The organism is Sphingopyxis sp. (assembly GCF_965279725.1).
GTDB lineage: Bacteria > Pseudomonadota > Alphaproteobacteria > Sphingomonadales > Sphingomonadaceae > Sphingopyxis.
The window spans coordinates 342,230-564,286 of the sequence record NZ_CBDIIL010000002.1 but is presented as its reverse complement, the minus strand read 5'-3'; the positions used below and the strand labels follow the sequence as shown (position 1 = coordinate 564,286).

The window sequence follows — 222,057 nt, the reverse complement described above, 5'->3', positions numbered from 1 at the left end:
GCCGGCGAACCCAGTATCGAAGACCTGCTCCAGCGCGCCGACAAGGCGCTGTACGCCGCCAAGCGTGAGGGGCGGAACCGGTTGCGGATGGCGGCTTAACTGGGACCCGGCGTCAGGCTGACCCCCTTGGTCGCCGCAGCGTGCCGCGCCGCGATCGTCGAGCTGCTCGCAATCGTCAACGCCAGCATGCCGACGACGAGGGCGTCGATCACCAGCAGCGGCCAGTCGAGCAGCGCCGGCGCGAAGATGGCGCCAAAGCTGAGCGCATAATGCGCCATCATCAGCGGCAGGACCCCGGCGATCATCAGCGTAATCGTACGCCAGAAATGGCCCCTCATGATGCCGATCGAGCGGATCGGTCCGATGCGGGTGTTGCCGGCGGACCACGCGACATTCCAGGCGGTGAAATATACGCCGATGACGACACCGAGCAGGATCAGTGTGTAGCCGGTCCACTGCGCGGCGGTGCCGGCCAATCCCATCAAACCGGTCAGTGCCGGGCCGAACAGCGTCCACCATTGCTCCAGCCCGTGCAGCGCAAACAGGGTCAGCCACAGGCCGATCGCCGGCCATTCGATGCGGCTTGCCCGGGCGGCATCGCGGCCGAACAGGATATAGCGGGAGAACCAATAGCTCGGGAGGAGTAGCGCCAGAGTCTTGGCAAAGCCGAACTGCAGCCGCAGCGGGTCGGCTTCCGCTGCCTTGGCCCCCGCGATGCCGTCGTACATGCCGCCTTGCCATTCGACGACATGCTGGGCGAATTCGACCAGTGCCGGAATGAGGAACAAGATCGGGCAGGCGAGGGCGAAGGCCCAGGCGCTGCGATAGATATCGGCAATATCAGTCTTCATGGTCGGGGTCTTTCGGTTCGGAGTTTTCGGTGTCATGGTCAAAGACGATCAAGTCGCCGGGCTGGCACTCAAGCGCGCGGCAAATTGCCTCTAGCGTCGAAAAGCGGATCGCCCGCGCCTTGCCCGTTTTCAGGATCGACAGATTGGCCAGCGTGATATCGATGCTTTCACTGAGCTCGGTCAGCGTCATGCGTCGCTGCCAGAGCAGCTCGTCGAGATTGATACGGACCGGCATCAGATCGTCCGCTCAAGTTCATCGCGCATCGCCGCACCCTCATCGAAAATGCGCGCGAGGATGAACAGCAACAGGACCGCAAGCCATCCGGTCAAACCGAAACTCCAGCCGAAATAGTCGCCGGTTTCCGAGGAGAGTTTCGCACCCATCACCCCAAAGACGAGATCGCAGATTTGCGTGACCAGCAAAGCCCACGCGATCTGGCGCAGGCGCGACGCATTGGCGGCGACAAAGGCGTTATGCGCCGCGACGCTGTCGATCATAGCGATCAGCCGGGTAAAAATGGCATGGGCCGCGAGCGTGACCGGCGCGACGAGCGCCAGTGCGATCTGCATCCGCGCGATCACAACACCGATGTCTGCATCCGGGTAACGGTGCGACAGGCCGAGGCTAAGTCGCGCGTTGATGACGGGCAGGAAAGTGGCCGCGAGCATCGCGAGCAGCAGCAGTCCGATCGCCCAATTGAGAATATTCATCCCGGCAAGCAGGCGCCGACTCCACAGCAGCATCGTGATTCTCCCTGAAAATCGATAACAGCCATATTGATAATCAATAATATCGACATTGCAAAGCAATATGTGATGCTGGCTCATCGCGGATCGGTGCATGCGACTATCGCGGGCTGGGTCGTAAAGATGACGCGTCCCGCCAACGCTTGGGTGAGAAGGGCTTTGCTGCTAGGTTTGGTGGCCTATCGCAGCGAAGCCAAGGAGAGTGTCATGGAACGGGATGAGACCGAAATGCAGCGCCGGATGCTCTTGGCGGGGGCCGCAGGGTTGCTGGCGTTTGCGATGGCGCCCTTTGCGATCGCTAAAATGGCGAAGGCAGGCGGCGGCATCAAGTCTTTGATCGGTAACGCCTCCGACGGCGCGCTGGATAAATTATCGCAGCCGGGCGCTTTCTATCGCGATACTGCGGTACGGATCTTGTTGCCGGGCGCGGGTGGCAAGTTGGCGTCGAAGCTGTTCGGCGTGGGCGACAAATTGGGGCTGACCACCAGTTTGACCAAGAGCCTGAACGACGCCGGCGGCAAGGCGGCGGGCGAGGCGAAACCGATTTTTCGTGATGCGATCGGCAATCTGCGCTGGACCGACGCACCTTCGCTGGTGAGCAAGAATGACGGGGCGACGCGCTATTTGGAGACCAGCGCGAGCGATACGCTGTTCGGCAAGGTGTCGCCGTTGATCGGATCGGCGCTGGAGAATGTCGGCGCCTATCGCCAGCTCGATCAGTTGTCGAAGGGCAATCCGTTGATGGCGTCGGCGGGGCTGACGCGCGACGGGCTGACCAAATCGGTGACCGAACAGGCGTTGAAAGGCATTTTTCATTATATGGCGGGCGAAGAGGCGGCCCTGCGCAAAAACCCGGCGGGGCTCTTGAAGGGGATCTTTTAACACCAGTCGGTTTCGGGGCACGTCGAGGGGCATCTCGATTTCGCGCGGCCCGGACGGCAAATGGAGGGCGTCCGTTCTCGACCAGTTGCGGACCTCTGGACTGCCGGGTAGATTCATCCGATGAAACTACCTTGGCGAAAAGCGAAACCTATGCCTGAAGCGCAAATTGTGCTCGCAGCCGAGGTCATCGCTAAGGCGTGGGATGCCGGTGAAGACGCACAGGTAGCTGCCTTGAGGCGGAGCGGATTTGATGAGGGGCAAGCACGAAGATTGCTGGCGTTTCTACCGATAGCTTTCAGCCGACCGATCTTGGAAGAATTGGGGGTAGTCGATTTCGATCCGAACGTAAGCGTGAGCGGGCCGGATGGAACATTTTTGAAAGCGAAACTGATGCGGCAACCCGAATATGTTCAAGGTCTGAAAGTCGCTCGTGATCACCGAAACAAAGGCGTGATGGATCACGAGGTTTACAAACTGATTGCCTCTAGCAGCGCCGATCTCAATGCGGTGGATAACGCGCTAAACGAGGTGGCAGACGTTACAGGCGCAACAATCGCAACTTCGCTTTTGGACGCCAAAATCGCATTTCACCTCATTCGGTAGGCGAGTCCGTTTTCCACCCCAAAGCCACCGCTATTGCTCGCCCAACCGCACAAACCGCATTTCGCCCTCGGCGCGATGCAGGGTGAGGCCGCGTTGGGTCCTTTCGGCGCAGGCGCCTTCGAAATTTACCACGCCGATGTCGTTCGGCACGATGATGACGCGCAGCTTGCCGCCGTTGGCTTCGGTCAATTCGAAGCGCGGCGCGGTGATGTCGTAGATGGACTCGCGCACCTCGATCCAGCGCGGGGTGCGTTTGTCCTCCTCGGGCATCGTCCAGCCATAGACCTGGGTGTAACCCTCCAACCGATCGCCGCCGTCGAAGCCAATCGTGAAATCGACCCCGGGGATGCCTCTGCCGTTGGGCCAGGTGACGAGCAGGGTGGGGACGCGGCCTTCGACCTCGATCAGCGGACCCTTTTCCATCGCGGGCGGCACCGGTTTGGGATCGGTGGTCAGGCAGACCATATCACCGCGCGCTTTCCAAAGCCCCTCGGCGCGTTCGTCGAGCGCGCCCGCGGCGAGCATATATTGGAAGCGGCCGTCATTGCGGATGAGCAGCCCGCCGCCGACGTCGGGACCTTCGGCCAGACTATATTCGCCGACAAAGGACGAATCTTGCGCATGGGCAGGGCAGACGACGAGCGCCGCGGCGAGCAGGATGGTACGCATCGGCCAATAGTGCGCCGATCCACGCCGCAGCGCCAGCCCCTTCCCACGCCGCCGCGCCGCTGCTAGGCGCGCGCCATGTCCCAGAAGCATCCCGAACGCCGCACCTTTGCCATCATCTCGCATCCCGACGCGGGTAAAACGACGCTGACCGAGAAATTGCTCGTCGCGGGCGGCGCGATCCATATCGCGGGCGAGGTCAAGGCGCGCGGGCAAGCGCGGCGCGCCCGGTCCGACTGGATGAAGATCGAGCAGCAGCGTGGGATTTCGGTGACGTCGTCGGTGATGACCTTTGAACATGCCGGGCTGATCTTCAACCTGCTCGACACCCCGGGTCACGAGGATTTCAGCGAGGATACCTATCGCACCCTGACCGCGGTCGACAGCGCGGTGATGGTGATCGACGCGGCGAAGGGCATCGAGCCGCAGACGCTGAAGCTGTTCGAGGTGTGCCGGTTGCGGTCAGTGCCGATTATTGCCTTTATCAACAAGGTCGATCGCGAAGGATTGCCGCCTTTCGAACTGCTCGACGAGATTGCCGAGCGGCTCGCGCTCGACGTGTGCCCGATGAACTGGCCCGCCGGGATGGGCGGGCAGTTTGAGGGGATTTACGACCTGGTCGATCCGGCAATCATGAAGCCGGGCGGCGAGGCGTCGCGCATGTACGAAGGCCACCGCGCCAAGGTGGCGGGGCTCGACGATCCGGCGCTTGGCACCGAGTTGTCGGATCGCGCGCTGGCGCTGCTCAAGGAAGAGACCGAGCTGGCATCGGCCTGTTACGCGCCGTTCGACGTGGCGGCGTACCGCAATGGCGACCTGGCTCCGGTCTATTTCGGATCGGCGCTCAAGGAATTCGGGATCGTCGATTTGCTCACCGCGCTGGCCAACCACGCACCGGGGCCGCAGCCGCAGCCCGCCGAACCCGCGCCCGTCGATCCGACCGACGACGCTGTCACCGGTTTTGTGTTCAAGGTGCAGGCTAATATGAACCCCGCGCACCGCGACCGCATCGCGTTCATGCGGCTGTGTTCGGGAAAATTCGAGCGCGGCATGCGATTGATTCAGGGCGGTACGGGCAAGGCGATCGCGATCAGCCGCCCGATGCTGTTCCTGGCGCAGGACCGCGAAATGGCCGAGGAAGCGTTCCCGGGCGACATCATCGGCATTCCGAACCATGGCACGCTGCGCGTTGGCGACACGCTGTCCGAACGCACCGACATCACGATCACCGGGCTGCCGAATTTCGCCCCCGAACTGCTGCGCCGCGTCGCGCTGGTCGATCCGACCCAGACCAAGAAATTGCGCAAGGCGCTAGATGACATGGCGGAGGAGGGGATCATCCAGGTCTTCTATCCCGAAATCGGCGCGAACATGATCGTCGGCGTCGTCGGCCAGCTGCAGTTGGAAGTGTTGATCAGCCGGCTCGACGCCGAATATAAGGTTGAGGCGAAGCTGGAGCAGTCGCCGTGGGAAACCGCGCGCTGGATCGCATCGGACGATCCCGCAAAGCTGAAAGCGTTCCAGTCCGAACACCGCGGCGCCAGCGCCACCGACCGCGACGGCGCGCCGGTTTTCATGGCGAAAGACGCGTGGGAAGTGGGCTACATCACCCAGCGCAACCCGGATATTCGCTTTACCGCGACCAAAGAGCGGCGTTTGAGCGCGTTGGCGGACTGACAATACAGGGGTTGATTGCGCCGCCGAACAGGATCACCTTCAAGCCGGGTCGGACAGAAGTGGGGGTATCGATGCGCGGATTGAAATGGTCCTTGGCTGCGGCGCTGTTGCTGAACGCGTCGCCGTCGCTGGCGCAGAAGCCAATCAGCCTGCCGATCGCGCAGGGGCTATGGATCAACGCCACCAGCAAATGCACGACCGTCACCAATGGCTATGTTTTTGACGGTGCGCGGTGGGGTGCGGTCTATTATTATGGACCGAACGGCAGCATGGGACCGGTCGCCGAGCTGGAGAAGATCGGCCGCACCACGCTGCGAAAGGATGGCTTCACCAACATGCAGCTCCGCGAAACCGAGGGTGTCGGATATTTCCATGTGAAGTCGCTGGCCCCCGGCCGAATGATTTTGCGCACCGGCGCGCCCAGTCCCGAAGGTATCCAGGTGATGGACGATACGCTGATGCGATGCACGTTCGCTTCGCTGTCGCCGAAGATGAAAGCGGCGATCAAGCGCTTGGCGCCGGCGCTGGCGACCGCTGCTAAATAAGGCTCAGCAGGTCGGCCGGCGCTGCGACGTCGTCCTCGTCATCCTCTTCGCCCTCGAACTTGCTCAACGTCAGTCCGAGCAGCCGGATGCCCTGTTCGGTGGGGAGCAGCGGGCGAAGGATCGCTTCGCCCGCGGCGAGCAGCGAGGTTCCGTCGAGAATGGGTGAGGAAACCGACTTCGCACGGGTAATCGTCCGGAAATCGGCGTAGCGCAGCTTCAGCGTCACCGTCCGCCCGCGCGCGCCCTTCTTGGCGGCGCGGTCCCACACCACGGTGCAGACATGAGCGAGCGCTTCACGGATTTCGGTGTCTGTGATCAGGTCGTTGAAGAAGGTGCGCTCGCCGCCCAGCGATTTGAGCGGACGGTGCGACTTGACGCGGCGATGGTCGATCCCGCGCGCAAGGTTGAACAGCCATTCGGCGCTGTTGCCGAAATTCTCCGCCAGCCACAGCGGGTCCTTGCCCGCGAGGTCGGCGCCCGAAAATACGCCCAGCCCCTCCATCTTCGCCGACGTCACCGGGCCGATGCCATGAAAGCGGCGGATCGACAGTGTCTGGACAAAATCGGCGCCCTTGCCGGGCGGGATGACGGTGATGCCATCGGGTTTGTTCTGATCGGACGCCAACTTGGCGATGAACTTGTTATACGAAACCCCGGCCGAGGCGGTCAGGCCGGTTTCTTCGCGGATGCGGCGACGGATCAGCTTCGCGGTCGCGGTCGCGCTGCCCAGCCCCGCCTTGTCGGCGCTGACGTCCAGATAGGCTTCGTCGAGCGACAGAGGCTCGACCTCGTCGGCATAGTCGTGGAAAATCGCGCGGATCTGGTGCGACACTTCGCGATAGGCGTCGAAGCGCGGGGGGACGAAGATGAGGTCGGGGCATTGGCGCTTGGCGGTGATGCTGGGCATCGCCGATCGCACCCCGAACTTGCGCGCTTCGTAACTGGCGGCAGCAACCACGCCGCGCCGCGATGACCCGCCAACTGCGACGGGTTTGCCGCGCAGCGCCGGATCGTCGCGCTGTTCGACCGACGCGTAGAAAGCGTCCATGTCGACATGGATGATTTTGCGGACGGGGGCGTCCGCAGGGTCGTCTGGAGCGGGGTCTGCGACGTTCTGCACCGGTGCAGCCTAGCATGTTGCCACGATGTTCTCAATGACGCGCGTGACGCGACGCTTGACGAAGGTTGGGCAAAATGGCAATCGCCGCCGACCTTGGGGATGCGGGTATAGCATAGTGGTAATGCACTAGCCTTCCAAGCTAGCTAGGCGGGTTCGATTCCCGCTACCCGCTCCAATTTCTTGTTCAGCATTGACCGTATCTGTCTGGACAAACCCCAGAAAAGCCCGGTATTGTCGCATTATCAGGTCGCCAGCGGCCGGTAGTGTTCACCTATAGTCGCCAAGTTTCGGGGGCCATGGAGGGGGCCACGCGCGGCGACCGATGGGAATGGCCCCCAGCGTGGGGGCCACTTTGGACCTAGGTGGCGTGACACATGGCACTGACCGACATTGCGATCCGGACCGCGAAGGCCCGCGCAAAGCCTTACAAACTGGCCGATGCGCTTGGCCTGTTCCTGTTGGTCCAGCCGTCCGGCGGCAAACTGTGGCGGCTGAAATACCGTATCGACGGACGCGAAAAGAAACTGGGCTTTGGCACCTATCCGGACGTGACCCTGAGCGATGCCCGCAAGCGCCGCGACGATGCGCGGGCGATGATTGCCAAGGGCATCGACCCGTCGCGCGAAAAGCAGCGCGATAAGGTGCGGTCGCGCATTGAGGCAGCGGACACGTTCATGGCGATTGCCGACGAATATTGCGCGAAGCGCAAGCGTGACGGGGAAAAGGGCTGGTCCCCCGCAACGGCGACGCGCAGCGAATATTTGTTGTCACTTTTACGTGGCAGCATCGGTCGGCTGGCCATATCCGAAATCGAGCCTGCCGACGTGCTCGCGGCGGTTCGCAAAATTGAGGCCAAGGGCAATCTGGAGAGCGCGCGGCGCACATTGCAGTTGGCCAGCATGGTATTCCGCTATGCCGTGGCAACGGCGCGGCTACGGTCAGACCCGACGCGCGACCTGCGCGGGGCGCTGACCGCTCCCACGGTCACGCATTACGGTGCAATCACCGACGCCAAGCGCGTAGGCGAATTGTTGCGCGCAATAGACGGCTATGAGGGTCAGGGGCTGACCAAACAAGCGATGCAACTCGCCCCCCATGTGTTTGTGCGACCGGGCGAACTGCGCCATGCCGAATGGAGCGAGATTGATCTGGACGGCGCGCTATGGGCGATTCCGGCGGGCAAGATGAAAATGGGCAAGCCACATCGTGTACCGCTTTCGCAGCAATCGGTAGCAATCCTGCGCGATCTGCATTCGGTAACAGGGCCAAGCGGCTATGTGTTCCCGTCCATCCGCACCCGCGTCCGGCCTATGAGCGAAAACACCATCAACGCGGGGTTGCGGCGGCTGGGCTATGCCAGCGACGAAATGACCGCGCACGGCTTTCGCGCGATGGCGTCCACATTGCTGAACGAAAGCGGCAAGTGGCATCCTGACGCTATCGAACGGGCGCTGGCGCACGGTGATACGGACAAGGTGCGCGCCGCCTATCATCGTGGAGCGCATTGGCAGGAACGGGTCGAAATGGCGCAATGGTGGAGCGACTATCTGGATACTTTGCGCAAGGGCGCGGCCATTGTGCCCTTTCCCGACCGCGCAACGGGATGAAATCTTGCGGCTTGGCGGATTGACCGGACGGCGATAGACCCCTGCGAACAAAGGGGGACAAATGCGCTTAGGCTGGGACGAAATCAAACGGCGGGCCAAGGCATTCAGCGACGAATGGAAAGACGCGCATTATGAGCGCGGCCAGACGCAGACCTTTTACAATGAATTTTTCGAGATATTCGGCATCAAGCGCAAGCAGGTGGCGATTTATGAGCAGCGGGTAAAGCTGCTGAACAGCCGCCACGGCTTTATCGACCTGTTTTGGCCGGGCACATTGCTGGTCGAACAGAAAAGCAGCAATCTGGACCTTGGCCGCGCGCAGGGGCAGGCGCTCGATTATGTGGAGGGTTTGCACCCGACGCAGCAACCGCGCTGGGTGCTGACCTGCGATTTTCAATCCTGGGTCTTGCTTGACCTTGAAACCCGAGCCGAACTGAAATTCCGGCTGGGCGACCTGCACAAGCATATTACTGCTTTCGATTTCATGCTTGGCCGAAAGGTCAGTTTTGAGACGCAGGCGGGCGTCACCATCAAGGCGGCGGAATTGATGGGCAAGCTGCACGATGCGCTGGAGGTGTCGGGATATACCGGGCACGATCTGGAGCAACTGCTGGTTCGGCTGCTTTTTTGCCTGTTCGCCGACGACACGGGCATATTCCAGCCAAAGGATATTTTTCTCCAGCTCGTCGAAAATGACACCAAGCCCGATGGCAGCGATACCGGCCGGGTGCTCAATGACCTGTTCGACGTACTCGATACCTCCGACGATGCCCGCCAGACGACGCTACAGGCCGAATTAAATGCTTTCCCCTATGTCAATGGCCGGTTGTTTGCTGGTCGGCTTAGGACGCCGCATTTCACGCAATCCATGCGCGAGCATCTGCTGGACGCGGCGCAGCATGACTGGTCCGGCGTGTCGCCCGCCATATTTGGTTCGCTTTTCCAATCCGTGATGGATGCCAAAGAGCGGCGAGCGAAGGGCGCACACTATACCACTGAGGCGAATATACTGAAGGTCATCGGACCGCTCTTTCTGGACGATTTGAAGGCCGAACTTGCAACTATCAGGTCGCGCAGGACCGGCCGGGACAAGGCGCTGATCGAGTTTCAGCACAAGTTGAGCCGACTGACCTTTTTCGACCCGGCCTGCGGATGCGGCAATTTTCTGGTCATCGCTTATCGCGAAATCCGGCGGTTGGAGCTTGAGGCGCTGAAGGCGCAATATGGCGACCAGCAAATCGACGCCGCGCTGTTGTCGCGCGTCACGGTCGATTAATTTTACGGCATCGAATTTGAGGAGTTTCCGGCGCGAATTGCCGAAGTGGCCATGTGGATGATGGACCATATCGCCAATAACGCGATCAATGAGGCGTTCCGACTGAACTATGCACGCATACCGCTGAAGGACAGCGCGCATATCCTGCACGGCGACGCGCTGGAGGCCGACTGGTCAGCGCTGTTGCCGCCGGAAAAATGCAGCTACATCATGGGCAACCCGCCGTTTGTGGGGTTCGTCTGGCGCACTGAAACACAACAGGAGCAGTTTACTCGCCTTGTTTCTGCATACGGCGCAAACAGTAGCAGATTGGACTATGTGGCTGCGTGGTTCATCAAGGCGGGGCAATATCTGCAAGGCAACCGTTGTATCCGCATTGCCTTCGTTGCCACCAATTCCATCTGCCAAGGGGAACAGGTGGCGCAGCTATGGCCGATCCTGTTCGACCGGCACGGGCTGGAAATCGCCTTCGCCCATCGCACCTTCAGTTGGGGCAGTGAAGCGCGGGGCAAGGCCCAAGTGCATGTGGTGATTGTGGGGCTGGCGCACCGTGACCACGAACCAACGGAAAAACATCTATACAGCTATCCCGACATCAAAGGCGACCCGGTGGAAAGCCGCCACGGGGCGCTAACCGCCTATTTGTTCGATGCGAAGGGTGTAGCAAATCGCCATTTGGTGGTGAACCGTGCTAGCCAATCGTTGCAAGGCGCGCCCCGTATTTGCGTAGGCACCAAGCCTGTAGATGGGGGCAAATACATATTTGATGCGAGCGAGCGCGTCGAATTTCTAGCTTTGGAGCCAAGCGCTGCAAAGGCAATGCGGCCTTTTCTCGGTGGTTATGAGTTCATCAACGGTGAAGGCCGATGGATTCTGCATACCGCCGATTTGACACCAGCCGAAATTCGGGAAATGCCCCATGTCAAAGCTCGAATTGCTGCCGTGCGTCACCTCCGATCCACGGGAACGGGGAAGCTGGCAAATCAACTGGCCGACAACCCCACCGCCTATCATGTGACCGTCGTGCCAGATGCCCCCTTTTTGGTAATGCCTGAGGTTAGTTCCGAACGGCGCGAATATGTGCCAATCGGCTGGGTTACGCCGCCTGCGATCCCCAGCAACAAGCTGCTGGTTATGGAAGGTGCCGGATTGTGGCATTTCGGAATTTTGACCAGCCGCGCACATATGTCATGGCTTGCTCATGTTGGGGGACGCCTGAAAAGCGACTTCAGCTATTCTCCGGGCCTAGTTTACAACACCTTTCCGTGGCCTGACACCACGCCAGCACAGCGCTCCAAGGTGGAGGCGCTGGCGCAGGCGGTGCTCGATGCCCGCGCCGCGCATCCGACGTCCAGCCTTGCCGACCTATATGATCCCGACACCATGCCTGCCGATCTGCGCAGCGCCCATACCGCGCTGGATCGCGCCGTGGACCGCCTCTACCGCCCCGCGCCCTTCGCCACCGACCGCGACCGGGTTGAGCATCTGTTTGGGCGCTATGAAGCGCTTGTGAACCCGCTGGAACGACTGGGCGCGGCAAAGAACAAGCGCGTGGCGCGCAAAGCTGAAGGCGGGGCATAGGCGTTCATGGATACCCCCGATTCGAGAGCAGATGCTGCGCTGAAACTAATCCGGCAGTGGCAATGGGAGTTTTACGATCCCGATGGAAATTTATCTCTCTGTAGCATGGGCCTCGATGACGCGGTGAATCGATTGGGGATGGAAGGAGTACCGCGCCCCCAAATGGCGGTGCTCAGCCTATTATGTCGCGGCGAGTTGGTTTCGCGCGGCTATTTTCGATGGCAAAAATATCAGTGGGGCGAGCACTACCAGCTCGAAGGGTCTAATGAGATTTTGAAACCCAACCGTTGGCAAGTCCTTGCGGATCTGATTGCCGATGAACGCCAGCAACTCGACAACCATGAATGGCCAAACCCGCACGTCAATTTGGAAAAGCTCGAAATGACCGATTGCCTCGTTTATGAATGGGCTTTTGCTAACAATCGTTTCTGCACGGCAGTTTGTCCGCCCGAAACGCCCACTAATGCGAGCAATTATTTAGAAGAATGGTTTTCTGCGTGGGAAATTGATTTCCAACCAAGGTTGCTTGCGAACCATGTCGAAGATGACGCGGCGCTGCCGACACCATCTTATCCCGCGACCAGTCAAGGCGGGCGACCGCCAATAGCTGATTGGGAGGCTGCAGCGCTTGAAATAGCAGGCCGCTATTATCGGGGCGACTTCAAACCCAATACCATTGCAGACGTAAGCCGGGCGTTAGGTTCATGGCTAGGCGACCAAGACATCCATCCATCGGAATCTGTCTTGCGCACTCATGGAAAAGCTATCTTTGCGGCGCTTCAGTCATGGGAACACGAGTAATGGAAACCCCGGTTTTTGTTATTAATAGAGGATATTCGGCGGATTAGGCGCGTTCAACCGCCTTAGAACGACACCGTTCACAATCGGACGGAGGCAATCCCATGAATACCCTACATGACGCTCTTGAACCGCTCGCCTATTCGATAAACGAGGCTAGCCGCGTTTCGTCGCTTGGCCGCACTCGCCTATATCAGCTGATTGGCGAGGGACGGCTGGAAGTGCGCAAGATTGGCAAGCGCACGCTCATTCCCGCTGCGTCGCTGCGCGCACTGATTGCTGGTTAGGCCTGCGCCCATGACACGCAAGGGCAAGGCCAGACGGCCGGATGCGACCGGACGAAGCCTGACCAGCCGTTTTGTGCGACTGGACCATCGCCTGTTGCGCAGCAACTCCTATCGTGGCCTCTATCCCAACGCGCGGGCGCTGCTGGTCGAACTGGCGATGCTGGACAATGGTAGCAATAATGGCAGCCTGTATTTGAGCGTGCGCGACGCTGCGCACCGGATGGGCGTCGCCGATCTGACGGCTGCCAGTCGCGCATTCGATGAATTGGCCGAAACGGGCTTTATCGAAATGACGCAGGAAGGCCATTTCAACATCAAGGCGTCCGAGAAGTCACGCGCACGGTGCTGGCGACTGACGTGGCTGGCCGGTCCGGGTCGAAAACAATCAACGTGGGATATGCTGGAGCGCGAACCGGCACCACAGACTAAGGCCCGCAAACGCATGGAGCGCGGGCTGCGCGCTTTGAAAGCCTATCGCAAAGACCGCGATCTTGGCCGATTGCCGGTATTGGATTGCGATACGGTCGACGTTTTACCGCCTATTTTGGCACCGGCGCCGGTATTGGAATCCGACACGGCAAACAGCGGGAATGGCAGTTTTCTGCCAAAGTGGCTTGTTCGGGATTCCGCCACACACTTAGCTATACCATGGGGTAGGGGGACAGACAGCCTGATTGGGTGGTGGCAACCTGACTGCGCCCCGCAAATAGCGGCGCTGGCCTACGCATCGGCGCTGACCCGTTTTCAATGGAGCGAAGCAGCATGACCGCGAAGGGAAAGCCAGCCCATGCGACGAACGTGATGACCGTGGAGGCGAACAAAGGCGAAAGCGAAGCGGAAACCATGGCACGGGTCATGGTCGCTCCGTTCATGCGCCACGGGATCGTCGCCAAAGGGCTGACTGACAAAATGACGGGTAAGCTGCCCGGCGACCCGCAATTCGACCATTTCGCCAATGTCATCAAAAAGAAGGCCGAAATAGCGAGCAAGGGCGAAACGACGCTGGCAAGCCAGCTGCTAACGGCACAGGCTTTGTCGCTAGATGCCATGTTCACCGAATTGGCGCGGCGAGCCACCGTGAATTTCGGCGACTATCCTCTGGCCGCCGAACGCTACGCGCGTCTGGCGTTCAAGGCGCAGGCGAATTGTCGCGCCAGTCTGGAGGCGCTGACCAAGCTCCACCAGCCCCGCGAACAGACCGTGCGGCACGTCCATGTGAATGAAGGGGGGCAGGCGGTCATCGCCGATCAATTCCACCATCATGGGGGGAAGGAAGAAAATGAAAAAATCGGCAATCAATCCCATGCAACCGAAGCAACTGGCAAATGCGCCGCGCTGCCATGCACGGACGCGAGCGGGAACGGCGTGCCAATCGCCAGCGGTTCACGGCAAGCGGCGATGCCGGATGCACGGGGGGACTAACCCCGGCGCGCCAACGGGCAACAGTCATGCGCGCAAGCATGGGGGCTATTCGGGTAGGACGAAGGCGGCTGCGCGGTATTTGCGGGAGCTTGCTAAGGCGATCCGATGAAAATGCTCGATGTCCGAAATGGGGTGGAAAGCGGAAGTAGCGGCGACTACATCGATATGATGACTAATCGCCGCAGAGAATTGCTGAGCACCGCCTTTGAGGACTCATCGGGCCGATGGGTTTGGTATGCGAACGCTTGGTCGCATGGAATTGTCGTTAGTGCGGAAGAGCGCGAAATTTACCTTGCTTTCAACCCCATCGGTTTCCGGCGGGCGATAAAGGGACGCCAAGCTACTGAACCCACGCGCCCCTACTGGCAAACGCTCCAACGCTTGTTGAGCGCGACATTTCTCGGGCGTGACCCTGCCTCGCGGCAAGGATAGCTAAACTTCCGCAATTGGTCGTTTCCGGTCATTCCATTCAAATCTGCGCCGAACGTCTAGAATGGGGTGGAAATCGGACACGGAAACTTCATCCTATCTCTGGCGCGCCGTCCCGATGCTAAACTGGCGTGCATTTAAAAGGGTGAGGTTTAAGATCATCGCTTGATCCGGTAGCGAGCAACGATTGCACCGGCAATGATGCCGACGAGTGGCAACCAAGGCCTCTCGCTACCGGTGAAGATATCGAGAGCCAAGAAGCCAACTCCACTGACCAATATGATGATCAGTGAATCTTTGTGTTTGGCAAAGGTTTCAAGCATCATTTCTCCTTGGGGACGGCGCCCGCAACGATAAGCGAATCCACGTAAGCGATATTCGGCGAAGTCATCATTATGCTACGATAATCGCGATGAACAACGTCCGCGAATGGTCGTTTCCAGCCATTGCAGCCAGATCCGCGCCGAATGACCGATATGGGGTGGAAAGCCGACGTAACACTCAGGAAGTCATCGCGCCTTCGTCCGGAAGATCAAGACTTGCCCGAAATGCCTCATTTTCCTCAGGTTCCCTGTTGAGCGCTCGCTGGTAAAGTGACGCTAATTGTGCGCGATAATTGGGACGAGCGGCCCAGACCTGCGGCTCGCATCGAATGAGACTGGAGAGGATGTCGCCCGGGTAATAACCTCCGTCGAACAACGGATCATTTTCAAGTTTCGGCCAAACGAGATCTAAGATGTAAGGAAATCCGTCGCGCTGAACCACCAGCCGGCCAATCTCATCGTCCGACAACTCCCGCAAGGGTTTTTTCCAAGATCTATTGATCCGCACAGTCAGCGGCGTTCCGGCGACATCACGACCGTCGACACAGAAGCCGGTAAGGTCTTCCAGCGTTTTGGATGCATCGAAGGGTTTCATAGCACCATTGAGCGGATTTTCTGGACGTCGGCAATTGGGCGTTAGCTGCAATTCCAGAAAGATTGGCGGTGAACGGCGGATATGGGGTGGAAAGCGGATCGGCAACTTTCAATCCGCAAGCTCACTAATATTTGTGCTCGAACGAGAACGTAAGACCGTGGCTGGAAATGGCCGGATAACTTAGCATGTAAGCGCCGATGACCGCGTGTGGAGAGAACTTCACAATGAAGCCAAGTCCCGTCTCCGAGGGTTCACTCGACTTACCGAGGCAAGCGGCGATCCGGTCTGCCAGTTTTTTTTCTAGTGTGCGATCGAGTCCCTTCCCGGTCCGATCGCATGTGTAGGCCTCGCCGGCCTCTTCAGGCTCGCAACTGAAACCGTCTGGTCCGTTAAGTGAGGGTTCGATAACTTCCCCCGCTTCGACCTTGGCTACTGTCTCACGCACAAACTGGCAAAACTCAGCGGCTTGTGCTGCTGGGGAGATTAAAAGCATTCCTGCCGCAGCTGCGAAGGTCTTCAAAATCCTGTCTCCATCTTGTCTCTCGCAAATCATCACACCAGCGCCGAAATGGCAACAATGCCTTTATTAGAACTGCCTGCAACGTCGGCAATCGGTCGTTTTCGGACGTAGGGCTGAGTGTAGCTGGAGACCGTCTGCGAGGGGCCACCAATTGACTTTGGGGGCCATATTGGGGGCCAGACGGCTGATGGAATGCAGAAAGCAGCGAATTTGAGCCGTTTATGGACACTTTTCGGTTCCCGCTACCGCTCCAGGTCCTTCCGATCGCCCAGAGCCTATCCGGCGGGCTCGACGCGCAGCAGATCGACGGTGAACAGCAATGTTGCCGCGCCCGGGATCGGGCCTTTGCCGTCGGCGCCATAGGCTAGCTGGTAGGGGATGGCGAGTTCGACCTTGTCGCCGACGCCCATCAGCGCGACGCCTTCCTGCCACCCCTTGATGACGCGATTGAGCGGGAAACTGGTCGGTTCGCCGCGCTTGATCGAGCTGTCGAATTCGGTGCCGTCGGCGAGGGTGCCAACATAATGCACGGTGACGATATCGGTCGGGCCAGGCCGCGCACCACTGCCGTCGCCTGCGATGCGGCGCCAGCGCAGCCCGCTGGGCGTGACGTGCCAGCCATCAGCGCCATTGCGTTCGGCAAGCGCCGCCATCTGCCGGTTCAGCCAGGCGGTTCCCTGCGTCGTTTGGGCGCCGCCTGTGGCGGGCAGGAAAAGACCGATACTGGCAGCCGCCAGCAGCAGTCGGTGGGGTAGGGATGCGGGCATGGTCACTCCTGTTGTGGGCGCGTTGCATAGACGCATGCGCGCGCGATTGCGCAATCCCCAATTTATGTGTTCGAAGTCCGACGGATCTGCCGTTGGCGTCCCGTCGTCGATCGCTGCGCCTCCGCCGACCCGTCCGATTAACGCGACGAACGCCGCCGCCGCGCGGGATCAATTCGCCATGCGCGCTCGTTGATCGGGTTCGGATAGTCTGTTCGATAGATGGAGAATGATATGCGCATGGTCACAAAGCTTGCGATCGTGCTGGCTGCGTCATCCGCGGTGATAGCACCAGTGGCGGCATCGGCTGCTGGTAGCGCCCGCGCAGGATCGGCAATGGCAGGTCAGAGCGAGCTCGAAGGGAATTCGAGCTGGATTATCGGGCTGGTCGGCCTGTTGGCCGGGATCGCCGCGATCGTCGTCATCGCCGATGGCGACGATGACGCGCCCGTCAGTCCTTAGTCCAATACGTCCGTGAATATTCCGGCGCGCGCATCATCGCCTGCGCGCGCCGGCAATTCCCAAGCGGGCTGTGCATCAGATTGTGTTTGCGCCGAGATTAACAGCGCCCCGCATCCGCGACACTTTGCGACAATTTTGCGTCGTTCCGGCAATTGGCTGGGACAATTGGCGCCTAGAACGGCTTCATCGGGATCCGGGCTTCTCCCCGGGCGACCCCATGAAGGAGTTCGTACCATGAACAAGAAATTCTCTCTTTTGACGCTGGGCGCGGCGCTGATCGCCGTCCCCGTGATTGCGGCCCCTGGTGCCATGGGCGCGAAGGGCGACGCCGACGGCAACGGCATGGTGACCCGCGCCGAGGCGCAGGCGCAGGCGACGCAGATGTTCGCCAAGCTGGATGCGAACAAGGATGGCAAGATCGATCCGGCTGACCGCGCCGCGCAGCAAGCCGAACGTCAGGCCAAGATGTTCGCCGCGATCGACGCGGACGGCAATGGCAGCATCACCAAGGCCGAATGGGACAAGCATGGCGCCGACCGCGCCGCGAAACGCGCCGAACGCGGTGACAAGCGCGCTGACGCCGGTGCCCTCGGCGAGGGCAAGCGCCACGGCATGCGCGGTCCCGGCAAGCGCGGCGGCCATCACGGCATGCGCGGCGGCATGATGGCCAAGGCCGACACCAACGGCGACAAGGCGATCAGCCAGGCCGAGTTCCAGACTGCTGCATTGGCACGTTTCGATGCATCTGACGCCAACAAGGACGGTCAGGTCACCGCCGAGGAGCGCAAGGCGCAGCGCGGCGAGTGGCGCGCGAAGCGTGCGGCTACGGCTGCTCCGGCTGGCGAATAAGTCATTTGGCAGGGATCGGCTTGCAAACGGCAGGCTATCCTCCCCTCCCGGCATTGCCTTTGCGGCCGGTCCCTGTCAGCTATCGCCCATCGGTCATCGCGACCGGTGGGCGAACTAGTGTTTTCAATGGATCGACGATGACCGATAGCGACTCTCCGCGCATCCTGCTGATCGACGACGAACCGTCGATCCGTGAACCGCTGACCGAATATCTGGCCGCGCAGGGCTTTGTCGTGACCGCCGCTGCGAGCGCCTCCGAAGCGCGATCGGTCCTGCGCGCGCAGTCGATCGATCTGGTCGTCAGCGACATCATGATGCCCGGCGAGGACGGGCTGTCGCTGACCCGTCACTTGCGCGAAACGAGCCATATTCCGGTCATCCTGCTGACCGCGCGGGCGGAGGATACCGAACGGATCATCGGGCTGGAGATTGGCGCCGACGATTATGTCGTCAAACCTTTCAACCCGCGCGAGCTGGTGGCGCGCATCCGCACTGTGCTGCGCCGGACGCAGCAGGGCGGCCGCACCCTCGATCCCGGCGGGACGAGTTACGCCTTTGCCGACTGGGTCCTGCGCGAGGTTGAGCGGGTGCTGGTCGATAGCGAAGGCAACGAGGTTGCGCTGTCGTCGGGCGAGTATCATTTGCTCCATGCGCTGGTGCGTCATCCGCGGCAGGTGATGAGCCGCGACCGGCTGCTCGACCTGGTGCGCGGGCGCGAGGCGGAAATTTTCGACCGCGCGATCGACAATCTGGTCAGCCGTCTGCGCAAAAAGATCGAGGTCGATGCGGCCCATCCGCAGATCGTCAAGACAGTGTGGGGCGGAGGATATACGCTGGCCTGCGAAGTGAAACGCATGGGGCCGGCGGCGTGAAACGGGGCCTATGGCCCCGCAGCCTGATCGGCCAGCTTGTCTTCGCCGTAGCGGCGATGCTGTTCGTCGCGCAGGCGATCAACTTTGTGCTGCTCGCGCGCGGCCAGAAACAACAGACGCTGGCGCATGGCGGCGGCATGGCGGTGGCGCGGATCATCGACGCCGTCGATCGAGACCGTCGCGGCGATTTTCGGCTGCGGCCCGGGGAGCGGCGCGAAGACCCGCGCGAGCGGGAGCGTGCGCAAAAGCTGGCGATTTCGGACCAGCCGATACCAGTGCCGACCGGCGCGGTGCGCATGCCCGATCTTGCCGATTATGTCGCCGATCTGCTGAACGAGGCCGACGTCCATGCTGAGGCGGTCAATGCTTGGGCATTGCCGCCGCGGCCGCGTGCGCAGCGGCCTGCTTTTCCGGGTCGGACGGTGATCGTGTCGGCAAAGGTCGACGGGCGATATTTCGCGGTTCGCAGCCGGATTCAGGTGGGCGGCAGCCGCCTGCAGGGCTTTCTGGTGTGGCAGACGCTATCGCTTTATCTGCTGCTGCTGATTCCCATCATGTTCATCGCCTGGCGCGCTGCGGCGCCGCTGCGCGATCTGACGCGCGCGGCGCGCGCCAGCCCGGCGCTGCGCGATGCCGTGCCGATCGAGGAAGAGGGGCCTTCGGACGTTCGCGACCTGATCCGCGCCTTCAACACGTACCGCAGCCGCATCGCGACAATGCTGTCGGACAAGGACCGGATGCTGGGGGCGGTTGGCCACGACTTGCGCACGCCGCTCGCCAGCCTGCGGGTGCGGGTCGAGCAGGTCGATGACGACGCGCTGCGCGACAAGATGATCGCGTCAATCGAAGAAATGGCGGCGATGCTGACCGATATCCTGGCGCTGGCGCGCTCAGGCGCCGGCACCGAAACCCGCGAGCCCGTGCCGTTGCGCGGGCTGGTCGAGGAACTCACCGCCGATTATCGCGAGCGCGGCCAGGATGTGTCGGTGGCGGGCGCCATCGATGCCGCAGTGATGGCACGCCCGCTGTTGCTGCGCCGCGCGCTGCGCAACCTGATCGACAACGCCGCCGCTTATGGTCTGCGCGCCCGCCTTTCGGTCGAGCGGGGCCAAGGCGAGGTGCGGATTACGGTGTCGGACGACGGTCCCGGCCTGACCGACGAGCAGATCAAAACGCTGATCGAACCCTTTGCGCGCGGCGAACAATCGCGCAACCGCGCGACAGGTGGGTCAGGGCTGGGCCTGTCGATCGCGCGCGACATAGCCGAGGGCGAAGGCGGCACGCTGACGCTGACCAACCGCGCGGGCGGCGGGCTCGATGCGGTGATTGCTTTACCGACCGCGACCTAAGCGTAGATCGCGATCGCCTGACTGCCGCTCAGCACCGGCTCGCCGGCGCGGTTCCACAGCATCATGTCCTGCACTGACAGGCCGTGGCGGGCATAGCCGGTCTTCGCCGACAAGAGCCACCAGCCATCGTCGGTCTTCGGATCGCCGGTCAGCATATTAACGGTCCAGTTCATCGAGCTGATCGGCCCGAACTCGCTGAATAGCGCCATCGCTGCGGGGGGCAGGGCGTCGCCCATTGCGAGCAGCGCGACCGCGGGATGACAGGCCGGCTCCTCGACGAAGCGGACCCAGGTCAGATATTCACCCACCTCGCTTTTCCAAGCGAAGCGCGGGCCGGTGGTGGGGCGCATGTCGAAATGGCGGACGAAGGAAGGGCGCGCATGATGGTCGGGCACCGGTTCCAGCGTCTCGGGCGCCGGGCAGTCGGGCATCGTCAGCCGGTTATGGTCGAGGTGACTTTTGCGGTCGGGTGAAAAGGCGAACACCGCCGCGGTGCCGAAACCCGCGTCGCTCGACACCCCGGCATCGACGAACAGCGACGATTTCGACTGGCGCAGCACCCGCGTGTTCACGGTGCAATCACCGCCGACCGGGCCGACAAAGCTGATCTGCGCATAACGCAATGGGGCGTCGGTCGGGTGGAGCATCATCGTTCCCGCCAGCGCGACCGCCGAGCTGATCCCGCCATAGGCGGTGCGGCCCTGCATCCAGCCGTCGTCGATATGGGCCTTGGCCACGCCGTCTTCGGTACGCAGCGTCGAAAGCAGCGCGTCGAGCGCGCCGGGAGAGGTGGTCATCTTGTCGTCAATCCTCGATCTGGAAAGTCAGTCCGGCATGCTCGGTCAGCCGCGCGATCAGCGCGTCGCCGAGCAGCGCGCCGGGCGTCCAGACGCCGCCGTCGCCCTTGTTCGCGAGCAAGGCGATGCCGGTTTCAGCAAGCATCTTTGACGTCGAGCCATAGCCCGGGTCGCGGTCGCCCTTCACCGAAGCGCGAACGGTGGTGCCATCGGGATATTCGCCGATGAACAAGATATCATAAAAGCCGTTTTCGCGCTCTTCCTGGCTCGGCCCCTCGCCGGGTTTGAGCTTAGATTCGCCGAACGGGTTCGCTTTCGCCATCGCTTCGGCCATGGCCTTGCCCGCGTCGCCGATCGTCGTCATCACCATCTCGTCATAGACCAGATCGGCGCCCCAGGCGTGGCCAAGCAGGAAGTTGGTGCGGTGGACATTTTTGGTGTTGATCGGCGCCATGACGAAGGGCGCGGTCCAGGTGCCGGTGGCGCTGTCATATTCGGGGATCAGCCCGGTGGGCTGCGACGGCCCATCGAAACCGGGGGTCAGCGCGAAGCTGGATTTCAGGAGCAGCGCGAGCGACGGCTTTTTGGCGATGGCTTTCAAGGTTTCGGTCAGGCTGGCGATCGTGCCGCCCGATGCGCCGCCCGCCATCTTGCGGACGCGGCCTTTCACCCGCGGCGCCGGCTTGCCGTAGCGCTTCACCGCTTCGGCTTGCAGGAAATGGACGCCGAGGTCGAAGGGGATACTGTCGAAGCCGCAGCTGAATGTGATCCGCGCGCCCGATGCCTTGGCGGCGACGTGATGCGCGTCGATCATCTCGCGCATCCAGCCGGGTTCGCCGCACAAATCGGCATAGGCGGTACCCGCCTTGACGCAGGCGGCGACCAGCTCATTGCCGTAAAGCTGATAGGGTCCGACGGTGGTCAGAATGACCGTCGCGCGCGCCGCCATGGCGTCGAGGGTCGCGGGATCGCTGGCGTCGGCGACGATCAGCGGGGTATTTTTGGGCGCACCGATCAGATTGCGCACTTCGGCCAGCTTGGCGGCGCTGCGTCCCGCCATCGCCCAATTCGGCGCGTCCTTGCGGGCCGCATAATGCTGCGTCAGATATTCGGCGACGAGCCGACCGGTGAATCCGGTCGCGCCATAGACGATGATGTCAAATTCGCGGCTGGCCATGAAAGCCTCCCCTTACGTAAACGTAAAGTGAGGCTAGCGCAGCGCAGCGCCGATGCCAAGTCCGAAGCGTCAGCGGCGCCAGAATGGCCGTTTTTCCACGACAACCGTCTCGCCTACCGCCGCTTCTGCGCGACCCTCAGCGCGGGCGGTGCGGACTTCGGCTTCGGCGGCGCGGAGCTGTGCGTCACGGGTGGCGATTTCATCGCGGCGACGCTGGCGCAGCGCGTCATAGCTCCAGCGCGTATGGCCATAGCCGAACAGGCTGAGCAGCCCGCCCGCAATCGCGAGGTTTTTCATCGCCGCCATCGCCTGTACCGGGTCGGTGAATTCGCGGTGGAAGAACAGGATCGTCGCGAGGACAAAGCCCGCGAGCAGGACCGACCACAGCCGCACCGCGATACCAAGCGCGATGCAAACTCCCGCGATCAGTTCGAACAATCCGGTTGGGATGGCGAGGGCGCCGGGCAGGCCGGCGGCCGAAATCGCCGCGGTGGTGTCGTTGACGTGGATCAGCTTGTTGATCCCCGACACGATGAAAATAACGGCGATGAACAGGCGCCCGATAAAAACGGCAATCATGGACATGCGTCTATCCTCCAAACGATGCCCCCGCGCCGATGTTTTCAGGACGCGCGGGGCGGATGGAGGTTCCGCGTTACAGCTTGGGCAGCGTGACGCCCTTTTGCCCCATATATTTGCCCGCACGGTCGGCGTAGCTGATCTCGCACGGCTCGTTGCCCTGCAAAAACAGGAACTGACACGCGCCCTCATTGGCGTAGATCTTGGCGGGCAGGGGGGTCGTGTTGGAAAACTCCAGCGTCACATGGCCTTCCCAGCCGGGTTCGAGCGGGGTGACATTCACGATGATGCCGCACCGCGCATAGGTCGATTTGCCCAGACAGATGACCAGCACGTCGCGCGGGATGCGGAAATATTCGACGGTACGCGCGAGCGCAAAGCTGTTCGGCGGGATGATGCAGACATCGGTTTCGCGGTCGACGAAATTCTTCGGATTGAAATCCTTGGGATCGACGATCGTCGAATCGACATTGGTGAAAATCTTGAATTCGGGCGCGACGCGCGCGTCATAGCCATAGGACGAGAGGCCATAGCTGATGCACCCGTCGCGGCGCTGTGCCTCGACAAACGGTTCGATCATGCCCTGCGTCTGGGCGGCTTCGCGAATCCAGCGATCGGAAAGAATGGCCATGCCGCTGTTTGTCGAGCGCGGCACGATTGCGCAAGCGATCAGTCGGGGATCAGGCCCAGATCCTTTGGACCGAAGGCGGCAGGGAGCAGCTCGCTGAGCTTATAGGTCTTAACCATCGTCCCGTCGCCCGATGCGCAATGGACGAGAATATCGGTTTTCGATCGCTCGGCGGCTTCGTTCAATATCTGGCGGCACCGGCCGCAGGGGTTGACCGGATCGCTCCCGAGCAACGCATCGCCATCGGGGCGCCCGCCGACGATCGCGACTTCGGCGAGTTCGCCGATCCAGCCCTCGTTGGCGATCTTGGCCACTGCGGCGGTTTCGGCGCATAAGGTCAGGCCATAGCTGGCGTTCTCGACATTCGCCCCGGTGACGACGTCGCCGTTCTTGAGCAGCAGCGCGGCGCCGACGTGAAAGCCCGAATAGGGCGCATAGGCGCGGCCAGCGGCATCGCGGGCGGCGGCGATCAGCTCGTCGCGAGCGTTCGGGAGGGTTTCGGTCATCTTATGTCTCCTTGCGGGCGCAGCACGTTCCAGCCGACGGTGCCATCGGCGCCCGACAGCCGCACATAATCGTTCGCCTGCCACATCGCCCACGGATGCGCGCCATAATCGGGTTCAAAGAAATCGCGGCGCAGCCAGGTGGTGCGCGCGATGCCCTGCGTCACCTTATACTGGCTCTCGAACGCCGGACCCGGCGCGATCAGGCTGCGTTTGCCCATATGCGCCTCGATCTGTGCGAGGAACGTCGCGAGTTCGGACAGCAGCAGCGCGCGGGTCGGTCGGTCGGGGCAGCGATCGTCATAATCGAGCCAAACGACCGCGGGCAGGGCGTCGGCGCGGCGGGGGACGTGGCGGATGAAGTTCGCGGCCTGATCGGTCGCCAGCTGGCACAGGCTATAACGGTGGATCGCGCCGGTCTGCACCCCCGCTTCGCGCGCCGCGGTCATGTTGCGGGCAAATTCCGGATCGACATCGTCATTGCCGTCGGTCGCCATGACATAGGCAAAGTCGGCGCCTGCGGCCTTGATCGATCCCCATTGGACATCGCCGTTGCCGGCGTCGATCGTCACCCCCTGCGTCGGATATTGGTCGCGATCGGGGATCCAGCGCGCCGCCCACCACAGCGCCAAGCCCGCTGCGAGCAGCAAGAGCACCGCGATGCCGCCGATCCGCCGCAGCGTGCGCGCGATGGCGCTGCGCCAATCGCTACCGGGCTTTACCGGCCTTCTGCCCCTGATCGCCCCCGACGCCATGCCTAACCTTTGATGTGCAGCACGCAGATCAGCGTGAACAACCGCCGCGCGGTGTCGAAATCGACCGCGATCTTGCCGTCGAGCCGGTCCATCAGCATCTCCGCTGCCTCATTGTGCAACCCGCGCCGCGCCATGTCGACGGTTTCGATCTGCTGCGCGGTCGACGTCTTGATCGCCTGATAATAGCTGTCGCAGATTGCAAAATAGTCGCGGATCGGGCGGCGGAACCGACCGAGCCCCAGGATGATCGCCTCGAGCGGCGAGCCGTCCTCGCGGCTGATTTCAAAGATCAGCCGACCCTCCTCGACGCGCAGCATCAACCGGTAAGGTCCGGCATAGCCGTCGGCATGGCCGCGCTGCGGCACGAACTTGTTATCCTCGATCAGGTCGAAGATCGCGACGCGGCGTTCCTGTTCGACATCGGGATTGCGCCACACGATCGAACCCTCGTCGAGCTCGACCGAAATGATGCGTTGTTGGGAAGGGTCTGCGTCGGCCATATTGCCTGTGCTTCTACTTGGCGCGGGGCGAAGGGCAAGGGACGACTTATCCCGAAAGTGTCCACAGGCACGTCATGGCTGCCGTGATGGCGGTTGCGCCATTTGCGCCATCGTCGCATGGTGCCGCCCATGCTTGACGTAGCCCGCCTACCGATCGCGGCATCCCCCGGGGATGACCGCCAATTGCCGCGTAATATCGAGGCCGAGGCCGCGTTCCTGGGCGCGATCCTGATCGACAATCGAGTCGTCGAGGATCTGCCCGTCGCGCTGACCCCCGATCATTTTTTCGAGCCGCTGCATGGCCGGATCTTTCAGCAGGCGATGGCGCTGATCGAGCGGAACAGCATCGCGACCCCGGTCACGCTGAAACCCTTTTTCGACGGCGACGAAGCGATGAAGGCGGTCGGCGGCGTCGGTTATCTGGCGCAGCTGACCGGCAGCGGCGCCGGGCTGATCGGCGCGCGTGATTTCGCGCGGCAGATTTACGATCTTGCGCTGCTGCGCGAACTGGTCGGCGTCGGCCGGGTGCTCGTCGACAACGCGCTCGACACCAGCGAGCGGGTCGATCCGCAATCGCAGATCGAAGAGGCCGAAACCGCGCTCTACCGCGTGGCGGGCGGCGAGGCCGAGATGGGGACGGTCAAAAGCTTCAGCCAGGCCAGCCTGACCGCGCTGCAAGCCGCCGAGCGCGCGCTCAATTCGGGCGGCCACCTTTCGGGGATCACGACTGGGATTTCGAGCATGAATGCCAAGATCGGCGGCATGCACAACAGCGACCTCATGATCCTCGCCGGACGTCCGGGCATGGGTAAGACCTCGCTCGCCACCAACATTGCCTATAACGCAGCTGAACGCTTCCGCCGCGACGAGGGCGACGGGATCCCGCCCGAAAAGAATATGGGCGCGAAGGTCGCCTTTTTCAGCCTCGAAATGTCCGCCGACCAGCTCGCGACGCGCGTCCTGGCCGAACAATCGGGGGTGTCGGGCGAAGCGCTGCGCATGGGCAAGATCAGCAAGGAGCAGTTCCAGCAACTGTCGCGTGCGGCGCAGACGCTCCAGACATTGCCGCTGTTCATCGACGACACGCCAGCGCTGACGATCGCGGGGCTGAGGACGCGGGCGCGGCGCTTGCAGCGGCGGCACGGCATCGGCCTGATCATCGTCGATTATCTCCAGTTGCTGGCGGGCAGTTCGAAGAGCGGCGACAATCGCGTGCAGGAAATTTCCGAAATTTCGCGGGGTTTGAAGACGCTGGCGAAGGAACTTCATGTGCCGGTGATGGCGCTGTCGCAGCTGAGCCGCGCGGTTGAACAGCGCGAAGACAAAAGGCCGATGCTGTCGGATCTGCGCGAATCGGGCTCGATCGAGCAGGACGCGGACATGGTGCTGTTCGTGTTTCGCGAGGATTATTATGTCGCCTCGCGTGAGCCCAAACGCCCTATGGAGGGTGACGATGTAAAGATTCATGCGGCGCACGAGGAATGGGCGGCCGAGATGGAGCGCGTCTTTGGTCTCGCCGAAGTGATCGTCGCGAAATCGCGCCACGGTTCGACGGGCAAGATCCGCATGCACTTCGAGGCGAAGACGACGAAGTTCAGCGATCTGGCCGACGAGAGCCAGGCATTTGCGGATTATGAGTAATAGCCTAGGAAGAGGGGGCATATGGCTGAATCTGATGCGCGATTAAAAGCGGTTAAGACGCTGCTGAGCGATGGAGAGACAATTGAACCGACAACCATCCGTGAGTTTTTGTGGTGGTTCGAGATGCAGCGCCGCACGCGCCAGAATGTTGCAGCGATCGACGCGAGTTTAAAGAAATACGGAATTCGAACTGTTCCAAACTATTTAAATAGGTGGGTAGATACGCCCATGACGTTTGCATTGGCGACTGAGGAAGAGGCTGAGGGGCTTGAAGTCAGCGCTGACGGGGCGGTAATTGGAGACCAAAGCGTTTTCTCTATTGAAAACGATCCGTCATTCCGTGTGGGAAATATACATTCTGCGACACTGAAACCTCTTTGTGTTAAACCAAATGAGAAAATTACAGTCGCTTACACGGAAATGTTGGTTAGAAACTATAGTCAGCTTCCTGTTATGACAAATGATCGAGAACTAAAGGGTATGATCAGCTGGAAATCAGTTGGCGCCCGTCTTGCAACCGGTGTAACAGGGCATGAGGTGAAAGACTTTATGGATGTACCAGTTGAAATTGGTATAGCCAGCTCTCTGTTCGATGCCATTAAGATTATTGTCGAGCATGACTATGTTTTAGTAAGAAGCGAAGATAAGACGATATCCGGAATAGTTACCGCCAGCGACATAGCTGTACAATTTTCAGACATAAGTGCTCCATTCCTTTTGATTAGTGAAATAGAGAATAACTTAAGATCTCTTATATCTGCGAAAATATCTGTTCAACAAATTAAGAAGACTTGTGAAGAGCAGTATCTTCCAAAAAACTTTAAGAACATTCATGATCTCACTTTTGGGAATTGCGTGAAAATCTTAGATGTTCCAGAGAACTGGGAATTGCTTGGTCTCCTGATGGACAGGGCGACCTTTTCAGGCATTCTCACCGAGGTTAATAAAATCCGAAACGATGTGATGCATTTTAATCCTGACCCACCTGACCATAAAGCACGGCGAACCTTGGAAGAAATTGGGCAGACATTGAAGGTGATGCGGCAGGTAGGTGCATTTAAGGCCTAGAACGCCGGATCGTTCGCCGGGTCGTCACCGATCGGCGACACCGCCTCGTGGATGCCGCATTCGGTCTTGTCCCAGCCGCGCCAGCGGCCCGAGCGCGGGTCTTCGCCGGCCTGCACCTTTGACGTGCAGGGCGAGCAACCGATCGACGGATAGCCTTGCGATTCCAGCGGGTGACGCGGCAGGTCGTGGGCTTCGAAATAGGCGTCGAGGTCGGCGCGCGTCCAGTTGGCGAGCGGGTTGAATTTCAGGCGCCCGGTGGCGCCGTCGAGTTCGAAGCGCGGCAAACCCTGACGGGTCGACGATTGAAAGCCTTTGCGGCCGGTGATCGAGGCGTCGAAACCGGCCATTGCCTTTTCCAGCGGCTTCACCTTGCGGATTTCGCAGCAGCCGTCGGGATCGTATGACCAGCGCAGTTCTGTGGCGTCCTTGGCGGCCAGATCGTCGGGGTCGGGGGGCAGGTTGACGATGTTAAGCCCGAGCCGCGCCGCCAGCGTGTCGCGATACGCCAGCGTTTCGGGGAAATGTTTGCCGGTGTCGAGGAACAGCACCGGCATGTCGGGCGCGACCTGCGCCACCAGGTGCAGCAGCACCGCGCTTTCGGTGCCAAAGCTCGATACGATCGCGGTGTCGCCGAGCAGCCCCGCGCCGATGACGCTGGCGACCACTTCGGCGGCGTCCTGACCGCGGAACAGATTGTTCAGGCGGATGACGTCGGCGTCGGTAAAGCGCGGCGCCACGTCGATCCGGTCGCGGGCGCGATCAGCCATCCCGTTTCCGTTCGTGTCGAGCGAGGTCGAGACACCATGAAGGCGCGGGTCGCCGATGGGCATCTCGACTTCGCTCGATGCGAACGGGAATTTGGGGTCGGGTCTAGCCATGCCGCAGCTTCCAGATCGGCACCGCGCCGTCGGCGGCACCCTGATAATGGTCGGGCCAGCGCGACAGTGCGGCCTCGACATCGGCGGGGTTCAGATCCTTTTCGGGGGCGAATGTGTCAAAGCCGCAGCGCTTCAGATAGCCGATCTGATCGACCAGAACGTCGCCCTGCGCGCGCAGTTCGCCGGTGTAGCCCGCTTCGCGCAGGATACGCGCCGAAGAATAGCCGCGGCCGTCGCGGAATTTGGGGAAGGCGACCTCGATCAGCGCCAGACGACCCAGATGCGGGATCAGCGCGCGCGCGTCCTCATCCGATTCGAGCCGGACCGCGGTCGCGTTCGATTGCGACAGAAAGGCGTCGAGGGTAACCGCGGGCTCTTCGCCATCGGCATGCAGATGCTCAACCATAGATCGCCTCCTTGAAGGGGGCCATGCCGATACGGCGATAGGTGTCGACGAAGCGCTCGCCCTCGGTGCGTTCGGCGAGATATTTGTCGGTGACGCGCTCGATTGCGTCGACGACGCCATCCTCATCGAAACCGGGGCCGGTGATCGTTCCGAGGCTGACGTCCTCCGCGCCCGATCCGCCGAGCGAAAGCTGGTAGTTCTCGGTGCCTTTGCGGTCGACGCCCAGGATGCCGATGTGGCCGGCATGATGATGCCCGCAGGCGTTGATGCAGCCCGAAATCTTGAGCTTGAGTTCGCCCAGATCTCGCTGCCGCGCCGGATCGGCGAACCGCCGCGCGATCTTCTGCGCCACCGGGATCGAACGCGCATTGGCGAGGCTGCAATAATCCAGACCGGGGCAGGCGATGATGTCGCTGATCAGGTCGAGGTTCGGCGTCGCCAGCCCGGCGGCGTCGAGCGCCTGCCAGATTGCATGAAGGTCGGCCTTGCGGACGTGCGGCAGAACGATGTTCTGCGCATGGGTGACGCGCAGCTCGTCATGGCTGTATTTTTCGGCGAGGTCGGCCATCAGGTCGATCTGCGCCGACGATGCGTCGCCCGGGATGCCGCCCAGCGGCTTCAGGCTGATGTTGACGATCGCATGGCCGGAAACCTTGTGCTTCGCGACATTCTGATCGACCCAGACCGCGAAGTCGGGGTCACTGCGGTCGATGGCGTCGGGGGCGCTGGCGTCGAGCGGCGGCATGGCGAATTGCGCCGCGATACGGTCGAATTCGGCCTTGGGCGGGTCGATGCCCAGCGATTTCACATGCGCAAATTCTTCCTCGACCTGGCGGCGATATTCGTCGGCGCCCAGCTCGTGGATCAGGATCTTGATCCGCGCCTTGTAGATATTGTCGCGGCGGCCGTAGCGATTGTACACGCGCAGGCACGCCTCGGCGTAGCTCAGCAGATCGTTCAGCGGTACGAAATCCTTGATCAGCGGCGCGATCATCGGGGTGCGGCCCATGCCGCCGCCGACGTAGAAGGCGGCGCCGTGAACGCCGTCGCGCTCAACGATCTGGATGCCGATGTCGTGCAGCCGCATCGCGGCGCGATCTTCCTCGGCGGCGATGACCGCGATCTTGAACTTGCGCGGCAAGTAACTGAATTCCGGGTGGAAGCTCGACCATTGGCGGAGCAGCTCGGCCCACGGGCGCGGATCGGTCAGCTCGTCGGCGGCGGCCCCGGCCCATTGGTCCGAACTGATGTTGCGAATACAATTGCCGCTGGTCTGGATCGCGTGCATTTCGACCGACGCCAGATCGGCGAGGATTGCGGGCGCATCCTCCAGCTTGATCCAGTTATACTGAATATTCTGGCGGGTGGTGAAATGGCCGTAATCGCGGTCATATTTGCGCGCGATATGCGCCAGCATCCGCATCTGCCGCCCGTCGAGCGTGCCATAGGGCACCGCGACGCGCAGCATATAGGCGTGGAGCTGGAGATAGAGACCGTTCATCAGCCGCAGCGGCTTGAACTGATCCTCGGTGATTTCACCCGCGAGACGGCGGCGCACCTGGTCGCTGAACTCGGCGACACGGGCATCGACCATCGCATGATCATATTCGTCATATTTATACATATCAGATCACCCATTCGCCGGCCGTGGGGTCGGCGGGTTTCAATGTCAGGTCGGGGCGCACGGTCGGGCCAAGCGCGCGGATGCGGTCCTTGATATGCGCCGGACGCGGACCGTCGGCGGTTACTTCGCCATTGATGATGTAGGGCGCATTGACGCGGCGGGCGCCTTCCTCGGCGGCGAGGATCGCCTCGCCCTGTTCGCCGACATCGACCGCATCCTCGATATGCAGCGACCAGTCGGCGCCGGTCCACCAGGTGACAAATCCTGTCTTCAGGTCGTTGCCGGTCAGCAGTTTCATGTGAAATCCCTTATCTTTGCGGCAACCCCGGGGGCGCCGAGGCAGTCGAGCGCATCAGCCCGCGCCGCAACCTTGCCAACGATGATCAGCGCCGGGCTCTTCACCGCTTCGCGCACCACCAAGTCGCCAAGATCGGTGAGCAGGGTACGAAGGACGCGCGCATCGGCGGTCGTGCCCCGCTCGATCACCGCGACGGGCAGGTCGGGCGAAACGCCGTCGGCGATCAGCTTGTCGGCGATCGCGGTTGCGGTGGCGATGCCCATGTAAATGACAAGGGTGCGGCCATGGCCCGCGAGGCCAGACCAATCTTGATCGGACAGATCCTTGCACTGACCAGCGACAAAGCTGACTGCGCTGGCATCCTCGCGGTGGGTGAGGGGCAGGCCGGCCTGCGCGGCGCAGCCCATCGCGGCGGTGATGCCGGGAACAATTTCGCAAGCCACACCGGCTTCACGTGCTGCGTCGAGCTCCTCGCCGCCGCGACCGAAGATGAAGGGATCGCCGCCCTTCAGGCGCACGACCTGCTTGCCCGCAAGCGTTTCGCGAACGAGCAGTTCGTTGATCAGCTCCTGTTTCATCGTGTGGCGGCTGCGCTGCTTGGCCACGCTGATACGTTCTACATGCGGCGGGATCAACGCGAGCACACCGTCGCCGACCAGCCCGTCATGAACGACAAGGTCGGCGCTGGCCAGCAGCCGCGCGGCGCGCAGCGTCAGCAGGTCAGGGTCGCCGGGACCGGCACCGACGAGCCAGAGCCTGCCCGAAACAGAAGGGGTCTTTTCCATGCACGGTAGATGGTCTCGCGCCGTCCACATGGCAAAGCAGGCTTTTTTGACACCGGTGAAGGTAAAATTGAGTGCGCTTTCCGGCGCCGGGTCAAAGGTAGTTCTTGGTCACCAGCTGCGATCCTTCGGGATCGCGCAGACCGACGCCGATCGACGCGCGCATCGCGTCGCTTTCGGCCGACGCCACCGGGTAGGCGCAATAGTCGGCGGCGTAGAACGCGCTGGGGCGATGATTGCCCGACAGGCCGACGCCGCCGAACGGCGCAGCGGAAGATGCGCCGTTGGTCGGGCGGTTCCAGTTGATTACCCCGGCGCGGGCGTTCGCCCAGAACTGGTCGTAAAGCTGCGGCGTGCCGCCGACCAGCGCCGCCGAAAGCCCGAACGCGGTGTTGTTGGCCTCGGCAATCGCTGCCTCGAAACTGTCGACGCGGATGACTTGCAGCAACGGGCCGAACAGCTCGATATCGGGTCGCTCGGGCATCGATGTCACATCGATGATCCCGGGGGTCAGGAACGGGCGACCCGCGACCGGGCGCGTCATGTGGCGGATCACTTGACCGCCGTTCGACATCAAAATCAGAAAGCTTTCGGTCAGCCCGTCGGCCGCTTCATTGTCTATGACCGGCCCCATATATGGGGCGGGTTCGGCGTGCGGATGATCGACGATCAGACGGTTTGTGAGCGCCTTTACCTGTTCGATCAACGCGTCGGCCAGACTGTCGCGAACGATCAGGCGCCGCGCATTGCTGCACCGCTGTCCGGCGCTGAGGAACGCCGACTGTACGACAATGATCGCCGCCGTGCGGATATCGGCGGTATCCCAGACGACGATCGGATTGTTGCCGCCCATTTCGAGCGCCAGCATCTTGCCCGGCTGGCCCGCAAACTGGCGGTTGAGCGCGAGGCCGGTGCGCGCCGATCCGGTGAACAGCAGCCCATCGATGCCCTCGTGCCCCGCCAGCGCCTTGCCGGTATCGGGGCCGCCGACGATCAGGCGCAGCACCTCTTGCGGCACCCCGGCGCTATGGAACAGGTCGACCAGCTTGGCACCGACCGCGGGGGTTTTTTCCGATGGTTTGAACAGCACCGCATTGCCCGCGATCAGCGCCGGGACGATATGACCGTTCGGCAAATGCGCGGGGAAATTATAGGGACCGAGAACGGCGAGCGCGCCGTGCGGTTTGTGGCGCACCGCATTACGCAGCCCCATCGCGCCTTCGATCCGCCGGTTGGGGGTGCGTTCGGCATAGGCCGACACGGAAATATTGACCTTGTTACAAACCGACTCGACCTCGGTCCGCGCCTCCCACAACGGCTTTCCGGTCTCGCGCGCGATCAGGTCGGCGAGCACTTCGCCCTCTGCTTTAACCCGATCGACAAAGCGGCGCAGCGTTTCGGTGCGGAAGGTGACGGGTTTGGCCGCCCATTCGGGCCAGGCGCCCCGCGCGATCGCAACCTCGTCATCAACATTGCTGACCGCGCCGCGCCACAGCTCTTCACCGGTTGCGGGTTCGAAGGAAAGCAGGGTGTCGCTCATGGTCGTCTGGGTCTTATCGGTGAAAGCGGACGGCGGCAACCTGCGCTGCGGCATGGTGCGACGGATTGCTTGCACCGTGTGGCGTGGTGGCGATAGACAGGTCCGCACATCGATAAGGGGAACGCGCCATTTTAGCGAAACAGGACAGCCGTCGCGACTGGTCGGACCAATATTGGTGGTCGGGCGACGGCGTGCGGCTGCATGCGCGGGTATATGACGGGCCGAACGACATGGCAGGCGCACCGCCGGTGCTGTGCATGCCGGGGCTGGCGCGCAACGCGCGCGATTTCGAACTGCTGGCGCCGCATGTCGCACAGCAACGGACAGTGATCGTCATCGAATTTCGCGGCCGCGGCGAGAGCGCCTTTGCCAAGGATCCGATGACCTATGTCCCGCTGACCTATGTGCAGGATGTCGTCGCGCTGCTCGACGAACTGGGCATCGATCGGTTCGCGACGATCGGCACCTCGCTTGGCGGACTGGTATCGATGTTGATGGCGGCGACGCTGCCTGGGCGGTTGGTCGGCGCGGTGCTCAATGACGTCGGCCCCGAACTGCAGGCCAGCGGACTCGACCGGATCCGCGAGTATATCGGGGCAGGCGGCAGCCAGCCGACATGGATGCACGCCGCACGCGCCCATTCTGAACTTAACGGCGCGATCTACCCCAATTATGAAATCCACGACTGGCTGCGTTTGACCAAGCGCACCCACCGGTTGACCGCCGAAGGCCGGATCGTCACCGATTATGACAAGCAGATCGCGGCGCCGCTGCGCGCGCCTGGCGGCGAAGCTGCTGTGGACCTGTGGCCGGTGTACCGCGCGCTGGGCGACGTTCCGTTGCTGATCCTGCGCGGCGAACTTTCGGACATCCTCGCGCGGTCGGCGGGCGAGAAGATGGTGGCCGAACTACCCCGCGCCCGACTGGTCGAGGTGCCGGGGGTCGGCCACGCGCCGACGATGGACGAAGCCGAAGCGCGCGCCGCGATCGACGCGTGGATCGCGGAGCTTCCTAAAGCGTGAGCGCGAACGAGCCCGAGACGCCCTGGCCGATCAACATCCTGCACCTCCATTCGAGCTTCTCGCTCGGAGGCAAAGAAGCGCGCGCCGTCCGGTTGATGAATTTGATGGGCGATCGGGCGCGTCACACGATCCTGTCGGCGATGCCCGACGCGCTCGGTGCGCGCGATTCAATCGATCCCGGGATCGCCGTTGATTTTCCAAGCGATGCGCCGCCACTGCACGGCAAGCCGTCGCTGCCGCGTTATCGCGAGCTTGCGAATTATATGACCCGATTCGAACTGGTGCTCAGCTATAATTGGGGCGCAATGGACGGGGTAATGGCACGCCGGGTCCATGTGGCGCGCCAGTGGCACAGCATGCCCGCGTTGATCCACCATGAGGACGGGTTCAACGAGGACGAGAGCGTCCGGCGCAACTGGAAACGCAATCTCTTCCGCCGCTTGGCGCTGGGCACGGCGCAGTCGGTCGTGGTTCCGTCGACTTTGCTTCAACGGATCGCAGCCGAGGAATGGGGCGCGCACGATCGCGTCGAATTGATTCGCAACGGGATAGATACGGCGCGCTATTCTGGCGGCCCGCGCGTTCCGATCCCTGGTTTCAGCCGCCGAAAAGGCGATGTGGTGATCGGCACCGTCGCCGGACTTCGCAAGGTCAAGGATTTGCCGCGGCTCGTTCGTGCGGTTGCAACACTGCCAAAAAACGTCCGCCTCGTGATCGTGGGCGAGGGTTCCGAGCGCGAAGCGATCGGCGCAGAAGCTGCGGCGCTCGGCCTCGCCGATCGTCTCGTAATGCCCGGCTTTATGGCTGATCCGGCGCGCTGGATCGGGCATTTCGACCTGCTCGCGCTGTCTTCGAGCAGCGAACAGATGCCGATCGCGGTGGTCGAGGCGATGGCGGCGGGACTGCCCGTCGTCAGCCCCGCAGTGGGCGATGTCGCGGCGATGGTGTCGGCAGCGAACCGACCCTATATCGCCGCTGACGAAACGAATTTTCGCATGGCACTGTTGAAATTAGTGGAAAATGCGACGCTACGGACCGACGTCGGCGCTGACAATCGGATCGTCGCCCGAAAACGCTTCGACGAAACACATATGGTCGCAGCCTATGAAAAACTCTATGCTCGGGCGCTTGATGGATATGGCCCGTTCAGCGGACGCTGGATCGGGGTCGATTGACAAAGACGCCGCTCTTCCGCTTACGAAATTCAGCAGACGGGGGCTGGGACGCACGTGCGACCGGTGGAGAGAGAGAGATTTAGGATGTTCAAAGGTTTGAAGCCCATTCTTTACGGCGGACGCGAAGTCTGGCCGTTGGTCGAGGGCGGCAAAGGCGTGTCGGCGACGAACCATATGTCGAGCGGCGCCTGGGCTGCCGCAGGCGGCATCGGTACCGTATCGGCGGTCAACGCCGACAGCTATGACGCCGAGGGCAAGATCGTCCCGCAGGTCTATAAATCACTGACCCGCAAGGAACGTCACGAGGAACTGATCCACTACGGCATCGAAGGCGCAGTCGCGCAGGTCGAACGCGCCTATGAAGTGTCGGGCGGCAAGGGCGCGATCAACATCAACGTCCTGTGGGAAATGGGCGGCGCACAGCAAATTCTCGAAGGCGTGCTGGCGCGGACAAAGGGCATGGTCGCGGGGGTCACCTGCGGCGCGGGTATGCCCTACAAGCTTAGCGAAATCGCCGAACGCCACAATGTCATGTACCTGCCGATCATCAGCTCGGCGCGTGCCTTTCGCGCGCTGTGGAAGCGCGCCTATCACAAGGTGCCGCATTTGCTGGGCGCGGTGGTGTACGAAGATCCCTGGCTTGCCGGCGGCCACAATGGCCTGTCGAACGCCGAAGATCCGCTGGTGCCGCAGGATCCGTTCCCACGCGTCGCTGCGGTGCGCGAGACAATGCGCGCCGAGGGGATCGCCGATTCAGTGCCGATCGTGATGGCCGGCGGCGTATGGTATCTGCGCGACTGGGAAAACTGGATCGACAACCCCGAGTTGGGCCAGATCGTTTTCCAATATGGCACCCGCCCGCTGCTGACCGAGGAAAGCCCGATCCCGCAGGCGTGGAAGGATCGCCTCCGCACCCTCGACGATGGCGATGTGCTGCTCCACCGTTTCTCGCCGACCGGCTTTTATTCGAGCGCGGTGCGCACCCCGTTCCTGCGCGATCTCGAAGCACGCTCGGAACGCCAGATTCCCTATTCGAAGCAGGAAGCGGGCGACCATATCGTCCAGCTCGACGTCGGGGTGAAGGGCAAGAATTTCTGGGTCACCCCCCACGACCGCGCCCGCGCGCGCGACTGGGCGGCCGAAGGCTATACCGAGGCGCTGAAGACCCCTGACAACACGGTGGTGTTTGTCACCGATGCTGACAAGGCGGTGATCCGCAAGGACCAGACCGATTGCATGGGCTGCCTGTCACACTGCGGTTTTTCCTCGTGGAAGGACCATGACGACTACACCACCGGCTACCTTGCCGACCCGCGCAGCTTCTGTATCCAGAAGACGCTGCAGGACATCGCGCACGGCGGCGATCCCGAGCAGAATCTGATGTTTGCGGGTCATGCCGCGTTCAATTTCAAGACCGATCCCTTCTATTCGAACAACTTCACCCCGACGGTGAAGCAGCTGGTCGATCGGATTTTGACGGGGGATTAACAACCCTCGTCACTGTGCGCGAAGCAATCCAGAGCGGTGGCAAACTGACGCTAGCGGCGATGCGCTAAGCCCACCCCTCCAGCACCTGATCAGCGGGCCGATGCCCATCGCACCAGGCGCGGATGTTGGCGATGACCTTTTCGCCCGAGGCCTCGCGGCCCTCGATCGTCGCCGAGCCGAGGTGCGGGAGCAGGACGACATTGTCGAGCGCGAGCAGCGCCGGGTCGACCGCTGGCTCGTGGGTGTAAACATCGAGCCCGGCGCCCGCGATGCGGCCGGTCTGGAGCGCCGCAATCAGCGCCTTCTCGTCGACAATCTCGCCGCGCGCGGTGTTGATGAGGTACGCGGTCGGCTTCATCGATCCGATGCGCGCCGCGCTCACCATCTCATGCGTCTCGGCGGTGTGCGGACAGTGCAGCGTCACGATGTCGCTGATCCGCAGCAACGTATCGACGCTGGCGTGATAGCTCGCGCCCAATTCCTCCTCGATCGCTTCGGGGAGCCGCCGACGGTTGTGGTAATGGATCGACAGACCGAACGCGCGGGCGCGGCGCGCCACCGCTAGCCCGATGCGCCCCATGCCGATGATGCCGAGCAATTTGCCGCCGACGCGGTGGCCGAGCATCGCGCTCGGCGCCCAGCCAGCCCATTGGCCCGACCGCATCAGCTTCTCGCCCTCGGCGAGCCGGCGGGGAACCGACAGGATCAGCGCCATCGTCATGTCGGCGGTGTCTTCGGTGAACACGCCGGGGGTGTTCGACACCATGATCCCCTTGGCGCGCGCCGCCGCCAGGTCGATATGATCGACCCCGGCACCAAAGTTGGCGATGAGCTTGAGCCGGTTGCCCGCCGCCGCCAGCACGCCGGCATCGATGCGGTCGGTCACCGTCGGCACCAGCACGTCGCAATCGGCGACCGCGGCTTTCAGCTCAGCCTCGGTATAGGCTTGGTCGTTCGCCGACAGCGCGACATCGAACAATTCGGCCATGCGCGCTTCGACATGCGGCATCAGCTGGCGGGTGACGATGACGCGCGGGCGTTTCGGACGGGTGGAATCGGGCATGGCCGCCGATAGAGCGCGGCGACGGGCAGCGGTCAAGAGCATGCTCCCGAAAGACGCGCGAAAAGACTGGGGGCGAACGCAGTCTTTTGCGCGGTGAGCGGTTGAATATCGGACCCGAGTTTGACAAGGCAGAACGATGACCAGCCGCCTTATAATTGGAGCCGCCGCGCTGATGGCCGTCGTGGGACCGGCCTTCGCCCAATCGGACCCCGTCAAATTGCCCTATTGGGCATCAATCAGTGTCGATGAGGCGCGGATGCGCAAGGGGCCGTCGCCTGACGTTCCGGTCATCTGGGAATATCGGCGCAAGGATTTGCCGGTCAAGGTTGTCGCGCGGTTCGAGACGTGGCGCAAGATCGAGGATCCTGACGGGACGCAGGGCTGGATGGCGGCGCGGCTGCTCAGCCGGACGCGCACCGCGATCGTCACCGACGACATTCGCCCGCTGCGCGAAGACGCCAGCGTATCAGCGGCGGTCGCTTATCGCGCCGAACCCGGCGTCGTGGGACGGATCACCGACTGCAAGGACGGCTGGTGCCTGTTCGAGGTCAAGGGCCGGAAAGGCTGGATCCAGACCGACCATATCTGGGGCGATTGAATTCGCCCCAGTTATCGACCGGTCCCGGATCCTGCCGTTACGTCAGCTCTTCTTGGGCGTGACGGTCACCGCCGTCCCTTCGGGGTTCGTTGCAGTGAAGCTGCCATCTGCGGCAACGGGCGACAGGCTCCAGCATTCTTCGGCTTCGTCGCCGTCGGGATCGAAGCAATCCTTGCCGTCCTTGTGCGCGAACTTGCCCTTTTTGACGGTCTTTCCGGTCGGATCGACGTCGACATAGGTTCCGTCGGCGTTAATGACCGACGAAGCCACCGTGCCATCGGCCATTTTGACCTCATAGGTTCCCGGCGGGGTTCCCGAGTCGGAAGTCGGCGCGGGCGCTGCCGCCTCGGCCGGTGCGGCGACGGTTTCTTTCGATTCTTCAGCCTTTTGCGAGCAGGCCGACAGCGCTGCGAGCGCGGTCAGTAACAGCAGATTTTTCATGACAATCTCTCCCCACCAGAACGTGCGGAGGCTATGCCTTTGGCGAGGGGACGGCAACGACAATCGCCATGCGACGAGGCGAGGTTGATACAGAAAAAAGGGCCGATGGTTGCCCATCGACCCTCTTCCGTTGTCCAAATAATATCTAACGCTTAGCGGCGCCAGTTGAAGTGGTTGCGATACACCTTCACCACCCGGCCGTTGCGCTCGTTGACGAGCAACAGATCGTTGTAGTGACGCACGTAGGTCAGGTTGCGACCGGCGCGCGGTACGCCCCAGCGGCTGTCGTATGCGGGGCGATAGGCCGCGCCATAATAGTTCGAACGCAGGGTCGAACCGACGCGGAACTGCTGATATTTGAACGGCGCGCGATAGTTCTGATAACGGCTTTCCTGGCGCCAATCGCGCTTGTCTTCACGCAATTCCTGGCGCGCGTCGCGTACGTCGCGGCGTTCCTCGCGCACGTCGCTGCGATCGCCATAGCGTTTCGCGTCGCGCAAATCGCGCTGCTGTTCACGAACTTCCTGGCGGCTGTCGCGAACTTCGCCGCGGGTCTGGGCCATCGCAACGCCGGGAACCATCAGAGCAGCGATCAGCCCAACAGTCAAAAATTTGGTCTTCATTGGTCTATCCTTTCAATCCGTCAGGGGGAGGGGACTGCCCGATGACAAGGATAGATTTACGCGAGTCGATTTGAATTGTTCCGGAACGGCTCGTTTATTTTCAGGACATTAATGTCGCAAAGTGTCGCGCCACCACGACGAAACGGCGCCGTCTTGCGACGACGCCGTGCAACATCTCAGAAATAGCGTCAGACCAGCTCGATCGCCACCGCGGTGGCTTCGCCGCCGCCGATGCAGAGGCTGGCGATGCCGCGCGTCTTGCCATGGCGTTGCAGCGCGGCGATCAGCGTTGTGATGATGCGGGTGCCGCTGGCGCCGATCGGATGGCCCAACGCGGTCGCGCCGCCGTGGACATTGATCTTTTCATGCGGAATGCCGAGGTCGTGCATCGCGAACATCGCGACGCAGGCAAAGGCTTCGTTGACTTCGAAGAGATCGACGTCGCCGATGCTCCAGCCGGTTTTGGCGAGCAATTTGTTGATCGCGCCGACGGGAGCGACGGTAAAATCCTTGGGTTCCTGCGCGTGCGCGGCGTGGGCGACGAGGCGGGCGACGGCTTTCGCGCCCTTCGCATCTGCAACCGACTGACGCGTCAGCACGACTGCGGCGGCACCGTCCGAAATCGACGAACTTGTCGCCGCGGTAATCGTTCCGTCCTTGGCAAAGGCGGGCTTCAGCGTCGGGATCTTGTCGGGCATGCCCTTGCCCGGGGCTTCGTCGGTGTCGATAATGACATCGCCCTTGCGGCCCGAGATGGTGACCGGCGCAATTTCATTGGCGAAGGCGCCGTCCGCGATCGCGGCCTTGGCGCGGCTCAGCGATGCGAGCGAATAATTGTCCTGCGCCTCGCGCGTCAGTTGATAGGCGTCGGCGGTGTCCTGCGCGAACGTCCCCATCGCGCGGCCCGCTTCATAGGCATCTTCCAGCCCGTCGAGGAACATATGGTCATAGGCGGTGTCATGGCCGATGCGCGCGCCGCCGCGATGCTTCTTGAGCAGATAGGGCGCGTTGGTCATCGATTCCATGCCGCCCGCGACGACCATATCGATGCTGCCGGCAGCAAGTGCTTCGGCGCCCATGATCACGGTCTGCATGCCCGAGCCGCAAACTTTGTTGACGGTGGTCGCCTGCACCGATTTGGGCAGGCCCGCCTTGATCGCGGCCTGCCGCGCCGGCGCCTGACCGAGCCCGGCGGGGAGCACGCAGCCCATATAGATACGCTCGATATCATCGCCCGAAACGCCCGCGCGTTCCACGGCCGCCTTCACCGCCGTGGCGCCAAGATCGGTCGCGCTCGCGTCGGACAGGCTGCCCTGCATGCTCCCCATCGGGGTGCGCGCATAGGACAGAAAGACGACGGGATCGGTGGCGGTCATGGGACAAGACTCCGTAAGGGAAAACTGGATTGGCGGCCCGATTAGCGGAATTGCTGCAACTGCGAAAGGGGCTGGCCAAGACATAAGGGGCCGGTTTCATCTTGCAACCCGCCTTGGCGCATGGTCAAACACGCGCCACCAACCGAGGGAGATGGGCAATGGCAACGGTCGCAACCGATATGACTGGCGAAACGCAGCGCATGAGGCAGGTGCTCGCGGCGCAAAAAGCGAGTTTTACCGCGGCGATGCCCGAAAGTCTGGCGGTGCGCACCGACCGCATCGACCGCGCGATCGCGCTGCTCGTCGACAATGCCGAGGATTTCGCGAAAGCGGTAAGCGAAGATTTCGGCCATCGCAGCCGCGAACAGACGCTGATGACCGACATCATGCCATCGGTCAGCGCACTCAAGCATGCGAAGAAACATATGGCGAGCTGGTCGAAAGGCGAGAAACGCAAGCCCACCTTTCCGCTCGGGCTGCTCGGCGCGAAGGCCGAGGTGCAGTTTCAGCCCAAGGGCGTCGTCGGTATCGTCGCACCGTGGAATTTCCCCGTCGGCATGGTGTTTGTGCCGATGGCGGGCGTACTTGCCGCAGGCAACCGGGCGATGATCAAACCATCCGAGTTCACCGAACATGTGTCGGCGTTAATGGCGCGTTTGGTTCCCGAATATTTCGACGAGAGCGAGATGGCGGTGTTCACCGGCGATGCCGATGTCGGGGTCGCCTTCTCGAAACTGGCGTTTGACCATATGATTTTCACCGGGGCCACCAGCGTCGGGCGCCACATCATGCGCGCCGCGGCGGATAATCTGGTCCCGGTGACGCTCGAACTAGGCGGCAAGTCGCCGACCTTCATCGGGCGCAGCGCGAACAAGGATCTGGTCGGCCAGCGCGTCGCGCTCGGCAAGATGATGAATGCGGGGCAGATCTGCCTTGCCCCCGATTACCTGCTCGTCGCCGAGGACCAAGAAGGCGATGTGATCGACAGCGTCACCAAGGGCGCGGCGGCCCTCTATCCGACGTTGCTTGCCAATGACGACTACACCTCGGTCGTCAATGTGCGCAATTATGACCGACTGCAAAGCTACCTTGCCGACGCGCGCGAAAAGGGCGCCGAGGTGATCGAGATTAATCCCGGCGGCGAAGATTTCGCGAGCGCCAACGGCCACAAGATGCCGCTGCACATCATCCGCAATCCGACCGACGACATGAAGGTGATGCAGGAAGAAATCTTTGGCCCGATTCTGCCGGTCAAGACCTATAAAACGATCGATGACGCGATCGACTATGTGAACGCGAACGACCGTCCGCTCGGTCTCTATTACTTCGGCCAGGACAAGAGCGAGGAGGACCGCGTGTTGACGCGGACGATCTCGGGCGGGGTGACGGTCAACGACGTCTTGTTCCATAATGCGATGGAGGATCTGCCCTTTGGCGGCGTCGGGCCGTCGGGGATGGGCAATTACCACGGCGTCGACGGGTTCAAGACCTTCAGCCACGCGCGCGCGGTGTACCGCCAGCCGAAGCTGGATGTCGCCGGGCTGGCGGGGTTCAAGCCGCCCTATGGCAAGGCGACGGCAAAGACGCTGGCGAAGGAATTGAAGAAGTAGGGCTCAGAGTTCCGTTCGTGTCTAGCGAAGTCGAGACACCCACCGTCGGCGCGCGCCATCGGGGCATCTCGACTTCGCTCGATGCGAACGGAATGAGAGTTAGTCCTCCCCGGCGATCTTTATGTCCTTGCCCAGCAACGTCTTCACATACACGCGCTGCACCAGCACATAGACCACCACGGTCAGCGGCGCCGCGAGCAACACGCCGAGGAAGCCGAACAGCACCCCGGCGGCGACCACCGCAAACAGCAGCACCGCAGGCGGCACGTCGACCGCCTGTTTCTGGATCATCGGTTGCAGGAAATTGCCCTGCAACTGCTGAATGACCAGGAACAGCACCAGCGTCCATAGCGCGGTGGCGGGCGATACGGTGAAGGCAAGCAGCACCGCGGGGATGCCCGCGATGATCGGGCCGATCATCGGGATGACATCGAGCAGCCCGGCGATCAAGCCCAGCCCGCCCGCCGCGGGTACCCCCAGCAGCGCCAGGCCCAACCCGGTCAGCGCCGCGACGACCAGCGACGACACGGCTTGTCCGATCATCCAGCCTTTCAGCCCGCGCGAGGCGTCGCCCAGCGCCAGTGCCGCCGTTTCCTCGGCATTCGCGGGCATCAGCAATAAAAGCCCGCGGCGATAGGTCGCGGGATCGCTGGCCAGAAAAATCGCGGCGACCAACACCAGCACAAAATCGGCAATGCCGCTGCCCGCCGCCAAGGCATAGCCGCCCGCTTGCGAGACAATCTGCGAGATGTCGTTGCCGCCAACCTCGGCCAGTTCGCGCACCCGCGCACCGAGGCCGTACCGGTCGAGAAAGGCTTCGACCCCGCGCAGCGCCTGCGGCACCTGTTCGCGGATCGTATCGATTTCGCGCGCGAGCTGCGAGCCGAACAGGATAAAAGCGCCGGCAAAGATTGCGATGATCCCCACCACGGACAGCGCCAGCGCAATGCCGCGCCGCATCGCCGTGCGGCGGACGAGCCAGCTGGCGATCGCATCGAAGATCGCGCCCAGCACGATCGCGGCGAACACCAGCATGAAAAACCGCGTCAGGGTGACCGCAAGCCATGCGACGCCAACGATCGTAATGACGGTCACCGCCGCCATCGCGATTCGTCCTGGGCCAAACGCCGGGACGGGGGCGGTCTTGGCGCGCGGCGAGGCGGAGAGGCGCTTGGATGGGGCAGCGGTTGCCTTGGTCTTGTCGGTCATGCCATCGTCTTATGCACGATGCCGCTTATCCACTAGACTAAAAGCACCTTTCTGTGGCAACGGCTCCTGCGCAGCGGTCGCTCGGCGGGAATCAGTTCCAGCTTGGCCGCCGTCCACGGGCCCCTGTGGTGAAATTGGTAGACGCGCCGCACTCAAAATGCGGTTCCGCAAGGAGTGCTGGTTCGAGTCCGGCCAGGGGCACCATCCGTTTTTTCACAATATGCGCCGGGCCAACCGGCGGTGTCTGCCGCGTTTGCGCGGTTCGCGGGCGCGAGCGACGCCGACGTGCGCGGCGACGCTGCATTTTGGCGCTTAAAGTCGCCGCGGCGGCGCCGTTAAAATATGCAAATTACGAAATTTGTTCGTGGATGACGATCAAGCTTTCCTGCCGGCTTTGTTGCCTAGACTGAACTCCCGTTAACCACGATCTGCATTGGCTTTGAATAATAATGAAAATTTTGCTATTGGAACAAAGCTTGTTTTGCGTGTTTTGCAGTATTTCTAGCGACTTGCCGGTTCTTTATGACGCGGCTCGGACAAGGTGGGCGACATGAACCAACATCGTATCTCCGACCCGAACGACGAGCAGGAAATCGCTGCCACCGATGCCGATCGTCGTGGTGCCGACCGGTATCGCACCGTGTGGCGTATCGCGAAGGTCATCCGCAATGGCGACGCGGGGCTGTGGCGCGTCCGCAACATTTCCGACAACGGCATGATGCTGGCGGCCGACGTTCCGATTGCCGTCGGCGAACGGTTAGAGATCGCGCTGTCCGACACGGTAACGTTGCGCGGCGAGGTCGTCTGGTCGAATGACGGGCGCTGCGGCGTGGCATTCGACAAAGAAGTCGACGTCGCCGATGTGCTCAAGCAACTCGCGGCGGAACAGCGCGCCACGGGATATCGTCAGCCGCGCCTGCCAGTGCATAGCCAGGCGCAGGCGGTGACCGACGAGGGGATGGGCCGCATTGAACTCGTCGATTTGTCGCAGCATGGTGCGGGGTTTCTCCACGACGGCCATTTCGAGGTCGGCAAGGAGCTCGACCTGATTCTGGCGGGCGGGGTCAAACGCCGAGCCATTGTACGCTGGTCGCGCGAAGGCCGTGGCGGGCTGTGGCTGACCCAGCCGCTTGATCGCGCCGACTTGGAAAGCATTCGCCGCTTCGAAAATTGAGCCTGCTTTTCCGGCTCAAATGTCTTCTATGAGCCGCCCGTAAAGCTGCGGCCGCCGGTCGCGGAAAAATCCCATGCCGGCGCGATGCTTCGCTGCGCGGTCGAGGTCGATCGTTGCGATCAGCGCGCCGGTTTCGCTGGCGCCAAACTCCTGGGTCAAATCGCCCCATTCGTCGCTGATGAAGCTGTGGCCATAGAAATTCGCGTCGCCCTCGCTCCCGATGCGGTTGGCCGCGATCGCCGGCATGCAGTTCGACACCGCATGCCCCTGCATCGCGCGGCGCCACATGCGGCTGGTGTCGAGGTTGGCGTCATAGGGTTCGCTGCCGATCGCGGTCGGATAGAACAGCAGCTCGGCGCCCATCAGTGCCATCGCGCGCGCGCATTCGGGATACCATTGGTCCCAGCATACCCCGACGCCGATCCGCGCGCCGAACACATCCCACACCTTGAAGCCGCTATTTCCGGGGCGGAAATAATATTTCTCTTCATAGCCCGGGCCGTCGGGAATGTGGCTTTTGCGATACGTCCCCATGACCCTGCCATCGGGGCCGATCATCGCCAGCGTGTTGTAATAATGCGGGCCGTCGCGTTCGAAGAAGCTGGTCGGGATTGCGACATTCAGCTTGGCCGCGAGCGCCTGCATCGCGATGACGCTGGGATGCTCGGCGGTCGGGCGGGCCGATGCAAACAATGCCTCGTCCTCGACCTGGCAGAAATAGGGACCTTCGAACAGTTCGGGGGGCAGGATGACCTGCGCGCCCTGCGCGGCGGCCTGCTCGACGAGCGCGGTCACCGCGTCGATATTCGGCTGGACGGGGCCGGGCAGGGGAAGCTGCAATGCAGCGACGGTGATCGTGCGGGTCATGGATGCGCTATGCCGGAAGCTGCTGGCTCGAGCAATGGAAGCTGCCGCCGCCGGCGATGATGCCGCGCGTGGGGACGCCGACGGCGCGGCGGTCGGGGAACAGCGCAGCGAGCGCATCGACCGCGGCCTGATCGTTCGCGACGCCATAGGTCGGCACGACGACCACGCTGTTGCCGATATAGAAGTTCATATAGCTCGCCGCTGCGATTTCGCCGTCGATCTCGATGCGGCCCGGCGAGGGGAGGTCAACGATCTCGACGCCGCCAAACGCCGCGGCGCGCGCGCGCGCGTCGGCATAGATATGCGCGTTGGGGTCGTCATGGCCGGCCGCGACGGGCAGCGCCAGCTGCCCCTCGCCGACGAAGCGCGCCAGATTGTCGACATGGCCGTCGGTATGATCGCCAACCAGCCCGTTACCGAGCCACAACAGGCGGTCGATGCCGAGCGACTGATGGAGGCGAACCGATATGTCCTCACGCGTCAGCGTCGGGTTACGGTTCGGGTTGAGCAGGCACTCTTCGGTGGTGACGCACAGCCCGGTGCCGTCGACATCGATCCCGCCGCCTTCCAGCACCCAGTCCAGGTGCTGTGTCGGCAGGTCCGCGTGTGCGGCCAGGATCGCCCCGATCTCACGGTCGCCGGGCATCACGAACTTGTTGCCCCACCAGTTGAAGTCGAAATTGCGCGCCTCGCGCTTAGTGCCGGTGCCGACGATGATCGGCCCCGTGTCGCGCAGCCATATATCGCCGAAGGGAGCGACGAACAGCTGCACGCCCTCATCGATGAGCGTCTCGGCAACGTCGGCGTTGGCATGATCACGCACGAGCAGATGCACCGTCTCGCCGCGACCGCCGTCATGCACGGCGTTGGCAAAGGCCGCGACGTCGCGCCGCGCGGCGTCGATCTGTCCCGACCATTCGTCGGCAAGGTGCGGAAAGCCGATCCACACCGCTTCGTGCGGCGCCCATTCGGCGGGCATTTTTAGGGTCATGCGGTCGAAGTCCTCAATTTCTCTGTACCGTCATTGCGAGCGAAGCGGGCCGAAGGCGGCCGTGGGCCAACTAATCCAGGGCGGTTTACGCCACCTCTGGATTGCCGCGTCCCCCGGATCAAGTCCGGGGTTCTCGCAATGACGAGCGCAGGACCTATTTCGCCGCGCTGCGCGACTTGTCGCGGGCGGCGCGGAATTCGTCGCCCTCGACCCAGTTCGGCCACGCGTTGGTCATCGCCAGCATCCGACCTGCGGCGTAATAGAGACGCAGGTCGGCGAGCATGCCGTCCCAGTTGGTGATCGCCTCATATTCGTCGCCCGGCGCGTGGTAGCGGTTGATTTCATAATCTTCCGATGCCTTTTTGCCGGCCTCGACCCCGCCTTCGATCAGGTCGTCGCCGCTGCCGAAGTTGAACATCGGCACACCCAGCTTGGCAAAGCTGAAATGGTCGGAGCGGTAATAGAAGCCCTTTTCGGGGGTCGGTTCATCTTTGATCACGCGCTTGCTCATTTCGGCGAGCTTGGCGACATAGGTGTCGAGTTCGGATTTACCGACGCCGACGACGACGATGTCCTTTGTCGGGCCGACCGCGTTGAGCGCGTCCATATTGACGCCGCCGACCGTCTGGCCGAGCGGGAAGATCGGGTTTTCGGCATAATATTTGGACCCGAGCAAGCCCGATTCCTCGGCGGTCACGGCCAGGAAAACGATGCTGCGATCCGGCGCGCCTGCCTGTTTATAAGCCTGCGCCAGCGTGACGAGACCGGCAACACCCGTGGCGTTATCGACGGCGCCGTTGCAGATGTCGTCGCCCGCAACCGGGGTGCAGCGGCCGAGGTGATCCCAATGGCCGGTGTAGAGCACATATTCGTCGGGACGCTTGGCGCCCGGCAACACGCCGATCACGTTGCGTGACATCTTTTTGGCAATGTCATTGTCGAAGCCGAAGTTCGCCTTCACGCCGGTCAGCGCGACAGGCTTAAAGCCCTTCTTGCCGGCGGCGGTGCGCAGGGCGTCGAAATCCTGACCCGCGCTTGCAAACAATGCCTTGGCTTTGGGAAGCTGGATCCAGCCGTTGGCGGCGGTCTGGTCGGCGCCGCCATCCTTGCTCTCGGCCAGATAGTTGGTGCCGGTGTTGCTGCTTTCCACGACATTCCAGCCATAGGCGGCGGGTTCGGTGTCGTGGACGATCAGTACCGCCGCGGCGCCCTGCCGCGCGGCTTCCTCATATTTGTACGACCAGCGGCCATAATAGGTCATCGCACGGCCGTTGAATTCGCCCTTGGCTTCCTTCGTCTGCCAGTCGGGATCGTTGACCAGGACGACGACGGTCTTCCCCTTCACATCAAGGCCGGCATAGTCGTTCCAGCCCTTTTCGGGGGCGACAATGCCATAGCCGACGAACACGACGTCGCTGTCCTTGATTTCAGTCTTGGGCTGCACGCGATAGCTGAACGCGACATAGTCCTTGGCATATTGCGCCGTGACCGGCGTCTTGCCGCCGGTGAAGGTCAGCGGGGTGGCGTTCTTCGCGGTGATTTCGACCAGCGGCACGTCCTGTGTCCAGCTGCCATTGTTGCCGGGCTTCAGTCCCGCTTCCTGATATTTCTTGATCAGATAGGCGACGGTTTTTTCTTCGCCAGCGGTGCCGGGCGCGCGGCCTTCATAGGAATCGAGCGAAAGCTCCTTGGTCACTTCCTGCAAGGTCGCGAGCGACAATTCGGGAACCTCGACGTCCGGGATCGCGGTGGCTGAGGTCGCAGCCTTGTCGGATGTGTTGCAGGCGGCAACGGTCAGGAGCGCCGCAAAGGCTGCGGCTGTTCGGGGGAAGCGAAGCATGGGAATGTCCTCGGAAAGTTTTTCGGCGACCGCACTTGTGCCAGCCCGGCGCCGGACGTGCAAGCATGGCCAAACTCCCGCGACGATTGCTTCTTGGAAATCATAGGGCGGGGCTCTACCGAAGCAAAACTATAACGGATAACAGGGAGATATTGGATGCGGGGTCGCTTGCTATTGTTACTGGGCGTCGGCGCCGTCGCAATGGTTTCGGCGCCAGCGCATGCGCAGGAGGATAATCTTGCGCATCGGTTTGGGACGTTGCCCGGCGTCACCGACGTCAGCCTTTCGCCCGATGGTGCCAAACTTGCTTTCGTGGCACCCAACAAGGGACACGCGAACGATCTTTATGTCGTCGATATCGGCGATGATGCAACGCCGCGCCGCATCTTGCGGGCCAGCGGCGATCCCGAAACCTTGTTAGGGTGCCGATGGGCGACCGACGCGCGGATCATTTGCCAGGTCGGCGGTCGCCAGGAATATGGCGGCACGATCTATGGCTTTACATCTTTGGTCGGGGTCGATGCCGCCGGCGGTAATGTGAAAGCGCTCAGCGCACGACGCGGGTCGAATGCGCTCGGGGCCGATTTTCGTGGCGGCGAAGTGATCGACTGGTCGCCCGGACAGCCGGGCAGTGTGCTTGTGATGCGAAGCCATGTCCCCGAGGTAAACCGCGCGTCAGGGTCGCTGATTACCAAAGATGAGGAGGGCATGGGTGTCGATCTGATGGATGCGACTAGCGGTGCGGTCAAAATCGTCGAAAAGCCGCGCCCCGATGCTATCGAATATATCACTGACGGCAAAGGCAAGGTCCGGGTGATGGGGACGCAGGGCGTGAAAGGGCAAACCGGCTATCTCAGTGGGCAGGTGCGTTACTTCTTCAAACCGCGTGATGGTGGCCAGTGGCAGCCGCTGTCCGCCGTCGATATCCTCAACGAGGAAGGGTTCAACCCGGTGACGGTCGATGCGGTCACCGACCGCGCGATTGGCTTCGTCAAGATCGATGGGCGCAAGGCGGTCAGTTCGGTACGACTGGACGGGACGGGCCGGGGCGACATCCTGTTCAAGCATCCCGAGGTTGATGTCGACGGGCTGGTCCGCGTCGGCCGCGATCGCCGCGTCGTTGGCGCAACTTATGCTACCGATCGCCGTATGATGGAGGCTACCGATCCCAAGGTTGCGGCGATGGCCGCGTCGCTGTCGAAGGCGCTTGGCGGACGTGACGTTTATTTCGTGGACGCTTCAGCGGACGAATCGCAGTGGCTGGTTTGGGCCGGTTCAGATATCGATCCCGGTCGCTATTATCGGTACACGCCCGCCGCGAAACAGCTCCGTCCGCTGCTCGAGGAGCGGCCCTTGCTAGCAGAGCAGACGCTTTCGCCGGTCAAGTCGATCCAATATCCCGCTGCCGACGGGACGATCGTGCCAGGATATTTGACGCTGCCACCCGGGCGAACCGATGCCAAAGGCTTGCCCGCGATCGTAATGCCGCACGGCGGACCATCGTCACGCGACGAATGGGGATTCGACTGGCTGTCGCAATATTTCGCCCAGCGTGGCTTTGCCGTGATCCAGCCCAATTTTCGTGGTTCGTCCGGTTACGGCGACCAATGGTATCAGAATAATGGCTTTCAATCGTGGCGGACCGCAATCGGCGACGTGACCGATGCAGGGCGCTGGATGATCGCCGAAGGAGCCGATCCTGCCAAGCTGTCGATCGTCGGCTGGTCCTATGGCGGCTACGCGGCGCTCCAATCGGGTGTATTGGCCCCAGATCTGTTCCGCGCGATCGTCGCGATTGCCCCGGTTACTGATCTGGGCGAACTGAAAGCCAAGAGTCAGCGTTACACGTCAGGTCTGATCACGCGCGACTTCATCGGGTCTGGCCCGCATGTCCGCGACGGGTCGCCGGCCCAAAATGCCGGAAAAATCGAGGTGCCCGTGCTGATGTTCCATGGCACGCTCGATCAGAATGTCGATATCGAGCAATCGCGAATAATGAAGCGGGCGTTAGCTTCCGCGGGCAAATCGGTCGAAATGGTCGAATATCCAGGGCTGGCGCACAGTCTGACCGATGGCGAGACGCGCAGTGCGATGTTGAAACGCATTGCGGACTTCCTGCCGCACTGAAACGAAAAGAGGCGGCCCGTCGCCGGGCCGCCTCCATGTTTCGTGCGATGAACCGCTTGATTAGCGCGAATAGAATTCGACGACCAGGTTCGGTTCCATCTTCACCGGATAGGGGACTTCGTCGAGCGTCGGGACGCGAACGTAAGTCGCCTTGGTGCCGTCGATCGCCAGATATTCCGGCAGGTCGCGTTCGGGCAGGCTCTGCGCTTCGGCGACCAGCGCCATTTCCTGCGCCTTTTTGCCCAAGGTCACTTCGTCACCCGGCTTCACCAAGCGGCTGGCGATGTTGCACTTCACGCCGTTTACATAGACGTGGCCATGGCTGACCAGCTGGCGCGCCGAGAAGATCGTCGGGGTGAATTTCGAGCGATAGACAACCGCGTCGAGGCGGCGTTCGAGCAGACCGATCAGATTCTGGCCGGTATCGCCCTTCATGCGCGACGCTTCGAAATAGTTCTTCTTGAACTGCTTTTCGGTGATGTCGCCGTAATAGCCCTTCAGCTTCTGCTTCGCGCGCAGCTGAATGCCGAAATCGGACACCTTGCCCTTGCGGCGCTGACCATGCTGACCGGGGCCATATTCGCGGCGGTTGACCGGGCTCTTCGGGCGACCCCAGATGTTTTCACCCATCCGGCGGTCGAGTTTATACTTGGCGCTATGGCGCTTCGACATATGTCGTCTCCAACTTGCTGTGTGCCGAAGAATTTCGGCGTGTCCCGGGTCGCACCATATGGGCAAGAGCCATATGCGACCGCCGCTTCACCGGGGTGCGGGGTCCATTGCGAAGGCGCGCGGTTAGACGGGGAGGGGGGCAAAGTCAAGCGTTGCGGCCCCGCGTGGACGCGTCGCTCGACAGCATCGCAAAAACCGCTAAAGGCAGCGCGCATGACCGCTGCCAAATCTCCCGAACGCTGTGAAACGATGACTGACGTGCGCGCCGGTGTCGATCAGGTCGACCGCGAACTGGTCGCGCTGTTGGTCCGCCGTTTCGGCTATATGGACGCCGCCGCGCGTATCAAGACCGACCGCGCCAAAGTGCGCGATGAAGCACGCAAGGCCGAAGTGCTCGACAATGTCGCGCGCGAAGCCGCCGCCGCCGGGCTGGCTCCCGAACGACTGCGCGCGGTCTGGAACGAACTGGTCGAACAATCGATCGCGCATGAGGCGATCGAATGGGATCGCGTCCGCACCGGCCGCTGAACCGGTTGGGGCCGCCGTCGCCGCACAGGGCCGCGACGGCGCGCGTCGGATTTACTTGTCGTTATTCAGCCGTTTGTTGATCGAGTCCGCCTGACGGTCCCAATCTTCCTGCGTGCGGCATTCGCGCTCGGGCAGGCGGCTGCCGGTGTCGGCGATCCGGCGACATACCAGCTTCGGTTTGGTCTTTTCGGGCTTGGCAGCGGTTTCGGTGGCCGGCGGGTTGGTTGGCGCTTCGGCCGTCGCTGTAGAAAGAGCTAGCGAAATCATCAGGGTCAGCATGGATTATTCGACTCCAGGGAGGGATGGCCCCCGTTATCGCGGTCGAGCCGTTCTGCCAAGACTGGTTACGATCCCGTGCATCATCCTGATATCATTGTGCGACCAACCGGTTTTGGTGAGCGCGGTGCGGAGCGTTCGCAACGTCGCTTCGGTCCGTTCGGGCGGTACAAAATAGCCACTGGCATCGAGGTCGCGCACCAGATGCTGGATAAACTCCTCGAGTTCGGCGTGGGGCGCGACGGGATCAAGCGGCACTTCGGGTGGGCTCGCCAGCGCCTGTCCCTTCGACCATTCATAGGCCAGCAGGATCACCGCCTGCGCCAGATTGAGCGATGCGAATTCGGGGTTGATCGGTACCGTGACGATAGCATGCGCCAGCGCGACATCGTCGGTGTCGAGGCCTGATCGTTCGGCGCCGAAGACATAGGCCGAACGGGCGGTACTGGCATGCACCGCGCGCGCTGCCGCTTCGGGGGTCAGGACCGGTTTGGCCACGCCGCGTTTCCGCACGGTGGTGGCATAGATGGTGGTGCAATCCGCGACCGCTTCGGCCAGGCTGCCAAACACTTGCGCTTTCGCCAGCACAATATCGGCACCTGCCGCCGCCGGACCGGCATCGGGATTGGGCCAGCCATCGCGCGGGGTAACGAGGCGCAATTCGGTCAGACCGAAATTGAGCATCGCTCGCGCCGCCTTGCCGATATTTTCGCCAAGCTGCGGACGGACCAGAACGATGACCGGGGGCGGGGCCGCGTCGGTCAACTCTTGTGCGCCGCCTCGGTGACCGAGGACGCGAATTCCTCGAAATCCTTGGCTTCGGTAAATTCGCGATACACGCTGGCAAAACGGATGTAGGCGACGCTGTCGAAACCCTTCAGCGCCTCCATCACCATCGCGCCGATCTGCGCCGCCTGCACCTCGCTGTCGCCCGAGGTTTCCAGCTGGCGCTGGATGCCCGACACCAGCCGCTCGATCCGTGCGCTGTCGATCGGGCGTTTGCGGCAGGCGATCTGAATGCTGCGCATCAGCTTTTCACGGTCGAAGGGCTCGCGGCGGCCATCGGCCTTAAGCACGCCGACTTCGCGCAACTGGATCCGCTCAAAGGTGGTGAAGCGCGCGCCGCAATCCTCGCACTGCCGCCGCCGCCGGATGGCTGCGTTGTCTTCGGTCGGACGGCTGTCCTTCACCTGACTGTCTTCATGGCCGCAATAGGGGCAACGCATGGGTCAGCGACGGACCCGCATCAGCAGCGCGATGGCTGCACCCGCGAACAGCCCAACGGGCCAGGTGATGGCGTCCAGCAACAGCCCGACGAACGCGCCGATCGCGCCGCCGATCAGTACCGGGCGGGTGGAGGGATGGGCGATGCCTTGCCGACTCATCGCCTTGATCTCTTCGATAGTCACTTCGACCAGCGTCGGTTCTTCGGGATGCTGCCGTGCCATATTCTCAACCCTGATAAATGGGGAAACGTTCGCACAGTGCGCGGACGCGGCCACGCACATTCGCTTCGACGTCGGCATCGCCGTGCTCGCCCTTGTCGCGCAGCGCTTCGAGCACGTCGGCGACCATGTCGCCAATTTCCTCGAACTCGGCGATGCCGAAGCCGCGCGTGGTGCCGGCGGGCGAGCCGACGCGGATGCCGCTGGTCTTGACCGGCGGCAGCGGATCGAACGGCACGCCATTCTTGTTGCAGGTGATTGCGCTGCGTTCCAGCGCCTCGTCGGCATCGCGGCCGGTGATGCCTAGCGGGCGCAGGTCGACGAGCGCCAGATGGGTGTCGGTGCCACCCGCGACGATGTCGGCGCCGCGCGCCTTCAACCGCGCGGCCAGCGCCTGCGCATTGGCGACCGTGGCCTTGGCATAGTCCTTGAAATCGGGACGCAGTGCTTCGCCGAACGCGACGGCTTTGGCGGCGATGACGTGCATCAGCGGGCCGCCCTGAAGCCCCGGGAAAACCGCCGAATTGATGCGCTTGGCGATCGCTTCGTCGTTGGTCAGGATCATGCCGCCGCGCGGGCCGCGCAGGGTTTTGTGCGTCGTCGTGGTGACGACATGCGCGTGCTGCAACGGCGAGGCGTGGACGCCGCCAGCAACGAGCCCCGCGAAATGCGCCATGTCGACCATCAGCAGCGCACCGACATCGTCGGCAATCTGCCGGAAGCGAGCGAAATCGAGGGTGCGCGGATAGGCCGAGCCGCCCGCGATGATCAGCGAGGGGCGATGTTCCTTGGCCAGTGCTTCGACCTGATCGAAATCGACGAGATGATCGTCGGCGCGGACGCCATATTGGATCGCGTTAAACCATTTGCCCGACATTGCGGGCGGCGCGCCGTGGGTCAGGTGGCCGCCAGCGTCGAGGCTCATGCCCAGGATCGTCGCGCCGGGCTTGCTCAGCGCCAGCATCACAGCGCCGTTCGCCTGCGCGCCCGAATGTGGCTGGACATTGGCATAGCCGCAATCGAACAGCTGCTTCGCGCGGTCGATCGCGAGGGTTTCGACCTCGTCCGACGGCGCACAACCCTGATAATAACGGCGGCCGGGATAACCCTCGGCATATTTGTTGGTGAAGACGCTGCCCTGCGCTTCGAGCACCGCTTTCGAGACGATATTCTCGCTAGCTATCAGTTCGATCTGATAGCGCTCGCGTTCGAGTTCGTGCTTCATCGCCGCCGCCACCGCGGGATCGACGGTGCCGACGCCATCGGTGAAATAGCCAGCCGATTTGATAGGCTTGTCGAGCGTGTTTGTGGTCATCGGCTGGTCTCCAGTTGGGGCGGATTGGACAGTTTGTCGACGCGGCGCGCATGGCGATCGCCGGCGAATTCGGTGGCCAGGAAGGCGTTGAGGCAGGCCTTGGCCATATCGATGCCGGTCAGCCGCGCACCCATTGCGATGACGTTGGCGTCATTATGCTCGCGCGCGAGTTTGGCCGACAGCGGTTCGGACACGAGCGCGCAGCGCGCGGCAGGGTTGCGGTTGACCGAGATTGAAATACCGATGCCCGATCCACACAGCGCCACGCCGCGGTCCGCGCGTCCGTCGGCAATCGCTGCGGCAAGGGCGTAGCCAAAATCGGGATAATCGACGCTGTCGGGGCCGTTGGTGCCCAGATCCTCGACCGCATGTCCGGCGTCGCGCAGCCAGTCGGCAAGCGCGGCCTTGAACTCGAAGGCGGCGTGGTCAGAGGCAATGGCGATGCGCATCGGCGCGCTCCCGCTTGAGGAAGGGAATCGATGAGCGCGCTTTAGGCGAAGCGGTGCGGCTTGGCCATAAGCGAGGTGGCAAATTTGTGACGCGGCCGATAAAGCGCCTCCATGTCCGACACGATCATCTCTATCCTGATGCTGACAGGCGTCCTTCTGACCGGCGCCGCCGTCTATGTCTTTCGCAGGGGCGACCGCCACCGCGCGCTGTTAATGCTCGTCGCGGCGCTGGTGATGTTCGCCAATGTGGCGATCTGGCTGGTGCCGGTTACATAATCCTCCCCATCGCGCTGCGAAAGGGAGGACCCGTTTGTCAGCGGATCGGCGAATCCGGCGCGAGCCGCATATCCAGATAGTTATCGAGCGACTTCATCAGCTGGTCGAGCTCATGCTCGAAGAAGTGGTTGGCGCGCGGGATCTCGTCATGATGGATCGTGATGCCCTTTTGCGTGCGCAATTTGTCGACCAGTTTCTGCACCGCGCTCGGCGGCACGATTTCGTCCTGGCCGCCAGCGACGATGATGCCCGACGAGGGGCAGGGCGCGAGAAAGCTGAAATCATACATGTTCGCGGGCGGCGCGACCGAAAGGAAGCCGCGGATTTCAGGACGACGCATCAAAAGCTGCATGCCGATCCACGCGCCAAAGCTGAAGCCCGCGATCCAAGTCGTCTGCGCTTCGGGATGGATCGACTGCACCCAGTCGAGCGCCGAAGCAGCATCGCTGAGTTCGCCGATGCCGTTATCGAACGTCCCCTGGCTGCGGCCAACGCCGCGGAAGTTGAAGCGGAGCACGGCAAAGCCGCGCGCGACGAAGCTCTTGTACATCGCCTGCGTGATGCGGTCGTTCATCGTGCCGCCGCCCTGCGGATGCGGGTGGAGGATCAGCGCGACCGGCGCACGCGGGCGCGGCGGGGGCGAAAAACGGCCTTCGATGCGGCCCTCGGGGCCGGTAAAAATCACGTCGGGCATGGGAGCACCTCTTATCTTTTTGAGCTCACGGCCGAATCGCCGGACGGCGGGGTGGCGGAGCGAAGATGGCGCCTATATAGAAATTGGGTAGCAAGTTGCAACTTTTGCGAATCGCTCGCAATAAGGATCGTTTCACGCGATGATTTACCTCGATTACCAAGCCACGACGCCGCTCGCCCCCGAGGCGCGTGCGGCGATGTTGCGTTGGCTTGAGGGGCCGGGTGAGGGTGACAGCTTTGCCAACCCGTCGAGTAGTCATAAGAGCGGGCGCGCAGCGGCGGCGGCGGTTGAGGTGGCGCGCGATCAGGTCGCGGCGCTGTTGCCGAAGGGTGGCCGGGTGTTCTTCACCTCGGGGGCAACCGAGGCGCTCAACTGGGCGCTGTTGCGTGGTGCCGAGGTAATGCCCGGTGGCGTCGCGGGCCTGAGCATCGAACATGCGGCGTCGCTGCAATGCCTCGAACGGCTGAATGCGACGGTCTTGCCGGTTGATGGCGCGGGGCTGGCGTTGCCGCCGGACGCCGACCTGGTCCCCGAACACGGCATCGTCGCGACGATGCTGGTGAACAACGAGGTGGGAACGGTCCAGCCAGTCGCCGATTATGCCGCCGCGGCGCATGCGAAAAACAGCCTGCTGCTCTGCGATGCTGTGCAGGGATATGGCCGCGTCGCGATCCCTGAAGGCGCGGACCTGATCGCGCTGTCGGCGCACAAGATTCACGGGCCAAAGGGCATCGGCGCGCTATGGATCAGGGACGGGGTCGATCTGCCGCCCCTGATGTTCGGCGGCGCGCAGGAACAGGGTATGCGATCGGGCACCGTCTCGCCGGCCCTGTGCGCCGGGTTCGGCGCCGCCGCGGCGCTGGCAGGCGAGCGGTTCGATGCCGATGCCGCGCATGTTGAGCAATTGTGGGGCATCGCGCTGGATATGCTGTCCGAATGGACGATCAACGGGGACACCGAGCGGCGCTACCGCGGCAATTTGAACGTCCAACGTGAAGGGGTGAACGGCCTGCGCCTGATGTCCGACGCGCGCGACGTCGCCTTTTCACTGGGCAGCGCATGCGGTAGCGGGTCGGGCAAGGTCAGCCACGTGCTGCGCGCGATGGGGGTCAGCGAAGCCGACGCTCGGGCTTCGATCCGTCTCGGCTGGGGGCGCTACACCAGCGAACAGGATCTTCGCGCGGGACTGGACGCCATCACGGCCGCCGCCCGATTACAGGGGGTCAACTGATGCGGATCACTTTTATCCATGCCGATGGCAAGGGCCGCACCGATGCTGATGCTGAACCCGGCGCGATCCTGCTTGATGTCGCGCAGGCGCATCTCATGCCGCTGGAAGGGACGTGCGAGGGGCAGATGGCGTGTTCGACCTGCCATGTCATCGTCGCCAAGGAAGACTTTGACCGCCTGCCGCCCGCCACTGAGATGGAAGAGGATATGCTGGACCTGGCCGCCGGGGTACGCCGGACGAGCCGGCTGGCTTGCCAGATATTGCTGACCGAGGCGATGGACGGCCTGACCGTCCACCTCCCCGGCGAAAGCCGGAACATGCAGGGGCCGCGGTGACCTGATCGACGAAGGGGAAGAGCGAGCATGAGGCAGTTGTGGGCATTCCTGATCGTAACGCTTAGCCTGACCGGGTGTGACAAGGTCGCCACCGCGCCCGATTCCGAACCGCCGGCCGCCTTCGCTCGCTTGTCCGCCGATCCGGTCGATCATGGCGCCCGGGTGGCCAGCGTCCTTGGCTGTACGGGCTGCCACGGCGATAATCTTGCCGGACAAGATTGGAGCGATCCCGAGTTTGCAGCGATGTGGACGTCAAACCTCAGCCGCCTCGTGCCGGCAATGACCGACGCGCAGCTGACGGCAGTCATCACCGGCGGGAAGCGGCCCGACGGGTCGGTTCTGTGGGGCATGCCCTCGCACTTGTTCACTCAATTGGCGGCAGAGGACATGGCGAGCCTGCTGTCCTTTCTGCGCAGCAAGCCGCCAGTGGGCGAAATGCATCCCCGGCCGGTGTTCAAGGCGCTGGGACAAAAGGAAATAGCCGAGGGGCTGTTCAAATCATCCCCGGTCGACGTCGCCGAACAGGGCGGACTCTGGCCCCCCGACGTGGGTGCCAATCATGCGCTGGGCCGCTATATCGCCCGCGCGACGTGCGCGGAATGTCACACGATGAGCCTGCGCGGGGGCACACCTTATCCGGGCGCCGAACGGCGCCCGGACCTGCGGATCGCGGCGGCCTATGACGGAGCGGCGTTCAATCGCATGCTGCACACCGGCATTGCGCCCGGCGAGCGCAAACTGAAACTGATGGGCGAAGTCGCGCGCGGCCGGTTCAAGCATTTTAGCGATACAGAAATCGCGGCGTTGTTCGGCTATTTGCGCGCGGTGGCCGCGAAAGACCCCTGACGCTGCACCGGCTTGCATTTCGGCACAGTCGCCGCCATATGCGCCGCGGGAGTCGGGCGGACGTGGTCTTCGCCAACCCGGTCAGGTCCGGAAGGAAGCAGCCGCAACGAATTCGCCGCGGGTCGTTCCGGCTCCCACCCATTTCCCCCTTCGACAATGTTGCAGCACCTGCCTAAGACAGGGCCATGAGCGATTCCGCCGACGACGAACCCCCGATGCTGGGAATGGACCTGCCCGAGGTGACGCCGCAGGCTTCATCCGGCCCGTACCGCGTTCTGGCGCGCAAATATCGCCCGCAAACCTTTGCCGAACTGATCGGACAGGACGCGATGGTCCGTACCCTGGGCAATGCGATCGCGCGCGACCGGCTGGCGCATGCGTTTCTGATGACCGGGGTGCGCGGGGTCGGCAAGACATCGACCGCGCGGCTGATCGCCAAGGCGCTGAACTGCATCGGTCCTGATGGACAGGGCGGGCCGACCATCGATCCGTGCGGCGTGTGTGAACCATGCCGGGCGATCACCGAAGGGCGCCATATCGATGTCATCGAAATGGACGCCGCGTCGAACACCGGCGTCGACGATGTGCGCGAGATTATCGAGGCAGTGCGTTATGCCGCGGTGTCGGCGCGCTACAAAATCTACATCATTGACGAAGTGCATATGTTGTCGCGTAACGCATTCAATGCGCTGCTGAAAACGCTCGAGGAACCGCCGCCGCACGTCAAATTCCTGTTCGCAACCACCGAAGTCAACAAGGTGCCGGTGACGGTGCTGTCACGCTGTCAGCGCTTCGACCTCCGCCGCATCACTCCCGACATGCTGTTTTCGCATTTCAGCTCGATCCTTCAGAAGGAGGGTGTCGAGGCCGAGGCGCCGGCGATCTGGCTGATCGCCAATGCCGCCGAAGGCTCGGTGCGCGATGGCCTGTCGATCCTCGATCAGGCGATTGCGCATGCGGATCTGGATGGTGGCGGGATGATCGGCGCGGCGCAGGTGCGGGTGATGCTGGGCCTTTCGGACCGATCGTCGATCGGTCAGTTGATGGCGACGATCCTGGAGGGCGATGCGGGCGCGGCGATCGATCTGACACGCGGCCAATATGCGCTCGGCATTGAACCCGTCGCGATGGTCCGCGGGCTGATGGACCTGACGCATGCGGTGACGCTGGCCAAAGTGTCGCGCCACGACGATCCGGCGCTGGCCGAGGCTGATCGCGAACGTATCGGTGACTGGGCGCAAAAGCTGGGCTTCGCACCGCTCAACCGTTTGTGGCAGCTGCTGATCAAAGGCCATGACGAGGTGCTCCGCGCGAATAATCCGCTCGAGCATCTGGAAATGCTGCTGCTTCGCGTGATTTATGCCGCGTCGATGCCCGACCCCGGCGAGCTGGCGAAGCTGCTCGAATCGGGACGAGTGCCGACGATGCCGCTGGCAGCTTCGCCCGCCTTTGCAACGGGGCCGGACGTCGCCGCGGCCGCGCCGGTCGCGGAGGCTGAACCCGTGGCAGAGGCCGCTGCCGCCGCAGAGATTCCGGCGACGTCGCTGACGATCGCCCAGATTCACCAGCTACTCGAAGCCAGCGGCCATCACCGGCTCGCGGTCGAGGTTCATGATCATTTGCGGGTTATCGAGCTCGAACCCGGTCAGCTCGTTTTTGCGCCGGTCCCGGCACTGTCGGCCTCCTTTCCCCGCGACCTGGGCGATGCACTGCTCGCCGCCACAGGCAGCCGCTGGCATGTCCGCGCTGGCGAGGGCGGTGCCAGACCCAGTCTGGGCGAGGTCCGCGCCGCGACGGTTGCGGACAATGACGCGCGAATCCGCGAACTGCCGTTGGTAAAGGCCGCGCTGGCTGCTTTTCCCGACGCAAAACTTGAACAGCCCGGCGACAACCGCCATAAGTCCAACCCATGAAATCGATCGAAGAGATGATGAAGGCGGCGCAGGAAGCCGCCGCCACGGTGCAGGCCCAGATGCAGGAGGCGCAGGCGAAGCTCGACAGCGTCGAGGTCGACGGCGTTTCGGGCGGCGGCCTGGTGCGGATATTGGCCAGCGCCAAGGGTCGCATCAAGTCGATTGCCATCGACGACAGCCTGATGGTGCTGTCCGACAAACAGATGCTCGAGGATCTGCTCGCCGCGGCGTTCAATGATGCGCGCGAAAAGGCCGACACGGTCAGCAACGAAGAAATGGGCAAGATGACGAGCGGCCTGTCACTGCCCCCGGGTTTCAAGCTGCCTTTTTGATTCAAGGTGTCATCGCCGCAAAGGCGCGACCGTCGTCGTTTTACGCGGCAATGCAGGATTGTGCCGACCTCGGCCCCCTGACGTCGGCGGGGCGACGTTTTCCTTCCCGTTCAGCACAGCGACATTGAATGCGTGTGAAGTTACGCCATATTAGCGATGAACACCCTATAAGAAGGGCGGTGCGTTCGTTCGTGACGCCCGTCCAGGAGCCGTAATGACGCAATCCTTTCCCCTGCTGCCGCTGCGTGACATCGTCGTTTTCCCGCATATGATCGTTCCTTTGTTCGTTGGTCGCGACCGCTCGGTTGCCGCGCTCGAAACCGCGATGGAATCCGACAAGGAAATTTTCCTCGTCGCCCAGCTTGATCCGGGTGAGGACGACCCGCAGCGCGAAGATTTGTACGACGTCGGCGTGATCGCCACGGTGCTGCAGCTGCTCAAGCTGCCCGATGGCACCGTCCGCGTCTTGGTCGAGGGCAAGGAGCGCGCCAAACTGGTTGCGCTGTCGGCCGATGACAAGACCGTGATGGCGACCGTGAAGCCGATCGACGATACCGTGGACGATAGCGTCGATACCGCGGCCTTGATGCGGTCGGTAGTCGACCAGTTCGAAAATTATGCGAAGCTCAACAAGAAGATGCCCGCAGAAACCGCGGTCCAGCTGTCGCAGATCGACGATGCCTCGCGCCTCGCCGATTCGGTGGCCGGCAATCTCAACATCAAGGTGTCCGACAAGCAGACGTTGCTGGTCGAAGATGCGCCGTCGAAACGGCTCGAAATGGTGTTTGCCTTCATGGAGGGCGAGCTGGGTGTGCTGCAGGTCGAAAAGAAGATCCGCGGCCGCGTGAAGCGCCAGATGGAAAAGAGCCAGCGCGAATATTACCTCAACGAACAGTTGAAGGCGATCCAGCGCGAGCTAGGCAACGACAATGGCGAGGGCGGCGACGACCTGACCGAACTGCAGCTGAAGATCGACAGCCTGAAAATGTCGAAGGAAGCCAAGGCCAAGGCGCAGGCCGAGATGAAGAAACTGCGTGGGATGGCGCCGATGTCGGCCGAGGCGACGGTCGTGCGCAACTATCTCGACACGCTGATCGGCCTGCCGTGGGGCAAGAAATCGAAGTTGAAAAAGGACATTGCGGCGGCGCAGGCGGTGCTCGACGACGACCATTATGCGCTGGAAAAGGTCAAGGACCGGATCGTCGAATATCTGGCGGTGCAGGCGCGCACCAACAAGCTGAAAGGCCCGATCCTTTGCCTTGTCGGTCCGCCGGGCGTCGGCAAGACCAGCCTAGGCAAATCGATTGCCAAGGCGACGGGGCGTGAATTCATCCGCCAGTCGCTGGGCGGCGTGCGCGACGAGGCTGAAATCCGTGGTCATCGCCGCACTTACATCGGCTCGCTGCCGGGAAAGATCGTCACCAACCTGAAAAAGGCGGGGACGATGAATCCGTTGTTCCTGCTCGACGAGATCGACAAGCTCGGCCAGGATTTCCGCGGCGATCCGGCGTCGGCGCTGCTTGAAGTGCTCGACCCCGAACAGAATGCGAAGTTCCAGGATCATTATCTGGAAATCGACATCGACCTGAGCGACATCATGTTCGTCACCACGGCGAACTCGTTGAACCTGCCGCAGGCGCTGCTCGATCGCATGGAGATCATCCGCCTCGAAGGCTATACCGAGGACGAGAAGGTCGAAATCGCCAAGCTCCACCTGATCGCCAAGCAGGTCGAAGCGCACGGTCTGAAGGACGGCGAATTCACGCTGACCGACGAGGCGCTGCGCGACTTAATCCGCTATTACACCCGCGAAGCCGGTGTCCGTACGCTCGAGCGCGAGATCGCGCGTCTGGCGCGCAAGGCGCTCCGTCGTATCCTCGAAGGCAAGGCCGAAAGCGTTACGGTCACGCCGGAAAACCTCAACGAATTCGCCGGCGTCCGCAAATATCGCCACGGCATGGGCGATCTGGAGGACCAGGTCGGCGCCGTTACCGGGCTCGCATGGACCGAGGTCGGCGGCGAGTTGCTGACGATCGAGGCGGTCACCGCGTCCGGCAAGGGCCAGGTCCGCACCACCGGCAAGCTGGGCGAAGTGATGACCGAATCGGTGCAGGCCGCGCTCTCCTTCGTCAAGGCGCGCGCGCCGGCCTATGGCATCAAGCCCAGCCTGTTCGCGCGCAAGGACATCCACATCCATCTTCCCGAAGGCGCCGTACCAAAAGATGGCCCATCGGCGGGCGTCGGTATGGTGACAGCCATGATTTCGACGCTGACCGGCATTGCCGTACGCAGCGACGTCGCGATGACAGGCGAAGTTACGCTTCGGGGCCGGGTATTGGCGATCGGCGGGCTCAAGGAAAAGCTCCTTGCGGCGCTGCGCGGCGGGATCACGACGGTGCTGATCCCCGAAGAAAATGAAAAGGATCTGGTCGAGATTCCGGCGAACATCACCAGCGGATTAAAGATCATCCCGGTCAGTCATGTCGACGAGGTTCTGGCCGTGGCGCTGGTCAGCCCGGTGGTGCCGATCGAGTGGACCGAGGCCGACGAACTGGCCGCTTCGCCGCCGTTGACGCCGGGATCTGACCCCGAGCCGACGATTCGCCACTGACCCCGGTTGCCGGACGCGGTGCGAGCCCGCTTTTCGTCGCAAAAACGTCGTTTTGCGACGATTTTCGGCCTTTTTTGCTTTGACAAGGCAGGGCTAAACGGCGTTAGTGACGCCCCATGGCGCAGCCATGAATCATTTAGCCAATCATACACAGGGGTTCCTTAGGCATGAACAAACAAGACCTGATCGCCGCCGTCGCTGACTCGAGCGGCCTGACCAAGGGTGACGCGAGCAAAGCCGTCGAAGCCGTTTTCGAAGCGATCACCGGGTCGCTGAAAAAGGGCGGCGAAGTGCGTCTCGTTGGTTTCGGTACGTTCGCCGTCAGCAAGCGCAAGGCATCGACCGGTCGCAACCCGCGCACCGGCGAAACGATGACCATCGCGGCGTCGAATCAGCCCAAGTTCAAGGCCGGCAAGGCGCTCAAGGATGCCGTCAACTGATCGGCAAGGCCTTTGGGTGAAAACAATCTGGGCCGCGGCGCAAGCTGCGGCCCGATTTGCATCTGGCCGATGCTTTCATCGAAATCGCCGTTGCATTCATCGGCGCAGCGGCTATGGCCGTCCGGCTTTCGGGCGTCGGCCAGCCGGTCGGGCCCGGGACGGGCGCGTAGCTCAGTGGTAGAGCACACCCTTCACACGGGTGGGGTCGCAGGTTCAATCCCTGCCGCGCCCACCATGACCGGGTCGGACATCGCGGAAACGATACCGCGCCTGACCGGGCCATTCATCGCCTATTCAATGCCTTCGCATTAGAGAGACGGCCATGATCCGCACACTGACCTTTTCGCTCATCTCGGCCCTGCTACTCCCTGCCGGCGTTCCCGCGGCCGCGCGCGGCAATCGCGATCAGGACAATTTGCGCGAGGCGGCGGCGCAAGGGCAGGTCATTCCGCTCAACCGCCTCGTCGCCGACGTGCGGTCGCGCGCGCCCTATAGCGAGATGACCTATCTGGGTGGGCCGCAGTTCGACGCAGGGCGGATGATTTATGCGCTGAAATTCATGGACGGCAGCCAGGTCGTCGTCGTGTATGTCGATGCCCGCACGGGCCGGATCGTTGGCCGAAAACCCTGAAAGTCTCAAATCGCTGACGGTCCGGGCGCAACGACATTTTGCGATGATCGTTCGGACTTGATACAGAGTCGAAATATGCGGCCGGTTTCACCGGTCAGCAAAGGAAAGGCGTCCGAATGCGCATCTTGATTGTCGAAGACGAACCCACCCTCGGCCCCCAGCTGAAGGCGACGTTGGAAGGCGCGGGTTATGCCGTCGATCTGGCGACCGACGGCGAGGACGGCCATTTCCTTGGCTCTACCGAAAATTACGACGCCGCCATTCTCGACCTTGGGTTGCCCGAGATCGATGGCTTGACGGTGCTCGACCGCTGGCGCCGCGAAAAGCGCAATTTCCCGGTGTTGGTGCTCACTGCACGCGATAGCTGGTCGGACAAAGTCGCCGGGCTCGACGCGGGTGCCGACGACTATCTTGCGAAACCGTTCCAGACCGAGGAGTTGATCGCCCGCCTGCGTGCGCTGATCCGCCGCGCCGCGGGCAATGCTTCGAGCGAACTGACGGCAGGCGACGTCCGGCTCGATACCCGTTCGGGCCGGGTGACGTTGGCGGGAGAGCCGGTCAAGCTTACCGCCCAGGAATATAAGCTGCTGTCGTACCTGCTCCATCACAAGGGCAAGGTCGTGTCGCGCACCGAATTGATCGAACATATTTACGATCAGGATTTCGACCGCGATTCGAATACGATTGAGGTGTTTGTCACGCGCATCCGGAAAAAACTGGGCGCCGACATCATCACGACGATCCGCGGCCTCGGTTACCAGCTCGACGATCCGCAATAATTTATGGCCGAGGCCGAAGTCGCCCCGGCGGTCGCAACAGACACGGACGCGGCGGCAAAACCGGCGGCGCTGACCAGCCGCATCACGGGTTCGCTGGCGCGGCGTATGATCGCGATTGCGGCGCTGTGGATTTCGGTGCTGCTGATTGGCGGCGGTTTCGCGCTCGACCGGGTGTTGACCGGAGCGATCACGCGGAATTTCGATTCCAGCCTCGAATATGTGCTGATCGCGATGATCCGGTCGTCGGAAATCGGCCCCGATGGCGAGGTGCGGCTGGTCGAACCGCTCGGCGACCAGCGCTTCCTTGAACCGTATAGCGGGCTGTACTGGCAGATCAGTGGCGGCGCGCAGGAACCCTATCGCTCGCGCTCGCTCTGGGAGCGTTCACTGAAAGCGCCGACGCCGCATATCGACGACCAAATTCATACCTATGACAGCAACCAGTTTCCAGAAGAGGAACTGCGCGTTCTGGAACGCAACGTCATCCTGCCCGGCAGCAAGGTCAATTGGCGGTACCAGATCGCCCAATCGCGCGAGGCGCTTGATGCGCAGGTGGGTGCAGTGCGGCAGACGTTGATTCCCAGCCTGGCGCTGCTTGGCCTTGGCCTGATCATCATGGCGGCGCTCCAAACTTTCTATGGTCTGTGGCCGCTGCGCCACATCCGCCGCGCGATCGCAGCGATGCGGGGCGGACAGAACCGCCGCGTCGACGCGCCTTTGCCGTTGGAAGTGCAGCCGATGGTGGACGAATTGAACGCGTTGCTGGCGCATAACGAGAAACAGGCCGAGGAGGCCCGGCTCCACGCCGGTAATCTGGCGCATGCGCTGAAAACGCCGCTGACGGTGCTGCTTAACAGCGCGACCAGCCAGACGTCCGAGCTCGCCGATACGGTGCGGCGCGAGGCCGCGACGATGCAGCGACAGGTCGAACATCACCTAGCCCGCGCCCGCGCGGTCGGGCGCCGCGGCGCCGCTCAGGCGCGCGCGAACGTTCGTGAAAGCGTCGACAGCGTCGCCCGCGCGGTGGCGTTGCTCTATCCCGGGGCGCGGCTCGATGCGGCGGGTGATAAACAGCTGATCGCGCGGGTTGAACGCCAGGATCTTGACGAACTGATCGGTAATCTGCTCGAAAATGCCGCGAAATATGGCGGTGGCAGTGTTTTCGTCACCATCCAGCGCGACGGCGCGATGGCCGAAATATTGGTCGAAGATGACGGCGCGGGCATTTCGCCGGCCGATCGCGAGCGCATCTTCGACCGCGGGGTCAGGCTCGACAGCGGCAAACCGGGCACCGGGCTGGGACTTGCGATCGTCCGCGACGTGGCGGAAATCTATGGCGGCAGCATCGCGCTTGAGGAGAGCGAGGATCTGGGTGGGCTGTTGGTGCGGTTGCGGTTGCCGGCGGGGTAAGGCGGGTGACTGGGTTGGGGTGGGGAGCTGCCCTCATATCTTCGTCACCCCGGACATGATCCGGGGTCCATGCGGCCTTGCACCGCCTGTACTGAGAGGGCGGATGGATCCCGGATCAAGTCCGGGATGACGACAATATAGGTCAACAACCGGTCGGAAGCGGCCCTATTCCGCCGTGACTTCCAACCCACGCTGCACTCCGGGGCGTGCCAACCCCGCATCGAGCCAGCGTTGCGCCTGCTTAAAGCGGTCAAACCCGACGATCTCGCGCGCGCCATAAAAGCCGATCAGGTTGCGCACCCAGCCGAGCAACGAAATGTCGGCGATGCTGTAATCGTCGCCCATGATCCACGCGCGATCCGCAAGCCGCTCGTCGAGCACGCTGAGCAGCCGCGTCGATTCCGCCGCATAACGATTACGCGGACGCTTATCCTCATAATCCTTGCCGACGAATTTGTGGAAGAAGCCAAGCTGGCCAAACATCGGCCCGACGCCGCCCACCTGCCACATCACCCATTGGATCGTTTCGTAACGCGCCGCGAGGTCGGCGGACAGGAACTGCCCCGACTTGTCGGCGAGATAAATCAGAATTGCACCCGATTCCCACAACGCCAGCGGCTTGCCGCCGGGGCCGTCGGGATCGATGATCGCCGGGATCTTGCCGTTGGGATTAAGCGCGAGGAACGCCGGATCGTGGCTTTCGCTCGCCATGATGTCGATCCGGTGCGGCTCGTAGGCGAGGCCGGTTTCCTCGAGCATGATCCCGACCTTGACACCGTTGGGCGTCGGCGCGGAAAACAGCTGGAGGCGATCGGGGTGTTGCGCGGGCCACCGCGTGAAAATGGCATGGTCGAGCGTCATGCGCTCTGTTCCCGCTTCGCCTGCTGGTGATGACGGATCACCTCGTCGATGATGAAGCGCAGGAATTTCTCGGTAAAATCGGGATCCAGATCGGCGTCGCGGGCCAAATTGCGCAGCCGTTCGATCTGACGCTCTTCGCGGTTCGGATCGGCGGGGGGCAGGCCGTCGCGCGCTTTCAGTTCGCCGACCGCCTTGGTCACCTTGAACCGTTCGGCCAGCATATAGACGAGCGCCGCGTCGATATTGTCGATACTCTGGCGGTAATGGCTCAGTTGATCGTCCATGCGCGGCTCCTCTTGTGCCCGGCACGCTTGGCACCGCTCAGGGGGCGCTGGCAAGCCGAAAGTCATTGCAAAATCGCGGCCGCGCGGCCAAGGCTCACGGTATCATGACTGCCGAAATCCACCAGCTCTACGGCGAACGCTCCCCTTCGCTTGACCCGATCATGGCGCTCGTCGCCGCCGATATGAACGAGGTCAACGCGGTCATCCTTGACCGCATGCAGTCCGAAGTGCCGCTGATCCCCGAACTCGCCGGTCATCTGATCGCGGGTGGCGGTAAACGGATGCGCCCGATGCTGACGCTCGCGTGCGGCAAGCTGCTCGACTATCCGGGGCGCCGCCATTGCAAGCTCGCCGCCGCGGTCGAGTTCATCCACACCGCAACGCTGCTTCACGACGATGTCGTCGACAAATCGGACCTGCGCCGCGGCCGCAAAACCGCGAACCTGATTTGGGGTAACAGCGCGCCGGTGCTGGTCGGCGATTTCCTGTTCAGCCGCGCGTTCGAGGTGATGGTCGAGGACGGATCGCTGAAGGTGCTCAAGATCCTGTCGCGCGCATCAGCGGTGATTGCCGAGGGCGAGGTCAATCAGCTGTCGGCGCAGCGCCGCATTGAAACGAGCGAAGACCAGTATCTGGCGATCATCAACGCCAAGACCGCCGAGCTGTTCGCAGCCGCCTGCAAGATCGCCGCGGTTGTCGCCGAACGCGATGAGGCGGCCGAAGCAGCGCTCGACGCCTATGGCCGCAACCTTGGTATCGCGTTCCAGCTGGTCGACGATGCGATCGACTATGTTTCGGACGCCGAAACAATGGGCAAGGGGGTCGGCGACGATTTCCGCGACGGCAAGGTCACCTTGCCCGTCATCCTCGCCTTTGCGCGCGGCAGCGCCGAGGAACGCGAGTTCTGGAAGCAGGCGATCGTCGGCCACCGCACGTCGGACGAAGATCTCGCCTTTGCGACCAGACTGCTCCACAAACATGACACGATCGCCGACACGCTGGCGCGCGCGCGCCATTATGGCCGCCGTGCGGTCGATGCGATCGGCGGTTTCCGTGCCAGCGAGGCGAAAGCGGCGCTGACCGAAGCGGTCGCCTTCGCCGTCGCACGCGCCTATTGATCCGCAACTGATGGCGATGGGAATGGGCCCTGTAGCGGACAATCCCGATGCCTATATCGCCGCGCTTGCGGACTGGCAGCGCGCGCGTTGCGTGATGCTGCGCGCGGCGATCATGGCGGCGGCCCCCTTTGATGAAACGATCAAATGGACCAACCTGGTATTCATGGCCAACGGCCCGTCGATCCTGATCCGTGCCGAGGACCATCGCGTGCTGCTCGGCTTCTGGCGCGGTAAGCGGCTGCGTGACATCGATCCGCGGATCAAGGCGAGCGGCAAATATGAACTTGGCAATCTGGTGATGATCGAGGGAACCGAGATCACTGCGCCTCAAGTCGCCCGATTGGCTGCCGAAGCTTTCCGCCTCAATGCCGAACTGGGCAATCCCACGGCGCGCACCTGATGCAGTTGCTCCCGATCGATCAGGTTCTGCCCGACATCATGGCGGCGCTCCTGCTCAAACCCAATGTGGTCGTGGTGGCGCCGCCGGGCGCGGGCAAGACGACGCGCGTTGCGCCCGCGCTGCTGGGTCAGCCGTGGTGCAGCGGCGACGTCTGGCTGCTCTCTCCCCGGCGCCTGGCGGCGCGCGCGGCAGCCGAACGCATCGCCGACGAGATGGGCGCAGCGGTCGGCGGCGTGGTCGGTTATGCGACGCGGCTCGACAGCAAGCAATCGGCAGCGACGCGGCTGCTGGTGATGACGCCGGGGCTGTTCCGCAACCGCATCCTAGCCGATCCCGAACTTGCAGGGGTGTCGGCGGTGCTGTTCGACGAAGTCCACGAGCGCAGCCTCGACGGCGATTTCGCACTCGCTCTGGCGATCGATGCGCAGCAGGGGCTGCGCGACGATCTGCGGCTGATCGCCATGTCGGCGACGCTCGACGGCGCGCGCTTCGGAGCGTTGCTTGGCAACGCGCCGGTGGTGCGCAGCGAGGGCAAGATTTTTCCGCTCGACCTGCGCCATATCGGCCGCCGCGCCGAGGATCGGCTGGAGGCGAGCGTGCTTGTCGCGGTGCGGCAGGCGATGGCCGATGAACCTGATGGCGACATGTTGTGCTTCCTGCCGGGCGCCGCCGACATCGAGCGCGCCGCAGCGGCGGTCGAGGCGGCCGGGTTGCCGCTCGTTGTCCACCGCCTGCACGGCCAAATCGACCCGGTGTTGCAGCGCAAGGCGCTCGTCCGCGATCCCGATGGTGGGCGTAAGTTGATCCTGGCGACCAGCATCGCCGAAACCAGCCTGACCATCGACGGGGTCCGGATCGTCATCGACGCCGGCCTGTCGCGGCGCCCGCGCTTCGACAAGGCGGCCGCGATTGCGCGGCTGGTCACCGAACGTGCCAGTCAGGCATCGGCGACGCAGCGGGCAGGGCGCGCTGCACGGCAGGGGCCGGGAGTGGCCTATCGCCTGTGGGAGGCAGCCGGGACCGCTGGCATGCCGCCGTTCGATCCGCCCGAAATCCATGAGAGCGACCTGATGCCCGTAGTGCTCGATTGCGCGAGCTGGGGCATTATCGATCCGCGCCAACTCGGCTGGCTCGACCCACCGTCACCCGCCGCGATTGCCGAAGCGAAAGGGCGGTTGCAGGCGATCGGCGCGCTGGGCGACGACGGCCGCATCACCGCCCATGGCAAGGCGCTCGCCGCGATCCCTCTGCCGGTGCCGCTCGCGCATATGCTGCTCGATGCGGCACGCGCGGGAGAGGGCGAGATGGCGGGGCGGCTCGCGGTGCTGCTCACTGAACCGGGGCTCGGCGGGCGCGGCGTCGATGTCGAGGCGCGGCTTGGACGCTGGCGGGGGCAGCGCGGCGACCGCAGCGAAGGCGCGGTCCGGCTGGCACGGCGGCTCGCGAGCATCGGCGACAAGCTGGCGGCGGGGACGGACGATGTCGCACCGCGCTCGATCGGCGGCTGGATCGCGACGGCGTGGCCCGACCGTGTCGCGCGCCAGCGCGCGGGACAGCGCGGCGAATATCTCAGTGTCGGTGGCCGCGCCTATCGCATTGATTCGGTCGAACCGCTGGCGGGCAGCGAATGGCTCGCGATTGCCGACGCGCAGGGTCATGCCGCGGGGGTCCGCATTCTCGCCGCTGCGCCGATTGAAGCCGCCGAGGTCGAGGCGATCTTTGCGAGCCGCATTATCACCCATTCGGCAAGTCGCTACGACGCCGCCAGCGATCGTGTCGATCACCGCCGCGAACGGCGTTTGGGTGCGATCGCGCTGGCCAGCGGGCAGGCGGGGCGCGGCGAAGGGGCCGAGGGTGATGTCGCGGTGCGGATGGCGGCGGTACGCGACAAGGGGCTGGGCCTCATCACCTGGGGACCGGTGTCGCAGGCGCTGCGCCAGCGGGCGTCGTTCGCAGGGATCGACGCGCTTTCGACCGGCGCGCTCGCCGACAGCCTTGAAATCTGGCTCGAGCCGCTGCTTGCGGGGTGCCGTGGGCTGCGCGATATTGGCGACCGCAGGCTGAGCGATGCCTTGATGGCGACGCTCGACTGGTCGGCGCGCCAGCTTCTCGAAAAACATGCGCCCGCCGACTATGCGACTCCCGTCGGCAGCCGGCACGCGATCGATTACGGCGCTGAGGGCGGGCCGACTGTCAGTGTGCGGGTGCAGGAACTGTTCGGGCTGGCGCGTCACCCGACGATCGGCGATCCGCCGGTGCCGCTGGTGCTCGCGCTGACCTCGCCCGCGCACCGCCCGATCCAGACGACGCGTGACCTTGTGTCCTTCTGGAGCGGTAGCTGGCACGACGTCGCGCGCGAGATGCGTGGCCGTTATCCCAGGCATAGCTGGCCCGACGATCCGGCGAATGCGCGGCCGACCTTGATGACGAAAGCGGCGCAGGCACGGCGTGATGCGCAATAGGCCTCTTTTCGCGGCGCGCCCTTGACGCTAAGGCGGCAACACAGGCACCAGAACAGGACGACCCCCATGAAAGCGCGCATTTTCCAGAAACCCAAAAATGCGATGCAGTCAGGGCGCGCCGGAACGCAACGCTGGACGCTGGAATTCGCCCCCGCCGAAGCGCGCAAGGCCGATCCGCTGATGGGCTGGGCGGGCAGCGGCGACACGCAGCGGCAGATCCGGCTCGGCTTTGCGAGCCAGGACGAGGCGGTGGCTTATGCGGACCGTAATGGGATCGATGCCGAAGTGGTTGCGCCGCCGGTGCGCACGCTGAAGATTCAGGCTTATGCGGATAATTTCAGGTAAGTTCTGAATGGCCGTCATTGCGAGCGAAGCGAAGCAATCTATGGCGGATTAGGCCTACTCTGGATTGCGGCGTCGCTCGCTCCTCGCAATGACGAGAGATGCCTACTCGCTGTCCGGCTGCAACAGCTTGTGCAGATGCACCACGACATATTTCATTTCCGCGTCGTCGACGGTGCGCTGTGCGGCGGCGCGCCATGCTTTTTCCGCCGTCTTATAGTCCGGGAACAGCCCGACCATGTCGAGGTTGTGGAGATCGACAAAGTCGGTGCCTTGCGGGTCGCTGACGCGTCCGCCGAACACGAGATGCAATTTGCTCATGGCTGCTGTCCTTGCGGGTCGGGGAGAAGGCGCGGCCCCTAACAGCGCGGCGCCGCTACGGCAAGCCGGTCAGTCGTCCTTGCGGCCTTTGGGAAGCAACGACCCGAGCAGCGCGCCGATGGCGATTGCACCGGCGACCAGCGCCATCGGCTGTTTCTCGGCGACCGTCTTCAGCTTGCTGTTCGCGCGCTTGGCCTGGACTTTGCCTTTTTCATACACCTCGCCGGCGGCCTCGCGGGCGACGCCCGCCTGCTCGCTGGCTTTCGCTGCAAAGTCTTCGGTCGCGGCGCGGGCGCGGCCATAACCGTCCTGAATCCGTGCCTTCGCTGCCTCTGCGGTCAGCCGCGCATTTTCGGCGGTTTTCTCGGCAAGTTCGCTCGCTTTGGCGCGCGCGTCGCTGGCGGTTTCACTGAACGGCTTCATCGTCATTCTCCACTGGTTCGATATATTCGCCGTCATCGGCATCGGTTTCGTCGGCGGGGGTGTTGTTCGCGAGGTGCAGGCGATCGGTGACTGCGTTCGCCAGATCCTGAATCTTGCGCGTCAATCGCGGCGCATGTTCCTTGATCGGTTCGCGCAGCAGCCAAGCGAGCCCTGCAACTGCGGCAAGCGCGATCGGCAAGCGATTTTCGCGAAACTGCTGCCGCACGGCATGCGCGGTGTCATCGATCTTTGCATTGACCCGATATTTGCCGCGATCGACCAGCGCTCCGGGCGTGAACGCCGCTTTAGCGACGTTGAGCCTTCGGTGCAGTTCGGCGCGCTGCAACATCGATCGGCGCGCTGCGGCTATCAGGCGATTACGCGTCCGCGCCATCATCGATCCCTTCATTGGTCAGATCGCTGCGAAACGCGGTGCGAATGTCGCCATAATGTCGATGCGCACGCCAGCCAGCAAGCGCGGCAATCGCCAGCAGACCCGACACGACCAGCAAAGTCGCAAGCAGCGGCCCGATCTGGGGCGACAGCGCCAAGATGGCGCCGAAGGCCAGCGCGAGCATGGCAACGCCCGCCGCGCTGGCGGCCACACCGCCCCAGATCGCAGCGCGGCTGGCCCCGTGTAGCGCCAGCTCGCCGCGCGCCTCGATCAACGCCAGCTCTGCCCGAGCGGTCGCCGACAGATTATCGACGACATCGCCAACAATCTGTTCGAGCGGCACGGGCGGCGGAGCAACCGGTGAGCTGTCCGGCGCGTAGCCGTGGCTTATGCCGTCAAAGCTGCGCTCTTCGGACGTGGGCGGAGGGGTCGGATCTGCAGATGGCAAGACCTTGTCAATCGTTCGAGCCGCCCTTGAGCATCCGGGCCAACACGAAGCCGATTACCGTTGCTGCGCCCACCGCGATCGCCGGATTCTTCTTGACCATAGCCTTGGTGGAAGCGGCAAGCTCGTCGAGATCCTTTTTGTCGAGCGTCGACGAAAGGCCCGCGACGGTTGCTGCGGCCGAGCGGGCATAGTCGCCATATTGCTTGCCGAATTTGCTGTCGACGGTACCGGCGCTGTCTTCCAGCATCTTGGCCAAATTGCCGACAGCGTCGGCGGCCTTGTTCTTACCCTTCGTCGCAGCATCGCGCGCCTTGGCAGAGGCCTGGTTCGCCAGCGTCGTCGCATCGCCCTTCAGCGAGGCGGCCTTTTTCGAGGCTTCGGACTTGATGGTGTCGCGGGTCGCAGCCAACTGGTCGCGGATCGGGTGATCCTTGGCGGCCTTCACGCTGGCTGGCTTGCGCGCAGGCGCAGCCTTGGTAGCGGCAGCCTTCGCAGGTGCCTTGGGACGCGGAGCGGCGACTTTCTTGGTCGCGGGGGTAGCGGCTTTGGCCATGGCGTTGTCCTCTTCTTCTTTTGTCGGGCGCCGCATCGGCGAACATCCCATTGGTCCTGCCTGAATATATAGCAAGAGCCGCCCATTGGTTCCATAGGCCAGCAAAATTCCTATGCATTATTGCGATTCCCGCGCCGCGCCGATAACAGGCGGTCGCCATTCCAAACCGGCCTATCGCTGGCCGCCAGCAGGACACCGACCATGACCGCCATCATCGACATCCACGGCCGCGAAATTCTCGACAGCCGTGGCAACCCCACCGTCGAAGTCGATGTGCTGCTGGAGGACGGCAGCTTTGGCCGCGCCGCGGTGCCGTCGGGCGCTTCGACGGGCGCGCATGAAGCGGTCGAACTGCGCGACGGCGACAAAAGCCGTTACTTGGGCAAGGGTGTGATCAAGGCGGTTGCCGCGGTCAATGGCGATATCGCCGAAACGCTGATCGGCCTGGATGCCGAAGACCAGCGCGAACTCGATCAGGCGATGATCGACCTCGACGGCACCCCGAATAAAAGCCGCCTTGGCGCCAATGCGATCCTCGGCGTCAGCCTCGCCGCCTCAAAGGCGGCCGCCGACGCGCGCGGCCTGCCGCTCTATCGCTATGTCGGCGGCGTGTCGGCGCGCACGCTGCCCGTTCCGATGATGAACATCATCAACGGCGGCGAACATGCCGACAATCCGATCGACGTGCAGGAATTCATGATCATGCCGGTCGGCGCCGGCAGCATCGCCGAAGCGGTGCGCTGGGGCAGCGAGATTTTCCACACGCTGAAGAAGGGTCTGTCGGCCAAGGGTCTCGCGACGGCGGTCGGCGACGAAGGCGGCTTCGCCCCGAACCTCGCCTCGACCCGCGCCGCGCTCGACTTCATCGCCGCCTCGGTCGATCAGGCGGGCTTCAAGCTCGGCACCGACGTCGTGCTCGCCCTCGATTGCGCCGCGACCGAGTTCTTCAAGAACGGCAAATATGAGATCAGCGGCGAAGGCCTATCGCTCAGCCCCGAACAGATGGCCGAATATCTCGCCGCGCTCGTCAACGACTACCCGATCAAGTCGATCGAGGACGGCATGAGCGAAGATGATTTCACGGGCTGGAAGGCGCTCACCGACCTCGTCGGCGACAAGTGCCAACTGGTCGGCGACGACCTGTTCGTCACCAACCCGCTGCGGCTGGAACAAGGGATCAAGGACGGGCTCGCCAACTCGCTGCTCGTCAAGGTCAACCAGATCGGCACGCTGTCGGAAACGCTCGACGCGGTCGATATGGCGCACCGCGCGCGTTACACCGCGGTGATGTCGCACCGTTCGGGCGAGACCGAGGACGCGACAATCGCCGACCTCGCGGTCGCAACCAACTGCGGCCAGATCAAAACCGGCAGCCTCGCGCGATCGGACCGGCTGGCAAAATACAACCAGCTGATCCGCATCGAAGAAGAGCTAGGCGACATGGCGCGTTATCCGGGCGCGGCGATTTTCGGGTAACGCCGTCATACCCGGTCCTCGTCATCCCGGACTCGATCCGGGATCCATTGCGGCGCCCGACCGCGTGGACCCCGGGTTAAGCCCGGGGTGACGAAGTTGGCGACGATGATCCGTCACTTCCCCTTCAAATATTTGTCGAACCACCCGATCGTGCGGCGCAGCGAGTCTAGCTGGTTTTCGCGTTTCTGGAAGCCGTGGCCTTCTTCGGGGTAGAAGACGGTTTCGACGATATTGCCCTTTGCCTTGAGGAGGTCGTTGACTTCCTGCGCCTGACCGCGCGGCACCCGGATGTCGTTTTCCCCCTGGATCGTCAGCAGCGGCGCCTTGGCGGCTTTCATATAGGTGAGCGGCGACGCGGCATCATAGACCGCGCCATCCTTTTCAGGGGTGCCGAGCAGAGTGCGCTGATAGGCTTTGAGAAACTCGTCCTGATCGCGGTACATCGTGCGCCAGTTGATGATGCCGAACCATTGCACCGCGGCGGCGAACTCGTCGGGCGTGCGGCCGATCGCCATCAGCGTCATGAAGCCGCCGTACGAGCCGCCGAAAATGCCGACCTTCTGTTTATCGACATAGCCTGACTTCACGAGGAAGTCCTTGGCCGCGACAGTGTCCTTCAGGTCGCCGCCGCCCAGATCCTGAAAATTCGCCTCCTGAAACGCCTTGCCATAGCCGGTCGAGCCGCGAAAATTGGGCTGGATCACGACATAGCCGCGGGTCGCAAAGGCGGTGGCGTAACGCGAAAATCCGTCCTGCGACTGGCTGGTCGGGCCGCCGTGGGGGATGACGATCGCAGGATTGCTGCCGTCGCGCTTCAGGTTGAATGGCGTCGTGACCACCGCGCTGATCAAGGTGCCGTCGAAGCTTTTGTAGGTCACGACCTGCGATTTGGGCAGGTTCGCCGGGGTCAGGCTGGCCATCGCAAAGGAAATGACCGGATCAGCGCGGTTCGCGGCGAGATCATAGGCGTAGAGCATGTTCGGCGAATCCGCGCCGCTGCGCGTGACGAACATGCGCTGGCCGTCGGGCGAGAACACGAGCGCGCCCGGAATCCCGTTGCGGCCCGGGTCGAGCGCGAGATCGGTCCGGGCCATCGTCGCCAGGTCGATACGCGACAGGGTCGAGCGGCCATCGTTATTGGTACGGATGAACATCGATTTGCCGTCGGGGGTGACGACGTCGCTCGATTCCTCCCACGGCGTTTTGGCAAGCCAGCGCCATTTCTTCGTCGCCGGGGTATAGGCACCGGCGTGCATCTGGCCGGTGCCGTCGTTGGTGGTCACCGCCAGCGTCGCGCCATCGGGGGCCGCGCCGCTGGCGATATAGACGGTCTTGGCCTTGCCGAGCAATTGGGTTGCGGCGCCGGTCGCAACGTCGATCCGCCACACTTCGCTGACCGATCCATCGACGCTTTGGCGATTGGCGATGACCGCCTTGCCGCCGTCGATCCAGCTGGCGACGCCCCAATTATATTGCGGGTCCTTCTCGGCGGTCAGGCTGCGGATTTTGCCGTTGACGTCCATCACCGCGATGTTGCTCTGCCCTTCCGACTTGAGCTTGGTGGTCAGCGCGACGAGCCCGCCCGCGGGTCCAGGGATCAGAGCTGTTTCGCTGCGGTCGGGCGTGTTGGTCAGATTTTCGACCGCGCCGCCGCCGGTCGGCACGCGGTAGATATCGGAATATTCGTCGCCGCCGGTGTCCTGCGTAAAATACAGCCACTTGCCGTCGCGCGTCGGCGCGAGACCGGCTTGCGCTTCGTTCGATTGCGTCAGCTGAACCGGCCAGCTGCCGCCCACGTCCATCCGCCAGATGTTGGCGCGGCCGGTCAAGTCGGTAGCGATGAAAATCTGTTTGCCGTCGGCGCTCCACACAACGTCGTACAGCGAACGGGTGACCCCGATGTCGTCGAGCGGGACCGGGCGGGCATCGGGATTAGCCGGCGAATTGATCGATTGCGGATCGGTGACGGGTCGGTCGGGCGTCGCGATCTGTGCGGCGAGCGGCGACGCGGTGGCAAGCAGTATCGCAGTAAGGATCAATCGCATAAATCACTCCCCATTTGTCAGGACGCGACTGTGCCAGAGCCAAATCTGATCGACCAGTCCGAAAAGTGTGGAAAAGCAGGCTATCCGTGCTTGACCCGTTGAATCAACTCTGATTCAAGGGCCGGAATGACGCAGCGCCACAAACTCCGTAAATCGATGAACCGGGCCGTCGGTCCGGCGATCGCCGTGATCGCGGTGTTGGCGATGATCGGCTACATCATTTTCGGTCCGACCGGCCTTTATGCCTGGGGCGATTATGGTCAGTCGGTCGAAAAGCAGCGCATCGTGCTGAGCGAGCTCGCCAAGAAGCAGGGTGAGCTGCAGAACCGGGTCAACCTGTTGGACCGGCGCCGCGCCGACCCGGACTTGGCCGAGGAATATGTCCGCGAAAAGCTGGGCGCCTATCACCCCGACGAAGTAATCATTCCGATGGAACCCGACGCAAAGCCGTAAGCGCGCGAGACTATCGTCGTCGGCATTGCGAGGAGCCGAAGGCGATGCGGCAATCTCCAGCTATCGGCCTGGCGCAAGACCGATAGCTGGAGATTGCTTCGCTTCGCTCGCAAGGACGGTTGGGTGCACTCTGCTGCGCCTTTGCTGCATACGTAAGTTAAGCGGGCATCCTCCCATGGCGGGCGTTGCCAACCCCGCCTTGGCTCTCCTATAGGGAAGCCTTGCCGTAACGGCTAAATGCAAAGGAACCCGCCTTGGCCAAAGCACCCGCGCACAAACCTGCTGCGCTGAAAAAAACTGCATCGACCCCGGCCGCTGCGACCAATCGCGAGCATCCGCGCGATCCCGTTCCGTATGACGCGACGCCCGAACAGTTGGAGAAATTCTATCGCGAGATGCTGCTGATCCGTCGTTTCGAAGAGAAGGCCGGGCAGCTTTACGGTCTGGGGCTGATCGGCGGTTTCTGCCATTTGTATATCGGTCAGGAAGCCGTGGCGGTCGGCCTGCAGTCGGCTCTCGATGGCGACAAGGACAGCGTCATCACCGGCTACCGCGACCATGGCCATATGCTCGCTTACGGAATCGACCCCAAAGTCATCATGGCCGAACTGACCGGCCGCGCCGCGGGGATCTCGCGCGGCAAGGGCGGGTCGATGCACATGTTCAGCGTCGAGAAGAAATTTTACGGCGGCCATGGCATCGTCGGGGCGCAGGTGTCGCTCGGCACCGGGCTGGCATTTGGGCATAAATATCGCGGCGACGGCGGCGTGGCGATGTCCTATTTCGGCGATGGCGCGTCGAACCAAGGGCAGGTGTATGAAAGCTTCAACATGGCGGAGCTTTGGAAGCTGCCGATCATCTTCGTGATCGAAAACAACCAGTACGCCATGGGTACTTCGGTTAACCGTTCGTCGGCCGAAGACCAGCTCTATCGCCGCGGCGAAAGTTTCCGCATCCCCGGCATGCAGGTCGATGGCATGGACGTGCTGGCGGTGCGCGGCGCGGCCGAAGCGGCGCTCGAATGGGTGCGCGCGGGCAAGGGGCCGGTGCTGATGGAACTCAAGACCTATCGTTATCGCGGCCATTCGATGTCCGACCCCGCCAAATATCGCAGCCGCGAGGAAGTGCAGGCGGTGCGCGACAAATCCGACGCGCTTGAACATCTCAAAAAACTGATGCTCGACGCCGGGGTTACCGAGGACAAGTTCAAGGAAATCGACAAGGAAATCCGGCAAGTCGTCGCCGATTCCGCCGACTTTGCCGAAAGCGCCCCCGAACCCGAATTGCATGAACTTTATACCGACGTGCTGGTGGAGCAATATTGAGATGGCCATCGAATTGAAGATGCCGGCGCTGTCGCCGACGATGGAAGAAGGCACGCTCGCCAAGTGGCTCGTCAAGGAAGGCGACACGGTTAAATCGGGTGACATCTTGGCCGAGATCGAGACCGACAAGGCGACGATGGAATATGAGGCGATCGACGAAGGGACGATAGGCCAGATCCTGGTCGCCGAGGGTACCGACAATGTGAAGGTCGGGACCGTGATCGCAACGATTACGGGTGAGGGCGAGGATGCTGCGGCTCCGGCGCCCGCCGCTTCAGCGGAGCCCGCCAAAACCGTCGCCCCAGCGGAAGCTGGGGCAACTAGCGGCGGCGCTTCCACGCCTGAGGTCCCAGCTTCCGCTGGGACGACGGCTCAGTCGTCCGCACCTGCCGCGACCGAACGCGCCTCCGACCCCGCGATTCCCGAAGGCACCGCGATGGTCAAGACCACCGTCCGCGAGGCGTTACGCGATGCCATGGCCGAGGAAATGCGCAAGGACGACCGCGTGTTCGTGATGGGCGAGGAAGTCGCGGAATATCAGGGCGCGTACAAAGTCACGCAGGGGCTGCTCGACGAGTTCGGCGCCCGCCGTGTCGTCGATACTCCGATCACCGAATATGGCTTTGCCGGGCTGGGCGCGGGCGCCGCGATGGGCGGGCTGAAGCCGGTCATCGAATTCATGACCTTCAACTTCGCGATGCAGGCGATCGACCACATCATCAACTCGGCGGCAAAGACCAATTATATGTCGGGCGGCCAGATGCGCTGCCCGATCGTGTTCCGCGGCCCCAATGGCGCGGCATCGCGCGTCGGTGCGCAGCACAGCCAGAACTTTGCGCCCTGGTACGCCAGCGTCCCCGGTCTGATCGTGATCGCACCTTATGACGCCGCCGATGCCAAGGGGCTTTTGAAAGCGGCGATCCGCACCGAAGATCCGGTGGTGTTCCTCGAAAACGAGCTGCTCTACGGTCGCAGCTTCGACGTTCCCGATGTCGAGGATTTTGTCCTGCCGATCGGCAAGGCGCGGATCATGCGAACCGGCGGCGATGTCACCATCGTCAGCTATTCGATCGGCGTCGGGCTGGCGCTCGAAGCCGCCGACCAGCTGGCGGGCGAAGGGATCGAGGCCGAGGTCATCGATTTGCGCACGCTGCGCCCGCTCGATATTGTGACCGTGCTGGCGAGCCTGAAAAAGACCAACCACCTCGTCATCGTCGAGGAAGGCTGGCCGACTTGCTCGATCGCCAGCGAATTGGCGATGGTCGCGATGGAGCAAGGTTTCGACGATCTCGACGCGCCCGTGATGCGCGTGTGCAACGAGGACGTACCGCTGCCCTATGCCGCCAATCTGGAAAAGATCGCCTTGATCGATACGCCGCGCGTCGTCGCGGCGGTGAAGGCGGTCCGCAATCGCGCCTGACGACCCGGAGGCGGCTTTCTATCCCGATATGCGCGATCCGCGCGTGATGGTCGCGGTGCCGCGGGAGCGGCGCGCGGCGATGACGGCGCTGTGGGGACTTGCCGCCCGCCTTACCAAGCTTCTGATCGACGCGCGCGAACCGTTGATCGGGCAGATCAAGCTGGCCTGGTGGCGCGACATGGCAGGCATGATCGCGGCCGATCCCGGCGGCCTGCCAAAAGGCGAGCCGCTGCTCGCCGAGCTGGCCGCGACATGGGAGGGGCAGGGCGGCCTCGACGCGCTGGTCGATGCGGCCGAAGCGATGCTGCTCGCCGAAACCGCCGACGACCGCCGCGCGGCGTCGGAGAGCTTTGGCATGCGACTTTTTGCGTTGTCGGGCGGCGATGCAGGCGGCGGGCGACGTTGGGGGTGGCTATGGGGCGCAGGCGTGGAGAAGGACGACCCCGTAGCGCGCCGACTGCTCGCGGACGCCAAAGCCTGCGATGCGCCCCGTCGCGATGTTTTTTCTGGAAATCGGGCGTTATTGATGCTCGACCGTTGGGCAGGAGCGATTGCGCAAAGCGACGGCGAACGGCGCTGGCGCGGCGAGGGTTGGCTGCTGTTCCGTCTGGGGCTGATCGGCCGCTGACGATAAAAACGCGCCGGGGGTGGAAAAGCGCCGCCCAAACATCTATCTTGTCCGGTACATAATAGGGTCGCAGGGGACATCTGCATGTTCAACGGGCTGATCGCCTATCTCGATTCGATCAAGGCGCGCGATCCCGCGCCGCGGTCGCGTTGGGAAATCCTTCTTTACCCCGGCCTCGTCGCGGTCGGCATGCACCGTATCGCGCACTGGCTGTTCGAAGCGCGATTGTTCTTCCTCGCGCGCTTCGTCAATCATCTGTCGCGCTGGATGACCGCGATCGACATTCATCCGGGAGCGAAGATCGGGCGCCATTTGTTCATCGATCATGGCTTTACCGTGATCGGCGAGACCGCCGAGATTGGCGACAATGTCACCATTTATCAATGCGTGACGCTGGGCGGGACCGATCCCGCCAATGGCGTCGCGGGCAAGCGGCATCCGACCTTGGCCAACGATGTCATCGTCGGATCGGGCGCGCAAATTCTCGGCCCGATCACGGTCAGCCCGCGCGCGCGTATCGGTGCCAATGCGGTGGTGACCAAGGACGTGCCCGAAGGCGCGGTTATGGTCGGCATCCCGGCGCGCTCGACTTTGGTCGACGCTGCCGAATATGCCCGCGAATTTGTGCCCTATGGCACCTGCAACGAGACGTTCGACCCGGCGACGCAAAAGGTTGAGTTGCTCCAGTGTCAGCTGGAGCAGATGCAAAAGCAGCTCGCTCAGCTGATCGCCGAACGCGACGCCGTTGCCGAGGATGAGGCGCCGCCGCGCAAAGGGAGCCGGAAAAGCGCCTGATGGGAACCGTCACGCCTCTGCCGTTCCATGGCCGGATGGTACCGCAGCAGACCGGTTTCGAACGCCCTGAACTCATGCGCATCCTCGACCTGTATGGCCGGATGGTCGCGGCGGGGCATTGGCGCGACTATGCGATGGATTTCCACCGCGACGCTGCGATCTTTTCGGCCTTCCGCCGCGCCGCGGAGCGGCCCGAATATCGCATCGAAAAACGCCCCGCCTTGCGGAGCAGGCAAGGCATGTGGGCCTTGGTCTCCGAAGCCGGGGCGATTTTGAAGCGGGGGGACGAGCTTTCGAACGTGCTCGCCCCCGTCGAACGCAAGCTTATGAAGCTGGTATCGGACTGAGCGACCGCGTCGTGGCGGGCAGCTGGTCCGCCAGATTGTCGGGCAACAGGCCGACCACCGTCGCCCGGGCATTCTGCCAGAAGGCGGAGAGCAGCAGCAACGCCGATCCGATGACGAACGCTGTCAGCGCGACATTGAGTTCGACCGCGCCAAACGTGTTGAACAGCTGGGTCATTGCGAACAGCACATAGGCGAGCGCCGAAACGAGTAACGCCCGGCGGTCGATCGCCAGCGCGATCAGCCCGAACAGGATATAGACGCCGATCACCATCACCGCCGCGGCGCTGCCGATGTCATCACCGCGCGTGACGCCGAGCAGGTGGAAGATCGGGTGCGCGATCATCGGTGCGGCGAGCAGGTGGAGCCAGAAGGCGACGTCGCTGCGCCGCGTCTGGCGCACCCGATCGCTGCGATCCCACCACATGGCGAGCATGAACACGCCGAGCCCGGCGATCAGCACGAGGATCATCGGCAGCGTGCCGTCGGGGCTGGGCATTCCAGTGATCGCCAGCACCAGCGCGACCGCGGTCGCGGCGAGCGCGGCCGTACCAGCGGCAACGGTGATCGGGACCATGAAGCGCTTCCAATGGAGCCAAGTCGCGCCCGCGGTGATCAGCGCCATGGCGCTGATGATGATCGCGCCGACGGTTTCATCGGGGCGATTGCCGAAAATCGCTTCGCCATGTTCGACCAGGAAACCGACCATCGTCGCAAAGACGCCGCCGGCAAAGGCAAGCACCAACACGATGCTGGGCAATGCCATCCGCCGTTTGCGGGTGAAATATTCGGCCAGGAACCAAGCCGTGGCGGCGACAAATGCACCGCCCAGCGCGGTATGGATCGATGCGCCGATCCAGCCCACTGCCATGAGCAGGATCACTGCGGCGATGCTGACGAAAATATCGTTGAAGCCGGTAATGAGGCGAAATGATTCCTCGTCCGCTCCGGGGGCGGCACGGACCGATGCGATATGCGACCGGAAAGCCAGCGCGGCCTCCGGCGTCAGTACTTTCGCATCGACCGCAGCTTGCAGGTCGGTTTCACTATACATCGGGGTCGTCCTTCTGTCCGATCCCCTTGCCCCGTCAGGCATCTAGCACAAGTGTGTTAGTGATGCAATACGATAAGTCAGGCGAAGATTTGCGCCGAGGTCAGCCGCTCGCTTTGTGCGCGCGAGATGCGATCAACGAGCCGGTAGGCGAGAGGATAGAGCGCGAGGGACAGCACTGACGAAAAGGTTTCGGCTTCCAGCGCGCTTCGTGCGTCGGCCGCATTGGCGGGATCGAGGCCGAGACGGAAAGCGAAATAAGAGGCGATGCCGGTAAGAACCCATAGGCCCCACCAGTAGACGAGCAAGGGTTCGCCGCGATCCAGGTCGCGTCCGCCGCTGTGGCTTGCGTTCCAGATCTGGCGCATCGCATCAAAGGGTTTGTACAAATTGGCGATGGGCACGAAATGCCAGCCGACCGCCCAGCCGGGAGTATAGCGAAACCCCAGTACCATCGCCGCATCCACATTGGCCGCCGCGCGATAGATCCACATGCCGAACACGACATAGGTGGCGACGAGCAACAGCCAGTTGGCGAGCAGGACGCCGGCATACAGGCCGTCAGGGCTGGTCACATCGCCGGCATTGTCGAGGCTGATCCAGCCCTGCAATTCGGCAATCTCGCCGATCAGCATCAGGGCGACCAGCGCCAGACCTCCGATCAGCATCGCTTTGACGACCTTAGCCCGACGTTGCAGTAAATCTATTCCGTCACCGAGAGTCATCTCCGCCATACCATTCCCCCGCATGGGGCGGCCGCCCCGACTGCCCCATGTAGAGGATATGTACCAGCGTCACCCCAGCGCCATCAATGCTTTCATGACATTCATCGACTGCTCGCTTCCCGACTGCGGAACGATTTCACCGTTGCGGTCGATGATCTTTTCCCACGCCGCAGCGACGCCCTCGGGGGTGCGCTCGTCCTCGGGCAATGCGACGCCGGGGGTCATGGTGACATAGGCCGCGTGATAGGCACCGGCGCCCGCGCCAATAATCATGTTGGTGGGGGCATCCTCGCTCACCAGATAGAGCGCGGCGGGGACGACATTTTCGGGGGTGAATTTCTCGAACAATTCGGCGGGGAAGATGTCCTCGGTCATCCGCGTACCCGCGACCGGGGCGATCGTGTTGCAACGGATGTTGTATTTTGCGCCTTCGAGGTGGAGCGTCTTGGTCAAGCCCGCGAGACCGAGCTTGGCGGCGCCATAATTGGCCTGACCGAAATTGCCGTAGAGGCCGGTCGACGACGCGGTCATCAGGATGCGGCCATAGGCCTGTTCGCGCATCAAATCCCAGCACGCCTTGGTGACGTTGGCGCTGCCGCTGACATGCACTTTCAGCACCAGGTCGAAATCCTCGGGGGTCATCTTGGCAAAGCTCTTGTCGCGCAGAATGCCGGCGTTGTTGATCAGGACATGGACGCCGCCCCAGGTTTCCTTCGCCTTGGCGACCATTTCGACCATCTGGTCATATTCGGTGACGCTGCCGCCGTTCGACATCGCGGTGCCGCCTGCCGCCTTGATTTCTTCAACGACGGCAAGCGCCGCGTCCGAATGGCCGGTGCCATCGCGCGAGCCGCCCAGATCGTTGACCACAACCTTCGCGCCGCGGCGCGCCAGTTCAAGCGCGTAGGCGCGGCCAAGGCCGCCGCCGGCACCGGTGACAATAGCAACGCGCCCGTCAAATTTGATCGTCATGATGATCTCCCGAGGGGGCAAGCCACGAGGGGGTTGCCCGAAAAAACTGGCCTGTCCTTAGCCGTTCGCCGCACACAGGCAAGGGGAGAACGGAAAAGCGCATGCTGCAACGAAAATGTCATGCAATTGACGTGCAACTGTCACAGAGACGTCATAACAGCGCCGCGAGTTTGTCACCTTTTCGCAACGGAGCAAATCCCATGCGCCCTTTCATGCTTGCCACGGCGGGCTTCATGCTACCTTTCGCGGCGCCGGCCTTCGCTGCCGAATCCCCCGAGGGTCCGCCGAGCCCGACCGCTGCTGCGAGCGATCCCGAAACGGCAAAGGCGCCCAAAAAAAAATCGGAATGGGAATTCAAACCGCGTTGGCGGCTGCAATATGATTTCGCCCATGTTGACGGCCCCGCAGGTCTTGTAGGCACGGGGAACAGCGAAGAGATCCGCCGCGCCCAGCTGGGTGTGGACATCAAGATGCCCGGCGGTTTTTCGGCGCGGATCGAGGGTGAGTTCACGGCCGATCCGGTCGAACTGGTCGACGCCTATCTCGCGTGGAACGGCGACGGCATCAACGTCACCGCAGGTCAGCATAAATTCTTCTCGCCGCTCGACGACATGACGAGCGACCTCAATACCAGTTTCACCGAACGCGCCGCGCTCGTCACCGCGTTCAATTTCTCACGCCGCACGGGGCTTTCGGCGGGCTATGTCAAGGGCGATTTCCAGGTCAACGCTGGGATCGGCACCGATCCGCTCATTCAGCTAAACGACGTCGATGACAACAGCATCTCGGCGCATGTGCGGACGGTATGGATGCCGCAGCTCGGCAAGGCCAAACTGCATTTCGCGGCCGCCTATCACTGGCGCGACCGCAAGGATTCCTCCGTCGTTCCGGTGCGGTATCGCCAGCGCCCGCTCGTTCATTCGACCGAGACGCGCTATGTCGCCACTCCGAACTTGCTGGCCGACCGCGAGCAGACCTATGGCGTCGAGGCGGCTGCGGTGAATGGACCGTTTCATTTCGCGAGCGAGGCTTATTGGCATCACACAAGCCGTCCGGCCGGAAGTGACCCCACCTTTTTCGGCGCCTATGCCGAGGCTGGCTTTTTCCTGACCAAGGGCGACAGTCGGCCTTTGAAGGGCGGCCAGTTCGGCGCCATCAAGCCGAAGAAGGCGCTGGGTGACGGCGGTATCGGTGCGGTCCAGATCAACGCGCGCTACGATTATCTCGACCTCAACAGTGGCGGCGTCGTCGGTGGGACGCAGCGCGGTTACCTGGCGTCGCTGGTGTGGACCCCGACGACCTATCTCAAGCTGATAGCCGAATACGCACGGCTCGATTACCGCAACGCCGCGATCGCAGTCGCGGGGGACCGCGACTATAGCGTCGATGTCATCGGCGCTCGGGTCCAGCTTACGTACTGATGATGTGTAGTCCCTGCGAAGAGGGGGCCGTCGTCGATCCAAGCAGCGACGGAGGAGAAAAAGCCGCTAGCGACCGCCGCCATCGCGGGCGCGACGGCTGGTCTTAGTCACTTGCTGCCATCCGTCGCCGTCGCCTACCATTGGCCCGCCTGACTACAGCCCACGACACCCTCCTCGCGCCGAACCAGTACAGAAATTCTCTTCTTTCGCTATGTTCGCCGCTTATGGATGTTCCACCGATCGTCGCCGGCAGGCTGGCCGCATCGACAAATGGCGCAGGAGCACCAAATTGATCAGAAGCCTTTTGTTCGCCGCCTTCGCAAGTATAGTCTTGGCCAGCTGTACCGATGCTGCCAACGGGCAGTCGGCTCCGTCCGCCAAATCCGCCTTTCAAGCGCAGCGCGGCGAGGGCTTGCCATATGAGGTCTCCGACACCGAAGTATGGGATGTCCCCGACCCTGTTTCGGCGCGTGATTATCAGGTTTTCGTGGCGCTGCCGCCTTCCTATCGCGACCAGCCTCAACGCCGATACCCCGTCCTGTATGTCACTGATGCCGATTATGCCTTTCCGGTGATCAAGCAGATCGGCCGGCGGCTGAACGTCGAGCGACCCACGGTCGAAGAGTATATTCTCGTGGGCCTGTCTTATGCGAAGGGCGAGGGTGGAATGCAAAGTCGGCGGCGCGATTACACGCCGACGCCTAACGGCCCCAGCACCGCACCTGCCGACGCCGAACATGGCAAGGCGGCGGCTTATGCCGCTTATGTCCGGGATCAGGTTTTACCTTTTGTGGCCGGACGTTACCGGACGGATGAGCGCCGCCGCCTTTTCCTTGGTCATTCCTATGGCGCGCTTTTGGGTGCCGAAATATTGCTGAGCGAGCCTCGTCTGTTTGACGGCTATATCCTCGGCAGCCCGTCCTTCTGGTACGACCATCATCATATGGCGGAGCGAGAAAAGGCCTATGCGGCCAAGCACAAGGATCTGTCGGCCCGCGTCTATATGTACATCGGCGAATATGAGGAAATGCGACCGGGTGACCCCCGCTACGCCAAGGACGTCAATATGGTGACCGATACCCGCGCCATGGATCGCGCGCTACGGTCGCGCAATTACCCGTCGCTGCGCATGGAGGTGGAGGTGTTGAACGATGAAGATCATTTCACTGTCGCCCCGCGTGGCTTTACCCGCGGACTGAAATATCTGCTCCCCGCGAAGGCGCCATGACATCCGGATCCAGCACAAATTGCCGCTCCTGTTCCGACCAATGATCTGAATCACTTGGAAAAATTGGTGAACGTGTAAAGCCCGGCGCACATAAACCAAAAGGCGGCCAATCAATGTCTGACATATCGACCCGAAACAGCGACCTGGACCAGATGCAGGGGCCTGATCCCGCAGGGACAAATGGCATGCGTACGGCCTTGCTCATCATCGGCGCGCTCGTGGCGCTGGGGGGCGCCTATTTGCTATTCTTTCTGTCGTTGTTGATGATCGGCTTCTCGTTCGACGCTCCGGGGGCGAAATTCTGGGATTCCGGCGCGTGGCTTCGCTTACTGGCGCTCTGGCCGCCGACGTCGTTGCTCCTTGTCGCGATTGCGGCGGTCGTCTGCATCTTCCGGCCATCGCTGCGCTTGCTGTGGATCGCGCTCAGCATCTTCGCGGCGACGATCGTCGCGATCGTTACAGCTCTGAATGTAATCGGGTAAGCGAGGCCCCGGGAGGTCAGACGTTCTTCCCCGAATCCAGCGCATAACCCGCCGACCGCACGGTGCGGATGATATCCGTGGTGCCAGGCAGATTGATTGCCTTGCGCAGCCGCCGGATATGCACGTCGACCGTCCGCAGTTCGATGTCGCTGTCCTGGCCCCACACGCTGTCGAGCAATTGGCCGCGCGAGAAGACCCGGCCCGGATGCTCCATGAAATGGCGCAGCAGGCGGAATTCGGTCGGTCCCATCGCAACGATCTGGCTGTTGCGCACCACCTTGTGCGCCACCGAATCCAGTTCGATGTCGGCATAGGTGAGCAGTTCGCCCGCGAGCGCGGGGCGCAGGCGGCGGAGCACCGCCGACACGCGCGCGACGAGCTCGCGCGGGCTGAACGGTTTGGTGACATAATCGTCGGCGCCGGTTTCCAGGCCGCGGATCCGGTCCTCTTCCTCGCCGCGCGCGGTGAGCATGATGATCGGAACATTCGCCGATTTCGGGTTGCGGCGCAGGCGGCGGCAGACCTCGATGCCCGGCAGGCTTTCGATCATCCAGTCGAGCAGGACGATGTCGGGGACGCGTTCCTCGACCAGCACCAGCGCCTGTTCTCCGTCGGGCGTTTGCCGGACCGAAAAACCCTCGCGTGCGAAATGCCAGACGATGAGCTCGGCGATCGCCTCGTCATCTTCGATGAGAAGCAGGTCGGGCTGCGGCATCAGTTTTGCTCCTGCTCCGCAGCGCCGTCTTCGGGCTGCTCGCCACGCTCACGTTCCTCCATCCGTTCGCCAGTCACCACATAATGGACCATCTCGGCGATGTTGGTCGCGTGATCGCCCATGCGCTCCAGGTTCTTGGCAACGAACAACAGATGCGCGCTTTCCGAGATATATTTCGGATTTTCCATCATGAAGGTGACGAGGGTGCGAAAGATGCTGTTGTAGAAATCGTCGACGATCTTGTCGCGCACCGTCACCCGCACCGCGAGTTCGGCATCGCGCGCCGCAAAGCTGTCGAGCGCGTCGTGGATCAGTTCGGCGACGATCGACGACATCGACATCAGCAGCGGGATCGCCTCGATCGACCGCGTCTGGTCCATCAGCGCGACGCGCTTGGCGATGTTCTTGGCATAATCGCCGATCCGCTCGACGACCGAGACGATTTTCAGCGCCGCGATCATCTCGCGCAGATCGTCGGCCATCGGCGCGCGCAGGGCAATGGTCTGAACCGCGAGCTGTTCGACTTCGCTTTCCAGCGCGTCGATCTTCTTGTCATCGCGCACGACCTGCGCGGCGAGATCGAGGTCGCCCTTGTTGAGCGCGGTCATCGCCTGGAGCAGCGCCTGTTCGGCACGGCCGCCCATCTCGCTGATCAGGCCGCGGAGGCGGTTGAGATCTTCGTCGAAAGCCTTGACGGTATGATCGTTCGTTAATGCCATCACTCTGTCCTTTCGCGGCTACGGATCAACCGTAGCGGCCGGTGATATAATCCTTGGTGCGTTCCTGCTTCGGGTTGGTGAAGATGTCGGTGGTCTTGCCATATTCGACCAGTGTCCCGAGGTGGAAAAAGGCGGTGCGCTGCGACACGCGGGCCGCCTGCTGCATATTATGGGTGACGATCACGATCGCGTATTTGCCGCGCAGTTCGTGGATCAGTTCCTCGATCTTTGCGGTCGCGATCGGGTCGAGCGCCGAACAGGGTTCGTCCATCAGGATGACTTCGGGATCGACCGCGATCGCGCGGGCGATGCACAGCCGTTGTTGCTGACCGCCCGACAGCGCGGTGCCGCTTTCCAGCAACCGGTCCTTGACCTCGTCCCACAGGCCGGCGCGGACCAGCGCGCGTTCGACGATGACGTCGAGGTCGGCCTTCGACGGCGCGAGGCCGTGGATGCGCGGGCCATAGCCGACATTGTCATAGATCGATTTGGGGAAGGGGTTCGGTTTCTGGAACACCATGCCGACCCGCGCGCGCAGCTGCACCACGTCCATCGACGGCGCGTAAATATCCTCGCCGTCCAGCTCGATGCGGCCGGTGACCTTGGCGCTCGCGACGGTGTCGTTCATCCGGTTCAGCGAACGCAGGAAGGTCGACTTGCCGCAGCCCGACGGGCCGATGAAGGCGGTGACCAGGTCGGTGCCGACGTCGATCGATACATTGTTGATCGCCTGTTTCTCGCCATAGAAAACGTCGACGCCATGCGCCTTCATCTTGGGGTCGGTAATGGTCAGGTCGTCTTGGGTCATGATCACCAGCGTTTTTCGAATTTGTTGCGAAGATAGATCGCAAAGGCGTTCATCGACAGCAGCACGATAAGCAGCACGATGATCGCGGCGGAGGTTTTTTCGACAAAGCCCCGGTCGACTTCGTCCGACCAGAGGAAGATCTGCATCGGCAGCACCGTCGACGGCGAACAGATGCCGCCGGGGACGTCGCCGATAAAGGCGCGCATGCCGATCAGCAGCAGCGGCGCGGTCTCGCCCAGCGCGCGCGCCATGCCGATGATCGTCCCGGTCAGGATGCCGGGCAGGGCGAGCGGCAGGACATGGTGGAACACCACCTGTACCGGGCTGGCGCCGACGCCCAATGCGGCGTCGCGGATCGACGGCGGCACCGACTTGATCGCGTTGCGGCTGGCGATGACGATCACCGGCATCGTCATCAGCGCCAGCGTCAGTCCGCCGACCAGCGGGCTGGCCTGGCAGATGCCGAACCAGTTGATGAACACCGCGAGCGCCAGCAGGCCAAAGATGATCGACGGCACCGCCGCCAGATTGTTGATCGACACCTCGATCAGGTCGGTCCAGCGGTTCTTCGCGGCATATTCTTCCAGATACAGCGCCGCGAGCACCCCGGTCGGGAACGCGATCAGGAACGCGATGAAGATCGTCAGCACCGACCCCTTGAGCGCGCCCCAGATGCCCGCGACCGCCGGATCGGTCGCGTCGGCGTTTTTGAAGAACGGCCAGTGGATGCCGGTCGACAGCTTGCCGTCCTTCTCCAGCGCGTCGACCTTGGCCCCGAGCGCGCCCTTGGCGCCTTCCTTGGCGGCGATGTCGACCGCGCTCGCGGCCGGCAGTTCGAACACCGTCTTGCCGGTCAGCAGTTCGGGATCGGCCTTGATCTGCGACCGCACCTCTTTCCACGCATTTTCGGAAATCAGGTCGGACCCGCCATCGCCCAGCGCCTCGTCGGCGGCAAAGGCGACGATGTCGGCGAGGCCGGCATTCGCGATCACCTGATCGGCGTCGGCATCGCCCAGCCGCGATGCGTCGATCGTCAGCGGCATCGCCTTGAAGTCGATCGGCACCGCGACATGGGTGTAGGTAAAGCCGCGCGCGCCGTTGCCGACCATGACGAATAGCAGGAACGCGAGGAACGCGCCCGACAGCAGCACCGCGCCCAGCCCGATGAGCTTGAACCGGCGTTCGGCGGCATAGCGGCCCGCGATGCGTTTCTGCATCGCCGCGCCTTTCCAGTCGGTGGGGGCAGTTTCCCTATTCATAGGCTTCGCGATACTTTTTGACGATCCGCAGCGCGGCGATGTTGAGCAGCAAGGTGACGATGAACAGCACCAGCCCCAGCGCGAACGCCGCCAGCGTCTTGGCGCTGTCGAATTCCTGGTCGCCGGTCAGCAGCTTGACGATCTGCGCCGTCACCGTGGTGACGCTGGCAAAGGGATTGGCGGTGAGGTTGGCCGACAGGCCCGCGGCCATCACCACGATCATCGTCTCGCCGATTGCGCGGCTGACCGCGAGCAAAATGCCGCCCATCACGCCGGGCAGCGCGGCGGGGATCAGCACCTGGCGGATCGTCTCGTTCGGCGTCGCGCCCAATGCCAGCGATCCGTCGCGCATCGCCTGCGGGACCGCATTGATGCTGTCGTCGGCCATCGATGAGACGAACGGGATGATCATCACCCCCATCACGATGCCCGCCGCCAGCGCGCTTTCGGTCGAGGCGTTCGGCACCCCGATCATCACCGCAAATTCGCGCAGGGCAGGGGCGACGGTCAGCGCGGCAAAATAGCCATATACGACGGTTGGCACCCCGGCCAGAATCTCCAGGATCGGCTTGACCCAGCGGCGCACCACCGGCGCGGCATATTGGGTCAGATACACCGCGGTCATCATCCCGATCGGGATCGCGACGATCATCGCGATGATCGCGCCGATCAGCACGGTGCCCCAGAACAGGGGGATGCCGCCGAACGTATCATCGACAGGCGCCCCGCTGGTCGGCGCCCAGTTGGTCCCGAACAACAATTCGGCGGGCGACACGAGGCGGAAGAAGCGGATCGATTCGAACAGCAGCGACAGCACGATGCCGAACGTCGTCAGAATCGCGACGAGCGACGCCAGCAGCAACAGCGCCATGACGATCCGCTCGACCCGCGTCCGCGCCCGGAAATCGGGTTTGATCCGGGTGAAGGCGTAAATCCCGCCCGCCAGCGCCAGCGCCAGCATCGCCGCAATGCCGATCCACGCAAATTGGTGCGCCGCATCGGCATAGGGCTGGACCAGCGGCGCCGCAGCGGGCAGCCGCACGCGCTCCTGCTGCCCCAGCGCGACATTACGCGCATCGGACAGGATCGCGCCGCGCTCGAACCCGAACGACGGCAGCGATTGCGCCGCGTCGCTCGCCAGCACCTGATTGGTGATCAGCCCCGGCGACACCGACGACCACACCGCCAGAAACAGCGCCGCGGGCGCGAACAGCCACAGCGCGACATACCAGCCATGATATTGCGGGCGCGAATGCAGCTTGGTACCCGAACGGCCCGAAAGCAGGTTCGACCGCTGCCGACCGGCAATCCAGCCGATCAGCGCGAGACCCGCAATCAAGAGTAAAAGGGCGGCGGCGTTGAAGGTCACGTGCTTCTCTTAACCTGCCTTCCAATCCGCTCGTGTCGAGCCACTTTTCCGTTCGTGTCGAGCGAAGTCGAGACACCCATCGGTCATGCAGTCCTTCGGGGCATCTCGACTTCGCTCGATGCGAACGGGAAGAGAGGCTAAGCGAACGGGATTGGGGACGTTCAGAAAAAACCGGTGACCGGCGCAGGCCGAAACCCGCCCCGGCCACCAGCGGGGGGAAACTTACTTCAGCGTCGAACCGTCCAGCACGGTCATGCCCTTGCCGTTGGCCGCCGCGGTCGCCGCGATGTCCTTCGGCGACACGATCAGGCCCTTGGCGTTCAGATAACCGCCTTCGCCCGCGCCCTTCAGGAACTCGGCGACATATTCGGCGAGGCCGGGGACGACGCCGACATGCGCCTTCTTGATATAGATGAACAGCGGGCGCGATCCGGGATAGCTGCCGTCGGCAATCGCGGCATAGGTCGGGGCGACGCCCTGAACCGGGACCGCCTTGATCTTGTCCTTGTTGGCATCGAGATAGCTGAAGCCAAAGATGCCCAGGCTGGTCGGGTTCTTGTCGAGCTTCGAGATGATGAGGTTATCATTCTCGCCCTGCTCGACATAGAAGGGCGCACCGCGCAGCGCGGTGCAGGTCGCTTCGTGCTTTTCCTTGTCGCTGTCCTTCAGCGCCTTCATCGCGGGATTGGCGTCGCAGCCCTTGCCCAGGATCAGCTCCTTGAACGCATCATAGGTACCGCTGGTCGACGGCGGACCGAATACCGAGATCGCGACGGCGGGAAGGGCGGGGTTCACGTCCTTCCACGTCTTCGCTTCATTGGGCTTGCCATAGGGATTGGCGGCCAGCGCCTTGTACACATCTTCTTCCGACAGTTTGAAGCCGGGGCCGCGCGCGGCTTCGCCCAGCGCAATGCCGTCGATGCCGATCTGGACTTCGACGATGTCCGTCACGCCATTCTTGGCGCAGGTGTCGAATTCCTTTTTCTTGATGCGGCGCGATGCGTTGGCGATGTCGGGGGTGTCGCCGCCGACGCCTGAGCAGAAACGCTCAAAGCCGCCACCGGTGCCGGTGCTGTCGATCTTCGGCGTCTTGTTGCCCGTCGCTTCGGCGAACTTCTCACCGACCGCGGTCGCAAAGGGATAGACGGTCGACGAGCCAACCGCGCTGATATAATCGCGCGCGCCGCCACCCGATGAAGCCTGATCCTGACAAGCGGAAAGCGCCAGCGCGCACGTCGCGGCGCCAGCGATCAGAGCGAATTTCTGCAGCATGAAATATCCTGTGGTGGGGGTCGTTACCGAACCAAGCCACCACCCCCGCGGCGACTCGCTGAGCGGCATTTGGGGGTTTTGTGTGACGTGTTTGTGACAGGGAGCGTCATATAAGTGTCATGACACTCCGCATCCCGTCAGGCTTCTACGTCGGAATTTTCCAATGTGAGTTTGGAATGGCTAACTCGACCCTCATCAAAAAACCTAAAGAGCTTCTCTATTCGACGGAAGATGCTTGCGATAACTTTGGCTGCAACCAGCGAATTTCCGCCTGTCATCTCTTTCAAAGTGTCGTAAGAAACTCCTGGAATATGATTAGAGAGATCTTGGCACTTTAATTCCAAAGATTTTTTGACTGATTCTGTGAGAAGCGCGTTGCTAGCGCCCTTTCTTTTCAGTTTGTTGACACTCATAAAAGCGCCCAAAGCGTTGTATGCTTTTCGAACTTTTAATTCGTTGTCGGAATAATATTGGAGAATATTTAGAACATTCTTGAAGGGTTCAGATCGTGCGTGAATTTTGACGTGTCCCGGCGAATTATACTGAATGCCGCTAACTCGAAGAGGCGCATGATAATCGTTGTCGTTTGCGACATCACGATAGAACGCCACATAGCTGCCGCCCCCGTCCCAAGAGCGATCAAATGATTCTTTTATGATCGACTTCTCTTGGTTCGTAATACTTGGGTCATCATATCTGTCGATATCGAAGGATATATAGTAGACATCTTCTATTTGACCGTACAACTGAGAAAATTCTCCAAGATCCCATGATCCGTCGATAAGGAAAGTTTCTATGGTATTAGGAACAAAGGTCTTTACGAGATCTATTTCTTCGTGGTCTCTCGCGAATAGACCTCCTTGCGGGATTGAACTTTGAAGTTCTGGATCGCTGCGCTTAATTTGCGTCATGTCGACAAATTCGTCACTGGCAGTGTACGTGAATTTCCAGAATCTACGAAAGTTGGCATGTGCAAGTGCGAACCGAAGGTCGCACTTGCCGTTGGCATAATCCCTTAACCTGCGCGAGCTCATGGCTCCGCCCACATACGTGTTGGGAGGTGACGACAGTTCGGCCGAGCGAACCGCTAGGACGTAGTTCAGAGGAGGCCCTTCAAGTAGAATCAGCTCCGGCGATTCATACCAATCAAGTATCTGAAGGACCGTACCTTTCACTGTGGCTTTATCAACCATTGCTCGGTCCTTCGACGCTCACGACAAGTGTTGATAAGCAGACATTTGAGTAGCGCCAGAAGTCAACGTGGCCGCGACTCCCGCCTACCTTATGGCGACCGGCGCCAGTAGGGATCGTCAGTCGAGCAAGGTATGGCAGCTCTTGACGGAGACGATTGTATTTCAGCAATGATTGAGCTTTCTTGGAAAGCGAACAAGAGGCCCAAGAGCAAGGGCTGGCGTTGGCGCCCAGCGGTATGCCCCGTGCGGCTTTCGATTCGAAGTCGACGCTTGTCGGAGTCGGATTTGCGACAAGTCGATAGACCTCGTCGATCGCCTCATCGGCGGCGTCAACAGGTGGGCACTGATCGGGCAGTGCCTCAGCGTAAATACTGGCCAGTTTACCCTCCCAATTTTTGAGGCGTACTAGCCGAGCTCCGCTCAATGGTCAAATTGCTGATCTCCTCAACGAATCTGTTATGAATGCCTCGTGTTTAAATTGTAGGAAAGAAGAAATTCTTATCATGTTAAAAAAGGCGAAGATTATTTGTCAGGGGATATAGGATAATGATCCTCATCACCGGCCACGTCATCCTGACCCCCGAGCATCGCGAGCGCATGATCGCGCTCGGCGCCGCCCCCGGTTCAAGTCCGGGATGACGTGCGCGCGCTCTCGCCGCAGCCGCCGGTGCTCCGGATTTATGCCGCCGAGGATATCACCGCTAAACTGATGGGATAGGGCATATTTATTCGTCATGCCGGGCTTGACCCGGCACCCGCCTTCCTTCTTGAAAGATCAGGCAGGCCCCGGATCAAGTCCGGGGTGACGACAGATGGGGCAGGCGTGGCGACAGGCCCTCCCCAAACCCCTCCCGCAAGCGGGGGGCTTAAAGTGCGGGGGCATATGAGCGGGTTCGAATTCATCTTTTCGCTATTCGGGCTGATCCTCGGTCTCGCGCTGGCCGAGGGGCTGGGCGGGCTGGCGCGTGCGCTGAAGGCCAGCCACCGCGTCCGCATCGGCTGGCCCACCGCGCTGCTCGGGCTGTTCGTGTCGTGCGACGTCGTCACTTTCTGGAGTTATGGCTGGGCGCTGCGCGACACATTGCCGCTAACCTGGCCGGTGCTGTTCGGTGGTTTCGTCGTCACCGCGCTCTATTATGTCGCCGCATCGCTGGTGTTCCCCGACGATCCCGAGGGATGGAGCGACCTCAACGCCCATTTCGACAAGCACCGGCGCATGGTGATTGCGGGGGTGTTCCTGTGCAATGTCGTGTTGGTGGCGACGGTCGCGTGGCTGGTCGGCATGCCCGCCCCGACCAGCCTGCGCGCCGTCATCATCGCCTGGTCCTTCTTCCCTATCGCGTTGCTGGCGATCGCGGCAAAGGACCGCCGCGTGGTGGTGGGGTGCCTGTTCTGGCTGATCGCACTCTACCCGCTGTCGGCGGTGTGGCATTAGGCCAGACGGGCCGCCCCAAACCCGTTCGTGTCGAGCGAAGTCGAGACACATGAAGTCGAGCGCGGACCCGGCATGTCTCGACTTCGCTCGACACGAACGGGAAAAGAGGTAGGCGGCTAGCCGCTCACTCCACCGCCACCCACGCGCCGCTCTGCCGCCGATAGACCAGCGATGACACCCAACGGCTGGCATCGTCGAACTGCGCTTTGACAAAGGCAGGCAGCTTGGCGCCGATGTCCGCCGCGCGCGCGTCGGCGACGATCAGGACATCGTCCGACGGCACCGCGACCAACAGGTTGCCGCCCAGCGCCGCGTCAAGCTCGTCCCACCCGTCGGCAAGCATCAGACTGGCCAGATAGTCCATCTTTGGGACCATCACGACACCGCCCGCAACCGCATCCGCAGGCGGCACCGAGGGCAGGATCGCCAGCACCTGTCGGCGGCCGAGCGCCATGATTTCGGCCTGCGTGACCTTGTACAGGTCAAGGTCGCGCTGCATCCACGGCTTGCTGGTGGTCGGCTCGTCGATGACGAGGATCAGCTCCAGTCCCTTGGCAAAAGGGGTGGTAAAGATAACATCATCGGGTTGGGCACCGCGGTCGGCGAGGATCCGGTTGCGGTGGGCGGCATAGCCCGCGTCCCGGACGACGAGCCGCAGGCTGCGCAAGATGCGCTCATGTTCGGCCTCGGCCTGCGCCCTTGCGGCGGTTTCATCGGTGGTCTGTGCTGCGGCGTTGCCGGCTCCCGCGCCCATCAGGCCCGCGGCAAAACCAATCGCCTTGCCGAATATCGATTTGCCAGCCGCCATCGCGTCCGCTCCTTCGCGCAAAGAAGGTCAGCCTTAGCGAGGCGCGGCGAGGCCCGGAACGGCGGGCAAAGCACCGGGTCATGATGCCAGCTGGGGACGGGGTGACGATGCCGGGGAGGGCGGTGAGACCTGTTTCAACATCGGTGCCACAACTGACGAAGTTCCGTTCGTGTCGAGCGAAGTCGAGACACCGGGGAGGCAGGTGCCACGTAGGGGTGTCTCGACTTCGCTCGACACGAACGGGAATGAGAGTGCGGCGTGACGGGGAGTTATCCGCCCTATTTCAACATCGGCGCCAGATACTGCCCCGTGAAACTCCGCGGGTTCTTCGCGACCTGCTCGGGCGTCCCGCTTGCGACGATTTCGCCGCCCTTGACGCCGCCTTCGGGGCCAAGGTCGAGGATGTAATCGGCGGTCTTGATGACATCCAGATTATGCTCGATCACGATCACGCTGTTGCCCTGTTCGACCAGCGCCTGCAGCACTTCGAGCAGTTTGCGGACATCCTCGAAATGCAGCCCGGTGGTCGGTTCGTCGAGGATGTACAGCGTCTGCCCGGTCGAACGCCGCGACAATTCCTTGGCCAGCTTCACCCGCTGCGCCTCGCCGCCCGACAGCGTCGTCGCCTGCTGCCCGACCTTGATGTAGCCGAGCCCGACGCGCACCAGCATCGCCATCTTCTCGCGGATCGACGGCACCGCCTTGAAGAATTCGGTCGCATCCTCGACCGTCATGTCGAGCACGTCGGCGATGCTGTGGCCCTTGAACTTCACCTCGAGCGTTTCGCGGTTGTAGCGTTTGCCGTGGCACGTCTCGCACGTCACATAGACGTCGGGCAGGAAGTGCATCTCGATCTTGATCAGCCCGTCGCCGGTGCAGGTCTCGCACCGCCCGCCCTTGACGTTGAAGCTGAAACGACCCGGTTTATACCCGCGCGCCTGGCTTTCGGGCAGCCCGGCGAACCAGTCGCGGATGATCGTGAAGGCTCCCGTATAAGTCGCCGGGTTGCTGCGCGGGGTGCGGCCGATCGGCGACTGGTCGATGTCGATCACCTTGTCGCAATGCTCCAGCCCCTTCAGGCTGTCGTGCGGCCCCGCGATCATCCGCGCGCCGTTGAGCACGCGTGCCGCGCTGGCATAGAGCGTGTCGATGATCAGGCTCGACTTGCCGCTGCCCGACAGGCCGGTGACGCAGGTAAAGGTGCCGAGTGGGATCTTCGCGGTCACATTGTTCAGATTGTTGGCGCGCGCGCCCTTCAGCACCAGGTCGAAGCCATTGCCCTTGCGGCGATGCTTGGGGATGTCGATCTTCTTCGCGCCGGTGAGGTAGGCCGCGGTCAGGCTGTTCTCATTCGCGAGCACCTGTTCGAGCGTCCCCTCGGCGACGATCTCGCCGCCGTGCAGACCCGCGCCCGGCCCCATGTCGACAATATAGTCGGCGTGACGGATCGCATCCTCGTCATGCTCGACGACGATCACCGTATTGCCAAGGTCGCGGAGGCGTTTGAGCGTCGCGAGCAGGCGGTCGTTGTCGCGCTGGTGGAGGCCGATGCTGGGTTCGTCGAGGACGTAGAGCACGCCCGAGAGACCGCTGCCGATCTGACTGGCGAGGCGGATGCGCTGGCTCTCGCCGCCGCTCAGCGTTCCCGAGGTGCGGTTGAGGTTGATATAATCGAGCCCGACGTTGTTGAGGAAGCCCAGCCGCGCGTTGATTTCCTTGAGGATCGCCTTCGCGATCTGTTGCTGCGTGTCGTTCAATTTCTCGTCGAGGGTGGAGAACCACGCCAGCGCGTCGGCGACCGAGCGTTGCGCCGACATGCTGATGTCCTCGCCCGCGATCTTCACCGCGAGCGGTTCGGGGCGCAGGCGCGCGCCGTGGCACGTCTCGCACGGCTGCGGTGTCTGATATTTGCTCAGCTCCTCGCGCATCCACGCGCTTTCGGTCTGGAGCAGGCGGCGGTTGAGGTTGCCGATCACCCCCTCGAACGCCTTGTGGGTCGTGTAGCTGCGGCGCCCGTCCTTGAAGGTCAGCTCGACGGGTTTGCCGCCACTGCCATAGATGATCACCAGTTGCACCTCGCCGGGCAGATCCTGCCACGGCGTCGTCAGGTCGAAGCCGAACTGTTTCCCCAGGCTTTCGAGCACCTGCATATAATAAGGCGAGGGCGGGTTCGATTTCGCCCACGGCACCACCGCGCCTTTTTTCAGGCTAAGCGCATGGTTCGGGACGACAAGATCGGGGTCGAATTCCTGCCGTTCGCCCAGCCCATCGCACGCGGGGCAGGCGCCCTGCGGCGCGTTGAAGCTGAACAGTCGCGGTTCGATCTCGGCGATCGTGAAGCCGCTGACCGGGCAGGCGAATTTCTCGCTGAACACCAGGCGGTTCGCGGGGATACCGGCGCCCTTCATCGCGCCGCCGGTGTCTTCCTCTTCGCGGCCCGGGACGGGACCATCGGCAAGATCGACATAGGCGAGGCCTTCGGCGAGCTTCAGCGCGGTTTCGAAGCTGTCGGCGAGACGCGTGCCGAGCCCTTCGCGCACCGCGATGCGATCGACGACGACTTCGATGTCATGCTTGTATTTCTTGTCGAGCGCCGGCGCCTCGCCAATCTCGTAATATTCGCCGTCGATGCGGACGCGGGTGAAGCCGTCCTTCTGCCACAGCGCGAGCTCCTTTTTATACTCGCCCTTGCGGCCGCGGACAACGGGAGCGAGCAGATAGGCACGGGTGCCTTCGGGCAATTGCATCACGCGGTCGACCATCTGGCTGACCGTCTGCGCGGTGATCGGTTCGCCCGTGGTGGGCGAATAGGGGATGCCGACGCGTGCCCACAGCAGGCGCATGTAGTCGTAGATTTCGGTGACGGTCGCGACGGTCGAGCGCGGATTACGCGACGTCGTCTTCTGTTCGATACTGATCGCCGGCGACAGCCCGTCGATATGTTCGACGTCGGGCTTTTGCATCATCTCAAGGAACTGGCGCGCGTAGGCGCTCAGCGATTCCACGTATCGACGCTGGCCTTCTGCATAGATAGTATCGAAGGCGAGTGACGATTTGCCACTACCCGACAGGCCCGTGATCACGACCAGCGCATCGCGCGGCAGGTCGACGTTGACGCCCTTCAGATTATGTTCGCGCGCACCGCGCACCGAGATGTGGGTCAGACTCATGGGATGGATGTGTTCCAGATTTGTTCTTATTGCGCAAGGGGAGGTTTCGCGCCGGGTCGCCATCTAGATAGGGTGTGAGCCCGGCCGCCGCAACGCCCGGTTTGGCGCCAACTTTCCACCAACTCCCCAAAGGTTTCGACCAATGTCCCTGCATTCGCTTGACCGACTTCGGCGCGGGGGGGACAAGTATGGCAGGTTCGCCGTCCGACGGGAACGGTTCGGCGCCCACAAAGGAGACTGGGGAATGAAGACTTATTTTTCGGGGGCCGCTGTCCTCGCAATTGCAGCAGCGCTTGTTGCCGTGCCGGTTCTGGCAAGTGACCGGGCGTCGGAGACGTCGATCACGGCGAAGGCGGGCGATGACGCGTCGGCGAGCGACGATGCGTCGCTCAGCGCATTGACCTTCGGCAGCTGGGGCGTCGACCTTGGCGCCCGCGATCCGTCGGTGAAGCCCGGCGACGATTTCGACAAATATGCCAATGGCGGCTGGTTCGCGCGCACCGAAATTCCGTCCGATCAGGCGTCCGCCGGCGTTGGCTATGATGTCTATAACCTGACCCAGCGCCAGCTGCGCGCGGTGGTCGCGGGTGCACCGGCGACAAGCCAGGTCGGCGGCCTGTATCAAAGCTTCATGGACGAAGCGCGGGTCGATGCGCTGGGTGCCAAACCGCTGATGGCGGACATCGCCGCGGTGGCCGCGATCAAGGACAAGAGCGCGATGGCGCGCTTCATGGGCGGTACGCAGGGCACCTTTGGCGCGACGATCGTCGGCGGCGGTCCCTATGCCGATACCGACGATCCAACGGTCAATGTGTTGTGGTTGGGTCAGGGGGGACTGGGCCTTCCCGAGCGCGATTACTACCTTAACGACAGCTTCAAGCCGCAACGCGACGCGTATCGCGCTTATATCGCGCGAACGATGAAGATGGCGGGCAACGCCGATCCCGAAAAAGCCGCCGAGGCGATCATGGGGTTCGAGACCGAAATCGCCAAAGTCAGCTGGGCGATCGCCGATCGCCGCGACATCGGCAAGATCAACAACCCGATGTCGTCCACCGAACTGGCGACCTATGCGCCGGGGCTGGACTGGGCCGCCTGGTTTGCCGGCGCCGGCATCGCGCCGCAGAAACGCATCATCGTCAACGAAAACACGGCCATTCGTGACATTGCGGCGCTCTATGCCAAAACGCCGCTCGACACGATCAAGCTGTGGCAGCAGTTTCATGTCGCCGACAATGCCGCCCCCTATCTTGGCAAGGCGTTCGTCGACAGCCGGTTCGAATATAGCAAGGTGTTGAGCGGCGTCGGCGAATTGCGTCCGCGCTGGAAACGCGGCCTGACGCTGGTCGATGGCAGCTTGGGCGAACTGGTCGGGGAAACCTATTCGAAGCAATATTTTCCTGCCAGCGCGAAGGCGAAGATGGAGGTGCTGGTCACCAACCTGAAACTCGCGATGGGCGACCGCATCCGTGCCAACAGCTGGATGGCGCCGGCGACCAAGGAGGCGGCGCTCGCAAAGCTGTCAAAGATGGACGTGATGGTCGGCTATCCCGACAAATGGCGCGATTATTCGACGTTGAAAATCGACCCGGCTGACCTCTACGGCAATGTGAAACGCAGCGCCGCGTTCGAATATGCTTATGGTCTGGCCGACCTGAACCAGCCGGTTGATCGCAAGAAATGGGCGATGAACCCGCAGGAAGTGAACGCCTATAACGGCGGACTTGAAAACAAGATCGTATTTCCCGCCGGCATCTTGCAAGCACCCTATTTCAGCGAAAGCGTCGATGATGCGGTCAATTATGGCGCGATCGGCGCGGTGATCGGTCATGAGATCACCCACGGCTTCGATGATCAGGGGCGCAAGATCGATGCCAGTGGCGCGGTTCGCGACTGGTGGACGGCCGAGGACGCGGCGCGCTTCGACGCGCAGGCAAAGGCGTTCGGGGCGCAATATGCGACCTATGAGGCGGCGCCCGGTGCGTTCATCAACCCCGATTTGACGATGGGCGAAAACATCGCCGATCTGGCAGGGCTGGAGGTCGCCTATGACGCCTATCATCGTTCGCTGGGCGGCAAGCCCGCGCCGGTGATCGACGGGTTGACCGGCGATCAGCGCTTCTTCCTCGCCTTTGCCCAAGCGTGGCGGGACAAGGCACGCGACGATGCGGTTAAGCAGCAGGTGGCGAGCGATCCGCACAGCCCGGCGCGCTGGCGCATCATCGGCCCCGTCCGCAACGTCGATGCCTGGTACAAGGCGTTCAGCGTCGAAGCCGGCGCTAAATATTATCTGAAGCCCGAGGCGCGCACCAAGATCTGGTAGTCCTGAGACCCCTTTCTCAGGATTGGGCGGGGGCGGCGTCGTGCCGTCCCCGTACCGCCATCACGGTCAGCGACAGCGCCGCGCCAATGATCACGAATAAAGCGGGGAAGCCGCCGAGCACCGACATCATGCGGATGCCGTCGATGCCGCCGCCCGCGACCAGCACCAGCGCGACCAGTCCCACCGTGATGCCCCACACTGCTTGGACGCCAAGCGGCGCTTCGGGCGCGTCGGGCGAGATGCCGCGGGTCGACAGCGCGCTCATCGCCGAGACATTGGCATCGGCACCGGCGACGTAAGAGAGGAAGATCGCGAACAGCACGATTGCGGTTACTCCCGATCCGCCGCCGAGAGCGCTGAACAGACGGAACAGCACCGGGTCCGGTCCCTGTGCGGTCAGGATTGCATAGAGGCTGGCGCCGCTTTGTTGATCGAGCGCAATCGTCGCGCCCGCGATTGCGGTCATCCACACCGCGCCGAACAGCGACGGCAGGATCAGATTATAGAGGATGAAGGCGCGGACGCTGTAGCCGACCGCGAGGCGGCCGAGGAACAATGCGGTCACGGGCGCCCACGCGAACCAGTTGGCCCAGTTGAAGATCGTCCATTGCCGGTGCCAGTCGGTATCGACGTCGAGGCCGAGGTTGCGAGGGATGAAGGTTTGGAAGTAGTCGAAGGTGCCGCGTAGCGTCAGGTCGAACATCGCGGCGGTTGGACCCGCGATCAGGACGAAGGCGATAATTGCGAAGAAAATCCAAGTGTTTAGAACCGACAGGCCGGCGATGCCTTTTTGCAATCCGGTCGCGGCGGAGAGCAGGAAGCTGCCGACGATGGCGATTGCGATCGCCCAGCGTAACGGCGCGCCCCCCGCAAAACCGCCGATCCCCTCGATTCCGCCCGCCAGCGCGAGGATGCCGGCGCCCATCGACGCCGCCATGCCGGCGACCAGCGCGTACAGGCAGATGATATCGACCCCGGTGCCGACCGGGCCATGCGCGCGCTGACCCAGCAACGGCACGAACAGCGACGACAGGCTGAACGGTTCGCGGCGGTTGTAATAGACGAGCGCGAAGGCGAGCCCGGCCACGGTGTAGATAGCGTAGGGCGTCAACGTCCAGTGCAGGAACATCGTGGACATGGCAAATGTCGCGGCGGCGTCGCTGCCGGGCTCTAGTCCCAGCATCGCCGGCGGATCGTTGAGATGGAACAAAGGTTCGGCGGCGCCCCAGAACAAGATGCCGGTGGCGATCGTCGTACACAGGGTGACGGCGAACCAGCGCCAGCGGGTGAGTATCGGTGTCGCATCCGGTCCGCCGATGATCCGTCCGCCCAGCGGCGAGACGGCGATGACCGCGAGCAGCACCAGAAAGCCGAGCCCCGCCCAGGCGAACAGCGGCGAGAAATGGCGCAATATCCAGTCGTTGATCGCCGTTTCGGCGGTGACGACGGCGGCGCCCTGCCACAGGCTGAGGATCACCGCCGCCAGCAGCACTGCGAGCGGCGTAAAAAATACCGGGCGATTGAGCGGATGCTTCGGCGATGCTGGCAAATCAACGTCCAATCGGACAAGGTGAGGCTGGCTAGCATGACCGTTGCCCGTGTCGAGGTCAATTCACCAGCGGGAACGCCCCATGCGGCCATGCGTTGGACCGCCAAAGCCATGGATTGCAGGAGAGATTTTGATGAGCAGAATGATTTTGGCGGCGGCGACCGCGTTGGCGCTGATCGGTACCGGACAAGCAGCAGCTTTTCAGGCTCCCGCCGCGGCGCCTGCCGAAGCAGCGGTGACGCCAAAGAAGCTGCCCGACGGCACGACGCCGGAGGAACGTTCGAATACCGCAAGGCTGAATGCCGAACAGGCGTCGCGCGCGAAGGCTGAAACCACGACCTATGAGCAGGAAGTGTCTGCGGCGGCGCAGCAAGTTGCCCACGACCAGTCCGAGTTCGCCGAAGAAACCGCCGTTTATGAAGCCGAAAAGGCGCGGGTAGCGGCGATGTCGGCGGAAGAACGCATGAATTGGGAAGCCGATGTGGCGGCGTGTAAGGCCGGCGACACAACCCGTTGCGCGCCGCCTGCAACAGTGCCGCGCTAAATCCCCGGGGTCATTCGCCGGGGAGCGGCGCTTCGCCGGTCGGTGGGGCCAGTTCGGTGATCGGCGCGGTGGCGTCGGTCCCGCGTTCCGAGCGTATCGGTCGCGGTTCCGGGTCGGAAAATCGTCCGCCGTATCGATAGTCGTCGATAGGGTCGGGTGGGGCGGGTAAATCGCTATCAACCGTGCCCAATTCGCGAAATTCGTCGCTCATCCGATTTTCACGGTGCGCGCGTAGCCGCGCCTCGACGCCATAACTATCGGGGCAATCGAGGCATGGCACGGTGCTGTCGGTTGGCGCTGCCGCAGCGTCGGGGTTGGCACTGAGACCCGAAAACGAAGCCGAGGCGCTCGCTTGTTCGAGCCGCCAGCCGCCGACCGCCAGATGACCGAGCAGCGCGCCGCCTGCGACACCGGCGAAAGCCAGCAGCAGCCACCGTAATGCACGGGGCATTCCGCGGTCGCGACTCGCCAATGGGGTGCGTTTTCTGGCCATCAGAAGCGACAAGGCCATGGCCGCGGCGCCGTGGCAAGTCGGTCGGCCATTCGTCGATGGATCATCGCCCTTCGTCCGGCCAGTCGATGGCGGGTCGAAGCCGGTCGAACCGCGCGTGATTCGGCGCCCCAATCGGAGCATCCACAGATTGCGGGATGCGGAGGCGCTGGTCTCCCCGGTCCGGTCCTTCGTGTCCCGCATCATCCCCCACGAGAGGACTCCCCCATGGCGAAACTATCCCTGATCCTGCTGAGCGCGCCGGTGGCGTGTATCGGACTGAGCGTCCCGGCAGCGGCCGAAAACGACGGCGAGCGACGCACTGTCGTCGTGCGCTACCACGATCTCAACTTGGCCAGCGTCGACGGTCGCGACCGGCTCAACGCGCGGGTTAAATCGGCTGTGCGCAAGGTATGCAACATCCATCCGAATTACCGGCAAACGTTGCAAGAGCGTGCGCAGTCGCTGGAATGCGAGAATGTCACGATGGCCGATGCCGACATCAAGCTGGCCGGTCTGATCAACGGCGACGGGGCGCGGTTCGCCGATCGCGGCCAGACGATCATCGTCGCTGCACCCTGACGGCGGAACGCACGATGCCCAACGCAAAGCGATCATGCTCCGTGCATGATCGCTTTCACGTCGTGGAGATAGGTGCGGCCGACGCGGTGGACGCCGCCGTCGCCCAGATCGACGCTCCATGCACCGTCGCCATGATGTTTCAGCCCGACAATGCCGTCGCGGCGCACCATTTTCGAGCGGTGAATGCGCATGAACTGATCGGGGTTCATCCGCGCTTCCAATGATTTGATCGTCTGGTGAATGAGCCAGCTGCGCGCGCCGACGTGGAGCCGCATATAGTCGCGCTCAGCCTCGATCAAATCGACCTGGCCTGCGTCGATGCGCAGCATTTCGCCGCGGTTCTGGACCCAGAATTCGTTGATCCATTTGCTTTTCTGCGTCGGCGCGCGTTCGGTGGCTCTCCATTCGCGCACCCGCGTCAGCGCGCGGGCAAGGCGATCGGGCGACACCGGTTTGAGCAGATAATCGACCGCCGCAACGTCGAACGCGGCGACTGCATATTGGTCGAACGCGGTCACAAAAATCACCGCGGGCGGATTGTCGAGCCGATCGATCGCGGCGGCAACCTCCAGCCCGTTGAGATCGGGCATCGCGATGTCGCACAGCACCAGATCGGGGGCCAGCGCATCGACCATACGGAGCGCCGACGCGCCGTCGCTGGCGGTACCGACCAGCGACACGCCATCCTGTTGCCCGGTCAATATCTGTAACCGTTCGATCGCCAACGGTTCGTCATCGACGATCAGGGTGCGCAAGGTCTGAATCATGGGCAAACCTCGCGGGTCAGCGGCAGCCAAAGCGACACCGCGAACCCGCCCTCGTCCGATGGCCCCCATTCGCACCCGGCGGTGGGGCCATAGCGGGTGAGCAGGCGTTCGCGGACGTTGCCCAGGCCAAGCCCGGTCCCCGAAGCAGGAACCGGCGCCTTGGCGTCGATATCATTATCGATCCGCAGCACCAGCAGCCCATATTCTGCGCTGGCGTGCAAGCGGATCGCGATTTTGCCCTTGGTTGGGGCGACGCCATATTTGATCGCATTTTCGATGATCGGTTGCAGGATCAGCACCGGAACGCAGGCGTTCTTCAGTTCGTCGGGCATCGTCACCTCGACCTGCAAGCGGTCAGGGAAACGCGTCTGCTCGATGTCGAGATAGAGTCGCTGGAAAGCGATCTCTTCATCAAGGCTGACCAGCTGTTCTGGATCGACCGCCAGGCTCGATCGCAGGAACGACGACAGGTTCATGATCATCGTCTCCGCCTCGCTTTTCGAACCGCGCAGGACGAGCGCCGACAGCGAATTGAGCGTGTTGAACAGGAAGTGCGGATTGACCTGATAATGCAGCGCCCGCAGCTGGGCATTCTTCGCCTCGAGCCGGAAATGATTGGCGCGGCGTTCGACTGCGCGCATCTCGTTGGCGTAGCCGAACGCGACATAGAGTGCGGCCCAGACAGCGAAAAAGAAGTACCAGCGGATCGAGCTGTCGAGGATCAGCACCGTTTCCCAGGCGCCGGGGAATTTTGCCTGCATTTCTTCAATAATCTTCCCGGCTTCGGATACCGGGAACCAGTAATAAAAGACCAGCAGATTGACCGACGCATAGACGATGACCAACGGCACCGCCGCGCCGAGCGCCGCCGCAAGGCGCGCGCCGAAGCTTTGCGGCTGGGCGCGCTGGAGCAGCTGATAGAGGACGAAAGTGCACAAGATGCCGGCAACGACGACGATCCCGCGCCGTCCGGCCGACGACCATTGTTCCGGAACACCGGTGAGCAGCCCGAGTCCGGTCGTGATCAGGAAATAGATCAGCCACATGGCGATGATCGATCCGATCGCGACCCGCGGATTGACGCGCGCGTCGGAGGCGCGCCAATCGGGCTCGGCCGCCAGCATTTTTGCACGCTGATCGCGCAGCGCATCCTTGCGAAGGGTCATGTTCATTGCGCCTGCTCTAGCCCCTAAGGCGGTCGGAAGGCTAGCAGGCACCGGGCCGCCAGTCGAAGGTGCGCGCGCTTTGGTCGAAAGTTCAACCGGCGGGTTGCGGCAATGTGCGGCGCCAGTTGCCGCGCTTATAGACGGCAAACGCCATCGCCATGGACGCGAGCATCGATACCAAAAAGCTCCACCAGATCGCGTCGCCGCCGAGCCAGGGATAGCTTAGATAATAGAGCCCAAGCCGGATCGGAAACGACGACAGAAACAGGATGATCAGCGGCGGGACGACCGAGCCGTTGGCGCGCAAGGTGCCGATCAGCACGATCGTCACGCCAAATGGCAAAAAGCCCCATGTCGCGATCAGCTGGATATGGCGCGACACATCGATCGCCGGGCTGTCGCTGCCGAGGAAAAGCGTCAGCGCGGCGCGATCGAACAGCAGGAGCAGGACGATCAGCACCGCAGTCATCGCCAAATTGACGCTGATGCCGCTGTTGGTGATCGTCGATACCCGGTCCCAGCGCCCGGCGCCGATATTCTGCGCCACCATCGCGCTGACCGCAGCGCCGACCGCGAGCGCAGGCATCTGGACATAATTCCACAGCTGCAGCGTCGCGCCATAAGCGGCAGCGGTGACCAACCCCTCGCGATTGACCAGTCCGACCATGACGAGACCGGCGCCCGAAATGACCAGCATCTGCGCGCCCATCGGCAGCCCGCGGCCGATGATGAAGCGCAGTTCGGGCCAGCTGGGAGCAAGATAGGCGAGTTCGGCGCCGCGCAGGCACAGCACATGTTTTTTGGCATAGAACCACGCGATCATCCCGAGCAGGCTGATCGTGCCGGCGACAGCGGTGGCGAGCGCGCTGCCGGCGATGCCGAGCGCCGGGATGGGGCCTACGCCGAGGATGAGCACCGGGTTGAGGACGATGTCGAGCACAACGGTCAGGATCATGAAGCGCAGCGGGGTTATCGCATCGCCGGCGCCGCGCGACGCCATGCTCAGCGTCACCATCAACATGCTGGCGGGCACCGCGATGAAGGTGACGCGCAGATAATCATGCGCGAGCGTGAACGCTTCGACGGGAGTTTCAAGCAGGCGCAGGATCGCATCGGAGGCGAACCAGCCGGTGACCGCGATCACGAGCGAAAAGAGCAGTGCGAGGCCGATGGCCCCGCCCGCGGCGCGGCGTGCCGCGTCAACGTCGCCGCGCCCGATCGCCTGACCGATCAGCACCGTCGCCGCCATCCCGAACCCGAAAAAGGTCGCGAACATCAGGAACATGATGATGTTGGCGTTGGCGGTCGCGGCCAGCGCGCTGTTGCCCAGAAACTGTCCGACCCAGATCGAGTTGACCGAGCCGGAGAGCGTTTGCAGGACGTTCGAGGCGAGCGTCGGCAGCGCGAAGACGATCAGTGTTTTGGTGATCGGGCCGCTGGTCAGGTCCATACCGCCGCGCGCGGTCTGGCGCGGGGGGATCGGCGCCGACGCGGGGTCGCTCGCCACCGCGACGGGTGTCGGCGTGACGTTTTCGGTCAAACGATCCTCCCCGGAACAGGGAGGGGGACCGCCCCCGGGCTTGATCCGGGGGTGGTGAAGGGGGGCCGCGTCCTGACGCGACGTTTCGCAAGGACGCCACCCGCCTCCGTCAGCCGTTCCGGCTGCCACCCCCCCGCGAGCGGGGAGGAATGGTGGTGTTCGCTCACCCCAGCCTTGCCAATGCGGCGGTGAGGCGGTCGGCTTCGGCTTCTTTCGCGGCATGATCGGCGCGCGCCTTTTCGACGGCTTCGGGTTTGGCCCGCTCGACAAACGACGGGTTGTTCAGGCGGCCCGCAAGGCCGTCGCGTTCCTTTGCCGCGGCGGCCAGCGCCTTGCTCAGGCGGTCGCGTTCGGCGGCGATGTCGATCACACCTTCGAGGGGAACGGTGATCGTCTCGCCTTCGACGACGAGCTGCGCCGAGGCGCCTGCGGGGGCGGGGTCAAAGCTGATGGTCTCGAGGCGCGCGAGACGGTCGAGCTGCGCGGCAAGCTTGTCGGTGCGGATCTTGAGCGACGCGGGGAAATGCGCCGTCAACCGCGCGCCAGGCGGCAGGCCGAGTTCGGCCTTTGCGGTGCGGAGTTCGCTGACGAGTTTGATCAGCCAGTCAATATCGGCGCTGGCGTCGGCGTCGCGTACCGCGTCCGGCGCGGGCCATTTGGCCGTGATCAGCGGGTAATCGGTGCGGTCGCCCAGCCCGGTCCACAGCTCTTCGGTGATGAAAGGCATGAAGGGGTGGAGCATGACGAGGATCTGGTCGAGCACCCAGCCGGCGACGGCGCGGGTTTCGACGACATCGTCCCCCTCCCGCTCGCGGGAGGGGCTAGGGGTGGGCATGTCCTCATATGCCAGTTCAGAAGTCGGCCCACCCCCGACCCCTCCCGCAAGCGGGAGGGGGGAAAGAACGGGCTTGATCAGCTCGAGATACCAGTCGCAGAAACGGTCCCAGGCAAAGCTGTAGATCGTGTTTGCGGCTTCGTCGAAGCGGTAGTCGGCGAAGGCTTTATCCATCGCGGCAACGGCGGCCACGACTTCACCGATGATCCAGCGGTTGACCGGCAGCGTCGCGGCGGGAGCTTCGAGGGTGGTCGAGGCCGAAATGCCATTGGCTTCGCAGAAGCGCGCGGCGTTCCACAGCTTGGTTGCGAAATTGCGGTAGCCCGCAAGGCGCGCGTCATCCATCTTGATGTCGCGGCCCTGGCTTTCCATCGCCGCCATGAAGAAACGCAGCGCGTCGGCGCCATATTGATCGATCAGCCCGAGCGGGTCGACGACATTGCCCTTCGACTTCGACATCTTCGCGCCGTCGGGCGCGCGGACGAGGCCGTGGAGGTAGAGCGTCTTCCACGGCACGTCGCCCATGAACTCCATCCCCTGCATCGCCATGCGCGCATCCCAGAAGAACAGGATGTCGAAGCCGGAGATGAGGACGTCGTTCGGGTAGTGGCGCTTCACAAGGTCGCTATCCTCGGGCCAGCCGAGGGTGGCGAAGGGCCAGAGAGCCGAGGAGAACCAAGTGTCGAGGACGTCGGGGTCGCGTTCGAGCGCGACGCCTGTACCGGCCTGCGCCTGTGCTTCTTCCTCGGTTTCGGCGACGAAGATGCGACCGTCATCGGCATACCATGCCGGAATCCGGTGCCCCCACCACAGCTGGCGTGACACGCACCAGGGCTGGATATTCTCCATCCAGTTGAAGAAGGTCTTTTCCCACGTCTTGGGGACGATGTTGATCCGGCCATCGCGCACCGCGGCCATCGGGGGCTGGGCGAGGGTTTCGGCGTCGACATACCATTGGTCGGTGAGCCAAGGTTCGATCACCACGCCGCCGCGGTCGCCGAACGGGGTCTGGATCGTGCGCGGTTCGGCGTCGTGCGCGTTGCCGTCCTTGTCGGTGTGCGGGATCAGGAAACCCGCTTCCTTCATCCGCGTCACGACCAGTTCGCGCGCGCCGTCGGTGCCGTCGCGCTTGAAGCGATGGAGGCCGAGATATTCGGCGGGGATCAGCCCGTCGCTCGTCTGGATGACGTTCGCGTCGCCATCGAGCATATTGAGCATCTCGCCGGCCTTGAACCCCGCGCGCTTGCCGACGTCGAAGTCGTTGAAATCATGCCCCGGCGTGATCTTCACCGCGCCGCTGCCCAGTTCGGGATCGGCATGGTCGTCGGCGACGATCGGAACGCGGCGTCCGGTGATCGGCAGCGTCACAAACTTGCCGATGACGCTTTGATAGCGCGCATCGTCGGCGTTCACGGCGACGGCCATGTCGGCAAGCATCGTTTCGGGACGCGTCGTCGCGACCTCGATATAATCGCGGCCGTCATCCAGCGTCACGTCGTCGGCGAGCGGATATTTGAAGTGCCAGAAGCCGCCCTGAATCTCGTGCGTCTCGACCTCGAGATCCGAAATCGCGGTCTTGAGCTTCGGGTCCCAGTTTACGAGGCGCTTGTCGCGGTAGATCAGCCCCTTTTTGTGGAGGTCGACGAACACCTTGACCACGGCCCGCGTGAAATGCGGGTCCATCGTGAATTGCTCACGGCTCCAGTCCATCGAACAGCCGAGGCGGCGGAGCTGGCCGGTGATCTGGCCGCCGCTTTCCGCCTTCCACTGCCACACCTTGTCGATGAAATCTTCGCGGCTGTAATTAGTACGCTTGTCTTGGCTCGCTTCCAGCTGGCGCTCGACGACCATCTGCGTCGCGATGCCGGCATGGTCCATACCGACCACCCACAAGGCATCTTTGCCGCGCAGCCGTTCGTAGCGGACGAGCACGTCCTGCAACGTGTTGTCGAGCGCATGACCGATGTGCAGCGCGCCGGTGACGTTCGGCGGCGGGTTGACGATCGTGAAGGGGGTGGCATCGGGGCGCGACGGGCGAAACAGCCCGCGGCTTTCCCAAGCGTGAGCCCATTTCGCCTCAATCGCGGCGGGATCGAATGTTTTTTCCATCGGCATAATGCGCCGCGCTTTGCCAGCCGAGGGGCGAGGCGGCAAGGGGGCAATGCCTCACCTTCCCGCCTCGTCACCCCGGACTTGATCCGGGATCCCGCTCTGCGACGTTGAAAAGCGAGACCCCGATCAAGTCCGGGGTGACGACGAGAGGAAAAGCCGTCCTATTTCTTAAGATACGTGTCCAACCAGTCGAATACCGTGCCATACCATTGGACGCTGTTCTGACCCTTCAGCACCCAGTGATTTTCGTCGGGAAAGACCAGCAACTGCGATGGAATGCCGCGGCGCTGAAGCGCGGTGAACGTGGCGAGTCCCTGCGTGTAAGGAATACGGAAATCCTTTTCGCTGGTGATCACCAGCATCGGGGTCTTCCATTTGGTGACATGGTTCACCGGGTTCCATTTTTCATATTCTTGCGGAACATCGAAATAAGGTCCGCCATGCTCCCATTCGTCGAACCATAGTTCCTCGGTCTCATATGCCATCGCGCGCGCGTCAAAGACGCCATCGTGCTGGACGAGGCATTTGAAGCCATCGGGCCACTGACCCGCGATCCAGTTCGTCATATAGCCGCCATAAGAGCCACCAAGAGCGCAGGCGTTGGCAATATCGAGCTGCGTATCCTTTGCCCCCGCTGCGGCGAGGCCGAGCTTGAGGTCTTCGAGCGGTTTGCCGCCCCAATCCTTGTTGATGCTGTCGGTGAAGGCTTGGCCGTAACCCGTTGAACCGTGGAAATCGATCGTCACCGCCGCATAGCCGGGGGCTGAAAACAGGCGCGGGTTCCAGCGCGTCGACCAGCTTTCGCCAAAGCTGCCCTGGGGGCCGCCGTGGATCAGGAAGGCGACCGGGAGTTTGCCGGTGGTGCCAGCGGGTTTGACGATCTGGCCCCAGACGCGGTCGCCATTGGCGCCGGGGAAATTGATGCGTTTGACGTCGACCGGGTCGATCTCGGCCATCGCGGTCTTGTTGACGTTGGTTAGCCGGGTGACGCCGCCGCGCGCAGCGCGGACGAATAGATCGGTGGGATCAGCGATGCTGTTGCGCGAATAGAGGATGGCGCCGTCGGGGAGGGGGGTGACATCGCCGATATTGCCTTCCCATTCGGCCAGCGAGGCTTCGAGTTTCACGAGGTGGCCGCTTTTTACATCAACGCGAAAAACCGGGTGGTCGAGCACGTCCTGCGCCGTGACGAGCAGTGATTTGCCGTCCTTGGCCCAAGCGATCGACCCGACCGAGCGGTCCCAGGCGTCGGTGAGTTTTTTCGTTTCGCCGGTTTCAAGGTTGCGGAGCATCAGTACCTGCCGGTCGGCCTCGTACCCCGGTCGCGCCATTGCGGCATAGGCCAGAAATTTGCCATCGGGCGAGGGGGCGGGGAGGGTGTCAGTCGCCGGATTGTCCTGCGTCAGATTGGCCGGCATCATCCGGCTGTCGACCAGCCAGCTGTAGATATCGAGGTTGGTCGAGGTCGGTTCGTCCTTGTCGGCCTTGCGCAGTGTGAAATAGACGGTGCGGCTGTCGGCACCCCATGCGAGTTCCTCGCCGCCGCCGAACGGTTTCGACGGGCTGTCGCCGGTCAAGCCGCCATCGACCGCCCGCGCCACGGTCGCTTTGCCGCCGTCGAGGTTGAAGACGAACGGACGGCTGTAGGTGCCGGGGGTTTCCCAGCTGTCCCAGTGGCGCACGAAGCCGGTGCCGTCCTTGTAGAGGCGGCCGGTGCCGGGACCGGGAAGGGCGCCCTTGTCTTTCGCGTCGCAGCCGAAATCGGTGCATTCGCGCGGGACGTCGCCCCAGACGAGCAGACGTTTGCCATCTGGCGACACCTTGAAGCCCGAAACCTCTGCATTGGCGTCGGTAACCTGCGCCGCTGCGTCGCCGGCCTTGGGATCGATCCGCCAGACCTGGCTTTTGCCCGATGCGTTGGAGAGGAAATAGAGGTTGCCGTCGGGGTGGAACGCAGGGGCGGTTTCATTCTTGCCCGCGGTATCGGCGATCGCGACCGGCTTCGCAGCCTTCGCGTTGCGATCGACGAGCCATAGACCGGTCGATCGCTTGTACGTTTCGGCTTCGGTCTCGGTCATTTGAAACACCACCCAGCGGCCGTCCGGCGAGGCCGTCGGCGCGGCGACGCGCTTCAGCGTCGCCAGATCGACCTCGGTCATCGGCCGGGCAAAGGCGGGAGTGGAAAGGGCGGCGGCGAGCGCGATCGCGCTGCAGAGGATATGGTTTCGCATGAAAGCGGTTTAGCGGGGCGGCGGGCGCGTTCAAGCCTGTTCGTCGTTTCCGGACTCGCGGCGGCTTTGGTCTGCTACATCTGTCCCGCTCTGCTCGTCCGGAGCCGGCGCGCAGATATTTCACGCCGAGCGCCATCTTTCGTCACTCTCGCTAACCTTCTTTTAACAAGCGCACTCCAACAATCTCATATGGCTATTTTGGGACATTTTCTTCCGGCAGCATCCAGTGGCGACAAACGTCATGACGCGCGTCGAAAACTCAGCCTACTGGCCCGCGGCGTGCAGAATGATGGCACCGGCATCAAGGTGCAGATTCACAATATCTCGGGAACGGGCCTGCTGTTCGAAAGTGACGTCAAGCTGGTGGCGTGCGACAGGATCGAAATCGAGCTGCCGCATGGGGGCGACATAACCGCGGTCGTCATCTGGGCAAGCGGGCGGCTTTTCGGATGCCAGTTCGAAGGCCCGGTTTCGCCAGCGACGCTGAGCGCGGTCGAATTGAAAAGCGCCGTTGTCCCGGCGCCGGCACTCACCAGCCCCGCCGTCCCGGCGCCGAGCGTCGATGACGTTGGCGCAGCCCTGGCAATTGAGGAAGACTTCGGCGCCCGCATTCAGAGGCTCCGCACCAAGGCCGGGCTCAATCAGGCCCAGGTCGCAAAGCGTATGGGCGTCAGCGCCCCGTCGATCTCAAACTGGGAGAAGGGGCGGGCGCGCCCCAAACGTGGCCGCATGGTGAAACTTGCTGCCATTCTCGGTGTCTCAATCTCTGACCTGATGGACGATGCCAGGCCCGAGGGGTTTCAGGAACTGATCGACCGCAGCCGCGAAGAGATCGCACGCGGCGCCGGCCTCAGCATCGACCGGGTTCGGATCATCGTCGAATATTAGCGGCGAAACCGTTGCTAACGGACGATCACGCCGCCCTTCATCACATGGTCGATTTGTTCGAGCGCTCGGATATCCGCGATCGGATCGGCCTTGACTGCCACCATGTCGGCAAAACGGCCCGGCACAATCGCGCCGATATCGGCCCGGCCCATCTCGACCGACGCGTGGCCGGTGGCAGCCTGGATCGCCTGCATCGGCGTCATGCCATAGCGGACCATATAGGCAAACTGCCGCGCGTTCAGCCCGTGCGGATAGACACCGGCATCGGTGGCAAAGCCGATGTTGATGCCCAGTTCGACGGCGCGGCGGAACGCGGTGCGCTGGGCGTCGGTGGTCTCCCGGTTCTTGCGCAGATACTCCTCGGGCCAGCCTTCCTTCGTGCCGACGTCGTCGATGTAGTCGCCGTTGTAGATGTCCATCGCGAGCCACGTGCCACGCTTCTTGGCAAGCTGTAGCGTCGCCTCGTCGGCCAGGCTGGCGTGTTCGATGCTGTCGACCCCGGCGTTGATCGCATTCTGGATGCCGATCGCGCCATGGGCATGGGCAGTGACGCGTTTGCCGCGCGCGTGGGCGACCTTCACGATCGCGCGTAGCTGCTCGACCGTGAGCTCCGGCGCGCCGGGTTCGGTACCGATCGCCAGCACCGCGCCGGTGGCGATCGTCTTGATGAAATCGGCACCATGGTCGAGCAGATAGGCGGTCTTCGCCGCCGCTTCTTCGGGGGTCGCGGCGACGCCGAGGCGCATGTCGGCGGGAAGTTCTTCATTGGGGACCACGCCATTGAGCTCGCCGCCGCCTTTGGGGATGGTCAGGTAGGCGCCCGCGACCCACATCCGCGGTCCCGGCACGTCGCCGCGGTCGATCGCGTTGCGCAGCGTCACGTCGGTCAGGCCGCGGTAGGTGCCGACGTCGCGCACGCTGGTGAAACCGGCGTTCAAGGTGACGCGGGCGTTGCGCGCGCCGACGAGCGCGGTTTCGGCAGGCGACGCTTTGATCGGCGCGGCGAGGTCGGCGCTTTGGCCCAGATCGGCGAGATGGGTGTGCAGGTCGATCAGCCCGGGCAGGACGGTCAAGCCCGACCAGTCGAGCCGCGTTGCGCCGTCGGGGGTCTTGCCGCACGGCGCGACCGCTTTGATACGTTCGGCCTCGACCGTGACGCATTGACCGGTACGCACCGTATCGGTGACGCCGTCGATAAGACGCCCGGTTTCGACGTAGAGTGTTTGCGCCGAGGCGCTGCTCGCGGCGAGCGTCGCCGCGAGCAGCGCGATCAGGTGCCGCTGGCGAAGGCGTCGCACTGGCGCGGATCCCCCGATTGCAGGCCGCGGCGTAGCCAGCTCATCCGCTGTTCGCTGGTGCCGTGGGTAAAGCTTTCGGGGACCGGGCGTTGGCCCGCCGAGCGCATCAGCGTGTCGTCGCCGATCGCATTGGCGGCGCGCATGGCTTCTTCCATATCGCCCGCTTCCAGCACGGCCTGGCCGTCTCTGGTCTTGGCGCGCGCGGCCCATACGCCGGCGTAGCAATCGGCTTGCAACTCCATGCGGACCTGCAACGCGTTACCTTCGGCTTGCGAGGCGCGCTGTTGAGCTTGACGCACCTTGTCCGAAATGCCGGTGATCGTCTGGATATGGTGGCCGACTTCATGTGCGATCACATAAGCCTGCGCCGCGTCGCCCGCAGCGCCGAATTTCTGATCGAGCTCGCGGAAAAAGCTGGTGTCGAGATAGACGCCTTGGTCGGCGGGGCAATAGAACGGCCCCATCGCCGAACTGGCCGCACCGCAGCCCGAATTGCGCGCGGATTGTTCGTAGAAATAAAGCGTGGGCTTGCGGTAACCGCTGATCAGGCCTTCCCACACGGTGTGCGTCGATCCGAACACATTGCAGGCGAAGCGTTCGGATGCCGTGTCGCAGGCGACCGCAGAGCCGCCACGGCTGTCGGCCGCCGGATCGGCGGTGCCGCCCCCGCTGCTGAGCATGTTGGCGCCGGGGCCGAGCAGGAAAAACGCGGCCACGCCGATCAGCAAAATCGTGCCGCAACCCATTTTGCGGCCCATCAGCATTGGCAAAAATCCGATCAGCAGCCCACCGAGGCCACCGCCTCCGCCGCCGCCGAAGCCGCCACCACCGCCGCGGCCAAGGTCGCGAATATCGTCGCCGGGATCATAATCGTCGAGGCGCATGGGGATTCTCCGCCGCTAAAGTGTCTGTTTCACCGCAATAGTTACAGCAGCGACGGGCAATTGAAAGGGACTTCGCACCGGACGACATGCTTGCAATAGTTTGTGCTGCGGCGCACCAATTGCCCGCCGCCCACCGCGGTGCAAAGGAAACCCCGAGTCTCATGCCACGCCGTGCTGCCCCCGCCGCGCTTCCGCTCCCCGACCTCGTTGTGCTCGTCCTGCAGGGCGGCGGTGCGCTCGGCGCATTTCAAGCTGGCGTTTATGAAGCGCTGATCGAGCTTGGCATCGAGCTTGACTGGGTCGCAGGAATTTCTATCGGCGCGGTCAATGCCGCGATCATCGCCGGGAACGAGCGCGATCAGGCGGTCGCGAAGATGCGCGAATTCTGGGAAGGCTTGTCATCGGCGATGCCGTCGCTGCCCACTGCCGACAATGACTGGGCGCGCGAGTGGGCGCATATGGCGGCGGCGGGGCAGGTGATGGCGTTCGGCGTTCCGGGTTTTTTCACCCCGCGCTTCCCACCGCCGATGTTCGCCGAACGGCAAACCCCCGAAGCGGTGAGCTTTTACGATACCAAACCATTGATCGAGACGCTGAATCGCTTGGTCGACTGGGACCGGGTGAACAATGGTAAGGTGCGCCTGTCGGTCGGCGCGGTTGCGGTCGAAACCGGCAATTTCCGCTATTTCGACACCAAGGTCGATACGCTCGACGCGCGGCATATTTTGGCGTCGGGCGCGCTGCCTCCCGGCCTGCCGCCGGTCGAGATTGACGGCTGTTGGTATTGGGATGGCGGGCTGGTGTCGAACACCCCGCTAGAGCATGTCGTCGATGCCGCGAAAGAGGATATGCTGGTGTTTCAGGTCGACCTGTTTCCGGCGCGTGGCGAGCGGCCGCACGACATGGAAGAAGCTTGGTCGCGTGAGAAGGACATCCGTTTTTCCAGTCGCACACGGCGGATTTCGGACGGATTGGTGCGGCGGCGCAAGGAGCATCAGTTGATCGACCGGATGTTGGCGAAGTTGCCGCCGAGCGTCGCCGATTTGCCCGAGGTCAAGGCGGTGCGGAAGATGGTCGACAGCAAGGCGCTGAACGTCGTCCAATTGATCCATCAGCCCCCCAAATGGCAGACGGGCGCGCGCGATTTCGAGTTTTCTCGATCGACGATGGAGGTCAACTGGGCGCTGGGGCGCGCTGCGGTCGAAGCGTCGATGCAGGACGGCCATTTGCTCGCGGAAAGTGTCGCCGAAGGCCGATCGGGCAGTTTTGCATTGCAATCCAATATGTTGAAGCCGAAAATCGACCCCGAAATCACCTGATGCTCCCCCACCGAAAGGATAGTCCCACCATGCGACTTCAAGGAAAAACCGCGCTCGTCACCGGATCGACCTCTGGCATCGGCCTTGGCATCGCCAAAGCGTTGGCGAGCGAGGGCGCCAACCTGATCATCAACGGGTTCGGCGATGCGGCGGCGATCGAGACCGAGCGGGTTGCAATCGAAGCGCTGAGCGGCGGCAAAGCCATCTACGACGGCGCCGACCTGACCAAGGTCGAGGCGATCGCCGAGATGTTTTCGCGCGCCGATGCCGATGTGGGCGGCGTCGATATTCTCGTGAACAATGCCGGGACGCAGTTTGTGTCGCCGATCGAGGATTTTCCGGTCGAGAAATGGGATCTGATCCTGGCGCTGAACCTGACATCGGCGTTCCACACCATTCGCCATGCGATCCCGGGCATGCGCAAGAAAAAATGGGGCCGGATCATCGGCACCGCATCGGCGCACTCGATCGTCGCCTCGCCGTTCAAGTCGGCCTATGTCGCGGCGAAGCACGGGCTGGTCGGGCTGACCAAGACCGTCGCGCTGGAAGTGGCCGACGCGGGGATCACGGCAAACTGCATCAGCCCCGGCTATGTGTGGACGCCGCTGGTCGAGGGACAGATTCCCGACACGATGAAAGCGCGCGGGATGACGCGCGAGCAGGTGATCAACGATGTGCTGCTGGCGGGGCAGCCAACCAAGCAGTTCGTGACGGTGGAGCAGGTCGCGGCGCTGGCGTCGTTCCTGACCCGCGACGAGGCGGCGAACATCACCGGTGCGAACCTGAGCGTCGATGGCGGGTGGACCGCGGCCTAATGCGCCGCAAGCCTTGAGCATTCTCCTTTGCCCTCCTAAGGTTAATGGAACCGGATCAGGGGAGAGACGGAGAATGATGGGTCGCACCAACTATATTTTTGCCATTGTGCTGGGGCTGACGGTCGCGGGGTGCCAGTCGGTGCCGGTGGTGCCGACGCTGCCGCCGTCGGCGGCCGATGCGCCGCCCGCGGCGGGCAGCTGGCGCGCGACGGCGACCGATCCCGACAAGGAGCGGATTCGCGGCTGGTACGCCAGCTGGGAAGCGGCGCTCGCCGACGCGCGGGCGAAAGGTCATGGCGCCGACATCGACCGCGAAGGGGTGCTGCTGCAACCGATGGCGGCGCTGCCGAACGCGTTTCTGCCCGCGGGCGATTATCGCTGCCGGACGGTCAAGGTCGGCGCGAAGGGCCGAGGTGGGCTCAGCTATATCGCCTATGACTGGTTCCGCTGCCGCGTCGCGCCCGAACAGGGATTGTCGAGCCTGACCAAATTGTCGGGGTCGCAGCGCCCCGTCGGGCTGATCTTTCCCGACAATCTGAAACGCCAGATTTTCTTGGGGACGCTGGAACTCGGCGACGAGAAGATGGCGGTCAATTATGGTAGTGACCGGATGCGCGACATGGCGGGGGCGATCGAACGGATCGGCGAAAATCGCTGGCGGCTGGTGCTGCCCGCACCGGCCTATGAATCGCTGCTCGATGTGATCGAACTGGTCCCGGCGAGCTGACAACCGTCGTTTGGGAAGACGCTTTATTCCCGTTAGTGTCGAACGGATTAGGTTAGGATCGAAACACCTTTGGTACAGGGGAATCAGATGCGGAATTTCTGGAGTGGCGCTGCGGCGTTGGCGCTCGCGGTATCGGGCGGTTCGCCGGCGATCGCGCAGGAACTGGGCGGCGAGGTGCAGAAGCAGATGCCATCGCTGATGAAGATTTATGACGATCTGCATGCCAACCCTGAACTCAGCTTCATGGAAGTGCGCTCGGCGGGCATTTTGGCGGCCGAAGCGCGCAAGCTGGGCTTCACCGTGACCGAAAAGGTCGGCGGCACCGGCATCGTTGCGGTGATGAAGAACGGCCCCGGGCCGGTGGTGCTGCTTCGCGCCGACATGGACGGGTTGCCGGTGACCGAACAGACTGGGCTGGCGGGCGCATCGAAGGTGCGGGTGACCACCAAAGAAGGCGTCGAGACCGGGGTCATGCACGCGTGCGGCCACGACACGCATATGACCGCATGGATCGGCGTCGCGCGGCTGATGGCGGCGAACAAGGCTAAATGGTCTGGCACGCTGGTGATGATCGGCCAGCCCGCCGAGGAACGCGGCGCGGGCGCGCGGATGATGCTGGCGGACGGACTTTATACGCGCTTTCCCAAGCCCCAATACGCGCTCGCGTTCCACGACGCGGCGCAGTTCCCTGCGGGGATGATCGGCTATACGCCGGGCTATGCGCTGGCCAATGTCGACAGCGTCGACATCTTGGTGAAGGGGGTTGGCGGCCACGGCGCCTATCCGCAGACGACCAAGGATCCGATCGTGCTCGCCGCCCGCATCGTCGGCGCGCTACAGACGTTGGTATCGCGCGAGATCAGTCCGCTCGACAGCGCCGTGGTCACCGTCGGCAGCTTCCACGCCGGGGCCAAGCATAATATCATTTCGGACGAGGCGAAGCTGCAGCTGACGGTGCGCAGCTATTCCGACGAGGTGCGCAATCATTTGCTCGATGGGATCGCACGGATCGCCAAGGGCGAAGCGATCGCGGCGGGGATGCCCGATGACAAGATGCCGGTGGTGCACGTCGAAAAGGACGAGTTCACGCCTTCGACGTTCAACACGCCGGACTTCACCGAAGAAATGGCGGCGTATCTGAAAACCAGTTTTGGTGACAAACGCGTGATGCAGATCCCACCGGTGATGGGCGGCGAAGATTTCGGCCGCTTTTCGCGCGACGACAAGGACATCAAGAGCCTGATCATCTGGGTTGGCGGGGTGCCGCAGGCCGAATATGACGCCGCCAAAAAGGAAGGCCGGACGCTGCCGAGCCTGCACTCGCCGTTTTGGGCGCCCGAGGCGGATAAGGTGATTGCGACGGCGACTGAGGCGCTGACGGCGATGGCGATGAAGTTGATGGGGAAAGAGTAGGCGGGAACCGACAGCCCCGGCCCCTTAAGCAGTGGGCGCAGCAGCAGCCTTTGAAAAGGAAATGATGACTTTCAGCCCGTTGCCCGGTTCTGAACTGACCGCAACTTTGGCCGACGCATTCTGCTTCAACGACTGGACAATGATGGCGCCAAGCTTGCCCGGCTTTGGCCACGCAATGCCATCGGCCAGACCCACGCCATCGTCAGCGATGGTGATATGGCAACCAACATCGTCGATCAGGCTGTGGAGAGTGATGGTGCCGCCATCGCGGCCGATGAACGCATGTTTGAGCGCGTTCGTCAGCAATTCATTGACCACCAGCCCTGCCGGCATCGCGACATTGACCGAGGCCGGCCAGCTATCGAGCTTCATGTCGAGCCGCACGCCGTCGGTGGCATGGGCCGCCATCACCGATGTGGCGATTTGTCCAAGGTAGATACCCAGATCGATGCTGTCGTCGGCATTCTCTCGGGACAAGGTGTCGTAAAGCACCCCCAAAGCGCCGATGCGGCCTGCAAGCCGATTGAAGCGCTCGCCTGTGTCGCCGTCGGGGATGTTGCGCGCTTCGAGCCGGATCAGCGCCGTAATCATCTGCAGGTTGTTTTTGACCCGATGCTGAAGCTCGCGAAGCTGGGCGTCTTTCTCCGCAAGCGCCGTGGTTTGGGCATCCGCTTCGCGGTCGCTGCCCGTGGGCGCCAGAGCGACGAGGCGGTATAGCGGCGTGCCATCTTCATCCTCGATCGTGTTCGACCAGACATCCACGACAATGGCGCCCGCCGCCTGCTCGATCCTGAATTCGCCGATATAATCGACATCAGCCTGGACCGCGTCGCGCAGGAGCCGGTCGTCGTCGATCGGCGCAGCGACGCCGGGCAACGCCCGCCAGCTTTTTCCTTCGATGTCGGCAATCGGATGACCGGTCAGGCGCTCGAATTCGCGATTCGCGTAAGTGATAATTTCCGAGGGATGAAGTTCGGAAACGGCGACCGCAACCGGCACATAATCGAGAAACTGTTTGAAGCGGTCATTCTCGAGCGCTTCGGCCAGATTCGGGGTATCCAGCAGCGTCTCTATCTGGTCGGCTTTTTCGATTGTCATCATGATCCCCTGGTCGCAGCGTCCTGCACATAGCTGGTCGGCCATGAACGTACCATTTTTAACTTGTCCATCGCGCCGGACTTTTGGTGCGACATTCGAAACGATGCCAGTGCCGATCGCGGCCATCGCAGGTGCAATTCCGCATCGCGCAACAGCGACCGGACATTCGCTTGTGTTCGACGGTGTCAGTCAGACGGCCTGTCGCTATCCTGCTGTTCGGTATGATGTTTTTGTACTGCCAATGGCGCAGCGCAGAGTTCACGTTCGCATCGCGCTCAATTGGTTCGCGCCAGTGTGCCCAACCATCCCAAAACTTCCGCCTGCAATCGCACCCTGGCATCCGACCAGCTATGGTCGGTCGCGACGTGTAGCGTTTTCACCTTTGTCCCGCCGCCCTTGCGGATCGCCTCGGCCAGCGCGTCGGTGCCGGGGGCGAGGCCGTCGTCTGACGACAGAATGAGCAGGTTCGTTGCGGCGAGCGACGGGGCGTCTTTCATAAAGTCGAACGCCGCGGCATTGGCGATCAGTTCGTCGGCCATGATTTCGGGCGAGGTGCCGGCGAGGGCTTCCTGGCCGTTGGCTTTCATGCCCGCCGCGAGTTGGTCGCGCGGCATCTGGGCGAAGCGGCCGAGGTTGGCGGCGGAGATCATTGCCGCGCCGATCAGCCCCTCCGCTTTCTTGGCCTCCTTTGCGGCGGTCAGCGCGGTGACCCAGCCGCCCATGCTGTGGCCGATGATCACAAGGCGTTTCGGGTCGATGCGCAGCTTTGCGGCGTTGGCGGGGTCGCGGGCGAAGGCGAGGACGGCGTCGGCATCCTGCAAATTCTGCGCAAAGCGATAGGCGCCGGGGCTGCCCCACGAGCCGCGATAGTTGAAGGTGATGACGGTCCACCCCGCGCGGCGCATCGCCTGCGCCAGGTCGAGGCTCTTTTCGTTGCCGGGCAGGCCGTGGCAGAGGACGACGGTCGGGTGCGGACCGGCGCCGGCGGGGATATAGACGACGCCGTTGATTTCGACGCCGCCGCTGGGGATATGGACGACCTCCATCGCCGCCGGATGCGCCTTGTCGGCGGGTGGGTCGGTATAGATAGCGACGGGGAGGTCGGGGCTTTGCGCGAGCGCAGCGTCGGTGAGCATTGGGGGCAGGGCGAGCAACGCGGCGGCAATCCATATTTTCATCGTCATTCCCTCTGAAGCGCGGCGAAGCTGCCGTTGCGGCCTTCGCCGTCGGTAAATCGTTTGGCGCCGGCCGCCGCGCCTTCGCGCAGCGGGGCGACCCCGGCGCGGGCTTCGTGCGCGAGGGCGCCGGCCAGATCGAAATCCCATTGACGATAGGCGCTGAGCCGGTCGCTGGTCATGCACAGCTGCGGAAAGGCGGCGATTTGCTTTGCGAGCTCGATCGCGGCGGGCAGCGCCTCACCGTCGGCGACGACGCGGTCGGCGAGGCCGATGTGGTGGGCTTCTTGCGCCTCTACCGGGCGGCCGGTCAGGATCATGTCCAGCGCGCGGCCTTGCCCCACGATGCGCGGCAGGCGGACGGTGCCGCCGTCGATCAGCGGCACGCCCCAGCGGCGGCAATAGACGCCGAACACTGCGCTGGCGGCGGCGACGCGCAGGTCGCACCAGAGCGCGAGTTCGAGCCCGCCGGCGACGGCATGCCCCTCGACCGCCGCGATCACCGGTTTGTCCAGCAGCATCCGCGTCGGTCCCATCGGGCCGGGGCCGTCGGGATCGTAGCGACTGCTACCGACGGCATTGAGGTCGAAGCCAGCGCAGAAATGGCCTTCGCGGCCGGTCAGGATGGCGACCCGCGCGCAATCGTCGGCGGCGAAGGTGGTGAAAGCATCGCGGAGCGCCGCGGCGGTGTCTGGATCGACCGCGTTGCGGCGCGCGGGGCGATCGATGGTGACGATGGTGACGGGGCCGTCGCGGTCGACAAGCACGGACATTCAAACCCTCCTTTGGCGCTGGCGCAGCGTGGCGGGAGGCGAGGGGACTTGCAAGCGGCGCGGCGGCTCCCTAAATAGAAGATGTGCGGGCCGGGCCCCTCTGGCGCTGGCGGGATATTTCCTGCCACGTGATGTCGGACCGCATCGGGTGACACCGATGCTTTTGGCCCTCCTCCCCCCTGAACCCAGGGTCCTGGCATCGGCGTCACCTGCTTGATTTTTCCAATCAGGAGGCCCTGTTATGACGCTTAATCCAAATCTTTATCGCCTGACTGTGCTGCATCGCCAGCTCGACGATGCCGAGCGCCGCGAGGTGCGGCGGCGCGGTGCCGATCCATTCCGTTTGCTGCGGCTGAAAACGCTGAAGCTCGTAGTGAAGGAGCGGCTCGCGGCGCTGACTATGCGTTCCGCGCTGCGTCCCGCGCTCGCGCGCTGATCTCGAATAATAAACGTCGGGCGCGCTGCTGAAAGGCGGCGTGCTCGGCATATCCAGGGACTATCAACATGGAATTTCTGTTTGCCGACTGGCTGGGCACCCCGGCGTGGTTCTGGCTGTCGTTTATCGCGCTTGTCGTCACGCTGACCGCGTTCGACCTTGGTGTGCTCAATAAAGAAAACAAGGAGATGGGGATCGGTGAGAGCCTGAAGCTCTCGGCCTTCTACATCGGCATCGCGATGGCGTTCGGCGCCTGGGTCTGGGCCGCGAAGGGCGGCGAGGCGGGGCTGCAATATTACACCGGCTTCTTTATCGAGAAGGCGCTGTCGATCGATAACATCTTCGTCATCTCGCTGATATTCACCACCTTTGCGATCCCGCCGCGCTATCAATATCGCGCGCTGCTCTGGGGCATTGTGGCGGTCATCGTGCTGCGCGGGATCATGATCGCGGGGGGCGCGGCGCTGGTCACCGAATATGGCTGGCTGCTCTATATCTTTGCCGCGTTTCTGGTGTTTACCGGCGTGAAGATGCTGTTCGCGAGCGAAAAGCCGATGGATGTCGCGGGCAACCCCGTCGTCAAGTGGCTATCGCGCCGGATGCCGATCACCGACGAGTTGCACGGCGAGAAATTCTTTGTCCGGGTGCCCGACACCAAGACCGGCAAGATCTTGCTGGCAGCGACGCCGCTTTTCCTCGCGCTCGTCGTCATCAACCTGGCCGACCTGGTGTTTGCGGTCGACAGCGTGCCGGCGATCTTTGCGATCACCACCGATACGTTCATCGTCTATACGTCGAACATCATGGCGATCCTGGGCCTGCGCGCGCTGTATTTTGCGCTGTCGGCGATGGTGCACCGTTTCCACTACCTCAAATATGCGCTCGCGCTGGTGCTGGTGTTCATCGGATCGAAGATCTTCGTCGCCGACTTCGTGCTGGGCGGGGACAAGTTTCCGCCGCTCGTCAGCCTGGGCGTAACGGTGGCGTTGATCGCGGGCGGCATCATCTGGTCGCTGGTCAAAACGCGCGATGACGATGCGGGCGTGTCGCAGCCATAAAAATGTCCGTCGGAGGCCTTGCGGCTTCCGACGGACAGGCTTTCCTCCCCAGGAAAGCTCGGGAGGCGCGGGGCGGCATGCCGCCCCGCGCCAATCTCTTTAGGCCGCGAACTGGTTCATCGTGTTGTGCTTGCCGCCAGCCTTCAGCGCGGCGTCGCCGGCGAAATATTCCTTGTGATCGTCACCGATGTCGCTGCCCGACATATTCTGGTGCTTGACGCAGGCGATACCCTGACGGATTTCGGCGCGCTGGACGCCCTTGACGTAACCCAGCATCGCCTCGTCGCCGAAATATTCCTTGGCAAGATTGTCGGTCGACAGCGCCGCGGTATGATAGGTCGGCAGCGTGATCAGGTGGTGGAAAATGCCCGCCCGCTTCGCCGAATCGCGCTGGAAGGTGCGGATACGGTTGTCGGCTTCGTCGCCGAGCGCGGTGCCGTCATAATCGACGCTCATCAAACGGGCGCGGTCATAGGCGCTGACGTCCTGGCCGTCTTTTTCCCAAGCGTCATACACCTGCTGACGGAAGTTCAGCGTCCAGTTGAAGCTGGGTGAATTATTATACGCAAGCTTCGCATTGGGGACGACTTCGCGGATGCGGTCGACCATGCCGGCGATCTGTTCAATGTGGGGCTTTTCGGTTTCGATCCACAGCAGGTCGGCGCCGTTTTGCAGGCTGGCGATGCAATCCATCACGCAGCGGTCCTCGCCCGTGCCGGCGCGGAACTGATAGAGGTTCGAGGGCAGGCGCTTGGGGCGCATCAGCTTGCCGTCGCGGTTGATCAGGACGTCACCAGGGTTGCCGGCGCCCTCAATCTCTTCGCAATCGAGGAAGCCGTTGTACTGGTCCGCCAGATCGCCGGGCTCTTTCGAAAAAGCGATCTGCTTGGTCAGGCCGGCGCCGAGGCTGTCGGTGCGCGTCACGATGATGCCGTCCTCGACGCCGAGTTCCATGAAGGCGTAACGGCAGGCGCGGATTTTCGCGATGAAATCCTCGTGCGGCACGGTGACCTTGCCGTCCTGATGGCCGCACTGCTTTTCGTCGCTGACCTGATTTTCGATCTGCAGCGCGCAGGCGCCGGCCTCGATCATTTTCCGGGCGAGCAGATAGGTTGCCTCGGCATTGCCAAAGCCCGCGTCGATGTCGGCGATGATCGGCACCACATGCGTTTCATGATTGTCGATGCTCGCCTGGATCTGCTTGGCCTTGAGCTCGTCGCCTTCAGCGCGCGCGGCGTCGAGGTCGCGGAACAGGCCGCCGAGTTCGCGGGCATCGGCTTGACGCAGGAAGGTGTAGATTTCCTCGATCAGCGCCGGAACGCTGGTCTTTTCGTGCATCGACTGGTCGGGCAGGGGGCCGAATTCGCTGCGCAGCGCGGCGATCATCCAACCCGACAGATAGATGTAGCGGCCCTTGACGGTGCCGAAATGCTTTTTGATCGAGATCATCTTCTGCTGCGCGATGAAGCCGTGCCAGCAGCCCAGCGATTGGGTGTAATTGGCGGGGTCGGCGTCGTAGGCGGCCATGTCGGCGCGCATGATGCGCGCGGTGTAGCGGGCAACATCTAGGCCGGTTTTGAACTTGTTCTGCGCGCGCATGCGAGCGATCGACTCGCTGCTGATGCCGTCCCATGTGCCGTCGTAATCGCGGATGAGGCGGCCTGCCTGTGCCATGTCTTCCTGGTAGCCCATCGTCTGGTTCCTTGTGAGGAGGTGATGGGTGGATGTTGGCGAAAGTGCCGCACAAAGTGAAAAGCTTTGTCAATAATATTTGTGAATAAGGGCGATTAGGTGTAAATTAGCGTGTAAATCAGTAAAGAAAGTTACAAACAATGGTGGAGCGGAGCGTGTTTGCGGGACCGGCGGTGCGCAAGGTGCGGCGCGACGCGGGTTTGACCCAGGCGGCGATGGCCGATGCGCTGACGATCTCGCCGAGCTACCTCAATCTGATCGAGCATGGTCAACGGCCGTTGTCGGCGACGGTGATCGTGCGGCTGGCCGAACGGTTCGGGTTCGACGCGGCCAAGCTGGGCGCCGATACGGTGCCGGGTGGGCTTGCCGGGCTGCGGCGGCGGCTGGCCGATCCGCGCTTTGCCGACCTGGGCATCGGGCCGCAGGAGGTCGAGGAGTGGTTGCAGACTGCGCCAACGACCGCCGCGGCGTTCGCCCGCCTGTTCGATGCCGCGCCCGAAGGTGGCGCGGCTTTACAGGAGGAAGCGCCCGAAGTTGCCGCGGTTCGCCGCGCGATCGAGAAATGGCGCAACCATTTTGCCGATCTGGATGCGAAGGCCGAAGAACTGGCCGACGAACTGCGGCTCGCGGGCGGCGATCTGTATGGCACGATTTCAGAGCGTTTGCGGACGCGGCATCAGCTGGGTATCCGCATCCTGCCGAGCGATGTGATGCCCGATCGGCTGCGCTGGCTCGACTGGCATGCGCGGCAACTTATGCTGAGCGAGCTACTCCGTCCCGCCTCGCGCACCTTTCAGGCCGCGGCGACGCTGGCCCAGATCGAGGCGAAGGCCGAGATCGATGCGCTGGTCGCGGGCGCCGAGTTTGCGGAAAGCGCGGCGGCGCGTTTGTTCGAGCGCCATCTGGTACATTATTTCGCGGCGGCGCTGATGATGCCCTATGGCCGTTTCCTGCGCGCCTGCGACGCGACGGGCTATGATCTGTTGCTGCTCCAGCGGCGTTTCGGGGCGGGATATGAGCAGGTCGCGCACCGGCTGACCACCTTGCAGCGCGTCGGAGCGCGCGGCTTGCCGTTCTTCATGCTGCGCATCGACCGCGCGGGGCAGGGCAGCAAGCGTTACGCCGGGGCGAGCCAGTCGCCGCTGGTCGATGGCGACACGCGCTGTCCGCTGTGGGGCGCGCACGAAGCCTTTGCCCGGCCCGGCGAGGTGATTGCCGATCTGGTCGAGCTGGAGGATGGGTCGCGCTGGTTCACCCAAAGTCGCAGCGTCGCGGCGCCGGGCGCGACGGGCAGCGGCACACCCGCGCGCTTTGCGGTGTGCGTCGGGGTCGATGCCAAAGTCGCGGCGCCGCTGATCGCGGCGCGCGGCCTCGACCTGATGCGCAATCCCGCAACTCCGATCGGCCTCGGTTGCCGCCGCTGCACTCGCACCGGCTGCGTCCAAAGATCGATGCCGCCCCTCGGCCGCCCGTTGCGGTTCCGCGAGGGCGAACGCGGGGTGAGCGCGTTCGACTTCGCGGGGGATTGAAACAGCAGCCTCAGGCCAGGTCGCGGACCTTGGCTTCGCGCGCCCAATGCCGCCGCGTGCCGACTTTGCCGAACCCGTCGAGTGCAACGACACCGCCGTCCTTTTCGACGCCCGCCTTGTCGAGCAAAATTTGGGTGGCATCGTCGTGCGCGATCGTCTTGCAATGGCCGAAGGCGTCCATGAACCATTGGACGGCGGCGCCTTGCGTTGACAGTGTCTTGGCCTGCTCGTCGGTGAGCACCGAGGCCACCGCGTCGAAGAGCACCGAAGGCGATCCGGCCAGCTGGCCGTCGGCTTTGAGCGTACCGCCCTTGACCTTGATGCCGCCGACCTTCGGCGCGACGAGGAAAGCGGTGCCGCCCGCCTTTTCGATCGTGCTTTTCAGCGCTTCGATCGCCGCCTTGTCCGATCCTTCGCCAAACAGGATCGCGACCTTGCGGCCTTCCATCGTGTCGTCGGCGTTCTTCTGGATCGACAGCGCGTCTGAGGGTTTGAGGTCGACGGGCGCGCGGGCCGCCTTTTCCTTGGATGGCAGATCAATCGCGAGGCCGACCGCGACGCGTTTGGCGAGGTCTTCGTCGATGTTGCGCAGCTGGCCGACGACGCGGACGCGGACATGGCCGAGGGTCACCTTCGACAGTTCGAATACCAGCGCCGATGCGATATGCGCCTGCTCATTTTCGGTCTGCGACAGGTAGAACATCCGCGCCTGGCTGAAATGATCGGCGAACAGCTCGGCGCGGATGCGCAGTTTCTGCACCGGGTCATTGCGTTCGTCATTGGCCCTGAAGCTGGTGAAACCGGTGGCCATGCTGGCGCGCGGGCCGCTGTTTTCGCCAGCTTCGCCAAGGCTGTTGGGTTCGTAATTGGCGCGCCCGGTCGGCACCTGCGTCTGCATCATCCCGTCGCGCTGGAAGTTGTGGAACGGGCATTTGGGCGCATTGATCGGGATCTGGTGGAAATTTGTCGTCCCCAGCCGCGACTTTTGCGTGTCAAGATAGGAGAAGAGACGCCCCTGGAGCAGCGGATCGTTGCTGAAGTCGATACCGGGAATGATGTTCGAGGGCAGGAACGCCACCTGTTCGGTTTCGGCAAAGAAATTGTCGACGTTGCGGTTGAGCGTCATGCGGCCGACGATCTCGACCGGCACATCTTCTTCGGGGATCAGCTTGGTCGCGTCGAGCACGTCATAGGGCTGCTTGGCGGCGAACGCCTCGTCGAAGACCTGGACGCCGAGATCCCACGCCGGGAAATCGCCCGCGTCGATTGCCTCGAACAGGTCGCGGCGATGGAAGTCGGGGTCGGCCCCGGCGATCTTGACCGCCTCGTCCCATGTCGTCGACTGGATGCCGAGCACCGGCTTCCAGTGGAACTTGACGAACTTGCCATCGCCCTTCGCATTGACGAAGCGGAAGGTGTGGACGCCGAAACCCTCGATCATGCGCAGGCTGCGCGGGATCGTGCGGTCGGACATCGCCCACATGATCATGTGCATCGCCTCTGGCATCAGGCCGATGAAATCCCAGAAGGTGTCGTGCGCGCTGCCCGCCTGCGGATAGCCGCGGTCGGCCTCCATCTTGACGCTGTGGACCAGATCGGGAAATTTCATCGCGTCCTGGATGAAGAACACCGGGATATTGTTGCCGACCAGATCCCAATTGCCGCTGTCGGTGTAGAGCTTGACCGCGAAGCCGCGGACGTCGCGCGGGGTGTCGACCGACCCGGCGCCGCCGGCGACGGTCGAGAAGCGGACGAAGACGGGACAGGTTGCGCCCTCGGTCTGGAAAATCGATGCCTTGGTCAACCCGGGAATCGCTTTCGTGCATTCGAACACGCCATGTGCGCCAGACCCGCGCGCGTGGACGATCCGTTCGGGGATGCGTTCATGGTCGAAGTGGAAGATTTTTTCGCGGAGGACAAAATCCTCCAACAGGGTCGGCCCGCGCTCACCGGCGCGCAGCGAGTTCTGGTTGTCGGAAATGCGGTGACCGAAATTGTCGGTCAGATAGGACGCGGCGTCGTCGGCAGTGGCGGTCTGATGAAGCTCGCCGCCGTTGCCCTTCGCGGTCTTGAACGCGCCATGTCCGGAACCCGGCTGGTGGTCGCTGAGCTGATTGTCGGTCGCGGGCGAGCGGGCTGGTTTTTTGGGCATCGGTCGTTCCTTCCGCCGCGGAAGGCGACACCGCATCAACCCGCCGCACCGGGCGCAGTTGCATCTGAGGCTGGCAAAGTTTGCATGATGTGCAAGCTTGGTCGAGGCTTCAGCTAAAACATCATCCGTTCTGGACGTTAATCGAATGTCGGGGCTGTCGCGGCCACCCGAACAGGACCGAACCCATGTTGCTTCATCTCAAACCCGAACAGGTCGAAATCGGCATGTTCGTCGACGGGTTCGACGGGCGCTGGATCGATCATCCGTTCTGGCGCAGCCGCTTCCTGGTTGAAACGGCGGCGCAACTGGCGCGGATCCGACAGTCCGAGGTGACGGCGGTGATCGTCGATCGCAGTCGAAGTCGGTCGCCCCACGGCGCGGACCTTGCGGAACCTTACACCGAGCGCCGCACGTCCGATGGCGGAATGGCGCCGCCCTATCGCGGTGTCGAGCGCCGCCGCGCCACGACCTTTTCGCCGCCGCTGCGCGAAAAGGCCGTCCGTCCCGCAACTTATGCGCAAGAGCGTCGGCGGGCGGCGCGGGTCATCGACAAGTCGCGGCGCGCCGTGATCGACCTGTTTGACTCGGCCCGGATGGGCCGCGCTGTAGATGGCAGCAAAATCGCCCCGTTGGCGCAGGCGATCGGCGATTCCATCACGCGCCATTCGCGGGCGCTGATCAATCTGGTGCGGTTGAAGCAGAAGGACGAATATACCTATCTGCATTCGGTTGCGGTCTGTGCGCTGATGATCAATTTTGGCCGCCACCTGAAGCTGGATGACGCCGAGGTTCAGGCGCTGGGGGTCGCGGGGCTGCTGCACGACGTCGGCAAGGTCGCGATCGCCGACGATGTGCTGTTGAAGCCCGGAAAGCTGACGCTGCGTGAACGGGCTTCGGTCGAGGGTCACCCGTTGGCGGGGCATGCTTTGCTGGCGCAATCGTCCGACATTCCGGCGGCGGCGCTGGAGGTGTGTTTGCGCCATCACGAAAAGATGGATGGGTCGGGCTATCCCGACGGGCTGGGCGGGGACGCGCTGTCACTTTATGCGCGAATGGGTGCGATCTGCGATGTCTATGACGCGGTGACGTCCGACCGCCCTTATAAGGCGGCGTGGACGCCGTGTGAGGCCTTGACCGCGATGCAAAGCTGGACCGGCCATTTCGATGCGCCGTTGCTCGACAAGTTCGCCGACAGCCTGGGCATTTTTCCGGTCGGGACGCTGGTGACCCTGTCGACCGGGATGCTGGGGATCGTCACCGGCAGCGCGGGCGAAGCGGGCGAGGCGATCGTCGTGCGGGTGTTTTTCGATTGCGATCTGCTGGCCGAATGCCCGCCGTTCGATTGTGCGATTACGCAAACGGCGCGCGAACCGGGCATTGTCGGCCGCGCGAGCCAGAAATTCTGGCGCTTCGACGACTGGCCCGCGACGGTGGCGCGGGTGCTGGCGGCGAAACCGGAGGGCGACGCCCGGCCTTAGATCAGCGGTGCGGCGCCCGTTCGATCAGGTTTTTTGTTCGGCGACCCAGCGGTCGATTACCGACGCGAGTACCGAAATCGGCATCGCGCCCGCCGACAAGGCGGTGTCGTGGAAACCGCGATAGTCGAATTTGGGGCCAAGCGCCTGGCGGGCTTTTTCGCGGATTTCGACCCAGCTGATCTGGCCGACCATGTAGCTCGTCGCCTGACCGGGCCAGACGCAATAGCGTTCAATCTCGGTCACGTTCGACGCCTCGGACGTCCCGAGCACTTCGTTATAATAAGCGATCGCTTTTTCGCGGCTCCAGCTGAAGTGGTGAAGCCCGGTGTCGACGACGAGCCGCGCGGCGCGGAACATATAGGATTGCAGATAGCCGAGCTGCCCGAAGGGATCGTCGGCATAAGCGCCCATTTCGTCGGCGAGCTGTTCGGCGTACATGCCCCAACCCTCGGTATAGACCGAATAGGCGGGCAGGCGGCGTAGGCGCGGGATGCCCGTGGCCTCTTGCGCCAGCGCGATCTGGTGGTGATGCCCCGGGGTGGCTTCGTGATAGGTGAGCGTGGGCAGCGTCCACGACGGCGTTTCGGCGGTATCGCGCAGATTGATATAATAGGCGCCCGGGCGTGATCCGTCGAGCGCGGGCACCTGATAATAGCCGCCGGGCGAGCCGGCCTCTGTGTCGGGCGGGACGCGGCGGATATCGACTTTTGCCTTGGGTAAACGGCCGAACATTTCGGGGAGCCGCGTCTGCATTTTCTGGATCTGGTCGTTGAGCGACGCGATCAGCTTGGCCTTACCGCCATCGGTGTTGGCGAAGATGAAGCGCGGATCCTTGGCGAGCGCGCGCAGTCGCTGCGCCACGCTGCCCTTGGTCATCCCCTGTTTGCGGAAAATCGCATCGGCGCGGGCCGACAGTTCGGCGATACGGTCGAGCCCCAGCTGGTGGATTTCTGCGGCGGTCTTGTTGGTCGTCGTCGCATAGGCCAGCGCGTAGGTATAATATTCGTCGCCCTTGGGCAGCCGCCAGACCCCGGCGTCGTGGGTCGAACGCGGGCGGACGGCGCGCAGTTCGGCGACCTGTCGCTGCATCGCGGGATAGATTTTGTCTTTGACGATCGCGGTGCAGCGGCCCGCCCAGTCGCCGGGAATATCTTTCGTCTTGGCGGCCAGGTTGGTGGTCAGACCGTTCGCCTCGGCGGTCGGTGCCATGACGGCGACATATTGCTGCAGCGTCCGGTCGATGATGAAATCAGGCGGAATGATGCCCGCGGCATGTTCGGCGTTGATCCGCGCCGTTTCATTGTCGAGCTCCGCGGCGAACGCGGTGCAGCGCGCCAGATAGGCCTCGGCATCCGCAGCGTCGGCGATGCTGTGCTGATTGATAAGGAAATCGGGGATCAGGCGGTAGATGCCGCCGAGCTGGGTCACCGGATGCGGTTCGGGCCAACTGTGCAGGCCGTAGCTGAAGGTGTCGTAGGCGTTGACATAGGTTTCCCACGGTCCGCGGAAGGTGTCGTAATTGATGCGGTCCATGCCGCCGAGCTTCGCCGGATCGAATGTCTTCAGCTCGGCCAGCCCCTGGCGGTACAGATCCTGGCCGCGGGCAATGCCGGCGGGCGACCGGTCAGCGAGGCGCGATTTCGCGGCGGCGCGGTCGCCCTTGTCCGACCCGAGCGAGGTCGCGAATTCGGGATCGAGGTCGAGCAGCCTGTCGTAGATGCGCTCATAGAGCGCGGTCAGACGCGCGCCTTCTTCGGCGGGCGTGTTGGCCAGCATCGCGCGAGCGGGCGAACGCGCCATCGCAAGCATTGACGAGGTGGCGGCTGCGGCCAGCAGGGTACGGCGGTCGAGCATCGGCGATCTCCCGGTGATGATGAATGCAAGGACTATTGTTGCCAATTGCGCGCCGCGCAAGCGCCCCGATGTACCGTCTGTCAGGGGCGAGCGGCTATTCGCGCGCCTTGGCCGCGGCGCGGACATCTTGCGACCGGTCGAGCGGCATGACGAGGATATCGTCGCCATCGACGATCACCGCGACATTTTCCATGCCGACCAGCGATACGCGCTTGCCGCCGGCGCGCACCAGATTGCCCCGGCTATCGTGGAGGAAGGCGTCACCGGTGACGGCGTTGCCCGCTGCGTCCTTTTCGCCGAGCGTGTGGACCGCCTGCCAGCTGCCGAGATCAGACCAGCCCATCGCGGCGGGGACGACGGCGACGCGATCGTCCTTTTCCATTACCGCATAATCTATCGAGTCCGACGGCGCCGCGGCGAAGTGGGCCGCGTCGGCGTAGAGCGCTTCGCCGTCGATCAACCCCGACGCAACCGCGCGATCGGCGGCTTCGAAAATCGCGCGGCAATGGGTGAGCATTGCATCGCGCATCCGCCCGGCACGAAACAGGAAGATCCCGGCGTTCCAGCTGTAGCCGCCCGCCGCCAGCATCGCCTCTGCATCGGCGAGCGGAGGCTTTTCGATGAAACGATCGACTTTGAAGCCGTCGTCGCCGACTGCGTCGCCGTTGGCGATGTACCCGAAGCCGGTCTCGGGGCCGTCGGGGGTGATGCCGAAGGTGACGATCCAGTCCTGTTGCGCCAGCCGCGCGGCCTTGGCGATCGCGTCGTGAAAGGCGGCGACATCGGCGATGACATGGTCGCTCGGCATCACCAGCAGCAGCGTATCGGCATCGGCGCGCGCGACGGCCAGCGCGATCGCAGCGGCGGTGTTGCGCGGCATCGGTTCGACGATGAGCGCCGCCTCGCGCGTGTCCAACTGGTCGCGCACCGCAGATACATGAGCGGCGCCGCACAGGATGATCGGGGGCTGGAAAGCGGCGCCCGCCGGGGTGCGCGCAAGGGTTTGCTGGAACAGGCTTTGCAGGCCGGTGAGCGGCAGGAACTGCTTCGCGCGGTCGCCCCGCGATTCGGGCCACAGCCGCGTTCCGGCACCACCGCACAAAATGACGGGTTGAATCATCGTTGTCATCGCGCGGCTTTATCGCGTCTGCGACCACGGGTCACCCCCGATCGGGCAAGTGCCGAGTGTAAAATTAACCGACAGTACACGCCTCGGCTGTAGTATCGAGGACAGGAAAGGGCTTTGTTTTTCATGTTCCGGCTGTTCAAACATTATGTCCCGCACGCCGTCGTCTGGCTGGCACTGATCGAATTTTTGGCGTTGCTCGGCTCGGCTGAAGCGGCGTGGCATCTCTATGCCGGCCAAGCGGGGTTCGACGCGGGGCCGCTGGCGGATCGCTCGCTGCCGCTGGCGACCTTCGCGGTTTCCAATTCACTCGCGATGATGGCAACCGGAATGTACGGCAACGAGGGGCTCCGCTCGATGCGTTTCGCCACGGCGCGCCTGCTCGCGGCGATTTCGCTCGGTGTGATATTTCTGTCGGTCCTGGGCTTCCTGTTGCCCACCGCGACGCTGTGGCGCGCGAACAGTCTGTACGCGATGGCGCTCGCGATCGCGGCGTTGTTCATCATTCGCCTGGCGCTCACCCAGTCGGCGGGGGCCGAGGCGTTTCGGCGCCGGATCCTGGTGCTGGGGGCTGGGCCGCGGGCGGCGCGACTGGCGGCGCTGGCCGATGAACCGGGCAGCGGGCTGGAGATTGTCGGCTTTATCGCGATGACCGAGGCCGAGAAAAAAGTTCCGGGCGCGGTGCCGCGCGAGGCAATTCCCAATCTGTCCGAGCATGTCGTGACGCTGCGCGCGGGCGAAGTGGTGCTGGCGCTCGAGGAGCGGCGCAACGCGCTGCCGCTCGCCGATCTGCTGCGCGTCAAAACGACTGGCGTGCATGTCAACGACATCGCGAGCTTTATCGAACGCGAGACCGGGCGGGTCGATCTGGCGACGACCAACCCAAGCGGGCTGATTTTTTCGGACGGATTTTCGGCGGGGCAGCGGATTTCGAAGGTCGGCAAGCGCCTGTTCGACATCCTTGCGAGCCTGATCGTGCTGATCGTCGGACTGCCGTTGATCGTCGTCGCGGGTATCGCGGTGGTGCTCGACAGCCGCGGGCCGGTTTTTTATCGCCAGCCGCGCGTCGGATTGTTCGGCGAGCCATATGATATCTACAAGGTCCGGTCGATGCGCACCGATGCCGAAGCCGCAGGCAAAGCGGTGTGGGCAAGCGAGAACGACCCGCGCATCACCCGCGTCGGGCGGATCATCCGTCAGCTGCGGATCGACGAACTGCCACAATTGTGGTGCGTCCTGAAGGGCGAGATGAGCTTTGTCGGGCCGCGTCCCGAACGACCGAGCTTTGTCGAAGAGCTTGAGCAAAAACTGCCCTTTTATGCCGAGCGGCACATGGTGAAACCCGGCCTGACCGGCTGGGCGCAGATCAATTATCCCTATGGCGCGTCGGTCGAGGATGCGCGGGTGAAGCTGGAATATGACCTGTATTATGCGAAAAACTATTCGCCCTTCCTCGATCTGTTGATCCTGTTGCAGACGGTGCGCGTCGTGCTGTGGCCCGACGGTGCGCGCTGACGATGCTGGTCGGGCTGTCCGAAATATTGTCGGTGCTGGCACTGGTCGGTTTTTCGGCCGTCACGCTGTGGCTGCTGGCGCGGCCAGCGGCGCGGATGGCGGTGCTGATGCCGGCGCCGCGGATTCTGATGCTGGCCGCCGCAGCGACCGCATTGTGGTGCGCGGCGCTGGCGCTGTTTGCCCCCGGATCGTCGCAGGCGCTGGTGGCGCAGGCGCTGCGCGACCTGGCGATGCTCGGCTGGTTGAGCGCGACATTCTGGTCGCCTGCCGCACCGATGTCGCGGCCGCTACGTCTGATCCTGCGGATGCTGATGACGATCTGCGTCCTCACGCTCGTGCTGGGTGTGGTGGCCCATTGGCGCGCGGGTACGCAGGCAGAGTCATGGATGACGCCGACGCTGACCTTTGCGGCGATGATCGTGGCGACCGGCGGCTTGCTGATCGTCGATAGCGGGGTTCGCCACGCGAGCGCCGGATTGCGCATGCCGATGATGGCGGTTGCGGGCGGGTTCGCGATGCTGTGGGCGTATGAACTGAACGTTCAGCTGATCGGTGCGCTGACCGGCAAAACGGCGTCGACGCTGATCGCGCTGTTGCCCGCAGTCGTTTTGCTGATGCTGCCAACCTATGTCGTCGCAGCGATGGATATCGGGCGCGAGCGGATGCGGCTGTCGCGCACCGCGGCGATGCGGACGCTGATTCTGATCGGCGGTGCAGCTTATCTGGTACTGATCGGCCTGACCGGCGCGATCGCGCGGCTGGTCGGCGGCGATTATGCCGAACTGGCGCAAGGGGCGTCGCTGGTCGTCGCGCTGGGCGCGGGCGGATTGCTGATCGTGTCGGCGCGGGCGCGCGCCTGGCTGACGGTCATGATTTCCAAGCATTTTTTCGAACATCGTTATGATTATCGCGCCGAATGGATGCGCTTCACGGCGACGTTGGGGCAGGGCGTCCAAGGAGATGGGAGCGAAGACGACCGCAACCTGCATCGACGCGTCGCCAAAGCGCTGGCCGAGCTGACCGGCAGCCCCGGCGCGCTGTTGATGCTGCCCGACGCAGCGGGCAGTTTTCGCGTCGCCGAGCAATGGCACTGGCCGGTCGATGTCGATGCAGATGACGCGACGCTGTCCCTGCGATCGGCGTTCATGTTGCAAGAGACGCGGCACATCGTCGATCTCGATGCGCAGCGCCGTGGCCCGAAGGGCGAAGATCCGGCCGGCGACGATCTGGCAATCCCCGCCTGGCTGGTTGGCGACCCGCGCGCATGGGTCGTCGTGCCGATCCTGCATTTCCAGCGCATGATCGCAGTGGTCGTGTTGCATCGCCCACCGGTTTCGCGCGCGCTCGACTGGGAAGACCTGGATGTGCTGCGGATCGCGGGCCAACAGGCGGCCAGCTATCTCGCTGAATCGCAGAGCCAAGAGGCGTTGTCGGAGGCGCGAAGGTTCGATGAATTCAATCGCCGCTTTGCCTTCATCATGCACGACATCAAAAATCTGGCGAGCCAGATCGGTTTGCTGGCACGCAACGCCGAACGCCACGCCGACAAGCCCGAGTTTCGCGCCGATATGGTCGAAACGCTGAAAATTTCGGCCGGGCGGCTCAGCGACCTTCTCGTCCGGCTGGCGCCGCGTGCGCGTGGTGCGCGGGCGGAGGCGGCGAAGGTTTTGATCGAGCCGATATTGAATGACATCGCGGCGGAAGTGCGGCCGCAACGCGAGCTGTTCGTCGGATGCCAGTCCGGGCTGCTGGCCTGGGGTGACGCGGCTTCGGTACGGCAGATCGTTCAGCATCTGGTCGCCAACGCCATCGATGCGTCAGAGCCGGGGGCGCCGGTGCAGATTGTGGCGGTGTCCGAGCATGGCCGCGTGCGCGTCGATGTGATCGACCAGGGCAGCGGCATGACGCGCGGCTTTATTCGCGACGAATTGTTCAAACCCTTTGTCTCGACGAAGGACGGCGGCTTTGGCCTTGGGGCTTTTGAGGCCTTGCAGATTGCGCAGGGGATGGGCGGCGCCATCGATGTCGAGAGCGAACCCGGCAGGGGCAGCAGCTTTACGTTGTGGCTGCCGCTCGCCGACGCGCCGGAAGGTGTAGTCGGCGGCACAACGATGATGAAAGTGGCATCGAAATGAGCGAAAGCGGCGCCAAAACGCGCACATTGCTGGTGGTCGAGGACGACCCGGGGCTGCAGGCGCAGCTGAAATGGGCGTATGAGGATTATCGGGTGCTGATCGCGGGCGACCATGATGCGGCGATCGAAATGCTGCGCGCCGAAGAGCCCGATGTCGTGACCCTCGACCTGGGCCTGCCGCCTGATCCCGACGGGACGCGCGAAGGGTTCCGCACGCTCGCCGCGATCCTCGAGGCAAAGCCCGACACCAAGGTCATCGTCGTGTCGGGGCACGGCGAACGGGCGAGCGCGCTGGCCGCGATCGCCAGCGGTGCCTGGGATTTTTACCAGAAGCCGATCGACATCGACGAACTGGGACTGATCGTGGCCCGCGCTTTTCACGTCCGCGAGCTGGAGGTCGAGAATGTGCGGCTGGCGCAGCAGGGCAGCAGCGACAATCGCGTGCTGGGCGGGATGATCACCGGCGCGCCCGAAATGCAAAAGGTTGCGCGGACGATCGAGCGCGTCGCGAACCTTGCCGTCAGCGTGATGTTGCTGGGCGCCAGCGGCACCGGCAAGGAATTGCTGGCGCGCGGTTTGCACGAAGCGAGCGGGCGCCGCGACGGCGCGTTCGTCGCGATCAATTGCGCCGCGATCCCGGAAAATTTGCTCGAAAGCGAATTGTTTGGGCATGAAAAGGGGGCATTCACCGGCGCGGTGAAAACCACCGAAGGCAAGATCGAGCTGGCGCATGGCGGCACCTTGTTCCTCGACGAAGTCGGCGACATCCCCCTGCCGCTGCAGGTCAAATTGCTGCGCTTTTTGCAGGAGCGGACGATCGAGCGGATCGGTGGGCGCAAAGCGATCGCAGTCGATACCCGCATCGTGTGCGCCACGCACCGCGACCTCGACGCGATGATCGCGGAGCAGAGTTTTCGCGACGACCTGTATTACCGGCTGGCCGAGATGGTGGTGAAAATCCCTTCGCTGGCCGAACGGCCCGGCGACGCGGTGCTGCTGGCACGGCATTTCCTGCATCAATATGCGCCCGAAATGAACCCTGCGGTGCGGGGTTTCGCTCCCGACGCGTTGCAGGCGATCGACGAGGGGCGTTGGCCGGGCAATGTCCGCGAGCTGGAAAACCGCATCAAGCGCGCCGTCATCATGGCCGACGGCAAACTGGTGATGAAGGACGATCTGGACCTCGCGACCCGCGGCGAGGCCGAAGGTGAAGAGGCGTGGCTCAATCTGCGCAGCGCCCGCGAAGCCGCGGACCGCGTGGCGATCCGCCGCGCGATGATGCAAAGTGAGGGCAATATTTCGGCCGCCGCCAAGCTGCTCGGGATCAGCCGTCCGACGCTGTACGACCTGCTCAAACAATATCGGATGCAGGCCTGAATGGTTCCTGGCCGCGTCTGGACGAGCACGCTGCTGACGGCGGTGTTGACGGCAACGGTGCTGGCGGGATGCGGCGAAGCGCAACCCAATTCGCCGCGGCGCGCCTTTGAAGAGCGCCGCGCCGAATTGCAGGCCGCGATCGCCGACAATCCGCAGGCGATCGCCGAGCGCGTCGAACTGACGCGGGTGGCGATCCGACTGGGCGACGGGGTCGGCGCCGAGGCGGCGGTCAAGGGCGCGTTGGCGGCGGGCGGCAATCCGGCGGCATTGCGGCCATTGTTGGCGCGGGCCTTTGCGATGCAGGGTGAGGGCCAGCACGCCCTCGAGACGATCGACGCCGGTCCGATCATCCCCGAAATGATCGGCGAGGCGGCGTGGGTCGCGGGCGACGTCCATCTGGACAATGGCGATCTGGATGCGGCACGCAATGCCTATGACCGGGCGGCACAGGAACTGCCGCGGTCTTCGGCGCTGTGGGTCGATGTGGCGCGCTTTCGCGACGCCAATGCCGACACCGCGGGTGCGCGCGATGCGGTCGATTATGCGATCGAGCTCGACAAGGCGAACAGCGCCGCGCTGGCGTATAAGGCCAATTTGATCCGGACCGAGGACGGACTGAACGCCGCGCTGCGATGGTATGACGCTGCGCTGGCGGTCGACCCCGACAATGCGGACGCGCTGATCGACCAGGCGGCGACGCTTGGCGACCTGGGGCGCTATCGCGACATGCTGGTCGCGCTGCGCCATGCTGCGACGATCGTGCCGCGCGATCCCCGGCTTTTCTATCTGCAAGCCGTGTTGGCGGCGCGCGCCGACAATTACCGGCTGGCACGCAGCCTGCTTCAGCGCACCCGCGGAGAAATCGACGATCAGCCGGGTTTCATGTTGCTGAGCGCGGTTGTCGAGCTGGAACTGGGCGGCGAAGCGGTGGCGGCAACATGGGCCGACCGGCTGCTGGTCGAGCAGCCCGACAATTTTACCGCGCGCCGTGTCCTCGCGGCCGCGAACTGGGCCGACGGCGACGCCGATGGGGCGATCGAGGCTTTGCTGCCGATCGTCGACCGGTCCGACGCCGACAGCTGGTCGTTGCTGCTGGCGGGGCGCGTCACGAGCGAATTGGGCCAGCGCGGCGAGGCCGGCGATTATCTGGCGCGCGCGGCGACGTTGACGCGGGGCGACGCGCTACCGTTTGCGGCGACCGACGACTATAGGCTGCTGTCGATGGCCGCCGATGGTCAACCATTGAATCCGGCAAAGGCGATCCCCGCAATCGGCGCGGACATTTTGCGCGGCAACGGCGCGCGGGCGATTGCGCGCGCGACGCTGTTGCGTGACGCCAACCGCGGCGTGGCCGAAGCGCATATTCTGCTGGGCGATGCGGCGCTGGCGGATGGGCAGTTCGACCTCGCGGTGCAGGCCTATCGTACCGCGCGCAATCTCGATGCGAGCGAGCGCTCGACGTTGAGGCTGGCCCATGCGTTGTTCCGCGCGGGCGACGCGGCGGGGTCGGGGGCGGCGATACTGGCGCTGCGCGAAAGCGAGCCGTCGAGCACCGCCGCCGAGCGGCTGGCCGGACATCTGGCGATGGACATCGAGCATTGGGACGAAGCGATCGGGCATTTTGACCGGGTGCGCGCGCGGATCGGCGACCGCGACGTCGTCATCCTGCGCGAACTGGCGCGGGCGTGGGCGGCGAAGGGCGACGAGACCCGCGCGCTGCCACTGATCGATCGTGCGTATCGACTACAGCCGTTGAATGCAGAGATCATGACGTTTTACGCCGATCTTCTGGACAAACGCGGCGACAGACAGGCTGCGGCTGACCTGCGCGACAAGGCGGCGCAGATCGGGCGTTAGGGTTTATGCCTCGGTCAAATCCAGCAAAGTGCGCGCGTCGAGGCCGATGCGGCGCATCTGGTCGGCGACCGGGGGCCAGACATTGGCGAGGAAATCGGCGCGCATCAGGTCGCGCAGCCGTTCGGTCGCGCCTGCAGCGACGAACATGCCGACACCGCGTTTGACCGTGACCAGCCCCTCGTCCTGAAAGGTCTGATACGCCTTGGCGACGGTCAGCGGGTTGGCGCCCTCTTCCGCGGCAAGCGAGCGGACCGACGGCAACATGTCGCCATCGCCAAAGCTGCCATCGAGAATCGCGTTGGCAATGACGTCGCGCAGACGCTGATATACGGGTTTGGATTGATCGAGCATGCCGCCTTAATGCCATAAGACAGCAGCACAGTCAAATGCCGGTAATTACAAAAACACGCTACTCAACGTAACTAAATTTCCCAAGCGTGAACAACGGCATAATATTCCGGACGTGGCCGTTCGTCGAGATCGCGGGCCGCAGTGCCGATGAAGAAATAGCCGACGATGGTGTCGTGATCGCCCGCGCCGAAAGCCGCGGCAACGGCGGGGCTGTAGGCGGCCCAACCGGTTAGCCAGCTGCCGACAAAGCCGTGGGCATGCGCGGCATGGAGCAGGTTCATGCCGACGGCGCCGGCCGACATCTGTTGTTCCCAGACAGGAATCTTGCTTTCGGCCATTGGGGTAGAGAGCAGGACGAGCAAGGTCGGTGCCTGATGCGCGAACTGGTCGAGCGCCGACAGGTCGAGTCCGGCGGCGCCGGGATTTTCCTCCACCCACGCGGTTTTGAGCAGCGTCGCAAGGGCCGCGCGCTGGTCCGCCGCGACAGTGACAATGCGCCACGGCGCCAGCTTGCCATGATCGGGGGTGCGCAGCGCCAGCGCAATGATGTCGCGTAATTCACCGGCGTCGGGGCCGGGCGCAATCATGTCGCGCGCCTTGCCCGAACGGCGGGTGGAAAGGTGTGCGAGCAGCGAAGATCGGTCGTTGAACATGGCTTACATTTGGCTGCCCGACCGGCCCCATGCAACCCCGACAATGCGCCGGACCGATGGTTTCACGCGCAATTAGATTCTTCCCATACGCAATTTTCGCGCTAGGTTGCGCCATTCGCGCGGCGGAAAGCCGCGCCTACGATAATAGCGAAAAGGGACGCTTTAATGAAAGATATGGGCCTTTGGGACGAAGGCGATTGGATCGCAGTTATTGCGGTCGTCGTGTTGGGCGCGTTTTTGACCGTCGGGGCGCTGATCGCCGGTAGCAAGAAACCCGAATTCGCTGGCCATCCCAAGGGCCTTTATATGCTCTTTTTCGCGGAAATGTGGGAGCGTTTCTCTTATTACGGCATGCGTGCCATCCTGATCTTTTACCTGACCCAGCATTGGCTGTTTTCCGACGGTAAATCGAACCTGATCTACGGGGCTTACACCAGCCTCGTCTATATCACCCCGGTGCTTGGCGGCTATCTGGCCGATCGGTATCTGGGACAGCGCAAAGCGGTCCTGTTCGGCGGCGTGTTGCTCGCGTGTGGCCATTTGTTCATGGCGTTCGAGGGGGTCGGCGGTCAGGAAGATGCGACGATCAACGTGTTCTGGCTCGCGCTGGCGCTGATCATCGTCGGCTCGGGTTTTCTCAAGGCCAATATCTCGGTGATGGTCGGGCAGCTGTATCGGTTGACCGACATGCGCCGCGATGCGGCCTACACGATTTTCTACATGGGAATTAACGTCGGCGCCGCGCTTGGCACGATCCTCGTCGGCTATCTCGGCCAGAAAATTGGCTGGGGTTATGGCTTTGGCCTGGCCGGCATCGGCATGGTCGCGGGCCTGATCGTCTTTGTTCTGGGCAAGAACGTCCTGCTCGGCGCTGGCGAAGCGCCGGCGCCGCTGTCGCGGCAAAAGGAAACCACCATCTACGCGATCGGCGTTGGCGCCGTTGCGGTGATGTGGGCATTGGTGCAGTATCAGGATGTCATCCAGAACCTGCTGATCGTCTCGGGTCTCGCGCTGCTCGGCTACGTCCTGTACGAAAGCTTCAAGCTGCCCAAGGAGCCGCGCGAGCGTATGTTCGCGATCCTGTTTCTGATCGCGCTCAACCCGCTGTTCTGGGGCCTGTTCGAACAGGCAGGCGGCAGCTTCAACCTTTACACCGACCGCTATGTGGCCGGCGTAGGCGAGGGCGGGGTTCCGGCGTCGCTGTTCCAGTCGATCAATCCCATCTACATCATCCTGTTCGCGCCGATCTTTGCGGCGCTGTGGCAGTGGCTGGGTAAAAAGGGGCTCGAACCTTCGGCGCCCGCCAAGTTCGCGCTGGCGCTGGCGCAAGTGGGCCTCGGCTTCCTTGTCTTTGTCTGGGGCGCCAACAGCGTCGGTCCCGAGGTCGCGACGCCGGTCCTCTTTGTCTTCCTGCTCTACATGCTCCACACGACCGGCGAACTCTGCCTGTCGCCGGTGGGTCTGAGCGCGATGAACCGGCTGGCACCCACCTATCTGGCGTCGCTGATCATGGGCGCGTGGTTCTATATGACTGCGGTCGGCAATTTCGTCGCCGGCAAGATCGGTGAGGCGACCGGCGGCGAAAGCGGCGAGATGACGAAGAGTGCGACGCTGGCCATCTATGACAAGATCGGCTGGATCACGCTGGGCGTCAGCGTTGTCATTCTGCTGCTGTCACCGATCGTGAAGAAGTGGATGCACCTCGACACGCTGCAAGACCGTGACGATGGGCTGGCGGGGATCGGCGAGGCCGAACCACAGGCCGCGGGCGTTCATCCTGCACCGAAGCCGGGAGCGTAACCGATGATCCGGGGCATGAAAGGCGGCCTGCTGGCTGCGGCATCGCTGGCGCTTGTCGGTTGTGCGGCGACGGGTAGTGAAGCGAAATCGGCGGGCGACAAGCCCGCCGCCGCCGAAAAGCCGGTCAAGTTCGACAAGGATCCTTATCCGTCGACCTATCGTCCCTATGGCGGACGGCCGACCGCGGTGCGCGGGGTCACGATCTTTGACGGCGAAGGTGGCCGTATCGATAATGGCGTCGTCCTGTTTGCGAATGGCAAGGTCGAAACGCTGGGCGGTGCTGACACCGCGATCCCCGCGGATTACGACGTGATCGATGGGACCGGCAAGTTCGTCACCCCCGGCGTCATCGATATTCATAGCCACCTGGGCGACTATCCCTCGCCCAGCGTCGAGGCGCATTCGGACGGCAACGAGGCGACGTCGCCGACGACCCCCGAAGTGTGGTCGGAACATAGCGTCTGGCCGCAGGACCCGGGGTTCAGCCGCGCGCTGACCAATGGCGGGATTACCACGCTGGAAATTCTGCCGGGCAGCGCCAATCTGATGGGCGGGCGCTCGGTTACGCTGAAGAATGTGCCGTCGCGCACGATGCAGGGAATGAAATTCCCGGGTGCGCCCTACAGCCTGAAAATGGCGTGCGGCGAGAATCCGAAGCGCGTCTATGGCGGCAAGGGCCGCGCGCCATCGACCCGCATGGGCAATCTCGCGGTCAATCGCGCGACCTGGCAGAAAGCGGCGGCGTATAAGAAGAAGATGGATGACGGTAAGGCCGTCGACCGCGACCTCGCAATGGAAACCCTCGCGGGCGTGCTGTCGGGCGAAATCCTGGTCCAGAACCATTGTTACCGCGCCGATGAAATGGCGATCGTGATCGATATGAGCCATGAGTTCGGGTATAAGGTCGCGGCGTTTCACCACGCGGTCGAAGCCTATAAAATCCCCGACCTGCTCAAGAAAGAAGGCATTTGCGCCGCGATGTGGGCCGACTGGTGGGGCTTCAAGATGGAAGCCTATGATGCGGTACCGGAGAATATCGCGCTGATGTATAAGGAAGGCGCTTGCACGATCGTCCATTCGGACGATGCGAACCAGATTCAGCGCCTCAATCAGGAAGCCGCCAAGGCGATCGCGTCGGGCCGCAGGATGGGGATCGAGATCAGCGACGAACAGGCCTGGACCTGGCTCGCGATCAATCCGGCCAAGGCGCTGGGCATCGGCGACAAGACGGGCAGCCTGAAGCCCGGCAAGATGGCCGACGTCGTACTTTGGAACGGCAATCCGTTCAGCGTCTATACGCGTCCGGAGAAAGTATGGATCGACGGGGCGCTGATGTTCGACGCGATGGATCCCAAGCGGCGACCGGTGAGCGATTTCGAGCTCGGCCAGCCGGGTGAAGGAGACGTGAAATGATCCGCGCCCTTCTCCTTTCCGCCGCAGCGATGATCGCGGTTCCAGCTGGCGCACAGGATGTCGCTATCACCAATGCAAAGCTCGTCATCGGTGACGGCAGCGCGCCGATCGAAGGCGGCACCGTCGTCGTACGCGGCGGCAAGGTCGTTGCAGCGGGCGCCGGGGTTGCAGTTCCCGCCGGCATTGAACGCGTCGATGCGCAGGGCCGCTATGTCACGCCGGGGATCGTCGCGGCGTTCAGCCGGGTGGGGCTGGTCGAGGTCGATGCGGTCGGCGGGACCAACGACCGCAACGCGCCGCGGACGCGCTTTTCGGCGGGGCTCGATATTGCCCCTGCGCTCAATCCGATGGGATCGCCAGTAGCGGTGAACCGCGCTGCGGGGGTGACCCGCGCGATCGTCGCGCCAGGGGGCAGCAGCAATTTGTTCGCCGGGCAGGGCGCGGTCGTCGATCTGGCCGACGATATGGACATGGTAACGAAGCCGCGCGCCTTGCAGTTCGTCGCGTTTGGCGAGGACGGATCGGCAAAGGCGGGCGGCAGCCGCGCCGCGACTTTCCTGTTGTTCCGCGAACAATTGCTCGCGGCGCGCAGCTATGCCCGCAATCCGGCAACGCTGGCCGAATGGGGTAATGACGCGATGATCCAGCGCGCCGATGCCGATGCGCTGGTGCAGGTGATCAACGGCACGACGCCGCTGTTCGTCCGCGTCGATCGCGCCGCCGACATCGTCAATGTGTTGAAGCTGCGGCAGGAATTTCCGGCGCTGAAGCTGGTGCTGGTCGGCGTCACCGAAGGCTGGCTGGTCGCGCGCGACATCGCCGCGGCAAAGGTGCCGGTGCTGGTTTCGCCGCTGAGCGATCTGCCCGACAGTTTCGAGCGGCTGGGCGCGACGCAGTCGAACGCAGGGCGGCTGAAAGCCGCAGGCGTCGATGTGTCGGTCGGGGTGTTCGATGACGATGATGCGCATAAGATGGGTTATACGACGCAATATGCCGGCAATCTGGTCGGGCTGGCGCGCCTGCCGGGGGCGAGCGGGCTAACGTGGGATCAGGCCTTCGCTTCGATCAGCAGCGCTCCGGCGCGCGCCGTCGGCATGGAAGCCAGCATCGGATCGCTGCGCCCCGGCCGCGTCGGCGACGTCGTGATCTGGGACAAGGATCCGCTCGAACTGGGCAGCCGCCCGACCGCGATCTGGATCGACGGCAAGGCGCAGTCGCTGACGACGCGGCAGGACCGGCTGCGCGATCGCTATGCGACCCCGCAGGAAGGGGCGTTGCCAAAGGCCTATGATCGGTAGGGCTCGGTTCGCGATATGATAGCGTGGCGACGGAGGTAGAGGAGACACTGTCGATGCAACCGATGTCGCTTTTGATCACGACTTGCGTGCTGTTTGTCGGCTCGCATCTGTTGTTGTCGCATCCGCTCCGCCACGGACTCGCGAGCCGCCTTGGCGAGCGGGGGTTCCAGATCGTCTATTCGATCGTCGCGATCGCGACGTTCATCATGCTGGTCCAGGCTTGGCGCGGAACGCCGCCCGAAGCGCCGTTGTGGGCGGTCGGCGACGGGGTGTGGGCCATCGCGTCGGCGTTGGTGCTGTTCGCGAGCATATTGTTCATGGGGTCGTTGATCGGCAATCCGGCGCTGCCCGCGCCGAACGCGGCGGCGGCGGCACAGGGCGCGCCACGCGGGGTGTTTGCGATCACCCGCCATCCGATGATGTGGGGCTTTGCGCTTTGGGCGGTGGCGCATGTCATGGTGATGCCGACCGAGGCGCAGATCATATTGTCGGGGACGATCATATTTCTCGCGCTGTTCGGTTCGGCGGGACAGGACGCCAAAAAAGCCCGGTTGATGGGCGATAGCTGGCGGCACTGGGCGGCGCGGACGAGCTTTGTCCCCTTTGCCCGGCAGATCAGCGGCGCGACGCCATGGGGTGACACGATCCCGCGGCCGCATGCGCTGTTCGGCGGGATCGTGCTGTGGCTGGCGGCGACGTGGGGGCATGGCGCGCTGGGCTATATGGTCGCGGGCATCTGGCGCTGGGTCGGATGAGCGGCGCTAAAACCGACACGGTGCTGGCCGATCTGTCGCTCAAGCTGCTGGGCAAGGATATTGCCGACACCGATTCCGAGGAACAGCGGGTGCTGCGATCGATCGTCGAGCGCAGCCTGATCAGCCGCGACGCGATGGATGTGGCCGATGAGCAATCGACCTTTGGCGAACGCCTGTCCGATCGGGTGGCCCGGGTGGGGGGCTCGTGGGGCTTCATCATCGTTTTTTCGCTGGTGCTGTTCGGCTGGATGATCCTGAACAGCGAAATCCTCGGCCGCTGGCACGACGCGTTTGATCCTTTTCCCTATATTTTCCTGAACCTGATGCTCTCGACGATCGCTGCGGTGCAGGCGCCGGTGATCATGATGAGCCAGAACCGGCAGGCGGCGAAGGACAGGCTTGCCGCCAGCCTCGATTACCAGATCAACCTGCGCGCCGAGCTGGAGATCATGCGGTTGCATGAAAAGGTCGATGCATTGCAGGTGCAGCGGCTGGAAGAGCGGATCGATGCGTTGACCGCCGCGGTCGATCGTTTGCGCACGACATGATGCCGTCGCCCCCGCCTTCGCGGGAGCGACGATTTTCTTACAGCCGCACCATCCGCATGCCCATTTCGCCATAGCGCGGGCCGCTCGTGCCGCCCTTGGGCGCTGCGGCTTCGATCGCCGCGAGATCGTCGGCGGTCAGCGTGACGTCGGCGGCGCCGACGCTGTCTTCCATGGTGACGCGGCGTTTGGTGCCGGGGATCGGGACAATGTCGTCGCCCTGCGCGAGCAGCCACGCTAGCGCGACCTGTGCCTTCGACACGCCATGCTTGTCGGCAACCGCACCGATCGCATCAACGATCGCTAGGTTGGCGGGGAAATTCTCTTCCGAATAGCGCGGGTCGTTGCGGCGCCAGTCATTCTCGGGCAGATCGTCGCGGCTGCGCACCGCACCCGCCAGAAAGCCGCGCCCGAGCGGCGAATAGGGGACGAAGCCGATGCCGTTTTCGCGGCATATGCCCAGGATTTCGTCCTCGATGTCGCGCTCCCAGATCGAATATTCGCTCTGCAACGCGGTGATCGGCGCGGCCTTGGCGGCGCGGCGCAGCGTTTCGGGGCCGGCTTCGGATAGCGCGATGTGGCGGACCTTGCCCTCGTGGACCAGCTCCATCATCCCGCCCACGACCTCCTCGATCGGAATCGCGGGGTCGACGCGGTGCTGATAGAATAGGTCTATCGTGTCGATGCCGAGCCGCTGGAGCGAATCTTCGCAGGATTTTCGGGCATTGGCGGGGGAGCCGTCGACCCCGGTGATCTGCTTGCCGTCGAATTTGAAGCCGAACTTGGTCGCGATGACCAGCCCGTCGCGTTTGCCCTTGATCGCTTCGCCCAGCAATTCTTCGTTGCTGAACGGGCCATAGATTTGCGCGGTGTCGAAAAAGGTGACGCCGAGGTCGATGGCGCGGTGGATCGCGGCGGTCGATTCGTCGAGGTCGGCGGCCTCGCCATAAAGGATGTTGCCGCCCTTGATCATCGGCATGCAGCCGATGCCGATCGCCGATACTTCGAGGCCGTGGCCGAGCTTGCGATATTTCATGGCGTTTCTCCTTCTGATTCCATTTCGACCCCATCGGCGGCAAATTTGGTCGCTGCGACGTCGCCGACGACATTCCCCAGGGTGCGGAAGATGTCGGGGAAAGTCTCGACCGCGACGAGCAGCCCGAGCGGCGCGACGGGGACGCCCATCGACACCGCGATCGGGGCGATCGAGGTCACGAAGCTGATCGAACCGGGCAGGCTGACCGAGCTGAGCGCCGCCGCCATTGCCACCGCGAGGCCGACCGCCATCTCCCACGGCGTCAATTCGATGCCGAACAACCACGCGACATAGACGACCACCGCGAGGTTCATCGCCGGGCTGGTGAAACGGAACAGCGCGACCGCGAGCGGCAGGACGACGTCGGCCTTTTTGGGATCGACGCCCAGCGCTTCGGACGATTTGAGCATCGCGGGCAGGCTGGCGAGCGAGCTTTGGGTGCTGATCGCGACCGCCAGCGTCGGCACCATCGCGCGCACGAAGCGCGGCAGCGGGATGCCGACGACCAGCCACGCGAGCAGCAGCGCAAGGACCAGGCAGCAGATGCCGATGCCCGACAGGATCAGGACATAATGGATAAGCCCGCCGAACGCGGCGACCCCGGCCTTGACCGCGAGCGCATAACCCAGCGCGAACACGCCGATCGGGGCGAGGGCGAGAACCCAGCCGATCACGATCAGCATCGCATCGCCGAGCGCCTTGAACAGGCCCGAAAGCGTGGCGCGTTGCACCGGTTCGAGCTTGGTGATCGCAAAGGCAAAGATGGTGGTGAAGACGATGAGCGGCAGGATCGCGGTGTCGGCCGCGGCGGCAATCGGATTGGTCGGGATCAGCGAGAGCAGGAAGTCGCCAAAGGTCGGCGACGGCCCCGCCTCGGTCGTGCCGCCAAGGCCGCTGCGTAGCGCGTCGGCGGCACCGGCCGAGAGCGGAAAAAGCCGCAGCAACAATGGTGTCATCAGCAGCGACATCGATCCGGTCAGAAAGATGGCACCCATGAACGTCATCACCGCGCGCGCCGCCAGCTTTCCGGCGCGCGCCGCATCAGCGGTCGCGGTGATGCCGGTGATCAGCAGCGCAACGACCAGCGGCACGATCGTCATCTTGAGCGCGTTGAGCCATAGCAGGCCGATCGGTTCGATGAAGGGCAACGACGCGGTCCCCGCGTCGGGCGACACCAGTTCGATCGCGATCCCCAACAACATCCCGGCGACCAGCGCCGAGAGGATGATCCATGCGGATTTCAAGCCATATTCTCCCGGCGATGTTTCTGGCCAGCTTGCCAAGCAAAAGAGGGTGACTTAGGGCCATCCCGTGGAAGCCGGGGCAGGCATTGGTCAGCAGTCCGGCTTAAGTAGCAGAGGTGGCATGCGCAAGTTTTTCGGAACCGACGGGATTCGCGGACTGACGAATCAGATCCCGATGACGGTCGAGGTCGCGATGCGCGTCGGCATGGCGGCGGGTGCGCATTTCCTGCGCGGCGACCACAAACACCGGGTGGTGATCGGCAAGGATACGCGGCTGTCGGGCTATATGCTCGAGAACGCGTTGGTCGCGGGCTTTACCAGCGTCGGCATGGATGTGGTGCAGGTCGGGCCGATGCCGACCCCGGCGATCGCGATGCTGACCCGCTCGATGCGCGCCGATCTGGGCGTGATGCTGTCGGCGAGCCACAATCCCTATTACGACAATGGCATCAAGCTGTTCGGTCCCGACGGATACAAGCTGTCCGACGAGGACGAGGTGCAGATCGAATTGTTGCTCGCGCAGCAGCCAAAACTAGCCGAACCGGCGCAGATCGGCCGCGCCAAGCGGATCGACGATGCGCGCGGGCGTTACATCCACGCGGTGAAACAGAGCCTGCCCGAATCGATGCGGCTCGACGGACTGCGGATCGTCCTCGATTGCGCCAATGGCGCCGCGTATAACAGCGCGCCGACGGTGTTCTGGGAATTGGGCGCCGACGTCGTCGCGATCGGGGTGACGCCGAACGGGATCAACATCAACGACAACTGCGGATCAACTTCGCCCGCGTTGCTTCAGGAAACCGTGGTCGCCAGCGGCGCCGACATCGGCATCGCGCTGGACGGCGACGCAGACCGGCTGATCGTCGTCGATGAAAAGGGCAAGATCGTCGATGGCGACCAGATCATGGCGCTGATTGGCGCGAGCTGGGCGCGGCAGGGACGGCTGAAAGGCGGCGGCGTCGTCGCGACGGTGATGTCGAACCTGGGGCTCGAACGCTTTCTGGAAGGCGAGGGGCTGCGGCTTGAGCGGACCAAGGTTGGCGATCGCTATGTGCTTGAACGGATGAAGGAAGGCGGCTTCAACGTCGGCGGCGAGCAGTCGGGGCATATGATCCTGTCGGATTATGCGACGACCGGCGATGGCACGCTGGCGGGTCTGCAAGTGCTGGCCGAGCTGGTCGCGTCGGGCAAGCCGGCGAGCGAATTGCTGCACCAGTTCGACCCGGTGCCGCAGCTTTTGAAAAATGTCCGCTTTGCCGATGGCAAACCGCTCGATAATGCCCATGTGAAGGCCGCAATCGCCGATGGCGAAAGCGTATTGGCGGGCCGCGGCCGCCTTGTCATCCGGGCTTCGGGCACCGAACCCCTCATCCGCGTCATGGCCGAAGGCGATGACGCATCCCAGGTAGAAAGCGTCGTCGACAGCATCTGCGACGCGGTCAGAAAGGCAGTAAATTAATGTTGGAAATGCGACCCGATTGCGAAAAGTGCGGCAAGGATCTGCCCGCGAATGTCCATGGCGCCTTCATCTGTTCGATGGAGTGCACCTTTTGCGCCAATTGTGCCGACCGGATGGACGAGCGTTGCCCCAATTGCAGCGGTGACCTGCTCGACCGGCCGCTGCGCGAGGGCGCGATCCTGGCGAAATTCCCCGGCTCGACGGTGCGGAAATATAAGGTTTGAACCTTTGCCCTTTTCGTCATGCCGGACCAGATCGGGCGTCCACTCCGGAGACGGTGGCCTGGATCCTGGGTCAGGTCCGGGGTGACGAAAATGTGGAGATTTTGCGATGATCGCCCGCGTCCTGATCATTGCCGGCTCCGATAGCGGCGGCGGCGCGGGAATTCAGGCCGACATCAAGACGGTGACGATGCTGGGCGGCCATGCGATGACCGCGATTACCGCGATCACCGCGCAGAATACGCTGGGCGTGCAAGCGGTGCATGCGGTGCCGACCGCCATGGTTCTGCAACAGATCGACAGCGTCGCGGCCGACATCGGCGTCGATGCGGTCAAAATCGGGATGATCGGCAGCGCCGAAACCGCCGCGGCGGTTGCCGAGCGCTTGGCGCGGCCAGATTTGGCGAGCGCGACGGTCGTGTTCGATCCCGTGATGGTCGCGACCAGCGGATCGGTGCTGGCCGACGCAGCGACGATTGCCGCGTTCAAGGAATTGCTCGATCGCGCGATGGTCGCGACCCCCAATCTGCCCGAACTCGAAGCACTGGGCGGCGAAGACGCGGTGCTCGCGCACGGCTGTTCGCTGCTGATCAAGGGCGGCCACGCCGCGGGCGAAACGGTGATCGACCGATTGCTTGAAACCGGCGAGGGAGAAGTCGCACGCTGGGAAGCGCCGCGCATCGACACCCCGCATAGCCACGGCACCGGCTGTACGCTCGCCAGCGCGATCGCAACCGGACTGGCGCAGGGCATGCCGCTGGAGCCCGCGATTGCGCGCGCGCGCGATTTTGTGCGGCTGGCGCTGCTCGACGCGCCGGGGCTGGGGGCGGGACATGGCCCGATGGGGCAGCAGCAGGTGCGCAATGACGGGCTGTTTACTGGCCCGGCGCTCAATCATATCACGCTGCCCGCCACCGATTATGCGGCGTCCGTCGCGTTTTACAAACAGATGGGGCTGACCCAGATCGTCGATAGTCCGGACAATGGCTATGCGCGGTTCGAGGCAGCGAATGGCGTGACGCTGTCGATCCATGTCGGCGACGGTGCTGCGGGAGGCGCAACGACCTATCTGGAGAGCGGCGCGCTCGACGCATGGGTCGCCTATCTGGCGCGGCGCGGGGTGCGGTTTGAACAGATGCCGCAGGATGAGTCATGGGGCTGGCGCGAGGCGCGGCTGAGCGATCCGGCGGGGAACCGGCTTTGCCTGTATCAGGCGGGGGAGTATCGGAGGTATCCGCCGTGGCGGGTCTGATCTCCCCTCCCGCAAGCGGGAGGGGTCAGGGGTGGGCGCGAGCGAAGCCAGCTCCTGGCATCGACAATGCCCACCCCGCTGCGACTAGGGAGCAAGCTCCCAAGTCTCGCTACCCCTCCCGCAAGCGGGAAGGGAATCGATGATCGTTGGCGTCGACGAAGTCGGGCGTGGTCCGCTCGCGGGGCCGGTGGTCGCTGCGGCGGTGGTGCTCTGCGAAGGCGGCATCGCCGGGCTGGACGACAGCAAAAAACTCTCGGCCAAACGCCGCGCCGAGCTGGAAGCGCAGATCAAGGCGCGGTGTCGTTGGGCGATCGGTGAGGCCAGCGTCGAGGAGATCGACCGGATCAACATCTTGCAGGCGACGCTGCTTGCAATGACCCGCGCGGTCGAAGCGTTGGGAATCGAGCCAGCCGAGGTGCTGGTCGACGGCAACCGGCTGCCCAAGTGGCGCTACGTCGCGCGCGCGATCATCGGCGGCGATGCGCTGCACCCGTGCATTTCGGCGGCGAGTATCATTGCCAAGGAACATCGGGATCGCTTCATGGTGGCGGCCGCGCGGGATTTCCCCGGCTTTGGCTGGGAACGTAATATGGGCTATGGTACCGCTCAGCATCTCGCGGCGCTGCGCCAATATGGTCCGACGCCGCTTCATCGGACCAGTTTTGCCCCGGTCGCACAAATGCAGCTGGTCTGACCAACAGGAGACGGCGATGAGCAAGGGATTCACGGCCGACGAGGTGTCGGCCCAGACCGGTCGCACTTTTCTTGTTACCGGCGCCAATGCCGGGATCGGGTTCGAAACCAGCAGGGTTTTGGCCGCACGCGGCGCGCATGTGATCCTGGCGTGCCGCGATGCCGACCGGGCGAATTCGGCGATCGACCGCATCCGCAGTGATGTGCCCAAGGCCGAACTGTCGTTCCAGCCGCTCGACCTTGCCGATCTCGACCAGGTGAAGGATGCGGCAAAGGCGGTGCTGGCGGGGCCGCGGATCGACGTGCTCGTGAACAATGCCGGAGTGATGATCCCGCCCAAGACGCTGACCAAGCAGGGGTATGAGCTGCAATTCGGGGTCAATCACCTTGGCACCTTTGCGTTGACGGGACTGATCCACCCCCATGTCGAGGACCGGATCGTCATCACCGCCAGCCTGGCACACAAGGGCGGGCAGATTGATTTCAGCGACCTGTCGGCGACGCGGAGCTATCATAAATTGGCGCGCTATCAGGCGAGCAAGCTGGCCAACCTGCTCCATATGTTCGAGCTGGACCGACGGCTGAGCGCCGCCGGGCGCGCCACGCAGGCGATCGGTTGCCACCCCGGGGTGGCGATTACCGAATTGACGCGCCATCTGCCGTTTCCGCTGCGCGGCATGACCCCATTGGCGACACCTTTTTTTAACAGCGCGGCGCATGGGGCATGGCCGACATTGCAGGCCGCGACCGGCGCGCATGTACAGGGCGGCGATTATCTGGGGCCGCAGGGGCTGGGTGAGGTGTCGGGCCGGTCGGGACCGGCGCGCGCGACGCGCACTGCGCGCGACCCCAAGCTGGCGCGCGAGCTGTGGGAGCGGTCGGTCGAACTGACGGGCGTCGATCCGGGTCTCTGATCTCCGCAGCGAATTTTTTTCGCTGGTGAGTCTTCATCGCCACACCACCAGTGGTTGAGTCCGCGACTCGCGCCGGACTCCATATGCTGTGTCAGACTCGTTTCGTTCTCGTCCCGTTAACCAGTTAGTGACGCGGAATCCCTAGTGTTCTGCGCTTGACGGCGGGTGTCGCCGGACTCATCAGGGGCTTCTTTCGGAACTTCGCGGGGGCAAAACATGGGTGTGATGGAACGGGTGAAGACCCCGGCGGTCAAGCAGCGGGCGGCGAAAGCGGCGCCTGTGGACCTGCCGCTCGACACCATCCTGCAGGGCGATTGCGTCGAAATGATGCGCAGCCTGCCGGCCGACAGCATCGACATGATTTTCGCCGATCCGCCGTATAATCTCCAGCTTGGTGGTGATCTCCATCGTCCCGATGGCAGCCAGGTCGATGCGGTCAATGACGAATGGGACAAGTTCGACAGCCTGGCGACGTACGATCGTTTCACCCACGCCTGGCTGAAGGAAGCCAAACGCATCCTGAAGCCCGGCGGAAGCATGTGGGTTATCGGCAGCTATCACAATATCTTCCGCGTCGGTGCCGCCTTGCAAGATCAAGGCTATTGGATCCTCAACGACATTGTGTGGCGCAAGGCGAACCCGATGCCCAATTTCAAGGGCACCCGCTTTACCAACGCGCATGAGACGCTGATCTGGGCGTCGATGGGCGAAAAGGCGCGCTACACCTTCAACTATCGCGCGATGAAGACGCTCAACGACGAATTGCAGATGCGCAGCGACTGGCTGATCCCGATTTGCGGCGGGCAGGAGCGGCTGAAGAAGGGCGGCACGAAGGTCCACCCGACGCAAAAGCCCGAGGCTTTGCTCTATCGCATTCTGCTTGCCTGTTCGAACCCCGGCGATGTGGTGCTCGACCCGTTTTTCGGCACCGGCACCACGGGTGCGGTCGCGAAGCGGTTGGGGCGGCATTTCATCGGCATCGAGCGCGAGGATGATTATATCGCTGCGGCTTTGGAGCGCATCGAAATGGCGCTGCCGCTTGATGAAAGCGCGGTGAAGACGATGATGGCGCCCCAGGCATCGACGCGGGTCGCGTTCGGCATGCTGGTTTCGGACGGCCTGATCGCCCCAGGAACACTGCTGACCGACGCCAAGCGGCGCTGGAAAGCCAAGGTGCGCGTCGACGGCTCGCTCGATTGCGAGGGTCAGCCGGCGGGATCGATCCACAAGGTCGGCGCGAGTGTACAGGGCGCGCCAAGCTGTAACGGCTGGACGTTCTGGCACGTCGACAATGGCAAGGGATTGCGCGTGATCGACGCGGTGCGACAGGATTGGTTGCTGGCGAACGAGGCTTGATTTACTTCACGTCGTCATTGCGAGGAGCGAAGCGACGCGGCAATCCAGAGTGGCTTTAACTGTTCTGGATTGCATCGCTTCGCTCGCAATGACCACAAAGGACAGGTTATGTTCCAGCCCCTAAGCAAACCCGACCTCGGCACCGCATCGCCCGCCGCACAAATCTATTGCCGCCCGACCTGTTTCGTCGATCGCCCGCATGAGCTCGAGGACCATTGCCTGCGGATCGCCGACACGATGACCTGGTTCGCCGCCTGGCATATCAGCCTGCGAGATGGCGCCAGCGTCAAATCGGCGATCGTGACGATGGCCGAATGGGCCGACTGGATCGCGGCGATGCCGGACAGCCTGGCGCAAGCCGCAACGGCGCAGCGCGCCGGGGTGCTGCGACCGCGTGGGGCGTTGCAACTCGGCGAGCGGACGGTGCGGCTGAACGAACCGCAGTTGATGGGCATCCTCAACGTCACCCCTGACAGTTTTTCGGACGGCGGCAAGCATGTCGATGCCGTGGCCGCCGCCGATGCGGGCTTTGCGATGGCGAGCGCGGGCGCGGCGATCATCGATGTCGGCGGCGAATCCACCCGCCCCGGCGCGCCGCTGATCTGGGACGGCGATGAGATTGCGCGCGTCGAAAACGTCGTGTCGGCTTTGGCCAAAGGCGGGGTCGCGGTTTCGATCGACACGCGCAAGGCCGCGGTGATGGAGGCGGCGCTCGCTGCGGGCGCGCGGATCGTCAACGATGTGTCGGCGCTGCGTTATGACGATCGTGCGATGGAGGCCGTGGCGACCGCCGGCTGTCCGGTGGTGCTGATGCATGCGCCATCGGCGACGAGCGACCCGCATGCGGGCGGCGAATATGCTCACGTCCTGTTCGACGTGTACGACATGCTGGCAGCGCGCGTTGCGGCATGTGTTGCGGCGGGGATCGACCCCGCGAAGATCATCGTCGATCCGGGGCTGGGGTTCGGCAAAGGCGTCGCTGACAATCTGGCACTGATCAACGGACTGGCGCTGTTCCATACCCTCGGCTGTCCGATCCTGTTCGGCGCGAGCCGCAAACGGATGATCGGGGCGCTCGACAATGAGGCGCCCGCCGACCAACGCCTCGGCGGAACGGTTGTGTTGCACTATCAGGCCGCGACGCAGGGTGCGCAGTTGCTCCGCGTGCATGACATTGCCGAAAACCGGCAAGCGCTGCGCGTCTGGCGCGGGCTGCGCGATGCGGCGTTGACGGCCTGAGGCGAGCCGAAGCAACCCTCACCGACCTCCCGCGTATCTCCGGGGACCACAGGCGCCGACCCGGCGCCGATCCCCACAGGAGAGTTTATGCACCTTCCCACCGGCTCGCATGTCGCCGTCGCCGACGGCACCCAGTTTCAGCTGTTCCGCAACAGCGGCACCGAACAGGAACCCAGCCTAAAGGCGGTCGACCTGCCCACGAGCGACGAAGCGGCGCATAACGCTGGCAAAGGCGATACGCCGCGTCAGAATGAGGAAGCGGGCCATGCCGCGTCGGTCGCGGCGGCGCTGAACGCCGCCGTGCTGTCGAACAAGATCAAGGATCTGGTGGTGATCGCCGACCCGAGCACGCTGGGCGAAATGCGCAAGCTGTATCACAAGTCTTTGGAAGCGGCGCTCGTCGGCGAAATTGCCAAAACGCTGACCAGCCAGTCGACTGATGATATTTTGAAGTCGATCGCGAGCGCGTAACCGACCTACAGGCTGTAGCCACCGTCGCTGGTCAGGACGCTGCCGGTGATGGTGGCGGCGGCATCGGACAGCAGGAACAGGATCTGCGTCGCGATTTCCTCTGCCGTCGCATACCGACCGAGCGGGGTCGCCATCCTGGCCATCGTCGCCATCGCGGCATCGCGCGATCCTTCGCCCGCGATCAGGTCAGTGAAAAAGGGCATTTCGTCCCAGATTGGCGTGTCCACCCCGCCGGGCGCAATCGCGTTGACCCGGATGCCGTGCGGCGCGCCCTCCTTGGCGGCGACTTTCGTGAGCTGGATCAGCGCCGCTTTTGATGCGCCATAGGCACCGGTGCCGGGTTCGGCCTTGATGCCGGAGATCGATGCGGTGGTGACGATCGCGCCGCCGCGGCCGTGCGACGTCATCGCGCGCATCGCCGCCTGCAAACTCAACATGGCGCCGTCGAGATTGACCGCTAGCAAGCGCCGCCAGGCCATGAAATCGATATCGACGATCGGCGCCGCGTCGCTGACCCCGGCGTTGACGACCGCGAGATCGAGCGCGGCGAGGCTTTCCGCGCGCTCCAACCACATATCGGGATCGGCTACGTCTTCACCGCGGCTGCGATCGATGCCGATGACCGTGGCGCCCGCGATACGCAGGGCATCGGCCACCGCGAGGCCAATCCCCGATGCATCACCAGTGACGAGTGCGGTCTTGCCAGAAAAATCGAAGGTCATGGCCGCGACGTAAAGCCGTCAGGCGGCGGTGTCGATCCCGAGATCGCTGAGCTTGCGGTAGAGTGTCGAGCGGCCGATGCCGAGGCGGCGGGCGACTTCGCTCATCCGCCCGCGGTAATGGCCGATCGCGAGGCGGATGACGTCAGCCTCGATTTCTTCGAGCGGGCGCAAATTGCCGTCGGGCAGGTACAAGGTGACGCCGATGGCTTCGCCATTGATCGCAATCTCGCCCTCGCCGCTCATGCTGCCGCCGCCGAGCGTTGCCTCGATGGCCCGGAAATCGGCACCGGTCAGGACATCGGTCCTGCTGCCGACCGCGGCGCGGAACAGCACATCCTGCAACTGGCGGACGTTGCCAGGCCAGGCATAGGCGGCGAGCAGGCGCAGTGCGTCGTCGGTAACACCGATTGGACCCATCCCCGGCAGGCCGCCGATGCGTGCGAGCAGATGCCGCGCGAGCGGGCCGACGTCGCCGCGGCGTTCCGACAGCGAGGGCAGGGTGAATTGCGCGCTCGACAGCGCGTAGAACAGGTCTTCGCGGAAATGTCCGGCCTCGATCAGCTTTTCGAGCGGGCTGGTGCTGGTCGCGATAATCCGGACATCGACGCTCTGGCGGATCGTGCCGCCGATCATCTGGACTTCGCCGGTGTTGAGGAATTCGACCAGCTTCGCCTGCGTGTCGAGCGGGATGCATTCGACATGATCGATGATGACGCTGCCGCCGTCGGCCTGGACGAGCCGTCCGACCTGGCGATCGAAGGCGCCGGCAAAGGCACCGCGTTCGTGGCCGAACAGTCCCGATCCGATCAGGCCCGGCGATACCGCCGAGCAATCGACCATGACCAGTGCACCGCGAGCGCGTGGCGACGCGCTGTGGATGGCGCGCGCAAAAACTTCCTTGCCGGTGCCGGGCCGTCCGTTGATCATGACGGGGACGCGAGCGCGCGCGGCCTTGGCGGCGATAGCGAGGGCGCTACGGAAATTGGGGCTGGACCCAATGATTTCCTCGAACGCCAGCGGAGCGCGGAGCTTTTCGGTCAATGGGCGCAGTTCGCCCTGCGGACCGCCGGTCGATACGACGCGGTCGAGCGCTTCGAGCAGGCGATCGGGGGCGATCGGTTTCTGGACAAAATCGCTCGCCCCGGCGCGCATCGCGCCGACCGCAACCTCGACCCCGTTGCGCATGGTGATGACGACAAGGGGAAGGGCGGGGCGCCAACGGCGCAGTTCCGTGGCGAATTCGGCCATATCCATGCCGGGGGTACCCTGATCGACGAGGACCGCGTCGAGCGCGAGACCTTCCTGGGTGCCGAGTTTGGCCAGCGCGGTATCGGTGTCGCTGGCGACGACGCTGCGCCAGCCGCCGCGCGACACCAGCGCCGCCAAAAAGCGCTGTTGTGCCGGCTCGCTGTCGACAATCATCACTGTTCGCGTGTCGCGCGTGGTTGCCATTGTCCCGAATCTGCCCCTGGTGTTCGGCGCTATCGTGCCGTTTCGTCCGCCTAAGCGCAGTGATGTACGCCACACGGGTAAAAGGGCGATTAAGGCCGTTCAATATTTGCGGTCGGGGGCACAAGGACCAAAGCGCCCCTTGAGCATAAGCGGCGGCGTGGCTAAGACCGGCGCGAAGGCCGATTCTGGGCCGGGCGCGCTGTGCCTATCCCCGGAAGGCAGTGGCTCAAGGGGAAAAGCGATGGCGGAACAGGAAATGAAGGCAGCGGAAGAAACCTACACCGGTTTCATCAGCCTGTTTAAGGTCGGCTCGATCATCACCGCAGTGGTGGTCATCGGCGTCGTCCTCCTCATCGCGTCCTGACCGGACCGGCATGCGCATCGCTGTCCTGAAAGAGCTCGCCGCTGGCGAGACCCGCGTCGCCGCAACACCAGAAACGGTGAAGAAATTCATTGGCTTGGGTGCTGAAGTTGCCGTCGAATCGGGGGCAGGCGATGCTGCCTCGGTCGCCGACGCTGACTATAGTGCGGCGGGTGCCAGCGTCGGCAACCGCGCCGATGTGCTGAAGGGCGCGAACATCATTCTCGCGATTCAGGGGCCGGATCCCAAGGGGCTGAGCGGTTTTGCCGACGGTGCCTGGCTGGCCGCCGGCCTCAACCCGTTCGGCGAGCGGGCGCGGGTCGATGCCTATGCGAAGCTAGGAATCGAAGCGCTGGCGATGGAATTCATGCCGCGCATCACCCGCGCGCAGTCGATGGACATTTTGTCGAGCCAGGCGAATCTGGCGGGCTATAAGGCGGTGCTGATGGCCGCGAACGCCTATGGCCGCGCTTTTCCGATGATGATGACCGCCGCCGGGACCGTCAGCGCCGCCAAGGCGTTCGTGATGGGCGTCGGGGTTGCGGGCTTGCAGGCGATCGCAACGGCGCGCCGACTGGGCGCCCAGGTCAGCGCGACCGACGTGCGCGCCGCGACGAAAGAACAGATCATGTCGCTCGGCGCCAAGCCGATCTTCGTCGAGACCGTCGCGGGGATCGAGGGCGAGGGCGCGGGCGGCTATGCCACCGAAATGTCGGACGAATATAAGGCGGCGCAGGCCGAACTCGTATCGTCGCACATCGCCAAGCAGGACATCGTCATCACCACCGCGCTGATCCCCGGACGCCCGGCGCCGCGGTTGATTTCGGACGCGCAGCTGGCGACGATGCGCACGGGTAGCGTGATCGTCGACATGGCGGCCGAAAGCGGCGGCAATGTCGAAGGATCGGTATCGGGCGAGGCCAAGCGCATCCACGGCGTCACCGTGATCGGCGCGAGCAATATCGCGGCATTGATGCCCGCCGACACCAGCGCGCTGTTCAGCCGCAACCTGTTCAACTTCCTGTCGGCGTTCTGGGACAAGGAAGCCGGCAAGCCGGTGCTCGACGAAGAAGTCGGCACCGCGATTCGCCTGACGCAGGGCGGCAAGGTCGTGAACGAACGGCTGCTCTGATGGGATTGTTCAGCGCGAGCGACCTCGACGTCACTTCGGCGGCGACGGAATTCGGGCATGCGCTGATCCCCGGCGAGAGCATTTTGGCGGCGTTTCGTACGATCCGCGATTCGGTGCTGCTGACCGACCAGCGATTAATCTATATCAATGTACAGGGGCTCACCGGATCGAAGGTCGAATTTCAGTCAGTGCCGTGGCGATCGGTGGTGCGCTTCGCGCTCGAGACGGCAGGGACTTTCGACCTCGACGCGGACATGAAAATCTGGGTGTCGGGCGCCGCTGAGCCCTTGCAGGTCAAGATATCGCGCAAAAGCGATCCGCGGGTCATTCAACGGATCATGGCCGAGCAAACGCTGCTCAAGCGTTAGTTTATGGCCACCGGTCGTCATTCGGCCGTTGCCAAAAGCCGCGTTATTGCGCGCATTATGAAACCATCTTCCGTCGCTGTGCGTCTATTGGTCGGTTCCAACCGTATCTGACACAACCCGATGGAGACTCGATAATGCGTGCGAAGTTTTTTGCCCTCCCCCTATTTGCCCTGACGGCCGCCACGATGATCGCCCCGGCGCATGCACGTGCTGCTGAAGATGCCTCTGAGGCGACTGTCGCCGAAGCGGAAGCCGCGTCGGGTGCGATGGTCGAGAGCTGGAATATCGTCCAGAATGCGACAAAATCTCCCGAGCACAAGACTTTGGTTCAGGCGATAACCGCGGCGGGATTGACCGAAACGCTCAGCGGCGCTGGACCGTTCACAGTCTTCGCGCCGACCGATCAGGCGTTTGCGGCCGTCCCGCAGTCGATGACGAGCTATTTGATGGCTCCCGCAAATCAGGCGTCGCTCGCTCAGGTGCTGACCTATCATGTCGTGCCGGGCCGGGTCACATCGGCCGATCTGTTCGCCAAGATCAAGGCCGGCGGCGGCAAGGCCACACTGACGACGGTTGAGGGGCAGCCGCTGACCTTCACCGAGGTATCGGGCAACATCAAGGTCGACGGCACCCAAGGCAGCACCGGTTATGTCACCAAAGCCGACCTCGCGCAGTCAAACGGGGTGATTCACATTCTGAACGGCGTTCTGATGCCGACGCTGGCGCCGCCGACCGCGGCGGCCGAACCAGCGGCGCCCGCCGCAGCTGATGCCGCAGCACCGACGCCTGCCGAACCTGACGCGGCCGACGCCGCTGCACCGGCGCCGACGGACGATCCGGCTAACCCAACGAACTGACGCTTATTCCAGCGTCGACGAGGAGAGAGCATATGACGAAGCATTATCTGTTGACGGCCGTCGCCATCACCGCACTGGGCCTGGCCGGTTGCGGCAAATCCGAAACGCCGCCGACCGAGACGACTACCGTCGCGGGTGAAGAAGCGGCGCCGATGGACGGCGCCGATGTTGCGGGCGCCAACCCGATGGTTGGCGGCGCCGAAATGTTTGCGACGAAAAATATCGTCGAAAACGCCGCGGCTTCGCCGATTCACAAGACGCTGGTCGCTGCGGTGACCCAAGCCGGGCTGGTCGATACATTGAAGGGCGCCGGGCCGTTCACCGTCTTCGCCCCGACCGACGACGCCTTTGCCAAGGTGCCGAAGGCGACGCTCGACGGCCTGATGCGCCCCGCGCAAAAAACCGTGCTGGCCGACGTGCTGAAATATCACGTCGTCGCCGGCAAATTGACCGCCGCCGATCTGGCCAAGCAGATCACCGATGGTGGCGGCAAGGCCATGCTCAAGACGGTCAACGGTCAGGATCTGACCGCGACGATGGCGGGCAATGTCATTACGCTGGCTGGTGCCGACGGCAGCAAGGCGACCGTCACGCAGGCCGATGTCAACCAGTCGAACGGCGTCATCCATGTCGTTGACGGGGTGCTGACCCCCAAAATGTAACGACCGGCGCCGGTTTCCCCGGCGCTGCGACATATAATGTCCCGATCGGCCCGCATTTCTCCTGTTTGGAGAGATGCGGGCCTTTCTTTTGGGCGGTTAGGAGTCGACAGGCTGGCGCCGGGACGGCAAGAGATGCGCCAAGCGGAATCAGCAGGGGAGCGTACCGTGGATTTCATCGCAATTTTTTCGATTTTCATCCTGGCGTGCTTCGTCGGTTATTTCGTCGTGTGGTCGGTGACCCCGGCGCTGCACACGCCGTTGATGAGCGTGACCAATGCCATTTCGTCGGTGATCATCGTCGGTGCGCTGATTGCCAGCGCCGCCGCCGGGTCGGCGTCGTCGAAATGGCTCGGCCTTGCTGCGGTGGTGATGGCCAGCATCAACATCTTCGGCGGCTTTGCGGTCACTGCGCGCATGCTGGCGATGTACAAGAAGAAGGTGCGCTGAGATGGACATCCAGTCGATCCTCGCCGCCGCCGCCGGCGGCCATGGCCTTGCCGTAAATCCCTGGGCGGCCGTCGCCTATCTGGTGTCGGGCGTTCTCTTCATCATGGCGCTGCGCGGGTTGTCGAGCCCGGCGACGGCGCAGAGTGGTAACCGTTTCGGCATGGCAGGCATGACGATCGCGGTCGTCACCACGTTGCTGACGCATATGCCGATGAAAATCGGCGATGCGACGAACAGCTATGTCGGTGTTGATCCGGTTGCTTTGGCCGAGATCCTGATTGCCATCGGTATCGGCGCGGTGATCGGCATCGTGATGGCGCGGCGGATTGCGATGACTGCGATGCCGCAGCTCGTGGCCGCGTTCCACAGCCTCGTCGGTCTGGCCGCCGTCGCGGTGGCCGCAGCGGCTTATCTCAACCCGCAGGCTTTCGGTATCGCCGACGCGGCGGGGCAGATCTTCACGGTCAGCCGCGTCGAAATGGGCCTTGGCATCGCGATCGGTGCGATCACCTTCTCGGGATCGGTCATCGCGTTCCTCAAGCTCAACGGCAATATGTCGGGGGCGGCGATCATGCTGCCCGGGCGGCATATCATCAATCTGGGTACGCTGGCCGCGATCATCGGGCTGGTCGCCTATTTTACCGTCGACCAGTCGCCCTGGGTGTTCTGGACCGTCACCGGCCTGTCGTTCCTGATCGGTTTCCTGCTGATCATCCCGATCGGCGGCGCCGACATGCCGGTCGTCGTGTCGATGCTCAACAGCTATTCGGGCTGGGCAGCGGCGGCGATGGGCTTCACGCTCGGCAATACCGCGATGATCATTACCGGCGCGCTCGTCGGGTCGTCGGGTGCGATCCTGTCGTACATCATGTGCCGCGCAATGAACCGCAGCTTCATCAGCGTCATCGCGGGCGGCTTTGGCGCCGACACCTCCGCGGCTTCCGCCGGCAGCACCGAACAGCGGCCCTGGAAACCCGGCAGCGCCGACGACGCGGCGTTCCTGATGAGTCAGGCCGATACCGTCATCATCGTTCCCGGTTACGGCATGGCGGTGGCGCAGGCGCAGCACGCGTTGCGCGAAATGGGCGACCTTTTGAAAAAGGAAGGCGTCACGGTCAAATATGCGATCCATCCGGTCGCAGGCCGCATGCCCGGCCATATGAACGTGCTGCTGGCGGAAGCGAATGTGCCGTATGACGAGGTGTTCGAGCTGGAGGACATCAACGGCGAATTCGCGCAGGCCGATGTCGCGTTCGTTATCGGCGCCAATGATGTGACCAACCCGTCGGCCAAGACCGACAAAACCTCGCCGATTTACGGCATGCCGGTGCTCGACGTCGAAAAGGCGAAGACGGTGCTGTTCGTGAAGCGCTCGATGGGCGGGGTCGGTTATGCCGGGGTCGATAATGACGTGTTTTACATGGACCAGACGATGATGCTGCTCGGCGATGCCAAGAAGATGACCGACGACATCGTGAAAGCGCTGAACGGCAGCGGACACTGACCCGACGGCCATTGACCCGAATCGTCATCCCGGCGAAGGCCGGGATTTCAACCTCGCGTCAGCAACTGACGTAGAGACCCCGGTCTTCGCCGGGGTGACGACGAAGGGATTGTTTCACTAATGCGTAAAATCGGCCTGATCGGCGGCATCAGCTGGGCATCGACCGAGCTTTATTACCGGCATCTCAACAAGGGGGTGCAAAAGCGGCTCGGCACCGCCTGTTCGGCGCCGATCATGCTCGAAAGCCTGAATTTTTGCGACCTGTCGCGGCTGACGACGCCCGAGCAATGGACCCACGCCAAGGATGTCCTGATCGCATCGGCGCAGCGGCTGGAGGCGGCGGGCGCGACGGCGCTGATGATCGCGGCCAATTCGATGCACAAGATCGCCGAGGATGTTAGCGCCGCGATCTCGATCCCGATCCTGCATATCGTCGATGAAACCGGCGAGAAGATGAAGGCCGACGGGATCAAGGCGGCAGCGGTCATCGGCACACGCAACGTGATGACCGAACCCTGGTTCCGCCAGCGGTTGGTGCGCCATGGATTAGCGCTGGCGCCTTATGACATGAGCCGCGCCGACGAGATCGACCGGATCATCTATGAAGAGCTGATGCAGGGTAAAGTGATCGAGAACTCGCGCCGCACGATGAAGACCTTCATCACCGACATCGCGAAGCAGGATGTGCAGGCGCTCATTCTCGCCAGCACCGAACTGGTGATGCTGGTCGATCCCGATGCCAATGTGCTGCCGGTTTACGACACCACGCGCATCCATGTCGCGGCCGGGGTCGACTGGATTTTGGGCGAAGGCTGAATCTTCTCCGCTTCCGCTTGCGGGAGGGGCGTTTAAGCTACCCTATCTTGGTCCACGTCACGGTGCGGCAGAACAGGCTGACACAGCCTTTCATCGTCAGCTTGGTGCCGCTGACACGCAAGTGTGCCTTGTAATAACGGCCGTCCTCCGGGCTGTAGCCTTCACCCTTCCAGCCATCGCCGTGCGGGACCAGATCCCAATAGATTTGCAGGCCGGTCACCTTGCGGCCGCGCTTCGCCTTGTCGGGGTTACGCTCGTCGAGCTGGCCGCCGGCGGGTTGTTTGAGCAGAATGCGATCGACGCGGCCGCACATCTTGTTGCCGCACGCGGCCATAACGACAATGCCCTTGCCATCATCGGTTTTCCATCGCCCGGCAATCGGTGCGGGCGCCGCCGCCGATACCGGCACGGCGACAACGGCGGCGAGCGCCAATCCATATTTGTAAAGCAAGCGACCACTCCCTGTTTTTAGCTACAAGCATGTCAGCAACATCACTTGGCATCCGTCAAGTCTTGCCGCATGTTCCCTGCAAATCAGGGAGAGACCGATGCGATTCCATGGCCTTCACGCGGCGACGCTCAGTATCCTGGCGGTGTTTGCCGTCCAGCCAGCAGCCGCCAAGACGATCAGCGTCAGTGCGGAAACGCCCGATGCTAATGAAAAGCTGCAAGAAGCGCTGATTCTGGCCGAACCGGGCGATGTGGTGCAATTGGGCGCGGGCGTGTGGAAACTGGTCGATGGCCTGTCGCTCGATGTCGCCAACGTCACGGTGCGCGGTGCCGGGGCGGGTGAGGGCGGTTCGATCCTGGATTTCGCGGGACAGCAGGGCGCGGGCGAGGGGTTGCTCATAACCTCCGACGATGTGTTCCTGACCAATTTTGCGGTGCTCAACACCAAGGGTGACGGGATCAAGTCGAAGGGCGCCGACCGCATCGTCTATCACAAGCTGCGCGTCGAATGGACGGCAGGGCCGAAGGAAACCAACGGCGCATACGGTATCTATCCGGTCGAAAGCAGTGATGTGCTGATCGACAGCGTCTATGTCCGCGGCGCGTCCGACGCGGGCATCTATGTCGGCCAGTCGAAAAATATCATCGTCCGCGATTCGATCGCGACCGAGAATGTCGCGGGGATCGAGATCGAGAATAGCTATGACGCCGACGTGCACGACAATATCGCGACGAAGAATACCGGCGGCATTTTGGTGTTCGATCTGCCCAGCCTGCCGATGCAGGGCGGGCACAATGTGCGCCTGTTCGAAAATATCATCAACGACAACAGCACGCCGAATTTTGCCCCGAAAGGCAATATCGTCGCCAGCGTGCCGACCGGCACCGGGGTGCTGATCATGGCGAACCGCAACGTCGAAGTCTTTGACAATATTTTCGACAACAATGGCACCGCCAACGTGATGATCGTCGGCTATCGTTACGAGCATAAGGATCCGAAATACCAGCCGCTGCCCCGGCAGATTGTCGTGCGCGGCAATCAACATGGCAAAGCGGGCTACGCACCCGCGTTCGAAGGGGGCGCGCAGATTGCGGCCGCGATGGGCGGCTCGATCCCGCCGGTGCTGTGGGACGGCGCGGGCGAAAATGTCGTCGTGCTCGACAAGGTCGGGGTGTTGTCGCTGGGCCTGCCCGACGTAAAGGTGCCGCGCACCGAGGCCAAGCCCGCGCCCGCCGACCTGTCGAAAGGCACGCCGCCTGCCGCTTTGTCCGCTATCAAGCTGCCCGATGCGATGGAGGCCAAGGTCCGGTGAGAAACCTTTTCGCCGCGCTGTCGGCGACGCTTTTGGGCGGGGTTGGGGCCGCAGCGGTGCCGTCGGCCAGCGTCGATCAAACATTGGTGGATAGCGAAATCACGCCGCCAAAACTTTCGGCGTTCGGCCTGTTTCGCGACAATGATCCCAAGCGGCCATCGACGGGGATCGCCTACACGCTGCGAGCGCCGCTATTCAGCGATTATGCCGAAAAGCATCGCTTCGTAGCGATCCCCACGGGAAAAAAAGCGACGGTGGCAGCGGACGGCGCGATCGAATTTCCGATCGGTACGGTGCTTGTCAAAAGCTTTGGCTGGAGCGACGTCAACGACGGCCGGCCGGTCGAGACGCGGTTGCTGATCCACCGTGCGTCGGGCTGGGTCGCATTGCCCTATATCTGGGACGCGGATGGCAAGGATGCGACGCTGGCGCTGGGCGGTCGGCGCGTACCCGTGACTTTCAAGTCGCCCGATGGACAGACGCACAGCATCCGCTACGCCGTGCCGAACAAGAACCAGTGCAAGGAATGTCATAGCTTGAGCGGCGCGATCGTCCCGATCGGCCCCAAGGCGCGCAATTTTATACTCGATGGCGCCGCATCCAATCAGGTTCGCAGCCTTTATTTCGAAAATCCGGAAGCGTTGAAGCCTGTGATGCCGCAATGGGACGATCCTAAAAGCGGCAGCGTCGCCGATCGTGCCCGCGCCTATCTCGATGTCAATTGCGCGCATTGCCATAATTCCGCGGGCAGCGCGTCGAACAGCGGGCTGTTCCTGCGCTGGACCGACGATCCGGCGGGGGTCAATTATGGCATTGGCAAGCGCCCAACCGCGGCGGGACGTGGCAGCGGGGGGATGGATTTCGCGATTGCGCCGGGCGATCCTGCACACAGTTTCCTGCTCTATCGTCTTGAAAGCACCGACCCCGGCATCGCGATGCCCGAGGTCGGGCGGTCGACGGTGCACAAGGAAGGCGCGGCGCTGCTGCGGCAATGGATTGCAGGGATGCCGCCGGACGGTCGGAACTAGTCGCCCGATGAACTTGCGTGAATTATAATCCGATCATATTCGTCGTCCCGGCGAAAACCGGGATCTCATCGCTGCGGTCCAATGCTACGTCGAGATCCCGGCCTTCGCCGGGATGACGATAAAAGGCTTTCCGAATGACCTCCCTCGTCCTCCATGATTATTTCCGCTCGTCGGCCAGCTATCGCGTCCGCATCGCGCTGAACCTGAAGGGGCTCGCTTATGAGCGCGTCGAGGTCAGCCTGATCGCCGGTGAACAGCGCAGCGACGCCTATCTGGAGCAGAATGCACAGGGATTTGTCCCGATGCTGGTCGCCGACGGCGAGCCAATCATTCAGAGTATGGCGATCATCGACTGGCTCGACCGCACCCATCCCGAACCCCGGTTGATCCCCGAAGATGCGATGCCGCGCGCCGTCGCGCTGGCGCAGGCGCAGGTGGTGGCGAGCGATATCCATCCGCTCAACAATCTGCGCGTGCTGAAATATCTGACCAAGGATCTGGGGCTGAACGAACAGACCAAGGACCGCTGGATTGCGACCTGGATCGCGCAGGGGTTCGATGCGCTGGAAGCCATGGCGGGCGACGGCAAGTATTTGGGCGGCGATAGCCCCAGCATTGCCGACTGCTGTATGGTCCCACAGATGTACAATGCGCGCCGGTTCGAGGTGCCGCTGGACGATTATCCGCGGCTGGTGGCGATCGATGCCGCGTGTTTGGAATTGGCGGCGTTTCAGAACGCGCATCCCGACGCGGTCAAGGCGGCGTGATCCGCCTGCTGATGGGGGCTGCGGCGCTGGTCACGCCGGCGGCGGCGATGGCGGACAGCACGAAACTGAGCGACGAGGATCTGGGCCCGGTCATCGTCTGCGGGCCGCGGACGACGCAGGATCGCATCGATATTGTCGTCACTGGCTCGGGCGCATTGCCGCGAGCCTATGGCGATGTGGTTCAGTCGATTGCCGTGATCGACGATTTGCAGCGCGGTAGCGGCGCCCGCATCGAAAATCGCCTGCGCGACGAGGCCGGAGTGGTGCAATTCCGCCGATCGGACGGACGGTCGGCTAACCCCACCAGTCAGGGCGTGACGTTGCGCGGACTGGGCGGCAATGCGTCGAGCCGCGCCTTGGTGACGCTTGACGGCATTCCGCAGGCTGATCCGTTTGGCGGCTGGGTCGCCTGGACGGCTTTTGATGCCATCAACCTGCGCGGCGCGACGATTACGCGTGGCGGCGGCAGCGGCGCCGATGGGCCGGGCGCGCTGGCCGGAACAATCGCGCTCCATTCGCAGCTCAATTATGGGGTCGATGCCAGTCTCGCCTATGGCAGCCGCGATAGCTGGGATGCGTCGGCTTCGGTCGGCGGCGAACTGGGTAGCGGCGAAGTCGCGGTCGACGGGCGCTATAGCCGCGGCGACGGCTTTATCCCGATTGCGAAGGGCCAGCGTGGCAGCGTCGATCGCGCCGCGCCTTATGAGCAAGGCGGATTGGGGCTCCGGCTGCGGTTCGACGCCGGGGAATCCAGCGTGGTCGAAGCGAGCGTGCGCGGCTTTTCCGACCAGCGCGACCGCGGGATCGATTTCACGACCAGCCGGGTCGACGGGGTCGATGCCAGTGTGCGCTTCATCCATGACCCTTATGGTGAAAACCAGTTCTCCGCGCTGACCTATGTTCAGTTGCGCGATTTCGAGAGCGGTTTTGCGAGTGTGGCGGCCGGACGGAACAGCGTCGCCCCCGTGCTGTTCCAGCGCGTTCCCGCCACCGGAATGGGCGCGCGGTTCGAATTTCGCCCGCTCATCGGACGCACCAACCCGATCCGCATCGGCGCCGACTGGCGCCGCACGACGGGCCGTACCGAAGAGGATTTCTTTTTTGCCGGCACGGTTCCGGGCCGTCACCGGATCGCAGGCGGCAGCAGCGATACGGTGGGGGCTTTTGCCGAATGGACGTCATGGACGTCCCCCGTTGGTGGCGGGGGTTGGCTCTGGACGCTCAGTGGGCGGGTCGATCGCTGGTGGCTTGGTGAGGGGTATCGGCTGGAGCGCAATATCGGCGGTCCCGTGATCACCGACCTGCGCTTTGCGGCGCGGCAAGGATGGGAAGGCAGCGGCCGTGCGGGGGTACGTTGGACAGCGGCAAAAAGGATAACGCTGCGTGCGGCCGCCTATCGCGGCTGGCGCTTGCCGACGCTAAACGAGCTCTATCGCCCGTTTCGTGTCGGTGCCGAGGTGACGACCGCGAACGAAATGCTGCAGCCCGAGCGGTTGTGGGGCGGCGAGGTTGGGGTCGATTGGGAAAGCGGCGGCACAAAGCTGTCGGCGACGCTGTTCGCCAATCAACTGACGGGCGCCATCGCCAATGTCACCCTCGCGCCGAACCTTAACCAGCGGCAAAATCTGGATGCGATCGACAGCAAGGGGATTGAGTTCAGCGCCGAACAGCGGATCGATTTTCTGACCCTGCGCGCCACCTATGCGTTGACCGATGCCAAGGTCGATGCGTCGGGCGGCGCGGCGACGCTCGACGGGCGCCGTCCGGCTCAGATCGCCAAACATGGTGGTAGCGTTTCGCTGCGCAGCAATACGCGCGGCCCGGTTCAGGGATCCGCGACGCTGCGCTATGTTGGTAAACAGAATGAGGATGATCTGGGTCTGCTCGAGCTTGGCGATGCGTTGACGCTCGATGCCGGGCTGACATGGGCCTTCGCTGACCGCGTGAAGATCGAGGCGAGGGGTGAAAATCTGTTCGATGAGCTGGTGCCGGCAGCAATCTCGTCATCGGGGATTGTCGAGCGCGCCACGCCGCGGAGCTTGTGGATTGGCGCGCGGGTGTCGTTCTGACCTTCACAGGACGGCGATTGTCGATAAGAACGGGGCATGGTCGCCAAAAAACTGAACCTTGACAATTTTCTGCCCTATCGGCTGTCGATCGCGTCGAACGCCTTGTCGGAACGGATCGCGGCCGAATATCAGAACCGCTTTGGGCTGAAGATTCCCGAATGGCGATTGATGGCGGTGCTGGGCGAGGGGAACCCCAAGACGCAGCGCGAGCTGGTCGAGGCAACGCGGATGGACAAGGTGACGGTGAACCGTGCCGCCAAAGCGCTTGCCGAGCGGCAATTGATCGCGCGGCAGGCGCATGAGATCGATGGTCGGTCGCATCATCTGGAACTCACCGAAACGGGCCGGTCGCTCTACGACATGATCGTCCCCGCGGCGCTGGCAAGCGAGGCGCAGCTTGAATCGAAGATCAGCGCCACCGAGCGCGCGACGATGATGGCGATCCTCGCCAAGCTGACCGCCGCCGCCGAAGATTATGCCTGATCCCGCCTTCCGCGCCGCTCCGCCGAAGGCGCTGCGCATCGAGCCGCTGGGCGAATTGACCGCTATTTTCGACCGCCGGTCGATGCAGACGCATCTGGTGGTGTCGCCGATTCCCGAAATTCTGACGGCGATGGGCGCGGACGATTGCAACGGGGCGGCCCTCGCAGCGCGGCTTGCTGCCCGCTTTGACTTCGACGGCGAGGACGACGCCCAGCTAATTCTGGGCGAACGGCTGAGCGAACTGGCGGCGATGGGACTGGTGGAGCGCGCGTGAGGCATAGCACACGCATTGCGGTCGGCCCGGTGCAGTTCCGGATCGGTAGCGACTGGCCCGAGCCGATTGCGGCGCTCGAACGCCTGTATGCCAGCTATCCACGCGACGATGCCCGCCCCGCCGATGCGACGGTGCGGTTGTTCGCGGCGCGCCCTTGGCGGCGCTGGGTGCGCCCGTCGGTGCATATCGGCGGCGATTTTATCGTTCCCGACGCGCTGCCGTTGCCGCTGTCGATGGGGCTGCTTGCCGCAGAAATGGGGATGAATTTGCAGGTCGCGCTCGGGTGGCGGCGCCATATGTTGCTCCACGCCAGCGCGGTGGCAAAGGACGGCCGCGCGCTGCTGATGTCGGGTGAATCGGGGTCGGGGAAGTCGACGCTTGCGGCGTTGCTCGGGGAAAATGAGGAGGGGGGCGACTGGCGGCTGATGGGCGACGAATTCACGCTGATCGATCCCGCCCACGGCGAGGCGCTGGCCTTTCCTCGGGCGGTCAGCCTGAAGAACAGCGCGATCGCCGAGGTCGCGGGGCGGGTTGATGCGTCGCGGCTGGGGCCGCTGCTCGCAGGCACACCCAAAGGCGATATTCGCCACTTGATCCCACGCCCCGAAGCCATTGCCGCGATGCACGAGCCTGCGCGTCCGGCGTTGTTGTTGTTCCCGCGCTTCGGCGGAGAGGTTTCGATTGAACCGATGGGCGAGGGCGAGGCCTTCGTCCGGCTGACCGAGGCGTCGACCAACTATGTCGCGCTGGGCGAGGCGGGGTTCGCGGCGCTGACCCGGCTGGTGCGCGAGACACCGGCGTTCGGCATTTCCTATCCCGACAGTGCGGCGGGCATCGCGCTGGCCGAGCAGTTGTGGGCGGAGGCGGTGCGGTGAGCGCGGCGCGGACCTTCGTCGACCTGCTCGCCGGGCGCTGCGATGCGGGCAAGCTGGCTCCGCGCGACTGGGACGGCGTGATCGGCGTCGCGCGCAGCGAGGCAATGCTCGCGACCCTTGCGCACCGGCTGGAACATGCCGATCTGCCGCCGACGGTAGCGGCACTGTTCGCCGACCAGCGCGCCGCCGCCGCGGTCGCGCAGCGCCAGGCGCTGTGGGAGGCCGAGATGGCGCGCCGCGCGCTGTCGCCGACCGGGGTCGAATTCGTGCTGCTGAAGGGCGCCGCTTACGCCGCCGCGGATATGGCCTGCGCCGCGGGACGGCAGATCGGCGACCTCGATATCCTGGTTCTCGCCTCCGACATTGGCCGCGCCGAAAACTTGCTGCTCAAGGCCGGATGGGAATGGGTGAAGCCCGATCCTTACGACGACGCCTATTACCGCGAGCATATGCACGAGTTGCCGCCGCTGATCCACAAGGCGCGCGATCGGATGATCGACGTGCACCACACGATCCTGCCGCGCACGCACCGGATTACACCCGATGCTTTGGCGCTGGTCAGCGATGCGGTAAAGACGTTGGATGGGTTCGCGGTCCTTCGCCCGACCGACATGGCATGCCATTGCGCGGCGCACATGCTGGCCGACGGTGATTTGCAGGGCGGGCTGCGCAATCTGTGGGATTTCCACAGCATGACGCGCGAGTTCGCTGCGGACGACCCGGGCTTTTGGGGCAGGCTCGACGAGCGTGCTGCTTTGCACGGGCTGCGCGATGCCGTTCATCGCGCGGCACGACTGGCACGCGACTTGTACGGGACGGTGTTGCAGACGGGATGGGACCGGGCCGATCTGGCCGACGTCTGGTTCCGCCGCCGTCTGGTCGCGCGCGACGATTGGGGGCGGGTGACGCATCCAATGATCGAACAGGCCTTTTATATGCGCTCGCATTGGCTGCGCATGCCGCCGACGATGCTGGCGCAGCATTTGTGGACGAAGTGGCGGAAGCGCTAGAGCGTTTCGAGCAGCGGCATCAACGCGTTAAAATGGTCGATGACATGATCGGCGCCGAGGTCTTCTACGGGCCGGTCCAGAAAACCGAAGCTGACTGCGACGCTCGTCACTTCTGCCGCCTTTGCCGCCATGACGTCGTAAATCGAATCGCCGACGAACGCCGCTTCACCGCCGCCGCATTGTTCGATCATCGCGCGGATCGGGGCTGGCGAGGGCTTGGCGTTATCCGGCCCCAGCGTATCGCCGCCGATGATTGCGGCGAAGCGATCCGCGAGGCCGAGTTCGCCCAGCAGCTTGCGCGCCATATGCTCGCGCTTGTTCGTCACTACCGCGATGCGCACACCCCGCTCGTCCAGCCGGTCGAGCGCGTCGGTCAGCCCGGGAAAAGCGCGGCTGTGGACCGCGATGTTCGCTTCATAATAGCTTAGAAGTTCTTGAAACAGCCGCTCGAAATCGCCGCCGGGGACGCCGCCGGTCGCCAGAAATCCCTGTTCGAGCATATGCTTGGCGCCCAGTCCGATCATCGGCCGCACCTCGGCCTCGGCGAGCGGCGCCCGTGCGGCGAGCGACAGCGCGTGGTTGACGGCGGCGGTCAGGTCGCCGGCGGTGTCAACCATCGTGCCGTCGAGATCGAAGCCGACGATCGCAAAAGGAAATCCGTTCATCTGCCGCGCATGGCGGGTCGCTCTGGAATCCGCAATGATTTGCTGGCATGGCAACGCGCATGAGCAATTCTATCGCCGCCATCATCCTTGCCGCTGGCAAGGGCACCCGCATAAAATCCGACCTGCACAAGGTGCTGCACCCGATCGCCGCACGGCCAATGCTGCTGCACTTGATGGCCAGCGTCGATGCGCTGAACCCAGCGAAGAAGGTCGTGATCGTCGGCGACAAGGCCGAGCAGCTTGAGGCCGCATTGAGCGGCAGCGCCGATCTGGCGGTTCAGGATCCACAGCTCGGCACCGGCCATGCGGTGCAGCAGGCCGAAGCTGCGCTCGCGGGTTTCGATGGCGATGTGCTGATCCTTTACGGCGACGTCCCGTTTGTCCCTGCCGCCACGATGCAGGCAATGATCGATCGGCTGAACGCCCCCGACACCCCCGCGGTCGTGGTGTTGGCATTCGAGCCTGAGGATGCGCAGCAATATGGCCGCGTCATCACAGAGGGCGATCGCGTCACCAAGATGGTCGAGCACAAGGACGCGACCGACGCCGAACGCGCGGTGCGTCTCTGCAATTCGGGATTGATGGGGGCAAAGGCGCGCGACCTGTTCACGCTGCTGGCGCGGGTGACCGACGACAATGCGGCAAAGGAATTCTACCTCGTCGACATCGTCAATATCGCGAATGCTGACGGGCGCCATTGCGCGGTAGTTGTCACCGACCCCTATGACGTTGCCGGGATCAACAGCCGCGGCGAACTCGCGGCGATGGAAGGCGAGTGGCAGGCGCGGCGGCGGGCGCAGGTAATGGCCGACGGTGCCAGCCTGATTGCGCCCGACACGGTGTGGTTCGCCTGGGACACGCAGCTCGGCCGCGATGTCACTATCGAGCCAAATGTCTTTTTCGGCCCCGGCGTGACCGTTGCCGATGACGTCAAAATTCGCGCCAACAGCCACATCGAGGGTGCGACGATCGGCACCGGCTGCGAAATCGGCCCATTCGCGCGCCTGCGTCCCGGCACTGTGCTCGGAGAAAACGCAAAGATCGGTAATTTCGTCGAAACCAAGAAGGCGGTGCTCGGCAAGGGCGCCAAGGCGAACCACCTGACCTATCTGGGCGATGTCACCGTCGGCGCGGGCGCGAACATCGGCGCGGGGACGATTACGTGCAATTATGACGGCTATTTCAAATATCAGACGGTGATCGGCGACAATGCCTTCATTGGGTCGAACAGCGCACTCGTCGCGCCGGTGAAGATCGGGCGCGACGCCATCGTTGCGGCTGGCAGCGCGGTGACCCGCGACGTCGCCGACGGCGAGCTTCGCCTTGTCCGCGGCGAACAGCTGGTCAAACCCGGCTGGGCCGACCGTTTTCATGATGCGATGCGCAGGAAAAAGGCGGGCAAGTAGGCCCAATGCCCGCGCCGACCCTGACCACGTCGCGCCTCGTGCTGCGCCAAATCCGCGCGGACGACGCCGCCGCGCTCTTCCCGATGCTGTCGGACCCCGAAGTCATGACATGGTGGTCAAGCGGCGCGCATCAGTCACTTGCCGAGACACAGGACTATGTCGCATCGAACGCCACTGACGGGCAGGGCTTTGCATGCTGGGCGATCGTTTTGAACGATGATGTGGCGATCGGCTGGGCGATACTGATCGATGGAAAGCCCGATGTGAAAGAAATCGGCTACATCCTGCATCGCGACCATTGGGGCAGCGGTATTGGACGTGAAGCCGTAGCGCGCGTCATCGACTATGGCTTTGAGGAGCTGAAACTACGGCGCATCTTTGCAGACACCGATCCGGAGAATCGCGGATCGATCGCGCTGCTCGAACATCTTGGCTTTCAATATGAAGGCCGGCTGCGCGGTGAATGGGAAACGCATATCGGCGTACGCGATGCGCTGATCTTTGGCTTGCTGCGCGACGAATGGACGATGGAGAAATTAACGTGACCGACCGCTATACGGACAAGCCTTTCCTGCGTTTTGTCGACGCTTATGTGCTGAAAGCGATCGGGCATCTCGACGATGCGACCGAAACCTATTGCAAAGCCATGGTCCCTCAGCTTGAACAGAGCTTTGGGGTGACCGGCAGCTGGGAGCGGATCGTCGAACAGCAGATGAAATTTGGGTCTGAACTTCCCGGGCAGATCCGCAAAATCTGGACCGACGGCATGGTGCGGTTCAAACAGGGTAATGGAACGGCGCCCGATCCGGTGCAGTTTGCCTATCTTTTCGTCGACAAGAACCTTCGGAGAGATTGACATGATATCATGATATGATATCAATATATCAATGACCCGCATCCTTGCCGATCTGCCCGATGACGACATCAAATGGCTCGACCAGCTTGCTGTCGAGCAAGGGAAATCGCGCGCATCGGTGCTTCGTGATGCCGTCACGGGTTACAGGGCGCAGTCCCAAGCGTCACAGCGCAAAGAGTGGCTCGATATCGGTTTTGGGGCCTGGAAGGGCCGCGCCGATATTGGCGACGCGGTGGAATGGCAGCGGCGTGAACGCGCTTCCTCGACCCGCCCGTGGGATGATGATTACGAAGAGGTCAAAGCGGAATTTCCTGACCTGTTCGATGCGGAGGATGATCGCCAGCGCCAGATTCATCTTGATATGTTGGCAGGCAAATATCCCGAGCCGAAAAAGCCGTCTTCTCAGTGAGTGGTTTCAGCTTTGATTCGAATATCATCATCGATGCGCTGGCCGGATTTGGTCCGGCGCGCGCAGAAATCGATCGCGCCACCGACTTCGGTTCGCGCGCATGGATCAGCCGTGTGGTGTGGATCGAGGTAATGTCGAAGGGCGAGGGCGATGGCCTCAGACGCGCCGAAACGCTTCTCTCCGGCTTCAGCGTGGACGAAGTCGATGCAGAAATAGGCAGCCGCGCAGCCGCGCTGCGCCGCGAACGCGGTCGGCTCAAGGTCATGGACGCCATCATTCTCGCTACCGCGCTCACCCGTGGGCGGGTGCTCATCACCCGCAATACCAAGGATTTCCCGGCAAATATGCCCGGCATCCGTGTGCCCTACACGCTCTAGAGAAAGCCAGACCAACATGTGCGGAATCATCGGAATCATCGGCAAGGACCAAGTTGCGGACCGCTTGGTAGATGGCCTGAAGCGCATGGAATATCGCGGCTATGATTCGGCGGGGGTGTGCACCGTCGAAGGCGGGCAGCTGGTCCGCCGCCGCGCCGAGGGCAAGCTCGCCAATCTTGTCAAGGAGCTGGCGAGCAATCCCGCCACCGGACTCGTCGGCATCGCCCACACGCGCTGGGCGACGCATGGCGCGCCGACAACGAGCAACGCGCACCCGCATGCGACGGGCGAGGTCGCGCTGGTCCACAACGGCATCATCGAGAATTTCAAGCCGTTGCGCGAAGCGCTGCAGGCACGCGGCCGCACGTTCGAAAGCGAGACCGATACCGAAGTCGTCGCGCATCTCGTTTCGGAACAGGTCGAGGCCGGCAAGTCGCCGCAGGATGCGGTGAAGGCGGTCCTGCCGCAGCTGCGCGGTGCCTTCGCGCTAGCCATCGCATTTCGCAGTAATCCCGACCTGCTGATCGGCGCGCGGCTCGGCTCGCCGCTCGTCGTCGGTTATGGCGAGGGCGAAACCTATCTGGGCTCGGACGCGCTCGCGTTGGCGCCACTCACGCAAAAGATCGCGTATCTCGACGAAGGTGACTGGGTTGTTATCACGCGCGAGGGCGCGCAGATCTTCGACGCCGACAACAATCCGGTGACGCGCGAAATCACCACCTCCGGCCTGACCGCGGCGACGATCGAAAAAGGCAATTACCGCCACTTCATGCAGAAGGAGATTTTCGAGCAGCCGACCGTGGTCGCGCAGACGCTCTCCTCCTACATCCGCCCGCTCGAACAGACCGTCGCGCTGCCGCAGATGGATTTCGACCTGTCGAAGATCGACCGCATTACCATCGTCGCGTGCGGGACCAGTTTCTATGCTGGCATGGTCGCGAAATATTGGTTCGAGCAATTCGCGCGCGTTCCCGTCGATATCGATGTCGCGTCGGAGTTCCGCTACCGCGACCCGGTGCTGCAACCCGGCGGGCTCGCGCTGTTCATCTCGCAGTCGGGCGAGACCGCCGACACGCTCGCGGCGCTCCGGCATTGCAAGGCGAACGGCCAGACGATCGCGGTCGTGGTGAATGTGCCGACCAGCAGCATGGCGCGCGAGGCGGACCTCCTATTGCCGACCCACGCGGGTCCCGAAATCGGCGTCGCCTCGACCAAGGCGTTCACCTGCCAACTCGCCGTGCTCGCGGCGCTCGCCGCGCATCTCGCGCTCAAAAAGGGCAAGCTCAGTGCTGTCCAAGAGCATGAGATCGTCAAGCATCTGATCGAGGCGCCCGCCGCGCTGAACGCCGCGCTGAGCCATGACGAAGAGATTGCCGGCATGGCGCACCTCGTCGCCCCCGCGCGTGACGTTCTCTATCTGGGTCGCGGCCCCGACTATCCGCTGGCGATGGAGGGCGCGCTGAAGCTCAAGGAAATTTCGTATATCCACGCCGAAGGCTATGCGTCGGGCGAAATGAAGCACGGCCCGATCGCGCTGATCGACGAGGCCGTCCCGGTAATCGTCCTCGCGCCGTCAGGCCCGCTGTTTGAAAAGACCGTCAGCAACATGCAGGAAGTGATGGCGCGCGGCGGCAAGGTCGTGCTGATTTCGGACGCCGATGGCATCGCCGAAGCGGGCGACGGCTGTATGGCAACGATCGAAATGCCCAAAGTCCACCCGCTGATCGCGCCGTTGGTGTATGCGGTGCCGGTGCAACTGCTCGCGTACCATGTCGCGGTGGCGAAGGGGACCGATGTGGACCAGCCGCGCAATCTGGCGAAGTCGGTTACGGTTGAATGAGCTGGCAGACGACCTGCCATTGCGGCGCCGTCTCGGTGCGGCTCGCCAAGGCGCCCGAAGAGATTGCCGAGTGTAATTGCTCGCTGTGCTTTTCGCATGGCATCCTGTGGAGCTATTATTCGCCGCGCGATGTCGTGATCGAGGGTGAAACGCGCACCTATAATCGGGCCGATCGGGAGAACCCCAATTCGGACCTGCATTTCTGCGCGACCTGCGGCTGCACGACGCACTGGTCGGCGACCGATGGGCTGATCGAGCGCATGGGCGGCGAAGTCGATCTGATGGGCGTCAACATGCGGCTGTTCGCGCCGGCGCAGCTTAGTGGGTTGAAGCTGAGCTTTCCTGAAGGTCGCGACTGGTCGGGGGAGGGGCCATGGGGTTATGCGCGCGACCATGAGGTCATGCGCTGACCGCTTTCTGTCGTCGGCATGTTACCCCGCCGCATTCGCCTGCGCCAATATCGACTCCGCGACGTCTTCGATCTTGCCCGCGACCAGCAACGGGGCGCCGCCGACCATGCCGACCTGCGTCTGGCCATTTTCATAATCGCGGAGCCAGGCGACATTTTCGGCGACGACCAGATAATTGCCGCCGCGTGATTTGAGGTCGATGAATTTCATGGGTGTCTCCTGTTGGTCGAAGCTCTAGGCGGCAATTATGAAGATTGTAGGATTCGCATGAGTTTCGCCGCGATCATTTTCGATTTCGATGGCGTCATCGCCGACAGCGAAGTGCGCGCAAACCAGTCGCTCGCCGAAAGCCTGACCGCGGTCGGCATGCCGTCGACCTATGACGAGTGCCTGCGCGACTATTATGGCCATAACTGGCAGGAAACGCAGCGGCGCATCGAGGCGCGTTTTGGCCGCCCGCTGCCCGTCGATTTCCGTGAGACCCACCGCGAGCGGGCGCGTGGTCGGTTCATGGAGGGGTTCGACGCCGTTCCCGGTGCAGCCGATTTTCTGGGCGCGCTGGGCACGATGCCGCGCGCGATCGCCTCGTCCAGCCGCGCCGAATATATCGGCTGGGCGCTGGGGCGGTTCGGTCTGGATCATCATTTCGGCGGGCATGTGTACAGCGCCGACGGGTGGGACCGCGGCAAGCCGCACCCGGACATCTATCTCGCGGCAGCCAGGGGGCTTGGGGTCGATCCGGCACGCTGCCTGGCCGTCGAGGATTCGCCGACCGGGGCGCAATCGGCGCTCGCGGCCGGGATGACCGTCGTCGGCTTTTGCGGTGCGGGACATATCATCGACCGCGCTGCGCATGGCGACATGCTGCGCGGGGTCGGCGTGCATCATGTGGCGATGACATTCGATGAGGTCGCTCGTTTCGCCTGACACGGCCCGTCCTCATTCCCGGGAAAGCGGGAACCCGGTGAGCGGACGTCGCAACTGGGTTCCCGCTTTCGCGGAACTGACGAGAGCAAAAGTTGCCTAAAAATCTCTGTCCTACAAAAGCTTGCACGGGTAAGCTTTGATCCCTGCCCGCATGACGGGGCTGAAAAGGCGACTCCAGAGTGAAGTTGCGCAGTTTTCTGCCGCTTTTCGAAAAGCGCCCGCAAGGAGAGCGACGATGTGCAATGAATTTACCGAAGCCGATCTCGACCGGGCTGGTCTGTCGGTCGGCCGCCGTGGCTTTGCCGCGCTGGCGGGGGTCGGCATGCTCGCGGCGGCGCTGCCCGCGCGGGCGATGGCCGGCAAGCCCGTGAAGGGCCGGGACGTTTCGATCAAGACCGCAGACGGCACCGCCGACGCCTATTTCGTCGCGCCGGCGACGGGCAAGCACCCCGGCGTGTTGATCTGGCCCGATATTCGCGGTCTGCGCCCCGCTTTTCGCCAGATGGCCGACCGGCTTGCCGGTGACGGCTATGCGGTGCTGTGCGTCAATCCGTTCTACCGCTCGGCCAAGTCGCCGGTCGTCCAGCCGGGCGATGATTTTTCGGACCCGGCGATCCGCGAACGGCTGAGCGGCTATGCGAAGCTGTTGGGGAAGGATGCCGTGCAGCGCGACGCGACCGCGCATCTGGCGTTTCTCGACGCGCAAAAAGAGGTTGATACCAAGCGCAAGCTGGCTACCACCGGCTATTGCATGGGCGGCCCGATGGTCATTTACACGGCAGCGCAAACGCCCGCGCGCGTTGGGGCCGCGGCAAGCTTCCACGGCGGCGGGGTCGGCAGCGACAACCCCGACAGCCCGCACCTGCTGATCCCTGCGACGAAGGCGGGCTATCTGTTCGCGATTGCCGACAATGACGACCAGAAAGATCCCGAGGAAAAGAACCGGCTGAACGCGGTGCTGACCCCGCGCAAACAATGGCACGAGGTCGAGGTGTACAAGGGCGCGATGCACGGTTGGTGTCCGCCCGACGGCCGCGCTTACAACGAGGCGGCTGCGGAGAAAGCGTGGGGGCGGATGCTGGAACTGTTCAAGGCGAGCTTGTAAGGCGCCTTTCAATCCGTTCGTGTGGAGCGAAATCGAGACATCCCAAAGGCGCATCGTGGCCGATGGGCATTTCGACTTCGCTCGATGCGAGCGGAGAGGGTGGGGCTGTGCTCAATGCGCGTGCGCGCCGCTGCTGGCGGCATAGCTGGCGTAAACGCGCTGTCCGCCCGTGCCAAAGGTCATGACCGTATAGGCTTCGCGATGGTCGCCATGCTCCATGCCGGGCGAACCCATCGGCATTCCGGCGACGGCAAGGCCTTTGACGCCTTTCGGCTTTTCGCGCAGCAAGCGGGCGATTTCTTTGGCGGGGACATGCCCCTCGATCACATAGCCACCGACCAGCACGGTGTGACAGCTGCGCAGCGCCTGCGGCACCCCCTGCTTGTCCTTGACGGCCGCCATGTCGGCGGCGTTGACGACCGTTACTGGCGCCTTGAACGACGCCTTGACCTGCGCCAGCCATTTCAGGCAGCAACCGCAACCCGCGTCGCGGAACATCGTCGGATTGGCGGCATGGGCGGAGGCCGTTGCGCCGGTCAGAAGGGCGAAGGCGAGCAGCGAGCGACGAAAGCGCGACATGGGAACGTCCTTCATGTTGATGGCCGGGCCAGAATAGCCGCACCGACGCGGCGCGCAACCATGTCATCCCATCGGATACAGGATGTCCTTGCTGACCTGGTGCAGCGCGCGCATCACCTCGTCGCTCAGCACCAGATCCATCGCATCGAGGATCGGCTGGACCTGCTCGTCGGCACTCACCCCGACGATCGTCGAGGCGACGAAGTCATGCTGCTTCGACCAGGCGGTCGCCATCGTCACCGGGTGCAGTCCCGCATCGGCGGCGATCGCCAGATAGCGTTCGGTCGCGGCGAGGCTCTTGTCGTTGACGAAGCGCTTGCCCATGGCGGCCTGCCGCCCCTCCATCGCAAGATAGCGCGAAAAGCGCGCCCCGTCGGGCGCGGCGCCGCCCTGATACTTGCCCGACAGCACTCCGCCCGCCAGCGGCGAATAGGGGATCAGGCTGACTCCTTCCTGGCGGCACACCTGCTTCAGCTCGTCCTCGAAACGGCGGTTGTTGAGGCTGAAGTTATTCTGGATCGTGTGGTAGCGCGCAACGCCAAGCTTTTCCGACGCCGCGAGCGACTTCATCAGCCCCCAGCTCGTTTCGTTCGAGCAGCCGAGGATGCGAACCTTGCCGACGCGAACCAGTTCGTCGAGCGCATCCATCATCTCGTCATAGGGCGCGTCATGATCGGGCCAGTGGGTCTGGTAGAGATCGACATAATCGGTTTGCAGCCGCGTCAGGCTATCGTCGATCGCCTGGAAGATGTTCTTGCGGTCGAGCGCGGTCATGCCGCCCCGGCACGGCGACTTGAACCACACATGGCTTGGCCCGGACACCTTGGTCGCAAGGATGATCGCGTCGCGCGGCTTGGTCTTCAGCCAGCGGCCGACGATCTCTTCGGTGCGGCCGACCCATTTGACGTCGGGCGGCACCGGATAGCCCTCGGCCGTGTCATAAAAATTGATCCCGGCCTCGAAACAGCGGTCGAGGATACGGAACGCCGCGGTCTCGTCGGTCTGACTGCCGAAGGTCATCGTCCCCATGCAGATGTCGGACACATGGATGGCGCTCTGGCCCAGGCGGCGGCTTGGCATGGTTCGGTTCTCCGATCAGGGGAAGGGAGCGCCGTGCATAGGTTGCGAACCGCAACCTTGCAATCAGATCAGCAGCGCGAGCGAGCAGACGAGCAAGGCCGCCATCGTCCAATTGAAAGCGCGTAGCCGCGCCGGGCTCGACAGCCACCCGCGCAGCACCTGACCCATCACGGCCCACAGGCTGGTCGAGGGCAGATTGATGATCCCGAACACCACCGCGACGAGCAGCACCGCGCCCGAATTGCGGTCGGGCGCGTAGAGCGCAATCGCGGTCAGCGCCATCGACCAGGCTTTCGGATTAACCCACTGGAACAGCATTGCCTGGACAAAAGTCATCGGCTTGCCGCGCGCGCCGGTTTCGGTGTCGGGGGCGGCGGCATTGGCGATCTTCCACGCGAGCCACAGCAGATATACGACGCTCACGACCTTGAGGACGGTATTGAGGATCGGGAACAGGTCGAACATGCCCATCAGGCCGACCCCGACGAGGACGATCATCAGCGTAAAACCGAACCCGACGCCGAGGGCGTGCGGCACGGTGCGGCGCAGGCCGAAATTGACGCCCGACGCCATCAGCATCATATTATTCGGTCCCGGCGTGATCGACGAGACAAGCGCGAAGGCGGACAGGGCGAGCAAGGTGGTCTGGTTCATGCGCGCAACATAATGCGTTTCTGCGAGGTACGGGTTGCAAAGAATGGCGCAGATTGCTTATCATATGCAATCTATGAGCAAGTTAGACGATATTGGCCGCAGGATATTGCGCGAACTGTCGCAAGACGGGCGAATCTCGAACCTCGAACTCGCCGAGCGCGTCGGGCTGTCGCCTTCGGCGTGCCTGCGGCGGGTGCAGGAGCTGGAACGGAGCGGGGTGATCACCGGCTATCGCGCCACCATCGATCCCGCAAAGCTGGGGTTGAGCTTTCTGGCTTACGTCACCGTCGGGCTGTCGACCCACACCAAGAAGGCGCAGGCTGATTTCGAGACGGCAATGGCGGAGGCGCCGGAAGTGCGCGAATGCCACAATATTACCGGGGCGATCGAATATCTCCTGCGGATCGAGACCGCGGATCTGGCGGCGTACAAGCATTTCCACACCGAAGTGCTGGGAGTGCTGCCGCAGGTGCATTCGATCAGCACCTATGTGGTGATGGATTCGACAAAGGATGAGCGGGCGTAACGCCGTTTCGTCATTGCGAGCGAAGCGAAGCAATCCAGGAGGTGACAAGCCCCCCTGGATTGCTTCGCTTCGCTCGCAATGACGGAGAGAGGTTGAACGTCGGCCCCCGCCACCGCATATCAGTTGCATGACAAAACTCTCTTTCCTCGACCTCGTGCCCGTGACCGACACCGGCAGCATCGCGCAATCGCTCGCCAACGCCGCCGATCTCGCTCGCCATGCCGAGGCCTTGGGCTACGCACGCTATTGGGTCGCCGAACATCATGGGATGGCAGGAATCGCGAGCGCGGCGACGGCGGTCGTGCTGGCGCATATCGGGCAGGCGACTTCGACCATCCGCATCGGCTCGGCGGGCATCATGCTCCCCAACCACGCGCCAATGGTCATCGCCGAGCAGTTCGGCACGCTGGAAGCGCTGTTTCCGGGCCGCGTCGATCTCGGGCTCGGCCGCGCGCCGGGATCGGATCAGCGGGTCGCGCGTGCGCTGCGCCGCACGCTGGCCAGCGACGAACGGCAGTTTCCGCAGGACGTGCTTGAGCTGCAGGCGTTTCTGGCCGGGGATGAACAGCTTGGGATCGCTGCGATTCCCGGCGCAGGCACCAATGTGCCTTTGTGGCTGCTGGGGTCCAGCACCTTTGGCGCGCAGCTCGCGGCAATGCTCGGGCTGCCCTATGCCTTCGCCAGCCACTTCGCCCCCGATGCGCTGGACGAAGCGCTCGACATTTATCGCCGCAATTTCAAGCCGTCGGCGCAGCTTGCGGCACCTTATGCCGCCGCGGCGTTCAATGCGTTCGCCGCCGACAGCCGCGAAGAGGCCGAGTTGCTGGCGTCTTCGCAGCAACAGGCCTTTGTCGCGTTGCGCACCGGCAATCCGGGCAAGATGCAGCCGCCGCTCGCGGGCTATAAGGACAGCCTCCCGCCCAACGCGCGCGCGATCCTCGACCATGTGCTGCAATGTTCGGCAGTCGGCACCGCCGACGACATTGCGGCAGGACTGAAAGCTTTTGTCGCGCGCACCGGGGTTGATGAGGTCGTCATCGCATCGTCGATGTACGACCATGACGCGCGCAAACACTCGCTTGCGTTGACGATGGAAGCGGCAAAGCGGCTTTAGACCGACCCGTCTTTCGATTCTGGCCGGAAGTTCAGGCTGGCGAGCCGCCAAGCCGGTCCGCTGCCCGTCAGCTCTTCGGCAGTCGGAACGACGTCGGGCGACGCGCAATCGACTTCGGCGGCGATGTAGCGGCCCGTCTCGCGCAGCCGCACGTCGGCCTTTCCGAACCGCGCCTTGAGGTTCGCTATCAGCTGCGTCGCATCGTCGGACAGTTCGTTCGAATCGAGCGCGCGCGGGGTGCCGTCCAGAAGTTCGGCGACCGCCTTTTCAAGCGCTCCCATCGCGTCCTTGATGATCGACAGCGAAATGAACAGCGCCGCCGTCGCGTCGGCCCACCACCAGCCGAGCGCAATGCCGACGATCCCGGCGATACCCGCCAGGCCCGTCTGCCAGTCGGCTTTCTGCATCAACGCGTCGGTGTGAAGCACCTTGTCGCGGATGCGGACCGCGACCGGTTGTTTGAGGCGGCCCAGAATGAGGGGCGGGATGATCGAATAGGTCAGCGCGGCGATCATCAGCCAGCCGAGCCAGACGGTATGGCCAAACACGGTGACGCCGCCGACGCTGGGATGCTCTTGGCGGATAAGCGTCGAGATGCTTTCATAGGCGAGAAAGCCGCCGACTGACAGCAACGCGGTGGCGGCAATCAGGAATGCCAGACTGTTCGCGCGGCGATAACCAAAGGGAAAGCGATGGTTCGGACGTTTGCGTTCCCAATGCACCGATATCAGAAAGACGAAGGCAGGGACGAGGCTGAGGACATCCTCGATCACCGCGGCCTTCATCGCCTGGCTCGCGCCCATCACGAACCACATCAATATGATCACGCTTGTCGTCCAGCCTAGCGTCCACCATTCCAGCCGCTCGCCACGTTTTACGTCGGCGGCGATGGCGCGCGGAATGCCGCTGTGCAGGCTCATTTCGCCAGTTCAGCGATCGAGCGATCGGTCGCAAAGATGAGGGCGTTTTCGCCGTTGCGCCGGGCAATGCGCAGCACGGGCTGCTTGCCATCGCTGGGCTCAGGATGCCCGACCGGTTTGGACAGTGCGATGCCCGTCTGCCACGGCGAAAGCTTGGCGAAATGACCCACGACCGCGTCAACTTTGCCGTCCTCCAGCCAGTGCAGCGTATGTTCGCCATGCCCCGACAAACGCGTCAGACGTGCGCCGTGACTGGTCGCATAATCTTCAAGCAGAGCCAGCGCCGGGGCGGCGTCGGGTGTCGCGGGCAGGATCGCGACACGCATTTCGCCAGTCTTAACGATCCGCTCGCTGGTTCCCGATGCATCGCGCGGCAATGTCCCGCAACCGGCAAGAGCCAGCAGGACGACCGGCAGCGACAATATATGCAGGTTCATCCAGCGCGAACGCCGGTGCACCGCCTTGGTTGCACCCGCGCGCTGTGTTGACGCACCTCGCGCTGGGGCAGTATAGGGGCGGCCTGACCAAGGGCGGCCCGTCGGGGTCGCCTTTTTACTTTTGCCTGAAAGGTGCCTGCCATGTCGATCACGCCGCTGATGCCCGTTTACCCCCGGTGCGGTGTGCGTCCGGTGCGCGGCGAGGGTGCCTATCTGATCGGCGAGCGCGGCGAACGCTATCTGGATTTCGCCAGCGGCATCGCGGTCAATTTGCTTGGCCATGGCCATCCGCACCTGACCAAGGCGATTCAGGAGCAGGCGGCGACGCTGATGCATGTGTCGAACCTGTACGGCAGCCCGCAGGGCGAAGCCTACGCCGCGCGGCTGGTCGACAACACCTTTGCCGACACGGTATTCCTGACCAATTCGGGCGCCGAGGCGGTCGAATGCGCGATCAAGACCGCCCGCGCTTATCATTCGAGCGCGGGCAACGCCGAAAAGCACAATCTGATCACCTTCAACAACGCCTTTCACGGCCGCACCTTGGGGACGATCTCGGCGACCAATCAGGAAAAGCTGCGCAAGGGTTTCGATCCGTTGCTGCCGGGCTTTGCCTATGCGCCGTTCGACGATCTCAATGCCGCGCTCGACCTGGTCGATGACAATACCGCAGGGTTCTTGATCGAGCCGATCCAGGGCGAGGGCGGCATCCGTCCGGCGTCGCAGCCGTTCCTGCAGGGACTGCGCGACATCTGTAACGAACGCGATCTGATGCTGGTGTTCGACGAAGTCCAGTGCGGCGTCGCGCGCACAGGCTCGCTTTATGCCTATCAGGAATTCGGCGTCACCCCCGACATCATGGCGAGCGCCAAGGGCATCGGCGGCGGCTTTCCGATGGGGGCGTGCCTCGCGACCGAGAAAGCGGCGCGCGGAATGGTTATTGGCACGCATGGGTCGACCTATGGCGGCAACCCGCTGGCGTGCGCCGCGGGGCAGGCGGTGCTTGATGTCGTACTGGAGGAAGGCTTTCTCGACGGGGTTAAAGCGACCGGCGAACGGCTGCGCGGGGCGCTCGATCAGCTGATCCCGAACCACGACCATCTGTTCGAAAGCGTCCGCGGCATGGGGCTGATGCTGGGGCTGAAGCTCAAGTCAGACAGCCGCGCGTTTGTCGCTCATCTGCGCGACAATCACGGGCTGCTGACCGTCGCGGCGGGCGAGAATGTCGTCCGCGTGCTGCCGCCGCTCAACATCGAACAGAGCCATATCGACGAGTTCATCGAAAAATTGTCAGCGGGCGCGGCGAGCTATACGCCGCCCGAATCCTGATGCCGAATTTCCTGAACCTGTCCGACGCGGGCGGCGACGCCGTCGCCGCGATGATCGCCGACGCGATCGACCGCAAGGCGGCGCGCGCCGGCTGGCCAAAGGCGAAGGTCGACGCCGACGCGCCGCTGGCCGACCATGTGCTGGCGATGGTCTTTGAAAAAAACTCGACGCGCACCCGCGCGTCGTTCGACATCGCGATCCGCCAGCTCGGCGGGGTACCGATGATCATGGACGCCGGGGTGACCCAGCTTGGCCGCGGCGAAACGATCGCCGACACCGCGCGCGTACTGTCGCGCTACGCCGACGCGATCATGATCCGCACCGACGATCATGCCAAGATCGAAGAGCTTGCGGAATATGCCAGCGTCCCGGTGATCAACGGCCTGACCGACCTGTCTCACCCGTGCCAGATCGTCGCCGACCTGCTGACCATCGTCGAACAGGGCAAGGCGCTGCCGGGGCTTGAATTGGCATGGCTTGGCGATGGCAACAATGTGCTGTCGTCGCTGATCGAGGCGGCGGGGCTGTTCGGTTTTCACGTTCGCGCGGGCTGTCCGCAGGGATATGAGCCCGACGCCAGCTTTGTCGCGGCGGCGCGGGCGAAGGGCGTTCGCATCGATGTCACCGCCGACGCACGCGCAGCCGTAGCTGGCGCCGATCTGGTCGTCACCGACACGTGGGTGTCGATGGGGCAGGACCACGCCCACAACAAGGTCGCGGCGATGGCGCCGTTTCAGGTCGACGAGCGGTTGATGGCGGATGCCAAGAGCGACGCGATTTTCCTCCACTGCCTGCCTGCGCACCGCGGCGACGAGGTTGTCGATGCGGTGATCGACGGCCCGCAATCGCGGGTGTGGGATGAGGCCGAAAACCGCGTCCATGCGCAGAAATCAATCCTGTTATGGGCATTGGGCAAACTGTGAGTTTGAAATCGTGAGCGACGAAATTATCGAAACCTGGTTCGACCAGCCGTTGCTGTTCACCATCGCCGCGCGCCATGTGCGCGGGCGGCTGGTGCGGCTCGGGCCGACGCTGAACACGATTATGGCGGCGCATAATTATCCGCCGGTGGCCGAAAAGCTGCTTGGCGAGGCGCTGGTGCTGACGGTTTTGCTCGGGTCGACGCTCAAGGACGAAAATGGCCAGATGACGTTGCAGGCACAGACCGGCGGCGGGCCAATCGAACTGCTGGTGTGCGATTATCGCGGCGGCGAACTGCGCGGCTATCTGAAATTCGATGCCGAACGACTGGCGGCGGTCGGACCCGACCCGACGCTGTTCGCGCTGTTCGGCGAGGGGTTTCTGGCGATCACGTTCGATCAAGCGACAACCGCCGAGCGTTATCAGGGTATCGTCCCGCTTGAGGGCGCGTCGATCGGCGAGGCGGCCGAACATTATTTCGAACAGTCCGAACAAATTTCGAGCCTGATCCGGCTCGCGGCGCGCCACGACCATGAGGCGGGCTGCGTCGCCGGCGGTTTGCTGCTCCAGCATCTGCCCGAGGGCGAGATTGGGCGGGACCGATTGCACGTCCGCCACGACACGCCCGAATGGGATCATGCGCGGACGATCGCGGCGACGCTCAAGCCGGAGGAACTGACCGATCCCGCCCATTCGCTGGAAACGCTGGCGTGGCGGCTGTTCCATGAGGATGAGGTGCGGGTCGAGCCGGGCGCGGTTGTGTCGCGAGGTTGCCGCTGCAGCACCGACTATTTCGCGGGTGTGCTGGCGCAATTTCCCGAGACCGAACGGGTGGATATGGCCGACGAAAGCGGTCAGATCGTCGTCGATTGCGCGTTCTGCTCGCGGATTTTTCCGATCCCGCTGGACGAGATTGCCGCACCGGGTTGACGACGAAACGGTTCAATCCAGCGGCCAGCGGTTGAAAAACTGGCCCGGGGTTGCTATCTCTATCGAAACAGGGTCGCGCTTCCGCCCGCACTGGGCATCCGATGGATAGGTGAACATGGCGATCTTCTCTCCCATTTTGCGATGGTCTCTGGCTGCATCCGCGCTGGCGGGCGCCACTGCGGTGCCTGCACAGGCGCCGTCGCTGACGATGCTCGACACTCTGGAAAAGGGCAGCTGGCAGCTGCGCGAACGCGGGAAGGACGCCGTGTTGCAGACGGTTTGCGTCGGCGACGCGCGCCGGATGATCCAGATCCAGCACCCGCGGTCGAATTGTTCACGTTATATTATCGAGGACACACCCAAATCGGTCACGGTACACTACACATGTCCCGGCGCGGGGCACGGCCGCACCAGCATCCGCAACGAAACGAACCGGCTGGTTCAGATCGACACGCAGGGCATTGCAGACGGCAAACCCTTTTCGCAGGCCATTGAGGCGCGCCGCGCCGGGCCGTGCTGAAACGCTTTCGCGGCGCTAACCAGATGTTAACCATCTTGCGCTAGTTGGGAGTGGTGACGCACCGATGTGTGTCCTTCTCCCTAACGGCTTTCATGCCGAACTGGGCCGTGTGGCGATCGTCACGCGGCCCATTTCTTTTGGTGCGCTGCAGCAAACCGCCCCTTGCGCCGATATGAGAGCAGGCGTATCGGGCGCCGATGCAAGAAGTTGCCGGAAAAACCCTGATCGTTCTGTTGTCGGGCGGGCTCGATTCGATGGTGTGCGCGGGGCTCGCGCGCGAAGCTGGCGCGCGGATCGTCGCGCTGACGATCGACTATAACCAGCGCCACCGCGTCGAACTGGAATCGGCGGCACGAATTGCCGAACATGTCGGCGCGGCCGAACATATCGTTCTGCCACTCGACCTACGCCGTTTTGGCGGTTCGGCGCTGACGGCGGACATTGATGTGCCGAAGGACGGGGTCGGCAGCGATGTCCCGGTGACCTACGTCCCGGCGCGCAATCTGATCTTTCTGTCGCTGACCTTAGGTCTCGCCGAAGCGCGGCGTGCGCAGGACATCGTCATCGGGGTCAACGCGCTCGACTATTCGGGCTACCCCGATTGCCGTCCGGACTTTATCGCGGGATTTGAAGACCTGGCACGGCTGGCGACCCGCGACGGTGACCAAGGCGTCGATTTCCGCATTCGTGCGCCGCTGCAGCATATGACCAAGGCAGACATTGCAGCCGAAGCCGCGCGGCTCGGCATGGATGCGGGGATGAGCTGGTCTTGCTACGACCCCGCCCCGGGCGGGCTGCATTGCGGATATTGCGACAGCTGCCGGCTGCGCAGCAAGGGCTTTGCCGACGCGGGGCTGACCGACCCGACCCGCTACGCGATTGGCTCCTGATCGGTGACTTATGCTGTCAAAGAGATTTTCCTGACCCTGCAGGGCGAAGGCGCGCAGGCGGGTCGCCGCGCGGTATTCTGCCGCTTTGCCGGTTGCAATTTATGGACGGGGCGCGAGCAGGATCGAGCCAAGGCGATCTGCAAATTTTGCGATACCGATTTTGTCGGCACCGACGGCACGCTGGGTGCGAAATATGCCGACGCAGCGGCGCTGGCGGCGACGATTGCCGAATGTTGGGGGCAGGGCGGCGACGATCTTTATGTCGTGCTGACCGGCGGCGAACCGATGTTGCAGGTCGATGCGGCGCTGATCGACGCACTGCACGAACAGGGTTTTACAATCGCGATCGAAACCAACGGGACGTTCGCCGTACCGCGCAGCATCGACTGGATCTGCGTTAGCCCGAAAGCGGGCAGCGAACTGGTGCAGATGAGCGGTGACGAACTCAAGCTGGTGTTCCCGCAGCCAGGTAGCGATGTCGAACGTCTCGCGAAACTCGAATTCACGCACCGGCTGATTCAGCCGCTCGACGATCCGAACACGGCCGCGAATGTGCAGCACTGTATCGATCTGGTGATGGCCGATCCGCGCTGGCGGCTGTCTTTGCAGACGCACAAGAGCTTGGGGCTCCGTTAGGCGTCAGTCGCCCTTCTTTGCCGCGCTGTCGGTGGTGACCGCGTTTTTCGCGGCAGGGGCCGGAACGGCGTCGGGGTTTTCTTCGTCTTCGGCGTCCGCGGTTTCATCGTCCGCGCTGTCGGTGTCGGTTTTCGCCGCTTCTTTCTTGGTGCCGTCGTCGGGAACGCTGTTGTCGACCGCGGTGCCGTCGGCGCTGGCATCATCGAGGATGATCATCGAATCGCTGACCGACCCCGGCTGCACCTCGACCGCGTCGAGCTTGGTGGTCGATTTTCCGGCTGGGTCGCCGCTGCCACAGGCGGCGAGGACAAGGAGCGGGAGCGAAGCGAGGAGGATGCGGGTCATGCACCGTTCCTAATCGTTCGGCCTAAGCTTGTCGAGAAAGGCGGGCAGCGACGCTGCGAGCGCGGCATCGACGTCTCCGAACGATGCCGTCTTGCCCAGCGCCGCCAGACTGGTGACGGGAAATTCGGCGATCCCGCACGGCACAATGCCGCCGAAATGCGTCAGATCGGGCGCGACGTTCAGCGAAAAGCCGTGGAGCGTGATCCAGCGCTTCACGCGCACCCCGATCGCGCCAATCTTCGCCTCGCGTCCATCGCGGTCGTCGGTCCAGATGCCAATGCGGCCTTCGGCGCGCCGCGCCTCGACGCCGAGCAGCGCCAGCGCGTCGATTACCCAGCCTTCGAGCGCGGAAACATAGGCGCGCACATCGCGCCCGCGCTGGGTCAGGTCGAGCTGGACGTAGCCGACCCGCTGGCCGGGGCCATGATAGGTGTAACGCCCGCCGCGACCGGCGTCGTAAACCGGAAACTGCGGATCGAGCAGTTCGGCGGGATCGGCGCTGGTGCCGGCGGTGTAGAGCGGCGGGTGTTCGAGCAACCAGATGCGTTCGGAGCGTTCACCGGCGCGAATGGCTGCGGCGCGCGCCTCCATATAGGCCAGCGCGGCGGCGTAGTCGATCAGGCCGGCGGACAGGATCCATTCGGGTTGCGGCAGGTTGTGCATCGCGGGGCTCCTGCCTCGCCGCGGCGCTGCGCGCAAGCTTCTGTGCGCCATTCATCGACAGGGGTGGACAGAAGCGTCGAACAGCGGCACCTTCGTTGATAATCGAGAACGTAGAAAATGACGGGGTATCAATGGTAAAATTCGACATGGGCGCGGCGTGGGACGACAGCGTCCAATTGCTGAAATCGCACACCGCATTGATCGGGGCGATCGCCGGGGTATTCTTTTTCCTGCCGGCGTTGGCAGTGGCCTGGTTCGGCCCGGTGCCGATCGAGCCGCCGGCGGGAGCCAGCATCGACCAGTCAATGGCAGCGCTGCAGCAGACCATTCGACAGATGATTCCCGGGCAGATAGTGGTGGCGTTGAGCACGATTGTCGGTTCCGCCGCGATCCTGCGGCTCTGGTTGGCGCGGAGCGGGATCAGCGTCGGCGAAGCTTTGACCTTTGCCCTGATGTTCTTTCCGACCTTGTTTGCGGTACAATTTCTCTCTGGACTTGCGATCGGGCTGGGTTTGCTCCTGCTGATCATTCCCGGCCTGTATCTGGTCGGACGGTTGACGCTGGCGGCGCCGAGCGTCGCCGACCGCAGCTCCTACAATCCGTTCGAAGCGCTGAAAACCAGTTGGGAGCTCACTCGCAACAATGGCTGGGCGATCTTCTTTTTCCTGTTTCTGGTCACGATCGTGATCTTCATCGCGGCGATGATCGTCGGGGTCGTGGTCGGGCTCATTGCCGGAACCGATGCCGGGATTGGCCGGATGCTGGGCGGCGTGATCGAGGCCGGGTTCGGCGCGATCGGCAGTCTGGTGTCGGTCGCGATATCGGCGGCGGCGTATCGCCAGCTTGCCACGCGGACGCCGCCTGACGTGTTCCAGTAACACTGGCTTGCAGGACGACTTTTTTGGGGAATGGACTTTAGCAACAGGGGGAAGTGACATGATAAAGATGAGCATAGGAGCGGCCTTTTCGGAAACCTTCGCGTTTCTGAAGGCTAATTGGATGCAGATGCTGATGTGGGTTGGCGGCGCTTTGATCGTCGTCGGGCTGCTCGGATATCTGTTCCTGGGTTCCACCTTCACTGCAATGGCGATGTCGGCGGGCGACCCGTCGGCGGCATTCGGTGCTCTCGGCAAGATTTTCCTGTTCGCCCTGATCGCTTCGGTCATCCTTTACGGCGTCTGCATGCTGATCTGGCGCGGCGGGATGCATCCTGGCGAAGCGCCCAATTTTGCGTGGGCCTTTCAGGCCGGACCGGCTTTTGCCTTTGGCATGTTTGTCGTGATGATCGCGGCCTACATCATAATCATTGTGATCATGCTCGTCCTGGGCCTCGTCTTTGGCGCTGCGCTTGGCGGCATGGGATCGATGTCGCCTGACGCGCTGGCATCGGGCGCGGTCGGTGGCGGTGCGATCTTTTTGATCATCATCGTTTATGTCGCGCTGCTCGCATTCATGTTGTGGGTGCAGGCTCGCTTTTCGGTGGCGGGGCCGGTGATGGCTGATCGGCTGACGCGCAATCCGGTTACGGGCTTTGCCGAATCGTGGCGGATTACCGGGGCGTCGCAGTGGAAGATCGTCGGTTTCTACCTGCTCTTCACGCTGGCTATGTTCGCCTATGTGTTCGTCGCCAGCCTGATCTTCGGCGGCATCCTGGGCGCTGTCCTCGGTGGTTCGGTGGTCGGAGCGATCCTGACGATGATCGTGATGGCTGCGGTCGTCTATCTGCCCATCATGATGTTTTCGTTCTCGATGCCGATGGGGATTTATCGCGCCATTGCGCCGCGCGCGTCGGGCGACGTTTTCGCCTGATTGCGTGAATATACAAAAAGAGGGCGCTCCGGAAATGGGGCGCCCCTTTTTATGTCAGCTCCATTTGGCGAGCGGCGGCAGGCTCATCAGGATCGCGTCGATATTGCCGCCGGTCTTGAGCCCGAACAACGTGCCGCGATCATAGACCAGGTTGAACTCGGCGTAGCGCCCGCGCCACATCAGCTGTTCCTCGCGTTCGGCTTCGGTGAAGGGCAGGTTCATGCGGCGGCGCACGATCTGCGGGAAGATGTCGAGGAACGCATCGCCGACCGCTTGGGTCAGCTGAAAATTGCGGTCGAATTCGGCGTCGTCGCCGCATTCCAGATGGTCGTAGAAGACACCGCCGACGCCGCGATGAACGCCGCGATGCGGGATATAGAAATAATCCTCGGCCCATTTCGCATAGCGTTCGTAAACATCGGGACCGAAGGGCGCGCAGGCGGCACGCAGCCGGGCGTGGAACGCGTCGGTATCCTCCTGATAGGGAATCGGCGGGTTGAGGTCGGCACCGCCGCCGAACCAGCGCTTCGTCGTGACCAGGAAGCGCGTGTTCATATGGACCGCAGGAGCATGCGGATTTGCCATATGCGCCACAAGACTGATTCCCGTGGCGAAAAAGCTGGGGTCTTCGCTGGCGCCGTGAATCGACGCCGCGAAATCAGGGGCGAACTGCCCGCCGACGGTCGAGACATTGACCCCGACCTTTTCGAATATCTGACCCGTCATCACCCCGCGGACACCGCCACCGCCACCGCCTTCGCCGATCGCCAGCCCGTCAGCCTCGCGGTCCCACGGCATGTAATGAAAGCGCGCATCGCTGCCCGCTTCGGCCTCGATCGCTTCGAATTCAGCGCAGATCCGGTCGCGGAGCGATTCGAACCAGGTGCGCGCCGTCTGTTGCTGCGGGTCGAGCGAGATCATGCCGGAAAGCCTTTCGTTTGCCTGAGAGCCTCGGCGAGCGCGATGCCAGCGGCGACCGCCACATTCAAGGAGCGAAAGCCCGCCTGCATCGGAATCGCGACCCGTGCTGCCGCCGCGTCATGGACATGCGACGGTACGCCCGAGGATTCGGCGCCAAGCAACAGGATGTCGCTGGGCTCGAAGATGAAGTCGGGCAAGGGCGTTGCGCCAGCCGTGGTCAGCAGCACCAGTCGCTGTCCCGCCGCGACGCTTGCGTCATGAAAGCTGATCCAGTCGGGGTGGCGCCGCACATTAGCCCGCGCCGCATAGTCCATCCCGGCGCGTTTCAGCGCGCCGTCGGAAAATGGAAAGCCGCAAGGTTCGATGATATGTGCGGGTACAGCGAAACAGGCAGCGGTGCGCAGGGTCGTGCCGACATTGCCGGCGATATCCGGCTGAAACAGGGCGATTTCCATGCGCTTGCCATAGCGAGGGGTGGCGCGGGAATCGAGGGGGTTCACCGCCGAGCCGCGACAGGCCGCAAGAAGCGGAAATTGACTGTTGGCAAGCCCGGACTGTGCGGCTATCAGGCCCGCAATTCCCGGAGGGGCCGCCGGGGCGCGCGAATTCGTGCGCGCGCTACAGGGCGGCCCGATTTTCCGAGAAAATTGTCAGTTCACCCATGCAAGGGCAGTCGAATGGCCAGTGAATCCGAACTCAATGCCGGCATCGAAGATGGTGTACGGCGCCGCGACTTCATCAATATTGCGGCCGTGAGTTTCGCCGGCGTCGGCGCGGTGGCGGTGGTGCTGCCGCTCGTTAATCAGATGAACCCGTCGGCCGACGTCCTCGCACTGTCGTCGACCGAAATCGACATTTCGGCGATCCAGCCCGGCCAGGCGATCAAGACCAGCTGGCGCAAGCAGCCGGTTTTTGTCCGCAACTTGGTCGCCAAGGAAATCGCCGAAGCCAAGGCAGTGCCGCTCGGCGACCTGCGCGATCCACAGACGATCGACGAACGGACGAAGCCGGGCAAGGAAAACTGGCTGATTACGCTGGGCGTCTGCACCCACCTGGGCTGCGTCCCGCTTGGTGCCGCCGAAGGCGAAAACCGCGGCGATTTCGGCGGCTATTTCTGCCCGTGCCACGGTTCGCATTATGACACCGCGGCGCGTATCCGCAAAGGTCCGGCACCCAAAAACCTGGTTGTGCCGCCCTATGAATTCACCAGCGACACCGTCGTGACGATCGGCTGAGGAGCGAGATAAGATGAGCTTTCCCTGGGCCAAACCCTACGAACCGACGAATCCGCTGATGAAGTGGATGGACGAGAAACTGCCGATTCCGCGTTTGGTGTATAACGCCACCGGTCCCGGTTATCCCGTCCCGCGCAACCTCAACTATTTCTGGAACTTCGGCGTTCTCGCCGGCGCCGCGCTGATGATCCAGATCATCACCGGTATCGTGCTGGCGATGCATTATGCCGCGAATGCGGGCGTCGCGTTCAATTCGGTCGAGCATATCATGCGCGACGTGAACGCCGGCTGGTTCATCCGCTACGCGCATATGAACGGCGCGAGCATGTTCTTCATCGTCGTTTATCTGCACATTTTCCGCGGCCTGTATTATGGTTCGTACAAGGCGCCGCGCGAGATGGTGTGGCTGCTCGGGGTCGTGATCTTCCTGCTGATGATGGCGACTGCTTTCATGGGTTATGTGCTGCCGTGGGGCCAGATGAGCTTCTGGGGCGCGCAGGTGATAACCGGATTCTTCTCGGCGATACCGATCGTCGGCGAACCCGTTCGCCAGTGGCTGCTCGGCGGCTTCGTCCCCGATAATGCGACGCTTAACCGCTTCTTCTCGCTGCACTATCTGCTGCCGTTCGTGATCCTGGGTGTCATCATCCTGCACATCTGGGCGCTGCATATTCCGGGTTCGAACAACCCGACCGGCATCGAGGTGAAGGACGAACAGGATACTGTCCCGTTCCACCCTTATTACACCGCGAAAGACGGCTTCGGCCTCGGCATCTTCCTGCTGGTGTTCGTCGCGCTGACCTTCTTCAGCCCGAACATGCTGGGTCACGCCGACAATTATATTCCGGCCAACTCGCTGTCGACGCCGGCTCACATCGTTCCCGAATGGTATTTCCTGCCGTTTTACGCGATTTTGAAGGCGTTCACCTTCAACTTCCTGTGGATCGACGCGAAGCTGTGGGGCGTGATCGCGATGTTCGCATCGATCGCACTGCTGTTCTTCCTGCCCTGGCTGGATAGCTCGCCGGTCAAGTCATCGACCTATCGCCCGCTGTACCGTTGGTTCTTCTGGGTTCTGGTTGCGGATGTGTTCCTGCTCGGCTGGTGCGGTATGCAGCCTGCCGAACAGCCGTGGGTCATCCTCAGCCAGATCGGGGCTATCTATTACTTCGCCCACTTCCTGGTGATCCTGCCCATCGTCTCGCGGATCGAACGTCCGCTGCCGATGCCGAATTCGATCACCGAAGCGGTTCTTGCCAAACATGCCCCCGACGCTGCGTCGGGTCCGGCAGCGGCCTGAGCGCCAGACTTTAACAGGAGCTGATACAGCCATGGTTCGCCCGCTCGGATTTCTCGTCGGCCTCGGTTTCATTGCCGCGCTGGTGCTCGCGATTTTCACGACACCGCTCAGCAATGAAGAGAATGTCGCTCATTCGTTTCACAAGCACCCCAAGCATCTGAAGCTTGCGAGCGACGGCTTGCTGCCCCATTGGGACAAGCAGCAGCTTCAGCGCGGGATGCAGGTTTACAAGGAAGTCTGTTCGGCTTGCCACAGCCTGCATCTGGTTGCGTTCCGCGACATTCAGGATTTCGGCTATTCTGAAGGCCAAGTGAAGAACTTTGCCAAGGGCTTCCAAGTTCCGTCGATCAACCCCGACACGGGCGAACCGGCGACGCGCGACGGCCTGTCGTCGGATTATTTCCCGTCGCCTTACGCCAACGAAGTAGCCGCGCGCGCCGCGAACAACAATGCGTTGCCGCCAGATCTCTCGCTGATCACCAAGGCGCGCGAAGGCGGCAAGGATTACGTCTATTCGCTGCTGACCGGGTTCCAGAACCCGCCGAAGAACCTGCCCAAGGAACTTCAGCCGAGCACCGGGCTGCATTTCAACCCCTATTTCGCGAACCTAAACCTTGCGATGGCGCCGCCGTTGACCAAGGGTCAGGTGACCTATGCTGATGGCACGACCGCTTCGGTCGATCAGATGGCGAAAGACGTCACAGCATTCCTCGTGTGGACCGCCGAGCCGAAGTTGGTGAAGCGGGTGCAGGTTGGCTATGCCGTATTCTTCTTCCTACTGATCTTTACCGTGCTCGCATATCTGTCGTACCGCAATATCTGGGCCGACAAGAAGCATTGAGGGAGAGGGGAGGGCGACCGACGTGATCGCCCTCCCGCCCCAGCCCGACCTTGACCTGGCGTCGCTGGTCCGTACCATTCCGGACTTCCCCAAGCCGGGTGTTCAATTCCGTGACATCACGACACTGATCGGCGACGCCGCCGGTTTTGCCGAAAGCGTGCGCCGATTGAGCGCGCTGGCTGCTGCGCACTGCCCGGATCTTATTGTGGCGGTCGAGGCGCGCGGCTTTTTGTTCGGCGCCGCGATGGCAACCGCGATGGGGCTGGGCCTTGTCCCGGTGCGCAAGGCGGGCAAATTGCCCGGGGTGACGATCGGTGTCGACTATGAACTCGAATATGGCGTCGACCGACTGGAACTGCACGAAGGTGCGGTGCTGCCCGGGCATCGTGTCGTGCTGGTCGACGATTTACTCGCGACCGGCGGGACGATCCTCGCGACCGCAGAATTGATGCGCAGCGTCGGGGCAGAGGTGGTCGCCGCGCTGTTCGTCATCGACCTTCCCGATCTGGGCGGTTCGCAGCGGCTGGAAGCCGCCGGGTTGCATTGTGAGACGCTGATCGCCTTCGACGGGGATTGATGCGGCATATCCTCGAAGTCACTTGACTACCAATCTGCGTGGGACGGCTACTCGGCGTCCAGAAAAAGAGCGGTAAAGGTCAAGGTGTCGATCACCCCGTGAAGGAAGATCAAGGGCCACAGGTTGCGTTTGAACAGCAGGAACATGGCGCCGAATGCCAGGCCAATACCGCAGGTGACAATCGCGCCGCGCATACCCTGATAATAGTAATGTCCGTAGCCAAAGATCAGGGCAGAAATCACCACGGCAGCAGTCGTGGTAACCTTGCCGCCAGCGAATGCTGTTTGCAGCCTGCCGATCAAATAGCCGCGAAAGAACATTTCTTCCCCAAATGCCGCCGCAGTCCACACAATTGCGAGCCACAGCAGATAATGCGGCCAGCTCCCGGCAACGTCGCCCCAGCGATCCTCGATCCCCACAGGTATTTCGTTCATGAAATCCAACCCGATGGCTGGCGCGCCGATCGTTGTGACGGCTATCACCGCAGCGAAAGCGATCAGCGTCAGCAACGCCTGCGGTATGACCATCAGCTTGGCCCTCAGGGTCGGCAATGGGAGCAGCCCGATGGCGGACCAGTCCATGCCCCGCGCTCGCATATAGAGGGTGAGCAGGCGAGCGTCAGCAGCAGCGAGACTGGCCCCGCATAACGCCAGAGAATAAGGCTTATCAGATATTTGGATAGGAATGCGAAAGCGACGAAGGCTGCTACCTCAGTGAGAATTCCAAGGCGTGCGGCGGCCATGCTCGGCTGATTGATTTCCAAACCATCCATGCAGCTTTGTGTGTTGGCGAAGTAACACTTTCAAGTCGACGCTATGCCCCGACTTGGCAATGGTGATCGACTGTTTTCAAAAAGGTCTGAATATCCGCGAACCGTCAGACCACTGCTCTATCTGCCGACAACGAAAAGGCCCGCGCTGGAGCGCGGGCCTTTTTGCTGCTGAAAAGATGGGTTGGCTAGAACGGAACCCAATTCTGCTTCTTACGGAATTTCATATAGCCGACGTTCGCGCCCAATCGCGCGCCGACGCCGACGCGGATCGGGATCAGGACGACGTCGCCGCGGCGCAGGTAGCTGGCGTTGAAGCCGCCCAGCAGATAGGCGGCGCCTTCGCCGGCGGGATAGCGCTTATAAAGGTCTTCGCTGTCGAAGAGATTATAGACGAGGACAAAGGTGTTGCCGGCATTGGCGCCCGCGTCGAAACCGATCGACGGTCCGGTCCAGTAAGCTGGCAGTTCGCCCTCGATCTTGTGGTGGAGCGTCCCCGAGCCGTAGCGTACCCCGACCACCAGCGCGCCGCCTGCTTCGCGGCCGACGATATAGGCGTTCGGTTCACCCTGCTTTTTCAATATGTCCTCGATCAGACCAGCCAGACCCTGCGCGCCTTTGCCGAACACGCCCTCGGCGGCGCCGATCAAATCATCCTGTTTATAGGTCGCGGTGTCTTCGGTAATGACCGTCGTGGTCGTCATGTCGCTGGGGGTTGCGGTGCCATTGACGGGCGCTTCGCTTGTCTGCTGGTCGCCCGTCGCAAGGTCGCTGTCATAATTTATGATCTCGCCAGAGGTGTCGCTCGACACCGGTGGCGGTGGCGTGGGGTTGTCGAGATCGGAATCGATCGTGCTGTTCGGATCGATTTCGCGCATTTGCGCCGCAGCGGGAACCGGCGACAACGCGAGGCCGAGCGAGGCCAAGGTTGCCAAGGCAAGGCTGGTGAACGTCTTTCGCATATTGGACCCCCAAATTTCGAACGGCGCGCGCGCGCCGAAACAGTCGTTAATCATGACTCGGTTTGCGCGGCGGGCAATGAACCGGCGATGACCCGAGTCGAATTTGCGCCAGACCGAATCGATTGCGCGACAAAATGCCGCTCCGCCCCGCAATATTACGCAATCTTAGGCGTTGCGGGGCGCGAGGTGCATGGCTATAGCGACCCGCCTAGGCCAACTGCTGTTAGCGCGGCAGACCATGCGGAGACGTGGGTGAGTGGCTGAAACCAACGGTTTGCTAAACCGTCGTGCTGTGAATGCGGCACCGAGGGTTCGAATCCCTCCGTCTCCGCCACCTATTTCTATGAAAGTCAAACGCTCCCCGCGGGGCGTCACGCCGCAATCTGCGCGCTGGATAGTTTCGGCCCTGTCGTGCCGCATGAGCTGGAATAATTATTGTAATTGCGAATCGTTCTCGATAATGCCGCTTCATCATTCTTTTCTAGAACCCCAGAAAATGCACGCACCCACCTCTTTTCGCCCGGCGATCAGGAAAAGCCGGAAAGCCTTTTGGCTGAAGCAGCTCCACATGTGGCACTGGATGAGTTCAGCCGTCAGCTTGATCGGCCTGCTGTTGTTTGCGATCACCGGGTTCACTTTGAACCACGCCGCCGACATCGAGGGTACGCCGGTAGTTACCGAAAAGTCGGCGCAGCTGCCGCCCGCACTATTGGCCCGGCTTGCTGCGGCAAGTCCCGCCGACGCCAAGGCGCCGCTGCCCCAACCGGTCGCTGATTGGGTGGAAGAAACTTTCCCCGTCAAAGCATCAGGCGTGGCCGAATGGTCGGCCGATGAAGTCTATCTCGCCGCGCCGCGCCCCGGCGGCGACGCGTGGGTGGCGATCGATCTTGCGACCGGTGAGGCAGCGAGCGAGGTCACCAGTCGTGGCTGGATCTCGTACCTCAACGATCTCCACAAGGGGCGTAATTCGGGCGGCGAGTGGAGCCTGTTCATCGACATCTTCGCGTTTGCCTGCCTAGTCTTTGCTTTCACCGGCTTAGTCCTCCTCTGGCTGCATTCAGCCAAGCGGAAGAGCACTTGGCCCCTCGTCGCCGCGGGGCTCGCCATTCCCGCGGCCATCGCCATCATATTCATTCATTAGGGAGACCTTCATGCAGCTTTCTACCCCTGTGCGCATTGTTGGCGGCACTATTGGCCTGGGTGCTGTCTTTGCGCCGCCCGCGCTAGCTGCCGACCCGGCGACGATGGATGTGACGATCACCATTCCGCAGCTGAAGGTTGCCGAATATCATAAGCCCTACGTCGCGATCTGGGTCGAAAAGGCTGGTGGAACCGCCAAGACGGTCGCGGTCTGGTACGATCATGACATGAAGGCGAATGAAGGCACCAAGTGGCTTCGGGACGTTCGTCAGTGGTGGCGCGCGTCGGGCCGTTCGATGAAATTCCCGGCCAACGGCGTCACCGGCGCCACCCGCGCCCCCGGGGCGCAGAAAATCTCCTTCACGCGTGCCCAGCTCGGCGCGGCGGCGCCTGGCCAGTACACGCTGGTGATCGAGGCGGCGCGCGAGGTCGGCGGCCGCGAACTTCTGCGCATTCCCTTCACTTGGCCCGCGAAAGCCGGAGCAGGCGGACGCGCCGCCGGAAAGACTGAATTGGGCGCCGTTTCGGTCGCCTTCCGCTGATAAACTGAAAAGGATAGGGTTATGAAAAAGCGAATTTGGGCTTTCGCCGCGACCGCCGCGCTTGCCGCGCTGGTCGCCGTTCCAGCCTCGGCACATCGACAGTGGATGATGCCGTCGTCGACGGTGCTGTCGGGTGAAGATGTCTGGGTGACCGTCGACGCGGCGGTATCGAACGACCTGTTCTATTTCGAGCATCAGCCGATGCGGCTCGACGCGATGAAGGCGTGGGCGCCCGACGGTACAGAGGCGATCATCGAGAACAAGTCGACCGGCCGTTATCGCAGCACGTTCGACGTTCACCTGACACAAAAGGGGACGTGGCGGATCGCGTCGGTCGCCGACATGCTGATGGGCAGTTATGATCTGAACGGCAAGACTGAGCGCCTGCCGCGCGGGACGACGACCGCCAATCTGGCCGAACGCGTGCCCGCGGGCGCTACCAATGTGAAGACCGCGGAGGCGAACAATCGTAACGAGATTTTCGTAACCGTCGGCGAACCGACAACGACGTTGTTTAAGCCCACGGGCAAGGGCATCGAGATGGTTCCCGTGACCCACCCGAACGACCTGATCTCGGGTGAAGCGGCGAGCTTCCAGTTCCTGCTCGACGGTAAACCGGCGGCGAACCTTCCGGTGACGATCATCCCAGGCGGGATCCGTTATCGCGACCAGCTTGGCCAGGTGGATATGAAGACGGGCGCCGATGGCAAGGTCGAGGTGACCTGGCCCGAGCCTGGCATGTACTGGCTGAACGTCACGACCCCGCAGGTTGAGGGCGGCGATGGTGAGGGTGCGCCGCCGCCGATCGCCCGCCGCGCCAGCTATGTTACCACGCTTGAGGTGTTGGCGCCCTGAGCGATCGCGTCCTCATCCCCCGGGCACTCACGCCGGCGGCCTTTGCCGCGCGCGATCCCGGGGCAGTGATAGCGACCTACAGCGGTGACACCATGGGGACGAGTTGGTCGCTGCAAGCGGTGGCGGCACGGTTGTCGGTCGTGCGAGGGGTGCAGGCGGCGCTCGACCGTATAGTGGCGCAAATGAGCCAATGGGAGCGCGAGTCTGACCTCTCGCGCTTCAACCGGGCGGCGCCCGGCGCATGGCACGCGATCCCGAACGAATTTGCGGATGTCGTCGATGCCGCGTTGATGATCAGGCGCGCGAGCGACGGCGCGTTCGATCCATGCCTGGGGGCGCTGACCGAGCGATGGGGCTTTGGGGCGCGTGGTTCGGTGGATCGGGTGCCGCAGCACGCCGACAACGGCGGCGACAATCGCCAGATCGACTTCGACCCGCAAAACCGTCGCATCAGGCGCAGTGTCGATGCATTCCTCGATCTGTCGGGGATCGCCAAAGGCTATGGCGTTGATCTGGCGGCCGAATGGCTATTGGCGAACGGCGTTCGGCATTTCCTGCTCGAGGTCGGCGGCGAACTGCGCGCCGAGGGTATCCGCCCCGACGGTCAGCCATGGTGGGTGGACACCGAAGTGCCGCCATCATCCTCGCTCGCGCCGTGGCGGATGGCCCTGCACGATTCGTCGGCGGCTACATCGGGCAATTACCGCCGCGGCTTTACCGTCGATGGTCGACGTTATTCACACAGCTTCGACCCGCGCACCGGCCAGCCGATCGTCAATGGCGTGTCGTCAGTGACCGTGCTGCATCGCAGCTGCATGATCGCCGATGGCTGGGCGACCGCGTTGACGGTGCTGGGGCCGCAGGCAGCGATCTCGCTCGCGGACGCGCAAAAACTGGCGGTCTGTGTCATCGTGGGTGACCGAGAATATATATCACGTCCGTGGCGCGATATGCTGGGCTAGCTGTCGGCCCACCGGCGCAACAGGTTATGATAGACGCCGGTCAGGCGGACGACCGTCGGGTCGCCTTGACCGACCGCCGCCGCGGCGCCTTGGACCCCCATATCGAGATCGAAGAGCAGGTTGCGCTGCCCCTGGTCACGAACCATCGACTGGATCCAGAAAAAGCTGGCGACGCGGCTGCCCGCGGTGACTGGTTCGACGCGGTGGACCGTCGTGGCGGGATAAAGGACCAAATGGCCGGCGGGCAATTTGATCCCTGGCGCTTCGGAAAAACCTTCGACGACCAATCCGCCGCCGTCATAGCTATCGGGATCGGTCAGGAACAGCGTTGCCGACAGGTCGCTGCGCATCCGGAACTCAGTGCCGCGGCGCATCCGAATGGCATTGTCGATGTGATCGCCGAAACTCTCGCCGCCGCTATAGCGATTGAAATAGGGCGGATAGATTTTGAGCGGCAGCGCCGCGGCGATGAACAGCGGGCTGCGGCCCAAGGCGTCGAGCACGAAACGACCCGCTTCGGCAGCTGCTTCGCCGAATTCGGGGAGCTGCTGGTTGCGTTTTGCCAGCGCCGCTTGCGGCCCCGATGTCTCATTGCCGTCGATCCAGTCTGCGGCGTCGAGGATGGCGCGCAGTTTGGTGACACCGTCGGGGTCGAGCACATCGGGAATGATACGGATCATGCGCCGGTTCTAGTCTGAAATGGGCGGGAACGGCAATCGCCGTGCCCGCCCTCATGATCAGAAGTTGTAGAACAGGCTGAACACCGCCGAGCGTGCATCGCCGGGGGTCGCCCAGCCACCCGACACTGCGCCGCCGCCGACCACGCCCGCGCCGGATACCGTTGCCGCGCCGACATTGTTGCGCACGCCGGTGTAATAATCCTCGTTCGTCAAGTTGCTGACGTTGAGCTGCGCCACCAGACCGTTCTTGAAGTCATAAGACACGAAGGCGCGGTGGATCAGATAATCATCGACCATGAACTGCGTGCGTTGCGCCAGATTGCGCTGGTTAGTCGCGAATTTGCCCTGATAGGTCACGCCGTAACCGATTTGCAGGCCGAACGGGAAGACATAGGTGGTGAACAGGCTGCCCGAATGCTTCGGGGTCTGGATCAGCTGGTCGCCGCGCTGCGGGTCGGGAATGGCGGCGTTGTTGAGGCAGCCCGTCGTGCCCGGCGTGGCGAGGCAGAAGTCGGAGACGCTCTGTCGCACTTCGCTGTCGAGATAGGTGTAGTTGGCGAAGATCGCCCATTCGGGCGTGACGTTCCCGGTGACACCGATCGCGACCCCGTCGACGCGCGATTCACCGTCGAGGACCTGGAGCGAATTGGGCTGCGCCGGATCGTTCGACGGGGTGCGGAAATTGGTGCGCTCGTTGCGGAACAGCGCGGCGGTCAACAACAGCTTGTCGTTCGCCAGCGATGCCTTCGCGCCGATTTCAAAGGTGCGCGCTTTCTCCGGCGCGACGGCGCAGGGATCGGCCGCCGTCGGTGTGGCGGGTAGGCCGCAACCTGCGCGAACCGTTGCCGAAGTCGGCGTCCTGGCGTTGCCATAGGCCGCGTACAGGCTGATGTCGTCGGCGGGATGAAACACTGCGCCGACGCGGTAGGAAAACAGGCTTTCGTCGCTGATCTGGTCGGGACCGCGCACATAGACCGCACCGGTGACCGGGGTCGTCACCGTATCGGCGCGGAATATTGTCCGCACATTTTCATAGCGCACCCCGGCGTTCAGTTCGAACATCGGCGAGATTTCGAGCGTGTCGAAGGCATAGATGGCTAGGTTGCGGGTGTCGCCATAGCTGTTGCCGGTACGGACATAGTTGACCGGACCGGTGTAAACAGTGTTCGGGTTCGACAGGCTGATCGGGGGTTGCGCCGGGTTGGGCAACGCGCCGCCCGCATTGCGCAGCAACTGCGCATTCTCGATCGAATAATCTTCCTGCGTCGCCGACGCGCCGATGACGAGCGTGTTGAAGAATCCGCCCTTTTCGCCGCTGATGACCGTCAGATCGGTCTGGTTGTGCAGCAGGTCGTTGACCTGATCACGGACCAGGCCGCGCGGGCCGGCGGGATAATAAAAGCCCGGCGCGTTCTGCCCGGCGGGACAGGCAAGGCCGACGGTCGAGTTCGGACCAGCGCCGACGGGCTGGAGCCCGCTTGCAAGGCAGAAAACGCCCTGGGGCGCACTCGTCTGGCTGTACTGATGGACGCGCTGCCAGCGCGTCAGGTTGCGGATCGACACGGTGTCGCTGAATGCGTGGCGGAAGGTCGCGGTCAGGCGGTCGACCTTGGTTTTCTGTTCGTCGAGATTGACGATGCCGAAATAGTCGCTGTCGGCGACGCCCGCGAGCGGGCCGTCGTTTACGGTGCTCAGGAAGAAGGGAACTCCATAGATCGGCGTGTTATCATCGTCCTGATGAATATAAGCGAGCGTCAGGCTCGTGTCGCTGTCGACGCCGATCGTGATCGAAGGTGCAACGCCCCAGCGCTGATAGGATTCGACGTCGCGGCCCGGGACGTCATTCTCATGATACATCGCATTGATGCGCACCGCGACCAAGTCGCTGACGCGCCAGTTGCTGTCGACCGACGCACGGTAATAATTGTCGGTGCCGACGGCGGCCTGCACCGTGGTTGCGTCGCGGGCAAAGGGGATCTTGCTGACGAGATTAATCGTGCCGCCGACGCTGCCCGACCCGTTAAAGACCGAGTTGGCGCCGTTATAGACCTCGATCTGCTGCAGGTTGAAAGGATCGGTGCGGCTATATTGGGCGCTGTCGCGCACGCCGTCGACCGTCAGGTCATTGTTCGCCGAATAGCCGCGCAGGTTGATTGAGTCGCCGTAACCACCGCCGCCTTCGCCCGCGCCAAAGGTAATGCCGGGGATCGTCGCCAGGGCATCGCGCAGCGTCAGCAAATTCTGCTGGCGCAGCTGTTCCTGCGACACGACGGTCACGGTCTGGGGGGTATCGACGACCGGAGCGGTCGATTTCGGCGATTCCACTTCCGTGGCCAGCGTGCCGCTGACGACGATGTCGCTACGGCTGCCGGGCGCATCCTGCGCGTCGGCTGCATCTGCGGCGAAAGCCGGTGCGCTGATCAGGCTGCCGACGCAGGAGAGTGCGAGGAAGGAGGCGGACGTCGATGGCTTCACGGTAAACCCCTATTTTGTGATTGCTTGGGGCGCCGCTATTGAGAGTCGATCGCAGTGTCAACGTATATTGCGAATTAGTCGCAGTTATGTGGCAAATTGTCGTCGCGCATCTCGGCCACCGATCTGCGCTTTCGATCAGCGCCGGCGTTCTAGCCACCAGTTTTGCCGCCAGCCATAGACGCTGGCGACGGGATCGCCCGCGGCATTGGTCGCCGGTTTGAAGCGAAAGCGTTCTTCGATCAGGCGGCAGGTCGTGGCGTCGAGCGCGGCATCGCCGCTCGAACGGCTCACGCGGCATCCGACGACGCGGCCCGTCGGTTGGATGGTAAAGCGAACCTCGACTTCGCCGCCGGTCTTCGCGCGGCTCGCGGCAGAGGGATAGTCGCGGTCGCGGATCGTGCCGCTTTGCCAAACGGCTTTGAGCCTGCCGCCTGAACCGCTGCCTGAACCGCCCGCACCGGTGCCGTCGCCGCGCCCGCCTGCGCCTGATCCGGCCCCGGGACTGGGCGTGGCGCCGGCCGATGCATCTTTGCCGGTGCTGGGTTGCGGCGCGGCGGCGATGGGCGGCAGGATCGGCGGCAGTGCGGTTTTGGGGGCGACGACGGGAGCTGCCTTGGCGTGCTTGTTGGCGGCGGATGCCTTGCGGTTCGCCTTGTCGCTGGGGATGCTTGGCGGCACGGTGGGTTCGGACGGCGGCGGCGCCTGTACGGCGACGGCGGAAATCGCTTCGCTGGTTATGCGGACCACGTCGAGATCGAGCCCACTTGCCAATCCAAAGCCGACCGCGACGACGGCAAAAACGGCGGCGGCGCCCGATAAGGCCCGCTGCCGTCTGGAAATCTGCCCCGTATAGGCCATCGGCTGTCCCACCAAGCGCGACGTCGCGCCAACGACAACCGCTTAGAGGAAATCGTCTAGCGTGGACATGAACCGGTCGAACTGGTCGTGGTGCAGCCAGTGTCCGGCATTTTCGAATTCGATCACCTTGGCGGTGTTGAAATGCGCGAGGCGCCCGTCGCGTTCGGGGTTCGAGGCCCAGCTGTTCGCGCCATACAGAAGAAGGGTAGGGCAGGCGATCGCCCCCCACAGCGTCGCTATGTCGGCCCGCGCCATGTCGAAGGCTGGCCAGACGTTGAGATAATTGTCGAACTTCCAGCTCCACGTCCCATCCTCGTTCCGGCTGATGCCATGGATGGTGAGGTGCCGCGCCTGCGCCTCGGTCAGATAGGCGTTTTCGCCCATCATGCGGGTCAGCGCATCGTCGAGTGTTACGTAACGGCGCGGGGTGCGACCGGCGGCCTGGCGTTTGTCATCGATCCATGTGCGGAAGCGTTCGGCATAGGGTTTCTGATCACGTTCGGCGATCACCTTTGGCGACGGGCCGAGCCCTTCGATTGCGACAAGCTTGCGGACATTTTCGGGATAAAGCCCGGTATAGCGGAGCGCGACATTGCCACCCATCGAATGGGCGACGATGCTGATCGGTCCCAGATCGAGCTGATGGATCAGCTGCGCCAGATCGTAAACAAAGCCATCCATCGCGTAATTGCCGTCGGGCGACCAAGCACTATCGCCGTGGCCGCGAAGGTCGGGTGCGATGATATGATAGCGATCGCGCAGTTTTTCGGCGACCCAGTCCCAGTTTCGGCAATGGTCGCGGCCGCCGTGGACAAGCAGCAACGGCGGCGCGCCGCGATTGCCCCAGTCGACATAGTGCAGCTTCAGTCGCTGCGAGATGAAAGAGTTGGAGGTGGGGCCGGAGCTTGCCATCGGTTTGTCCTTGCTGTCTGTTCCAGTTTCAAAAGGCGACTGGTTCCAATCCGTCAACCCCGGATCGCGTTCAGTCGAAGCAAGGGAGAGAGACATGACGACATTCCGGGACAATCTGCTGGCGGGCAAGACGGCCTTCGTCGCCGGTGGGACTAGCGGCATCAATCTGGGCATCGCCAAACGCTTTGCGCAGCTGGGTGCCAAGGTTGCGGTCGCGGGCCGCGATCCCGAAAAGGCGGCGCGCGCGGCGGCGGAAATCGGGCATGACGCGATGGGCCTGTCGGGCGACGTGCGCGATTATGCCGCGATTCGCAACGTGATGGAGACGGTCGCCGACAAGCTGGGGCCGATGGATATCGTCATCTCGGGCGCTGCGGGCAATTTCCTCGCCCCCGCGCTCGGCATGTCGGCGAACGCGTTCCGGACCGTCGTCGATATCGACCTCAACGGCACGTTCAATGTGTTCCGTGGCTGTCACGACCTGCTCAACCGTCCGGGCGCGTCGTTGATCGCGATCACGGCGGGGCAGGCCGTTAACGCCTCGGCGCTCCAGGTCCACGCCTGTGCCGCCAAGGCGGGGATCAATCAGCTGATTCGTGTCCTCGCGCTCGAGTGGGGACCCGAGGTGCGGGTGAACGGCATCTCGCCGGGACCGATCGCCGGAACCGAAGGTATGGCGCGCCTGGCGCCCGACGCCGCGTCGCGCCAGTCGCATTTCGACCGGATTGCGATGAAGCGCTGGGGCGAGGTCGAAGAAGTCGCAGAATCGGCCGTGTTTCTGTGCTCGCCGGCGGCAGGCTATATTACCGGGACGATCCTCGACTGCGACGGCGGTAGCCAGATTGGCGACGCGTCGCGTGGGGACTTGGCAAAGGGAATGGCCTGAAAGCAAAAACGCCGCCAACCCGTTCGGGCGGCGGCGTTTTTAATGGTGGGCGTGGCAAGGATTGAACTTGCGACCCCTGCGATGTCAACACAGTGCTCTACCACTGAGCTACACGCCCATCCCTTGGGGTGACGGCCCCCTAATATCCCCGGCCACGCTTGGCAAGCCCTTCGCGCCGGACGATGTCGTTATTGTTGGCTCGACCGGTCGGCGCGACCGAACAGATTGTCGACCTCGCGGACCAGATCCTTCAGGTGGAACGGCTTCGACAGCAATTTCGCCTGCGGCACATTTTCCTCGGCGCGCAGCGATACGGCGGCGAAACCGGTGATGAACATCACCTGCGTCTGCGGCGCGACTTTGGCGGTGTGCTGCGCCAGTTCAATGCCGTCCATTTCGGGCATGACGATGTCCGACAGCAACAGGTCGAAAGTTCCAGAATCGATATAGGGAACCGCGGCGGTGCCGCGATCGACCGCCGTGACATGATAGCCCGCGCTGGTTAGCGCCCGCGCCAGATACTCGCGCATCACGTCATCATCTTCGGCCAGAAGAATGCGAATCATATTGAAATCAATCCCCTGATCCCTCGACACGGCCGGTTCCGGTCGGTGGCATGCTTAATGCAAAATCGGCCATAACGTCAGAGATTTAACAAATTGACTTGGCAGCGCTGGATTCACCGCGCTTTTTTTGCCACCCATGACCGATGCCTTCCCGCACCATCTTGCCCGCTGCCATCGCTGTCAACCGGCCTGCGGCGATCGGTCCGGTGGTTGTTTCGATTCCGCATGCGGGGCGGCTTTATCCGCCGGAGATATTGGCCGCGGCGCGCGTCGGACAGGCCGATCTTGAGCGACTCGAAGATAGCTGGTGCGACCTGATCGCCGCGGGCGCGGTAGATGCGGGTGCTACGGTGGTGCAGGGGATTTGGGCGCGCGCCGTAGCCGATTGCAATCGCGGCGAGGGACAGATGGCGCCGGGCGAGGTCTCGATGCCGCTCCGTACGCAATTTTCGGCGCCGGGCCGCAAAGAACGGGCCGGACTGGGCGTGGTGCCGACGCGGCTGGCGGATTGTGGGCCGTTATGGAAAAGGCCGATCGACCAAGAGGCGCTGCAATGGCGGCTCGACGCCTTTCACCGACCCTATCATGCCGGTCTGGCCGATGCGCTGGCGGCGGCGCGCGACCGTTTCGGTCACGCCGTGCTGATCGATCTGCATTCGATGCCGCCGGTCCCGGTGAGCCAGCCGGGGCATGGCGCGCGCATCATTGTGGGGGATCATTTCGGCGTGACGGCTGGCGGATGGCTGGTCGATCAGATTGTCGCATCGGTGCAACGCCTGCCAGAACCCGTGTCGCGCAACGTCCCATATGCCGGGGGGCATATCGTCCGGACCCACGGCCGACCGGCCCAAGGCATTCATGCGGTGCAAATCGAGATCGATCGCAGTCTTTACCTGACGTCCGACCGCCGCCCCGATGCAGTCGGCATTGCGCGGATGGCGCAATGGTTTTCAGCGTTGGTCGCAGCGGTCTCGCGGGCGCGGCCCATGCCCGAGACGATGATTCAGGCTGCCGAATAAAAAACCACCCCGTACCGAAGTACGAGGTGGCCAGGGTCCAGGGAGGACGCGCCCGCGTCAAGCTGACGGGACACTGACCGCGGTGGAAAGGGGGAAAACCACGGCGGTGTAAAACAAATCTAGGACGTTGTGCGCCGACTTACAAGAAGCGACGGTGCAGAATCTGCAATATGCGAGAAATTGGTCGGGGAGAGAGGATTCGAACCTCCGGCCCCTGCCTCCCGAAGACAGTGCTCTACCAGGCTGAGCTACTCCCCGACCGATCTGCGCGCCGACCGGGGTCGCCGCGAAGGCAGGGCGGTCCTCTAGACGCGCGTCTCGTGAACTTCAAGCGTCAATCGGCACATTGAACGGGATTGCCGCGGCTACAGCATTCCGGCACTTCGAAAGCTGAAATGACCGTCCGCTACAAAAATCAGATGATCGACCAGCTCGATGCCCAAGGTCCGCAGGAAAAGCGCAGTTTCGCGCGTCGTGCTGACGTCGGCGTCGCTCGGCCGGGCAATGCCCGATGGGTGATTGTGGGCCATGATGACCGTTGCTACCCCGCCGCCGATCAGGCCCTGCCAGCAACGCGGCGGGATGATGCAACGCCCGGCGTGGTCGCCGCCGACGCGCTCGAGGCGAACCAGCCGCTCGAACGCGTCGAAACCCGCGAAAATCAGCGTTTCGCGGTCGGCACCAAAATGCGGGCGCAGCAGGTGACGCGTGACATCGTCCTCGGCGTCGCACGGGATATGGCCGGCCAGATCAGAAGGATCGGGCGCTTGGTCGATGGAGGCAAGCCGGGTCATGCCGATTTTCATGCGCGCCGCTTTCCCGATCGCCAACGGCCAACTGCGCCGCTTCGGAGGATATGTGACGCCATGCGCGTTGCTCCCTTGTCGCCATGGCGCGCGCGGCCTAGCAAAGAGCAACAAAACCGGGAGCGAGTCTTGTCTGAGTTCATCCATTATGAATTGCAATATCTCGACCTGATGCGCCGCATCTGGGTCGAAGGCGACGAGCGCGTCGATCGCACCGGGGTCGGGACGCGCTCGCTGTTCGGGGAGACGATGCGATTCTCGCTGAAAGACGACGCGATCCCGCTGCTGACGACCAAGCGCGTCTATTGGAAGACCGCGCTGCGCGAATTGCTGTGGTTTCTCACCGGCGATACCAATATCCGCCCGCTCATCGCGCAGGGTGTCCGGATCTGGACCGACTGGCCGCTCGACAAATATCGCCGCGCAACGGGCGAGACGATCAGTGCCGAGGATTTCGAGGCGCGAGTTATCGCAGATGATGATTTCGCCGCCCAATGGGGCGATCTTGGTCCCGTCTATGGTCACCAATGGGTCAACTGGCCGCGGTACGAACCCGCCGGCGAGGGGCTCTTCCGCCGTGCGGCGCAAGGCCACAACCAGATTGCGGCGCTGATCGACGGGCTCAAGACCAATCCGGGGTCGCGGCGGCACATCTTCACCGGCTGGAACGTCGCCGACCTTGATCGCATGGCGTTGCCGCCCTGTCATATGACCTATCAGTTCCACGTCCGCAGCGACGGCGGCCTGTCGTGTCTGCTGTTCCAGCGCTCGTGCGACCTGGGGCTCGGCTTTGCGTTCAATGTCTTCGAAGCGGCTCTGCTGACGCGGATGGTCGCCGACCAATGTGGCCTGAACGCGCATGAGTTGGTTTGGACGGGCGGTGACGTCCATCTCTATCTGAACCACGCCGAGCTGGTCGAGCAGCAGATGGGCCGGATTCCCGATGGCGCGCCAAAGCTTCGCATATTGCGGCGACCGGATAATATTTTCGAGTATAATTTCAATGATTTCGCGGTCGAATCTTACGCGCCGCAAGCGCATATTGCCGCGCCGGTGGCCGTCTGATCGCTAGCGTTGCTTTCATCTGGCGACCGAAATAATATGTCGCAACACTGAAATATAACTAGGCGCCGATTCGCGCCGCAATGGGAAGACGATATGTCCGAAACGGATCGGCGCCCGGCGAGCAATCTGCCGCCGCTGTCGCTTCATATCCCCGAACCGCGCTATCGCCCGGGCGACACGCCCGACTTTGGCGATATTGTCGTTCCGTCCGTCGACGCGACGCCGCGCCCATCCGAGGCGACCAAGCCCGATGCGATGCGCGACCTGTGTTACGGCCTGGTTCGCGTGCTCGATTTCGACGGGCAGGCAAAAGGGCAGTGGGATCCCAAGCTGAGCCCCGAGCGGTTGCGCACGATGCTGCGCTACATGATGCTGGTCCGCGCTTTCGACGACCGCATGTTCCGCGCCCAGCGGCAGGGCAAGACCAGCTTTTACATGAAATGCACCGGCGAGGAGGCGACGTCGGTTGCGTCGACGATGGCGCTCGATCGCGGCGACATGTGCTTTCCCAGCTATCGCCAGCAGGGCATTCTGATCGCACGCGACTATCCACTGATTCAGATGATGAACCAGATTTATTCGAATCGCGGTGATCATCTGATGGGGCGTCAACTGCCGATCATGTATTCGGCGCCCGAACATGGCTTTTTCAGCGTGTCGGGCAACCTCGCGACGCAATATCCTCAGGCGGTGGGCTGGGCGATGGCTTCGGCATCGAAGGGCGACAGCCGGATCGCAACCGTGTGGTGCGGCGAGGGATCGTCGGCCGAGGGTGACTTCCATTCGGCGCTGACCTTTGCGACGGTTTACAACGCGCCGGTGATCTTCAACGTCGTCAACAACCAATGGGCGATTTCCAGTTTCTCGGGCTTCGCTGGTAGCGAACGGACGACTTTTGCGGCGCGCGCGGTGGGCTATGGTATCGCCGGGCTGCGTATCGACGGTAACGACCCTCTCGCGGTCTATGCGGCAACGCAGTGGGCAGCTGATCGGGCGCGGACCAATAATGGCCCGACGCTGATCGAGCATTTTACCTACCGCAGCGAAGGACACAGCACGTCGGATGATCCGACCGCCTATCGTCCCGCGGAGGAGCCCACGATCTGGCCGTTCGGCGACCCGATCGCGCGGTTGCGCCAGCATCTCGAAACGCTGGGCGAATGGGATGGCGAACGTCATGAGGCGCAACGGATCGATCTCGAAGATCTGGTAAAGACGACCCAGAAGCAATCCGAAAAACTCGGTATTTTGGGACATGGCATGCATCAGCCGTTCGAGACGATGTTCGAGGACGTGTTCGAAGAGATGCCATGGCACCTCAAGGAGCAATGTGTGCAGATGCTTGCCGAACAGGAAGCGAAGTTCGGCCCCGACTGGAAGCCCGAATAATGACCGGCTCGACCAAAACCATGAACATGATCGAGGCGATCAACAGTGCCATGGATATCATGCTCGAACGCGACAGCAATGTCGTCGTGATGGGCGAAGACGTGGGCTTTTTCGGCGGCGTGTTCCGCGCCACCGCAGGTTTGCAGAAAAAACACGGCAAAACCCGCGTATTTGACACGCCGATCAACGAATGCGGCATCGTTGGGGTCGCGGTCGGCATGGGGGCTTATGGCCTGCGCCCGGTCCCCGAGATCCAGTTCGCCGATTATATCTATCCCGGCCTCGATCAGCTGGTCAGCGAAGCGGCGCGGCTGCGCTATCGTTCAGCGAACGACTTCATCTGCCCGATGACGATCCGGACTCCGTTCGGCGGCGGCATCTTTGGCGGCCAGACGCACAGCCAGTCGCCCGAAAGCATCATGACCCACATCTGCGGCGTAAAAACTGTCATTCCGTCAAACCCTTATGATGCCAAAGGCCTGCTGATCGCAGCGATTGAGGATAATGACCCCGTCGTCTTCCTAGAACCCAAGCGTATCTACAACGGGCCGTTCAGCGGCTATTATGATCGCCCGGTCGAGCCCTGGTCGAAACACGCGGCGAGCGCGGTGCCTGAGGATTATTATCGCATCGAACTCGGCAAGGCGGCGACCGTTCGCGAAGGCGAGGCGCTGACCATCCTCGTTTATGGCACGATGGTTCATGTCACCAAGACGATCGTCGAGGAAATGGGCATCGATGCCGAGATCATCGACCTGCGCACGCTGCTGCCGCTCGACATCGGGGCGATAGAGGCCTCGGTGAGAAAAACCGGGCGTTGCCTGGTGATTCACGAAGCGACCCGCACCTCGGGCTTTGGCGCCGAACTCGCCGCGCTGGTGCAGGAACGCTGTTTCTATCACCTTGAAGCGCCCGTCGAGCGCGTCACCGGCTTCGACACCCCCTATCCGCACAGCCTTGAATGGGCCTATTTCCCCGGCCCGGTACGCATCGCGACCGCGCTGACCAAGATTTTGAAGGACTGACGTCATGGCCCGCTATTCATTCCGTCTGCCCGACATCGGCGAAGGCATTGCCGAGGCCGAAATCGTCGCTTGGCACGTCAAAATCGGCGAACGCGTCGAGGAAGATGCGCAACTCGCCGACATGATGACCGACAAGGCGACCGTAGAAATGGAATCGCCGGTATCGGGCGTGGTGGTTGAACTGGCGGGCGAGGTCGGCGACCTGATCCCGATCGGATCGACCCTGGCGGTGATCGAGACCGATGCGGATGGCGATGTTGCAGCGCCGCCGGCAGAAACTCCGGTTGAGCAGCAGATCGAAGCGGAAACGCCAGGCGCTGAGGAGGTTTCGGTTGCGGAGGTCGCTGCACCTGCACCTGCACCCGTGGCCGCACCGGCACCGGAACCGGAACCGGAACCGGCCCCGGCGACTGCGCCAGTTCCCGTTGCAGCTACGAATCAAAGTAAAAACGTCCTCGCATCCCCCGCCGTACGCGCGCGCGCCAAGGATCTGGGCGTCGATTTGGGTCAAATTCATACCGACGGCGACCGCGTTCGCCACGCCGATCTCGACGCTTTCCTGCGCTATAGCGGCGGGCAGGGCTATCACGCCCCCGGCGAATCGCGCGCCCGCGCCGACGAGCCGATCAAGGTTATCGGCATGCGCCGCAAGATCGCCGAGAATATGGCGGCCTCAAAGCGGGCGATCCCACATTTTACCTATGTCGACGAAATGGACGTCACCGCGCTCGAAGCGATGCGCGCCGATTTGAACGCCAATCGCGGTCAGCGGCCCAAGTTAACGATGTTACCTTTTCTGATCGTCGCGATTTGCCGGACGATTCCGCAGTTCCCGATGATCAACGCGCGCTACGACGACGAAGCTGGCGTGGTGACGCGCTATGGCGCGGTGCATCTTGGCATGGCGACGCAGACCGATGCCGGACTGATGGTCCCGGTGATCCGTAACGCGCAGGACATGAATGTCTGGCAATTGGCCAGCGAAATCGG

At 63.1% G+C, this 222,057-nt stretch carries 230 protein-coding genes, 6 tRNA genes, 1 other RNA gene and 1 pseudogene (2 of these 238 only partly in view); 136 read left to right on the top strand and 102 right to left on the bottom strand.

All coding sequences use genetic code 11. From position 1 onward, the window contains the following. Positions 1-99 carry the 3' portion of a diguanylate cyclase gene (locus ACQY6T_RS07215; RefSeq protein ID WP_428629878.1) on the top strand. Its footprint begins 1,671 nt before the window's first position, so 99 of the gene's 1,770 nt are visible here — the last part of the coding sequence; its start codon lies off the left edge, out of view; its stop codon occupies positions 97-99. Here ACQY6T_RS07215 and ACQY6T_RS07210 read toward each other — a convergent pair. Genes ACQY6T_RS07210 through ACQY6T_RS07200 form a run of 3 tightly spaced genes read right to left on the bottom strand, consistent with a single transcriptional unit; the run spans position 96 to position 1,595 of the window. Next, a complete protein-coding gene (locus tag ACQY6T_RS07210) occupies positions 96-851 on the bottom strand; it encodes a hypothetical protein (protein ID WP_428629876.1) in 756 nt (251 codons plus the stop codon). The genes ACQY6T_RS07215 and ACQY6T_RS07210 overlap by 4 nt on opposite strands. Then, positions 841-1,086: a helix-turn-helix domain-containing protein gene (locus ACQY6T_RS07205; protein ID WP_428629875.1), complete on the bottom strand. Its 246-nt coding sequence runs from the start codon at positions 1,084-1,086 to the stop codon at positions 841-843. The genes ACQY6T_RS07210 and ACQY6T_RS07205 overlap by 11 nt, the downstream gene beginning before the upstream one ends. Continuing rightward, positions 1,086-1,595, bottom strand: a complete 510-nt coding sequence (locus ACQY6T_RS07200) for a DUF2975 domain-containing protein (RefSeq protein WP_428629873.1) — start codon at positions 1,593-1,595, stop codon at positions 1,086-1,088. The genes ACQY6T_RS07205 and ACQY6T_RS07200 overlap by 1 nt, the downstream gene beginning before the upstream one ends. A 210-nt stretch (positions 1,596-1,805) precedes the next feature. Between ACQY6T_RS07200 and ACQY6T_RS07195 the strand changes: the two genes are divergently transcribed. After that, complete coding sequence (locus ACQY6T_RS07195; RefSeq protein WP_428629871.1) at positions 1,806-2,480, top strand: DUF4197 domain-containing protein; 675 nt, start codon at positions 1,806-1,808, stop codon at positions 2,478-2,480. Between the two features lie 120 nt (positions 2,481-2,600). Then, positions 2,601-3,083, top strand: a complete 483-nt coding sequence (locus ACQY6T_RS07190; protein ID WP_428629869.1) for a hypothetical protein — start codon at positions 2,601-2,603, stop codon at positions 3,081-3,083. A 30-nt stretch (positions 3,084-3,113) separates the two neighbouring features. Here the strand turns inward: ACQY6T_RS07190 and ACQY6T_RS07185 are convergent, their stop codons facing one another. Continuing rightward, positions 3,114-3,752: a hypothetical protein gene (locus ACQY6T_RS07185; RefSeq protein WP_428629868.1), complete on the bottom strand. Its 639-nt coding sequence runs from the start codon at positions 3,750-3,752 to the stop codon at positions 3,114-3,116. A 75-nt stretch (positions 3,753-3,827) separates the two neighbouring features. On the opposite strand from ACQY6T_RS07185, the gene ACQY6T_RS07180 reads away from it, so the two are divergent. Together ACQY6T_RS07180 and ACQY6T_RS07175 are read left to right on the top strand one after the other, a co-directional pair. After that, the gene (locus tag ACQY6T_RS07180; protein ID WP_428629866.1) at positions 3,828-5,426 is read left to right on the top strand and encodes a peptide chain release factor 3; all 1,599 of its coding nucleotides are present in this window, start codon (positions 3,828-3,830) and stop codon (positions 5,424-5,426) included. Positions 5,427-5,497: 71 nt separating this feature from the next. Next, the gene (locus tag ACQY6T_RS07175; RefSeq protein WP_428629865.1) at positions 5,498-5,971 is read left to right on the top strand and encodes a hypothetical protein; all 474 of its coding nucleotides are present in this window, start codon (positions 5,498-5,500) and stop codon (positions 5,969-5,971) included. Here the strand turns inward: ACQY6T_RS07175 and dinB are convergent. Further along, on the bottom strand, positions 5,964-7,091 hold the full coding sequence (gene dinB, locus ACQY6T_RS07170) for a DNA polymerase IV (RefSeq protein WP_428629863.1): 1,128 nt from the start codon (positions 7,089-7,091) through the stop codon (positions 5,964-5,966). The genes ACQY6T_RS07175 and dinB overlap by 8 nt on opposite strands. A gap of 101 nt (positions 7,092-7,192) precedes the next feature. Between dinB and ACQY6T_RS07165 the strand changes: the two genes are divergently transcribed. From ACQY6T_RS07165 to ACQY6T_RS07125, 9 genes and pseudogenes are all read left to right on the top strand, one after another. After that, a tRNA-Gly gene (locus ACQY6T_RS07165) sits at positions 7,193-7,266 on the top strand. A gap of 199 nt (positions 7,267-7,465) precedes the next feature. Further along, complete coding sequence (locus ACQY6T_RS07160) at positions 7,466-8,698, top strand: tyrosine-type recombinase/integrase (RefSeq protein ID WP_428629862.1); 1,233 nt, start codon at positions 7,466-7,468, stop codon at positions 8,696-8,698. Between the two features lie 61 nt (positions 8,699-8,759). Further along, positions 8,760-11,555: pseudogene (locus ACQY6T_RS07155) on the top strand (DNA methyltransferase). A 6-nt stretch (positions 11,556-11,561) separates the two neighbouring features. Beyond that, positions 11,562-12,356 (top strand): hypothetical protein, encoded by a 795-nt coding sequence (locus ACQY6T_RS07150; protein ID WP_428629861.1) that lies wholly within the window; start codon positions 11,562-11,564, stop codon positions 12,354-12,356. Positions 12,357-12,457: 101 nt separating this feature from the next. Next, the gene (locus tag ACQY6T_RS07145; protein ID WP_428629860.1) at positions 12,458-12,640 is read left to right on the top strand and encodes a helix-turn-helix domain-containing protein; all 183 of its coding nucleotides are present in this window, start codon (positions 12,458-12,460) and stop codon (positions 12,638-12,640) included. Between the two features lie 10 nt (positions 12,641-12,650). Beyond that, positions 12,651-13,406, top strand: coding sequence for a hypothetical protein (locus tag ACQY6T_RS07140; RefSeq protein ID WP_428629858.1), 756 nt, complete (start codon positions 12,651-12,653; stop codon positions 13,404-13,406). Further along, on the top strand, positions 13,403-14,062 hold the full coding sequence (locus ACQY6T_RS07135) for a hypothetical protein (RefSeq protein WP_428629856.1): 660 nt from the start codon (positions 13,403-13,405) through the stop codon (positions 14,060-14,062). The genes ACQY6T_RS07140 and ACQY6T_RS07135 overlap by 4 nt, the downstream gene beginning before the upstream one ends. After that, positions 13,959-14,171, top strand: coding sequence for an HGGxSTG domain-containing protein (locus ACQY6T_RS07130; protein ID WP_428630394.1), 213 nt, complete (start codon positions 13,959-13,961; stop codon positions 14,169-14,171). The genes ACQY6T_RS07135 and ACQY6T_RS07130 overlap by 104 nt, the downstream gene beginning before the upstream one ends. After that, positions 14,168-14,494, top strand: coding sequence for a hypothetical protein (locus ACQY6T_RS07125; RefSeq protein WP_428629854.1), 327 nt, complete (start codon positions 14,168-14,170; stop codon positions 14,492-14,494). Before ACQY6T_RS07130 ends, ACQY6T_RS07125 begins: the two co-directional genes overlap by 4 nt. Positions 14,495-14,649: 155 nt before the next feature. Here the strand turns inward: ACQY6T_RS07125 and ACQY6T_RS07120 are convergent, their stop codons facing one another. The 4 genes from ACQY6T_RS07120 to ACQY6T_RS07105 form a co-directional block, all read right to left on the bottom strand. Then, positions 14,650-14,817, bottom strand: a complete 168-nt coding sequence (locus tag ACQY6T_RS07120) for a hypothetical protein (protein WP_428629852.1) — start codon at positions 14,815-14,817, stop codon at positions 14,650-14,652. A gap of 175 nt (positions 14,818-14,992) precedes the next feature. Beyond that, entirely contained in the window at positions 14,993-15,409 is a 417-nt protein-coding gene (locus ACQY6T_RS07115; RefSeq protein ID WP_428629850.1) for a contact-dependent growth inhibition system immunity protein, read from the bottom strand. A 124-nt stretch (positions 15,410-15,533) separates the two neighbouring features. Beyond that, complete coding sequence (locus ACQY6T_RS07110) at positions 15,534-15,929, bottom strand: hypothetical protein (protein ID WP_428629848.1); 396 nt, start codon at positions 15,927-15,929, stop codon at positions 15,534-15,536. Between the two features lie 275 nt (positions 15,930-16,204). Next, entirely contained in the window at positions 16,205-16,696 is a 492-nt protein-coding gene (locus tag ACQY6T_RS07105) for an FKBP-type peptidyl-prolyl cis-trans isomerase (protein ID WP_428629846.1), read from the bottom strand. Between the two features lie 231 nt (positions 16,697-16,927). Here ACQY6T_RS07105 and ACQY6T_RS07100 point away from each other — a divergent pair, with 231 nt between their 5' ends. The 4 genes from ACQY6T_RS07100 to ACQY6T_RS07085 all read left to right on the top strand — a co-directional run bounded on the left by ACQY6T_RS07100 (position 16,928) and on the right by ACQY6T_RS07085 (position 20,225). Next, the gene (locus tag ACQY6T_RS07100) at positions 16,928-17,155 is read left to right on the top strand and encodes a hypothetical protein (protein WP_428629844.1); all 228 of its coding nucleotides are present in this window, start codon (positions 16,928-16,930) and stop codon (positions 17,153-17,155) included. A gap of 234 nt (positions 17,156-17,389) precedes the next feature. Further along, positions 17,390-18,004, top strand: a complete 615-nt coding sequence (locus ACQY6T_RS07095; RefSeq protein WP_428629842.1) for an EF-hand domain-containing protein — start codon at positions 17,390-17,392, stop codon at positions 18,002-18,004. Positions 18,005-18,141: 137 nt separating this feature from the next. Then, positions 18,142-18,876 carry a response regulator gene (locus ACQY6T_RS07090; RefSeq protein ID WP_428629840.1) on the top strand — a complete coding sequence of 245 codons (735 nt, stop codon included), beginning with the start codon at positions 18,142-18,144 and terminating at the stop codon, positions 18,874-18,876. Then, complete coding sequence (locus tag ACQY6T_RS07085; RefSeq protein WP_428629839.1) at positions 18,873-20,225, top strand: sensor histidine kinase; 1,353 nt, start codon at positions 18,873-18,875, stop codon at positions 20,223-20,225. The genes ACQY6T_RS07090 and ACQY6T_RS07085 overlap by 4 nt, the downstream gene beginning before the upstream one ends. On the opposite strand, the gene ACQY6T_RS07080 is transcribed toward ACQY6T_RS07085, so the two are convergent. The 7 genes from ACQY6T_RS07080 to ACQY6T_RS07050 all read right to left on the bottom strand — a co-directional run bounded on the left by ACQY6T_RS07080 (position 20,222) and on the right by ACQY6T_RS07050 (position 25,164). Then, complete coding sequence (locus ACQY6T_RS07080; RefSeq protein ID WP_428629837.1) at positions 20,222-21,022, bottom strand: acyl-CoA thioesterase; 801 nt, start codon at positions 21,020-21,022, stop codon at positions 20,222-20,224. The two genes, ACQY6T_RS07085 and ACQY6T_RS07080, sit on opposite strands and share 4 nt — an antisense overlap. Positions 21,023-21,029: 7 nt before the next feature. Beyond that, a complete protein-coding gene (locus ACQY6T_RS07075) occupies positions 21,030-22,199 on the bottom strand; it encodes a saccharopine dehydrogenase family protein (protein ID WP_428629835.1) in 1,170 nt (389 codons plus the stop codon). Positions 22,200-22,268: 69 nt separating this feature from the next. Then, complete coding sequence (locus tag ACQY6T_RS07070) at positions 22,269-22,784, bottom strand: DoxX family protein (protein ID WP_428629833.1); 516 nt, start codon at positions 22,782-22,784, stop codon at positions 22,269-22,271. A gap of 70 nt (positions 22,785-22,854) precedes the next feature. Next, entirely contained in the window at positions 22,855-23,409 is a 555-nt protein-coding gene (dcd, locus tag ACQY6T_RS07065) for a dCTP deaminase (RefSeq protein WP_088442122.1), read from the bottom strand. A 38-nt stretch (positions 23,410-23,447) separates the two neighbouring features. Continuing rightward, positions 23,448-23,912, bottom strand: a complete 465-nt coding sequence (locus ACQY6T_RS07060; protein WP_428629832.1) for a cytidine deaminase — start codon at positions 23,910-23,912, stop codon at positions 23,448-23,450. Continuing rightward, positions 23,909-24,664 carry a glycoside hydrolase family 25 protein gene (locus tag ACQY6T_RS07055; protein WP_428629830.1) on the bottom strand — a complete coding sequence of 252 codons (756 nt, stop codon included), beginning with the start codon at positions 24,662-24,664 and terminating at the stop codon, positions 23,909-23,911. Before ACQY6T_RS07055 ends, ACQY6T_RS07060 begins: the two co-directional genes overlap by 4 nt. Positions 24,665-24,666: 2 nt before the next feature. Then, positions 24,667-25,164, bottom strand: a complete 498-nt coding sequence (locus tag ACQY6T_RS07050; protein WP_428629828.1) for a UPF0262 family protein — start codon at positions 25,162-25,164, stop codon at positions 24,667-24,669. Between the two features lie 129 nt (positions 25,165-25,293). Here ACQY6T_RS07050 and ACQY6T_RS07045 point away from each other — a divergent pair, with 129 nt between their 5' ends. Further along, positions 25,294-26,805 (top strand): replicative DNA helicase, encoded by a 1,512-nt coding sequence (locus ACQY6T_RS07045; RefSeq protein ID WP_428629826.1) that lies wholly within the window; start codon positions 25,294-25,296, stop codon positions 26,803-26,805. 21 nt (positions 26,806-26,826) lie between these two features. Further along, a complete protein-coding gene (locus ACQY6T_RS07040; protein ID WP_428629825.1) occupies positions 26,827-27,873 on the top strand; it encodes a CBS domain-containing protein in 1,047 nt (348 codons plus the stop codon). On the opposite strand, the gene ACQY6T_RS07035 is transcribed toward ACQY6T_RS07040, so the two are convergent. The 6 genes from ACQY6T_RS07035 to astD form a co-directional block, all read right to left on the bottom strand. Further along, positions 27,870-28,640: a phosphoadenylyl-sulfate reductase gene (locus ACQY6T_RS07035; protein ID WP_428630393.1), complete on the bottom strand. Its 771-nt coding sequence runs from the start codon at positions 28,638-28,640 to the stop codon at positions 27,870-27,872. The genes ACQY6T_RS07040 and ACQY6T_RS07035 overlap by 4 nt on opposite strands. A 103-nt stretch (positions 28,641-28,743) precedes the next feature. Beyond that, a complete protein-coding gene (locus tag ACQY6T_RS07030; RefSeq protein WP_428629824.1) occupies positions 28,744-29,157 on the bottom strand; it encodes a DUF934 domain-containing protein in 414 nt (137 codons plus the stop codon). Next, positions 29,150-30,781 (bottom strand): nitrite/sulfite reductase, encoded by a 1,632-nt coding sequence (locus ACQY6T_RS07025; RefSeq protein ID WP_428629822.1) that lies wholly within the window; start codon positions 30,779-30,781, stop codon positions 29,150-29,152. The genes ACQY6T_RS07030 and ACQY6T_RS07025 overlap by 8 nt, the downstream gene beginning before the upstream one ends. A 1-nt stretch (position 30,782) precedes the next feature. Further along, positions 30,783-31,079, bottom strand: coding sequence for a DUF2849 domain-containing protein (locus ACQY6T_RS07020; protein WP_428629820.1), 297 nt, complete (start codon positions 31,077-31,079; stop codon positions 30,783-30,785). After that, positions 31,076-31,864 (bottom strand): uroporphyrinogen-III C-methyltransferase, encoded by a 789-nt coding sequence (cobA, locus tag ACQY6T_RS07015; RefSeq protein ID WP_428629818.1) that lies wholly within the window; start codon positions 31,862-31,864, stop codon positions 31,076-31,078. The genes ACQY6T_RS07020 and cobA overlap by 4 nt, the downstream gene beginning before the upstream one ends. Positions 31,865-31,955: 91 nt before the next feature. Further along, on the bottom strand, positions 31,956-33,401 hold the full coding sequence (gene astD / locus ACQY6T_RS07010; protein ID WP_428629816.1) for a succinylglutamate-semialdehyde dehydrogenase: 1,446 nt from the start codon (positions 33,399-33,401) through the stop codon (positions 31,956-31,958). A 191-nt stretch (positions 33,402-33,592) separates the two neighbouring features. Here astD and ACQY6T_RS07005 point away from each other — a divergent pair, with 191 nt between their 5' ends. The 3 genes from ACQY6T_RS07005 to ACQY6T_RS06995 all read left to right on the top strand — a co-directional run bounded on the left by ACQY6T_RS07005 (position 33,593) and on the right by ACQY6T_RS06995 (position 37,086). Then, positions 33,593-34,423: an alpha/beta fold hydrolase gene (locus ACQY6T_RS07005; protein ID WP_428629814.1), complete on the top strand. Its 831-nt coding sequence runs from the start codon at positions 33,593-33,595 to the stop codon at positions 34,421-34,423. Continuing rightward, positions 34,420-35,598 carry a glycosyltransferase gene (locus ACQY6T_RS07000; protein WP_428629812.1) on the top strand — a complete coding sequence of 393 codons (1,179 nt, stop codon included), beginning with the start codon at positions 34,420-34,422 and terminating at the stop codon, positions 35,596-35,598. Before ACQY6T_RS07005 ends, ACQY6T_RS07000 begins: the two co-directional genes overlap by 4 nt. 84 nt (positions 35,599-35,682) lie before the next feature. Further along, positions 35,683-37,086, top strand: a complete 1,404-nt coding sequence (locus ACQY6T_RS06995) for an NAD(P)H-dependent flavin oxidoreductase (protein ID WP_428629810.1) — start codon at positions 35,683-35,685, stop codon at positions 37,084-37,086. Between the two features lie 64 nt (positions 37,087-37,150). On the opposite strand, the gene ACQY6T_RS06990 is transcribed toward ACQY6T_RS06995, so the two are convergent. After that, entirely contained in the window at positions 37,151-38,149 is a 999-nt protein-coding gene (locus tag ACQY6T_RS06990) for a 2-hydroxyacid dehydrogenase (protein WP_428629809.1), read from the bottom strand. Positions 38,150-38,285: 136 nt separating this feature from the next. Between ACQY6T_RS06990 and ACQY6T_RS06985 the strand changes: the two genes are divergently transcribed. Next, positions 38,286-38,747 carry an SH3 domain-containing protein gene (locus ACQY6T_RS06985; protein ID WP_428629807.1) on the top strand — a complete coding sequence of 154 codons (462 nt, stop codon included), beginning with the start codon at positions 38,286-38,288 and terminating at the stop codon, positions 38,745-38,747. A 42-nt stretch (positions 38,748-38,789) separates the two neighbouring features. Here ACQY6T_RS06985 and ACQY6T_RS06980 read toward each other — a convergent pair whose 3' ends face one another. From ACQY6T_RS06980 to ACQY6T_RS06970, 3 genes are all read right to left on the bottom strand, one after another. Continuing rightward, positions 38,790-39,188: a hypothetical protein gene (locus tag ACQY6T_RS06980; RefSeq protein WP_428629805.1), complete on the bottom strand. Its 399-nt coding sequence runs from the start codon at positions 39,186-39,188 to the stop codon at positions 38,790-38,792. 152 nt (positions 39,189-39,340) lie between these two features. Beyond that, positions 39,341-39,811: a DUF1090 family protein gene (locus ACQY6T_RS06975; RefSeq protein ID WP_428629804.1), complete on the bottom strand. Its 471-nt coding sequence runs from the start codon at positions 39,809-39,811 to the stop codon at positions 39,341-39,343. Positions 39,812-39,999: 188 nt separating this feature from the next. Next, a complete protein-coding gene (locus ACQY6T_RS06970) occupies positions 40,000-41,187 on the bottom strand; it encodes an acetyl-CoA C-acyltransferase (protein WP_428629803.1) in 1,188 nt (395 codons plus the stop codon). A 158-nt stretch (positions 41,188-41,345) separates the two neighbouring features. On the opposite strand from ACQY6T_RS06970, the gene ACQY6T_RS06965 reads away from it, so the two are divergent. Further along, positions 41,346-42,797 carry a coniferyl aldehyde dehydrogenase gene (locus ACQY6T_RS06965; RefSeq protein ID WP_428629801.1) on the top strand — a complete coding sequence of 484 codons (1,452 nt, stop codon included), beginning with the start codon at positions 41,346-41,348 and terminating at the stop codon, positions 42,795-42,797. A gap of 99 nt (positions 42,798-42,896) precedes the next feature. Here ACQY6T_RS06965 and ACQY6T_RS06960 read toward each other — a convergent pair whose 3' ends face one another. After that, positions 42,897-44,006, bottom strand: a complete 1,110-nt coding sequence (locus tag ACQY6T_RS06960) for an AI-2E family transporter (RefSeq protein WP_428629799.1) — start codon at positions 44,004-44,006, stop codon at positions 42,897-42,899. A gap of 119 nt (positions 44,007-44,125) precedes the next feature. Between ACQY6T_RS06960 and ACQY6T_RS06955 the strand changes: the two genes are divergently transcribed. Both ACQY6T_RS06955 and ACQY6T_RS06950 read left to right on the top strand, forming a co-directional pair. Then, a tRNA-Leu gene (locus ACQY6T_RS06955) sits at positions 44,126-44,210 on the top strand. Between the two features lie 346 nt (positions 44,211-44,556). Next, complete coding sequence (locus ACQY6T_RS06950; RefSeq protein WP_428629798.1) at positions 44,557-45,180, top strand: PilZ domain-containing protein; 624 nt, start codon at positions 44,557-44,559, stop codon at positions 45,178-45,180. A 15-nt stretch (positions 45,181-45,195) separates the two neighbouring features. Here the strand turns inward: ACQY6T_RS06950 and aguB are convergent, their stop codons facing one another. From aguB to ACQY6T_RS06935, 3 genes are all read right to left on the bottom strand, one after another. Then, positions 45,196-46,047, bottom strand: a complete 852-nt coding sequence (gene aguB, locus ACQY6T_RS06945) for an N-carbamoylputrescine amidase (protein ID WP_428629797.1) — start codon at positions 46,045-46,047, stop codon at positions 45,196-45,198. 7 nt (positions 46,048-46,054) lie between these two features. Further along, a complete protein-coding gene (locus tag ACQY6T_RS06940; RefSeq protein ID WP_428629796.1) occupies positions 46,055-47,038 on the bottom strand; it encodes an agmatine deiminase family protein in 984 nt (327 codons plus the stop codon). Positions 47,039-47,192: 154 nt separating this feature from the next. Then, positions 47,193-48,878 carry a M28 family metallopeptidase gene (locus ACQY6T_RS06935; RefSeq protein WP_428629795.1) on the bottom strand — a complete coding sequence of 562 codons (1,686 nt, stop codon included), beginning with the start codon at positions 48,876-48,878 and terminating at the stop codon, positions 47,193-47,195. Positions 48,879-49,034: 156 nt separating this feature from the next. Here ACQY6T_RS06935 and ACQY6T_RS06930 point away from each other — a divergent pair, with 156 nt between their 5' ends. After that, the gene (locus tag ACQY6T_RS06930) at positions 49,035-51,005 is read left to right on the top strand and encodes an alpha/beta fold hydrolase (protein WP_428629794.1); all 1,971 of its coding nucleotides are present in this window, start codon (positions 49,035-49,037) and stop codon (positions 51,003-51,005) included. A gap of 60 nt (positions 51,006-51,065) precedes the next feature. Here the strand turns inward: ACQY6T_RS06930 and rpsD are convergent, their stop codons facing one another. Next, positions 51,066-51,677, bottom strand: coding sequence for a 30S ribosomal protein S4 (rpsD, locus tag ACQY6T_RS06925; RefSeq protein ID WP_428629793.1), 612 nt, complete (start codon positions 51,675-51,677; stop codon positions 51,066-51,068). Positions 51,678-51,890: 213 nt separating this feature from the next. On the opposite strand from rpsD, the gene ACQY6T_RS06920 reads away from it, so the two are divergent. Next, complete coding sequence (locus ACQY6T_RS06920) at positions 51,891-52,205, top strand: chorismate mutase (protein ID WP_428629791.1); 315 nt, start codon at positions 51,891-51,893, stop codon at positions 52,203-52,205. 51 nt (positions 52,206-52,256) lie between these two features. Here the strand turns inward: ACQY6T_RS06920 and ACQY6T_RS06915 are convergent, their stop codons facing one another. Genes ACQY6T_RS06915 through rpiB form a run of 6 tightly spaced genes read right to left on the bottom strand, consistent with a single transcriptional unit; the run spans position 52,257 to position 55,690 of the window. Further along, positions 52,257-52,484, bottom strand: a complete 228-nt coding sequence (locus tag ACQY6T_RS06915; RefSeq protein WP_428629789.1) for a hypothetical protein — start codon at positions 52,482-52,484, stop codon at positions 52,257-52,259. A gap of 33 nt (positions 52,485-52,517) precedes the next feature. After that, positions 52,518-53,246: an RNA methyltransferase gene (locus tag ACQY6T_RS06910; RefSeq protein WP_428629788.1), complete on the bottom strand. Its 729-nt coding sequence runs from the start codon at positions 53,244-53,246 to the stop codon at positions 52,518-52,520. Beyond that, on the bottom strand, positions 53,243-53,707 hold the full coding sequence (nrdR, locus tag ACQY6T_RS06905; RefSeq protein ID WP_428629786.1) for a transcriptional regulator NrdR: 465 nt from the start codon (positions 53,705-53,707) through the stop codon (positions 53,243-53,245). Before nrdR ends, ACQY6T_RS06910 begins: the two co-directional genes overlap by 4 nt. A gap of 3 nt (positions 53,708-53,710) precedes the next feature. Further along, a complete protein-coding gene (locus tag ACQY6T_RS06900; RefSeq protein WP_428629784.1) occupies positions 53,711-53,929 on the bottom strand; it encodes a hypothetical protein in 219 nt (72 codons plus the stop codon). 4 nt (positions 53,930-53,933) lie between these two features. Further along, positions 53,934-55,241, bottom strand: a complete 1,308-nt coding sequence (gene glyA, locus ACQY6T_RS06895; protein ID WP_428629783.1) for a serine hydroxymethyltransferase — start codon at positions 55,239-55,241, stop codon at positions 53,934-53,936. Then, positions 55,238-55,690: a ribose 5-phosphate isomerase B gene (gene rpiB, locus ACQY6T_RS06890; protein ID WP_428629781.1), complete on the bottom strand. Its 453-nt coding sequence runs from the start codon at positions 55,688-55,690 to the stop codon at positions 55,238-55,240. The genes glyA and rpiB overlap by 4 nt, the downstream gene beginning before the upstream one ends. A 111-nt stretch (positions 55,691-55,801) precedes the next feature. Between rpiB and ACQY6T_RS06885 the strand changes: the two genes are divergently transcribed. After that, positions 55,802-55,966 carry a hypothetical protein gene (locus ACQY6T_RS06885; RefSeq protein ID WP_428629780.1) on the top strand — a complete coding sequence of 55 codons (165 nt, stop codon included), beginning with the start codon at positions 55,802-55,804 and terminating at the stop codon, positions 55,964-55,966. 37 nt (positions 55,967-56,003) lie between these two features. On the opposite strand, the gene ACQY6T_RS06880 is transcribed toward ACQY6T_RS06885, so the two are convergent. Next, positions 56,004-56,660, bottom strand: coding sequence for an alpha/beta hydrolase (locus tag ACQY6T_RS06880; RefSeq protein WP_428629779.1), 657 nt, complete (start codon positions 56,658-56,660; stop codon positions 56,004-56,006). 139 nt (positions 56,661-56,799) lie between these two features. On the opposite strand from ACQY6T_RS06880, the gene ACQY6T_RS06875 reads away from it, so the two are divergent. The 12 genes from ACQY6T_RS06875 to ACQY6T_RS06820 all read left to right on the top strand — a co-directional run bounded on the left by ACQY6T_RS06875 (position 56,800) and on the right by ACQY6T_RS06820 (position 67,188). Beyond that, positions 56,800-57,891 (top strand): cysteine desulfurase family protein, encoded by a 1,092-nt coding sequence (locus ACQY6T_RS06875; RefSeq protein ID WP_428629777.1) that lies wholly within the window; start codon positions 56,800-56,802, stop codon positions 57,889-57,891. Then, on the top strand, positions 57,888-58,226 hold the full coding sequence (locus tag ACQY6T_RS06870; protein WP_428630392.1) for a 2Fe-2S iron-sulfur cluster-binding protein: 339 nt from the start codon (positions 57,888-57,890) through the stop codon (positions 58,224-58,226). The genes ACQY6T_RS06875 and ACQY6T_RS06870 overlap by 4 nt, the downstream gene beginning before the upstream one ends. Positions 58,227-58,253: 27 nt before the next feature. Next, entirely contained in the window at positions 58,254-59,072 is an 819-nt protein-coding gene (locus tag ACQY6T_RS06865; protein ID WP_428629775.1) for a c-type cytochrome, read from the top strand. A 44-nt stretch (positions 59,073-59,116) separates the two neighbouring features. Next, positions 59,117-59,214: signal recognition particle sRNA small type (ffs, locus tag ACQY6T_RS06860), an RNA gene on the top strand. A 43-nt stretch (positions 59,215-59,257) separates the two neighbouring features. Further along, positions 59,258-60,985 (top strand): DNA polymerase III subunit gamma/tau, encoded by a 1,728-nt coding sequence (locus ACQY6T_RS06855; protein ID WP_428629773.1) that lies wholly within the window; start codon positions 59,258-59,260, stop codon positions 60,983-60,985. Next, complete coding sequence (locus tag ACQY6T_RS06850; protein WP_428629771.1) at positions 60,982-61,317, top strand: YbaB/EbfC family nucleoid-associated protein; 336 nt, start codon at positions 60,982-60,984, stop codon at positions 61,315-61,317. Before ACQY6T_RS06855 ends, ACQY6T_RS06850 begins: the two co-directional genes overlap by 4 nt. Before the next feature lie 214 nt (positions 61,318-61,531). Next, positions 61,532-63,928 carry an endopeptidase La gene (lon, locus tag ACQY6T_RS06845; RefSeq protein WP_428629770.1) on the top strand — a complete coding sequence of 799 codons (2,397 nt, stop codon included), beginning with the start codon at positions 61,532-61,534 and terminating at the stop codon, positions 63,926-63,928. A gap of 167 nt (positions 63,929-64,095) precedes the next feature. Next, entirely contained in the window at positions 64,096-64,368 is a 273-nt protein-coding gene (locus tag ACQY6T_RS06840) for an HU family DNA-binding protein (protein ID WP_088441614.1), read from the top strand. A gap of 160 nt (positions 64,369-64,528) precedes the next feature. Then, positions 64,529-64,603 (top strand) — tRNA-Val (locus tag ACQY6T_RS06835). Positions 64,604-64,690: 87 nt separating this feature from the next. Further along, complete coding sequence (locus tag ACQY6T_RS06830; protein WP_428629768.1) at positions 64,691-64,999, top strand: PepSY domain-containing protein; 309 nt, start codon at positions 64,691-64,693, stop codon at positions 64,997-64,999. Between the two features lie 116 nt (positions 65,000-65,115). Then, entirely contained in the window at positions 65,116-65,778 is a 663-nt protein-coding gene (locus ACQY6T_RS06825; protein WP_428629766.1) for a response regulator transcription factor, read from the top strand. Positions 65,779-65,883: 105 nt separating this feature from the next. Then, complete coding sequence (locus ACQY6T_RS06820) at positions 65,884-67,188, top strand: sensor histidine kinase (RefSeq protein ID WP_428630391.1); 1,305 nt, start codon at positions 65,884-65,886, stop codon at positions 67,186-67,188. Between the two features lie 165 nt (positions 67,189-67,353). On the opposite strand, the gene ACQY6T_RS06815 is transcribed toward ACQY6T_RS06820, so the two are convergent. Continuing rightward, entirely contained in the window at positions 67,354-68,049 is a 696-nt protein-coding gene (locus ACQY6T_RS06815; RefSeq protein ID WP_428629764.1) for a glutathione S-transferase N-terminal domain-containing protein, read from the bottom strand. Continuing rightward, entirely contained in the window at positions 68,046-68,399 is a 354-nt protein-coding gene (locus tag ACQY6T_RS06810; protein WP_428629762.1) for a chorismate mutase, read from the bottom strand. The genes ACQY6T_RS06815 and ACQY6T_RS06810 overlap by 4 nt, the downstream gene beginning before the upstream one ends. Before the next feature lie 38 nt (positions 68,400-68,437). Between ACQY6T_RS06810 and ACQY6T_RS06805 the strand changes: the two genes are divergently transcribed. The 4 genes from ACQY6T_RS06805 to ACQY6T_RS06790 all read left to right on the top strand — a co-directional run bounded on the left by ACQY6T_RS06805 (position 68,438) and on the right by ACQY6T_RS06790 (position 72,658). Beyond that, a complete protein-coding gene (locus ACQY6T_RS06805; protein ID WP_428629760.1) occupies positions 68,438-69,451 on the top strand; it encodes a polyprenyl synthetase family protein in 1,014 nt (337 codons plus the stop codon). Between the two features lie 22 nt (positions 69,452-69,473). Continuing rightward, a complete protein-coding gene (locus ACQY6T_RS06800) occupies positions 69,474-69,851 on the top strand; it encodes a DUF1801 domain-containing protein (RefSeq protein WP_428629758.1) in 378 nt (125 codons plus the stop codon). After that, positions 69,851-72,313: an ATP-dependent helicase HrpB gene (hrpB, locus tag ACQY6T_RS06795; protein WP_428629756.1), complete on the top strand. Its 2,463-nt coding sequence runs from the start codon at positions 69,851-69,853 to the stop codon at positions 72,311-72,313. The genes ACQY6T_RS06800 and hrpB overlap by 1 nt, the downstream gene beginning before the upstream one ends. A gap of 66 nt (positions 72,314-72,379) precedes the next feature. After that, positions 72,380-72,658 carry an ETC complex I subunit gene (locus ACQY6T_RS06790; protein WP_428629754.1) on the top strand — a complete coding sequence of 93 codons (279 nt, stop codon included), beginning with the start codon at positions 72,380-72,382 and terminating at the stop codon, positions 72,656-72,658. A 102-nt stretch (positions 72,659-72,760) separates the two neighbouring features. Here the strand turns inward: ACQY6T_RS06790 and ACQY6T_RS06785 are convergent, their stop codons facing one another. The 5 genes from ACQY6T_RS06785 to ACQY6T_RS06765 all read right to left on the bottom strand — a co-directional run bounded on the left by ACQY6T_RS06785 (position 72,761) and on the right by ACQY6T_RS06765 (position 74,794). Then, positions 72,761-72,976, bottom strand: a complete 216-nt coding sequence (locus tag ACQY6T_RS06785) for a DUF4170 domain-containing protein (RefSeq protein ID WP_428629752.1) — start codon at positions 72,974-72,976, stop codon at positions 72,761-72,763. 69 nt (positions 72,977-73,045) lie between these two features. Continuing rightward, on the bottom strand, positions 73,046-73,399 hold the full coding sequence (locus ACQY6T_RS06780) for a hypothetical protein (RefSeq protein ID WP_428629750.1): 354 nt from the start codon (positions 73,397-73,399) through the stop codon (positions 73,046-73,048). Then, a complete protein-coding gene (locus ACQY6T_RS06775; protein ID WP_428629749.1) occupies positions 73,383-73,793 on the bottom strand; it encodes a hypothetical protein in 411 nt (136 codons plus the stop codon). The genes ACQY6T_RS06780 and ACQY6T_RS06775 overlap by 17 nt, the downstream gene beginning before the upstream one ends. Further along, the gene (locus ACQY6T_RS06770) at positions 73,777-74,241 is read right to left on the bottom strand and encodes a phage holin family protein (RefSeq protein WP_428629747.1); all 465 of its coding nucleotides are present in this window, start codon (positions 74,239-74,241) and stop codon (positions 73,777-73,779) included. Before ACQY6T_RS06770 ends, ACQY6T_RS06775 begins: the two co-directional genes overlap by 17 nt. Before the next feature lie 7 nt (positions 74,242-74,248). Then, positions 74,249-74,794: a hypothetical protein gene (locus ACQY6T_RS06765; protein WP_428629745.1), complete on the bottom strand. Its 546-nt coding sequence runs from the start codon at positions 74,792-74,794 to the stop codon at positions 74,249-74,251. A 201-nt stretch (positions 74,795-74,995) separates the two neighbouring features. Between ACQY6T_RS06765 and eno the strand changes: the two genes are divergently transcribed. Next, entirely contained in the window at positions 74,996-76,270 is a 1,275-nt protein-coding gene (gene eno / locus ACQY6T_RS06760) for a phosphopyruvate hydratase (RefSeq protein WP_428629744.1), read from the top strand. 113 nt (positions 76,271-76,383) lie between these two features. Here eno and ACQY6T_RS06755 read toward each other — a convergent pair whose 3' ends face one another. After that, the gene (locus tag ACQY6T_RS06755) at positions 76,384-78,315 is read right to left on the bottom strand and encodes a S9 family peptidase (protein WP_428629742.1); all 1,932 of its coding nucleotides are present in this window, start codon (positions 78,313-78,315) and stop codon (positions 76,384-76,386) included. Between the two features lie 126 nt (positions 78,316-78,441). Here ACQY6T_RS06755 and ACQY6T_RS06750 point away from each other — a divergent pair, with 126 nt between their 5' ends. The 6 genes from ACQY6T_RS06750 (at position 78,442) to ACQY6T_RS06725 (ending at position 83,283) form a co-directional block, all read left to right on the top strand. Further along, on the top strand, positions 78,442-78,768 hold the full coding sequence (locus ACQY6T_RS06750; RefSeq protein WP_428629741.1) for an FtsB family cell division protein: 327 nt from the start codon (positions 78,442-78,444) through the stop codon (positions 78,766-78,768). A gap of 254 nt (positions 78,769-79,022) precedes the next feature. Beyond that, positions 79,023-80,093, top strand: coding sequence for a pyruvate dehydrogenase (acetyl-transferring) E1 component subunit alpha (gene pdhA, locus ACQY6T_RS06745; RefSeq protein WP_428629739.1), 1,071 nt, complete (start codon positions 79,023-79,025; stop codon positions 80,091-80,093). A gap of 1 nt (position 80,094) precedes the next feature. Beyond that, complete coding sequence (locus tag ACQY6T_RS06740; RefSeq protein WP_428629737.1) at positions 80,095-81,513, top strand: pyruvate dehydrogenase complex E1 component subunit beta; 1,419 nt, start codon at positions 80,095-80,097, stop codon at positions 81,511-81,513. Positions 81,514-81,541: 28 nt separating this feature from the next. Then, a complete protein-coding gene (locus ACQY6T_RS06735) occupies positions 81,542-82,141 on the top strand; it encodes a hypothetical protein (RefSeq protein WP_428629735.1) in 600 nt (199 codons plus the stop codon). Between the two features lie 84 nt (positions 82,142-82,225). Continuing rightward, complete coding sequence (gene epsC / locus ACQY6T_RS06730; protein WP_428629733.1) at positions 82,226-82,936, top strand: serine O-acetyltransferase EpsC; 711 nt, start codon at positions 82,226-82,228, stop codon at positions 82,934-82,936. Beyond that, positions 82,936-83,283: a DUF2794 domain-containing protein gene (locus ACQY6T_RS06725; RefSeq protein ID WP_428629731.1), complete on the top strand. Its 348-nt coding sequence runs from the start codon at positions 82,936-82,938 to the stop codon at positions 83,281-83,283. Before epsC ends, ACQY6T_RS06725 begins: the two co-directional genes overlap by 1 nt. Here the strand turns inward: ACQY6T_RS06725 and ACQY6T_RS06720 are convergent. The 3 genes from ACQY6T_RS06720 to ACQY6T_RS06710 form a co-directional block, all read right to left on the bottom strand. Continuing rightward, positions 83,261-84,334 (bottom strand): hypothetical protein, encoded by a 1,074-nt coding sequence (locus ACQY6T_RS06720; protein WP_428629730.1) that lies wholly within the window; start codon positions 84,332-84,334, stop codon positions 83,261-83,263. The two genes, ACQY6T_RS06725 and ACQY6T_RS06720, sit on opposite strands and share 23 nt — an antisense overlap. Positions 84,335-84,411: 77 nt before the next feature. Continuing rightward, the gene (locus tag ACQY6T_RS06715; RefSeq protein ID WP_428629729.1) at positions 84,412-84,999 is read right to left on the bottom strand and encodes a DUF4328 domain-containing protein; all 588 of its coding nucleotides are present in this window, start codon (positions 84,997-84,999) and stop codon (positions 84,412-84,414) included. Positions 85,000-85,125: 126 nt separating this feature from the next. Next, entirely contained in the window at positions 85,126-86,028 is a 903-nt protein-coding gene (locus tag ACQY6T_RS06710; RefSeq protein WP_428629727.1) for an SDR family oxidoreductase, read from the bottom strand. 200 nt (positions 86,029-86,228) lie between these two features. On the opposite strand from ACQY6T_RS06710, the gene ACQY6T_RS06705 reads away from it, so the two are divergent. The 3 genes from ACQY6T_RS06705 (at position 86,229) to ACQY6T_RS06695 (ending at position 89,159) form a co-directional block, all read left to right on the top strand. Next, on the top strand, positions 86,229-87,449 hold the full coding sequence (locus tag ACQY6T_RS06705; protein WP_428629726.1) for an OprO/OprP family phosphate-selective porin: 1,221 nt from the start codon (positions 86,229-86,231) through the stop codon (positions 87,447-87,449). A 289-nt stretch (positions 87,450-87,738) separates the two neighbouring features. Then, entirely contained in the window at positions 87,739-88,677 is a 939-nt protein-coding gene (locus ACQY6T_RS06700; RefSeq protein ID WP_428629724.1) for an alpha/beta hydrolase, read from the top strand. Positions 88,678-88,862: 185 nt separating this feature from the next. Continuing rightward, complete coding sequence (locus tag ACQY6T_RS06695; RefSeq protein WP_428629722.1) at positions 88,863-89,159, top strand: hypothetical protein; 297 nt, start codon at positions 88,863-88,865, stop codon at positions 89,157-89,159. Between the two features lie 16 nt (positions 89,160-89,175). On the opposite strand, the gene phoB is transcribed toward ACQY6T_RS06695, so the two are convergent. From phoB to ACQY6T_RS06660, 7 genes are all read right to left on the bottom strand, one after another. Next, on the bottom strand, positions 89,176-89,874 hold the full coding sequence (gene phoB, locus ACQY6T_RS06690; RefSeq protein WP_428629721.1) for a phosphate regulon transcriptional regulator PhoB: 699 nt from the start codon (positions 89,872-89,874) through the stop codon (positions 89,176-89,178). Further along, positions 89,874-90,593 (bottom strand): phosphate signaling complex protein PhoU, encoded by a 720-nt coding sequence (gene phoU, locus ACQY6T_RS06685; protein ID WP_428629719.1) that lies wholly within the window; start codon positions 90,591-90,593, stop codon positions 89,874-89,876. Before phoU ends, phoB begins: the two co-directional genes overlap by 1 nt. A 25-nt stretch (positions 90,594-90,618) precedes the next feature. Next, positions 90,619-91,401 (bottom strand): phosphate ABC transporter ATP-binding protein PstB, encoded by a 783-nt coding sequence (pstB, locus tag ACQY6T_RS06680; protein WP_428630390.1) that lies wholly within the window; start codon positions 91,399-91,401, stop codon positions 90,619-90,621. 2 nt (positions 91,402-91,403) lie between these two features. Continuing rightward, positions 91,404-92,660, bottom strand: a complete 1,257-nt coding sequence (pstA, locus tag ACQY6T_RS06675) for a phosphate ABC transporter permease PstA (RefSeq protein ID WP_428629718.1) — start codon at positions 92,658-92,660, stop codon at positions 91,404-91,406. Beyond that, positions 92,653-94,029 (bottom strand): phosphate ABC transporter permease subunit PstC, encoded by a 1,377-nt coding sequence (gene pstC / locus ACQY6T_RS06670; RefSeq protein ID WP_428629716.1) that lies wholly within the window; start codon positions 94,027-94,029, stop codon positions 92,653-92,655. The genes pstA and pstC overlap by 8 nt, the downstream gene beginning before the upstream one ends. A 222-nt stretch (positions 94,030-94,251) precedes the next feature. Continuing rightward, complete coding sequence (locus tag ACQY6T_RS06665) at positions 94,252-95,301, bottom strand: substrate-binding domain-containing protein (protein WP_428629714.1); 1,050 nt, start codon at positions 95,299-95,301, stop codon at positions 94,252-94,254. A 137-nt stretch (positions 95,302-95,438) separates the two neighbouring features. Next, a complete protein-coding gene (locus ACQY6T_RS06660) occupies positions 95,439-96,494 on the bottom strand; it encodes a hypothetical protein (RefSeq protein WP_428629713.1) in 1,056 nt (351 codons plus the stop codon). A gap of 883 nt (positions 96,495-97,377) precedes the next feature. Here ACQY6T_RS06660 and ACQY6T_RS06655 point away from each other — a divergent pair. Next, positions 97,378-97,929, top strand: coding sequence for a hypothetical protein (locus ACQY6T_RS06655; RefSeq protein ID WP_428629711.1), 552 nt, complete (start codon positions 97,378-97,380; stop codon positions 97,927-97,929). A gap of 124 nt (positions 97,930-98,053) precedes the next feature. On the opposite strand, the gene ACQY6T_RS06650 is transcribed toward ACQY6T_RS06655, so the two are convergent. Next, positions 98,054-98,737 carry a hypothetical protein gene (locus tag ACQY6T_RS06650; protein ID WP_428629710.1) on the bottom strand — a complete coding sequence of 228 codons (684 nt, stop codon included), beginning with the start codon at positions 98,735-98,737 and terminating at the stop codon, positions 98,054-98,056. Positions 98,738-99,015: 278 nt separating this feature from the next. Continuing rightward, a complete protein-coding gene (gene uvrA, locus ACQY6T_RS06645; protein WP_428629709.1) occupies positions 99,016-101,907 on the bottom strand; it encodes an excinuclease ABC subunit UvrA in 2,892 nt (963 codons plus the stop codon). A 244-nt stretch (positions 101,908-102,151) separates the two neighbouring features. Here uvrA and ACQY6T_RS06640 point away from each other — a divergent pair, with 244 nt between their 5' ends. Continuing rightward, the gene (locus ACQY6T_RS06640; RefSeq protein ID WP_428629707.1) at positions 102,152-104,230 is read left to right on the top strand and encodes a M13 family metallopeptidase; all 2,079 of its coding nucleotides are present in this window, start codon (positions 102,152-102,154) and stop codon (positions 104,228-104,230) included. A gap of 16 nt (positions 104,231-104,246) precedes the next feature. On the opposite strand, the gene ACQY6T_RS06635 is transcribed toward ACQY6T_RS06640, so the two are convergent. After that, positions 104,247-105,779, bottom strand: coding sequence for a BCCT family transporter (locus ACQY6T_RS06635; RefSeq protein WP_428629705.1), 1,533 nt, complete (start codon positions 105,777-105,779; stop codon positions 104,247-104,249). Positions 105,780-105,912: 133 nt separating this feature from the next. On the opposite strand from ACQY6T_RS06635, the gene ACQY6T_RS06630 reads away from it, so the two are divergent. Then, complete coding sequence (locus tag ACQY6T_RS06630; protein WP_428629704.1) at positions 105,913-106,323, top strand: hypothetical protein; 411 nt, start codon at positions 105,913-105,915, stop codon at positions 106,321-106,323. 10 nt (positions 106,324-106,333) lie between these two features. Here ACQY6T_RS06630 and ACQY6T_RS06625 read toward each other — a convergent pair whose 3' ends face one another. Next, positions 106,334-106,774, bottom strand: coding sequence for a hypothetical protein (locus tag ACQY6T_RS06625; RefSeq protein ID WP_428629702.1), 441 nt, complete (start codon positions 106,772-106,774; stop codon positions 106,334-106,336). A 267-nt stretch (positions 106,775-107,041) separates the two neighbouring features. Between ACQY6T_RS06625 and ACQY6T_RS06620 the strand changes: the two genes are divergently transcribed. After that, complete coding sequence (locus ACQY6T_RS06620) at positions 107,042-107,395, top strand: UrcA family protein (protein WP_428629701.1); 354 nt, start codon at positions 107,042-107,044, stop codon at positions 107,393-107,395. 32 nt (positions 107,396-107,427) lie between these two features. Here ACQY6T_RS06620 and ACQY6T_RS06615 read toward each other — a convergent pair whose 3' ends face one another. From ACQY6T_RS06615 to ACQY6T_RS06595, 5 genes are all read right to left on the bottom strand, one after another. Continuing rightward, a complete protein-coding gene (locus ACQY6T_RS06615) occupies positions 107,428-108,162 on the bottom strand; it encodes a LytR/AlgR family response regulator transcription factor (RefSeq protein WP_428629699.1) in 735 nt (244 codons plus the stop codon). Continuing rightward, on the bottom strand, positions 108,159-109,334 hold the full coding sequence (locus ACQY6T_RS06610) for a sensor histidine kinase (protein WP_428629698.1): 1,176 nt from the start codon (positions 109,332-109,334) through the stop codon (positions 108,159-108,161). The genes ACQY6T_RS06615 and ACQY6T_RS06610 overlap by 4 nt, the downstream gene beginning before the upstream one ends. 85 nt (positions 109,335-109,419) lie before the next feature. After that, positions 109,420-110,868 carry an MATE family efflux transporter gene (locus ACQY6T_RS06605; protein WP_428629697.1) on the bottom strand — a complete coding sequence of 483 codons (1,449 nt, stop codon included), beginning with the start codon at positions 110,866-110,868 and terminating at the stop codon, positions 109,420-109,422. Positions 110,869-111,031: 163 nt separating this feature from the next. Beyond that, a complete protein-coding gene (locus ACQY6T_RS06600; RefSeq protein WP_428629695.1) occupies positions 111,032-113,818 on the bottom strand; it encodes a valine--tRNA ligase in 2,787 nt (928 codons plus the stop codon). A 158-nt stretch (positions 113,819-113,976) separates the two neighbouring features. After that, positions 113,977-116,046 (bottom strand): prolyl oligopeptidase family serine peptidase, encoded by a 2,070-nt coding sequence (locus ACQY6T_RS06595; protein ID WP_428629693.1) that lies wholly within the window; start codon positions 116,044-116,046, stop codon positions 113,977-113,979. Here ACQY6T_RS06595 and ACQY6T_RS06590 point away from each other — a divergent pair. Further along, positions 116,035-116,934, top strand: a complete 900-nt coding sequence (locus ACQY6T_RS06590; protein WP_428629691.1) for a helix-turn-helix domain-containing protein — start codon at positions 116,035-116,037, stop codon at positions 116,932-116,934. The genes ACQY6T_RS06595 and ACQY6T_RS06590 overlap by 12 nt on opposite strands. A 14-nt stretch (positions 116,935-116,948) precedes the next feature. Here ACQY6T_RS06590 and ACQY6T_RS06585 read toward each other — a convergent pair whose 3' ends face one another. Then, positions 116,949-118,232 (bottom strand): amidohydrolase family protein, encoded by a 1,284-nt coding sequence (locus ACQY6T_RS06585; protein WP_428629690.1) that lies wholly within the window; start codon positions 118,230-118,232, stop codon positions 116,949-116,951. Continuing rightward, on the bottom strand, positions 118,205-119,116 hold the full coding sequence (gene ypfJ / locus ACQY6T_RS06580) for a KPN_02809 family neutral zinc metallopeptidase (protein WP_428629689.1): 912 nt from the start codon (positions 119,114-119,116) through the stop codon (positions 118,205-118,207). Before ypfJ ends, ACQY6T_RS06585 begins: the two co-directional genes overlap by 28 nt. Positions 119,117-119,277: 161 nt before the next feature. Between ypfJ and ACQY6T_RS06575 the strand changes: the two genes are divergently transcribed. The 4 genes from ACQY6T_RS06575 to ACQY6T_RS06560 all read left to right on the top strand — a co-directional run bounded on the left by ACQY6T_RS06575 (position 119,278) and on the right by ACQY6T_RS06560 (position 123,390). Next, a complete protein-coding gene (locus tag ACQY6T_RS06575) occupies positions 119,278-120,435 on the top strand; it encodes a patatin-like phospholipase family protein (RefSeq protein WP_428629688.1) in 1,158 nt (385 codons plus the stop codon). Between the two features lie 29 nt (positions 120,436-120,464). Continuing rightward, positions 120,465-121,250 (top strand): 3-hydroxybutyrate dehydrogenase, encoded by a 786-nt coding sequence (locus tag ACQY6T_RS06570; RefSeq protein WP_428629686.1) that lies wholly within the window; start codon positions 120,465-120,467, stop codon positions 121,248-121,250. Positions 121,251-121,323: 73 nt separating this feature from the next. Beyond that, positions 121,324-121,977, top strand: coding sequence for a DUF4893 domain-containing protein (locus ACQY6T_RS06565; RefSeq protein WP_428629684.1), 654 nt, complete (start codon positions 121,324-121,326; stop codon positions 121,975-121,977). An 87-nt stretch (positions 121,978-122,064) separates the two neighbouring features. Then, positions 122,065-123,390 (top strand): amidohydrolase, encoded by a 1,326-nt coding sequence (locus ACQY6T_RS06560; RefSeq protein WP_428629683.1) that lies wholly within the window; start codon positions 122,065-122,067, stop codon positions 123,388-123,390. A 24-nt stretch (positions 123,391-123,414) separates the two neighbouring features. Here ACQY6T_RS06560 and ACQY6T_RS06555 read toward each other — a convergent pair whose 3' ends face one another. The 3 genes from ACQY6T_RS06555 to ACQY6T_RS06545 form a co-directional block, all read right to left on the bottom strand. Beyond that, positions 123,415-124,488: a sensor histidine kinase gene (locus ACQY6T_RS06555; protein ID WP_428629681.1), complete on the bottom strand. Its 1,074-nt coding sequence runs from the start codon at positions 124,486-124,488 to the stop codon at positions 123,415-123,417. Positions 124,489-124,763: 275 nt separating this feature from the next. Continuing rightward, positions 124,764-125,666 (bottom strand): alpha/beta hydrolase family protein, encoded by a 903-nt coding sequence (locus ACQY6T_RS06550; RefSeq protein ID WP_428629679.1) that lies wholly within the window; start codon positions 125,664-125,666, stop codon positions 124,764-124,766. 2 nt (positions 125,667-125,668) lie between these two features. After that, positions 125,669-126,436, bottom strand: a complete 768-nt coding sequence (locus ACQY6T_RS06545) for a crotonase/enoyl-CoA hydratase family protein (protein WP_428629677.1) — start codon at positions 126,434-126,436, stop codon at positions 125,669-125,671. 241 nt (positions 126,437-126,677) lie between these two features. Here ACQY6T_RS06545 and ACQY6T_RS06540 point away from each other — a divergent pair, with 241 nt between their 5' ends. Beyond that, positions 126,678-126,872: a DUF465 domain-containing protein gene (locus ACQY6T_RS06540; RefSeq protein ID WP_428629676.1), complete on the top strand. Its 195-nt coding sequence runs from the start codon at positions 126,678-126,680 to the stop codon at positions 126,870-126,872. Positions 126,873-126,940: 68 nt separating this feature from the next. Further along, the gene (locus tag ACQY6T_RS06535) at positions 126,941-127,930 is read left to right on the top strand and encodes a TerC family protein (protein WP_428629674.1); all 990 of its coding nucleotides are present in this window, start codon (positions 126,941-126,943) and stop codon (positions 127,928-127,930) included. A gap of 99 nt (positions 127,931-128,029) precedes the next feature. On the opposite strand, the gene ACQY6T_RS06530 is transcribed toward ACQY6T_RS06535, so the two are convergent. Next, positions 128,030-129,622: an isocitrate lyase gene (locus tag ACQY6T_RS06530; RefSeq protein ID WP_428629672.1), complete on the bottom strand. Its 1,593-nt coding sequence runs from the start codon at positions 129,620-129,622 to the stop codon at positions 128,030-128,032. 140 nt (positions 129,623-129,762) lie between these two features. On the opposite strand from ACQY6T_RS06530, the gene ACQY6T_RS06525 reads away from it, so the two are divergent. Beyond that, positions 129,763-131,151, top strand: coding sequence for a helix-turn-helix domain-containing protein (locus ACQY6T_RS06525; protein WP_428629670.1), 1,389 nt, complete (start codon positions 129,763-129,765; stop codon positions 131,149-131,151). A 10-nt stretch (positions 131,152-131,161) separates the two neighbouring features. Here the strand turns inward: ACQY6T_RS06525 and ACQY6T_RS06520 are convergent, their stop codons facing one another. Further along, the gene (locus tag ACQY6T_RS06520) at positions 131,162-133,303 is read right to left on the bottom strand and encodes a catalase (RefSeq protein WP_428629668.1); all 2,142 of its coding nucleotides are present in this window, start codon (positions 133,301-133,303) and stop codon (positions 131,162-131,164) included. Positions 133,304-133,488: 185 nt separating this feature from the next. Between ACQY6T_RS06520 and ACQY6T_RS06515 the strand changes: the two genes are divergently transcribed. Next, the gene (locus tag ACQY6T_RS06515) at positions 133,489-134,781 is read left to right on the top strand and encodes an HD-GYP domain-containing protein (protein WP_428629666.1); all 1,293 of its coding nucleotides are present in this window, start codon (positions 133,489-133,491) and stop codon (positions 134,779-134,781) included. 24 nt (positions 134,782-134,805) lie between these two features. Here ACQY6T_RS06515 and ACQY6T_RS06510 read toward each other — a convergent pair whose 3' ends face one another. After that, complete coding sequence (locus ACQY6T_RS06510) at positions 134,806-136,635, bottom strand: DUF885 domain-containing protein (protein ID WP_428629665.1); 1,830 nt, start codon at positions 136,633-136,635, stop codon at positions 134,806-134,808. Positions 136,636-136,729: 94 nt separating this feature from the next. Beyond that, a complete protein-coding gene (locus ACQY6T_RS06505; RefSeq protein WP_428629663.1) occupies positions 136,730-137,755 on the bottom strand; it encodes a mannose-1-phosphate guanylyltransferase in 1,026 nt (341 codons plus the stop codon). A 132-nt stretch (positions 137,756-137,887) separates the two neighbouring features. On the opposite strand from ACQY6T_RS06505, the gene ACQY6T_RS06500 reads away from it, so the two are divergent. Genes ACQY6T_RS06500 through ACQY6T_RS06485 form a run of 4 tightly spaced genes read left to right on the top strand, consistent with a single transcriptional unit; the run spans position 137,888 to position 144,644 of the window. Continuing rightward, positions 137,888-139,276: a TIGR03013 family XrtA/PEP-CTERM system glycosyltransferase gene (locus ACQY6T_RS06500; RefSeq protein WP_428630389.1), complete on the top strand. Its 1,389-nt coding sequence runs from the start codon at positions 137,888-137,890 to the stop codon at positions 139,274-139,276. Then, complete coding sequence (gene prsK / locus ACQY6T_RS06495; protein WP_428629661.1) at positions 139,255-141,411, top strand: XrtA/PEP-CTERM system histidine kinase PrsK; 2,157 nt, start codon at positions 139,255-139,257, stop codon at positions 141,409-141,411. The genes ACQY6T_RS06500 and prsK overlap by 22 nt, the downstream gene beginning before the upstream one ends. After that, on the top strand, positions 141,408-142,787 hold the full coding sequence (gene prsR, locus ACQY6T_RS06490; protein WP_428629659.1) for a PEP-CTERM-box response regulator transcription factor: 1,380 nt from the start codon (positions 141,408-141,410) through the stop codon (positions 142,785-142,787). The genes prsK and prsR overlap by 4 nt, the downstream gene beginning before the upstream one ends. Next, the gene (locus ACQY6T_RS06485) at positions 142,788-144,644 is read left to right on the top strand and encodes a tetratricopeptide repeat protein (protein ID WP_428629657.1); all 1,857 of its coding nucleotides are present in this window, start codon (positions 142,788-142,790) and stop codon (positions 144,642-144,644) included. It begins immediately after the preceding gene. 3 nt (positions 144,645-144,647) lie between these two features. On the opposite strand, the gene ACQY6T_RS06480 is transcribed toward ACQY6T_RS06485, so the two are convergent. Together ACQY6T_RS06480 and ACQY6T_RS06475 are read right to left on the bottom strand one after the other, a co-directional pair. Beyond that, complete coding sequence (locus tag ACQY6T_RS06480; protein WP_428629655.1) at positions 144,648-144,995, bottom strand: GntR family transcriptional regulator; 348 nt, start codon at positions 144,993-144,995, stop codon at positions 144,648-144,650. Positions 144,996-145,066: 71 nt separating this feature from the next. Then, positions 145,067-145,648 carry a nitroreductase family protein gene (locus ACQY6T_RS06475; RefSeq protein ID WP_428629653.1) on the bottom strand — a complete coding sequence of 194 codons (582 nt, stop codon included), beginning with the start codon at positions 145,646-145,648 and terminating at the stop codon, positions 145,067-145,069. A 165-nt stretch (positions 145,649-145,813) separates the two neighbouring features. Here ACQY6T_RS06475 and ACQY6T_RS06470 point away from each other — a divergent pair, with 165 nt between their 5' ends. From ACQY6T_RS06470 to ACQY6T_RS06450, 5 genes are read left to right on the top strand one after another with little or no spacing between them, the layout of a single operon-like run. Continuing rightward, positions 145,814-147,448, top strand: a complete 1,635-nt coding sequence (locus tag ACQY6T_RS06470; protein WP_428629652.1) for a peptide MFS transporter — start codon at positions 145,814-145,816, stop codon at positions 147,446-147,448. Positions 147,449-147,451: 3 nt separating this feature from the next. Beyond that, positions 147,452-148,861: an amidohydrolase gene (locus ACQY6T_RS06465; protein WP_428629650.1), complete on the top strand. Its 1,410-nt coding sequence runs from the start codon at positions 147,452-147,454 to the stop codon at positions 148,859-148,861. Further along, positions 148,858-150,159 (top strand): amidohydrolase family protein, encoded by a 1,302-nt coding sequence (locus tag ACQY6T_RS06460; RefSeq protein ID WP_428629648.1) that lies wholly within the window; start codon positions 148,858-148,860, stop codon positions 150,157-150,159. The genes ACQY6T_RS06465 and ACQY6T_RS06460 overlap by 4 nt, the downstream gene beginning before the upstream one ends. 53 nt (positions 150,160-150,212) lie before the next feature. Beyond that, complete coding sequence (locus ACQY6T_RS06455) at positions 150,213-150,914, top strand: NnrU family protein (protein WP_428629646.1); 702 nt, start codon at positions 150,213-150,215, stop codon at positions 150,912-150,914. Then, on the top strand, positions 150,911-151,462 hold the full coding sequence (locus tag ACQY6T_RS06450) for a DUF1003 domain-containing protein (RefSeq protein ID WP_428629645.1): 552 nt from the start codon (positions 150,911-150,913) through the stop codon (positions 151,460-151,462). The genes ACQY6T_RS06455 and ACQY6T_RS06450 overlap by 4 nt, the downstream gene beginning before the upstream one ends. Positions 151,463-151,499: 37 nt before the next feature. Here ACQY6T_RS06450 and ACQY6T_RS06445 read toward each other — a convergent pair whose 3' ends face one another. Both ACQY6T_RS06445 and ACQY6T_RS06440 read right to left on the bottom strand, forming a co-directional pair. After that, entirely contained in the window at positions 151,500-152,495 is a 996-nt protein-coding gene (locus ACQY6T_RS06445) for an aldo/keto reductase (protein ID WP_428629644.1), read from the bottom strand. Then, positions 152,492-153,739, bottom strand: a complete 1,248-nt coding sequence (locus tag ACQY6T_RS06440; protein ID WP_428629642.1) for a dicarboxylate/amino acid:cation symporter — start codon at positions 153,737-153,739, stop codon at positions 152,492-152,494. Before ACQY6T_RS06440 ends, ACQY6T_RS06445 begins: the two co-directional genes overlap by 4 nt. A gap of 121 nt (positions 153,740-153,860) precedes the next feature. Here ACQY6T_RS06440 and glmM point away from each other — a divergent pair, with 121 nt between their 5' ends. The 8 genes from glmM to ACQY6T_RS06400 all read left to right on the top strand — a co-directional run bounded on the left by glmM (position 153,861) and on the right by ACQY6T_RS06400 (position 161,344). Then, positions 153,861-155,198 carry a phosphoglucosamine mutase gene (gene glmM / locus ACQY6T_RS06435; protein ID WP_428629640.1) on the top strand — a complete coding sequence of 446 codons (1,338 nt, stop codon included), beginning with the start codon at positions 153,861-153,863 and terminating at the stop codon, positions 155,196-155,198. After that, complete coding sequence (locus ACQY6T_RS06430) at positions 155,198-155,422, top strand: DUF1272 domain-containing protein (protein WP_428629638.1); 225 nt, start codon at positions 155,198-155,200, stop codon at positions 155,420-155,422. The genes glmM and ACQY6T_RS06430 overlap by 1 nt, the downstream gene beginning before the upstream one ends. Positions 155,423-155,528: 106 nt before the next feature. Beyond that, the gene (gene thiD, locus ACQY6T_RS06425; RefSeq protein WP_428629636.1) at positions 155,529-156,671 is read left to right on the top strand and encodes a bifunctional hydroxymethylpyrimidine kinase/phosphomethylpyrimidine kinase; all 1,143 of its coding nucleotides are present in this window, start codon (positions 155,529-155,531) and stop codon (positions 156,669-156,671) included. A gap of 139 nt (positions 156,672-156,810) precedes the next feature. Next, positions 156,811-157,365 carry a ribonuclease HII gene (locus ACQY6T_RS06420; RefSeq protein ID WP_428629634.1) on the top strand — a complete coding sequence of 185 codons (555 nt, stop codon included), beginning with the start codon at positions 156,811-156,813 and terminating at the stop codon, positions 157,363-157,365. Positions 157,366-157,381: 16 nt separating this feature from the next. Next, positions 157,382-158,278: an oxidoreductase gene (locus tag ACQY6T_RS06415; protein WP_428629632.1), complete on the top strand. Its 897-nt coding sequence runs from the start codon at positions 157,382-157,384 to the stop codon at positions 158,276-158,278. Between the two features lie 216 nt (positions 158,279-158,494). After that, on the top strand, positions 158,495-159,634 hold the full coding sequence (locus tag ACQY6T_RS06410) for a site-specific DNA-methyltransferase (protein WP_428629630.1): 1,140 nt from the start codon (positions 158,495-158,497) through the stop codon (positions 159,632-159,634). 108 nt (positions 159,635-159,742) lie between these two features. Then, positions 159,743-160,873, top strand: coding sequence for a dihydropteroate synthase (gene folP / locus ACQY6T_RS06405; RefSeq protein ID WP_428629628.1), 1,131 nt, complete (start codon positions 159,743-159,745; stop codon positions 160,871-160,873). Positions 160,874-160,960: 87 nt separating this feature from the next. Continuing rightward, complete coding sequence (locus ACQY6T_RS06400; RefSeq protein WP_428629626.1) at positions 160,961-161,344, top strand: host attachment protein; 384 nt, start codon at positions 160,961-160,963, stop codon at positions 161,342-161,344. A gap of 5 nt (positions 161,345-161,349) precedes the next feature. Here the strand turns inward: ACQY6T_RS06400 and ACQY6T_RS06395 are convergent, their stop codons facing one another. Both ACQY6T_RS06395 and ACQY6T_RS06390 read right to left on the bottom strand, forming a co-directional pair. Next, a complete protein-coding gene (locus ACQY6T_RS06395; protein ID WP_428629624.1) occupies positions 161,350-162,066 on the bottom strand; it encodes an SDR family NAD(P)-dependent oxidoreductase in 717 nt (238 codons plus the stop codon). 18 nt (positions 162,067-162,084) lie between these two features. Continuing rightward, entirely contained in the window at positions 162,085-163,518 is a 1,434-nt protein-coding gene (locus ACQY6T_RS06390; protein WP_428629622.1) for a sigma-54-dependent transcriptional regulator, read from the bottom strand. Here ACQY6T_RS06390 and ACQY6T_RS06385 point away from each other — a divergent pair. The 8 genes from ACQY6T_RS06385 to ACQY6T_RS06350 all read left to right on the top strand — a co-directional run bounded on the left by ACQY6T_RS06385 (position 163,508) and on the right by ACQY6T_RS06350 (position 169,665). After that, on the top strand, positions 163,508-163,882 hold the full coding sequence (locus ACQY6T_RS06385) for a hypothetical protein (protein WP_428629620.1): 375 nt from the start codon (positions 163,508-163,510) through the stop codon (positions 163,880-163,882). The two genes, ACQY6T_RS06390 and ACQY6T_RS06385, sit on opposite strands and share 11 nt — an antisense overlap. A gap of 10 nt (positions 163,883-163,892) precedes the next feature. Then, positions 163,893-165,011, top strand: coding sequence for an NAD(P) transhydrogenase subunit alpha (locus tag ACQY6T_RS06380; protein ID WP_428629618.1), 1,119 nt, complete (start codon positions 163,893-163,895; stop codon positions 165,009-165,011). Next, positions 165,011-165,379, top strand: a complete 369-nt coding sequence (locus ACQY6T_RS06375; protein WP_428629616.1) for a PH domain-containing protein — start codon at positions 165,011-165,013, stop codon at positions 165,377-165,379. Before ACQY6T_RS06380 ends, ACQY6T_RS06375 begins: the two co-directional genes overlap by 1 nt. Before the next feature lie 185 nt (positions 165,380-165,564). Further along, on the top strand, positions 165,565-166,236 hold the full coding sequence (locus ACQY6T_RS06370) for a fasciclin domain-containing protein (RefSeq protein WP_428629614.1): 672 nt from the start codon (positions 165,565-165,567) through the stop codon (positions 166,234-166,236). A gap of 32 nt (positions 166,237-166,268) precedes the next feature. Beyond that, positions 166,269-166,898, top strand: coding sequence for a fasciclin domain-containing protein (locus ACQY6T_RS06365; RefSeq protein WP_428629612.1), 630 nt, complete (start codon positions 166,269-166,271; stop codon positions 166,896-166,898). Positions 166,899-167,063: 165 nt separating this feature from the next. Next, a complete protein-coding gene (locus ACQY6T_RS06360; RefSeq protein WP_428629611.1) occupies positions 167,064-167,345 on the top strand; it encodes a proton-translocating transhydrogenase family protein in 282 nt (93 codons plus the stop codon). Between the two features lies 1 nt (position 167,346). Continuing rightward, positions 167,347-168,849 carry an NAD(P)(+) transhydrogenase (Re/Si-specific) subunit beta gene (locus ACQY6T_RS06355; RefSeq protein ID WP_428629609.1) on the top strand — a complete coding sequence of 501 codons (1,503 nt, stop codon included), beginning with the start codon at positions 167,347-167,349 and terminating at the stop codon, positions 168,847-168,849. Between the two features lie 120 nt (positions 168,850-168,969). After that, positions 168,970-169,665 carry an aspartate/glutamate racemase family protein gene (locus tag ACQY6T_RS06350; protein ID WP_428629607.1) on the top strand — a complete coding sequence of 232 codons (696 nt, stop codon included), beginning with the start codon at positions 168,970-168,972 and terminating at the stop codon, positions 169,663-169,665. A 37-nt stretch (positions 169,666-169,702) separates the two neighbouring features. Here the strand turns inward: ACQY6T_RS06350 and ACQY6T_RS06345 are convergent, their stop codons facing one another. Then, a complete protein-coding gene (locus tag ACQY6T_RS06345) occupies positions 169,703-170,116 on the bottom strand; it encodes a DUF2147 domain-containing protein (protein WP_428629605.1) in 414 nt (137 codons plus the stop codon). 97 nt (positions 170,117-170,213) lie between these two features. Between ACQY6T_RS06345 and ACQY6T_RS06340 the strand changes: the two genes are divergently transcribed. From ACQY6T_RS06340 to ACQY6T_RS06305, 8 genes are all read left to right on the top strand, one after another. Further along, on the top strand, positions 170,214-171,428 hold the full coding sequence (locus ACQY6T_RS06340; RefSeq protein WP_428629603.1) for a parallel beta-helix domain-containing protein: 1,215 nt from the start codon (positions 170,214-170,216) through the stop codon (positions 171,426-171,428). Next, positions 171,425-172,456 (top strand): SO2930 family diheme c-type cytochrome, encoded by a 1,032-nt coding sequence (locus ACQY6T_RS06335; protein WP_428629602.1) that lies wholly within the window; start codon positions 171,425-171,427, stop codon positions 172,454-172,456. The genes ACQY6T_RS06340 and ACQY6T_RS06335 overlap by 4 nt, the downstream gene beginning before the upstream one ends. A 134-nt stretch (positions 172,457-172,590) precedes the next feature. Further along, positions 172,591-173,223, top strand: coding sequence for a maleylacetoacetate isomerase (gene maiA, locus ACQY6T_RS06330; RefSeq protein WP_428629600.1), 633 nt, complete (start codon positions 172,591-172,593; stop codon positions 173,221-173,223). Then, positions 173,220-175,292 (top strand): TonB-dependent receptor, encoded by a 2,073-nt coding sequence (locus ACQY6T_RS06325; protein ID WP_428629598.1) that lies wholly within the window; start codon positions 173,220-173,222, stop codon positions 175,290-175,292. The genes maiA and ACQY6T_RS06325 overlap by 4 nt, the downstream gene beginning before the upstream one ends. 36 nt (positions 175,293-175,328) lie before the next feature. Beyond that, positions 175,329-175,775: a MarR family winged helix-turn-helix transcriptional regulator gene (locus ACQY6T_RS06320; RefSeq protein WP_428629596.1), complete on the top strand. Its 447-nt coding sequence runs from the start codon at positions 175,329-175,331 to the stop codon at positions 175,773-175,775. Further along, positions 175,768-176,049 (top strand): HPr-rel-A system PqqD family peptide chaperone, encoded by a 282-nt coding sequence (locus ACQY6T_RS06315; protein ID WP_428629594.1) that lies wholly within the window; start codon positions 175,768-175,770, stop codon positions 176,047-176,049. Before ACQY6T_RS06320 ends, ACQY6T_RS06315 begins: the two co-directional genes overlap by 8 nt. Further along, positions 176,046-176,924, top strand: coding sequence for an HprK-related kinase A (locus ACQY6T_RS06310; protein ID WP_428629592.1), 879 nt, complete (start codon positions 176,046-176,048; stop codon positions 176,922-176,924). Before ACQY6T_RS06315 ends, ACQY6T_RS06310 begins: the two co-directional genes overlap by 4 nt. Then, the gene (locus tag ACQY6T_RS06305) at positions 176,921-177,934 is read left to right on the top strand and encodes a nucleotidyltransferase domain-containing protein (protein ID WP_428629590.1); all 1,014 of its coding nucleotides are present in this window, start codon (positions 176,921-176,923) and stop codon (positions 177,932-177,934) included. Before ACQY6T_RS06310 ends, ACQY6T_RS06305 begins: the two co-directional genes overlap by 4 nt. Here ACQY6T_RS06305 and ACQY6T_RS06300 read toward each other — a convergent pair. Then, a complete protein-coding gene (locus tag ACQY6T_RS06300) occupies positions 177,931-178,599 on the bottom strand; it encodes an HAD-IA family hydrolase (protein WP_428629588.1) in 669 nt (222 codons plus the stop codon). The two genes, ACQY6T_RS06305 and ACQY6T_RS06300, sit on opposite strands and share 4 nt — an antisense overlap. Before the next feature lie 59 nt (positions 178,600-178,658). Here ACQY6T_RS06300 and glmU point away from each other — a divergent pair, with 59 nt between their 5' ends. Genes glmU through ACQY6T_RS06265 form a run of 7 tightly spaced genes read left to right on the top strand, consistent with a single transcriptional unit; the run spans position 178,659 to position 183,897 of the window. Then, a complete protein-coding gene (gene glmU / locus ACQY6T_RS06295; protein WP_428629586.1) occupies positions 178,659-180,005 on the top strand; it encodes a bifunctional UDP-N-acetylglucosamine diphosphorylase/glucosamine-1-phosphate N-acetyltransferase GlmU in 1,347 nt (448 codons plus the stop codon). 5 nt (positions 180,006-180,010) lie between these two features. Continuing rightward, entirely contained in the window at positions 180,011-180,550 is a 540-nt protein-coding gene (locus tag ACQY6T_RS06290) for a GNAT family N-acetyltransferase (protein WP_428629584.1), read from the top strand. Then, positions 180,547-180,861, top strand: coding sequence for a hypothetical protein (locus tag ACQY6T_RS06285; protein ID WP_428629582.1), 315 nt, complete (start codon positions 180,547-180,549; stop codon positions 180,859-180,861). Before ACQY6T_RS06290 ends, ACQY6T_RS06285 begins: the two co-directional genes overlap by 4 nt. 31 nt (positions 180,862-180,892) lie before the next feature. Further along, positions 180,893-181,270 (top strand): CopG family transcriptional regulator, encoded by a 378-nt coding sequence (locus ACQY6T_RS06280; protein WP_428629580.1) that lies wholly within the window; start codon positions 180,893-180,895, stop codon positions 181,268-181,270. Next, entirely contained in the window at positions 181,267-181,647 is a 381-nt protein-coding gene (locus ACQY6T_RS06275) for a type II toxin-antitoxin system VapC family toxin (RefSeq protein WP_428629578.1), read from the top strand. The genes ACQY6T_RS06280 and ACQY6T_RS06275 overlap by 4 nt, the downstream gene beginning before the upstream one ends. A gap of 16 nt (positions 181,648-181,663) precedes the next feature. Then, entirely contained in the window at positions 181,664-183,487 is a 1,824-nt protein-coding gene (gene glmS, locus ACQY6T_RS06270; RefSeq protein ID WP_428629576.1) for a glutamine--fructose-6-phosphate transaminase (isomerizing), read from the top strand. Then, entirely contained in the window at positions 183,484-183,897 is a 414-nt protein-coding gene (locus ACQY6T_RS06265) for a GFA family protein (protein ID WP_428629574.1), read from the top strand. The genes glmS and ACQY6T_RS06265 overlap by 4 nt, the downstream gene beginning before the upstream one ends. A 21-nt stretch (positions 183,898-183,918) precedes the next feature. Here ACQY6T_RS06265 and ACQY6T_RS06260 read toward each other — a convergent pair whose 3' ends face one another. Further along, positions 183,919-184,107 (bottom strand): hypothetical protein, encoded by a 189-nt coding sequence (locus ACQY6T_RS06260; RefSeq protein WP_428629572.1) that lies wholly within the window; start codon positions 184,105-184,107, stop codon positions 183,919-183,921. Positions 184,108-184,164: 57 nt separating this feature from the next. Here ACQY6T_RS06260 and ACQY6T_RS06255 point away from each other — a divergent pair, with 57 nt between their 5' ends. Continuing rightward, complete coding sequence (locus ACQY6T_RS06255; protein ID WP_428629570.1) at positions 184,165-184,824, top strand: HAD family hydrolase; 660 nt, start codon at positions 184,165-184,167, stop codon at positions 184,822-184,824. A gap of 235 nt (positions 184,825-185,059) precedes the next feature. Then, on the top strand, positions 185,060-185,929 hold the full coding sequence (locus tag ACQY6T_RS06250; RefSeq protein WP_428629568.1) for a dienelactone hydrolase family protein: 870 nt from the start codon (positions 185,060-185,062) through the stop codon (positions 185,927-185,929). 111 nt (positions 185,930-186,040) lie between these two features. On the opposite strand, the gene ACQY6T_RS06245 is transcribed toward ACQY6T_RS06250, so the two are convergent. From ACQY6T_RS06245 to ACQY6T_RS06235, 3 genes are all read right to left on the bottom strand, one after another. After that, positions 186,041-186,508, bottom strand: a complete 468-nt coding sequence (locus tag ACQY6T_RS06245) for a DUF411 domain-containing protein (protein WP_428629566.1) — start codon at positions 186,506-186,508, stop codon at positions 186,041-186,043. 63 nt (positions 186,509-186,571) lie between these two features. After that, complete coding sequence (locus ACQY6T_RS06240) at positions 186,572-187,588, bottom strand: aldo/keto reductase (protein ID WP_428629564.1); 1,017 nt, start codon at positions 187,586-187,588, stop codon at positions 186,572-186,574. A 63-nt stretch (positions 187,589-187,651) separates the two neighbouring features. After that, positions 187,652-188,242, bottom strand: a complete 591-nt coding sequence (locus tag ACQY6T_RS06235; RefSeq protein WP_428629562.1) for a LysE family translocator — start codon at positions 188,240-188,242, stop codon at positions 187,652-187,654. Between the two features lie 73 nt (positions 188,243-188,315). On the opposite strand from ACQY6T_RS06235, the gene ACQY6T_RS06230 reads away from it, so the two are divergent. Next, entirely contained in the window at positions 188,316-188,768 is a 453-nt protein-coding gene (locus ACQY6T_RS06230) for an Lrp/AsnC family transcriptional regulator (protein ID WP_428629560.1), read from the top strand. 127 nt (positions 188,769-188,895) lie between these two features. Beyond that, complete coding sequence (locus ACQY6T_RS06225; protein WP_428629558.1) at positions 188,896-189,882, top strand: LLM class flavin-dependent oxidoreductase; 987 nt, start codon at positions 188,896-188,898, stop codon at positions 189,880-189,882. Here the strand turns inward: ACQY6T_RS06225 and ACQY6T_RS06220 are convergent. Together ACQY6T_RS06220 and ACQY6T_RS06215 are read right to left on the bottom strand one after the other, a co-directional pair. Continuing rightward, entirely contained in the window at positions 189,879-190,802 is a 924-nt protein-coding gene (locus ACQY6T_RS06220; RefSeq protein ID WP_428629556.1) for a cation diffusion facilitator family transporter, read from the bottom strand. The genes ACQY6T_RS06225 and ACQY6T_RS06220 overlap by 4 nt on opposite strands. Then, entirely contained in the window at positions 190,799-191,239 is a 441-nt protein-coding gene (locus ACQY6T_RS06215) for a hypothetical protein (RefSeq protein ID WP_428629554.1), read from the bottom strand. Before ACQY6T_RS06215 ends, ACQY6T_RS06220 begins: the two co-directional genes overlap by 4 nt. Before the next feature lie 141 nt (positions 191,240-191,380). Here ACQY6T_RS06215 and ACQY6T_RS06210 point away from each other — a divergent pair, with 141 nt between their 5' ends. The 6 genes from ACQY6T_RS06210 (at position 191,381) to queE (ending at position 196,465) form a co-directional block, all read left to right on the top strand. Further along, complete coding sequence (locus tag ACQY6T_RS06210; protein WP_428629552.1) at positions 191,381-192,568, top strand: aspartate aminotransferase family protein; 1,188 nt, start codon at positions 191,381-191,383, stop codon at positions 192,566-192,568. Then, a complete protein-coding gene (gene argF, locus ACQY6T_RS06205) occupies positions 192,565-193,491 on the top strand; it encodes an ornithine carbamoyltransferase (RefSeq protein WP_428630388.1) in 927 nt (308 codons plus the stop codon). The genes ACQY6T_RS06210 and argF overlap by 4 nt, the downstream gene beginning before the upstream one ends. Before the next feature lie 10 nt (positions 193,492-193,501). Beyond that, positions 193,502-194,419, top strand: coding sequence for an Hsp33 family molecular chaperone HslO (locus tag ACQY6T_RS06200; RefSeq protein ID WP_428629550.1), 918 nt, complete (start codon positions 193,502-193,504; stop codon positions 194,417-194,419). Between the two features lie 136 nt (positions 194,420-194,555). Next, complete coding sequence (locus ACQY6T_RS06195; RefSeq protein ID WP_428629548.1) at positions 194,556-194,939, top strand: DUF3617 domain-containing protein; 384 nt, start codon at positions 194,556-194,558, stop codon at positions 194,937-194,939. Between the two features lie 197 nt (positions 194,940-195,136). Then, positions 195,137-195,829, top strand: coding sequence for a 7-cyano-7-deazaguanine synthase QueC (queC, locus tag ACQY6T_RS06190; RefSeq protein ID WP_428629546.1), 693 nt, complete (start codon positions 195,137-195,139; stop codon positions 195,827-195,829). Between the two features lie 3 nt (positions 195,830-195,832). After that, the gene (gene queE / locus ACQY6T_RS06185) at positions 195,833-196,465 is read left to right on the top strand and encodes a 7-carboxy-7-deazaguanine synthase (protein ID WP_428629545.1); all 633 of its coding nucleotides are present in this window, start codon (positions 195,833-195,835) and stop codon (positions 196,463-196,465) included. Positions 196,466-196,468: 3 nt separating this feature from the next. Here queE and ACQY6T_RS06180 read toward each other — a convergent pair whose 3' ends face one another. Beyond that, entirely contained in the window at positions 196,469-196,810 is a 342-nt protein-coding gene (locus tag ACQY6T_RS06180) for a hypothetical protein (RefSeq protein ID WP_428629543.1), read from the bottom strand. Between the two features lie 9 nt (positions 196,811-196,819). Continuing rightward, on the bottom strand, positions 196,820-197,473 hold the full coding sequence (gene lipB / locus ACQY6T_RS06175; RefSeq protein ID WP_428629542.1) for a lipoyl(octanoyl) transferase LipB: 654 nt from the start codon (positions 197,471-197,473) through the stop codon (positions 196,820-196,822). 131 nt (positions 197,474-197,604) lie between these two features. On the opposite strand from lipB, the gene ACQY6T_RS06170 reads away from it, so the two are divergent. Both ACQY6T_RS06170 and ACQY6T_RS06165 read left to right on the top strand, forming a co-directional pair. Next, positions 197,605-198,351, top strand: coding sequence for a glycerophosphoryl diester phosphodiesterase membrane domain-containing protein (locus tag ACQY6T_RS06170; RefSeq protein WP_428629541.1), 747 nt, complete (start codon positions 197,605-197,607; stop codon positions 198,349-198,351). Between the two features lie 67 nt (positions 198,352-198,418). After that, positions 198,419-199,282 (top strand): hypothetical protein, encoded by an 864-nt coding sequence (locus tag ACQY6T_RS06165; protein ID WP_428629540.1) that lies wholly within the window; start codon positions 198,419-198,421, stop codon positions 199,280-199,282. A 54-nt stretch (positions 199,283-199,336) separates the two neighbouring features. Here ACQY6T_RS06165 and hemF read toward each other — a convergent pair whose 3' ends face one another. Next, positions 199,337-200,203 carry an oxygen-dependent coproporphyrinogen oxidase gene (gene hemF / locus ACQY6T_RS06160; protein ID WP_428629538.1) on the bottom strand — a complete coding sequence of 289 codons (867 nt, stop codon included), beginning with the start codon at positions 200,201-200,203 and terminating at the stop codon, positions 199,337-199,339. Then, positions 200,200-200,658: a tRNA (cytidine(34)-2'-O)-methyltransferase gene (locus ACQY6T_RS06155; protein WP_428629536.1), complete on the bottom strand. Its 459-nt coding sequence runs from the start codon at positions 200,656-200,658 to the stop codon at positions 200,200-200,202. The genes hemF and ACQY6T_RS06155 overlap by 4 nt, the downstream gene beginning before the upstream one ends. Positions 200,659-200,880: 222 nt before the next feature. Between ACQY6T_RS06155 and petA the strand changes: the two genes are divergently transcribed. Genes petA through ACQY6T_RS06135 form a run of 4 tightly spaced genes read left to right on the top strand, consistent with a single transcriptional unit; the run spans position 200,881 to position 204,156 of the window. Continuing rightward, on the top strand, positions 200,881-201,438 hold the full coding sequence (gene petA / locus ACQY6T_RS06150) for a ubiquinol-cytochrome c reductase iron-sulfur subunit (RefSeq protein WP_166941599.1): 558 nt from the start codon (positions 200,881-200,883) through the stop codon (positions 201,436-201,438). 13 nt (positions 201,439-201,451) lie between these two features. Next, on the top strand, positions 201,452-202,738 hold the full coding sequence (locus ACQY6T_RS06145) for a cytochrome b (protein WP_428629534.1): 1,287 nt from the start codon (positions 201,452-201,454) through the stop codon (positions 202,736-202,738). A gap of 31 nt (positions 202,739-202,769) precedes the next feature. Continuing rightward, the gene (locus ACQY6T_RS06140) at positions 202,770-203,579 is read left to right on the top strand and encodes a cytochrome c1 (protein ID WP_428629532.1); all 810 of its coding nucleotides are present in this window, start codon (positions 202,770-202,772) and stop codon (positions 203,577-203,579) included. A 22-nt stretch (positions 203,580-203,601) separates the two neighbouring features. Next, on the top strand, positions 203,602-204,156 hold the full coding sequence (locus ACQY6T_RS06135) for an adenine phosphoribosyltransferase (RefSeq protein WP_428629530.1): 555 nt from the start codon (positions 203,602-203,604) through the stop codon (positions 204,154-204,156). A 47-nt stretch (positions 204,157-204,203) separates the two neighbouring features. Here the strand turns inward: ACQY6T_RS06135 and ACQY6T_RS06130 are convergent, their stop codons facing one another. Then, positions 204,204-204,737: a lysostaphin resistance A-like protein gene (locus tag ACQY6T_RS06130; protein WP_428629528.1), complete on the bottom strand. Its 534-nt coding sequence runs from the start codon at positions 204,735-204,737 to the stop codon at positions 204,204-204,206. Positions 204,738-205,113: 376 nt separating this feature from the next. Next, positions 205,114-205,887: a DUF1134 domain-containing protein gene (locus ACQY6T_RS06125; RefSeq protein WP_428629526.1), complete on the bottom strand. Its 774-nt coding sequence runs from the start codon at positions 205,885-205,887 to the stop codon at positions 205,114-205,116. A 242-nt stretch (positions 205,888-206,129) separates the two neighbouring features. Here ACQY6T_RS06125 and ACQY6T_RS06120 point away from each other — a divergent pair. From ACQY6T_RS06120 to ACQY6T_RS06100, 5 genes are all read left to right on the top strand, one after another. Further along, positions 206,130-206,221, top strand: a tRNA-Ser gene (locus tag ACQY6T_RS06120). Positions 206,222-206,383: 162 nt separating this feature from the next. Next, on the top strand, positions 206,384-207,028 hold the full coding sequence (locus tag ACQY6T_RS06115; protein WP_428630387.1) for a PepSY-associated TM helix domain-containing protein: 645 nt from the start codon (positions 206,384-206,386) through the stop codon (positions 207,026-207,028). A 10-nt stretch (positions 207,029-207,038) separates the two neighbouring features. Continuing rightward, a complete protein-coding gene (locus tag ACQY6T_RS06110; protein ID WP_428629524.1) occupies positions 207,039-207,569 on the top strand; it encodes a DUF2271 domain-containing protein in 531 nt (176 codons plus the stop codon). Positions 207,570-207,590: 21 nt separating this feature from the next. Further along, entirely contained in the window at positions 207,591-208,424 is an 834-nt protein-coding gene (locus ACQY6T_RS06105) for a DUF4198 domain-containing protein (protein WP_428629523.1), read from the top strand. A gap of 65 nt (positions 208,425-208,489) precedes the next feature. Then, positions 208,490-209,386 (top strand): FAD:protein FMN transferase, encoded by an 897-nt coding sequence (locus ACQY6T_RS06100; protein ID WP_428629522.1) that lies wholly within the window; start codon positions 208,490-208,492, stop codon positions 209,384-209,386. Here ACQY6T_RS06100 and ACQY6T_RS06095 read toward each other — a convergent pair. The 4 genes from ACQY6T_RS06095 to ACQY6T_RS06080 all read right to left on the bottom strand — a co-directional run bounded on the left by ACQY6T_RS06095 (position 209,383) and on the right by ACQY6T_RS06080 (position 214,311). Continuing rightward, complete coding sequence (locus ACQY6T_RS06095; protein ID WP_428629520.1) at positions 209,383-210,066, bottom strand: Fe2+-dependent dioxygenase; 684 nt, start codon at positions 210,064-210,066, stop codon at positions 209,383-209,385. The two genes, ACQY6T_RS06100 and ACQY6T_RS06095, sit on opposite strands and share 4 nt — an antisense overlap. 57 nt (positions 210,067-210,123) lie before the next feature. Beyond that, the gene (locus tag ACQY6T_RS06090) at positions 210,124-212,541 is read right to left on the bottom strand and encodes a TonB-dependent receptor (RefSeq protein ID WP_428629519.1); all 2,418 of its coding nucleotides are present in this window, start codon (positions 212,539-212,541) and stop codon (positions 210,124-210,126) included. Between the two features lie 135 nt (positions 212,542-212,676). Beyond that, entirely contained in the window at positions 212,677-213,399 is a 723-nt protein-coding gene (locus tag ACQY6T_RS06085) for an energy transducer TonB (protein WP_428629517.1), read from the bottom strand. 42 nt (positions 213,400-213,441) lie between these two features. Further along, positions 213,442-214,311 carry an alpha/beta fold hydrolase gene (locus tag ACQY6T_RS06080; protein WP_428629515.1) on the bottom strand — a complete coding sequence of 290 codons (870 nt, stop codon included), beginning with the start codon at positions 214,309-214,311 and terminating at the stop codon, positions 213,442-213,444. A gap of 94 nt (positions 214,312-214,405) precedes the next feature. On the opposite strand from ACQY6T_RS06080, the gene ACQY6T_RS06075 reads away from it, so the two are divergent. Then, a complete protein-coding gene (locus ACQY6T_RS06075; protein WP_428629513.1) occupies positions 214,406-215,197 on the top strand; it encodes an SDR family oxidoreductase in 792 nt (263 codons plus the stop codon). 43 nt (positions 215,198-215,240) lie between these two features. Here the strand turns inward: ACQY6T_RS06075 and ACQY6T_RS06070 are convergent. Beyond that, positions 215,241-215,315 (bottom strand) — tRNA-Val (locus ACQY6T_RS06070). Positions 215,316-215,385: 70 nt separating this feature from the next. Further along, complete coding sequence (cpdR, locus tag ACQY6T_RS06065) at positions 215,386-215,763, bottom strand: cell cycle two-component system response regulator CpdR (protein ID WP_088442230.1); 378 nt, start codon at positions 215,761-215,763, stop codon at positions 215,386-215,388. 161 nt (positions 215,764-215,924) lie between these two features. On the opposite strand from cpdR, the gene ACQY6T_RS06060 reads away from it, so the two are divergent. Beyond that, positions 215,925-216,782 (top strand): N-formylglutamate amidohydrolase, encoded by an 858-nt coding sequence (locus ACQY6T_RS06060; RefSeq protein ID WP_428629511.1) that lies wholly within the window; start codon positions 215,925-215,927, stop codon positions 216,780-216,782. Between the two features lie 181 nt (positions 216,783-216,963). On the opposite strand, the gene ACQY6T_RS06055 is transcribed toward ACQY6T_RS06060, so the two are convergent. Continuing rightward, a tRNA-Pro gene (locus tag ACQY6T_RS06055) sits at positions 216,964-217,040 on the bottom strand. A gap of 107 nt (positions 217,041-217,147) precedes the next feature. Further along, positions 217,148-217,576, bottom strand: coding sequence for a JAB domain-containing protein (locus ACQY6T_RS06050; RefSeq protein ID WP_428629509.1), 429 nt, complete (start codon positions 217,574-217,576; stop codon positions 217,148-217,150). Between the two features lie 141 nt (positions 217,577-217,717). On the opposite strand from ACQY6T_RS06050, the gene thyA reads away from it, so the two are divergent. From thyA to ACQY6T_RS06030, 4 genes are all read left to right on the top strand, one after another. Beyond that, positions 217,718-218,653, top strand: coding sequence for a thymidylate synthase (gene thyA, locus ACQY6T_RS06045; RefSeq protein WP_428629507.1), 936 nt, complete (start codon positions 217,718-217,720; stop codon positions 218,651-218,653). A gap of 93 nt (positions 218,654-218,746) precedes the next feature. Beyond that, entirely contained in the window at positions 218,747-220,042 is a 1,296-nt protein-coding gene (locus ACQY6T_RS06040) for a thiamine pyrophosphate-dependent enzyme (RefSeq protein ID WP_428629505.1), read from the top strand. A gap of 20 nt (positions 220,043-220,062) precedes the next feature. Further along, the gene (locus ACQY6T_RS06035) at positions 220,063-221,067 is read left to right on the top strand and encodes an alpha-ketoacid dehydrogenase subunit beta (protein ID WP_428630386.1); all 1,005 of its coding nucleotides are present in this window, start codon (positions 220,063-220,065) and stop codon (positions 221,065-221,067) included. 4 nt (positions 221,068-221,071) lie between these two features. Continuing rightward, positions 221,072-222,057, top strand: partial view of a dihydrolipoamide acetyltransferase family protein gene (locus ACQY6T_RS06030; protein WP_428629503.1) — the 5' portion only. 316 nt of this gene lie beyond the right edge of the window; 986 of the gene's 1,302 nt are visible here — the first part of the coding sequence; its start codon is at positions 221,072-221,074; the stop codon falls past the right edge of the window.

Coding starts and splice junctions, on each gene's coding strand:
- ACQY6T_RS07210 (WP_428629876.1), bottom strand. CDS start 851: ATGAAGACTGATATTGCCGATATCTATCGCAGCGCCTGGGCCTTCGCC.
- ACQY6T_RS07205 (WP_428629875.1), bottom strand. CDS start 1,086: ATGCCGGTCCGTATCAATCTCGACGAGCTGCTCTGGCAGCGACGCATG.
- ACQY6T_RS07200 (WP_428629873.1), bottom strand. CDS start 1,595: ATGCTGCTGTGGAGTCGGCGCCTGCTTGCCGGGATGAATATTCTCAAT.
- ACQY6T_RS07195 (WP_428629871.1), top strand. CDS start 1,806: ATGGAACGGGATGAGACCGAAATGCAGCGCCGGATGCTCTTGGCGGGG.
- ACQY6T_RS07190 (WP_428629869.1), top strand. CDS start 2,601: ATGAAACTACCTTGGCGAAAAGCGAAACCTATGCCTGAAGCGCAAATT.
- ACQY6T_RS07185 (WP_428629868.1), bottom strand. CDS start 3,752: ATGCGTACCATCCTGCTCGCCGCGGCGCTCGTCGTCTGCCCTGCCCAT.
- ACQY6T_RS07180 (WP_428629866.1), top strand. CDS start 3,828: ATGTCCCAGAAGCATCCCGAACGCCGCACCTTTGCCATCATCTCGCAT.
- ACQY6T_RS07175 (WP_428629865.1), top strand. CDS start 5,498: ATGCGCGGATTGAAATGGTCCTTGGCTGCGGCGCTGTTGCTGAACGCG.
- ACQY6T_RS07160 (WP_428629862.1), top strand. CDS start 7,466: ATGGCACTGACCGACATTGCGATCCGGACCGCGAAGGCCCGCGCAAAG.
- ACQY6T_RS07150 (WP_428629861.1), top strand. CDS start 11,562: ATGGATACCCCCGATTCGAGAGCAGATGCTGCGCTGAAACTAATCCGG.
- ACQY6T_RS07145 (WP_428629860.1), top strand. CDS start 12,458: ATGAATACCCTACATGACGCTCTTGAACCGCTCGCCTATTCGATAAAC.
- ACQY6T_RS07140 (WP_428629858.1), top strand. CDS start 12,651: ATGACACGCAAGGGCAAGGCCAGACGGCCGGATGCGACCGGACGAAGC.
- ACQY6T_RS07135 (WP_428629856.1), top strand. CDS start 13,403: ATGACCGCGAAGGGAAAGCCAGCCCATGCGACGAACGTGATGACCGTG.
- ACQY6T_RS07125 (WP_428629854.1), top strand. CDS start 14,168: ATGAAAATGCTCGATGTCCGAAATGGGGTGGAAAGCGGAAGTAGCGGC.
- ACQY6T_RS07120 (WP_428629852.1), bottom strand. CDS start 14,817: ATGATGCTTGAAACCTTTGCCAAACACAAAGATTCACTGATCATCATA.
- ACQY6T_RS07115 (WP_428629850.1), bottom strand. CDS start 15,409: ATGAAACCCTTCGATGCATCCAAAACGCTGGAAGACCTTACCGGCTTC.
- ACQY6T_RS07105 (WP_428629846.1), bottom strand. CDS start 16,696: ATGCCCGCATCCCTACCCCACCGACTGCTGCTGGCGGCTGCCAGTATC.
- ACQY6T_RS07100 (WP_428629844.1), top strand. CDS start 16,928: ATGCGCATGGTCACAAAGCTTGCGATCGTGCTGGCTGCGTCATCCGCG.
- ACQY6T_RS07095 (WP_428629842.1), top strand. CDS start 17,390: ATGAACAAGAAATTCTCTCTTTTGACGCTGGGCGCGGCGCTGATCGCC.
- ACQY6T_RS07090 (WP_428629840.1), top strand. CDS start 18,142: ATGACCGATAGCGACTCTCCGCGCATCCTGCTGATCGACGACGAACCG.
- ACQY6T_RS07080 (WP_428629837.1), bottom strand. CDS start 21,022: ATGACCACCTCTCCCGGCGCGCTCGACGCGCTGCTTTCGACGCTGCGT.
- ACQY6T_RS07075 (WP_428629835.1), bottom strand. CDS start 22,199: ATGGCCAGCCGCGAATTTGACATCATCGTCTATGGCGCGACCGGATTC.
- ACQY6T_RS07070 (WP_428629833.1), bottom strand. CDS start 22,784: ATGTCCATGATTGCCGTTTTTATCGGGCGCCTGTTCATCGCCGTTATT.
- dcd (WP_088442122.1), bottom strand. CDS start 23,409: ATGGCCATTCTTTCCGATCGCTGGATTCGCGAAGCCGCCCAGACGCAG.
- ACQY6T_RS07060 (WP_428629832.1), bottom strand. CDS start 23,912: ATGACCGAAACCCTCCCGAACGCTCGCGACGAGCTGATCGCCGCCGCC.
- ACQY6T_RS07055 (WP_428629830.1), bottom strand. CDS start 24,664: ATGGCGTCGGGGGCGATCAGGGGCAGAAGGCCGGTAAAGCCCGGTAGC.
- ACQY6T_RS07050 (WP_428629828.1), bottom strand. CDS start 25,164: ATGGCCGACGCAGACCCTTCCCAACAACGCATCATTTCGGTCGAGCTC.
- ACQY6T_RS07045 (WP_428629826.1), top strand. CDS start 25,294: ATGCTTGACGTAGCCCGCCTACCGATCGCGGCATCCCCCGGGGATGAC.
- ACQY6T_RS07040 (WP_428629825.1), top strand. CDS start 26,827: ATGGCTGAATCTGATGCGCGATTAAAAGCGGTTAAGACGCTGCTGAGC.
- ACQY6T_RS07035 (WP_428630393.1), bottom strand. CDS start 28,640: ATGGCTGATCGCGCCCGCGACCGGATCGACGTGGCGCCGCGCTTTACC.
- ACQY6T_RS07030 (WP_428629824.1), bottom strand. CDS start 29,157: ATGGTTGAGCATCTGCATGCCGATGGCGAAGAGCCCGCGGTTACCCTC.
- ACQY6T_RS07025 (WP_428629822.1), bottom strand. CDS start 30,781: ATGTATAAATATGACGAATATGATCATGCGATGGTCGATGCCCGTGTC.
- ACQY6T_RS07020 (WP_428629820.1), bottom strand. CDS start 31,079: ATGAAACTGCTGACCGGCAACGACCTGAAGACAGGATTTGTCACCTGG.
- cobA (WP_428629818.1), bottom strand. CDS start 31,864: ATGGAAAAGACCCCTTCTGTTTCGGGCAGGCTCTGGCTCGTCGGTGCC.
- astD (WP_428629816.1), bottom strand. CDS start 33,401: ATGAGCGACACCCTGCTTTCCTTCGAACCCGCAACCGGTGAAGAGCTG.
- ACQY6T_RS06995 (WP_428629810.1), top strand. CDS start 35,683: ATGTTCAAAGGTTTGAAGCCCATTCTTTACGGCGGACGCGAAGTCTGG.
- ACQY6T_RS06990 (WP_428629809.1), bottom strand. CDS start 38,149: ATGCCCGATTCCACCCGTCCGAAACGCCCGCGCGTCATCGTCACCCGC.
- ACQY6T_RS06985 (WP_428629807.1), top strand. CDS start 38,286: ATGACCAGCCGCCTTATAATTGGAGCCGCCGCGCTGATGGCCGTCGTG.
- ACQY6T_RS06980 (WP_428629805.1), bottom strand. CDS start 39,188: ATGAAAAATCTGCTGTTACTGACCGCGCTCGCAGCGCTGTCGGCCTGC.
- ACQY6T_RS06975 (WP_428629804.1), bottom strand. CDS start 39,811: ATGAAGACCAAATTTTTGACTGTTGGGCTGATCGCTGCTCTGATGGTT.
- ACQY6T_RS06970 (WP_428629803.1), bottom strand. CDS start 41,187: ATGACCGCCACCGATCCCGTCGTCTTTCTGTCCTATGCGCGCACCCCG.
- ACQY6T_RS06965 (WP_428629801.1), top strand. CDS start 41,346: ATGGCAACGGTCGCAACCGATATGACTGGCGAAACGCAGCGCATGAGG.
- ACQY6T_RS06960 (WP_428629799.1), bottom strand. CDS start 44,006: ATGACCGACAAGACCAAGGCAACCGCTGCCCCATCCAAGCGCCTCTCC.
- ACQY6T_RS06950 (WP_428629798.1), top strand. CDS start 44,557: ATGAACCAACATCGTATCTCCGACCCGAACGACGAGCAGGAAATCGCT.
- aguB (WP_428629797.1), bottom strand. CDS start 46,047: ATGACCCGCACGATCACCGTCGCTGCATTGCAGCTTCCCCTGCCCGGC.
- ACQY6T_RS06940 (WP_428629796.1), bottom strand. CDS start 47,038: ATGACCCTAAAAATGCCCGCCGAATGGGCGCCGCACGAAGCGGTGTGG.
- ACQY6T_RS06935 (WP_428629795.1), bottom strand. CDS start 48,878: ATGCTTCGCTTCCCCCGAACAGCCGCAGCCTTTGCGGCGCTCCTGACC.
- ACQY6T_RS06930 (WP_428629794.1), top strand. CDS start 49,035: ATGCGGGGTCGCTTGCTATTGTTACTGGGCGTCGGCGCCGTCGCAATG.
- rpsD (WP_428629793.1), bottom strand. CDS start 51,677: ATGTCGAAGCGCCATAGCGCCAAGTATAAACTCGACCGCCGGATGGGT.
- ACQY6T_RS06920 (WP_428629791.1), top strand. CDS start 51,891: ATGACCGCTGCCAAATCTCCCGAACGCTGTGAAACGATGACTGACGTG.
- ACQY6T_RS06915 (WP_428629789.1), bottom strand. CDS start 52,484: ATGCTGACCCTGATGATTTCGCTAGCTCTTTCTACAGCGACGGCCGAA.
- nrdR (WP_428629786.1), bottom strand. CDS start 53,707: ATGCGTTGCCCCTATTGCGGCCATGAAGACAGTCAGGTGAAGGACAGC.
- ACQY6T_RS06900 (WP_428629784.1), bottom strand. CDS start 53,929: ATGGCACGGCAGCATCCCGAAGAACCGACGCTGGTCGAAGTGACTATC.
- glyA (WP_428629783.1), bottom strand. CDS start 55,241: ATGACCACAAACACGCTCGACAAGCCTATCAAATCGGCTGGCTATTTC.
- rpiB (WP_428629781.1), bottom strand. CDS start 55,690: ATGCGCATCGCCATTGCCTCTGACCACGCCGCCTTCGAGTTCAAGGCC.
- ACQY6T_RS06885 (WP_428629780.1), top strand. CDS start 55,802: ATGTCCGACACGATCATCTCTATCCTGATGCTGACAGGCGTCCTTCTG.
- ACQY6T_RS06880 (WP_428629779.1), bottom strand. CDS start 56,660: ATGCCCGACGTGATTTTTACCGGCCCCGAGGGCCGCATCGAAGGCCGT.
- ACQY6T_RS06875 (WP_428629777.1), top strand. CDS start 56,800: ATGATTTACCTCGATTACCAAGCCACGACGCCGCTCGCCCCCGAGGCG.
- ACQY6T_RS06865 (WP_428629775.1), top strand. CDS start 58,254: ATGAGGCAGTTGTGGGCATTCCTGATCGTAACGCTTAGCCTGACCGGG.
- ACQY6T_RS06855 (WP_428629773.1), top strand. CDS start 59,258: ATGAGCGATTCCGCCGACGACGAACCCCCGATGCTGGGAATGGACCTG.
- ACQY6T_RS06850 (WP_428629771.1), top strand. CDS start 60,982: ATGAAATCGATCGAAGAGATGATGAAGGCGGCGCAGGAAGCCGCCGCC.
- lon (WP_428629770.1), top strand. CDS start 61,532: ATGACGCAATCCTTTCCCCTGCTGCCGCTGCGTGACATCGTCGTTTTC.
- ACQY6T_RS06840 (WP_088441614.1), top strand. CDS start 64,096: ATGAACAAACAAGACCTGATCGCCGCCGTCGCTGACTCGAGCGGCCTG.
- ACQY6T_RS06830 (WP_428629768.1), top strand. CDS start 64,691: ATGATCCGCACACTGACCTTTTCGCTCATCTCGGCCCTGCTACTCCCT.
- ACQY6T_RS06825 (WP_428629766.1), top strand. CDS start 65,116: ATGCGCATCTTGATTGTCGAAGACGAACCCACCCTCGGCCCCCAGCTG.
- ACQY6T_RS06820 (WP_428630391.1), top strand. CDS start 65,884: ATGATCGCGATTGCGGCGCTGTGGATTTCGGTGCTGCTGATTGGCGGC.
- ACQY6T_RS06815 (WP_428629764.1), bottom strand. CDS start 68,049: ATGACGCTCGACCATGCCATTTTCACGCGGTGGCCCGCGCAACACCCC.
- ACQY6T_RS06810 (WP_428629762.1), bottom strand. CDS start 68,399: ATGACTTTCGGCTTGCCAGCGCCCCCTGAGCGGTGCCAAGCGTGCCGG.
- ACQY6T_RS06805 (WP_428629760.1), top strand. CDS start 68,438: ATGACTGCCGAAATCCACCAGCTCTACGGCGAACGCTCCCCTTCGCTT.
- ACQY6T_RS06800 (WP_428629758.1), top strand. CDS start 69,474: ATGGGCCCTGTAGCGGACAATCCCGATGCCTATATCGCCGCGCTTGCG.
- hrpB (WP_428629756.1), top strand. CDS start 69,851: ATGCAGTTGCTCCCGATCGATCAGGTTCTGCCCGACATCATGGCGGCG.
- ACQY6T_RS06790 (WP_428629754.1), top strand. CDS start 72,380: ATGAAAGCGCGCATTTTCCAGAAACCCAAAAATGCGATGCAGTCAGGG.
- ACQY6T_RS06785 (WP_428629752.1), bottom strand. CDS start 72,976: ATGAGCAAATTGCATCTCGTGTTCGGCGGACGCGTCAGCGACCCGCAA.
- ACQY6T_RS06780 (WP_428629750.1), bottom strand. CDS start 73,399: ATGAAGCCGTTCAGTGAAACCGCCAGCGACGCGCGCGCCAAAGCGAGC.
- ACQY6T_RS06775 (WP_428629749.1), bottom strand. CDS start 73,793: ATGGCGCGGACGCGTAATCGCCTGATAGCCGCAGCGCGCCGATCGATG.
- ACQY6T_RS06765 (WP_428629745.1), bottom strand. CDS start 74,794: ATGGCCAAAGCCGCTACCCCCGCGACCAAGAAAGTCGCCGCTCCGCGT.
- eno (WP_428629744.1), top strand. CDS start 74,996: ATGACCGCCATCATCGACATCCACGGCCGCGAAATTCTCGACAGCCGT.
- ACQY6T_RS06755 (WP_428629742.1), bottom strand. CDS start 78,315: ATGCGATTGATCCTTACTGCGATACTGCTTGCCACCGCGTCGCCGCTC.
- ACQY6T_RS06750 (WP_428629741.1), top strand. CDS start 78,442: ATGACGCAGCGCCACAAACTCCGTAAATCGATGAACCGGGCCGTCGGT.
- ACQY6T_RS06740 (WP_428629737.1), top strand. CDS start 80,095: ATGGCCATCGAATTGAAGATGCCGGCGCTGTCGCCGACGATGGAAGAA.
- ACQY6T_RS06735 (WP_428629735.1), top strand. CDS start 81,542: ATGCGCGATCCGCGCGTGATGGTCGCGGTGCCGCGGGAGCGGCGCGCG.
- epsC (WP_428629733.1), top strand. CDS start 82,226: ATGTTCAACGGGCTGATCGCCTATCTCGATTCGATCAAGGCGCGCGAT.
- ACQY6T_RS06725 (WP_428629731.1), top strand. CDS start 82,936: ATGGGAACCGTCACGCCTCTGCCGTTCCATGGCCGGATGGTACCGCAG.
- ACQY6T_RS06720 (WP_428629730.1), bottom strand. CDS start 84,334: ATGTATAGTGAAACCGACCTGCAAGCTGCGGTCGATGCGAAAGTACTG.
- ACQY6T_RS06715 (WP_428629729.1), bottom strand. CDS start 84,999: ATGCTGATCGGAGGTCTGGCGCTGGTCGCCCTGATGCTGATCGGCGAG.
- ACQY6T_RS06710 (WP_428629727.1), bottom strand. CDS start 86,028: ATGACGATCAAATTTGACGGGCGCGTTGCTATTGTCACCGGTGCCGGC.
- ACQY6T_RS06705 (WP_428629726.1), top strand. CDS start 86,229: ATGCGCCCTTTCATGCTTGCCACGGCGGGCTTCATGCTACCTTTCGCG.
- ACQY6T_RS06695 (WP_428629722.1), top strand. CDS start 88,863: ATGCGTACGGCCTTGCTCATCATCGGCGCGCTCGTGGCGCTGGGGGGC.
- phoB (WP_428629721.1), bottom strand. CDS start 89,874: ATGCCGCAGCCCGACCTGCTTCTCATCGAAGATGACGAGGCGATCGCC.
- phoU (WP_428629719.1), bottom strand. CDS start 90,593: ATGGCATTAACGAACGATCATACCGTCAAGGCTTTCGACGAAGATCTC.
- pstB (WP_428630390.1), bottom strand. CDS start 91,401: ATGACCCAAGACGACCTGACCATTACCGACCCCAAGATGAAGGCGCAT.
- pstA (WP_428629718.1), bottom strand. CDS start 92,660: ATGAATAGGGAAACTGCCCCCACCGACTGGAAAGGCGCGGCGATGCAG.
- ACQY6T_RS06665 (WP_428629714.1), bottom strand. CDS start 95,301: ATGCTGCAGAAATTCGCTCTGATCGCTGGCGCCGCGACGTGCGCGCTG.
- ACQY6T_RS06660 (WP_428629713.1), bottom strand. CDS start 96,494: ATGGTTGATAAAGCCACAGTGAAAGGTACGGTCCTTCAGATACTTGAT.
- ACQY6T_RS06655 (WP_428629711.1), top strand. CDS start 97,378: ATGAGCGGGTTCGAATTCATCTTTTCGCTATTCGGGCTGATCCTCGGT.
- ACQY6T_RS06650 (WP_428629710.1), bottom strand. CDS start 98,737: ATGGCGGCTGGCAAATCGATATTCGGCAAGGCGATTGGTTTTGCCGCG.
- uvrA (WP_428629709.1), bottom strand. CDS start 101,907: ATGAGTCTGACCCACATCTCGGTGCGCGGTGCGCGCGAACATAATCTG.
- ACQY6T_RS06640 (WP_428629707.1), top strand. CDS start 102,152: ATGAAGACTTATTTTTCGGGGGCCGCTGTCCTCGCAATTGCAGCAGCG.
- ACQY6T_RS06630 (WP_428629704.1), top strand. CDS start 105,913: ATGAGCAGAATGATTTTGGCGGCGGCGACCGCGTTGGCGCTGATCGGT.
- ACQY6T_RS06625 (WP_428629702.1), bottom strand. CDS start 106,774: ATGCCCCGTGCATTACGGTGGCTGCTGCTGGCTTTCGCCGGTGTCGCA.
- ACQY6T_RS06620 (WP_428629701.1), top strand. CDS start 107,042: ATGGCGAAACTATCCCTGATCCTGCTGAGCGCGCCGGTGGCGTGTATC.
- ACQY6T_RS06615 (WP_428629699.1), bottom strand. CDS start 108,162: ATGATTCAGACCTTGCGCACCCTGATCGTCGATGACGAACCGTTGGCG.
- ACQY6T_RS06610 (WP_428629698.1), bottom strand. CDS start 109,334: ATGAACATGACCCTTCGCAAGGATGCGCTGCGCGATCAGCGTGCAAAA.
- ACQY6T_RS06600 (WP_428629695.1), bottom strand. CDS start 113,818: ATGCCGATGGAAAAAACATTCGATCCCGCCGCGATTGAGGCGAAATGG.
- ACQY6T_RS06590 (WP_428629691.1), top strand. CDS start 116,035: ATGGTTTCGCATGAAAGCGGTTTAGCGGGGCGGCGGGCGCGTTCAAGC.
- ACQY6T_RS06595 (WP_428629693.1), bottom strand. CDS start 116,046: ATGCGAAACCATATCCTCTGCAGCGCGATCGCGCTCGCCGCCGCCCTT.
- ypfJ (WP_428629689.1), bottom strand. CDS start 119,116: ATGCGCCTCGACGATTATGATCCCGGCGACGATATTCGCGACCTTGGC.
- ACQY6T_RS06575 (WP_428629688.1), top strand. CDS start 119,278: ATGCCACGCCGTGCTGCCCCCGCCGCGCTTCCGCTCCCCGACCTCGTT.
- ACQY6T_RS06570 (WP_428629686.1), top strand. CDS start 120,465: ATGCGACTTCAAGGAAAAACCGCGCTCGTCACCGGATCGACCTCTGGC.
- ACQY6T_RS06565 (WP_428629684.1), top strand. CDS start 121,324: ATGATGGGTCGCACCAACTATATTTTTGCCATTGTGCTGGGGCTGACG.
- ACQY6T_RS06560 (WP_428629683.1), top strand. CDS start 122,065: ATGCGGAATTTCTGGAGTGGCGCTGCGGCGTTGGCGCTCGCGGTATCG.
- ACQY6T_RS06555 (WP_428629681.1), bottom strand. CDS start 124,488: ATGACAATCGAAAAAGCCGACCAGATAGAGACGCTGCTGGATACCCCG.
- ACQY6T_RS06550 (WP_428629679.1), bottom strand. CDS start 125,666: ATGAAAATATGGATTGCCGCCGCGTTGCTCGCCCTGCCCCCAATGCTC.
- ACQY6T_RS06545 (WP_428629677.1), bottom strand. CDS start 126,436: ATGTCCGTGCTTGTCGACCGCGACGGCCCCGTCACCATCGTCACCATC.
- ACQY6T_RS06540 (WP_428629676.1), top strand. CDS start 126,678: ATGACGCTTAATCCAAATCTTTATCGCCTGACTGTGCTGCATCGCCAG.
- ACQY6T_RS06535 (WP_428629674.1), top strand. CDS start 126,941: ATGGAATTTCTGTTTGCCGACTGGCTGGGCACCCCGGCGTGGTTCTGG.
- ACQY6T_RS06530 (WP_428629672.1), bottom strand. CDS start 129,622: ATGGGCTACCAGGAAGACATGGCACAGGCAGGCCGCCTCATCCGCGAT.
- ACQY6T_RS06525 (WP_428629670.1), top strand. CDS start 129,763: ATGGTGGAGCGGAGCGTGTTTGCGGGACCGGCGGTGCGCAAGGTGCGG.
- ACQY6T_RS06520 (WP_428629668.1), bottom strand. CDS start 133,303: ATGCCCAAAAAACCAGCCCGCTCGCCCGCGACCGACAATCAGCTCAGC.
- ACQY6T_RS06515 (WP_428629666.1), top strand. CDS start 133,489: ATGTTGCTTCATCTCAAACCCGAACAGGTCGAAATCGGCATGTTCGTC.
- ACQY6T_RS06510 (WP_428629665.1), bottom strand. CDS start 136,635: ATGCTCGACCGCCGTACCCTGCTGGCCGCAGCCGCCACCTCGTCAATG.
- ACQY6T_RS06505 (WP_428629663.1), bottom strand. CDS start 137,755: ATGATTCAACCCGTCATTTTGTGCGGTGGTGCCGGAACGCGGCTGTGG.
- ACQY6T_RS06500 (WP_428630389.1), top strand. CDS start 137,888: ATGTTCCGGCTGTTCAAACATTATGTCCCGCACGCCGTCGTCTGGCTG.
- prsR (WP_428629659.1), top strand. CDS start 141,408: ATGAGCGAAAGCGGCGCCAAAACGCGCACATTGCTGGTGGTCGAGGAC.
- ACQY6T_RS06485 (WP_428629657.1), top strand. CDS start 142,788: ATGGTTCCTGGCCGCGTCTGGACGAGCACGCTGCTGACGGCGGTGTTG.
- ACQY6T_RS06480 (WP_428629655.1), bottom strand. CDS start 144,995: ATGCTCGATCAATCCAAACCCGTATATCAGCGTCTGCGCGACGTCATT.
- ACQY6T_RS06475 (WP_428629653.1), bottom strand. CDS start 145,648: ATGTTCAACGACCGATCTTCGCTGCTCGCACACCTTTCCACCCGCCGT.
- ACQY6T_RS06470 (WP_428629652.1), top strand. CDS start 145,814: ATGAAAGATATGGGCCTTTGGGACGAAGGCGATTGGATCGCAGTTATT.
- ACQY6T_RS06465 (WP_428629650.1), top strand. CDS start 147,452: ATGATCCGGGGCATGAAAGGCGGCCTGCTGGCTGCGGCATCGCTGGCG.
- ACQY6T_RS06460 (WP_428629648.1), top strand. CDS start 148,858: ATGATCCGCGCCCTTCTCCTTTCCGCCGCAGCGATGATCGCGGTTCCA.
- ACQY6T_RS06455 (WP_428629646.1), top strand. CDS start 150,213: ATGCAACCGATGTCGCTTTTGATCACGACTTGCGTGCTGTTTGTCGGC.
- ACQY6T_RS06450 (WP_428629645.1), top strand. CDS start 150,911: ATGAGCGGCGCTAAAACCGACACGGTGCTGGCCGATCTGTCGCTCAAG.
- ACQY6T_RS06445 (WP_428629644.1), bottom strand. CDS start 152,495: ATGAAATATCGCAAGCTCGGCCACGGCCTCGAAGTATCGGCGATCGGC.
- glmM (WP_428629640.1), top strand. CDS start 153,861: ATGCGCAAGTTTTTCGGAACCGACGGGATTCGCGGACTGACGAATCAG.
- ACQY6T_RS06430 (WP_428629638.1), top strand. CDS start 155,198: ATGTTGGAAATGCGACCCGATTGCGAAAAGTGCGGCAAGGATCTGCCC.
- thiD (WP_428629636.1), top strand. CDS start 155,529: ATGATCGCCCGCGTCCTGATCATTGCCGGCTCCGATAGCGGCGGCGGC.
- ACQY6T_RS06420 (WP_428629634.1), top strand. CDS start 156,811: ATGATCGTTGGCGTCGACGAAGTCGGGCGTGGTCCGCTCGCGGGGCCG.
- ACQY6T_RS06415 (WP_428629632.1), top strand. CDS start 157,382: ATGAGCAAGGGATTCACGGCCGACGAGGTGTCGGCCCAGACCGGTCGC.
- ACQY6T_RS06410 (WP_428629630.1), top strand. CDS start 158,495: ATGGGTGTGATGGAACGGGTGAAGACCCCGGCGGTCAAGCAGCGGGCG.
- folP (WP_428629628.1), top strand. CDS start 159,743: ATGTTCCAGCCCCTAAGCAAACCCGACCTCGGCACCGCATCGCCCGCC.
- ACQY6T_RS06400 (WP_428629626.1), top strand. CDS start 160,961: ATGCACCTTCCCACCGGCTCGCATGTCGCCGTCGCCGACGGCACCCAG.
- ACQY6T_RS06395 (WP_428629624.1), bottom strand. CDS start 162,066: ATGACCTTCGATTTTTCTGGCAAGACCGCACTCGTCACTGGTGATGCA.
- ACQY6T_RS06390 (WP_428629622.1), bottom strand. CDS start 163,518: ATGGCAACCACGCGCGACACGCGAACAGTGATGATTGTCGACAGCGAG.
- ACQY6T_RS06380 (WP_428629618.1), top strand. CDS start 163,893: ATGCGCATCGCTGTCCTGAAAGAGCTCGCCGCTGGCGAGACCCGCGTC.
- ACQY6T_RS06375 (WP_428629616.1), top strand. CDS start 165,011: ATGGGATTGTTCAGCGCGAGCGACCTCGACGTCACTTCGGCGGCGACG.
- ACQY6T_RS06370 (WP_428629614.1), top strand. CDS start 165,565: ATGATCGCCCCGGCGCATGCACGTGCTGCTGAAGATGCCTCTGAGGCG.
- ACQY6T_RS06365 (WP_428629612.1), top strand. CDS start 166,269: ATGACGAAGCATTATCTGTTGACGGCCGTCGCCATCACCGCACTGGGC.
- ACQY6T_RS06355 (WP_428629609.1), top strand. CDS start 167,347: ATGGACATCCAGTCGATCCTCGCCGCCGCCGCCGGCGGCCATGGCCTT.
- ACQY6T_RS06350 (WP_428629607.1), top strand. CDS start 168,970: ATGCGTAAAATCGGCCTGATCGGCGGCATCAGCTGGGCATCGACCGAG.
- ACQY6T_RS06340 (WP_428629603.1), top strand. CDS start 170,214: ATGCGATTCCATGGCCTTCACGCGGCGACGCTCAGTATCCTGGCGGTG.
- maiA (WP_428629600.1), top strand. CDS start 172,591: ATGACCTCCCTCGTCCTCCATGATTATTTCCGCTCGTCGGCCAGCTAT.
- ACQY6T_RS06320 (WP_428629596.1), top strand. CDS start 175,329: ATGGTCGCCAAAAAACTGAACCTTGACAATTTTCTGCCCTATCGGCTG.
- ACQY6T_RS06315 (WP_428629594.1), top strand. CDS start 175,768: ATGCCTGATCCCGCCTTCCGCGCCGCTCCGCCGAAGGCGCTGCGCATC.
- ACQY6T_RS06300 (WP_428629588.1), bottom strand. CDS start 178,599: ATGAACGGATTTCCTTTTGCGATCGTCGGCTTCGATCTCGACGGCACG.
- glmU (WP_428629586.1), top strand. CDS start 178,659: ATGAGCAATTCTATCGCCGCCATCATCCTTGCCGCTGGCAAGGGCACC.
- ACQY6T_RS06290 (WP_428629584.1), top strand. CDS start 180,011: ATGCCCGCGCCGACCCTGACCACGTCGCGCCTCGTGCTGCGCCAAATC.
- ACQY6T_RS06280 (WP_428629580.1), top strand. CDS start 180,893: ATGACCCGCATCCTTGCCGATCTGCCCGATGACGACATCAAATGGCTC.
- glmS (WP_428629576.1), top strand. CDS start 181,664: ATGTGCGGAATCATCGGAATCATCGGCAAGGACCAAGTTGCGGACCGC.
- ACQY6T_RS06265 (WP_428629574.1), top strand. CDS start 183,484: ATGAGCTGGCAGACGACCTGCCATTGCGGCGCCGTCTCGGTGCGGCTC.
- ACQY6T_RS06260 (WP_428629572.1), bottom strand. CDS start 184,107: ATGAAATTCATCGACCTCAAATCACGCGGCGGCAATTATCTGGTCGTC.
- ACQY6T_RS06255 (WP_428629570.1), top strand. CDS start 184,165: ATGAGTTTCGCCGCGATCATTTTCGATTTCGATGGCGTCATCGCCGAC.
- ACQY6T_RS06250 (WP_428629568.1), top strand. CDS start 185,060: ATGTGCAATGAATTTACCGAAGCCGATCTCGACCGGGCTGGTCTGTCG.
- ACQY6T_RS06245 (WP_428629566.1), bottom strand. CDS start 186,508: ATGTCGCGCTTTCGTCGCTCGCTGCTCGCCTTCGCCCTTCTGACCGGC.
- ACQY6T_RS06240 (WP_428629564.1), bottom strand. CDS start 187,588: ATGCCAAGCCGCCGCCTGGGCCAGAGCGCCATCCATGTGTCCGACATC.
- ACQY6T_RS06235 (WP_428629562.1), bottom strand. CDS start 188,242: ATGAACCAGACCACCTTGCTCGCCCTGTCCGCCTTCGCGCTTGTCTCG.
- ACQY6T_RS06230 (WP_428629560.1), top strand. CDS start 188,316: ATGAGCAAGTTAGACGATATTGGCCGCAGGATATTGCGCGAACTGTCG.
- ACQY6T_RS06225 (WP_428629558.1), top strand. CDS start 188,896: ATGACAAAACTCTCTTTCCTCGACCTCGTGCCCGTGACCGACACCGGC.
- ACQY6T_RS06220 (WP_428629556.1), bottom strand. CDS start 190,802: ATGAGCCTGCACAGCGGCATTCCGCGCGCCATCGCCGCCGACGTAAAA.
- ACQY6T_RS06215 (WP_428629554.1), bottom strand. CDS start 191,239: ATGAACCTGCATATATTGTCGCTGCCGGTCGTCCTGCTGGCTCTTGCC.
- ACQY6T_RS06210 (WP_428629552.1), top strand. CDS start 191,381: ATGTCGATCACGCCGCTGATGCCCGTTTACCCCCGGTGCGGTGTGCGT.
- queC (WP_428629546.1), top strand. CDS start 195,137: ATGCAAGAAGTTGCCGGAAAAACCCTGATCGTTCTGTTGTCGGGCGGG.
- ACQY6T_RS06180 (WP_428629543.1), bottom strand. CDS start 196,810: ATGACCCGCATCCTCCTCGCTTCGCTCCCGCTCCTTGTCCTCGCCGCC.
- lipB (WP_428629542.1), bottom strand. CDS start 197,473: ATGCACAACCTGCCGCAACCCGAATGGATCCTGTCCGCCGGCCTGATC.
- ACQY6T_RS06170 (WP_428629541.1), top strand. CDS start 197,605: ATGGTAAAATTCGACATGGGCGCGGCGTGGGACGACAGCGTCCAATTG.
- ACQY6T_RS06165 (WP_428629540.1), top strand. CDS start 198,419: ATGAGCATAGGAGCGGCCTTTTCGGAAACCTTCGCGTTTCTGAAGGCT.
- hemF (WP_428629538.1), bottom strand. CDS start 200,203: ATGATCTCGCTCGACCCGCAGCAACAGACGGCGCGCACCTGGTTCGAA.
- ACQY6T_RS06155 (WP_428629536.1), bottom strand. CDS start 200,658: ATGGAAATCGCCCTGTTTCAGCCGGATATCGCCGGCAATGTCGGCACG.
- petA (WP_166941599.1), top strand. CDS start 200,881: ATGGCCAGTGAATCCGAACTCAATGCCGGCATCGAAGATGGTGTACGG.
- ACQY6T_RS06145 (WP_428629534.1), top strand. CDS start 201,452: ATGAGCTTTCCCTGGGCCAAACCCTACGAACCGACGAATCCGCTGATG.
- ACQY6T_RS06140 (WP_428629532.1), top strand. CDS start 202,770: ATGGTTCGCCCGCTCGGATTTCTCGTCGGCCTCGGTTTCATTGCCGCG.
- ACQY6T_RS06130 (WP_428629528.1), bottom strand. CDS start 204,737: ATGGACTGGTCCGCCATCGGGCTGCTCCCATTGCCGACCCTGAGGGCC.
- ACQY6T_RS06125 (WP_428629526.1), bottom strand. CDS start 205,887: ATGCGAAAGACGTTCACCAGCCTTGCCTTGGCAACCTTGGCCTCGCTC.
- ACQY6T_RS06115 (WP_428630387.1), top strand. CDS start 206,384: ATGCACGCACCCACCTCTTTTCGCCCGGCGATCAGGAAAAGCCGGAAA.
- ACQY6T_RS06110 (WP_428629524.1), top strand. CDS start 207,039: ATGCAGCTTTCTACCCCTGTGCGCATTGTTGGCGGCACTATTGGCCTG.
- ACQY6T_RS06105 (WP_428629523.1), top strand. CDS start 207,591: ATGAAAAAGCGAATTTGGGCTTTCGCCGCGACCGCCGCGCTTGCCGCG.
- ACQY6T_RS06095 (WP_428629520.1), bottom strand. CDS start 210,066: ATGATCCGTATCATTCCCGATGTGCTCGACCCCGACGGTGTCACCAAA.
- ACQY6T_RS06085 (WP_428629517.1), bottom strand. CDS start 213,399: ATGGCCTATACGGGGCAGATTTCCAGACGGCAGCGGGCCTTATCGGGC.
- ACQY6T_RS06080 (WP_428629515.1), bottom strand. CDS start 214,311: ATGGCAAGCTCCGGCCCCACCTCCAACTCTTTCATCTCGCAGCGACTG.
- ACQY6T_RS06075 (WP_428629513.1), top strand. CDS start 214,406: ATGACGACATTCCGGGACAATCTGCTGGCGGGCAAGACGGCCTTCGTC.
- cpdR (WP_088442230.1), bottom strand. CDS start 215,763: ATGATTCGCATTCTTCTGGCCGAAGATGATGACGTGATGCGCGAGTAT.
- ACQY6T_RS06050 (WP_428629509.1), bottom strand. CDS start 217,576: ATGACCCGGCTTGCCTCCATCGACCAAGCGCCCGATCCTTCTGATCTG.
- ACQY6T_RS06040 (WP_428629505.1), top strand. CDS start 218,747: ATGTCCGAAACGGATCGGCGCCCGGCGAGCAATCTGCCGCCGCTGTCG.
- ACQY6T_RS06035 (WP_428630386.1), top strand. CDS start 220,063: ATGAACATGATCGAGGCGATCAACAGTGCCATGGATATCATGCTCGAA.